This is a genomic window from Bacillus sp. C1 (assembly GCF_054570475.1).
The window spans coordinates 1,046,498-1,239,536 of sequence record NZ_JBTMZT010000001.1 but is presented as its reverse complement, the minus strand read 5'-3'; the positions used below and the strand labels follow the sequence as shown (position 1 = coordinate 1,239,536).

The window sequence follows — 193,039 nt, the reverse complement described above, 5'->3', positions numbered from 1 at the left end:
AGTAAAAAATAGACACATATTAGGGGTATTTGGTTTGCATTCTAATTGGCCTAAAATCTCTGGCATTTAATCAATTATAGCTCTAAAAAACATTTGACTAATCGTAAGAAAGACACCCAACAGATATCAAAGATACTACTTCGTTTGTTCGTTCTTCTACAGAGAAATGGGCGAAAATCCCATAGGTATGAGAAGAAAACAGTCTTTGATATCTTAGGCATCGTATACAACTTTTCTATGTCTCACAAACATGTAGCGTAATCCAAAAAATCGAAATCCGATAGGGTTTATTTAGTGTGCAAATCTTTAAAGAACTTACACTAGACCTTTAGAAAAAAGAAAAAATCTCACGTGAAATTAAACTTATATAACCTTAGCTTGATGGCAATGGGGCGGAACCCCTTATAGGAAAGTGGAAAGAATGACCGGAATCAGTGTAAGTACCTTGTAACGAGAAAAAGAAATCATTTAAAAACTAAGTGAATAAAAAAAGGAGGGTGTTTTTGGGATATATTTTTAAATAAAACCGTATTTTGTATATATATTTAAAAATCACGATACCGTCAGGCGCATTTTGAGGCGTTTAATTATAACTATATGTATTATACCTTTTAAAACTGCAAATTTCGTTTAATTAAAATTTTAATTTTTAAGTTTAAATGTTGTATATTGGAACTAAGTTGAAATTAAAATAGAACCCCTATATTTACTTTAAGCAAAAGTGTAAAAATATCTTTGTTCTGGCCGTCAGTTTTTGAATCATAATGTTTTTCATGTACGGAGAAAGCCTGTTACAATGAGAAAATGGCATAGGGTATGAGAAATATAGAGCTATAGAATATATAAGGGAGAGGTTTCATGAAATCAACAGGAGTAACTCGAAAATTAGATAATTTAGGACGTATCGTTATACCAATGGAGTTAAGACGCACCCTGGAAATTGAAGAAAAGACACCATTAGAGATTTATGTAGATGGTGAAAAAATCATCTTAAAAAAATATGAAGCCCATGGAGCGTGTGCAACAACAGGAGAAGTATCTGATAAAAATATTATTTTAGCAGATGGAAAGCTTACGCTAAGTCCAACAGGTGCAGATCTTATAATAGAAGAATTACAGAAGAATCTTGTGAAATAATTAGCTCCTTTCATGGAGCTTTTTTAGTGGCTTTGAAATAGCGGTGAACTGTTTATAAGGTCTTGAATTTTTGATTAAACTTTTTGTAAAAGTAAGTTACTAAATATAACGAAACGCCTTTATTTTGATTGAATTTTTCTCAAAATAAAGGCTAGGTATATAGTGAGCAAACACGGGTCACGGGATATTTTTAATCAAACTTTATTTCAAACCAACAGAAGAATCACTTTGATTACTTGAAGTACTTGAATTATTTGAAACCGAAGAACATCCACCTAATAATAAAATACCGATTATAATCGTAATAAATCTAAATTTCATTTTATATCTCCTTTTCAACATGTAATAATTCTAATATAACATAAATTAGGAATCCAATACCCTTAGCGTGGTTTTTTTTTTTAAATGCTGGCGGTACCTCATCACCATCAAGCTAAGAAAAGCAAATACCCCAAAACGAGAGAATTGACCTCCCGAGGTGAACTGTATAATTTTTTTGTTAGGGGGCGTTATAAAAAAGAAATACTCTTTCCTATAATCGATGTTGCATGAGCTTAACTTGACGGCAATGTAGATTTAAAATAAAGTTTGATAATTTATAATAAAGATTGATAATTAGTAAAAGAGTTTGATAAAAAGGTCTATTTTGTAGGGAAATTGCTTATGCATAAAATAAAACTAATTTTTTGTATACAGTAGCTATAAACTCTCTCGAGATTTGGAAAATAGATTCGCGAATCAACCAGGTTTCCAACCTGATGTGGTGATGAGCTGCGAAGCTATTATGAGTGCAGTGACATAATTAGGAGGTTTCCACTATGACAGCTTTATTTAAACCTATGGCTATGGCGTTCCATCTGAAAACTGAACGACTTGACCTGAGTATGTGGGAGGAATCCGATTCAGCCTGGTTTAGAAAATTAATTGGCGAACGTGGTGTGGACATGCCAACCCTTGACTCCGTTCGTAGCTATCTTATTGAGATGCGCAAGAAAGCGGCTGAAAATGGCATTTCTCTTCTCACTATCCGTAGGCGAGACGAAGGCGATTTCATCGGATACTGTGGCTTGATTATCGGCCGTTCCACCCTTGAAGAGCCTGAGATCGCATACGAGTTGTTCCGCAGTGTTCATGGTAAAGGATATGCGACCGAGGCAGCATCCGTTGTGCTGGACGCTGCGATTGCTACCGGGCGTCACAGACTTTGGTCGACTGTGGGCGCTTGGAATGTTGCGTCCCTTCGAGTTCTGGAAAAAATAGGATTCAATCGACATCACAGTACGTGGGACGAGCGCGGTGAGATTGTTTGGAACGTACGCGATTTTTAGAGATCCCGACCTAATTCGAAACTATGGAAAAGGAGAAAAGGTCATTAGTTTAGGGGAGAATCCACATCGCTATCAAGCTAAGGTTATGAAGTCCCCCCTAAACGAAAATTTTTACCTATCTACAATTCAGTTCATTTTTTCAGTTTGGGGTAACAACGAATTTCTTAAGTTGACGGGCATGGGGTTCCGCCCACATTTTAACGGAAATATACGCTAAGCAAATTTCGACATAAAAAAAGCTGAATTTCCTACTATAAGAGAGATTCGGCTCTTTTTATTTTTTGGCTTTGTTAAGTAGTATTGTTGTTTTTCAGGTATAAAAGTATGAGAACGTCCGATTTGGACGTTACCGTTCTTATTCCATTAAAGCCCCCTATAATGGAATAACTGTAAAACTAATGAAGCTTTTTTAAAAGCTGCGTTTCCCTGCCCAAGCTCCTTGCATTTTACTTAGGAATACAATTTGCCCAATATGATATGCGTCGTGCAATGCCAAACTCTTCAGTTCAAGCACTAATGATCTTTCTCCAGGGATCTGTCTATACAAATCTTTATGTTCTGATTTTGCTAGTATTTTTTCAAGTTCACGATGAACATAAAAGTATTCTTGTTTTGTTTCCTTCCAATTTTGAAACGTCTCAGTTGGTAATCGAAATGTAGATTCATTGTCTTCTGCCTGGGGTTCATTCGCTGTTTCACCAAGAAATCGCATCAGAAGTCTCTTTTTATAGAAAAGCAAATGACAAACTAATTCCCAAATGGAATTCATTTCCCCCACAGCAGGTTTCCAAATTGCCTGTTCAAAAGTAATATCCTCTAGTACTTTTTCAAGTGGTGGAAACCAGTCTTCTTCATCTAAGCAACTTGCCCATTGTTGTAACAAAAGTGTCTTTACATCCATTTTCTATTCCCTCCAATTTAATCCCTTTAATAGATAATCCTTTTTCTCAAAATTCATTTGCGGCGTGTTGTAGATAGCTCACCAATTAAGGTGTCATGCCAATTCCTTGCTCAATTAAACTGGCCCTTTAACGGAACAAGGAACGTTCTGTTGTCCTGAAAATTCTGATAAAATTAGTTTATCATAAGTTGTGTTAACTGAGAAAGAACAACTGTCTAAAATCATTTTGGTTATCGTAAAGTTATCTTTTATATGTTTGATGGCGTCCGATAATTGGAACTTGTTCCAAATCCCCCTAAAAACAAGATCAGTATGCCAACGATTTGCACATATTTAAGAATTATGGTTAACGATAACATGAATTTCATTTTATTGTAGTTAATTAAACCTTAATATAAGGGGTAGCACCACATTGGCAGTACATCCGTAAACGGACTAATGGCAAAGCCTATCATTGACATAATGCCTGTGGTTAGAGACATTAATCGAATTGATGAGTTTAACACATCAATGGTCACCATTAGTTATAAACCAAAAGGAGAATACGGGATTTCTCAACGTCGATATTTCCAAAAAGGCGGAGATAATCGAACCCACCAAGTCCACATTTATCAATTAGGCAATTCCGAAATTGATCGTCATCTTGCATTTCGCGATTACTTGCAGGCACATCCAAATGCCGCAAAAAAGTACGGAGACTTAAAAGAGGATCTGTCCAAACGTTTTCCCTACTCCATTGAATTATACATCAAAGGGAGGAACAGCTAGTATTGGAGATTGAACGAAAAGCAGTAGCGTGGTATCGAAGTTCAAGAGCGTAGATTAGATTATTTCACTAATATGGACTTTAGTTGAAGAACAAGCCATAATAAAAAGGCTGTTTGACATATTAGTCATGTATAATATGTCAAACAGCTTATTTTATTTTTCTAAATTTAGGTCTTGATAAAATTTGTTCTAACTACCTTTTTTGTGCTACTCAGAAAAAGCTTCCGAATATTGCACAACGCCTTGCACATTTTGAAGAACATGCACCGTTAACTCCATAGCCATAAATATTTCACCTGGCACATCAAATGGTGCACGTATATTCCATAGGTTAGCTGGTTTGAAACCAAATTTCGGATAATAATCTTTATGACCCCACACAATTACAGAATGATATCCGAGCTCTTTTGCTTTTCTTAATACATGCGAAATTAACATACTTACAATCTCCTTTTTCTGGTACTCCTGTACAACAGATATTGGCGCAAGAGCTAACGAATCTACAGATGTATCACCATCTACTATTTTAATGCTAGATAATAGAACATGACCAACAACCTCTTTATCTACCGCCACTAATGATAACTCTGGAATAAACGCATCACATTTTCTAATACGATTTACTAGCTCGTGCTCTTTCTGATCGCTAAATGCTTCATTTAAAAACGCTTGTTTTATAACCTCTTCTACCCTTTTATAATCTTTCTCACTTTCTTGTCTAACCTTTATATCCATAACCCCTTATCCTCTATTCTTTCTTATTTCTTTTTGAATATTACGCAGTGCTTTTTTCGATCCCCGCTCTATGTCATGCTGCATTTTCCGTTCTTTATAATCGACAAACAATGTGGCTAAATCATACCCTTCTGGATATAATTCCTTTGCCTGTACTTCTAAGGAAATTCGCTTTACGTTTATTTCAAGGAATTGGCTATTATAAAATACAACGACATTATAGAAATTGTCTTTTTCGTTATACACAATTCCAAAGTCATCATAGTCTAATAATTTTACACGGTCTCCCTTTTTATATTCATGTTTCTCTTCTATTTTTTCTTTCACAACTTTAGGCTTTCTTATTTTATTTTCATTCAGTCTCTCTAAACGATATTCTTTATTTTCCATATAGCCTTTTGCTCTTTGCAGTACATTTTCTCGCACGCTCATTTTTCTTGAAATCCATAAGGCGTTGCTCTCGCCTGATTTCCCTATCATTAACTTATACAACGGTTCCAATGTTTCACTATTAAATTGCATCGCCGCATTCATAAAATCACTATGCATTTCTGAAAAACGTTTAATCTCGCCATAATGAGTCGTCGCAACCGTCATACAACCCATTTGATAAAATTCTTCTAAAATAGAAATCGCAAGTGCTGCTCCTTCATTTGGTTCCGTACCGCTTCCTATTTCATCAAAGAGTAAAAGGGTATTGTCATTTGACTTCCTCATAATTTCCGAAAGATTTTTCATATGAGACGAAAATGTACTTAGTGCATTTTCTATACTTTGATTGTCACCAATGTCTACAAAGATATTTTCAAAAACAGCTATTTCTGTTTCTTTATCTCCAGCGATGTGAAATCCTGACATTGTCGCCAATGTTACTAATCCAATTGTTTTCAAAACAATCGTTTTCCCGCCAGCATTTGGCCCCGTAATAATTAAACTTCGATAATTTTCCCCAATTTCAAAGTGCAGTGGTACAACTTCTCCTACTAAAAGCGGATGCTTGCAATGAACTAACTTGATATATCCATAATCATTTAGTTTCGGCTCTACCCCGCCAATTTGTTTACTAAATTTCGCTTTTGCAAACACCATATCATATTGGCTAATTAGCTCCATATTAATCTTAATATGATAAATGTCCTCTAAGATCATTCCTGATAAAGTGGCTAATATTTGATATTCTTCCATCGCTTCTTCAGCTTTTAAACTTGCTAGTTCTACGTTTAATTTTGTAACTGTATTTGGCTCTATAAAAACAGTCGAACCTTTAGAAGAAACTTCAACAATTGTTCCTGCAACTTGATTTTTATAGGAAGCTTTCACCGGAATCGTATATTTATCGTCTTTTTTACTAATAAAGAACTCCTGAATATATTTCTTATTTGCACTGCTATTTAAAAATTTATTTAAACGTTCCTTAATTTTCCCCTCTACTGATTCCATACTATTTCGTATTCGCTTCAATTCTTTACTTGCGGCAGAATCAACACGATTTCCTTTAATGGAAAAATTAATTTCTTCTTCCACACTTTTGAACTCGGACATAGAATTCGCATATGATGCTAATACTGGCGCAAAAAATTCTTTATCCAGCATAAATCTTTTTATCTTTCGACAGCCTCGTAAAAAGTCTGATACACTAATTAACTCGGCTGGATCTAAAATCATCCCTTTCTCTAATTTTTGAATTGTACTATCGATATTCGAAATTCCGAAAAAGGGAACATGCCCTTCCGCATCTAATATAGCTCGCGCCTCCGTTGTTTCATTCAAACGATTTTTCACTACTTTTATACTTGCGCTTGGCTCTAATTTATCTAACAATTGTTTTCCTAATCCACTTACACAGTATGATTTAACGATTTCTTTTAACTCGTTATATTGTAATTTTTCAAAAGTCATTTGATTCAATTTCTCTTCTCCTCACTATGATTTATTCACATCATACATGAAGATACCTACTCATTAGATTTCAATGAGCTGTAAATAATTAAATTTTCATACGCTAAAAATAAACACAAAAAAGCTGCGGAGACACCGCAGCTTTTTACATTTACAAGGCCTGTGCATAATATAAGGAAAGAAAGCCATCTCAAAAAACACATGACTACCCCATAATCATTACACGCTTTATAAAGTATTGTAGGTATCTTCATAGGTATTTGAAATAAATCCATGACAAAATTAGGGGTTAGAAGTATATAAAAATCCCCTGTTCTCATCCGATTTATTTCATTTAATTTTTTCCTATTTAGAACCTACCGCACTCACAAAAAGCACCTCTCATTAATTTATAATTATGTTCATTGAAATCTAATTTATTGAAATCATCATACTATATGTTATGGAAGAAGTAAAGGTGCCATACTTTACAATTTTCTTCTTATTATACTTTAGTCGTAAGTATATGTATGGATTGTTGATTCAACGCATGACGGATGCTTTCTTATTCAACATTCGATACAATTATATATAAGTAAAATGGATAAGGAGCAATTTATATGACAGAACTACAAAAGCAATTCTTTTCCAGATTAAATATACAAGAAAGAGAGTCCATTTCATTTGAAGATTTAAACGAAATCCTTCATGCGATGGCTCAAGCAGTTCCATTTGAGAATTTGGATATTATTCAAGGTACAGTGAAAGAAATATCAAAAGAACATCTCCAAGAAAAAATATTAGCTCACAACCGTGGTGGTCTTTGCTACGAACTGAACCCAACGATGTATTACTTCCTTAAAGATTGCGGCTTTAATGTTCACTTAATATCAGGAACGGTTTATAATACTCCGTCTGCAACCTGGGCTGTTGATTCAGGACATGTAGCAACTGTGTTAAAACATAATGATGAACTTTATTTAATTGAAGTAGGTTTCGGTTCATATCTTCCTCTTGCACCCGTCCCGTTCTCAGGTGAAACGGTTCACTCTGTTACCGGAGACTATCGTATCCGAAAAGCAACAACTGCAAAAGGAAACTATATGTTAGAGATGAAAAAGAATCCCGAATTTCTAGATGTTGCTTCATCTGAAGAGTGGGGATTAGGCTATGCATTTTATATTGAAGAAATTGATGAAAGAAAATTAAATGAAGCTCAAAAGATAATTGTAGAACATGAAGAATCTCCTTTTAATAAAGTACCCCTTATTGTAAAACTAACTTCTGACGGGCACGCTTCCTTAACAAAAGATAGTTTTACAGTAACAAAACAAGGGAAAAAGAGAAAAGAAGAGATTTCAAAAGAGCAATATACAAGTCTATTATACTCGACATTCGGTATACAATTATAATCTACACGATAAAGGACCTTGCCACTAATAGCAAGGTCCTTTTATTGACTTCTGTTTACACTGATTTTTTCTCTCGAATTCTCCCGTTGTTAAAATACAGAAAGATAGGCAAGGGAATAACGATAAAACCTAAGCTTTTAATCATTGTGTTTATCGCTTCCTGCTTGACTGTTTCTTTCCTATCTTCTACATTCCAATTATATTCTGAACGAATTTGCTCTTCACTTACCATTTGTTGTGAATTTTTCGCTTCTTCTAATTTCATATTTTTAAATGAATCATACGTTTCATAGTAAGAAGGTGGACTAATATAATCTGATAGTCCCATAAATATGCCAATTCCTCCTCCAATAGATAACATCAGGGTCGCAAATAGTACTAAATGTACATATAATTGTCTAAACACGTCTTCCTCCCCCTCTTTTTTCCACTTCATAACTGCTATCAAAATAAACACTATAATCGCAAGCGGTAAACCTAACATCATGAATGGAATTAGAATCAATACACTTCTACCTCCTTGACCACTCCCACGGCTAAAGCCATGGGATTCTTTTTCGCAAACATCCTACTTACATGCTTCGAGGAGAAGATGCAGAGGCAAGACTTGGGCGAACAACTCTACATAGTGCAAAAAACTATAAAGAGGGCAAAGTCCGTGCCAACTACGCCATTCAACAGGCGATACTTTTCTTTGGTTTGTCTTTTGGATGTTTCGTTCCCTGTCTGTTTTCTTCAGATAAAAAACGTCTATGCCAAACTGGTTGTTTATATACAATCGATACGATTGGTTTTACGTCCATCTCATATAATTTATGTGCAATATTTTGTGCACCATTTACATCACGATGGATCTCTGTTTTGTGAACAGGACATGTGAAATTTCGTCCTTTTGCTTTATGTCTTCCACCGCAAAACGGACAGTTTTGTGACGTATAACTTTCTTCTGTTTCTTCCACTTCCATACCTTTTAACTGTGATTTGTACGTTAATTTTTGTTTGATTTTCCCTTGGTTCCAAAACGATAATTGTTGTCTTTTCTTTTTTGTTGTTTTTTGTTTCTGTTTCTCTTTTTTCTTTGTATTTTTTTCAATTCCTGAAACGTTTCCAATTACAAAATGTGTGACCTTTTCTTGTTCTAAAAACGCAACCACTTCTTTTGTTGTTTTGTGTTCTAAATATTCCAATTGGTTTTTACTTTTTTGACGAATACGATTTCGCGCTGTTTTATATTTTTTCCATTGTCGAGAACCTTTTTTGCATCTTGACATTTTTTTATTTAAATCCGCCAATGCTTTCGCGCGAAATTGTGAAATACTGCGCATCGCTCTTTCAGAAATCAATAATGCTTGATCTTCTGTTGCGACTGTTACCGCATGGATTTCACCTAAATCTCCACCAGCTATTTTTTTCTCTTGTTTGGAAAGGTCTTTTTCAGGAACCTCAACACTATAACAAAACCAATAGGAACCATTACGCCAAACAATTTCTGCGTAGTTACAATCTTTCAAATCGTCAATTGCTAAATTTGGAATGGTGATAGTTGCATTTTTCTTCGGAATTTTTCATTCCAGTTTTTTTTCTTCTTTTTCGTTAATAAATCTATAAGATTCACTTGAAATTCGACGCGTTTGATTGTAATGGTTTGTTCTTCGATTTTCATACTTGATTTTTTTAATGGAATACAATAAAAATACTTTTTTCGCAACTTACGAATGGTTTCACGATTTGCTTCATATTTATCCGCGATAGCCTGCACGGTCTGAGAATGAAGATTATACGTTTGTTTTCGAACCGCTTGTATTTCTGTTTTGCTTAACCATTTTTTCCATGTGAAATAATAGCTTGTTGCTTCGCGAACAATATCGTTCCAAACAGACGCTGTTTCTCGTTGCATAGAACGAAGGGAGTCGTACAATTCTTTTTCGTATGGAATTTGAAACGAATGAGTGACAAATATTTTGTACTCTCCTTTCTTATCAGGTTTTTCCTTGCGTCTATTATAATAGCAACATAAACACAGGGAGTTTTTTATTCGCTTTCATCCCACGGCTAAAGCACGCGGGCTTTCCCGCTCACAAATTCTGTAATTAACTATCTTTTTCTCCTATACACGCACCTTCTCCTTTTCAAATATTTCAATTTTTAAATTTTCATAGCATAGAATCCTCCCCTATGCCTTCCATTTTTATTGTGTACAGCAGGGATTCTTTGCAATTTGTTGTATTCCATAGTTATTATAGAAGATACAAAATATATATTTAGGAAGGAAATGATTATGACAGAATTCAAAAATAGGGTCGATGTACCCAATCAAGAAAAATGGGATGTAACAGACATTTATAAAACAATCGAAGACTGGAAAAGTGACTACGCAAAAATCGAAACTTTAACTGAGAACTTAAAAACATTCAACGGGAATATTCGTGATGGACAAAGTTTACTTGCTTACCTTACAAAAAGTGAAGAAGTATCAAGTTTATTCAGCCTCGTTTATGCATATGCAAGACTCCAAGCGGACCTTGATACACGCGATACAGACGCACAGTCTCTTGTAGATAAAGCATCACAATTGCACGTTAAAATAAGTGCTGCTCGTTCCTTCTTTTCTCCGTTCTTACTTAGTATAGACGAATCCACATTACATTCTTATATACAAGAAAACGAAGGCTTACAATATTATAAAGAAGATTTATTTGAATTATATCGATATAAGAAACATGTGTTAAACAAAGATAAAGAAGAAATCTTATCTCAAATGGGTGAAGCCCTTTCTTCTCCTCAGCAAACATACGGAATGCTTAATAATGCAGATATAACATTTGGAGAAGTTACAGCCGAGAATGGAACTAAAGTAAAGTTAACACGTGGAATGTACTCCAAATTAATAAAAGATGAAAATAGAGATACGAGGAAAGAAGCTTATACAGCTTACTATCAACCATACATACAATTAAAAAATTCTATCGCTTCTACTTTAACAGCAGCTATAAAAAACAATGTGACCATTTCAAAAATTAGAAACTATCCATCCGCTTTAGAAAAATCTTTATTTAGTGATATGGTTCCAAAAGAAGTATATGATAATTTAATTCATACAACTAAAAAGAACATTGCATCTCTACATACGTATAATCATTTACGACAAGAAAAATTGCAGCTAGATACATTGAGACAATACGACTTAAGTGTTGATTTAGTAACAGGTGTAAAGCAAGATATCTCGTATCATGAAGCCTATGAAACTATGCTCACAGCTTTAACTCCCTTAGGTAACGATTATATTGAAGTACTTCGAGAATTTAAAAACAAACGCTATATAGATGTAAGAGAATTACCTGGAAAACGTTCTGGCGCTTACAATTTCGGCGTATATGGTGTGCACCCTTTTATCCTTTTAAATCATAATGATGACTTAAATAGTCTTTTTACACTTACTCATGAATGTGGACATGGTATGCATACATATTATTCGCATAAGTTTCAGCCGAGAATCTCCGCTCATTATTCCATCTTTGTAGCGGAAGTCGCTTCTACGGTAAATGAAATACTTTTAATTCACCATCTACTAAAAGAAGCAAAAGATATAGACGTACGCAAACATTTAATCAATCACTTTATCGATCAATTTAAAGGAACTTTCTTTACACAAGTGATGTTTGCTGAATTCGAAAGAATTACGCACGAAATGGCAGAGCAAGGTAAACCATTAAACGCCCAATCATTTAATGAAGTATATGAAAACCTATTTAGAGAATATAATGGGGATACACTCGTATTTGATGAAGAAGTAAAATATGGATGGGCTAGAATCCCTCATTTTTACCGACCGTTTTATGTTTATAAATACGCTACTGGATTTGCTTCCGCAATTCAAATTGCGGAACAATTGTTAAGTGGTGATCCTACTATGCAGCGAAATTATATTGAATTTTTAAAAGGTGGAAGTTCAGATTACCCACTTAACCTTTTAAAGAAAACGGGTGTAGATTTAGCAACACCAAAACCAATCGAAAGTGCACTAGATCGTTTCAGTAAGTTGGTTGAAGAATTTTCATCACTGTAACAAAAAAGCCTCTCACGCTAGAGGCTTTTTTGTTTCTTTTGTTGCAATACCCCCGCCCTTCGCTTAGAGGAGAGATTCTTCACGGTTAAGAATGATACATTTTTACTACCTTTCGAAATGTTTCAACATACTTATCACAGAACCAAACAGTAGTACATTCATACTTCCCCACGCCCACATGTATCCCTTTACATCCACAATAAGTCCAAAGATAGGCGGAGCTATAATAATCGCAACTTGATTTAAAGTGAGTGCGAAACTAACGGTAACTCCAACCGACCCTTTCCTTGATTTTTCGGTAACCTCAACCATAAACAGACTAAACCATCCAATGCCAAAGAACCCTAATAAGCTACTGAACAAAAACAATCCCCATACCGAAAAGTTATGGATATTCAAAACTAAAATAAAGCTTGAAACAAATGAAGCCACTACAGACAGAAAAAGTGGTTTCTGTCTATTACCTTTATAAAAAGAATCACTCACTATCGCTAATACAATTCTTCCTAGCATTCCAAAAAATAAAGTAACTGAAAATATTTGTCCTGCCAAAATGGAAGATATGGATTTAGTAGTAATCAAAAATTTAATAAAGTGGCCGATCAATACCATTTGTAATGAAATCATACAAATTCCTGTTAAGAAAACCGGATATAATTTCTTATTATTCACCACTTCTTTTAACTGTTGTGAAAAAAGAATTCTTTTGTTATGTAACCCAGGCTGTTTATGAATAACAGGCTCTCGATAAAAAACTAAAAACAATACTCCTCCCGCGATACAGACGCTTGAAAGAGTATAGATTGTATATGACAAACCAAACTTTAAAAAGAGAACGGGAATAATAGCTCCTGCCACTGCACCGCCTATCGGAATACCAGCTTGCCGAATTCCCGTAGCGAATCCTCGATTTTCTTTCGGAAACCATTTTAAAATGACCTTACTTCCTCCTGGCTGCGCGGTACTGTAAAACACTCCGACTATCACAAGAACAAATAACAACCCAGTAAATCCTTCTACTATTTGAGTAAACAACATAGATCCGCCAAGCAATATAGCACTAATCCCAATCAGGAATTTTTCATTATATTGATCAAGCAATCTTCCTACAAAAAGCATACAAAAAAGTGGACCGATATTCACAGCAGTTAGCAGCATTCCCATTTGCATGTCAGTAAGGTGATATATGTCTTTCCAAAAAAACGCTAAAGGACCTACTCCATATGTTATTAACGTTGCACTCGCCTGCACCGCTGTTGCCAGCATAAGCACAATCCATTTATACGAACTACTACACTTCATGACTTCTTCTTGACTTAACAAATTCATCCCCTCCATACATTTTTATTGTACGAAGATTCAGATATCATGTAAAATGAGTATTAATGATAAAAGATATCAAAATAATTGATATCTTTTACAGACTGTGGAGAAAGGGAAACATGGTAAGCTGACGAGGTTTGTTCATATAAAATGGTGAATAAAATTTTATCAGCGATTTTTCAAATATATCAACCGTTTCTCACAATATATCAGCGCAAATTTGAATATATCAGCGATTCGACAACGGATATCGACTAACCCACAAAAAACGACAAAAAACAGGAGCCCCCTAGCTTCTGTTTCCAAACAAACTGAAAAGATATCAAAATAGTTGATATCTTTAGGAGGAATTGGGATGGATATAAAAGATCTAACTGTTTTTCATGAAGTAGCTAAAGAAGGAACGATCTCACATGCTGCTCAAAACCTAAATTATGTGCAGTCTAATGTGACGATGCGCATTAAACAATTAGAAAAGGAATTATGTACGCCATTATTTTATCGAAATGGAAAAGGGGTTTCTTTAACTTCACATGGAGAAGTGTTATTACCTTATGCGAAACAGATCATACACTTAATGGAACAATCGATTAAAGCTGTTCAAAGTAACACCTTACATCCAAAAGGGACATTAAAAATCGGCTCTACTGAATCTACAACTGCAGTCCGTCTTCCGTCTATACTGACATCTTATTATGAAACGTATCCTGAAGTAGAACTCATTTTAGAAACGCATGCAACAGAGCATTTAATTCAACTTGTTTTAGAACGAAAGCTTGAAGGGGCATTCATTGCTGGAAGTATTCATCATCCTGACCTGAATTCAATCTTGTTTCGAAAGGAAGAATTAGTACTCATTAGTAGACTACCCCTTTCTTCTTTCGATGATTTAGGAAAAATGAATGTATTAGCTTTTAGCAAAGGCTGTTACTATCGTAGTTTATTAGAAAACTGGCTTCATAAAGAAGGAATTTATCCAAAGCGCGTATTGGAATTTGGAACAATCGAAGCGATACTTGCTTGTGTAAAATCAGGTATGGGCATTGCTATTATGATAAAATCACTTATACAAGACCATGAACATTCTTTCGTATTCACTTCTTTACCTGAGAGTTTTTCGAGGGTACCCACTACTTTTATTGTGCGGAAAGATACGTTTTATTCAGGGGCTTTGCGTAAGTTCATTGACAAGATTACAAATACACCATAATTAATAAACCTCATAGACTAAAAAACCTAGGCCAATTTACATTGGCCTAGGTTTTTTAGAAACTCATCATTCATTTACTTATCAGTTCGTTCTTATCTTTCTTTCAGAACACTATGTAATCGATCTGGGTAATTTGTAAACATACCTGTAGCACCCCATTTAATCAATAGTCTCATATCATCTTTTTCATTGATTGTATACGGATGCACTAACAATTTATTTTCACGAGCTTTCTTCATAAATGCTTTATCAATAATTAACTCGCCATTATTATCATTACGTAAGTTTGGTCCAATACCAACCGCATACTTTTTGATCTCTTGGAAATCTTTATTTGTTACATTCTCTGGATCATGCGTAATTCCTGACCATTCAACGATTTCATTATTTCCATTCGGATTGTACCAAAGTAATTGAATTAATGGGATATTTTCATTCATACTATGAATCTTTTTTAAGCTTTCTTGACTAAATGATTGAATCATAACACGACTTGAAGACATATTTTGTCCAATTAAATTATATTTCTCTAACAATCCTAATAATTTCTCTTCCATTCCTGGATATACTTCAGGAGATTTCGTTTCAATATAGTATTTCATGCTTCTTCCATACTTTTGAAAAATCTCTTCTAGTGTTAGAACTTTTTGTCCTACGTATTCTGGCTTCGCTTTCTCCGGATAAGCCTCATTGAACCAAGATCCTGCATCTAAACTTTTAATTTCACTTAATGTTTTTTCTCTTACTTCGCCAGTTCCATTTGTAGTTCGATCCACCGCAGTATCATGCATCGCAATCAACTGACCATCTTTTGTTAATTGAATATCTAATTCTAAATAATCCGCTTTCATTTTTTTCACAAGATCGTATGAAGCAAAAGTATGCTCTGGGGCATGTCCACTTGCTCCTCGGTGTGCAATATTTAAAAACTTATTTTGATTCACCTTATTTTTCATATCTGTTTTTGCATCAACAGTTCCCCCGTAAATAAAACTCCCGATTGTAAAGAAAATAACTAAAACACTGATTATCTTTTTCACTTTTTTAATTCCTTCCCCTATTGCAAATTTCAACAAGCCAATGAGATTTACACGAAATAGAAAAAATACCTTACATATTTTTATAAACCTATAATAATATTGCAATCTTACAAAAATTCTACCATTCTATGTACTGCACTGTTCACTATATAAATAAAATTTTTTCCGCAGACTTTCTTATATCACGCCTTTCCTTATCGCAATCGTATTCTCTATTGTGCTTCTTTACCCCAACAAAAAAACCATAAAACATTTTAGAATACACGACTAGTATCCAAAAAATCGTCTTATGGCTTTTCTCAAAATCTCCGGCCTTCTATTAACTTGTTGGATTTAATCATAACAAATCTTATAAACTTTGTGAATATTTTTTGTTATGATAATTATAATAAAATGATATTCTATTATCATAGTATAACCTTAATGAATAGAACTGCGCTTTTATTCCTATCCACCTTTTATATGCTAAAAAGTAGCACAATACACACTTAACATTGTTTTGTGTTCAAAGTATTATGGCATAGCATACAATTTAATACTTCTTCAAGTACGATATCCGGTGTTAAAATAGCCTCCTTTGTCCCCCAACCAATAAATCCATCTGGCCTTACTAATACCGCCCCTTCTGGATTAATTCCATATAGCGTTACAAACTTGTTATTTCGATCAATAAAATCCCCTTTTTGAGAAACTCGATACATTTCAATACCAATTCCTAAACGAGACGCAACCCTATATGCAGCAATTGACCAAGAATCGTGTTCTGATCCAGTAAATAACACAAAATTTCTTCCTAATAAATCAAGTATTGAAATCCGCTTTCCTTGATACATCCCCCACATATGTGGAGCTCTTGTTCCCGGTCTTCCTTTGAGCTCTAAAGTATCCATTCTATGCGTAGTTTGATCTGGATCTATTACTGCTGCAGAACAGTACTTGTAACCTACAGTAACAGCTAAACCATCTGTAGTATTCAAATTATTTTCTCTATTCATAGCCCGCAGTAGGATATTACTTGCATAATCCGTGGTTAATTGTACAGCAGGGTGTCTTTCCTCATGATAAGTTTCCAGCAACTTTGGATTCGCTTGATCATGAATAACAGCAGCTAATTTCCAAGCTAAATTATGAGCATCCTGAACACCTGTATTTGAACCAAATCCTCCCGTAGGTGGCATAAGGTGCGCGGCATCTCCAACTAAAAAAACACGATTATCTTGAAAACGTACAGCTGTACTTTCTGTTGCCTCCCAAGGTGAAATGCTTAATATTTCCATACTCAGATTTAACTTCCCAATTGCTTTTCGAATAATTTCTTGACAATGGTCTATAGAAAAATCTTCAGGTGTTTCCCCCTTTAAAGGATAATAGGCTACATGATAAATCCAAAGATCCTTATTATTGACTGGAATTAGCGCACCCAAAACTTCAGGATGCGAAACCATAGTGAAGCCAAAAGCATCTCCTTTTATAAAATCGCTCAAATCTGCTTTAAAATAAATATTGATATAATGGCCTCCTATCTTACCACGACCATTCGCCTCAATACCAGAATGTTTACGTATCGAACTTTTTGCACCATCTGCTGCAATCATATACTTACTATATATAATTTGTTCCTCTTTCGTTTCACGATTTCGCACAATAGCGGTTACTCCCATTTCATCCTGCTTGTAAGAAACAAGTTCATGATGAAACCACAGCTCTCCACCTAATCGCCTAGCCTCTTTGAGTAACATCGGTTCTAAAGTGATTTGATAACAAGAAGTCGGCTTTGATGGACTAATCTTTCTAATTAAGTCAGACAAACTTTTATCATTTTCATCTTGAACCATCTTTAGCCTTTTTAATTCTTCATAGTCCGCTTCAGCGATTGTATTTACATTAAACCTTCCACTGCAGTTCTCCAACATCTTTCCAGCAGTACGAATATCCTGCTCTAAACCTAATTCCCGAAATAATTCCATCGTCCGAAAAGTAATCCCCCCTGCTTTTGGGTGAATAGCAGTTGTTGGATGTCTTTCAATGAGTACATAATCCACTTTATGATGGGAAAGAAATAATGCTGAGGTTAACCCCGTTAAACCTCCTCCAATAATTAAAACTGGAACATGAATAGATTTCATGGGTATTTCTCCATTCGTATAAATTTTACTGAGCTCAGTGGTTTAACTATAATAATAAACCCCCAAAAAAAATAGACTTATCTTCTTAAATCATTTATCATATAGATAGAGTACGCCCCAAAACACATAACCGATCTATATGATTAATTTCTTACAATAAAGCATAGTTCCCATCTACATATTTAACTTAAAAATTACACTAACTATAAAAACAAAAATGTCACACTCATAATAAAATGAACTGTCCCCCGAATCGTAGACACTTTAAAAAATCCATGATTCGGGGTTTTTGTGTGTTTTTGCACTCATTCCTCGTTATAATGGAAATAATGATAAAAGTGAGGGCCAGAAAACGGTACAATCATTTTAAACTCTCCCCCTCTGTCTACAAATAAAATGGAAACTACTATGAAATACTTTTATAGTAGGCTTTATATAAAAACTAGAACGAAAAGAAAAGGAGATACAATGGAAAAGAAAAAAGAAACACAAGAAACGGGATGGAACTTTGACAATAGTTATGCTCGTCTGCCAGAAACATTTTTCACAAAAACTGCTCCAACGCCCGTACGTTCACCAGAGTTAATCATTCTTAACGATTCTTTAGCAACGTCTTTAGGGTTACATATAGAAGCACTTCAAAACGAAGAAAGTATAGCAATGTTTGCTGGCAACAAAGTACCTGAAGACGCTTCCCCTCTTGCTCAAGCTTATGCTGGGCATCAATTCGGGCATCTCAACATGCTAGGAGATGGTCGTGCTCTGTTAATTAGTGAACAAATTACACCTTCAGGTGAACGATTTGATATTCAATTAAAAGGCTCTGGCCGAACACCATACTCTCGCCGCGGAGATGGACGTGCTGCACTCGGTCCAATGCTTCGTGAATATATTATCAGTGAAGCAATGTATGCACTTAGCATTCCAACTACTCGTAGTTTAGCTGTGGTAGCAACAGGGGAGTCAATCCTTCGTGAAACAGCTTTACCTGGTGCAATTTTGACACGTGTAGCCAGCAGTCATATACGCGTTGGCACATTTCAATACGCAGCAGCAAGCGGTTCAGTTGAAGATCTTAAAGCTTTAGCTGATTATACGATTAAACGTCATTTTCCAACGATTCAATCAGATGAAAACCCATATTTAGCGCTACTTCAAGAAGTGATGAAGCAACAGGCAACCCTAATTGCAAAATGGCAACTTGTCGGTTTTATTCACGGCGTAATGAATACCGACAATATGACAATTAGCGGCGAAACGATCGACTATGGCCCATGTGCCTTTATGGATGAATACAATCCAGCAACCGTGTTCAGCTCTATTGACACACAAGGCCGCTATGCCTATGGCAACCAGCCTTATATTGGCGTTTGGAACCTTGCCCGATTTGCGGAATCTTTATTGCCACTATTACATGAAGACGAGGAACAAGCTGTCAAACTCGCTCAAGATAGCCTCTCAACATTTGGTGCACTGTACGAAAAACATTGGCTTACTGGAATGCGAGCAAAACTAGGCATATGTAACGAAGAAGCAGAAGATAAAGCCTTGATTGATGAACTTCTGAAGATGATGGAGGAGCATCGCGCAGACTATACGAATACCTTCCTTTCGTTAACTTTTGGTACAGGGGAAAATACCGATTTATTTAACAGCACCGCGTTCACAGAGTGGAAAGAAAAATGGCAAGCAAGGCTAAGTAGACAGCAGGAACCAAAATCTACTTCGCATCAATTGATGCGAGACAGCAATCCTGCGGTAATCCCGCGAAATCATCGCGTGGAAGAAGCATTAAATGCAGCAGTAAAACAAGGCGACTACAGCGTAATGCAGCGACTGCTAGCTGTTCTTTCCAATCCTTACGCACATTCACCTGAACAATGTGAATATGCTACATTGCCTGCAGCCTCTTCACAACCTTATCGAACTTTTTGTGGTACGTGAGGCATGATTTCTATTTATACAAAAGTAATGCTATCTCTTCACTTGAAGGGATAGCATTACTTTTGTATATCATTTCTCATTCTTTATAAAATTTCCTCTCATCAACATAGCAATCCCTTTATGATCCTCACTATCCATTTGTTCAAGTTGCTTCACAACCAATTCTTGCCGCTTCGCAGAATGGTTTTGACTTAGTTTCCGTTTCCCCTCAATTCTATTAATCTTTATTTTAAACCCTACAATTCCTTTACTTAACCCTTCAATATAACTAGGTTCCACTTCATCTAACAAATAGGAGCTCTCCTGATCCTCATATTTATCTACTAAATCACGAAGGGAATTGATTAATTCTTGTTCATCCTCTACAATTTCCATTTCACCATATACATGAACAGCTACATAGTTCCAAGTTGGTACTGCTTTGTTTGTTTCATACCATGATGGAGATATGTAGCAATGTGGTCCTTGAAAAACAGCAAGTACCTCTTGATTCTCGGTGTCTTTCCATTGTTCATTTGGACGTGCAAAGTGACCATATAGAATCCGCTCATTTCTATTTAATAGTAAAGGAAGATGCGTTGCATATGGTGCTCCACTATGCTGAGAAAATAACGTTGCAAAGCTATTTTGTTCAATAATTTCATATTTCGTCTTTTCATCTTTTATATCGAAGTATTTTGGTATGTACATATTCCCTCTCCTTTCTTCCTTATCATTTTATCTTCCAATTATACTTAGGAAGAAGCGAATCCAACAGGGACAGATAATGATTATTTTATAAGGACAGTATGATTCCTAAAGGCTGTACGTATAAAATAAGCAGTCAAACGAATTCTGACTGCTTAAGTTAAATCAAAGAACTACTTCTCTGTGACAAAATAAAGCAATGCAATGACCGGAAAAACAATTCCCATCCATAATGTTGCACTCCATCCACCTGAGGCGTATGCCCATCCTCCGATAGAAGATCCAACAGCACCACCCAAAAAGAAAATAGCCATGAATAACCCGTTTAATCGACTACGAATTTCTGGTCCCAACGAGAAAATCAAACGTTGGCTGAGCACAAGGTTTGCGGATACTCCCATGTCTAACAGAATAGCCGCAACTACTAAAACAGCTACTCCAAAGGGCGAGTTACTCTGAACCATGAGTGGGAGTAATAAAGAAGCGATGACAACAGCGAGAGCTATTCCAGTTGCAAATCGAGTCCAACCACGATCAGCTAGACGTCCACCTATTGGTGCGGCTATCGCACCAGCAACTCCAACAAGTGCATATAGTGCTATTGCTTTCTGAGAAAAATGAAAAGTAGGGCTAGATAATAATAACGGAACAGTAGTCCAGAATAAGCTGAAAGTCCCGAATACACACGCATGATAGATCGCGCGGCGGCGTAAGATTGGAGTAGTTCGCAGCAGTTGCCACATTGAACCGAGTAAGGCAGTATAGTTTGTGTTTGCCGTTGGTTTCCTAGTAGGGAGTACTTTTAATAGTACAATCGCTAAGACAACAACTACTACCGCAGACAAAGCAAATATTGCATTCCATCCCCAGATGTCAGCTACTAGACTTGATATCGGACGCGAAAGCATAATGCCAAGTAACAGCCCACTCATAACATTACCAACAACACGACCGCGTGTAGATTCTGATGCAAGGTATGATGCAAAAGGTACAAGCACTTGTGCTGCGACCGATCCCACCCCGATGAAGAATGAAGCCACTAAGAAAAGTATTCCGTGTTTCACAAATACTGTAGCAGTCAGGGCGACTGCACTTAGAAGTAACGATGTAACTACCAGCTTTCGATTTTCAACAATATCTCCTAAAGGTACAAGAAATAATAAACCGATAACATATCCAATCTGGGTTAGCGTTACAATCAACCCTGCACTACTAGTAGAAAGCCCAATTGCAGAGCTAATTACCCCGACCAAGGGCTGTGCATAGTAAAGATTAGCTACAATGATACCACTTGCAGCTGCTAGCAGTATGGTTAACCCTGCCGAAATTTCTTTATCAATTATTTTACTTTTCACATTAGACATACTTAACTCCTCCCATACCATTATCCCGAAGTTCTTGAATCATCTCGGCAACGGCTGCATCAGTTGCCATTGTACTAATTTGTGTCAGAAATGAATCCAACTCTTCTTTCAAAATTTTCAATTGTGCCACCTCTTCAATCCCCTTTCCCATGTACTTTTAGTAATAAATTCTTATGGAACCTTAGGCTTATTTACATCAATTAACATCGCGAAATTTCTTAACAATTAAATACTGAACGTTCAGTTCACTAATTAAAATAAATAATATACTAAACGTTCAGTTTTGTAAATAGGTGATTTTACTTTTCATTCAAATTAAGTATACTAAACGTATAGTTTATATTTTTGGAAGGAATGATCAATGTGCAAAGTAAAAGAGGTCGGCCGCGTAATGTCGAAACGCATAAGTCTATCCTTTCCGCATCTTATGAGTTATTGCTGGAAAAGGGTTTTAAAGCCGTTACTGTCGATAAAATTGCAGATCGTGCTAAAGTGAGCAAAGCTACGATTTATAAATGGTGGCCTAACAAAGCAGCCGTGGTAATGGACGGTTTCCTTTCTGCTGCCGCTGCCAAATTACCTATACCTGATACGGGATCAGCATTGAATGATATTCTAATTCACGCCACGAGTTTAGCTAGTTTTTTGACAAGCCCGGAGGGAACCATTATTACAGAGTTACTAGGCGAAGGACAGTTTGATGCAAATCTGGCGAAGGAATATCGCATCCGATATTTTCAGCCTCGTCGACTGCAAGCTAGGCACATTTTGGAAAAGGGAATTCAGCGAGGAGAATTAAAAGAAAATCTCGATATTGAATTAAGCATCGATCTCATTTACGGACCAATTTTCTATCGTTTACTTGTAACTGGCGAAAAGTTAGATGATTCCTATGTGCATCATTTAGTAATGAACGCATTTGAAGGTATCCGGTTGACCTGAATAACATTCGAACAAAAATTTATTTACCACGAAATCGCCAATTCTCCACTCTCCCGATCATATAATCCGTCATGCCCTTTCAGCGGTTTCATATCGCTAGGCGATATGAAACCGCTGAGTCGAAGAGCACTTTTTGAATCCATACTTGATCGATTAACTAGGCATCCAATCACATTCATGAATTGGATGGTGTGAATTTAGAAAGCGTTAAGGAGCATTCCATTATAGGGATACAAATTTATCTTAACTTGATGAGTATGTAGTGGTACAACATTGCCATCTATTATTCCATCAAACGAAACAATATCCTAAATTGTTATAAACCACTGTGAAAAGATACAATTTTCACAGTGGTTTAGCTTTAAATTATTCATTTGTAATCAGCCCTTTAAAAATGATAGCAATGCTTCATTAAATTCTTTAACATGTGTTGCATTGAGCCCATGTGGACCACCCTTTATTAAAGCTACCTTAGAATTAGGAATTGCTTCATGTGTTAGCTTCCCACTATATTCAAATGGAACAGTTGCATCTGAATCACCATGAATAACAAGGGTAGGTATATTAAAGTTGGCTAAATCTCCTCTAAAGTCTGTTTTACTGAAAGCAGCGATACAATCTAGCGTCCCTTTAGGCGATGCACCCGCTGCAATATCCCGATTGTAAAGTCGGAATGGTTCACTGACTAAGTCAGTTCGATCCCCAGCAGCAAAGAATCCTCTCGTAAACTCATCAAGAAATGCTAAACGATCATTTTTTACGCCATTTTCAAAACTTTGAATTGCCGCATCATCTAATACTCCTTCAGGATGATCTGCTGATTTGTATAGAAATGGTGGTACAGCTCCTGCAAATACAGCCTTCTCTACTCTAGTTGTTCCGTAGGTTCCAATATAGCGAGCTACTTCTCCACCCCCCATTGAAAACCCGACCAGCGTCACATTGTGGAGATCCAAATGCTCTAGTAACAAATGTAAATCAGTAACGAATGTATCATATTCGTAACCATTCCATGGCTGAGAAGAGTTCCCAAACCCTCGACGGTCATAAGTTATGACTCTGTATCCAGCCTCAACGAGAGCAGGAACTTGGTATTCCCAAGATCGACCACTTAATGGCCAACCGTGAATTAATACCACTGGCTTCCCTGTACCATGATCCTCATAATATAGTTCAATAGGTGTTTGATTTTCAGTTCCTACAGTAAATTTCCCCATTCCTCTACCTCCAAAAATATTTTAATATATATCCTTTTCTCCAATAATCCAGATGAATCTCGTAGTCTATTTATACACGTTTATGTTGAGGACTCCAAACATGAAATCCTATTGTTTCAGTGGATTTATTCCCTTCCATTTGTAATAATTACCCATCTAATACCCTTTTTATTATGAATGTAATTTAAAAGACGAAGCAATCCAAATCACAGAAACCACTACCATGATGATGGTGATGATTACAGTTATGCATATGACTTTTATGAGACATTACGCCAACTACTGTCAATACGGACTCAATACGCTTGATTTCTTCATCTGGAACACGAAAGTAATTAGCAGAAAGGATGGATAAGTCTGCATATTGCCCTTTTTTGATTTGACCTTTTATTTCTTCTTCTGCAGAAAACCATGCATTTCCGGCTGTATACATACGAAGAGCTTGTTCGCGATCCAATCGGTTAGACGTTGGATACAAACTTAATCCACCAACCGTTTTTCTTCCGTTTGAATCATTTTAAGTGTTTTAAATTGTCGATTTACAAATTTACCTTTGAATCAATTGAAAGTTCTAAAAATAAAAACACGGGGTGTTTAATTGTGTTGCAAGTAGGGGAATTTGTTTTAGCGAGTGCATTAGTGTTTACAGGATTAACAGGGGTATCGTTTATCAATATACTTTCAGCACAAGCAGCGGGCGGAATATATGATATCAAAAAATAAAACTAGAAATTTCTAATACTGAGTACTAATCATGAGTATTTGTAATAAAGAAAAGAATAGATAAAGCATCATGGCTTTATCTATCCTTTTTTCTCATATATAATGTGCAATGTTTTATCATTTTTTGGGAAACCTGCTCTGTTAAGTTGATGGGCATGTATGATGATCCCTGTTAGTAAAATTATTTCAGATTGATAGTATTTCCATTTAAAATCTACTGATTTTGCTACATCTTATTTCTGTTATTTGTAAATATAGTTTATTCAGTATAAGCATATTTCTCTTGCATTTCATCTTTTTGCAACAGAGCCACATGTAGCATAAGGCAATCCTGCTTTTTTCCATGCAAGAAATCCTCCCTTTAAATTAACTACTTCCTTTATACCGACTCTTTGTAAAATGCTAGCAGCTATAGCGGACCTTAACCCCGTTCGACATTGTAAAACTATTGGACAATCTTTCGGTACATAATCTAGCTGCTCAAATAGATTACCTAAAGTGATATGTATTGCATCATGAAGGTGTCCTTCCTCCCACTCTCTTTTACTACGCACATCGATAACTTTAACACTTCCATCTGTTATATTCGGATATAATTCGTTCGACGTTTTTTCTTTGTAACTTTCCAAACTATCAAATCTTTGCATTACTTTTAAAGGTACAAAGGCAATAATATTATCTAGCCCAATAGATTCAAGGTCTCTAATAACTTCCCTCATTTTAACTTTTTCTACATCTAAAATTATTACAGTTTCTTTTTTATAATCTAATAGCCATCCACACCAAGTTGTGAAAGAGTTGTTATACGGTATATTAATTGATTTCTCAATATGACCAGCAGCAAAACAATCTACATCCCTTATATCAACTATTTGCTGAACACTCTTCATAATTTCTTGAAGTGCTTCAACTGTATTAATACCAATAATCCCTTTCTTCTTACGAATTGGTGGACCATACTTATTTAAATTCTTCATTAACGAAAAATACTTTGGCGGCTCTGGCTGTCCCGTCACTAAAGTCGATACAAACTCTTCTTCTTCATTACACTGAAACGCCCAATTAAACATCTTTTCATAACCTAATGTAGAAGTCGGAATTGCTCCTAATGCTTTTCCACATGCACTTCCTGCACCATGTGATGGCCATATTTGCAAATAATCAGGAAGTTTTTTTATTTTTTGTATGGAATCAAATAATTGTTTTGCTCCTATTTTTGCAGTATCTTTAATACCAACAGCTGTTTCTAATAAGTCAGGCCTCCCTACATCCCCTACAAATATAAAATCACCTGTAAATATTCCTATCGGTTTATCATTCGTATAATTATTTTGAGTTGTATCAGTTACTAAAAAAGAAATACTTTCAGGCGTATGTCCTGGAGTATGAATTACATTGAATTTTATATGACCAACTTTAAACTCTGTCCCCTCTCTAACAAGATTGTATCGGCCCTCGTGAAGATATTGATATTTCCAATCACAATCCCCTTCATCAGATACATATAAATTTGCATTATACAGATGGGAAAGTTCTTTAGCCCCAGAAAGAAAATCTGCATGGATATGGGTCTCAGCCGCAGCAATTACTTCCATTCCCTCTTTTTTAGCACATTCTATATATTGTTCTATATAACGACTCGGATCAATTACAATTGCTACTCCTTCCTTCTGACAACCGACTAAATAGGAAGCATGTGCCAATTTTTCATCATAAAAATATTTTAAAAGCATATCTATTTCCTCCTATTATTTGTTTTAAATTATGATTTTGAAATGAAATTCTGCCTTCACTTTATAAAATCCCTTTCAACATCAAATTCCAATACATATATGGCAACATATATCTTTTTAACAAAAACATACTATATCTTTCTTTCGCTTGATTAAATGGAAATGTTTCTTGTGGCTCATGGTCATAATTAAATTCTGCTAGTACAAGACTTTTATACCCTGTAACAATGGGGCAAGATGTATACCCATCATATGTAGCCTGCAAGTCTCTCCCGTTAAGAAGGTCCATAATATTTTGTTTTAAGACAGGTATTTGCTTTCGGATTGCGGCTCCAGTTTTAGATGTAGGTAAATTTGTACAATCTCCAAGTCCAAAAACATTTTTATACCGTACATGCTGCAATGTATAAGGGCTTATATCAACCCAACCGTGATGATTACTTATATCACTTTCTTTTATAAAGCTAGGTGGCCCCATTGGTGGAACAACATGTATCATACTATATGGTACTGCTTCTCTTTTCAGTGTTTGTGTATCTTCAAAAATAGCCTCTCTCTTTTCAGCAGTAATTTCTACTAAGTTTTTATTATAATTCGTCATAATTTGCTTTCTTTCTATTACTTGTTCTAATGTATCTGCATAGCGCGGAACCTGAAATATGTTAGCGTTCGCGGAATAAAACATTACTTCACTCCTTTTTCTTACACCGCTGTTACAAAAATGCTCTTCTGCTAAATACATAATTTTTTGTGGAGCGCCACCGCATTTAATAGGAGTATTAGGATGAGTAAAAAGCGCATTCCCTCCCTCAAATTTTTTAATTTCTCTCCAAGTAAAATCTACATATTTATAAGAATAGTTACTACAAATCCCATTAGTCCCGATAGACCCTTTTAATCCTTTAATACCATCCCAATTTATTTGTATACCGGCTGCTACAATAAGAATTTCATACTCTAGCATCATTCCATCATCTAAAAGTATCTTATTTTCATACGGAAACAACTTAACAACACTTTTAGAAATCCACGTGGCTCCTTTTGGAATAAATGATTCCTGATCACGCATTGTACATTCCTTCGAAATAAGTCCTCCCCCTACTAAAGTCCATAGTGGTTGAAAGTAATGCTTTTTAGATGGATCAATAATTGCTATACTGTCTTTGAATAGGGGTGCATTTCGTAACAAATATGCAGTAGAAGATAGTCCTGCAGTCCCAGCACCAATTACAATAATTTTATAACTACCTCTGGTCTTCATTATCCTCTTCCTATCTGATTTTAATTGTTAAGTTAACTCAATATTAGCCGTTTTTAATCGTAGTAACTTTATTATAAGTTAAATGCACCTTACATTTAACTGATTAAAATGAATTTTTTGTTAATTAAACCCATCGACATCACTATATGCATAAAACTCTTATATTACTTCTATTATTTTGTTTTGGTCGCTACAAACCTTACATTTTTCAATAGTACCCTGTGTCCTATCTCACTTTAATTACATTACATGACTATAGACAATAAAAAGAAAGTTTCCTTGGTATAGATTGTATAAAAAAATCCTACTGTTACATACACAATGATAGGCTGGTTATGGTTCTGTTGCAAAGTTTCCGAAGATATAAAAAGATGGGGAATATTGTGGACCAGTTTTATGAAACTATTAATGATTCATATACTTCGTTTTTGTTTGTATATAGCATGAACAGTTTCTATACCTTTAATAGCACGTGAGGCATGGCGAAAATTTTGAAATCCTAAAGAACGGGAGAATCGATGTTTCACATATCGGTGATCTTGCTCAATGATATTATTGAGGTACTTAATTGTACGATGGTATGAAATTCTTCATCGTGAGAAAACAAGACAAAATCTAATAAGTTAATGGTAATTGTTTTTCGAAGTGAACGATATCGTATCCCTTCTTGCATTTGGGGCATATAGAGCTTACTCCAATACTATAAAGAACGTTTCACCATATCATGAGTATTACGGAGCTGGACTTCTATATTCACTTGCGATCCATTATCTAATGTTGCTAATAAATCTAAAATGGATAACTTATCATCTTCATAAGCCTTATGAAGATGAGGGTCTTCCAATTGTAGAGATGTAATAGGTGTATCTAAAGATTCCTCTAAAATATCATTCAAAAATCCAGTTAAAATTTCTTCATTTCCCTTCGTTCCGAATAACTGTTTAAAGGCGAAATCGATTCGTAAATTTACTAATTTTGTGGACATGGGTTTCCTCTCCCTGTCTTTCTATTCTTCTTACTATTTTATAATGTAATTCTTTATATAAGCAAATGCTACTTTTACCATTGTAGCTCCAATTCATCACAGTACGCATCTAACTCCGTAAAACAGTTTTGTAAATCCGCTTCAAAATTAATTTCACGAATTATGCTATCTACCTTTTGTTCTAATTCTGGAATTGTGCTGTAAGAAACATAGAATAAGTACTCTCCCGAACGTTGTTCCATATTGTATTGTGATATGAGAAAGGATTCAATATTTTTTCGAACTTTACCCTTTCCTAGTACAAATTTATTATTATTTTCTACACGTAACAACATACGGATGATGGCTGTTTGTTCCTTAGTCTTTTCATTTTTTTCAGTTTGTTTATTTTTTCGTATGTATCGGTAAAGCGTAGCTTGACTAATACCTGTCATGTTTACAATTTCTTGTATGCTATACTCTTTAGAATCATATAACTTCAATGCTCTTTGAATGAAACTATCTTTAACCCGAGGACGTCCACCTACTCTTCCTCTTGCTCTTGCACTTTCAAGACCCTCTTGAGTACGTTGAGCAATCAAGTCTCTTTCAAACTGGCTAAATGCCTGAAATACTGTTAACATCAATTTCCCTTGAGGTATATTAGTATCAAATTGTTCTTTGATACTAATTAGCTTAACTCCTTTATTCTTGAAAAAATCAACAAGTTCAATTAGATCTTTGGTACTTCTCCCTAATCTAGAAAAGCTTTCTACTACTAACGTGTCACCAGGTCTAATTTTATCTTTCAATCGAGTAAGTTCTGGACGATCACTTTTCGTACCTGTCATTTTTTCTGTGAGGATTTCGGTACAGTTATAATTTTGAAGCATATCTAGTTGACGAATCAAATCTTGTTGTTGGGTACTTACTCGTGCATAACCATAAATGTATGAATTCATAAAATCACCTAACCTTTACATGATAATTTTATCATAAGGGAGGTTAAAGTTAATTTGATTTTGACAATAGTTTTGATAACGTAGTTAAGCGATTTATAAGGGGCAAATTTTGTTTGGTTTTCATTTATCAAAAACCATCGTTTTTGAAACGCCTATAAATAATAAAACTAATAATTCTGTACTTTCCACTTAGTAAAGGTTTAATATAAGAATAGGATATATTCCCAAAAAATGCATAAGGGGTGTTGATTATGAATTTTTCAAAAGACTTTAACTACAATCATCAAGGCGATTATTTATATCCAGTTGAATATTATCAATTTCGCCAAGCAAGCACACTAAATACATTCAAAGTTGAATTATTATGTTTTGATGATTCGTACGCTTTTCATTTGAGTTCAGATAACGAATCAATCCCAAAAGAATACCGTTTTGTTACAATTAATGATTATGAAATTAATGAAGAGTTTGGCTTTGTTCCTGTAGATTTTAGTTCTAAACAAGCTGTATTACAACGAGCAATTGATATGGCTAGTGCAATTGCAAAGAAATATTGTGAAAAGCCAGTTACTCAATAATAAGTAAAGATCGGACTTTCCGACACTCTGAAAAGAAACACCCAATAAAATAGGTGTTTCTTTAACTTTTGAAAGATTTTTATCACCTAAATATTCTTTTAAAATGATTTTGGGTACATAAATTTATAAACCTTATGATTCTATAGCAATTTGATATGAGTCTAATAGCGATCACCATATCAAAAAAAGAAAATTGTACGTTTAGACATAAAAATGACACATTTCGATTAGTTCCCTGTACGTTAAGGAATTAGTTTGTATATTTGAGGAGATGTACGAGACAGGTGTAAATGTAGGGGAATCCAATATTTTCTATTCAAATATGATAGAATGGAAATATATCCAAAACGGAGGGAAAACAAATGAACTCAAACATAAAACAGTTTATTTATGATATCCAGCAAAGAAAGAACAATTATATAGAAAATGTATTAATAGCAATACAACATCCTAAAAAAGAGCAATCTGAACAAGTTATTCAAAATATAGTAGAGAAGATGGATATGATGATCAGTTTAGTTACTACTTACATGACTATTGAATCAGAAGCTACAAAAGAATTAAAAGAGCTTCAGGAAGAACTTATTCATGCTCAGGCATATATTCAAAAACGGAAATTTGAAGAAACACAGAGATAAAACCCGGTGTTTTTACTTGGTGGACTATGACATTAATTTTTTATAAATCTAATTAGATGTAATTTGATTATTGTTTTGGCATAATCCATACAATTTGTTGAATGCGTACAATATATGGCACCGTATCTTCAATGAGCAAATGATCTGGTTTCACATCCTTTAACTTACCTCTTACATTACCTCTTACAGTTTCAATAACCACATGTTTACCAATTGCTGATTGTAATGTCTGATATACGTAGGGATTAGGTACACTTACCATATTTTGTTCACTCAAGTCATTTTCCTCCAAATAACTCATTCTATAAGACTCCTTTCTAACTTACATTCTTTCTCTTAATATATGATATAAATCTTATAAATATGCTAGAAGGATAATTCATTATATGAACGAAAATAACATTTTGATAAGGTACGTTTTCTATTCCTAAATTACTAAAAAATTATTTATATAAGGTTACTTTTACTCGTTAATAGGTGATGATATAGGGATACTTTGAATGTACATCCAGGTTGTTCCTTTCAAGATATGTATCATTTTAAATACGCCCTTTATTAGAATACTGCTCATACTTTTTTTGAGATTCTTTAGTAATACGTGCGTTAAGTAAAATTGCTAACAACAAAAACACTCCATATCCCCCCCCTGTAGCCCCTATGATAATCACACTACTACAAACAAGTACAATTAATAGGAAAAACGAAACTACATAAATACGGTCATAGTTCTTTGTCATCTTCTCGTATTTTATACGTACTTTCCTTGTATCCATCTAAATTCCTCCTTTACATTATCTATTTCACTATTAAATAAATTTCGTCCTAAAAAAGAAAACGATATATCGTTTCAAATAATTAATTTTTTTAAGCAACTAATTTATATAACATAAAAAGAAATCCTACCAATATTAAGCTTTCCACTATGATAATCCCGACCCTCTCCTTCCTTTTAACCCCATCACATCAGATGGAATATATGTATATCCTATTATTAGTCGTAGCAAACAAAAAGGATCTTCCCTTCTCGTAAAGGCTGATCCTTTTCTTCGTTCATTCAACTATTTTTAGCTATTCTTGATTAATTAGAATAACAGCTGGTCCATCTACACGAATTTCACCAACTTCGATTTTTTCATAAGGCTCAACTGTAATAGAAATGATCCCTTCTCGCTTCTTTAATTCATTACTCAATTCTTTTGTTAACATTTTTTTCATGTGTGCACTCCTTCTTACTGCTTAATTTACTATTGGTATGTAAATAAAATTAAAAATGGTTTCCTGGTCTGGAAACCATTTTTTGTAGTTGACCATATGGTGTTACCAGTTCGTTTATCAATTTTACGTAAAGAAGATAAACAATTACTATTCATTGTCTCAGTAGATGTAAGAAATTCTTAAAGATAGCGGTGAGATTGATTGTTTTTTCTTCTAGAAATAATGACTTAGATAGTATATTACCTAAAACAATGAAAGCCCTACCTCTCTTTCATCCTTACGGCTCCTTGTCCGTGCCAGTGTGAATCAGGATTGCAAAAATCAAGTGACTATTTGATCGAGTTATTTGATGATACTTCGAACGTTCGTAAAAGAAATGTAAAATAAAAATGGATTCGATTGAAGTAATAACAAAAGAGGTTCCTACTCTAAAAGTGAATTGAAGAAGTTGAATGTCTTTGAAATGATTTACTTTTAATAATAATCATATTCCCGAAAAATTCAGGATATTTTCGGGGGATGTAATACATTATCTATAATGAATCTTAACAGAAACTTTTTATTTGATTTTCAGTGATCCCTTTAATTAATCCTAGTTCACTAATCAAAAATTCATGTGCGTTATCCAACATTTTTTTTTCGCTTGTATTAAGTGCTTTTTCTTTCTTCATACGCATTAAATCACGTACAACTTCAGCACCTTCTTGTATTTCACCCGTTTTTATTTTGTCCGTGTTCACTTTATACCTTTGTTTCCACGGCAGTAATCTATCTGATTCTCCATGCTGAAAAATGTGTATGATGCGTTTTAATGTAAGTATGTCAGTAACTGGGCGTATACTTGAACTTAATATTTTACCCGTAGGAATCATGACTTGCATATTACTGATTGACATTTTTATGACATAATACTGTTGTTTTTTCCCTGAGAATTCTTTTTCTTCTATGGCTTCAATTATACCTGCTCCGTGCATTGGATAAACAATGTTATCGCCAATTTGAAACATATAATCCACCTCCATATATGGTAACCTTCTTAACCTTAACATATATGTGGTTTTTTATCAAATATTTTATAATATCATAAATTTATTTTTAGTGTCAAATGCTTTTTCTTTAAAAATCAAATTAAATAAAAACAGCACCAAAACAATAGGGAGCGTGTCAGATTTCCAATAAAGGGAAGGGGAATTTCCCCGCGTATATTCTGAAACCTCTATTCATTAACGTAGATCAGTTTTCCCTTGAAAACGACCAAATCGATCCCGTATTTTTTTCAATCTTGTGTGGTACTCCAAAATCTCAATTCTTGCTTTTTCAGCTAGAGGTGCAATTGGTCGTAAGTCTTTTAACCCCCAATAATTAACCACTACATCAAGTACTTGATGTAGTGGCCCATAGTTAGCTTCTTTTGCAATCACAGCCATTCTATTTTCAAAATCAGGCATGACAGCACCTGGCATTTTAAAATCTCTAATTACATTGGCAATATGATAGCAATAATTAGGTTCCAATTCCAAATGTGTTCGAATCACATCTCGATAAAACGCATAATGAAGAGTTTCATCTTTTGCAAGACGGCGTAATAATGTAGCAAGATCTGGATCATGCTTACTTGCAACCTTAGCTACATTATTGTAAAACACCATCGTTGCAAGTTCTTGTAGCGTCGTATACGTCATGGCTTCGATTGGTGTATGAAAATCAGGCTCAAATCCACCCTCAACGACTGATTTTCTTAATTCACATAATTTTCAAAATTAAAATCTATGGATATTAATTTTTGTTATATAATATACTTGTCAAAGCATTATCCCTGTAGTTTTTATGATGAACCTGTAAGATAGTTTGTTTGTCCCGTATATTCAACTTAAACTAAATAGAACTTGTAGAGATTCCTACAAGTTCTTTTTGTTTTTGGGGTTAAATGTGGATTTGAAATAAAGTTACGATTTTTTGAGGGGGAAAAGTAAATGTTTGTAAAGACAGAACGATTATTGATACGAAAATTTGAGTTCAAAGATTGGCAAGCTGTCCATGAGTATACATCAGATATCAATGTTATGAAATACATACCCGAAGGGGTTTTTACTGAAGAAGATACAAGAAACTTTGTGAATGAAAACATTGGTGAAAATGCTAAGAACTTTCCTGTGGTATTAATAGATGACAATATCCTAATTGGTCATATTGTTTTTCATAAATATTTTGGTGAACATACTTATGAGATTGGTTGGGTGTTCAATCCTAAATATTTCAATAAAGGATATGCTTCCGAAGCAGCACAAGCTATATTGAAATATGGGTTTAAAGAAATGAAATTACATAGAATTATAGCTACATGTCAGCCACAGAATACCCCATCATATCGAGTGATGGAGAAAATTGGAATGAGAAGAGAAGGCTATTTCAGGAAGTGTATACCACATGGTAATGAATGGTGGGATGAATATTATTACTCTATTTTAGAAGAAGAATAGTGTCTCAGAACGCATCTTTTAAATCAGAATCTCTTGGCTTATAAAATCGTTAAAATGTGGGCGGTACGCCATGCCGATCAAGCTAAACTTATATAATTTTAATTTCATGTGAGAATTTTTCTTTATTGATAAAAGAAAAATTACAGTCTTCAAATCAATTTCAAGAATTAATTCCATATTTTAAACAAGTTGAAAAATACTTTTTAAGAGAGTAAGCTGTTTCATAAAAGCATTACAAAACAAAAAGGAATCCATAACGGCTTCCTTTTTCTACGCGCTTCAAAAGGTACACCTTTTATAGAGTAGTACTATCAGTATTTCCAAGTTTGATAGACCATTTTCATATACTTCAAAGTTTTTGCACCAGAACCAGAATTTTCTTTACCCCCAAGTGTAAAAAAAACGCCATCCTTTCCTATAAGGAAACAGAAAGAAAGCGTATTTTTTCATTTTAAGGGGTATTTTATTTTGTTAGCTTGATAGTGATGTGGCGGTATTCCAATTAGGAATGTCGGAAATATGAGACGGAAGCCCCAACAACATATCCTACTAAGCATATAAGAAAGATATCCCCACCGTTACCTAAGAAAACATTAGATTGTATTTTTGAAGGATTCACTAACTCATTAAAATAAGGGATAATATTCATTAATCTAAAGAACGCATATAATATTATAAATTGCCAACTAGTTAGTGTAGCATCTTTTAAAATTATTTTTTGACGCTCATCTTCTTTAGAAAATCCCGTTTCATCACCTGATATTCGTTTAGTAAATGTTATAATCAACGAAACCAAAATTCCTGCAATTATTACAATAATAATATTCATAAAACTATCCTCATTTCCTATAAGTTTTTTGATAAATAAAGAGTGTATCCACTGTAGAATCTAAAATAAATGCAATACTGAATGCTAATTCTAAACTAGGATCATATTTATTATTTTCAATAGCATTTATTGTTTGTCTACTTACATTACACATTTCTGCCAATTTCCCTTGAGAAATACCTTTATGTTCTCTAAACTTTTTAATTTGGTTATGCATCTCAAATACCTCATCTTTTTTGATGATATGTAAAATATGTTTTACACATCATATAATAAATAAAAAACGGATATGTGTCAAATACTTTTTACATATATCCGTTTTAATATTAGGGGTCACCATACATGCTCATCAACTTAAGAGTTAAAACAACCTGAGCTTTCCGCTCATTGGATCAAAACAATCCTAAAATAGAAGCATACTCTTAAAAATACGCATCTCAAATAAACCCTAACGGGTGTATAGGTTACACTGAACTAGACAAAAAAATTAAGGTCAAGTAGACTACAACTAATCTATTTGAGGAGAATCTACTATGACGGAAAATAAAAGGGAAAGAAGAACCTTTACAGCGGAATTTAAGCACCAAATGGTTCAACTGTATCAGAATGGTAAGCCAAGGAAAGATATCATTAAAGAATATGGATGAACACCATCATCATTGGATCAATGGATCAATCAAAATCATACGTCTGGCTCGTTTAAAGAGAAAGATAATAAGACCGCTGATCAACTAGAGTTGGAAGCATTGAGAAAACAAAACAAACAACTTCTTATGGAAAATGATATTTTAAAGCAAGCGGCGCTGATACTAGGACGAAAGTAAAAGTAGTAAAGAATAGCCTACATAAATACTCGATATCAGCAATGTGCGATGTCCTACAATTACCAAGAGCAACGTATTATTATGAGGCAAAACAAGCACAAGATACAGTAGATGAATTATCACCACTCGTGAAAGAAATCTTTCGAGAGAGCCGTCAGAACTATGGAACACGAAAGATAAAAGTGGAATTAAAGAAGGTAGGATAGGTGATTTCGCGTCGCCGTATTGGACGAATCATGAAGAACCAAGGTTTAGTATCTCACTATACGATTGCACAATTTAAACCGAAGAGAGTTAGCTGTAATGAAGAAAAAATTTCAACCGAGCTCAATCGTCAGTTCAACCAGAAAGAAGAACTGGCTGTAGTCGTAAGTGATTTAACATACGTCCGTGTGAACAAAAAGTGGAATTACGTATGTTTATTAATTGATCTCTTGAATCGAGAAATCATAGGACATAGCGCAGGCCAAAAGAAAGATGCCGAGCTTGTTTCACAAGCTTTCGCAACGGTGAAAACAAACCTGAATCAGATTACCTTATTTCATACAGATCAAGGAAATGAGTTCAAAAACAAGCTGATTCATGACACGTTAGAGACCTTCAAAATCAAACGTTCATGAAGTGCGAAAGGCTGTCCATACGATAATGCGGTAGCGGAAGCAACCTACAAAATCTTTAAAACAGAGTTCGTTCGCGGTCGTCATTTCGCAAGTCTAGAAGAATTGATCTTAGAATTGAACGACTACGTAAACTGGTTTAACAATGTTAGAATCCATGGAACACTAGGCTATTTGAGCCCTGTTCAGTACAGGCAGAAACACCTTAAAAAAATTGTCTAGTTTCGTGTTGACATACCAACTTGTTGCTTAAATTCTATAGAATGTTTTCTTCTTTGCATAATAAATGCCCCCTTATTTGGCTACTTCAAGTATAAAACCACTCTTAGTAGGTGTCCAAGTTCATTAGGGGGCTAAAGAGAAAGCATCCCATCACTTCTTCTTTAAAATAAAATAAGACGCTAAACCGATTAAGATAGCGCCTAGGATAATTGCTGCTATTAGTTTAATCATTCAATATCATTCCATCCAATTTATGGTTACTCTTCTAAATAGACCGACAATATATTAAAATCCTTTATATAACTAAGGGAGGTCTACCATGTTCAACTTTCGTACAATACTACTCATTTTAGGATTCCTTTTATTTTTGTATGGTTTGATCACTATAATGTTATTCCTATCAATCCCACATAAGTATGTGTTTAATGTGTAGTTTCTATATAACAAAGAAAAAAGCACCCATAATCAATAGACGCTCGTGTATATAAAGGGATTGCTCCGTCTCGCGTTTAATATATGCTCAAACTTTTCGAAAAGTGCAAACGAAAGAGAGCACTCTTCTAGGTCAAATGCTCTCTCTTGGAAATTATAGGGTACCACGTTGGAATCCGTTTTGTATTATAAGTTCTGTCGCAAAGTTCGAAAAAGCATAAACCCGTTTACAAAATACGGTTATAGTTTAAGCAGTTATGAATAATTGCTGTAATTCATTGTACGTCGAAAAAACGAAGTTTGGTTGTTGCAAACTTCGTTTTTGTTTATATAAGGCATGAATGTTTTCGATTCCTTTCATGGTACGAGAAGCATGACGGATACTTTGGAATCCAGAAGATTTTGCAAAGCGTCGATGATCCTGTTCAATCAGATTATTAAGATACTTAACGGTACAATGTTTTGTGCGCATATAAAAGCCGTTCTTTTTTAGTTTTTCGAACGCACAAAGCAAGGCTGGAGCCTTGTCTGTTGTGAGAACTGTTGGTTCTCCAAAAGCTTTGACTAATCGCTTCATAAACATATAAGCCGCTTGGTGATCGCGTGTTCTGCGAAGTTGGAAATCCAAAGTATATCCATCACCATCACTTGCACGATAAAGATAGCACCAATCACCTTTAACTTTGATAAATCAAATTGCCATATTCATGCACTCAACGCATAATGGTTGTAGGGTGAACAGAAACTCCTCGTTCTTGTAGGATCTCAGATACATCACGATAACTTAAAGAAAAACGACAATAGTAGCCGACAGCTACTAAAATAATATCCTTTTTGAATTGTTTTCCTTTAAAATATCGCATTTGTGATTCTCCTCGCCCTATTTTGCAAAAGCTTAGCTCTTACTTTTTAAAACTTTGCAACAGAACCTCCGAATGCGTCAACGTGAGGGAATTAACTTGGTTAAAAAAGAGGGAAAGTATCAAGGGAGAGTAAAAAAGTATCATGAAAAACATGCAGGAATGAATTATGCAATGAAGCTTTATGAAGAAGGAAATATGACAGTAAAACAGATTTGTGAAATTACGAGTGTATCTAGATCCTCTTTATATAGGAAGATACACGATTTAAAATAAATGATTATATTTTCAACTACATTTACTTATTATGGAAATGTTACTACGGACTAGAGCAGCAACCCTGTCACTAGGCCTTATTATACAAGAAATACCCTATCGAATAGACTTTTTTTAAAGTGTCTATTCGATAGGGTACATTTTAATAGCAGCTGTTCCTTTTTCATTTGTTATTTAACTTTCTTTTTCCAAATCCCCATCATAAGAGCCGATACAACTGTCCCTATTAATATAGAGAAAATATATAGCAACGGTTTATTTACTAATGCTATAACAAATAACCCACCATGTGGTGCCGGTAATGTAATCTGGAATAACATAGATAAGGCACCTGCAATACTTGAACCAACAACACAACTTACAATTACCCGTACCGGATCTGCAGCTGCAAATGGAATTGCACCTTCTGTAATAAACGATGCTCCCATAATATAATTTGTTAAACCAGATTTACGTTCCGCTTCTGTAAACTTCGTTTTAAAGAATGTAGTTGCGAATGCAATCGCAAGTGGTGGTACCATACCACCAGCCATAACTGCTGAGTGCACTCCAAAATTCTGTGCTTCTATTGCAGCAATACCAAATGTAAATGCTGCTTTATTAATTGGACCACCCATATCAATTGCCATCATACCACCTAAAATAAGGCCTAGTAATATAGCATTCGTACCGCTCAAACCATTTAACCACCCTGTTAACATTTCATTTAATGCTACTACAGGCGGGTTTACTACTTTTTGCATAATAACTCCTGTAATCAACAATCCAAAGACTGGATATAACAAAACAGGTTTAATTCCTTCTAACTGTACTGGTAATCCTGAAAATAATCTTTTCAATCCTAAAACAGCATATCCAGCTAAGAAACCAGCGATTAGTCCGCCTAAAAATCCAGCATTCGCTTGTGCTGCTAAAAACCCACCGACAACACCAGGCATAAAACCAGGACGATCAGCAATAGAACTCGCAATAAATCCAGCTAAAATTGGTACAAGGAATAAAAACGCACCTGTCTTTCCTCCTCCAATAGACATGAACAATTCAGCTAAAGGGCCTTCTGCCTTTATGCCACCAACCGCAAACGCTAGCGCAATTAAAATTCCACCACCAACAACGAACGGAAGCATATTACTTACACCGCTCATTAAATGTTTATAAATTCCTAATCCTTTTTCTTTCTCTATACTTTCTGCCTTCCCATCCTCTTTTACGCCTTTAAAGATGGGTGCATCTTGTTTTACAGCTCGATTAAGAAGGATTTCAGTTTTTCTAATCCCATCAGCGACTGGCACTTGAATGACATGTTTTCCAGCAAAACGGTTCATTTCTACTTGTTTATCTGCAGCTACAATAATTGCTGTTGCACGTTCAATATCCTCTTTCGTTAAACCGTTCTTTACACCCGTTGACCCGTTCGTTTCAACTTTCATCGCAATTCCTAACTCTGCCGCTTTCGCTTTCAAACTATCAGCAGCCATATATGTGTGAGCGATTCCAGTCGGACAAGCTGTAACAGCTAATACGTACGGTTCATCCTCTTCTGGCTTTGGTACTTCAACTTCGTCTTTTTCATTCTCTTTTTCATCAAATAAACGAAGAAGTTCCTCTTCATCCTTTGCTTCTAATAATTGCTTGCGAAACCCCTCATCCATTAGTAATGTAGATAGACGAGACAACGTTTCTAAATGCGTATTATTCGCTCCTTCACTTGCAGCAATCATAAAGAATAAATGTGCAGACTGCCCGTCAAGCGACTCATAGTTGATACCGCTTACACTTCTACCAAAACAAATCGATGGTTGTTTAACAGCCTTCGTCTTCGCATGAGGGATCGCAATACCTTCTCCAATTCCAGTCGTACTTTGGGACTCTCGCTTTAAAATAGCTTCTTTAAATTCAGCTTTACTATTTAAACGATTTGCCCCGTTTAATTTCTCAACTAATTCATCTATGACAGCTTCTTTATTTGAAGCTGTCAAATTCATAATGACTGTATCCCTTTTTAATAGTTCTGTAATTTTCATATGTTGCTTCCTCCTATCGCTTAGCTACAATTACTTGCGACACTAATTCTTCCACTTTTTCCTTCGTACATAAATCTGTCGAAAATGCTGTTGCACTCCCTGTTGCAACGCCATATTGAAATGCCTGTTCAATATCCTTTGTCTGTTCGTATTTACCTACAAATCCTGCAACAAGAGAATCTCCGGCCCCAACCGAATTAATTACAACACCTTTTGGAACAGTTGCTTCATATATACCTTCTGCCGTAAATAATAAAGCTCCATCTCCTGCCATTGATACGATAACGTGCTCTACACCTTGTTCGATTAATTTTCTTCCATACGGTAAAATGTCTTCTACTGTTGAAAGCTCCACTCCGAATAACTCACCAAGTTCATAATGATTTGGCTTTATTAAAAACGGCTTATTTTTTATTACATGCTGCAGCGCACTTCCACTTGCATCGACTACTACACGAATACCTTTTTCAGCTCCAAACGCAGCAATTGATTCGTAAAAGGTATTTGGAATAGAGGCTGGTACACTTCCAGCAAGTACAACACAATCCCCAGGTTGCATACTTTCAATTTTTTTCATTAACTGTCCAAACTGCTCTTTTGTCACAATAGGACCTTGTCCATTTAATTCTGTTTCTTCTTCTCCTTTTATTTTCACATTAATTCGAGTATCTTCATCTACTTGAATGAAGTTTGTTGTTACACCTTCATCATGTAATGCATCTTTAATAAATTTACCTGTAAATCCACCGGTAAATCCAAGCGCTACATTTTCAACACCTAAACGGTGAAGAACACGGGAAACATTAATCCCTTTCCCTCCTGGAAACTTCATATCTTTCTCCGCTCGATTTACTGTTCCTAAATCAAAAGAATTAACTTGTACTACATAATCAATAGATGGATTTAAAGTAACTGTATATATCATTGTTTATCAGCCTCAATTACATTTGTTTGTCTTTTATATTTTTCTAAATCAATTTCTAACTGGTTTGTAATAATATTCGCATCTTCAACATCTGCAATTTTCGCAAACGCAACTTCTGAAAACTTACTTTCATCAATTAAGAAATATCCTTCGTTCGCTAGTGTTAATGCCATGTGTTTTAAGAGTGCCTCTTCTGGATCTGGCGTTGTAAAACCAAGCTGTTCATGCACACCATTCGCTCCTAAAAAACATTTATCAAAACGATACTTCTGCATACTTTCCTGCGCCATAGCACCGATTAAAGCTTTCGTCCTACTCTTCATTATCCCGCCTAGTAAATACGCACGAATATTATTTTCAACTAAAGCTTCAATATGCATAAGTCCATTCGTAACGACAGTAACGTCTTTATTTATTAAAAATGGAATCATTTCAAATGTTGTACTTCCTGCATCTAAATAAATACAATCACCTTGTTCAACTATGCTAGCCGCATACTTGGCAATTTGTTGTTTTATTTGAATGTTTTTGGATGATTTTTCAACCATCGTTGGTTCTTGTCCTTTTCCGGTTAAAATAGAGGCTCCGCCATGAACCCTTTTTAATAATCTTTGTTTTTCCAATTGCGCTAAATCACGACGTATTGTTGATTCAGAGCTTTCTGTTCTTTCAACTAATTGCTGTAATTTAACAACTTTCTGTTCTTTTACTAGTTGCAATATCATTTGATGACGTTCAGGAGTTAACATTTTTCTTCACCTCTTCTTTGATTACATTATAATGAGAACGATCGAAAAAATCAATCACAAACAACCGAAAATAATCATAAACAACCAAAATTAATCACAAACATTCAAAAACAATTATAAACAACAAAAAGAAACCTATTTGATATAATAATCAAATAGGTTTCTTTTCTCAGTTCACTTATAAAGAAGCTTTATATATATCTAGAACATCACCTTTATTTAACTTTTTAAAGTTACCAAATTCACCATAAGCCATCGCTTTATCAGCCATTAAATCAATCTCATTTTCTCCAATGCCGTAATCATCTAATGTTGCTGACGCTTCAATCGAAGTCCAAAATTGACGCAATACCTAAGATATTAAATACAGTTTTCTTTCGATACCGATGTGATTTCTGCCCATTTTTATCAAGTAAATGAAACAAGCGAAGGAAATTTTTGGCTAACTGATTCGATTGATGTTGCATTTGTTGATATAGTACTCGAAAGTAATCATGAATGTTTCTGTTGCAAAGTTTTAAAAAGTAAGCTAAGCTTTTGCAAAATAGGGCGAGGAGAATCACAAATGCGATACTTTAAAGGAAAACAATTCAAAAAGGATATTATTTTAGTAGCCGTCGGCTACTATTGTCGTTTTTCTTTAAGTTATCGTGATGTATCTGAGATCCTACAAGAACGAGGAGTTTCTGTTCACCCTACAACCATTATGCGTTGGGTGCATGAATATGGAAATTTGATTTATCAAATTTGGAAAAAGAAAAACAAAACCACACACCGTGCTTGGCATTTAGATGAGACGTACATCAAAGTTAAAGGTGATTGGTGCTATCTTTATCGTGCAATTGATGAAGCTGAACATACTTTGGATATTCAGCTTCGTAAGACACGCGATCATCAAGCGGCTTATATGTTTAGGGTTCTGGTGCAAAAACTTCGGGACAATTGCAATGAATCTATAAATCTTGGCCATACTAATACTATTACTCTAGAAAGGGTGCGTGATTGGTATGGAACAGGAAAATGTATTCAAATGGAAGCATTATCAACCGAATATTATTTTGTTAACGGTAAGATGGTACCTACGGTACAACCTCAGTTTTCGTGATTTGGTGGAAATGATGGAGGAACGGGGCTTATTCATTTCTCATACAACGATTATGCGCTGGGTTCATCAATATGGACCTCAATTAGAAGAGAAAGTACGACATCATCTTAAATCAACAAATGACTCGTGGAGAGTTGATGAAACCTATATTAAAGTAAAAGGTCAATGGATGTGCTTATATCGTGCGGTTGATTCAGAGGGCAATACAATTGATTTTTATCTAAGTAAATCAAGAGATAAACAAGCAGCTAAGCGCTTTTTCAAGAAAGCCTTGGCTTTTTCGTATGTTTCTAAACCTCGCGTGATAACAGTAGATAAGAACCCTGCCTATCCTGTAGCGATTCAAGAGTTGAAAGAAGAAAAACATATACCTAAAGGCATACAACTAAGGCAAGTTAAATATCTTAATAATATAGTGGAACAAGATCATCGTTTTATTAAGAAACGTGTGCGTTCTATGTTAGGATTCAAGTCATTTAAAACAGCAACCTCTATATTGAGTGGTGTTGAAGCCATGCATATGATAAAAAAGGGACAGATTAATTTACCGAATCAGTCTGTCCAAAATCAAAAAGAGTTCATTCACCAAGTGTTTGGACTTATAGCATAAAATACGATTCTGTTAGGAATCTACTATTATTCATGTCCTTCTTCAAATATTTGCACCAGAACCAACTTCTTCATATGATACCCCCTTGTAGTTTTTTTACAAATAAACTATATATAAAATTCTAAAAATTATAAATTAATATATTTTTATGTAAATTCTTTCTGATATAGGATGAGCACCAAATTATCACAGGGCAGATTCTCAAATCATTTGAAAATCCACCCTGCGATAACGTACTCATTCATAGATGCAAACTATTAATATCCCCAAATATCTACTTCAGCTGCTGAAGCATATCCATTTTTCCCATTCGTTACTTCTATTTTTATATATTTCGCAGAAACAGGGTCGAATGTTGCAAATTCTTTTCCTCCAGTACTTTTCCATGTTCCAGACGATACTTTTTGATAGTTAGAGCCATCCATGCTTGTATAAATATTGTACCCTAAAATACGACCATTCTCTGACCAATCTTGTCTTGGGAGACATGATAATAGGGTGATAGTTCGTATTTGACCGAGGTCTAGCGTTAAATTGTATGGATATTGATTCGGTGTACTCCATTGACTATGCCAAATTGTATTTGGATTGTCATCAATTGCGTTATTTGCTGGATCGCGCCATGATTCCTCACTGCTGGCACTCGCCTTCATTATTTTTTTAGATAATACAGCAAGTGGTTTAACAGGTTTAGTATCCGTCGCTTCCCATATAGGTGCAATTAATGTTGGATTATTTAAAGCTTCTACTTTTTGTCTCGTTTCTTGGGTTGCTTTCAATCCCCATTTATCAAAAAACGGAAGTAAATTTTGTTTTGCTACTTTCGATGTATTGTAAATAAATGCTTGTATTTTATCTTCGTCCGTTTTTGGAAGTTGATCTTCTGGTAACTCTCGATATAGTTTGTGAAGATTTGGATAAAAATCATCGCCATATGCTAAATGAAGCTGCCAAATCATAACAAGTTTCACAAACAAATCATCAATATTTTTATATTCTTTATTTGTTTGTTTTAAGTATGCAAAGGCTCTATCATAATCTCCCTCTTTTTCTAAACGTGTTGGTTGATTCGGGAATAATTGCTTTTGTGCAGCTAAAGAGTATAGATTAACAGTTACTTCACCCATACTTCTTAAATCATTCCAAGTCCATGGATATTGTTGTCTTGCATGTCCCGCTTCATGCATTTGTCCCCATCCAAAATCATTTACGTTTAAAGCACTTTTAATTGCTTCGCCAGCAGTAGTAAATACGGCTCCATCCCAACTTGCATACATACCCCACTCTTGTTTATTAGGATTTTCTACAAAAGCCCAAATACGCTGAGTTGAACGATGTAACGGATTAGGATCTGTTTTAGATAATCCCGATATTCTGTCTTGCGCTTGAATCATTTCATCATATTTTTTTAATAGAGGCACAGGATTCTGATCTACAATATATTTATTGGCACTACCACGAGTAACAGTAAGTACTGCTCGTTCTGATTTCAATTGTACCGCATGTGCATCTGGATATTTGTTCATCATGGCAATCCAGTCTTCTTTCGTGTGCTTCCCTAATTCAAAGAATGGGACAGGACTACCGCCTTGAGTTACTTTCACCTTGATTGTTCCTGTGTCTTGATAGTTATCAAATCCTAATAAGCCACCGTTTGGAGAAGAGATGGTATTAGAACCAGGAGAAAGATCAAATTCTTTTCCCCATTCTTTATCATATTGATGTGTCCCAATAATCGCTCTAATCTTTTGCGTTCCCGATACTTCAATTGTAACCTGTTCATTTGGTTTTACATAGATTCCTGTTGGCATATAGTTTTTTTGCTCACTTCTTCTTTCCCTTTTTGCTTCACCCCAAAAACTACCTGTGCCTGGAAGATCGAACTCCTTCTGTTCATATTGCGTTGCAGTTTGTGCAGTTTCAGCATAAACATTCAAACTATTTATAGCGATAGGTGTAAATAATGTCGTTGTCAAAATAGCAGATGTTATAAATACTTTCTTTGTTTTTTGTAATCTACAATTCTTTCTTCTATTCATATAAATCAGTCCTTTCGTTCAAATCCGTTATAACGTTCATGCACAATACCAATTTTCTCACTAATCCCACAAGTGGATTTATTAAATGAATACTTATTTTGAACAATGTTGATTATATTTTTGGATGAATACGATAAAAAGCATAGGAGTCTAAAACTTCCAAGTCTTTTCTTAATTCTTCCAGATACATATTACCTCCATTTATTTCTTAAGTCATACATAAATCACTCCTTTAAGTAGAATTTTAAGATAAATGTCTTATCTTAAAACCCTTTAACTAATATTGGAATTACATATTAAGTATAATCCGAGAATAAAGTCATACAATTGAGAAAAAATATTAATAATTAACATGTATGTAAAATATAAGGTGGTAATTAAGTAAATAACTTGCCACATCTGAAAATTATTCTAATTCCCTATTTAATACAAGTCATTTGAGAAATTTTTATCCTAGGACAGTCAGTAAACTGCTTATTATCCCAATTGACTACACTCTATTGAGATAAATTTAATATATATGTTGTTAAAAATGTAACTTTAGGAGATAATTTGCATAGTTTTTTAATGATAAATTGCATATGTTTAATTTTAAAAATGTTTTAGACTATTAAAAAATAGTTGTAGACTGAAAAGGTGCTTTCCATACTTGGGGTCACCATATCAAAAAAGTAAATTGTACGTTAGATACATTTTTCAACCGCATCCTGTACGTTAAGGGATTGGTTGTTTTTTATAATGAAATTCTAAATATCTAATGATAATAGGTGAAAAAGACGATCAATAGTTGGGGTACGGAAATGATTCGGATTTACATTCTTTCTCAATACATATTATGGATAAATAAAGTAAAATATGGGCTGAGGGTATGTCTCATGTTGTGTTAATCCTAACAATAACTAAGGATACATAATATGCTTTCATACCCTTAAATAATTTTGTTATAGAAGGGATGGAGATTTAAATGGCTCAAATTGTTGATATTGATAGATACCTTTGTACTGGAGCTTTAATCTATATGAGTGAGGGCCTGGTATGTCAACACGAAACTAGACAATTTTTTTAAGGTGTTTCTGCCTGTACTGAACAGGGCTCAAATAGCCTAGTGTTCCATGGATTCTAACATTGTTAAACCAGTTTACGTAGTCGTTCAATTCTAAGATCAATTCTTCTAGACTTGCGAAATAACGACCGCGAACGAACTCTGTTTTAAAGATTTTGTAGGTTGCTTCTGCTACCGCATTATCGTATGGACAGCCTTTCGCACTTCATGAACGTTTGATTTTGAAGGTCTCTAACGTGTCATGAATCAGCTTGTTTTTGAACTCATTTCCTCGATCTGTATGAAATAAGGTAATCTGATTCAGGTTTGTTTTCACCGTTGCGAAAGCTTGTGAAACAAGCTCGGCATCTTTCTGTTGGCCTGCGCTATGTCCTATGATTTCTCGATTCAAGAGATCAATTAATAAACATACGTAATTCCACTTTTTGTTCACACGGACGTATGTTAAATCACTTACGACTACAGCCAGTTCTTCTTTCTGGTTGAACTGACGATTGAGCTCGTTTGAAATTTTTTCTTCATTACAGCTAACTCTCTTCGGTTTAAATTGTGCAATCGTATAGTGAGATACTAAACCTTGGTTCTTCATGATTCGTCCAATACGGCGACGCGAAATCACATATCCTACCTTCTTTAATTCCACTTTTATCTTTCGTGTTCCATAGTTCTGACGGCTCTCTCGAAAGATTTCTTTCACGAGTGGTGATAATTCATCTACTGTATCTTGTGCTTGTTTTGCCTCATAATAATACGTTGCTCTTGGTAATTGTAGGACATCGCACATTGCTGATATCGAGTATTTATGTAGGCTATTCTTTACTACTTTTACTTTCGTCCTAGTATCAGCGCCGCTTGCTTTAAAATATCATTTTCCATAAGAAGTTGTTTGTTTTGTTTTCTCAATGCTTCCAACTCTAGTTGTTCAGCGGTCTTATTATCTTTCTCTTTAAACGAGCCAGACGTATGATTTTGATTGATCCATCGATCCAATGATGATGGTGTTCATCCATATTCTTTAATGATATCTTTCCTCGGCTTACCATTCTGATACAGTTGAACCATTTGGTGCTTAAATTCCGCTATAAAGGTTCTTCTTTCCCTTTTATTTTCCGTCATAGTAGATTCTCCTCAAATAGATTAGTTGTAGTCTACTTGACCTTAATTTTTTTGTCTAGTTCAGTGTAACCTATACACCCTTTAGTAGTACAAGAAATAATCAAGGCGGTTGGAAATGCTGGGGGGCATGCTCACGTTTCAATGCGTGACGTTACTGTTACACGCCAAATGGTTTTATCAGGATCCGAAGAACAGTTCAAAATGTTTGCCGATTGGGAATGCTATCGTCTAAGTAAAATGCAAGTATATATTAATCTACGCAGCCCTCGAAATGCCTATGAACTAGCAGATTTACCCTCAGATAAAATAAAATTATATCAAACAATATTTGGTAAAGCACATAGTGAAGCTGTATATAAAACAAGGTGGGTTACCACAAGAATTCCCAATCCTTCTACTGCACAAGAAGCAAAAATGAGTACCGAGGCTTATGAACATTTTTACTATGATGTTTCTACCTTAGATTACCAAAAAATGTCCGATGCAATGGAACCTTTGAAAGAATTAATGAAAAAACAGATAAGGTAACCATAATTGGTAACGGTACAAAATTGCACTTTTCAATTAAAGGAATAGGTGTTTTAAAAGGGGATGGAACAGATAATATACCTGATGGTGAAATATATACTGCACCAGTAAAAGAATCTATAAATGGTATTGTGACGTTTAATACGCCTTCAGTAAACCAAGGGTTTTCATTTGATAATATCTCTTTAAAAATTAAAAATGGAAAGATAATAGAAGCTCATGCAAATGACACTGAACGAATCAATCAAATACTTGATACTGATGAAGGTTCAAGATATATTGGTGAATTTGCATTAGCATTTAATCCATATATATTACATCCAATAAATAATACCCTATTTGACGAAAAGATAAATGGCAGCTTTCATTTAGCGATTGGAGATTCTTTGAATGGCGCAGATAATGGAAACAAATCAGCAATTCATTGGGATTTAGTGAGCATCCAAAGGCCAAACTATGGTGGTGGGGAAATTTGGTTTGATAATAAATTAATTAGGAAAGATGGTAAATTTATATTACCAGAATTGTATGCTCTGAACGAAGAAAATTTAAAATTCTAGCTTTCAGTAGTCTTTGGAGTATATTATCTGGTTAGCAGTACCCCAAATAAAAGCCAATTTCCTTAGCGTACAGGAAACTGGATTTTTGTTAATCGTGTGGTAGATATTTTTAGCTGGAAAATTAATAATAGAAATATAATACAGCTTATGACCCATTTTTACACGTATCTCGGCTGAACCCCTGATAGCGATGTGCTGTGCCCCAAAAAAAGTTTTATGCTAATCTATTTCTTCCCATCTTTCATGCTATAATACCCTAAATTAATCACAATTAAGAAATAACCACCCATAATTCCGGCAGCAAATGTCCATATGACACTATGGTGTTCAATCTCATACATAATAATCGCACCGAGTATCGCTGCTGCAAACCGATTAATCATACCAAGCGTCGGTGTTTTGTTTTTTTTTACAATGCTATCTCCAAACTTTTCAATACGCCTTCCTAAAATCCAAACACAATACATACTAACAAGCAAGCCAATGCTTGCACCTAAAAAATGGGGCGAAAAAGGCGTCATAATCCATCCTAATAACATCGTGCCTAGCAAATAATACATTTGTATTTTAAATGCCCTTAGTGCCATACGAATCATGCTGTACTCCTTTACCTTTCTCATTGAGACTTTATTACTTAGGCTCAAGGGTCTTCTTTTTTTCTTCCAGTATAATTTGATTTATTTTAATTAAGGTATCGGTCATTTGCTGCAAGGCTTCGATATCAATTTTAGAGAAGTATTTCTCAATAAGTAAATCATCTAGCTGAGACAATCGTTCTATATACTTGCTACCGTTAGGACCAATTGTAAGGAAATACTCACGTTTATTGTTAGGATTTACGTGTTTCGAAATCATATTATGTTTCTCCAATTTAGATAAAACTTGGCTGACAGCACTTTTGGATATATTAAAAGTGGTCGCAATACTGTTAGCTGTAGTATTTTTATTTAAATTAATATAGATTATCATGTTCTCTTGCTGCCCTGTAAGACCAAACTCATTCTTTAACTCCTGAGATAGTAAAATGTTTAATTCATTGTAGGCTCGGTTCATGTCGGTAATTACTTCTTTATAAGAACTAGTCATACTATTCTTCCTCCAATCATTCTGTTATTTCATTGTACGCCGTTTTTTCGTTTCGACACATAGTTTAGTTTAGTTAACTTAACTATATAATACCTTTATGTTAGTGTAAAGGAAAAAGTAATCAAATTTGTTTTGATTACTTTTTTCGGAATTATAATAAAGGGGAAATTAGATGCATTAGGGATTCCAGTATTCGTTTTCGAATACTGCGTTTTTGAAATGATTTCCATCTAATTTCAGACGAATGCTTAAAGTCCTCTTCAAAATCACGTTTAATATCAAGAACTGTCTTAGATTCATAAAGTACGCTAATGATTTCATAATTTAGTTCAAAGCTACGGACATCCATATTTGCTGTACCAATTGTTGCAATTTCATCATCTACAAGTACAATTTTAGCGTGCACAAAACCATCTTTATAGCTGTAAATTGAAGCACCGGCTTTTAGAAGTGGTGCGAAGTATGATTGAGATGCTAGATCACTAATGATTCTATCTCTCTTCCCCGGATATAGAATACGGACATCTATTCCAGCTATTGCACTTAAACGTAGTAATGTTAATGTTTCTTGGTCCGGAATGAAATAGGGTGTTGCGATCCAAATTGCTTTCTTAGCAGAACCTATAACAGCAAGTAAAGTATTACGAATGTTTGTATCATCTGAACTTGGTCCACCTGCTACAATTTGAACAGCCCCTTCTGCATGAGAATTTTGTTTACCTGGAAAGTATGTTATATTCATAAATTGATTCCAAGAATAAGTGTTTAAACCATTAGTGGCATAGAGCCAATCCTCAAGGAATATTGCTTGTAATTTGTACAATGCTTTTCCTTCTATTCTTAAGTGGCTGTCACGCCATGGCCATCAAGCTACACTTATGTAAAATCAATTTCAACTTAAGAGCTTTCTATTTTCTGAAGACTAAGTATAAATTATTTAAAAGTTTGCACAAGAAATAAACCCTAACGGGTTTCACTTTTTTAATTATGCAACTTTCCTTTGTTTTCCAAATCCACTATACTCATAGACAACACCCATAATGTCAAAGACAGTTTTCTTATCATATCTGTGAGACTTCCGTCCATTCTTCTGTAGTAGATGGAATAGGCGGATTAAAATCTTTGTTATTTCTCGAGCATTTTGTTGTATAGCTTGATACAGAATGCATAGATGGTCTTGAATCATTCCAATGGCTTTATATTCGCTTAATTCTCTTTTCTTCTTTTGTAAAATTAATTGTCGCATCTTAAACATAGTGGAAGAACATAGAAAAATGGCGATGAGTTTTCCATAAATGTGGCATTCTAATCGCTCTCGTTTGATATTGTGCAAATCATGAATTTGAAATAAGGATTTCCAAGTTTTAAAGATAATTTCAATCTGCCAGCGGAGGGAATACAAATCATGTATTTGTTCCATCGGAACCCATTCCGAAGGTGTATTGGTAACATAAATGTTTATACCAGCTAATCATTTGCTTTTATCTGAGTACGTAATACCCTTTTTATTTTCCGTATACACTTGTTTTTTCTTACGTTCTCGAAGTTGTTTTTCAGTTAATCGATATATAATAACGCGTGTAAATAATTTTTTATCCTTCCCAATATAAGCATCTGTTATTTCATAGACTTGCCCTGGTTTTAAGGTATTCATAATGTTTTCTAAATCAAGTTTGATGTACTGAGACTGTTTTTTTACTGTTCCATTTCGAAAGTATTCAGGAAACTCATTTTTGATATATACCATATTATTTAATTTAAACCGCGATATATAATATCCCCCTCGTTGGTTCATTTGATCTAAATCATCCAGTGAATAATAACCTAAATCTCGAATACATAGGTCGCCAGGCCGTAATGTCGCTAAACACTCTGTTCCAAAGGTCTTATCATTATTTTTCCCCGGTTCAACTTGAAAACTTAAAAACTGTCCGCTATGTAAATTATATTCTAATTGAATCTTTATACCTGCTGTTTGTGCACAACCACCCGAACCAGGATACACACTAGCTAAATGTTTTGGTACTTGAAAAATCGTTGCATCTAAAATGCGAATCCACTGAAAATGGGTTAGTGAAGAACTTGGAATCACTGAGGTTTCACAAACTTTATTTTTTAATAATGCAGAGAAAACATGTTTTAAAAAACAAACAGCTTTTTTATTGAATCGTTTATTTAGTCCTTCTGGACTAATAAGAGTTCCTGTAGCTGCATGCAGTTGACTACACAGCCTAACTAAAGAATCACTCGCTATCCGTTGACTTACCCAAACACAGATAGTGGCTAAGTCCTGCCCTGAAAACTTACGCTTTCGTTGAACAAAATCTAATTCTCTAGCAAGCTTTTCTAAAAATGAAGGAGTAAAATATTGATATAATTCCTCAGTAAATAATTGAAGCTCATCTTGAATCGAAAGATTCATAAAAAATGCCATCCTTTCTGCATATTTCTACAAAAAGAATAGCGATTTTTTTGCTATATGGATACAAATTTATTTTAACTTGATGGTGATGTATGGTGACCCCTAAATATACAACTATGAACTCACTTTTTATAAAAAAGTTTAATCATCTTTCCAATTCTTTAAAAATGATTAAAATATTGATAGTAACTGCTGTACTGCCAGATAAAACAAAAATAAGCCGCCTATAAAACTGATGATATTCGTCACAAGATAGAGCCTATTATTTCGTAAAAATATAATGGTCATACTAACAATTAATAACCATAATGACATAATCGTAATATGAATCAGCGATAAAAGAGTAAATTCTAACAGTATATTCTCTTTACTCGTAATAAATCCAGGAACAATTGTTAAATAAAGCAAAATAGCTTTAGGGTTAAGAACATTTAATAAATAAGCATTTTTTATGAATACTTCTTTATCCGAAGCATTCATTTTATTTTGTTTTAATGCACTGATGATGAAAATGCCGGAAAGATAAATTAAAAATAATGAACCAATAACTGTTATTATTTTCAATAAAAGTAGATTACTTAATATAATCAATGAGACTCCTATCCCTGCAAATATTGAATGTGTCAATATGCCTAAGGAAGTGCCTACAATAACTTTTTTTAATCCCTTAAAACCTGAAGAAGCTATACTAGATATAGCGAGAGTAAAGCTTGCACCCGGCGAAAGGGCTATAGGCAAAATCGTAAAGATAAATTCTAGAAGTCTTATGTGTATTCAATCCTTTATTTTAATCAAAATTTTTTGGAATGGCGCTCCTTCATTTTTAAATAACCTTGTTAATAAATTCATCAAACAAAATTTTCAATCTGCTTAGAAATAATGTTATATAAATTTTTGATGTACTTAATATACAACTTGCTTTATTACTACAATAAGATAAACCAAAATCCCTTCTTTATTAAGATATTTCGGTTCATCTTTTTATAAACAGTTAAACTTTATTGCCAATACACAATACATTCATTGAAAAATAGGCAGATTTTTATTTTTGCTAATATTATCTTACATGTTTTATATTCCCATTACCTTTAATTGGAATGAACATGGTATTATTACCAAAAGTTAAATTTTTTACATATTTCCATTAGCTTTAAGAGTTTTTTTACAAAAAAACAATAATCCTTCTACACCTTAGATAGAAAGAATACCGTTTTTTCGTTTTGGGGGTGTTATAAAATTCTTAAGTTGATGGATATGTCGTGTGACCCCTATTTACAATAAAGAATAGACGATTGCATACCGATTATCCTCTGAAACACATAATCTACATTTTCCTAATCTTCGCTTTACCTCTAATGGATAGGAACATATTACGTTGACAGGTGATTATGTGCAGTAACAATAAAGATGTTTAAAAGCAAATAAAGTTATTTAAAAAGATGGTGTGAAATTTCAATTAACACCATCTTTTATTTATATGTTGTATTATAAAAGTATGAAATTAATGCTTCTGTTGATTGACATAATGTATAATAGCGTTATATAAAAATTCAGCTAAGTCTTCATTACTAAATTGATTTATATAATTTTTGAATCGATTATCAAATTTATACGTATTTGCAATACATGTCAACATTTCAGAGTCACATACAATAAATTGTTCGAGATAACTTCTCCACTCTACAATTAATTGCTGTACTTCATCGGAAGTAGGTGATTGATTAATATAGGAAGCAATTTTTCTAAATACTCTTTCCATTTTTTGTTCGAACTCATGAAATAAGTTCGCTTTTTCACTAGGAGAAAGTTTTTTCAGTTTCCCCTCAAATTCTTTGTATTTTTCTGTTTCTCCATAGATGAATTTCGCTTCATGAGCATATTGTTCTTGTAATGGTAAAATAGATGAATTATTAAAAACATTTAAATTGTAGATATCCTTTCCTGATACATACTCATCCACCGCAGTAATAAGTGTTTCTAAACGTTGTTGTTTTAACAATAAAGTTTGATAATGCTTCTTTAATAATTGTTGCTGTTCTTCTCTCGTAAGTTTCAAAACATCCGCAATTTCCTTTAAAGAGAAGTCCATTTCCTTAAAAAACAGAATCGTTTGAAGTTTCGCTAAATTATCCCTATCATAGAGTCGATAACCATTTTCTGTTAAGTGAATTGGCTTTAATAAATTTATTTTATCGTAATATTGTAAGGTTCTTTTTGTTATGCCTGTAATTTGGACAATATCTTTAACCGTTAATAATTGTTTCTTCATCCCAAAATCCTTTTATTTCATCTAATATTAGATTGGCAGGAGTTATTGTGGCTTCAAAGATATTTTTACCTGTTTTTTCTAAATAGTATTTAATTAAATAGTATCCACAGGCATAACCAGCAGCATAAGACATATTGACTGGCATATAGTTTTGAAGTTTTGCTAATTCGTCACCATAAAGATACGGTGCAATTTTATCAAATCCTGTTAATTGTAATTGTTCCTTGAGCACAGGTTTAATATGTCTATTAAGCATTTCCGTAGTTGTTTTCGATACCCAAGGACCGAGTAGATCTTCCCCAAAAATAGAAGTAGCAAAGTTTTCTGCTAAGCCTTCACTAACAATTAATTCACCTAAAGTAACAGTACGGTCCCACTGAATAAATTGATATCGAACATTATGATTACATTCATGTGCTAAAGCAGCTTTCATTCGAGGTATTGTGTATTCATTTGGCACAAGTGTACACAAAATATAGCCAGGGATACCTCCATCACCACTATATCCTTCATTTAACATTAATGAAGGACTATTTGGATCCCCTAATAGAATCGTGAATAAGTAATCGGATACACGAAGGTTCACATCATGCTCTCTAAATAAATGAAGGCTTTTCCTAACAGCTTCTTTACACTCAGACCAAAAAGAATCAGCCGAAATCAATTCTAATTCTGGTTTAATCTCATTTGTAATCTGATTAGGAGAAATGCTCATTATATTATTCAATGTAATAACATCAAAACCATTTGGCTCCTCAGCTTTAAAAGGAACATGTTGAATTTCCCATTTTCCCATAAACGGAGACAACATTTCTTGTCTGTATAACTCAACCTTTTCCTCTTTTGGAGCTTGTAAAATTTTTCGATATATTTTATCTGAGCGTAATGATTTTATATTCATTTCTTTCACTCCTTATTTAATATAGTTAAAATTATGCACTATGACGTAGCGTTATAGTCAAGGGGGGAACTAAAAATATAGCAAGAGAATGGGATTAGGTGTTTTTTGAAATATTAATAGGACACTTACATTTGTAATTGCCTTAGCTTAGTTTGGATGTTGAACGTATTTAAAAATATCTCCAAAGCCGAATTTCAAACAACTTTATTGTAATTAATCTGTGTGTTATTTAAAAAAGTGTAGAGGATTAATCAACTCTAATTGAACACCATTCGAAAAGTCGAACGGTGTTATACATATTTGTAGACATTAAATTAAATAACTTTATTGTTATTCATCCAGAGGATATCGTATGTCCTCTTCTAATTGAGGCACATATTGTATATGAGATACATTAGAAAACATATAAAATATGATTTATATGCCTATTTTTGTAGGTATATCTTTTATCAAGTTTATTTAGAAAATTATAAAAACTAATTTTTATACAAATTTAGAATATATTATTCTAAGTTTCTCTATCTCTTAAACTTTCAACATGTGACAAAATATTGACAAACGGATTATTATTCAAATAATGAAAAAAATGTATTTTTTTGTCTTATTTTATGGATTTACTACTATGATTATTAAATATAGACTTTGAGGTGTAAGGGGACAACCTTTACAAAAAATTCGGGAGGTTTTATAGGATGAAAAAAATGAAAAAGTTTACAGGGATTGCCTTAGCCGGTGCTATAGGGTTTAGTGGATTGGGTTTAATGGGAGCATCTCAAGCTAGTGCAGCAGAGCCTACAAATCCATCGTATAACATGAACTTATTAGAAGATAAAATTCAACCAGAGGTTACCTGGTCATTTGGAGAATTTCAAACGAAAGAATCACCTATTTATACTGTAGATAGTAATAAAGGCGATAAAGTTAATTTTTGGGTAAATAGAAAAGGTTCTGAAGTAGAAATGAGAATATATAAACAAAATAAAAACACAGGTAGTTTTGTAGAAGTATATGACTCTAAAAACAGTGGAAATGCATCTCAAATTTTAAAAACTTTTGATGTATATGAAACCGCTAAATATAAAGTTAAATTTTACACTGTATCTGGCTCAGCGGCACAATTTTCTTTTAGTGCAAGAGTTTATTAAAAACAAACCACAAAATCATTTAATTTCGTGGTTTGTTTAATAAAAGATAATGCTAAAGTAATACTCTTACATTACCTTCCCCAAAGTTAATTATAGAGTATGTAGTCGCTAAAAGAAAAGCAAAAAGACTCTCCAACGAGAGTCTTTTTATATTTTTAAAAAATCCAGATATCCAAACAATCTGACAAAACCAAGAAAGAAAAGGTTCTGTTGCAAAGTTTTCTGAGTGAAATTAAAATGTAAGAAAAATGATTCGAGGAGCACGGTACATGAGATATTTTAAAGGAAAACAATTCAAGAAAGATATTATTTTGGTAAAGTTCAAAAATTGACGTTTCTACATCATATATATATTGATTAACTTGAGGTATCGATAGTTTTTGTTCGCTTGGACTATGTACTAATGAATTTCTTATTTCCGCACCTTTTTGTATTGAGGTAAGTTTAGTACATTTTCTTCCAGTAATAGATCCTGATATATTTCCATACAGTTTAAACAATGGAGGTGCCGGCATTTCTTGCAGGATACAATTGAATTTTTCGTCGTATTTCATATAAAATTCTTTAATAGCTAATTCAGCAGCAATCGTAGCATTAATCCATTTAATTTCTAATTCATCTTCATTCTTAGCTTTTATTAAATATTTAAAAGCTATAAAAGATAATCTTTCATTATTTAGCTGCTCTTGTATATAATCCTTTCTTTCTTGGGTTAGATTATAAGACTGTGAAAATAAAGCGTGCGCTTCTAAATCACTAGGACCTTTTTTCCAAGTTTCTTAGTCAACGCTCAATTTATTTGTTTTGGCATTTGTTATACTGTCATTATGCTTGATAAACAATGCTAGATGAATCCAATTTATTACATCATCGATCGCTGAAGATAATGGCGACCATAAATCTTTGATTATCATGATTACTTCATCATCAACAGTTTTTTCCATACATTTAAAATTTGCATGTTCTTCTAAAAGTGTCTTCACTACACCGTTAGGAACTTTCCTTGTTTAGAATGCTATAAATTCCCCCTCTTTAACATCCATTTCTATTTTAATATCACGATATGAAAATGATAAATCATCGAGTTCGACATGTATACTTAGTTTAAACAATAGTTCTTGTTCAACCCTAAGATAAATTAATTTCTCTTCATCATCTATGGGTTTGCAACATTTTTTGTACTTTTTTCCACTGTCACAAGGACATTTCATACTACTTGTAAATTTCAATATTAATCCCCCACCCTAAAAATTCAATACTTCTCTTCGTATCAGTCCTACAATGCTTATTTAAGCCTATAAACAGTTTGACTTGTTATGCCATTCTCTTTCACAATATGAGAAATGGCTTCACCATCATTTATTTTCGTTAAAACAAGAAAGTACGCCTTATAAGAAAAATTAATCCTTTGGAAAATGAATTCACTCGTTGGTTATTATTATTGCCAGCCCATGAGGATGGACATTTGATCCACACACTGGAGGACATTGCAATGAAACAAGACCCAATGCTACAAAAGGCGATAAACAAGTGGGAAAACATGAGTCAAAACAGTTCCTTTCGTATAGCGTATGAAGCACGTGAAAAGATTTTATTTGATGAACAAGCGAAAAAGAAGGTAAACTAGCTGAGCGTGCACAATTAATTCGTGGTATGCATAAAAACGGAATGCCTATAGAAGATATTGCAAAATTCACAGGATTACGAGTAGAAGATATACAGGGATTTTTACGCTCTTAAACACAACTAGGGATAGTACCAGTGTTCTTACAAACGGGGGATAAGTAGCAAGTCCAAATTAAAACAAGTGCTAACAAAGACATAACCTTGTTATATAATCAATAAAATGTGCTTTTTTGATAATTATTTGGAGAAATACTTACACTAAAAATCATTTAAAATGAAATATGGTACCATGATATAAAAGGGGGATAAGAATAATCATGCAAAATACACAAGATATGTACTATGAACAATTACATAAGGAAAAAGGCAATGCAATGGTCATCTTAAAAAATGGTGTTCGAGTTTCTGGTCAAATACTTGGAATAGACAGATTCACCGTTCTGTTAATGGTTAATGGCAAACAACAATTAATCTATAAAACAGCCATTTCCACCATCACTACATAATACATAGGGAAAGGGATTGATGCCCTTCTAGGGGTCAACATACATGCTCATCAAGCTAATATTTTGAATTACCCCCAAAACGAAAATTTTATCTATTTACAGTTGGGGAACAACCAATTTCCTAACCTGATGTTGATGGGGTAGTACGCCAACTTACTCAAATATTTAAAAATGAAGATGCTGGATATAACAGAATCAGATATTTTTCATATCCAGCTAATAACAAAGCATTCGTAAAAGTCATCTCATTCGCCTCTATTTAAAAGGTTTTCTTTATCGAACAATCAATCAGCGTAAACTGGAAGAAACACAGAGCTAAAAATCTCTGTGTTTCTTCTTTTTTAAATACATTTATTAGAAGCTGGTTTACAAGTCTTACTTTGTAGGCTCTACAATGATTCTAACTCCACCTATCCATCCTGGTAAAAAGTTTTCAACAATTATCACTGGTTTTTTGTTGGGAACAATTGTTGTTGGTGTAAATGGAATACTTGTTAACTTTCTGTATCCTTTTTGTATCTGTTCTGCATCAATTAATCTTTCATTTAGAATCTCTTCACTTTCTTGACCAGCAGAATCCGATTTGAAAGATACTTTAACAATATGGTGTGCCACAGTTCCTTCATCTTCTGGTTTAACATATACTGTAATTTGATAAGGGGTATTATTCTTCAACTCTACTTGTTTGTATATTGCTACATGTTTATCAGCATAAAATACCCATTTTCCATTAAGGGCATTCTCTTCATCTTCTTCTAGAGTAATAGTTTCACCAGAGAAGAATTTCCATCCTGTCGGATCGCCATTCTCCCATCCATCATCAATAACAGGTACCGTGACGGCTATTGTTTTATCGTGAAGTTCTCCATAACTATTTACTACTATATATGTTACACTATACGCACCTGGTTTGGAGGTATCTACGTTATTAGATTCTACCGTAATTTTATCTGTAATATCTCCATCAATTGGATCTGTTGCTTGGAGTCTAATTGGTTCATAGTTTAACGGATCAAATGCCGTATCCTTTTTAATCCTAACATCATGCGCAGTTATAGTTGGTTTCGTATATACTACGACTTCTATTGGTTTCACATCAAATTCTTCATAACTATTTACTACTCTATATGTTACACGGTATACACCTGGTTTGGATGTATCTACGTTATTAGATTCTACCGTAATTTTATCTGTAATATCTCCATCAATTGGATCTGTTGCTTTGAGTCCAATTGGTTCATAGTTTAATGGATCAAATGCCGTATCCTTTTTAATATTGACATCATGTGCCACTATAGTTGGTTTCGTATATACTACGACTCCTATTGTTTTCTCATCACTTTCTCCATAACTATTTTCTACTTTATATGTTACACGGTATGCACCTGGTTTGGAAGTATCTACATCATTAAATTCTACTGTAATTTTGTCTGTTATATCTCCATCCACTTCATCTGTTGCCTTGAGTCCAATTGGCTCATAGTTTAATGGATCAAACGCTGTACCTAGTTCAATATCAACAGGGTTTGCCTCTATAGTTGGTTTTGTAAAATATGCTTCAAATAAAGTAACTCCGATCTGATGTTTGTTATTAGCAGCCCCTGTAGCTGAGCCAATAACAAAAGTATATTTCTGATTTAAATCAAATGCAGGATTTAATAACTCCCATGTTTGATATCTTGGTGTAGCAGATCTAGTAGAGGCATCATTGTTCTTCTCTTGAAGACTTGCTGTTAGTTTGTTGTTACGCGCATCCCACTTAATAGTTAACAACCTCCATTGACCATTAGGTGGAGCTATTCTTTGCATAGGAGCTAAAGCTGTTAAATAGCTTGCATTTCGATTTGTACTCACAAAACCTGCATGTGGTCCATTCATTTGACCATGCCCAAATGAATCCCCTGTTTCATCTGAAGATGCTTTCCAATACGTATCTATTTCAAATCCTATCCCGTTTGGTGCTCCTAGAATCCCTAAGCCTCCGCCCATGGTACCAATAAATCCAATTGATCCTCTATGAAATGCTATAGCAATACCATCAGCCCCACTGCCGTTAGATCCTAAGTATATATCTGCTACGAGAGTAAAATCACGTCTCATATCTAAGGCAGTTTTTCCAGCAATCGCACCTGCTTGAGTATTTATAGCTTCTGTTAAGGTTGTAATGTTAGTATTAGGATCAAATTTAGCAGCACCATTTATGCTACATATGTTACGAATATCAATATATTGATTCTCTTGTACCTCTTTTTCGATGATAGATTTAGAATTCAAATTACGTATCCCCCTTTAAAAATATTTAACAGCATACTTAAAATACCATTTTATGTAACTAACAAGAAGCAAAATCTTGTCAGTTAAGTTGAGAAATATAATTGCTAAATTTAATGTACAGAGAATCAGTTAATTTGTGTCTAAACCTATACCTTTTTAAACAAAATAAAAAGAAGAACCCAACATAGATTCTTCTTTTATAAATTCAAATTAGAAAAGCTATCTTTGTACCAGAAATAAAAATTAATTTGGCTTATATTCTGCAATTTTAACTTTTAAATTATTATTCTTTTCATCTACAGCATATACTTTTATATTACTAGTTTCCGGAATACCGTTAGAATAATTAAAATAATGAAATGATATACTTCGTTTCCCCTCGTAGTCATATAAGGCATCAGATCGTATATCCGATAATTTACCATTTACTTCTAGTTGATAACGAACTTTAGGAATTGAGATATTGGAAAAAGAAACACTATATATATAGTTTCCATCGATTCCCCAGTGACTAAATAGATGGATACCGAGTTTTGAGTGCATTTCAAAATGCATACCAGATTTTAGTTTGACATCAAAGATCGAATTAACGCCTTGATTCGTCATTTCTCTTTCCGTTGATTGATCTACAATTAGATTCGTTATATCTTTGGATACTTCGTTGTCACCTATATACAGTTTGCCATTTTTTTCGACAGCCCCATGACTTATTTTTAATGCCTCTTTAAATGTCATTTCTGGTACAGTCTTCTCTACAGGTGTAGTTCCACGTGCTGCGACGTTACGTTTAGTGACCTCTCCTGTTGCTGCAGTAAAGACAATTTCTGCTGTATTGGCTTTAATTTTAGATATGACATTTGTCCATTCTATGTTACTTTCGTAATCTTGTCCTTGTGTATCAATCAATACTACCTTTGACTCTATTCCGTTGGTTTCTAATTTTAACATATCATTCTTTTGGAGACGACTTACATTACCTTGATCTAAAAACATAGAATCACCAAAATGGGTTGGTTTATCAAATGCCAACGGTGGTTTTGATTTGTCAGGATAGGTATTACCTCGTAATACATCTAATCCCTTATGAGTTTCTCCAACTAACGAGCTAATTAAGGAAATCGCATCTAAATCAATCAAACTAAAATAACCTAAATCTCGTATACATAGGTCTTGTAAGTCAACGGTATGTTGAACTTCTTTTCCATAATTCACATCATTTTGTTTGCCAGGTCCCACTTCAACATGTAAAAACTGTCCACTTAGCAAATCATATTCTAGTTGTATTTTTACACCAGAAGCCTTCCCACTTCCTCCGGATCCAGGATAGGACGCTGCAAGTTGATCCGAGACTTGCAACGTGGTAGCATCTAGAATACGACGAAAGTATGCTGAAAAAGAAGAAGGAAGAGGCATCGTAGATAACAATTGCTTTTGTAATAACCGTAAGAAACATTCTACCTAGAAAAAGCCTTGTTGTATAAACAAGACTTTTTCACACAATCATATATCTGCCATCCTTTGAAACACATAAATTGGCCGTATCAATTCTCACGTGACATTTCCCAAACCATCGCTTGACTTCTGATTGCAATTTCTAGTTTGCCTCTTCTAAAGAACGTGCTGGAATGATTGCCGATTGTAATTCTCTTTCCTTGCCACCATACATCACTGAAAAATCAATTTCATACCGATGTATCATGGTGCCCTCACTTCTCTTCTTTTGAAATCGCTCTGTACACTCGTACGAAGGATAAATACCAATACATAACCAAATATATGCAATATCTTCTGGAAATTTGTCCATCCTCCTCTTATTTCTTCAAAAATCTATATGAACCTCCTAACAAGATAAAATGAAGTTCATGTTGTATCTAATTACCTTTTTCTAAACGGTAATCATGAAACCCTTTGAAAGGATCTCCTGGGTTCATAAATTTTAACAGTAGTTACCATATCATTTGTTAATGGAGAATTTATTTTTAATTATTTTAAAATTTAGTGAAAACGATATAGACACTTATTAAATCCAATAAATTCAGACACTAACGTTGTTTTATTAACTTTATTATCCTATCTATTAATTACATATTTTTACATAAAATACATAAATCTACCTTTACTTTAAATTCCATAAAAAATATAATCTTCTATGTAATTCCATTTTTTGGTCGGAATATCCTTAGCGATAAACAATTGAAAGGTTAAACGAAAATTATTTAGTCTATATATTTAATGAGATGAAATAAAAAACAGATCTTTATAAGGAGAGGTACATATATGAACGATATTTTAAATTTATTTCCAAGTGATGATGGAAATAAGAAAAAACAAAAACTATTTTTAGAATCTATACAGAAAATAGTTGAAAATCTTGGGCATTTAAAAAATGAAAACCAAGTAACTTTAGGACATATTGAGGAGAAATCAAAAGAATACTACAATGACTTAATTCACAAAAGTCATATACCCAAAATAGGAATTACTATGCCTGATGTTATTGAAGAACTAAACCAGTTTATGAATGGACATCCTTATCCAAATAAATATTATTTGTCTAATGCTGTACCACTTCCAAGTATTCCATCATTATTAGGTACCATTACTATGACACTTTTGAATGGTAATGGTGTTTGGGATGTATATGGCCCTGCAGCAACAGAAGCGGAAGTAAAAGTTGTATCTATGCTTTCGAAACTGATTGGCTATAATCCACATAATAGCGGTGGTTATACAACATGGGGTGGACAAGGATGTGTATTTTCGAGCTTACGCTTAGCTATTTCTAAACAATTTCCGCTTGCAAAGGAACAAGGGGTTCCTCAAAATGTATATTGTTTTGCTTCTGAAAATGCGCATTATAGTTTATTAAAATCTGCTGAGGCAACAGGCATTGGTACCAATCACCTAATTAAAGTGAAAGCGGATCCTTATACAAATTCTATGGATATAGAAGATTTAGAAAATAAAATAATAGAAGTTATTGAAAATGGAGGTATCCCCCTTTATATTCTAGCTACTATGGGAGCAACAGATACATTTGCAATTGATAATATCAAGAAAATCAAAGAGATTTCTGAACTAATACAAGATGAATATAAGTTAAACCCTATTTATATTCACGCTGATTCTGCAATGGGAGGATTCTATAGTTTCTTTAATAATTATGAATTTGAACAGAATCCACTCTTATTTGAGCCTACTGTGAAAGATGCATTACAACAAATACAAGAAAAAATACAGCACATGCATCTTGCAGATAGCGTATGCTTTGATTTTCATAAACTAGGACAAACACCTTATGCTTCAAGTATTTGGATTATTAAAAATCATACCGATCTGCAAATTATGGACGTGGAACAAAATGACACACCTTATCTCGGTAACAGATCGTATGGTAGTTATCATACAGGCTATACATTAGAGTGTTCACGTTCTGGTAGCGCTATTCCAATGTATATAAATTTATTAGCATTTGGAATCGAAGGTTTCCAAACATTATTAGCAAATTATGTACGTGTAAATCTGTTATTTAGAGAGAAGTTGAGCAAGGCTCTCCCTCAAGTAGCAGTAACGAATGATTTTACGTATGGTCCAATTACAACATTTCGTTTCTATATGAATGGAAATGGTCAAGAGAATTGGAAAAAAGAAAAAACAGGCACAAGAACGCAAGAAGATATTGAGGACACAAATAAGTTGAATATGGAAATATTTAATCACCTAGGAAAGAATCGAGATCAAATATTTTTAGGTGATACAACTCGTTCTTGTTTAATGAATGTAATAAATGGAAGTGAGAGGATACCGATTTCTACCATTAAGTTCTTTTCTATCTCACCATATACAACAGTTGAATGTTTAGATGAGATTGTCGCATTTCTTAAAAAACATGTTTTTATTGCTACTAATCAATTCTATTCATATGCTTAATAATCTCATTTGTTATCGATTTAATATCTAAATTTGACTTTGTTTTTCTTCAAGTAATATCGCTAATAGCTTTGCATAGATTCTTAATTTAAACTTACTTTTTATTTACTATCTATTATGAAAAGAGGACAAATATATGAACATAGAAATCTTAAAGACACACCATGTCAAAGATGCAGCTAGCTTGATCGCACATTCTTTTGTGAATAGTGAACCTCTTGTGAGCGGTTTGCAAATTCCTTTTACTCCTTTTCACAAAATGTGTGAAGAAATGATAAAGCAAGCTGTTTCGCAATCCATGTCATTTGTAGCAATGGAAAATTTTCAAATGATAGGCGTTCTTTTAGTAAGGAAAGTAACTCAGCCACTAATAGATAAAGAAAGAGCAATCCGAATATGTCCTCAGATGGATCCAATTTTCCAACTACTAGATGCATTAGAAACAGATTCGATAGAATTCTCCCGTCTGGATAAAGAAAAATTGGTCTACCTAGATATGGGAGCTTGCCACCCAGATAGGATGGGAAACGGAGTAGTCACTGCTCTTATTTCAAACGCAATGCAAGAAATAGCTAAGAGAAATTTTGATTTAATTGCTGCTTGTACAAATAAAGTTTCTCAGCAAATTCTTAAAAGAAAACATACACCTTTTGAAATTAACGAAATAGTATATAGTAATTTCCCTTATAAAGAAACGTATCCTTTTATAAACATAAAAACTTCTTTAACAGCTCAATTACTATATATACCTCAATCACAATTAATAATTAAAGCTATTTAAACTTTTTGAGACACTCACATAGTTCAAGGTTCGACAATATATTTGGTTCTGGTACATAAATCTTATAGTTTTTGCACCAGAACCAAAAAATCAAACCCTTCGAACAGATCTCCTTGGTTCAGAACTCTTAACAGCAGTTACCATATCATATATCTTAGTATTTAGGAACTTCTAATATACTCTTTTTCTTCCCATCATATACTATAGCTGTTTTTGCTTTTATATTCTCATTGTTATATGTAAAATCTTGGTTTGAGAAATTTACAATCACTTTCATGTTTTTTCCGAATGTCGTACTTTGAACTTGCCGATCTTCAGACAACACTTCAAAATTAGTCATTGGTTTTGTTACGGCTTTCTCATGAAATGGAGACCATACTTTTAAATAAGAGGTAATGATGGATTTACTTTTCTCCCATTCATTTTTATCAATATGATATAAAGGTGGTACATTATACAACATTTCAGATAACATTCTATTTCCTATCTCATCCTTAATTCTAAAACTTCCCCATGCCCATTGGTGAGTAGTAATAATTGAATCATTATATACAAGTTTATATAACGGAATTGAATATACAGGATTATTATAAATATTTTTATAAATAGGTTTGATTGGTATGGTTTTGGCATTCGTTTCTGGAATAGCACCATCTGGTGAAGTGGATTTATATCCGCCTACATAATATGGGCTCTGTTTATCTTTCATATCAGAGTCGGGCCAAATCCCAGGCGTTTCTATTCCATGCGCAAAGGCAATTATATTACTAGCAAAGTCATTTCCACCTTCTGATCCAACTACCATATGTTTTTCTTCGCTAATATATTTCATTCTTTGCAGTCTTGCTTTTAGATCTTGTTCCTGAGTTGTAATGTGATTTGGAGAATAATCATCATAAATTTCGCCTGTAGCATCACAATCGACAAACCAAGAATTAAACGGTATATTATTTTGTAAAATATCACCTACACGTTCTTGCACACTAGGTAAGGATAAAGTTGGATTTAACTTTCTTCCTTTTCCTAAGAATCCCCCTATTTTTTTTCCTTTTTCATTCGATATTGTGGCATTTTCATATAAAGTTTTATCTTTAAAAGAAGCAGTATTCCAATCTCTATTTCCCACTTCATGAATCGAGTGATATGAATCATAAGGGCCGATTAAATACCCCATTCTATTTGCTTCTTCTACCATTTTGGGATTCATTAATCCATTAGCCCAATTAGGTAAACCTATCCATGCTTTTTTAACATTCGATTTCTTCATATCAACTAAAACATCTGTTGTTTCTTTCTGTTCCCATCTACTTACTTCATCCACTGCCTCTGTTAACTTACTCTTAATTAATCCTTTGTTCAGTGTATATAGTTCTTGTTCACTTAAGTTTTGGATTCCTTTTTTCAATAATTCATTTATTCCAGCATCCGGATTATTAAAAATATCTTTATTATAAAGTTGTTCTAATTTTAATACCTGATTTATCGCATTAACTATTACTTTTTGCTGGCTTTTATCGATAGCTTTTTGATTCTTTATATCTTGCATAACAGTTTCAAAATCTTTTGAGCCATCTTCCGTATTTTCTCGTAACAACTGTGCAATCCAATTTGTAAATGGCTCATCCATTTTTTGTATAAATTTATCCCACTTGATATTTTCTACTGAAATCCCACTGTGGTCCCAAAAATAAATATGAGGAGCACCATATAATTTTTTAATGTTCGGATTTGTTTTTGCTTTTTCTTCTAGTGTCTTAAATTCTCCCTGTTCTTTTATATAATTTTTATAAATATTTGCCATCGAGACAGGGTTTTTATCAGTTAGATATAATCTGAATCCATATTCTTTATTCTTATTAATAGAAGGATATTGATGTGTAAAACTAAACTGTATATCGGAATCAGCAGCGAAATGAATATTATCATTATACATATTGTCAGCTATATACATAATGGAATATTTAGATTTATTCAATGCAAAGAATCTCATAGAAAAACTTTCTATGAATGACATGTCTTTATCTTTTAAATATTCTTTCCAGCTTGGGTCATTGCTAGGTATATTTTTTCCTTCCCATAATGGTAACGTATAGCTGTCCGCACTTACTTTAGGCCATGTAAATTCATTAGCTCCTTCAGACTTAGTAGATTTTAACTTAATATTTAAATAAGACTCTTTCTTTTCAATCTTCACATCTATTTGGTCATCTGGATAACTCCATGATATACAATCATCTTTTTTTATTAGATTTGTTATTTTTTTCTTCGGTAGTGGTAAGGAAGCACTTTCTCTTACACCATCTTTTTCCACAAAAATTTCACCCGTTTCAGGATTCACATCAAAAGTGAACTTTTTGTATTGAGAAACCACGTTTTGTCCCTTTGTTGTAAAATCCTTTTGTTGCGCATAACTCAAGGATGGCAATGTAAGACATATTGAACTCATCAAGATCGGAATAACTAGCTTTTTCATTTTTTTATTCATATTTATAAACCTCCTTATTTTTATTTCTATGATACAAATACATTGTGACAGGAATGTGACAAAATGGTGAGTGGCTCAAAAAAGAACGAATTCTTGCCGTGCCCCATTAAAACTTCTTAAGTCGATGGATATGAAGATCCTTCCTTATTCCTTAATTTGAAAAATCTTACTTGGATTCAAAATATTTTTCGGATCAAGAGTTTGTTTTATATTTTTCATCACAAGAAGTGCTGCTCCGTGCTCTTTTTCTTGATATTTCCGTTTACCAATCCCAACGCCGTGTTCACCTGTACACGTGCCGCCGCGCTCAAGAGCGTACATCACAATTTTTTCATTTGCCGCTTCTGTTTGATGCACGTCCTCTTTATCATTTGGGTCCACCATTAATAGAACGTGAAAGTTCCCATCACCGACATGTCCGAGGATTCCCCCAACAATTCCCATAGCGTCTAAAATCTCTTTTGCATACTGTATTGCATTTGCTAACTCTGAAATTGGTACACAGACATCCATACTCATCAATTTTTTCCCTGGTTGGCTGTGGACATAAGCATATGCTAAATTATGTCTTGCTTCCCATAATTTATTTCTTGCTGCTGTTTCTGTTTCAAATTCAATATTTTTACATTTGTAATCCTCGGCAATCTCTTTTGTAAATGCAACATCTTGTTTTAGTCCTGCTTCATTCCCATGAAACTCTAAAAACAATGTTGGTTCTTCCCTGTAATTCGTTTCACTGTATTTGTTAACTTGCTTCATTGAAAGTTCATCAACAAGCTCAATTCTCGCAATGGGAATACCAGCTTGTAAAATAGCAATTACAGCTTCTACCGCGTTATTTACTGACGGAAAAGATGCTCTTGCGGCCATCGTATACTCTGGTATCCCGTATACTCTTACTGTTAATTCCGTAAAGCAACCAAGCGTTCCTTCCGATCCCACAAAAATACCGTTTAAATGATAGCCAGAGGATGACTTTGCAGCTAAAGTCCCTGTATGTATAATTGTTCCATCTGCAAGTACTACTTCTAAATCCCGAACTTGATCACGCATCACACCATACTTTACGGAAGTCGTTCCGCTTGCATTCGTAGCAGCCATCCCCCCTAATGTAGCGTCTGCTCCTGGATCTACACTAAAAAATAATCCATACTTTTTTAATTCTTTATTAAGCTGTGAACGCGTTACTCCAGGCTGCACTTTAACGAGAAAATCTTTTTCTCTTACTTCTAACACTTTATTCATAAATGAGAAATCTATTGTAATCCCGTTTTCATATGGAATGACATGCCCCTCCAAACTTGACCCTACTCCAAATGGAACAACTGGTACTTGGTACTTGTTTGCCAGTTTCATTATTTCACTGACCTCTTTTGTCGTTGTTGGAAATACAACAACATCAGGTAGACTGCTATGATGATAAGATTCATCCCTACTGTGTAACTCTCTTACCGTTTCATTTACTACTACTTGCGACTCAAGAAGTATCTCTTTTAAGGAATGTATTAATTTTACAGTTTCGACTTTCATTTTATTCTCTCCCACCATTCTGTTCCAAATTTCATATACAATTTAAGCTCTTTTTATAACGGTTTATCTGATGAACTATTTTTTATATAATAATCCGAAAAACAAAATAATTCAAACAACTATCAAAAGCATGCTATTTTATTTAACTTCGAATCATATACTTTCAAAGATTTCTCTTTCCTTTTCATTGTGTTAATATTATAAATATTACAACTGAAAGGGGCCTATTCATAATGAACGTTCATTTAGTAAACCCTACACTGAATTTACAAACAGAATATCTAGAATTCTACCAAGAATGGAAAAATAGTGGTGAAACATTGATTCCTTGGGTTATTGCAAAAGACCCTTCAAATTTCCCAGACATGGTTCAGGACCTACTGGATGCAGCAGAAGGCAAAAATCTCCCTGAAGGCTGGGTACCCGACTCTACTTATTGGCTTGTGACGGAAGATAACGAAATTGTTGGTGCTGTAAATATTCGACACCGTTTAACGGAGCATTTATTTCATGCTGGTGGACATATCGGCTATGGCATTCGCCCTACCGCGAGACAGAAAGGATATGCTACAAAATTATTAGCTTTAGCATTAGAAAAAATAAAAGAATTTGGTGTGATAAAAGTGCTTGTCGTTTGCGATGAAAAAAATACCGCTTCCGAAAAAACAATTTTACATAACGGCGGTCTACGTGATAACGATTTTATCGAAGACGGTGGTAATGTTGTAAGAAGATATTGGATTGAGCTGTAAACATCTAATATATTAAGGAAACAGGAGGAATCTACATGTCTACATTAGCAACCAAATTAGAACAAACAATTCAAACTGCTTCTCAAAAAATGATACTTCTTTCTGATATGGACATAAAACTTAGTCCGGCAAAATGGTCTAAAAAAGAAATATTAGGCCACCTTTGCGATTCCGGCACAGTAAATCATAACCGCTTTGTTAATATTCTCACTTCAAAAGAATCTATTATACTTTCTGGCTATGACCAGGATTTGTGGGTGTATGCACATAATTATCAACACTCATTTTCAACAAACGAAATAATAAAGCTATGGGAAGCACTTAACACACAAATTATAAAATTACTAAACAACGTAAAAAATGAACAGTGGCAGCTTACATGTAAGTTAGAAGACAAACAAGAAGTAACGTTAGAATGGCTTGTTATCGATTATATTGATCATATGAACCATCACCTTGATCAAATATTCACAAAACACAAAAAATAAGGAAGAAAGCCCACGTTCCGCTCTCCTCCTTATTTTTTATTACTAAAAAACTTATCATCCTTCTATTTCAAACTGCACCGTAATTCCACTTGGATCCAGCACTGTAAATCCATTTACTACTTCTATCAATTCATGATCTTTTTCTATAAGTCTCCTTTTCACTTCATCTAATGCCTCCTTATGTGGCAAAATAATTGTATATACTTTTAATCCAGTTGCATGTGCTGGTGGATGTGGATTATTTACTCCATTCCATGTATTCGCACCAATGTGGTGATGATATCCGCCTGCTGAAATGAAAAGGCAATCCTCTTCACGTTGCTGCACTTCAAACCCTACTGTTTCCACATAAAATTCATGTGACTTTTCAACATCTGCTATACGTAAATGCACATGCCCCACTACCGTTTCTGCCGGCAAACCGTTAAAGTCGTAATCAACGAGTGTCGCTAGTTCTTTTAAGTCTAATGGTGTACTTCCGCCTGGTCCTTCTCCCCATCGGTCACGCGGACGGTCTGCATAAATCTCAATGCCATTCCCCTCTAAATCTTGTAAGTAAAAGGCTTCGCTATATGTATGATCACTCGCACTGTTAAAGCGTGAGATCGGCAAAATTTCATTTGAATATGTATACCGTCCCTCTTGCTCAATTGGGCTATCAATTACTTTCTTATTACGAATGACACCAAATAATGCAGACGCGAAATCTTTACGAGTCGGAACTAGAAAAGCAACGTGATATATTCCTGTTGTGCGTGGCTCTTGTAAAGTCGCGTTATCTAATTGTTCAAGTACCAATAACGTCTTTGTTCCACCTTTTCCAGCTAAATACGCTTTATTATTTTCTTTTCTTATTACCTCTAAACCAACTACACTTTCATAAAAAGCAATTTGACGCGCTAAATCTTTCACTTTAAATTCTACATGCCCAATGCGTGTTTCCGGATGAATTTGTACCATAATCATTTCTCCCCTTATTCCTTTAATTATTTATATAAGCTGACAGAGTCATTTCTCCGCTTCGCGAATACACTTTAGTTTTGTTTTTTTGTAGCATCAATCTTTAACCATTTTTTCGAGATTTCACTTAATGTACCATCTTGCTCTAATTCTTTTAAAGCTTTATTAATATCTTCTAACTTTTTGTTATTTTTAGCAAACGGGAAAGCAATTTCTCCCCATTTAAGCGGACCAAATCCAACTTTCACGTTATCTAATTTTGCTTTTGTAATTGTTGTTTCTACTTGAACTTTGTCATTGTAATATGCATCTACACGTCCAAGCCCCACTTCATTTAATTCCGCAGTCGGATCTTCTGAAAATGTTTTAATCGTAAAAGCATTGTCTTTATTTAATGCTTTCAATTCTTGTTCTCCAGCTGTCCCAAGCCCAACACCTACCGTCTTCCCTTTTAAATCTTCTAACGATTTGATCGTTTTATTATCCTTCTTCACTGCAAAGACGGATCCGGAATACACATACGGAACTGAAAAATTATATTTCTTTTTACGCTCTGCTGAAACTGATAGTTCATTTGCAATCGTATCTATACGCCCTGAATCCAATAATCCAAATAATCCTTCAAAGTCAGATACATTCCATTCTACTTTGTAGCCAGCCCTTTTTGCCGCTGCTTCAATGATATCAGCATCAAAACCTTTTACTTTTTCTCCATCTTTAAAAATGAAAGGGCTACGGCTAGCAGAAGTTCCAACTTTAACAATCTTCTCATTTGACTCTTTATTTGACACATTCGATGCGCCACACGCCGATAAAATACCAACTGTTAACGTTAATGCTATTGTAAGTAATACTGGTGATTTTTTCACAACTTCTCCTCCTAAATAACGAAATGATTCCCTTCTTCTGAAGCATCTATTTGTCTTAAAAACTTTTTGGTACGCTCATGCTGCGGATTTCGAAAGATTTCTTCTGGTGTACCTTGTTCTATGACAATACCATCCGCCATAAAAACGATTCGATCTGCTACATCTTTTGCAAAGTTCATTTCATGTGTAACAATAACCATCGTAATGTGCTGTTCTACTAAATTCTTAATCACTTGCAGTACTTCATTTACTAACTCTGGATCGAGCGCTGAAGTTGGTTCATCAAATAACAACACGGCAGGATTTAATGCCAGTGCACGAGCAATCCCAACTCTTTGCTGCTGACCACCAGATAACATTGCCGGATAGAACGCTTCTTTTTCTGCTAAACCAACTTGTTCTAGTAGTTTTCGTGCGATACTTTTCGCATCTTCTTCACTTTTTTTCTTTACTACAGTTAATGGTGTTGTAATATTTTGCAATACTGTCTTATTTTTAAATAAATTATAATTTTGAAAAACCATTGCCGTTTTTTGACGTAATTGCAACATTTCTTTTTTTTGGATCCTCTTCGTATGAACCTCTAAATCTTCAATTCTAATACTCCCATCATTCGGCTGTTCTAATAAATTTAAACATCGTAAAAATGTCGATTTTCCTGAACCAGAGGGCCCAATAATGACTACTACTTCTCCTTTTTTTACATGAAGCGAAATCCCCTTCAACACCTCATTATTGTTATAGGATTTATGCAATCCTTTCACTTCAATCAAATAGCTCACCTCTTTCTTATTACAAGTACGGTGCGTCAAGCCTTTTCTCTAACTTTTGTTGCATCCAACTAACTACAATCGTTATAATCCAATATACTATCGCAACAGCTAAATAGCTTTCCATATATCGATATGATTGTGCCGCTAACATTTTCGCTTGTGCTAAAATCTCAGCAACCCCTAATGCAAAAGATAACGAAGATTCTTTTAGTAGCCCAACAAAATTATTTCCTAATGCTGGAACTGCCACACGTATAGCTTGCGGAAAAATAATTTTCTGCATCGCTTGCGCTTTTGTCATCCCAACGGATAAACAAGCGTCCATCTGCCCAGACTCCACAGCATGCAATGAACCGCGAATAATTTCAGACAAATATGCTGCGTTATTTAAACTCAAGCCAATTAATGTTGCTTGTATTGCCGTAAGTACTGTAAAGGATGGGAATATTTGTGGAAAACCAAAATACAGCACAAACAATTGAACTAATAATGGGGTTCCGCGAAAAAATGATATATACACTCTTGCAATTGGATATAAAATTTTCGTTTTGTTTTTCGTAATGATCGCTAAAAAAATACCAATCACAAACGATATAACCATTGAAACAACAGTAATTCCTAAAGTTATGTATACATATTTAAATAATTGCGGAAAACTTTCAAAAAAATACGCTACGTCAAATGTCACTCTACTTCCCTCCTTTCTATACAAAAAAGTTCTTCTTACATACATAAGAAGAACTGAATTACCATTCATTTCTTCCTATCTTTCAAACGATCCATCCGTTTGCTGGAATTAGCACAGTACTCAATAGTCTGTTGCTGAGATATCATCGGGCCAGTCCCTCCATCTCTCTTGATAAGAAATTAAATAAAATTTTCCATTATTTAGTTGTTATTATGAAGGATACAACCAAAAGTATTAAATGTCAATAAGAAAACTAGGGATTATATTTCTTTCAACCAACAAAATATATATAAATCCAATTTGATTTTCTAACAGATACATTATGGTTATGAAGAACAAACAGAGACCTTCACTCGTTTTCCCCTTCTGTTTTCACATGGAGTAGGGCTAAAAAAGGCACTGACCGCTTCTATCCATGGCCGGATCCTTTCATCCATCTGAAAAGAATGGTTTAATGTTCGTTTTTTAATTTGGATTTATATATATGACTTTATACGAAAAGAGTGTCAATCCTTCTTGGATCAACACCCCGATACTAAGCTAATTTCTAACATCTTACATACTTACGTTTGAAACCAAGCCTTCCCCTATCAATTTCTTTATCAATACTTTCGTGAGCATTTAGGAAACTACTTTTTTTCTTATCCCGTTGGATTTCTACTATACCTACTTCCTTTGCGGTCTCGACTGCCTTTTCATGTAGCGGCAAATATGAAACCCCCACGGTGTATAGAAAATTATTCATAGCGGATTTCGTTCGTTCTGGTGAATCGTGAATCTTATGTTTCACAATTTCAAGCATATTGGAAATCTTGCTTTCGGAAAATTCATTGTCTAGGCGATTCCCTAAAAGCCAGCAGTAGCAGCTCCAGCCCGCTGACATTCTCAGCTCGTCACCGCTTGCAATCCATTTATCAGCAATGTCTTGTGCAAAATCTGACTCTGATAGCGTTACTGCCACTACATAATCGGACAGCATATAAAAATACGCCCCATCCATCCAACGATCAAAATCCGACTCACTCATAGCTTTTGGATTTGCAATAATGCCTGCAAAGTACATTGCATCGTAGTTACCTGTAGCATAAAGCTCTTCAGCTAAACATTGATTTATTTTTATTTTCTTTGCGATTGGTTTCATAGCACCTGTAGCTACACCAAAAAGCGGCTCTTCTGCACCATTGGATATGTATATTTTTTTAGTTCTTTCCTTACCGAGGGCTTCAAGCTCCTGCATAACTGTTTCGAAATCCATAGTTTTGCACTTCCTCCTTACTATATTAAGACTCTTTTGATTGTAACCAACTAGTTTCTATTCTTTATCAAGTCTTCCATACTTCGCAATTTTACCATTAGTCTTATTCAAGTATGCTACCCGTCAGCTTAAGTATTACTTTTCGCAAATAATGTTTAATCAGGGTGTCTACTGTCTATCATTCCTCAATCGATCTTTCACAGATGTTCTTTTTCCTTTCGACATAAAAACCCCTCGTTAGATAATCATATCCAAAGGGGCAACGCTTCGCAACTTTATGTCAAATCTACATTTGTCTCAATTCATCCTATAAACAACTTGACGAAATGAACATTAGTTTACATTATAAAACTAATTTCATATAGAAAGAAGAACTGCACTGAAAAATTAGACAGAAAAAATTATCATTCACACGCCTATAGAACACATTTCTCCATGTCATTTTTACAATATAATTCATTTGTCTTCTTTATTTTTCTTTCGATTGATATCTTTTAATGTTTTACTAAATCCTAAAATCACAATGATGAATATAATTCCAGCGATTGCTATTGCTTCTAAAATAAATTGCACAATTTCCCCCTCCTCAAAGTTCTCGCTATTACGAAACTTACTCGTTTAGCCAAACTTTCATTTAGTCGAGTGTATCAAAAGAATTTTTTAGTCAGGGATAAGCTTACTTTCACAATTAGCTTATCCCCGTCCCGTGAATAGTGGATCCATCCTATTTTTAGTTGATACATACAAAAAGCCATCCCTTCCAGAAAAATACTAGAAAGAATGACTTCGATCAGTGACGATTCTCCTTATCTTCCAAGAATCGTTCGTTGCATCTATAAGACTTCTATGTATAATAACGTTACTCTTATCTTGTCGCACGTACTTCAGCAACAAGTTTTCCACCCTCGATGCTCATATAAAGCTTGACAGGTACTTCATTTGTATTTTCAAACACTAAATCTAAATATGGATAGGCAATTGTAGCATCTCGGCCTTGCGGAACGTATCCAACTGTTTTAGAGTGTGTCGTTCTCTCCACCATTTTTAAACCAGCTTGGTCTGCCGCGTTAAAAAGAGTAGAAGATGTTTGACATACTCCCCCGCCATAACCATCTACTAATTTCCCATCAACAATTTCTTTCCCTAACTGATACCCTTTGTCTGGTGTTGTATCTCCAATTAGGGCGTTAAAAGAGAAACGATCTCCTTTTCCTAATACTACACCGTTAATATTACTTGCAGACAAACGAATATTTTCAATTCTACCGCCTGTAGAACCTCCTAAATTCGTTTCGTATCTACCTAACACTGCACCATTTCCTCTTGCATCCTCTGGCGTCGCTACAGGTTTCTTTTCGACAATTGGTAATTGGTATGAGGAATCCCACATTCCTACATTCATTAATTTATTTACTAACTCTTTTTCCATTAGCTCATAAGAAGGCTTTCCTTCTTGCCACGTTCCATCACCTGCTAGACGTGAAGGAATCATCTTTTGGTCAATACTTTTTCCAACTTCACTAGCAACCTTTGTTACTTCTTTTTTAAATTTATTTTCATCTTCAAAATAACCTAAGTTTGCTAGATTTACATTTTTCATTTCTTTCCCAGTTCTAGGATCAACTAAGCTGATGCTGTCGCTAACGCCGGTCTTAGCTTCTACAGTGTGCTCCCCTATACCACTTACTAACGAAACTTCACTTACTTTTGTACCACATCCACTCACTATACTTACACATAGTGCCCCTATTACTATACTTTGTACCTTACGTAACAATACACTCTCTCCTTTTCCCTAACCATTACTCTTTGTTTTCAAATGTATCTATGTATGATTACATGATTTTGAACTATAACTACAAATATTACAATTTGATTTCCACTATATTAAAACTACTCTTTTCTTGAAGAAATGTCTACAAATATTTACTTAAAAAACTTAAGTTTATTAATAATGTAATCCTCCTCTTCATTAACCAGTATATACCAACCACCAATTAAAAAACAATTTAAATACATTGATATTTCATGATTTTTTCCATTTAATAATCATTCAAAAAAACTAGCAACTTTTCTTACACATACATCATGACAATCTCCATTGAAAATGGGTATTTGCCGTGCCACCCATCCGCTCTTGCACATACCTTATGGTGAATTCACCAAACTTTAGAGAACGGAGGATGTTTATGTATCCCTACAATTCATCTGTCCCTTACACCCCTTATTATTATCAAGAGCAATATGAAGGACAACCGCAATACCAACCATATATAGAACAAGCTGAACAAATGAATCCATATGATCCAAACAGGCAATTCCAAATGCCGATTTCATTCCCAGGTGCTAGTGGTCGTCAGTTAGAAAGACGAGTAAACGAGCTAGAACAAAGAGTAAATCAGTTAAATCGTCAAGTACAGCAGCTTCAACAAACGGCAGAACGTCATACACGTAGACTAAACAGATTAAATCAACGTTTACGTACTGTTGAAAATAGACTCAACATTCCATTTTCAGCACTCGAGGATGGTTTTTAATGAAGGAAGGGTTTTCCCTTCCTTCATTAAATTGACGAAAGTTTTCTCTATCTCTATACTGATAAGAGTTAATGAAATGAAACAAGGTGATAAATATGGATTTTGAAATAAATTTCCTCTCTTTCTATGTTGTACAAGTAGAAGGAAAAGGTGAACAAGCAGATAAACGATATAAGCATTTTCAAACGTTAGATGCTGAAGAATACGAAGACAGTTCCTTAAAAGATTTCTTAGATGGTGAATTATTAAAAATATCAAAACGAAAAGTAGAACGCCACGCAAAAACCGAACAAGCCCCGACAAAGATTGGTCGATTTATTGTAGAAGCTGGACACGAATTCGATTCAAACCCTCATTATAACTTATTTAATCGGATCCGCTTTGCAGAAACGAAAGAGAATTTCAAAGATATGAGTGAACCTCTCGTTTATACATATATCGACACAAGTGCAGTGCGCGGGGGCGTATTTTTAGTTGCCCAAGCAAAACTACGAAAATACTTTGATGATCCATTCGTATTCGTGATGAAGTGTGACTTCGAGCCAAAAGTCGCTTCCATTTCTGATGAAGCAACACTTATCCGAAACGTGGAAATGGCAATTACGACGAAGAATATGAAGTCTATTCAATACCCATACATGCCTGAAGAGGGAATTGTAGAAGTAGGCGAACTAAAAATACACCAAGCATCACACGCCCGCTACTTCGAAGACTTCTTAAAATTTGTTGAATATGAGCGCTCGATGCCAGAAATTATGAAAACACAAGTTATGGATATGGTGTACGACCAAATTGAAGATGTATTTGAAGAAGGTACTGAAGAACGCGAACAATTTGACCAAGCAATGGAAGTATGGGCAGCAAGTCCAAAACGTGAGATTATGGAACAATTTACAACCGAAGAAGTAATGGAAGCGACAGCTCAAATTGTCGAGCATGCCCCTGAAGTTGAGTTGAAAGTAAAAGCAGATCATATTTCTGTCAAGGCGTTACTTGCGGACTTTGGAGATCAAATCCATATTGCAAAGGTAAACGATAGATATGTACTGATGATTGAGGCAGATACACTTACATTTGAAAAGGGCTTTTCTCCAATTGAGTTTTTGAAGCCGGATGAACTGCAAGATGTGATTGAGCGAATTGAGAATAAGCAACAGTATAGCTATAACCCAGAAGAAATTGAATAATGTAAAAAAGTAACTAATACACATGTTAAAAAAACAATTATGTGTCCACAAGTGTGACCACGTTTGTGACCATACAGTACTTAAATTTTCGGTTCTAACACTAAATGAATGCTTCCATATAACTATTTTTTACTGAGCGCTGTTAACAAGCGCTCTTTTATTTTGGTCACATTTACGTGTCTATTTGGTGGTCACTAAAAGGATATGGATACTAAAACCACTTATTTTATGACGTTTCACATTACTAACCAATCGAAAGTCTGACCACTTTCCTCTATTATATACGTCTTCTATTCCCCCTCTTATTTACCAACAACACTCTCGATAACCCACGTTCACTTTCGTCCTCCTTATGAAGATAAAATCCCTGAAGATATAACTAACTTAGCAGAATATCATACTACCGAAAGAGGAAAAATATTCCTTGATTTACTAGAAAGTGCACTCAAGGATTCAATGGAAGAAAAGCAAGATGTAACGATTGAAAAGATCGGGAGATAAATTTAATAATAAAATTTGTCAGAGTAGAATGTTATTATAATAAAAACTAAGGATTCAATTTGATTGGTTATTTAAAAATAAGTTACAATAAAAATATCCAGAACGGGATTCAGTGCCCATGTTAATGGTAAAAAATTAAAAACCCATCTCACATGAGATAGGCTTAATTATATACCATTAATTCTACAGAAAAAATAGCGTATTTTTTTATTTTAGGGGGTATTTTGTTTTGTTAGCTTAATAGCGGTATGGTGCTACCCGACTAGAACCAATTGTTTATGGACCGTGGTGCTAGTCCATTTATTATTTCCAAATTTCTTGTACCCATTTAGGATGATCAATAAAACGGGAGCTAATTATATTGACATTTCGTATAAATAACATCATTACATTAATCTTTTTTCGGAAGCACAATTCTTTTATACAATTGAACTGTAATGAAGTAATAAATCGAGTAAATCACTACGAAAATAACAATTGGTAACCAAATACGAAAATATGGATCAATCAAAATGGCTCCGAACATGTTCATACCAACTAATACATGAACAATGCCAACAATTGCTGGGACTAAGAACACGAAGAATAACTCCTTATAAATCGATTGTGTTAATAACTCTCGGCGAACACCGATTTTACGAAGCATTTGATAACGCGTACAATCTTTGGATGCACCAGATAAAACTTTAAACATAAGGCAACTTGCCATCATTGCTAAGTACGCAATTCCGACGAAGAAGCCCATGAACATCAATCCACTGAACATGCCATGATAAGAATCATACATTCGATATTTACTCTTCAGTTCTTCAGGTTTCATACTTGTATATTTAGCTAACTGTAATTCGTCAAGTTGTTTCCATTCCTTTAAGTATGATTTAAAATTATCTGTTTTCCCAATAAACACAGTACTTTCGAGACCCTCTATACTATGGTACATGTTTTTGTCTACAATTTTTATTTCATGATCAGGATACATATAATATGGCTGGATTATTTCGAAAGCTTCACTCCATTGTTGCGGTGACTTCTTCACGTTTGCACCAATTGGCAACTCTTCTGAAACTCTCTTTGTTTTCCCAAACTCTGCTCTCTCATTACTATTTTTCAATACTAAAGGACGATTTTTCTCTAAATCCTCTTTTAAATAGTAAATAGACTGACCATCTATTTTGTAATGATATTCAAGCTTCTCTGTAAATAAGATGGTATTCAAAATTTTCTTTTCTTCAGTTGTTGGATTATGAACGACTGAATCGTAAATTTCACTACCATTAACCATTTTTATTACGTTGTTTTTAAATGCCATACCACCAGAAATCCCACCAGCTCCAAGGGCCACTAACATTGCTACCGTGGCAAGCACATTTGCTAGGCTATTCATACGAAAATTTAATTGTGCAAAAGTAAAAGCATTGAGGCCTTTCTCACTACGTTTTTTATTACTCTTTAACTTGTTAATCATAACTGGGAGAAGTGATCCAAATAAAAGGTAAGTACCAAAGGTTGCTGTGGTCAATCCAAGGGCCATTAATCCGAGAGCAGCCATTCCCGCTTGTGGAATATAGGTCAGTGATGCATAACCAATACCTAACAAAATTAAACCAAGGAATGCAACTACAACTGTCATTTTTCCTTTTACCGCGACACGTTCTGTTTGTGCATCTGCATGTACAAGTTGTAATACGGAAAAACGTACTAATTTAATACTACTCATAATTGCTGATAGTACAAATAGTGCAAAGAAGAAGATGCACGTAACAGTTATAGATGGAATATAAAATGCTTGATAACCCTCACCAGGAAATTCCAATTGCTTCATTAGTAACTGTCCGATACCTTCTGCAAGTCCTACACCAACTGTAATTCCAATCGCAAGAGACGCTGCGCCTAATACGATTGTTTCAATAAACATAAGTAGTGTAACTTTATGCTTTTTTGCTCCTAACATCATATACATACCAAACTCTTTTTGGCGAAGAGATACTAAGAAAGAGTTTGCATATAAAATGTAGAAAAATGTTATAATCGCTAACAGAAAGGAACCAATGTGGAATATAGATACAATATCCCGAATAGAAGAGCTAGATTCAAGAAACGTTTTATTTAATGATAGCGTTTGAAACATATAAAAAGTAGAAATAGATACGATAAGACCAACAAGTAAGACAATATAATCTTGCAACTTACTTTTTAGGCCTGACATGGAAAGTTTAAATAACATGACTGAACCTCCTTTCTTACGCTTTTTGTGTGCCTAAGTTTGCAAGCACGTCTAAAATTTCTTTATAGAACTCTTCACGTGTACCACTGCGATGAATTTCTTTATATAGCTCACCATCTTGAATGAATAAAATACGCTGACAGTAACTTGCACTGTACGGATCATGTGTAACCATCATAATAGATACACCTTGCTCTTTATTTAAGTTTGTCATGGCATCAAGTAAACTGGTTGCATTTTTAGAATCAAGAGCTCCAGTTGGCTCGTCTCCTAAAATAATTGCTGGTTCATGAACTAACGCACGTGCTGCTGCTGAACGTTGCTTCTGTCCACCAGATACTTCAGATGGATACTTTTGAAGTATTGCTGAAATGCCTAACATATCAGCTACCTTTTCTACTTTTGATCCAATATTTCGTGATGAAACACCTTGAAGGGAAAGTGGAAGAGCGATGTTTTCGTAAATAGATAAATTCTCCAATAAGTTAAAGTCTTGGAAAATGAATCCTAACATTTGTGAACGGAAATCGGAAAGCTCACCTTGTTTCATTTTCGTAATATCTGTTCCTGCAATTTCAACAACGCCGCCCGTTGCTTTATCTAACGTTGAAATTACATTTAATAATGTCGTTTTACCAGAACCAGATGGTCCCATAATTCCGACAAACTCACCTTCTTGAATTGAGAATGATACACCTTTTAACGCGTGTGATTGGTTCTCACCTTTTTTACCGTACACTTTTTGGACGTTTTTCACGTCTACAACTGGTTTCGTCATATATATCCTCCTACGTTTGTTTTTTCATTTCTTTAAAATAAGTTGCTATTCTTATTTGCTACTAACAAAATAGTCATGTTGCATCTACCTTTTTCATGAGGTTGTCACGATGTATCCACTTGAAAGCTGTAAAGAAAATTTTCTCTTTAATTTCTCCTCTCTCCTCATCGCTTTGAATACATACATAATAAACTATGAAAATTAGGAAACACCCTGTAAAATCCTTAAGAATTCTTAAGTTTTATAAAAAAAAGCTTATGGAACCTGTAATTCCATAAGCTAATCTATTTGATTGGATGTTCAACAATAAAGGACATCCAGCCGTCTTTATATTTTGCATATATATTACCATTATGAAGTTCAACAATTCTTTTTGAGATAGCAAGCCCCAGACCATTTCCCTGGTCATCTTTTCTTGCCTTATCCCCCCTGAAAAACCTTTCAAACAATTTATTTGGATCGCTAACAGGCGGCTTCTCGACTTTATTTGATACTTTCAAAATTGCCTTGTTACCTATTAGTTCAAGACATATTGATAATTCAGATGGTTTCATGCTGTACTTTATCGCATTCATAAACAGATTTTCATAAACACGTACCATTTTTTCTACGTCTATGAAAATAGGTATTGTTTCTTCCGTTATTGATTTTTGAACGATTAAACCCTCCTTTTCAAATATAGGAATGTATTCTCCAACTATTTGCTCCAACAAACCTGATAAATCAACTTCATTAAAGTTTAACTTAACATCGATGCCTGATAAACGGGTATATTCAAACAGTTCATCAATTAAACATTTCAATCTCTTTGATTTTAAATAAGTGGTTTCAAGGTATTCCTGTAATTGTGTTTTACTTTCGTATTGTCCTCTTTTTAATAAATCTATATAACCAATAATAGATGTCAACGGTGTGCGTAAGTCATGAGATACGTTAGTTATGAGTTCATTTTTTGTACGTTCTAATCGTCTTTCCTGTTCAAATGTATTTTCCAATTCCTTGGACATATAGTTGATATTTTGAACAAGTTGGGTCAATTCGTCCTTCCCCTTAATCCCAATGGTCAAACCCAGTTTTCCATTGGCAATATCATTCACATTATCAGAAATGAGCTTCAAATATGCTATTTTCTTTCGAACCAATATCAAAAAAATTACTATAAAGTTAAAAATTGCGAACGAGAATAAGAATAACAATGATAAATTGAGTTCAAACATACCAAAATCTTCGTGTTTTTTAAATAATGGATCTATGACGAATAGCACCATAAGGATTGTTAAACCAAACGCAACAAAAAAACTAACTGCAACAGCAACAAGAAGTTTTATAATTATTTTATTTCTAAAACTAACCCTCTTCATATTTTATACCCAATTCCCCAAACAGTTTTAATATAAATGGGATGTTTAGAATCCTCTTCGATTTTGTCTCTTATTTTTGTAATATGCACCATGACGGTATTATCTGATTTATAAAAAACCTCTTTCCAAACGGCTTCATATATTTTTGCAACACTCAGGACAATCCCTTTGTTACCGGCAAGTAGTTCGAGTATATCAAACTCTTTTGGAGTTAGCCTGGTTTCCTTTCCCCTTACCCATACTTGACGTGTATCTGTATTCACGGTTAAATCACCAATTTCTAGGATGCTTTTATTATGATTTATTGACGTATTGTATTTTTTAAACCTTCTTAATTGGGATTTTACCCTAGCGATTAATTCCAATGGATTAAACGGTTTTGATAAATAATCGTCTGCACCAGAGGCTAGACCCTGAATTTTGTCTATATCCTCAGATTTTGCAGATAGCATAATGATAGGAATATTGCGGTCTTCCCTGATCTTCATACATGCTTCAATACCATCCATATTAGGCATCATAATATCTAATATTATAAGATCAAACTCCTTTTCTTCTAGCAGTTGTAAAGCTTCCATAGCATCTTCTGCCTTTTGAGTTTTCAGACCTTCATTTTCCAAATAAACAGAGATAAGATTTCTAATCTCTTTATCATCATCGACAATAAGAATTTTTGACTCCATATGATTCCTCCATATTTTTTCTCGTATTAAACAGCTAAAGACATAAGCAGGTGAGACATTTCTATCTTCTCTTTTTCTTAAGCTTGCAAACGGAAGACAAGAAATAACATAATGTATATACGTAATATCGTTCTCCCTAATATATTGTTCAATATTTACTACTGATCCATATACAATAAATAAGTTCCCTTTTTCTTTAACTTTTGCTTTTAGTAAAAAAATAAAATTCCTTATTATTTTCCACTAATAAAATAATTGTCTTGAGATTTCTTCTTTTAATTAATTTTTCTGTGAATACACCTGTACTTGGTCCATATTTGACAATGTAATTTATTTTCTTCAAATCAATTCCTTCAATTATTTTGTCTCCAAGAAACCTTAAAATTGGAATGGCTGCACCAATTGATTTTTAGTGCATTATATACAGAAATAAGAAAGCGAATTGTTTTCATACCTAATCATCCCACAGGTTTGAACTCATAATCATACTCTAGAGTCCAAACCTTAAGAAAAAGGGGCAAAAGTTCTTAAGAATTCTTAAGCTTTCTACAGCAGTTTGTCATAAGAATATATGGTCACTCTTGAAATGTTCACTATTAGCTTCTCATTGTAATGGTAGTTATTAACAACAACTAAAAAATATAGTAAAGTATTAGATTTAACTTCCAATAATCCAAGAGGGAGTCCATTCTCCGTTAAATAGGTATTATACTATACTATAAGAGTGAGTCCATAGTAATTTTTAGAAAATTCTAGGGTGGGCATTACATTAAATAATATCGGTAAAGAAATTCGTGAATTTAGAAAGATATATAAGTTAGCCCAAAAGGGGGCTGGTGCAAAGTTTCTTAACAGATAAAAAGTTGGTATGATTGCAGACGGATTTTATGCGATCGTTAGTAATTGATGTAATTCATTGTACATTGAAAAAAAACGAAGTTTGGTTGTTGCAAAATGATTATGAATATCTAATCCAATTAAAAGAATACAATAATCAATTATCCGAAATTAACTTCATACAAAAACTAATAACAAGCATTAAAAAACTTTTCCCACTCTTTTAACATGGAAACATAATCTATTTATCAGTAGGCAATAATGAATAGAAATTTTGTTTAGTGGGTAATTCAAGGCCTTAGCTTGATGGGCATAGGGTACCGCCACATTGCCATCAAGTTAAGGTTATGTATGTATAATTTCCAACAAAAACAACCATCCTTTTGTACTGTTTTTCTTTTCATCCAATCTACAGGTTTACTTTCCTTTGTATCCTGAAAGTAGAACTGTAGATTTTAAGATAATAAAGTAAATGCCCCTCCCTATCGTACATTTGAGGGAGGGGCATTCTGTTATTCATTATTTTGTAAGGAAGAACGATATATTCTCTCTATCTGTGAAACCATGATTTCTTGTGTAAAATGATTAAGAGCATGCTCCCTGGCATTCTTTCCTAAATATGCTCGCAATTTTTTATCTCTTACTAATAAAGCCAATGCTTCTGCAAGTTGTTGTACATTTCCTGGTTCGCAAATCATTCCGGTCCTTCCATTTTGAATCATTTCTCGTATACCGCCACAGTCCGTTGTTATAATTGCTGTTCCTGATAACATAGCTTCAATAATCGAAAGCGGGAAATTATCATTTATAGTAGGCAACACATAAATATCAGAGTACGAAAGAATTTCTGGTATATCCGTTCTTCTTCCTAAAAATTTAATCCCCTTTAAACCGAGTAGCTGTACTTGCTTTTCCAATGCTGCATCCATGACACCTGCCCCAACAATCCATACTTCCACATTTGATACAACTTCTTTCATGTGTGAAAGTGCTCTTAGAAGAATATCATGACCCTTTCTTGGAGAAAGTCTAGCAACACAAGAAATAATAATTTTCTCTTCTCTTGTCTTTTTATCTATAGTAAATTCTTTAAAGTCTATACCTGTATAAACCGTAATAAGTTGTTCCTTCTTTGCTCCATATTCTTTTAACGGGGAATGAAAAGAATCACTAATCGTTATAATTTTATTAGATGCTTGTATCCCCTGCTTTTCAATTTCACTAAAGTAAATTTCTTCAATCGATCCTTTTTGAATTTTATCAAACTTTAATCGACTTTTTGTAAAATGTCCATGCGGGGTAAAAAAAAGGGGTTTTCTATATTCTAAATTTAATTGACCCAATATAAAGGCGGAAAATAAATCTTGCGCATGAAACACATCATATCTCTCTAAATATTGCCCCTTTAAAAAGGATGTAAATACATTCAAAAAACTAACATTTTTTATAATCTTTTCATTTGTTATACCGTATCTTTTTTGTAAAAAACCCCTTATATATCGGGCTTCCTCGGGAATCTGTTTTTCAAAATGCTCCGTTGGCATTTGAAGAGGAGAGATAACATCTACTTCATGACCCTGCTTTGCAAATCCCGTTTTTAATGACGTAATATAGTTTGATAGTCCTCCTGTATTAGGATATTTTAAAAATGTTACATATAAAATTTTTATTTTGTCTATTTTACTACTATTTACACCACCAAAGATCTGGAACGTTTTCATTTCATAATCTAGCTGATTTTCAATATTATAATACTCATCCATGACTCTCAGTAGGCTCCCATGTAAAGGACACCTAGATTGTGCATCCAAGAAAATCCTCCTCCTACTTAAACCGTCCATCACATGTCTTCTATAATCCAAACTCTTTTCCCCATGTCGAAACCCTTTCAAGGTGATATGGTAATAATTCACCACCACGGTTATCAAATATTCTTCTCAATTGTGTATGCAGCCCTTTTTCTAACGTTCTCTGCAAATACGCCATTTTATAAAGATCCATTGGATTCGTTTTAAATGTAACGCTATTCTTCTTCATTTGCTCTGTATAAAACTTCACACAATGTGTGCGAATTTCTTCAGCATTACTTTGCCAATCTTTTCTGAACCCCAATAATATTTCAACCAAAACTACCATATCAAACCAAACTGGTGCATACTTAGCAGACTCCCAATCAATAAATTGAATCTTCCACGGCCCAGCGCTATTTATATGATTACTACATATATTTTGCATATGAAGATCACCATGCGTTATTGACGAACCATTTTCAATTAGTTCTGGAAAAAAGTCTGGCCCTTTTTGATATATTTTCATAAGCGATTTGTAATGAGGCCTAACAATCTTTTTCAAACGTTCATCCTCTACCGCAGCATGAAGCAATGTTATTGTCCTGTTTATATATTTCACTCTATCCTTCTTCATCTTATCGGACTCATAAATAGGAAGCCAGCCTTTCCAAACATCATTATGCTTCTTAAACCTCCCCTCAAACATATGCGCGTGCAGTTTAGCAACAGAGGGAATGATAGAATCAAAATGCGCTGGAGTGAATGTAATTTGTCCTCGTACTTGGTGAACAAACTCCATAAATATCCACGTTTCAGATTTATTTTTTTCAATATAATATATACGAGGAAGAAACTCCTTTAATATGTGATATGCTTTATCGTAGACTTTAATCTCAACTTCATTTTTATAATGATCAGAGTGATAAATTTTCAAAATAACGGGATAATCCCCTGTTTTTTTTTGAAGGAATAATTTATAAACGCTCATTTTTTGATTTGACTTTAAACAAGTAATGTTAGCAGGATCAACTACAACATTCTCACCGATTTCATAAGAAAGTTTTTTCGAGATTTCTAATCTTTGAAAGTGATCTGATAATCCTTTTGGCTCATACATATTTTCATTCCTTTCGCCTTTGCTTCCAAGCATTCATTAGGTGGGAACATGTACTTCTAATGAATGGCATTGGATCATCCCATGCAAATAGCGCAAACTCTTTTTGTCCTCGCAAGCCTTCATAAAACTCTCGCCATGTCATCCCTTCTCTTTTCTTCTTATAACGAAATGTCAAATAATACCTTACAAAATAAATCCATTTGACACCATCTATTTGTGTAAGTTGCGGCGCCGTTTTTTGATTTGTCACATATAAATAGTACATATACACAAAGTCGATACCCGCACGCTGTGTCAAACTATGCGTTAACCAAAAACGCGGGTTTATTTCAATAAATTTGTACACGCCATCACGAGGATCTTTTTTAAACTCTATCATACCAATACCTTTAAGATTTATTTCTTTAAAAAAAGGTAAACATATATCTACTAACTCTGGAAGCCCCTTACTAACAATGTGAGCTCCCGTGCCAAATTCCGCCGGAAATTGATGGTTTTTTTGTAACGAAAATAATGCGAGTAGCTCCATCTTATCGCTATATAATGTTGCAACTTTATAAAAGCACTGATTATCTCCAGGAATAATTTCTTGAATCATAAGCTGTCCGTGCTGTCGATACAATTGATATTCATTTCTTAGTTGACTTGGATTTTGTATTACAATCGCTTTTTGATTTATCTTTTTTCGAAATTCATGTCCTAAAACTGGTTTTAATATACATGGAAAATCAAGATTCTGTATCGCTTCTTCTAATTCCTCATTTTGCTCAATGATATACGTTTTAGGACATGGAATATTATGTTTTCTTGCTAATTCGTACATTTTTTGTTTGTCTACTAGTTGTTCAATTACATCATGTTCAGGAAATAAAAATAAATAATATTCTGATAATTCTTTGCGATATTTCGAAATAAATACTACATAATCATCAGCTCCAGTATACAATACTGGTTTTTCTTTACATTTTTCAGCCAACTGAATTAAAAATGTAAGCAATTGCTGTTCTTCATATAAAGGACTAGGACAAACTCCACATGATGCAAGACGTGATTTTCCTATTTTATAAACTCTTTCAACATCAAATGCATAAACTTTAATTCCTTTTCTTGCTAAACCTCGGATGATTCCAATCCCATTTGCACTTAAATCCAATACAACTGCTTCATGTTCATGATTCATTAGGATCTTCCTCACTTACATACTTTTTTTATAAATTGCTTCAATTTGAGTTGTCATCGCTTCTCGAGTTAAATAATCCTTAGCAAATTTCTTTGCATTTTCGCCTAATTTTTCCCGAGTTTGTTGATTTGTAATAGCAAATTTAATCGCATCGGCTAGTTTTTTTGTATCCCCTACCTCTACAAGTATCCCTGTCTGAGAATGGTTCACCAATTCAGGTATCCCTCCTGATTTTGTAGAAATGACACATAGTCCACTATGCATCGCTTCAATAATCGAAATTGGTAAGCTGTCGTTGAGCGTTGGAAGAACAAAAATATCTGTTTGAGCTAAAATATCAGGTATATCATCTCTTATCCCCAAAAATTCCACCATAGATAAACCGAGTGCCTCAACTTGCTGTTCCAATCCCTCCCTCATTTCACCATCCCCAACAATAAGGACTTTTATTTTATCTGTGTATTCGCTTTCTATTTGTGAAAGGGCATCAAACAATAAATTATGACCTTTACGTGGCCCTAATCTAGACACGCATGTCAGCACCAACTTATTGCCATGTGTACTTTTCGCTCGGGACGTTTTTGGATACTGAATACCTGTAAGGACTGTTTTCATATTCTCTTGTTTCGCCCCTAGCTGCAATAGTGGTTTCCTAAAAGAATCACTTAGTATAATTAACTGATTAGAAAATTCAATCGCTTGTTTTTCTAATCCTTTATAGTAAACCTCCTCCAAAGAGCCCTTTTCAATCATGCCAAATTTCAGTCTATTAAAAGTGTACATTCCATGGGGTGTATATAACAAAGGACATTTGTAATGTTCACTAAACCTGCCTAGTATATTAGCTGTAAATAAATCTTGTGCATGAAAAACATCATATTTTTTAGATTTTAGTTTTTTTAATAACATTTTTTCATAGGTATACATTTTTTTTTGACTTTTAATAATTGTACTATTATAACTTCCATAGCGTGCACCAAAGAATTTTTTTAATTTAGGTACAATGTCCTCCCGAATCCTTTCCACTTCACTCATAGAAAATTGATTAGGAGAAATAACATCAACCCGATGCCCTAATTTTTTTAATCCTTCACTAAGTGTTTTAATATAGTTAGATAGTCCTCCAACGTGAGGGTAATCCCAAAATGTAGCAATTAATATAGACAATTTTTTCTTTTTCGGTACTTTAAAAGTTATATTCTCAAAACTTCTTCCCACCATACTTTTCTTTCTATTTGATTGTGAGCTTAACCCAAAATATTCATCCAGCGCTTTGATTATATACGGATACGGAAATCCTCCCTGAGTCTTCATCGCCATACCTTCCTTACTACTTCAAATGCTTCAGCATATGGCACACCGATTGTCATTCCTCGAGTTCTCCCTAAATACCTTACCCCTTCATAAGAACGGGGATGCGGAAAATCCCTCATTTCTACATCATAATGTTTCAAAGACGCAATCTTTACATCCATTTGATTCGTGACGTCAACGAAATAATTAGGCTTAAAAATGGTATCATTCGTATGAGCATTCCATTCACTAGAAGACACCGTTTCGAATGTAATCAATTCTATCGGCTCTCTATTTGGCAAAGGTCGAGTTGCTGTCAGCACAGCTTTAAAAGTGATTTGATGATCTATATTAATATCACCATAATGATGAGTGAAAATTTTACTAGGTTTATAAATTTCAATTAGCTTTTCAATTTCTTTCGTTAATTGATGTAACGGAACTAGCTCCAATTCTAAGTTTGCATGATTTAAAAATATAACTTCATTAATACCGATTTCATTATTTGCAGCTATACTCGTTTGCTGCATATGATGCGCTTCCTCTTTTCTTCCTAAAGCAGTAATAACTGATACAATCTTACAGCCCTCCTCTATTAATCTCCTTAATGTACCTCCAGGCCCTAACAGCTCATCATCTGGATGAGCAGCAATAACCAATACACTCTCTCCCATGATTATTTCACTCCTTATACTGCTTAATTTATGATGCAATGCAACAAAAAGAAACTACCATCAGCGGAGAATTTTCTGTATCGTTAACCTATTTTCCACTTTATCCTATCCATCAATATATATATTATTTCATCTATTTTTAAATAATTATATCAATCTAATATGATGAAAATAATCATACGGAAATGGATACTAGTATGTGCAGTCATTTTATTGATGATTAATCCATGTATTATAAACAGTTAAACGTAACTTCTTCACATGATTTAAAAAAGCATATGACAGCCCCAACTTTTTTAAACCTTGCAATAATTTTTTAGGAACTTTACGATCTGAGGTAAACGCTCTCTTATGATCAATTACTTTTAACTGCCCTTCCTCATTTATTAATATGTGTCTAACTTCCGTATCCAATCTAGTGAATTTTACCTTTTCTAATTCTTCTAACATAACTAATATTTTATGCGTTAACTCTTCAGAAATTTGTTTCTCTATCTTTAAATAGCGTGCCAGTGACGTTCCACGTACATATTCCATAACAATATAATTTTCGCCATATCCATACACTTTCGGAATAACAGGGGAAGATTGTCCTTTTATTAGAGCTTTCAACTCTTTTTTTTGCGTTTCTTCACGAAAAAATATTTTCACACACTTATCTTCACATAATTGATATATTTCTCCATCCTTTCCATTACCAATAAGTTTGTTTCCAGTCATTTCTGTCCTATTTATTCTTTTTTGAGCGAAATATGGTTCCATTTCATTTCTCCTTAGCAAATAATCTTGATTTTCATTACTAGTATCATTTAACAACTTATGATTGATTTTTAAATATGTAACCAACACTAACCTAGTTTTTAGTGGATACTTTTTATAGTAAGGAGGTTGTTCAAGCTAATCATCCTTTATATGACATGTATAAAATAGAGATTTAGATGAGGTGTATTTATCACGCTATTTGCGGGCAGCCCAATTGGTGAGGTTTGATAATTAGTGGGGGATAAAGACGCCCCACTGATTAAAGGGCCCCTTTATGTAAGAGAGAAAATTTGAGGTTACTATAGAGAAAAGAACTATTTCTCATATATACAACTTATAAAAAAGCAAAAAAAAAGAGAAGGGCACGCCCTCCTCTTTTTGTTCAATTACTTCTTAACTACGTTAGTAGCTTGTGGTCCACGGTTACCTTGTTCTACTTCGAAAGTAACTTCTTGACCTTCTTCTAAAGTTTTGAAGCCTTCGCCTTGGATAGCTGAGAAATGAACGAATACGTCTTCTCCGCCTTCAACTTCGATGAATCCGAAACCTTTTTCTGAGTTAAACCATTTTACTTTACCGTTTTGCATGAAAAAATCCTCCTACAATGTACCTATGTACATATTCATTTTCGACCACTTTACAACAATAATTAAGACATTAAAAAGCTGCAACTACAAAGGAGATTTAACATTGCTATCCCCTTCTGAAGTTACAGCTCATTTAAATCTCTATATTATTAAAAGTAAAATGGTTTATAAACACTATACCACATCAATATAATAAAAGTAAAGCTGAATCCCTTATTTTTTTATATATTTTACACAATTCTTTGCTCCCAGTGCATCACTTTCGATTCTCCAGACCCTGCTACAACATAATTTTCCTTTTCATTCACAATGCGCCAGCCATGTCCTTTAATTGATCCACATGCCGTTATCGTTTCCTTCTCTAAAGACACTCGACAAATCGTTCCTATTCCAGCTTTATTTTTGGTTGAAGTTGTGTATAGCACTTGTTGATCAGCACTTAAGTCTAAATAGCTATTTTCTTTTTGTTCACTTTGACATATTTTCCAATTTAGCTTCTTATGGTTCATAATCTCGTCCATCACACAAAAAGAAATGTTTCCACTTTTACCTCTGCACGAACCACTTGCTACTACTAAATAAGAGTTGTGTAATGTCAACGCAGAAATCATTTGATTTGTTGCCCTTTTAATTCTTCTAAGCTTACGTCTTCGCAAGTCAAAAAGCCAAACACCACCATATTTAGCATGAATCTTTGTACCAATAAATAAGAAATGTTTAAATAAAAATAACGAACGAATAGATGGTGCATCAATGTCATAACAATGAAATGGACGAATGGTTTCCCATGTAGTGCCGAAGTTGTCTGAAACGTATATCGTTTTATCGCCATGTGCAATAACTTTTCCATCTGCATTACTGCATACATTCCAGCTTGTTGCCTTCGTTGGAAATCTTTGGACACTCCAGTTTTCCCCACCATCCATACTACGAACAAAAATCCCTTCGTCCCCCACACCGTAAATCATTTTACCGTTACTACATAAATCGCGAATTCGTTTTTGAAATTCTGGTAATACTTGTTTCCATTTTCTATTTTGCACCATAAATAGACCGTTATATGTAGTCGCTAATATAAGCTTCTTATCTTCTAATTTCGTTACGGCAGTTGCACTTAACATTGTTTCCACGATGCCACTCCTATTCTTACAACTTTTCGGCAAATGCGATTGCAAAGTTACTACATCTCTCGATATCTTCTTCCTCTTCTGGAGATAACTCAATTTTCAAACCTTCTTGTACAAGTTCCGCCCCGCATTCTACAAGACGCTCTTCAAAAATTGTCACCGCTTCACAAAACAGCTCATACGCCGTATCACCTGAACCAAATACAGCAACTTTTTTCCCAGTTAAATCTACACCTTCTAAATCATCATGGAAGTCTTCTGCTTCAAATGGTAATTCGCCATCGCCCCATGTATAAGACCCCAAAATGATACCATCATATTCTAATAATTCTTCTGCATCCATTCCTTCCATTTCCTTCAATTCCACTTCATGATTGAATGCATCTAAACTTGCTTTAATTAAATCAGCAATACTTTCTGTATTCCCTGACATACTTGCATACGCTAGTAAAATTTTCGCCATGTCGACATCCCCTTTTTCACAATTGATTCTCATTCTCATTATATTAATAATGAGAATGAGAATCAATTGTTTTTTCACTATCCCTATTTCTCAACAAAAAAAGCACGAATGACGATTCTTGTCATTCGTGCCTTCTCCATGATTATTTTGTAAAAATGCCAAATGGCTTTCCTACTGGTAATACAACTTTTCCGAAATGTATATTTAATACAGCAGCTGCTGAACCATAGAAAGATAATAATGAAATACATAGTTCTGAATACGCTGCTAAATTATGCATAGCATGTGGCATAACACCTAAAGTACTAAATGAAAGACCGATAAATAAGAAATCAATAAGTACAAAAATCATAAATAATACTTTATGTGTTTCCATTGCTCCAATCGTCATAAAAATCGTAAAGATTAAATATCCAATGAAGGCTACTCCAAGTTGTTTTGGATCCACAGCTTGCGCTAATTTTTCTCCGAATACACCTAGTTGAATTAACCATGATGTTCCAACGCCTAACCAAAATAAACCGTACGCACCAAACGCCGTTGTACCGAACGTATTATTATGCTTTGCATCGTGAACACAAGCAAAAAGTTGTGCAAATCCCCCTAAAAAGATTGCCCATGGTAATACAAATGAAACACCTTCAGTTAATCCTAGTTTTTGCGATGATGCTACAAGTGTTACCATTGCTAATCCAAATAGACCAATTCCAGATGGATCCGCTGTTGTCATTTTCACATGATGTGTAGTTTGATTACTCATAAAAAACCTCCTGATTTTGACACATACTTGAATACAATACTGAAATCAGAAGGCCGTGTCAATGGTTTTTATTGTATATCGTCAGACTTCACACCCTTATAATAATGATCTACCATTTCTGCTACTTTATATGGCTTGATATTTACATGTAATAGCTCTTTTACAAGAATCCATGTTGGAATGTATTGTCCTCTGTCACACTTTGCAAATTCCTCCGCTTTTCCTGAACCAAAGACACCACTCGTTATACGGGCTTGATAAAAATACTGAGTACCTTTACATTCATACTTCGTAACAAGCTTTTGAATTTTAACATGCACGCCTAATTCTTCATAAACTTCACGTATTGTTGCTTCTTCAGGTGTTTCATTTTCTTCAATTCCCCCACCCGGAAAAACAAAATACACTTCATGATTTCGAATACGTTTTATTAAAGCAATCTGTCCCTTCTGTATAATGAGCGCTGCACCCCGATTTCGGATCAAGATATGACCTCAACTCCGATCGCAATGGTCCCCCACTTCTGTTCTTGTTCCTTTGTGTATATTTCATATGTACTTGCTAACATTTCTTCTAAACTCCAATTTGCACAATCAAGCAACTCTTTATCAATCTCTTCATACATCTGTTGAAATGTTTTATAACACTTCAATTCTGTTACCTTTGTACAAATTGTTTCTTTTGTTATTAAATTTGTAAATTCAATTTCATCGTCTTTTTGTATCTTCTGACGTTTTTCATCATATAAGCGTACTTCAAATACCTTTTTTCCAGATTGAATAGATTGAAACGGTTCGTTATATAATCCCATTTTATATTGCATTTTCTATCACCCCGCATCATTATATCATGATTAAATCCACTCTACCGTGGTGAAAGATACATTACATCCTATACAAAACATTCATAAACTCTCCATTATATTTGTGATTATAATCACTCTGCTCTCCTTCCTTACCCATTATGCTAAAAACATAACAATGAACAGAGGAGTGACTCATATGGCTACACCTTTTACTAAAACATCTATTGTCGGTGAAGTAGTTACCATTTTTCCACAAGCAAGTGATTTGTTCAAAACATATCGTATTGATTTTTGTTGTGGCGGGGACAAAACAATCGAAGTAGCAACACAAACGAAAGAAATTTCTCCTGATGAACTTTTAACAATATTAAATGAACAATATACTTTATATACATCAAAACATAATGAGTCTACAAACTGGGGTGAAGTTAATCTTTCTATACTAATTGAGCATATTATCGAAAAACATCATCGTTATATTCAAGAAGAATTACCACAACTTAGCCCATATGTAACAAAAGTATTTCGTGTACATGGTCAAACAGAGCTGCATTTAAGTGCCGTTCACCGACTTTTTCACGAATTAAAATTAGAACTTGAACAACATATAATGAAAGAAGAAACTTTTGTATTCCCGCTCATCAAAAAATACGAACAAAATCCAACTCAAGAAAATTTAGCTTTGGCAATTGAAAGGCTTGAAGAATTAGAACAAGAGCATGATGGAGCTGGTGATCTTATAAAAGAATTACGAATCATTACAAATGATTTTACGCCCCCCGAATATGCGTGTCGCACATATCGTATGGTCTATAATCGCCTAGAAGATTTTGAATCTGATTTATTCCAACACGTACATCTTGAAAACAACATTTTATTCAAACGATTACTTTCTTTAACATAACAAGAGATCTCCTCACATGAGGAGATCTCTTTTCTTTATTAAAAATGCTCTATACGATAACATAAAGATTAAACATCGTATCAACATTTATAAAGGGAGGAATTGAAAGAAATGCGCTATGTTATTGTAACAGGTACTTCACAAGGATTAGGCGAAGCAATCGCCACACAATTATTAGAAGCGAATACACGACTCATTTGTATTTCTAGAAGACAGAATGAAACGCTCGTTGAAAAAGCAAAACAAAAGGATATTCCTTTAACCTTTCACTCCATCGATCTTCAAGATGTACATAATCTAGAAACTCATTTCGAAGCAATTTTTTCATCCATTGAAGAAGAAAACGTGTCTTCTATCCATTTAATTAATAATGCTGGTACACTTACACCCATGAAACCGGTTGAAAAATCAGAAAGTGACCTCTTAATTACAAACGTACAAATTAATTTAATGGCACCAATGATTCTTACTTCTTCGTTTATGAAACATACGAAAGATTGGAAAGTCGACAAACGTGTTATAAACATCTCTTCAGGTGCTGGTCAAAAACCATACTTTGGATGGGGCGCATATTGTACAACAAAAGCTGGTTTGAACATGTTTACAGCGTGCATCGCTACAGAAGAAGCTGACAAAGAATATCCTGTTAAAACGATTGCGTTTGCACCAGGCGTCGTTGACACAGACATGCAGCAACAGATTCGTGAAACAGACAAAGAAGATTTTACTAACTTAGATCGATTTATTACTTTAAAGGAAGAAGGAAAACTACTTTCTCCTGAATACGTTGCGAAAGCTGTTGTTAACCTTCTAGAAACTGAAGATTTCCAGCAAGGCGGCATTATCCGTATTGATGAAAAATAGTTTCATAGCAAAAGGCTCGCTTGTATGCGAGCCTTTTATATTATCGGTTCTAAAAATATTAATACAGATTCCATTATCAGTTCATATCCTATCTCTTGATAAATTTTATTCGACGTCGGATTTGCTAAGTCTGTATATAAAGTAGTTGTGTTATAACCTCTGTCTAACATATGCTGACTGAGAGCAGCTACACAATTAGAAGCATACCCCTTTTTGCGTTCGGTTTGCGGTGTATATACAAAATTAACGGTAATATTACTTTTAGTCGGCCTTGTAATTGCAGCTACCGAAACTAATCTTCCCTCTACTTCCCATCCAAACAACCGATCTGTACTTACTAATGTATGGGCCATTTGGTTAGCATCTTCTACCGTAGTCGGTAAATGAACATCTTTACAAAATTGGTACACCCACTGTTCAATTAATGGTAGTTCACCGCTATTTATTTGACGGAAAACACCCTGTTCATCCGATTTCTTCTTTACTTCTTTTAATTTATATACCCCTTGATTCATATGAATAACAAACTTCTTTTGTTCTAGTTGTACAATCTCTTTAGCTAACTGTTCCACCACTCGCTTTTCACCAATTAATCCTCGTATATTTGGATACACTTTTATTAATTGTTTTGCTATTTCCTTTATAGCCGCCTTCGAAACTTCGGATTTCGCAACAATCATTTGCTTTTTCTCAGTTTGAAGAAGTATGAGAACAATGTTTTCATTTTGCTTTGCTACTGCCATAAATAACGGTTTTTCCGCAAACTGGAGCACACCTAACAATAAATTATTCTCTTGTTCATTCATTTCTAAAATAGGACTTACTTCTTGCTTAAAATGAGAAAAATCTTCATACACCTGTAACTGAATCATCGACAATCTCTTCCTTCTATTTATAAATAACAGATTGGCGACTAATTCACAAAATCCTTCTTTTACGATTCAATAATATTCAAGACCCGCATCATTACTTCTTTTTCAGCTTGTAAAATCCGTTCTTTTTCTCTCTCAAATGTAACTTCTTCTTTCTTAAAATTTTCTTTCCTCTTTTGAATCATGCGTATCATTTCCGTTTTACTCGGTCCTCCATATACAGTCCGTTTTTCAACAAAAGCTTCAGGGGATATAATGTCAACCCATTCTTTTTCTGAAAGAGTTACATAAAAATTTTCTTGCAGGTACATATTGATGTCTGCAAAATTTAATTCATGCAACTCTTTTTGCTGTTGCATAGACATTTTTGCAACATCACTTGCAGCATGGTGCGCGCGCCGGAAAGGAATATTATAATTTTTCGTTAATATGTCTGCAAAATCTGTTATTGTAATCGCGTGCTTAAACGAGCGATCCTTTAAAACTTCATCCTCCACCTTCATTGTTCGAATCACTGCATTCATCATGCAAAATACGCGAGTTGCTTTTTCAATCCCCTCATATAAATGTGGCTGTAAATCATCTTCCGTATCCACAATATCTCCAAACGGTGTATTATGAATCATTTGAAACACAGTGAAAGCTTCGCCAAATGCACTGCTAGCTAAAGCCCTGGCATGTTCAATTGAAACCGGATTCCGTTTTTGTGGCATTATACTGCTGATTTGTACATACGGATTCGCAATAGTAATACCACCATATTCCTTTGTTACAAGTTTTAAAAAATCATGAAGCCATCTACCGCTATTTGTCATTGCCACCATAATTGTCGCACTTGTCTCTAATAAATAATCAGCACTTGCAATCGCGTCATATGAATTTTCAATAATACTTGAAAACCCAAGCAACTCTGCAACTTGCTGCCTATTTATAGGAAAACTTGTAGTCGATAGAGCAGCTGCTCCTAAAGGAGATTGATTGATAAGATGATATAGTTTCCAACCCCGCTCTAAGTCCCGCTGCATTGTATCATATATCGCTAACATATAATGACCAAATGTCGTTGGTTGCGCAGGTTGTGTATGTGTATACGCAGGCATAATCGTTTCTATATGTTCATTCGCCACTTCTAACATACTATCTTGTAAAAGAAGAAAATGCTCGATATAGCGTAATAAATAGCGGCGCAAACTCATTCGATACATTGCGACCCCCATATCATTTCGACTCCTGCCGATATGCATATTACTTACAAAATGATCATCTGCTTCTTGCTCAATTAAATGTTCGATTAAAAAAAAGAGATCCTCATGTTTTTGCTCATACAATAATTGACTCTTCGGAATTTGTGCCACTTTCTCTAATGCTGTTAAAATTACTTTGGCATCCTTTTGTTTCATTAATTTTTGGTCAATCAACATGAGAATATGAGCACGATGAACCATAAACATTTCTTGCAATAAATAATCTCGCTGAAATTGAAACACATGCTGTAACACACAATTGGCATACGTTTCCCCAGGGAAATTAGCGCCTTCACTCTTTATAAATTCGTCTCGTTCCTGTTTCATCACTTTTTCCCCTTTCGCCTAGTTATTTACTAAACATCATACCCGGAGCTTTTGAAAAAGTGCTTGTATGAAGGAAAACTTTAATTGACTAAGCAAAAATAAACCCGATGCTTCGCGCATCGAGTTTATTTAATAAAAGTCGCATCGTATTTTTCACTTTGTAACACTTGAAAATGCAAATTCAACAAATGTTTCCGAAGCTCCGCACTATCCTCTTCGCCCACTTCGTTTGCTAAAAATACAATTTCTGTACAATTTCCCAATTTATCAGTAGCGTACACTGCTTTTGCTAATGTCCATGGCGTATATCCATTTTTTTGTCCGGCATGCCGGAAGGACTTACGATACTTCTTCGCCTTCATATCCGTTTCAACAAGATTTGCCCACTCTTCTTTTTCAGCTTTTGTAAAACCTTTTTTATGATTCGCTTTTTCAAGAAGCACCATATAATCATTCGCAGATGCAGCGGGCAACTTATCTGACCATATTTTTTCGTATTTCTCTTCTAAATATAGTGGAATATCTTTTTGTAATAATGGCCCTTTCTCTTTCAAGCGCTCATGTATTAACATTGCATAACGGCGGTATTCTTCTTGCGGCATTTTTTTAAGCTTTTCCTCTAATTTAGACTTCGGAATATGCAACTCCTTATGCAAATATCCTGGAATGTATAAAGAGGAAACGATAGGAAATAACGGTTGATGTGAAGGCAGTGATAAATTTTGTAAATTTTGATTAATATGTCCTAGTCCAAGTCGATCCATTAAATATTCTGTATTGGCATTTGAACTAAACTTTACCATACCTTTTGCAACTTCCTCTAAGGAAACCGCATTTCCATCCAGGTTTCCCTTTCGTATTAAATATTTTTGCCAACGATCCTGCGCACCACCATCTGTATTCGGAATGTAGTAACGATTTACATCATCAATTGAAACATAGCTATTTGGGTCAATTCTCCCATCTACAACTTGTTTCGTGAATTCAATTGCAACAATTAATTTCATCGTACTCGCAACTGGCAACACAACATTTGGATTGACGGAATACACAACTTTATCATTTCGTTTTATAAGTAAGGCGCTATTTTTTTCATCTTTATGTTCTTCAACAAATGAAGCAATAAATTGAGCATCATCATTATGAGAACTCCGAACTTTTTTCACTAAAAAGCTACCGAGTATAAGCACCATGAATACACCAATGATTCCCGCACATATTATAACTTTTCTCAAGTAAATTCCCTCTCCTAATTTATATCTCTTATCTATCATATATATAAATCCAATTTGATTTGCTAACAGATACATTATGGTTATGAAGAACAGACAGAAACCTTCACTCATTTTCTCCTTCTGTTTTCACATGGAATGGGGCTAAAAAAGGCACTGACCGCCTCTATCCGTGGCCGGATGCTCTCATCCATCTGAAAAGAATGGTTTGATGTTAGTTTTTTAACTTGGATTTATATAGAGTTATACACAAAATAATAGAGAGGATTATCTAAATAATCCTCTCTATTATTTTAACTTGTAATCTCCTATTATGTCTATGTCATAATCCGAACAAAGTTCTCAATAAATTTATTATAATTTAATTTCCAACCAATCCTCACCCAATTTTTAAGAGCTTTTGCATCAGGCTGTGGCCGGAAATCAGCAATGCTTTCTCCCTTTGCACTACCTTCTAAAGCTACATCTACTTTCCGGTATACATATTCAATAATAGAGGGATTTGCAGCTGCCATCATTGTAACAACATCATGAATCGGACTACCTGCTATTTTCGGATTTATTTTCTTATATGCCTTATAATAATATTGGAAAATAGGTTCCATTAATTTGTTAAATCCTGTTTGCGAATGTTTGGTTATATATTTCACAGATTCTGGTGTCACAATTGCATCATTCGTTACATTAAGTGGAATTAAAGTTACATTTTTTGCATACTGCATGACTAAATTTGCAGCGAGTGCATCACCATGAAAGTTAGCCTCTGCTACCGGCGTAACATTCCCTGGAACAAGAAATGCCCCTCCCATACAGTAGTACTCTTTTACATCTCTCATGATATCTTTCCCCAATATAAACGCGGTCGCTAAATTTGTTGATCGCCCTGCATCAACAATAATAATTTCTTTTTTATAACGCTCAATTATATCAAAGATTGTGCAAAACGATTTAATATTTGGTTGAATTGTCTTTGGAGGACGAATGGGCCCTAATCCCTCTGCTCCATGAATTTCAGGATAATATGTGATAAATTCACCCGACAACGGCATTTTTGCTCCATTTATAATAGGTATATCCTTTCTCCCTGCTAATTGCATTAAATACGCAGCATTGCTTGTTGCTTGCTCTTGTGTTACATTGCCATATCCAGTTACAATCCCAACGATTTCAATCTCAGGATGTAATAACCCATACATAATGGCTAAAGAATCATCAATGCCTGGATCCCCTAAAAAAAGCACCTTTTTCATGGTACTTCCTCCATCCCTTCACCTTTTATTATAGTTTAATCCGTACTGTGTGTCTTCATTCCCTCACTGATTATTAGCCTCACCTAACTTATTTGCTTTCGCTCAATTTTAAGATGGGCTCTTAAAATCGAAATACATGTCAACTATTTTTCATACCATGTACGCCACAAATCAAAATGCACACTGTTTTTTGAACAAATGATGAATTATTCAAAAAAACCACTCATTTGAATCGTTTGTTCAAATTTCATTCATTGTGATTCAATTCACAAATCTACATACTAAACTTGTAAATATATTTTATTATGTATAGGAGGAATTTATTATGTTTATTGATTTTTTACGTAATAGCAAAAAAGCATTGTTTATTCTCTTACCCCTTCGTTTATATTTAGGGTATGCTTGGTTATCTGCTGGATTAGGAAAGCTTTTCGGTCAATCATTTGACGCAGGCGTTTTTTTAAAAGGGGCAATTGCCAACGCAAGTGGCGATCATCCAACTGTGCAAGGATGGTGGGCTGATTTTCTACAACATTTCGCTCTTCCATATGCTGATTTATTTAGCTTTCTTGTGCAGTGGGGAGAAATTTTAGTTGGGCTTGGTCTTCTTTTAGGAGGGCTTACGAAAACCGCGGCATTTTTCGGAGTTGTTATGAACACTGCTTTTCTTTTAAGTGGAGCTATAAGTACAAATCCAAATATGATACTATTGTCTATACTGATTTTAGTTGCAGGGCATAACGCAGGACGTCTCGGTCTCGACGGATTTGTTTTTCAAAAACTCTTCCATACATATAAAAAGAATCATCCAACTCGTCCTACACATAAAATTGCATCATAATTAGTTTTTTAATCAGTAGAGCTCATATACATTCAATATGAGCTCTATTTTTGATTAAAAACCATAAAACATATCCAACTTGTACATGCTATCATCATGCTGTTTTATCCCGTTATTTGCGGACAGTAAGACCCTCACTGATTAAAGTTTCACTGTATTTGCCGTTAACATACTGCCTATTACATACGCAATGAAAGCAAAACAAATGGGAAACACGACTGTATGTAGACCAAATGGTGTTGGGAAGCACAGATGGAATATCATATAAGAACCAACACCAATAAGAATGGAAGCAAGTGCACCAGTTGCATTTCCTTTCTTCCAATATAAACCTAAAACGATTGGCCAAATAAACGCTGCTTCTAATCCACCAAAAGAAAATAAATTTAACCAAATTAAGAAATCTGGTGGTTTAATAGCTGCTGCATATACGAGTAAACCAACGATTCCGGTAATCCACAAACTTCCTTTTTTGATAACTGTATCAGTTGCTTTTTCGTTGATATAGTTTACATATATGTCTTTAATGATTGATGAACTTACAAGTAATAAAAGCGAATTTACTGTCGACATAATAGCCGCCATTGGGGCAGCTAAAAAGATTCCAGCAAGCCAAGGCGGTAATACTTCTAGTGCAAGAAGTGGCATAACCTTGTCTGGTACCGTTACACCCGGAAGCACCACGCGCGCAAACACACCTGTTAAATGCATGCCAATCATAATCGTACCGACAACAACTGTTCCGATAACTAACGCTTGATGCATTGCCTTTGAGTTTTTATAAGACATCGCGCGTACGCTAATTTGTGGTAACCCAACAACACCTACACCAATTAAAATCCAAAATGATGTTACATACGTTTTTGTTAAACTACCATCCGCTCCAAACGGTGTAATTAAATTCGGATTAATTTGAACAAGTTCTTGCATGATTTTTTCAATTCCACCACCAGCGATTACTGTTGCAATTAAAATAATTGTCGTACCTGCTAACATAATAAAGCCAAGTAATGTATCAGATAAGGCAACGGCACGGAACCCACCAATTAAAACGTATACAAGTACAGAAAATGTAAAAAGAAATAAAGACGTTGTATACGAAAGACCTGTTAACGATTCAATTAATCTTCCGCCTCCAACCCACTGAGCAACAGTTGCTGAAAATAAAAAGATAATAATACATAATGCGGAAAGAATGACGACGCCTTTATGATTATATCTTCCTTTTAAGTAATCAATGAGCGTAATTGCTTCCATCTTTCTTGCAATGATCGCAAACTTTTTTCCAAGTACCGTCAAGACAATGTAACCCGTTACAACCTGGATTGCTGACAATAATACCCATCCAAGCCCCATATTATACGCAATACCAGGACCTCCAATAAAACTACTTGCGCTACCGTAAGTAGCAATCATTGTCATAGCTAATAATAAGCCGCCAAGTTCACGTCCTCCAAGAAAGTATTCTTGTAAAAACTTATTATGAGCCGTTGCTTGTACACGCCTTGATGCATACACACCAATTAAAAACACAACGATAAAAGAAATTATCATTGGAATTATTACGTACCAATTCATTTATCATTCCTCACTTTTTTCTTCCTCATCGAGCGGAATATCTTGAAATACAAAACGCACAATGAACATAAGTAATATAACTACTACAATAAAACCGACGATACAGCTATAAAAAAACCATGCCGGAAAACCTAATACATATGTATATTCATTCGGATTCTTACTCCCAAGCCCATAGGCAAATCCATACCATATTATAAAATTAATAACAGCAAGTCCAAGACCAATTAACGCCTCTTTATGGGCAATTCGAAAGCGTGGATCATTATGATAGTCCTTCATTTCCTTCCTCCTCTCACGATGTATAATTGTACCATTGTTTTTCTAGTTTTTCCTACTAGAAAAGAAAAACTAGCAGGATTTTTTAAAAAGCTATAGAAGCTAGCTCACTATTACATATTTTTTACAATTGTAACATAATTGAAATTTGAATTTTCAATCTATATTATTTATGATTTAAATTAGAGATTGTTCACCTAGTTTTTTTACAACCCTGTTACAGGAATAAATGTGGTTTCGCACTGCGTTTATATTATATTTCCAAGGGGGTTATACAATGAGTCAACTAGCTGTAAATCTTCATGAAAAAGTAGAGAAGTTTCTTCAAGGAACAAAAAAACTATATGTGAATGGAACTTTCGTTGAAAGCGTTTCCGGTAAGACATTTAAAACTCCTAATCCCGCAACAGGTGAAACACTTGCAATCGTTTCTGAAGCTGGTCGCGAAGATATTCATAAAGCGGTAGTTGCTGCCAGAGTTGCATTTGATGAAGGACCTTGGTCACGTATGAGTGGGGCTGAACGCAGCCGTCTTATGTATAAACTCGCTGATTTAATGGAGGAACATAAAGAAGAACTGGCACAACTTGAAACGTTGGATAACGGGAAACCAATTCGTGAAACATTAGCAGCAGACATTCCTCTTGCAATTGAACATATGCGTTATTACGCTGGCTGGGCTACAAAGATCGTCGGCCAAACAATTCCAGTATCTGGTGAATATTTTAACTATACGCGCCATGAAGCAGTTGGTGTTGTTGGACAAATTATTCCGTGGAATTTCCCTCTCCTAATGGCAATGTGGAAAATGGGTGCCGCTCTTGCGACTGGTTGTACAATTGTGTTAAAACCAGCAGAACAAACACCTCTTTCCGCTCTATACTTAGCTGAATTATTTGAAGAAGCTGGATTCCCAAAAGGTGTCGTAAATATCGTACCAGGCTTCGGTGAAACAGCTGGACAAGCTCTTGTGAATCATCCTCTCGTCGACAAAATTGCATTTACAGGTTCAACTCCAGTCGGTAAACAAATTATGAGACAAGCATCTGAAACACTAAAACGTGTTACATTAGAACTTGGTGGTAAATCACCGAATATTATCCTACCAGATGCGGATTTATCTCGTGCAATTCCAGCAGCCCTTTCTGGGGTTATGTTTAACCAAGGGCAAGTATGCTGCGCTGGATCGCGTTTATTTATTCCAAAAAAAATGTATGATAACGTTATGGCTGATCTTGTTCTTTACTCGAAGAAATTAACACAAGGTGCAGGGATAAATCCAGAAACTACAATTGGTCCTCTTGTTTCCGAAGAGCAACAAAAACGTGTTATGGGTTACATTGAAAAAGGTATTGAAGAAGGTGCAGAAGTTCTGTGCGGGGGGAACCAACCATTTGAGCAAGGTTATTTCGTTGCCCCAACCGTATTCGCAGATGTAAATGACGAAATGACAATTGCTAAGGAAGAAATTTTCGGTCCTGTCATCTCCGCATTACCATTTAATGACATAGATGAAGTAATTGAGCGCGCAAATAAATCAAATTATGGCCTTGCTGCTGGTGTATGGACAGAAAATATAAAAAATGCACATTACATTGCAAGTAAAGTCCGTGCTGGTACAGTATGGGTAAACTGTTATAACGTATTTGATGCAGCTTCTCCATTTGGTGGCTTTAAACAATCTGGTCTTGGTCGTGAAATGGGATCTTATGCATTAAATAACTACACAGAAGTGAAGAGTGTTTGGGTGAATCTAAACTAGCTTAAAGAGCCTGACTCTGGAAGTCAGGCTCTTTTCTCATTAAACTTGTAATCCACCACTCACATTTAATACCTCGCCTGTAATATAAGAAGTATACTCTGAAGCTAAAAAAGCTGCTGCATTTGCAATATCTTGCGGCATTCCAATCCTTCCAACTGGAATTGCACCAATCATCTTCTCTTTCACTTTATTTGGTATTGTTTTTGTCATATTTGTATCCATAAACCCTGGACAAATCGCATTGCAAGTAATACCAAATCCCCCCACTTCTTTTGCTGCCGTTTTTGTTAATCCAATGACACCAGCTTTTGTTGCAGCATAATTCGCCTGCCCAATATTTCCTTCCCTACTAATGGAAGAAATATTGATGATACGTCCAAATTGCTGCTGCCTCATATAAAGAAGTGCCGGTTGCATACAATAAAATACACCTGTTAAATTCACTTGCATGACTTGCTCCCAAGCTGATTTCTCCATTTTATGTAACATCGCATCTCTTGTAATCCCAGCATTATTCACCAAAATATGTATACTGCCGAATGTTTGAACTGCATATTCAATTAATGACTTCGCCTCATTTTGATTACTCACATCACAACGATAGAAATTCACTTCATATCCTTGTTCCGAAAATTCAGTTATAGTTTCTTTCAATTTCTCCTCATTTACATCGCTAATTAGCACCTTTGCTCCAAGCTTTGCGAATGTACGAGCAATCTCCTTACCTATCCCTTGTGCAGCACCTGTTATAACCGCTGTTCTCCCATGTAAAAAGTCCATTATATTCCCCCATTTCTATCGCTTATACTATATATTTCGGCTTTTCCTTTTCTAAATCCTTTTTGTATAAAAAAGTCTATTTGTGTCAAACTAAAGTTGCAACATAAGCATAAACACAAGGAGATTGTGTCGAATGAACAAAAAGGATCTAAAGCAAAAAAAAGCCTCTGATGGCATTGATGTCGAGTTCTCTCGTGAACTTGCTGACCAAAATGACTTAGAAGCAAATGCTCGTGCAGATGCCGCCGATGCACGTCAAAAACGCCAGTCAACAAAAAAATAAGGTGCGATTTATTATCTTATTCTTTTCAACCAGGGACCTACTACCTACAAAAATAAACCGAGATGATTTCTCGGTTTATTTTCTATATTTTTTTATATAATGTGCAAAGGTAAGCAGTGGAAATATATAACGATAGCTATGATAATGAATGTAAAATTCACCTGATAGCGCTATGCCTGTAGGATAATCTTGATTCTGCATGAACTGTGTAAGTAAATAAGAAATCCCTTTTCGGATAGCTGGTGTTTCTGTATCATAATAAGCAATTAACGCATCGAGCGCCCAGGCTGTTTGTGATGGTGTACTAAAAGGTAACGAAATAAATCGCTTTTCTATACTACTTTTGCAAGATTCCCCCCAGCCTCCATCGCTATGTTGAAGATTCTCTAACCATGTAACTGCTTTTTGCAAAGCAGGGTGGTTAGACGGAACTCCTACAGCACGTAAACCTGTCAGAGCTGCCCAAGTACCATATATGTAGCATACTCCCCACTTTCCATACCACGATCCATTTCTTTCTTGTGTATTGATGAGCCACCTAATCGCTCGATTTCTTTGATCACCTTGCAACTCATGTGGAGCGTACGTTCCAAAAAATTCCAAAACTCTACCCGTAATGTCTGCCGTAGACGGATCAGTAGTCATATCCGCTGAATTATCAAGAGGTAAATAGGTTAAAATTTTGCTTGTTACACCTCTTTCAAAAGCTGCCCAGCCCCCATCTATATTTTGCAGTCCCTTCACCCATTCAATCCCTTTTCTCCAAGCTCCCTCTACTTTTTGATTTCCTTCTCTACTTCGCGCTAACGCTCTTAGGACAGCTGTTGTGTCATCAATATCTGGAATTGTCGTATTCACATCTGAAAACCCCCAGCCTCCAGCGTCAAGTAATGGGGCATGCACACTCCAATCTTTTTTCTCTTTATGTTGTTTTTGTAGTAAATAATCTGTCGCTGTTTGAACCATTTGGTTATTATGTGTTACACCTGCTTCTTGCAACGAGTAGCTTACTAATGCTGTATCCCACACTGTAGATGGAGAATTTTGAAGGTGCGCCCCTTTACCCATGTTCCATATATAAGATTTCATTCCTAATACTGCATTTGAAATAAGCGAGGACTGAATCGGGTAACCAAGTGCAAGCAGTGCATAAATCATGTAAAAGGTCGCACTCGCATAACTGTATAATGTTCCGTTTTCATCAATCCGTTCCACCATAAAACGCTCTGCCTCTTTATCCCCTTTATGATGTAAAGATAATGGGTACGATAAAAACTTTTTCACATCATTTAGGAATGGTTGAAAAAGTGGTGAACGCTCTTCACGGAACCACTGCGGCTTACTCCCTCCTGAAATATGATCTAAATTAGGAAGGATTTTTTTTGACACGGTAAAACGCTTATTCATACAAATCATCATCGGAATTAAGTGAATACGTGCAGAACTACTTAGCTCAAATATGCTGAGCGGGGAATCTTCTGGTAAAAATAAAATTGGAGTCGGAAAATGAAACAATGAGGGGTATTCATATTCTCCGTGAAGTGCTAATAGAAATTTTGTCATAAAGTGAGCGCTTGTAATCCCACCCCGTTGCCGAATAAATGCTTCTGCACGTTTCATATTTATATCTTCTTTCGTATACTTTCCAGAGGCAAGTAAAGCCGCATATGCCTGAATAGTAGCCGATATATTACCAACAAGTTCATCTTCGTACAATTTCCAAGTCCCTTCATTCGTTTGAAGAGATACAAGTCTTGTAACAAACGGCTCTACTTCTTTCTCTTGCCCTAATAACCGTAGTAAAAAAATCATGTGACAATCTGTTAAGGAAGCATTTTCAAAACAAAACCGCCATGTTCCGTCATACCGTTGCATCTTCCGGAGTGCAGTAACTCTCCGTTTTACTTCTTCATGTACATTTTCATATACGGTCACCCTTTTCACCCACCCTTTCTAAATCCGTATACGATATTCCACTTTTCCAAAAATTATGTATGAAACAAATAAAAGCAGAACATGTATAAAAACAAGTTCTGCTTATAAACAATATCCAATTCCAACTATAATTCCTAAAATCGCTCCAACAACAACTTGATACGGTGTGTGTCCAACAAGTTCATTTAATTTTTTATATTCAGTTTGTCTACCATGAAAAAAATCATTTAAAATCTTCGCTTGTTTACTTACTGCAAGCCTTACCCCTGAAGCATCATACATGACAATAATAGCAAAAATGACGGCTACTGCGAACACTGCACTCGTTATCCCTTCTACCATTCCAACACCTGTCGCTAATGCCGTAACAGTTGAAGAGTGAGAACTTGGCATTCCTCCAGAAGCAAAAAACTGGGCAAAATCAAATTCTCTCTCCTTTACTAATTTAAAAATAACTTTTGTTAATTGTGCTAAAAACCAAGCAATTATAGCCGCCATAAGCGGATCATTATGTAAAATTGTTTCCATATTTCCAGCTCCCTACTTACGGTAATGGAAAATCCATACTATAAGTATAAATAAAAATGCGTAGAAAATACTACGCATTATGATACTTTTGCTGATTTATTTTTAAAAAATTTCGGCTCTTTCTGAAGTAAAAACTTTGTTTTTGCCATTGAAAATATAAATAATGCAACCCAAATAAAGAAAAATGCTGTCGTATGAGCTGACGTAAAATGCTCATGAAAAATAAAGACACCTAAAATTAGATTGATGGTCGGTGCGATATACTGTAAAAACCCAATCATATAGAGCGGAATAAGCTGTGCTCCTTTCGCGAAATAAAAAAGTGGCAATGCCGTAATAATTCCAGCCCCCATTAGTAGTAACGTTGAAGAAATCGAACCAAATGAACCAAAACCATGCTCACCAATCATAGTTAAATAAATAGCTGCAAAGGGTGTCACAATCATTGTTTCCATCGTAAGACCAATCATTGCATCATAATTCAGCAATTTCTTTGTTAACCCATACAATCCAAATGTAAATGCAAGTGAAAGAGCAATCCATGGAATCGAACCATATCGAAATGCTAAAATAATAACACCTACTCCAGCTAAACCAACTGCAACATACTGCCAAAAATTAAGTTTTTCTTTCAAAACAACTGTACCAAGTAAAATACTTACAAGAGGATTAATGTAATAACCAAGACTCGCTTCAATGATATGATTTTGATTCACAGCCCATATGTACACAAACCAATTCCCACTAATTAAAATAGAAGCAATTGTTAATGAAATTAATAATTTAGGTCGTTTAAAAAGACTCACAAGTTCTCTAAGAAATTGGCCTAAACGCTTTGATATTACTAAAACGAGTAACATAAAAACAAATGCCCAAACAATGCGATGTGCTAATATTTCTTCTGCGGGAACTTCCTCCACCCATTTCCAATAAATAGGAAGAACTCCCCACATCATATAAGCACCAGCTGCATATAAAATCCCTTTCTTCTGCAGTGCTTTTTGACTCTCCATCTTCCCTTTTCTCCTCTTCTCTTTTTCTCTTCATTATACGTTGTCAGAAAGCTTCTTTACTAATATTACCTCTTATAACTTTTTCGACATTTCTTTTATTTCTTTATATCATCCAGAGAATACATAGTGTCATTACAACAAGCACTGGTATACCAAAAACAAATTTACTTTTATGTGTTTTATGATGGAATACATACATACCAACCCACGCACCAACTGCACCTCCTGCTGCTGCCGCTAAAAACAAAGTACTTTCTGGCGTTCGCCATTTCTTCTTTTTTGCTTTTTGTTTATCCAGTCCCATAAGACTAAACGCTATCACATTTATAATAATAAAATAAATCCATTTCATTTCTTTCTCTCCCTAAAAAAATTCCCTTTATTGTAACATGAAAAGACCATGCAAGCTAACCTGCACGGTCTTTTCATCCTTCTGTTTCTTGTTCTTCTTGTTCTACAGCTTCATCCACAAATTGTTGCTCTTTTATCTCCATTGAAATCATTGCATGGTAAATCTCTGGATATAATCCAAATATTTGATATACACTCCCTAAAAACGGCACCTGAACCCCTCTTTTCAAAATCATATGTCTATCCATCAGGGTTCCCTATTTTCATCCTACACATTCGTTTTTGTGTCTTTCCCCTCATCCTGAACATGTAATACATGTTGCCATTTTTTATAAGGTGCACTATTGGGATCGACATATCCTTTCGCATGTGAACGGTCCCAAAGTTGGTTTACAAACAGTTCTGCTTCTTTCTTTGCAACCATTTCTGCGCCCGTACCATAATAATTTTGAAAATATAGCCCAATCTCATCCAGCAACAGACGCAACAATTCATCTGCTGTTTCTTCTAACGTCGGATCATACTTCGCCTCTCGGTCATACATTAAAATGATATCTAAAATATTATGAACGTGCTCTTTACGAAGCCACCTTACATCTTGAGCACCTAATACAAATGCTTGTGTATACAAATGTCCCCCTTGAATCATCGCTTTTTCCTGCTCTTCTTCAAAACGAGACAAAATATTTTCATAAATAAACGGATTATGAAGTAACGCACGATGTAATTTATAACTTTCACTTGAAATATTTTTCCCCATGGACTGAATTAAAAAACTTCGCCCGACGCCATTATATTGATAAACAAATTGACCATCGACGGCAACAAGGCTAATCCACCGGTACATATATGCATAAAGAAGAGCACGATTACATTTATCATAATCTAACTTCGTTTGCGTTGCATTTAAGTCTGGCATAAAAGCTGGCAAGTGCCAATATTTATCTAAATGCGGTGTTAAGTTCGATTTTTTGATATTTAATTTATTTACACGGCGATAATAAGACTGAAAATAATCTCCTCTGTCATTCATAAAACCATTTGCAATATGTCCAGAAGAAAGTTTCGGAAAATCTTGTAACGATAACCCATAGTGAGCCCTGTAACAAATGACTTCAAATGGTGAAAATGCTTCGTTCACTGTCTCCTTTTCTTGAAACATTTCTTGCAGTAGCTCTTCTTGTAATTCTCGTTTTAATGACGGGTGTACGCCCCAATATTGCAATTCTCGATGATGAGATACTTTCGGAATAAACGGACTTGCTAGATGAAAAAGATCTTCAATTTTTTCTCTCACATATTCAGTACGATCACGTTTTTTAAAGTCAGCTTCTTTACGCAACGCTTCAATAATGTTAAGTTCTAGTTTGTCACGATATCGAACTTGGAGTTCTGAATAGCAATACGTTAAAATATGCTCCCGATAAAAATCTTCGACCTTTTTTGATTGACTTTCTTCTGCTTGTGCATCACGGCAATATTCCGCATACAAACTCATATAAATCTCTGCTGATATATCCTTTGGAAGGACACCCAAATTTAAATGTTGCTGCATATCTTGCCATATTTTCTCTTGTAACTTTTCATCTGCTAACACATATACATTTGTCGGATTTGTTTTCCCTTCAAATTCTTTACTGCGCTTCTGAACCTCAAGCAGCAAATTTTCACGTGTCTCTTGTAAATTATCAAAAAACCTTTCCCAATGTTGAATCATTTTATTTACCGCCTGATATAAAGACTGATAAACAAGTTCAAGCAACATCTCTTTACGATATTCATTGAGCTTATGCACGTACTGCGTGACGATATCTTCAAATTCTTTTCGGAACATACGCTGCTGATTGTAGAACATCTTTCCAAACCAACCTTGTTGTTGCGCCAGTTCAACACGGCGTACTGCCGTAACTGTCCCATCGATATTACTCACATTAAATTTCTTATCATAATTTTGAATTAAATTACGCTTCTGTTCATTATTCTCATGCAACCGATTCATTTTCTCGATTAATTGCTTTCGAATCTCATATAACATGAAACGAGCAGCTACAGGATGAACAGCTTCTGTTTTCTTTAGGAACCATGTATTGAGTTGATAGGATTGCCCCTCTGATCCACTAGGCGTATAGCGGTCTGATTCTATCATGTCATATAAAAGCGTCGTCACGTGTTCATGTACACGACTTGGAATCGCATATGCATATAACCGAACTGCATGATCAACTCTCGCCACTTCTCCCTTCAGCTGTTCTGTAATTTTCAATTTTGCCGCGGATATTTTGCATTCATGCTGCAATCTATTTAACTCTGCATCTTTTTGTACCGTACGCTGTACATAACTTTCAACTGCTTCTAAAAACAATTTGGATTTTGCAACACCAACCTTACCACCTTCCGCACCTTCACGCGTTTCATTATACATTTGTCTATAGAAAATATGTGCTTGTTCTGGACGAGTAGCAAGATGCTCTAAATCTTCTAAATAACTCTTGCCACGCTCCGGTTTCTCACGCTGCATACCACGACGGACATCTTGTTCATACCGCTGTTTTTTCTCTTGAAACAATTGATCTAAATGTAACCATGATTCATCTAACCCTTGCACAGCCCATTTTAAAGCACAATACTTCAACACATGTTCATATGGATAAATGAGCTTTGCGGTTCCAGCACCACAATAACGCGCTTTTCCATTCGATTCTGCTAACTGCTGAATTTGATTATCTTCTTGTGCAAAATGACTGGTGGACATTGGACTAAACAGCTGCAAATAAATCGTATTTGTCATTTGCTCCATGTAATCTGTTAAATTGTGCAAATGATGACCGTGTAAATTTTCATAGTCATATAAAAAACAATAATTGTACGGCAGGTGGTGCTCTTTAATTGTATGATTTGTTCTTCCATCTTCATCTACTTGATCCGGACGATATTCTAGTTCAATTGTGACACCGCCCCTTTTTGATAACTCACCTGTTGAGCCAAGCGTAATCGCATGCAATTCTTTTAATGACGCATAACCGTTTGCTTGCACCGTTTCAAACTCTTTTGCACTGACCGTACGCGTCTTAACAAGTGCGTCTGGCATTAAAAATGCACCTCGTATTAAAATGTTCTGATGTTGTAATTTTTTCCGAAGCATTTCACGTAAATACAATGCAATTTGTAAGAACATCCCTGAACCGGTACCACCAGCTAAAGATGTAACGATAATAACGCGCACACCATACTCTGTTTGATCACTTGTAACTGGAAAAATTTTTTCGATTTCTTGCCAAAAAGAAGTCAATTTATCTTCTTTCATCGCCGCCCGAAGAGCTAATCGTGAAATCACACGAAGTTGGCCTGCCCCTTCTGTTAACGGCTTATCCAAAATCGTAGGGTCCATTGGAAACCATTCTGGAATCGTTGGATCTCCCGCAATATATTCTCGAGGCGTTTTACTAGAACTCGTTTGCGTCTTGAATTTACGAATATGGTCAAATCTACTTAATGTATTCACATCTGTATCAAATACATGCATCGCTACCTTTTTCCGTCTCTCCTCTGATAACTTTTCATATATTTGATGGGTGACCGTACTACCGATTCCACCTAGACCAATTAAAATTGTTGGAACTTGCAATGTCACGTGAACCACCTTCCTATTCGTACGTATTCAAAAAGAAGGATCAAAAGAGACACTACATGAGCACCAGACTTTTTGAACCTTCTCTACTATTCACATTCGTATCGATAGATTTCCTTTCCATATCCACGATCAATTAGTAAAATCTCATTCGGATATAATGTCTTATGCTCATTCCCGACCTCTTCCTCTGTTATAAACATACCGTCAATAATCATACCAATCACCTGTGATTCTTTTGCAACAAATACAGACTTTGAACCTTTCTTTGCTATAAAAATTACCGATTGTACTGTCTTTCGCTCTGCTCGAAATGGAATACCAAAATAATGTTTCCACCACTTGTTTCTTAGTAACTCTGGTTCAGATTGATAGAGCCAATCTTTCGCTACTTCTTGATCCCATTCGTAGTACAACATTGCTTTACGATGAAACCTTGGCCGAACAATCCAACCTAAAATCAGAATCGCAACAAGCATAAGTAGTAATGTAACTGGTATTACGAATTGAAAAATGAGCGCATAACGTTCCCAAAATGGCGCATTTTGAATAGAAAACGAAATCGTTTTCTTCACATATTGTAACCTTGAATCGTTTATAGTGATGGTAGCTTCTATGGTGCCGGTATCTGTAAAATTGAATGTATCGGAGTAGTAAGGACGAGGGTACACATATATTTGATTATCATGTTGCCGTAGTTCGTAGTTGATCGCTTGATGAGATGTGACACCAGTAGATTGCAATAATTTCTTTACTTCCACCTCTGTCATCGGTTCACCACTCAGTAATGGTTGCAACACTAATGGTTTACTCTTTTCTAAATCCGTTACTTTTTCTTTATAATCTTTTGTAATCACTTGTAGCGATAACTTTTTCTTTTGTTCTGATTGAATTCGAAATTCTTTTGTCTGCCTATAAAACCCTTTTATATTCATATGAACTTTTCCACGTATGAGTTGTTTCTCAACTTGTGTTTCGTAATAAAATACTTTTCTTTTCTTATCCCATTTCATCGGATACGATTTTCCATCTAATTCTATCTCGGCTTGATAATAAGAAGTTTGAACAGGTAACTCAGTAGGCTTTGCTTCAATAACAGCTGTCGTTCCTTCATACATTTTCTCGCTACTTTTTTTATCTGTATCTTCTTTATCATAAATAGAAAGATGATAATCAAGTGCTGGTTCCACAAGTACTTTTAATCCTGCTTCTCTAATATCTCTATCTAGCTCTATCGTATATGTCCCTGGTTTCATGATTTCCTGATTTGTAGTACCAATATGGGTAATGCCACCGTATAAATGAGCTTCCCCTGGCGCATGAATAGAAAAAGAAGTCTGTAACATTAATGGTGTAGAAAGTTTTTTCACTTGGTATTGTGATGCAGTAGAAGCTTGTTGGACAAGCGTCATTCGCTTTAACGGAAATGGTGTCGTAATCTCTAATTTATTTCCGGATATGTTCGTTTTCACAATCGACTCAACAGAAGAAAATGGGTCTCGATTTGTAACCAAGGCTGCCGCTTGATTAACACTTTGAATGACTCCCTCTTCCCCACTAGATGGCATGACGATACCGTTTATTTCTTTTTTCCAAATTTCTTTGAACGTGTTCATCTGTTGTTGTTCTTGCTCTCCTAACTTTTCTTCCATTGTTATTAAAACGGGATGCAATGATATTTTTTTCGCTTCCATTTCTTTTTTAAATTGCTCTAGCTTCTGTGTGATTTGTTCTTTACCGCCCGTTTTTTCTTTTTCTAATTCATTAAATGCTCCGTCAGTTAATACAATAAGCCAAAATTCACGTTTTTTATTTATGTCCGCTTCCTTTTTAATAGATTGCATCGCTGTTTCTACAGCACTAAACGGCGTATTTAAATAGTTCTTCCATGCTCCAATTTGATTAATCTCTGTTTGCCTTTTTTCATTTGTTAACGTAACATTCAAAGCTTCATTAGGTCGGCTCATTGGAACATACGAAAATCTATCTTTTTCATCTAATAATGCAACTAAACTTTGCAAAGCATAATTGGCATATTTCCAACGATCGTTATTCCTCATGCTACCAGAATCATCATATACAAGTGAAACGACCCTCTCTTTTGCCCCCTCTCCTTTTGCCAAAGTTGAAAAAGGATTAAAACATAGTAATAGAAAAAAGATGAATGTGGCACAAATTCGAATCTTCATGATGAGACTTCGCCACCTTTGTAGACAAATTCCTATGTTTAAATTTATGAAAAGAAACAAGATATATGACTTGTATTTTTATAGAAACGAGTTTCTATAATAAAATTATGTAAACAATAATGATGAAATAAAAATCCGCATCAATCGTGCGTATTACAAGTTTTATCTTTTACATAAATAAGCCCACATGATGCTCTTACTACATTTTATGTCGCAAATTACTGTGAAAAAGTTTGATTTCCTCAGATTATAACAATAAAAAACACGCCTATAAAAGCGTGTTTTTTATTGTTTCACATATACTTCCACAATAGGATTTTCTTTACGATCCGCATGTAACCGAATATTCTCTTCACTTGTACGATACATACCCGCTACTAACATGACCGTTAATAAATTAGGAGTTTTTCCATCACTCCCAAATTTCCGTTCAAGCGCTTCTTTATATTCAAAACCTAAATCTCCTTGTATATATGTATACACTTCAAACCCATCATCTAAATTACAAACAATCCGGTCAACAATATCTGCTCCTACTTGCCTTTCCATTTCACTACGAAGGGCATCCGTAAATTCATTCCAAGGCACCTCATACGTTTGGAATTGATCTTTAGCTTCCATCATCTCACTCCTTTTTCACATACGCTCTCCTCATATGTTTTCCTGTTCTCATAACAATTATGAAACTTAGGTCAATCGTACAAGCCACACTTGTCCTAACGGCATATCGTATTATTGTATATGAAAGGAGGTAAAAATATGGATTGTCAAACATGTCATACTACTTGTCATCGTTATTTTGGTAAAGTTGTACAAATTGAAGATGTAAATGGGTATGTTCATATCGGTAAAATTGTCGATGTAACAGATGATTCTGTTTGGATTACACCAACGCATCCTTCATCTTTTGATACGGGATTTGGATACTATGATGCATATGCAGGCGGCGGCTGTGATTTTTGTGGCGGCTTAGGTCAATGTAACAATTGTGGATTTGGTTTTGGTGGGGGTTATTACGGCGGTGGCTATGGTGGATGTGGTTATGGTGGATGTGGTTATGGCGGTAGTGGTGCCATCGAATTAGCCTTTGGATTTATTTTTGGTATTTCTTTAGCGGCACTATTTTTCATCTAATCTACAAAGGAGCTGACTATCGTTTTATGTCAACTCCTTTTCAAAAATAATTCTCTTATATTTGCCACAAATTCTTTACTATACCATTTTATTTTTCGCAAATAAATATCCGGTGTCCTAATACATGTTGATACATACGCAATACTTGCTCGTGTTGCACCCAAGCATCATAAAGTTCGGATGGAATATAATGTGACATGTTCCATTCTGGCTGTTCTATTTGTCCTGCGATCGTCTCCGCAATCGTAGCTCCGCCGGCAATCGTTATCCTTTTGAAATGCGCCATTTGAAATAAGTTAATCCATTCCGTTTCTGTTTGTAACTCCTTTATTCCGTATAAATGTATAATTTTGTCCTCTTCTTCTTTTGTTATATGCTTCTCAATTACCATTTCAATCACCATCAGTTTCCCGTTCTTTCGTAAGACACGATAACATTCAGGGATTGCCTGCTCTTTATTTGTAAAAGCAAGTACAGATTCTCCTAATACAAAGTCAAATTGCTCATTCAAAAATGGCAATTGTTCTGCATGTCCTTTCATGAATTCAATAGATAATTGCTCTTGTAACCATCTATTTTTTGCTTTTTGAATCATAATCTCATTATTTTCAATTGCTGTGACGTTATAACCATATTGTTTTTTCATATAAGCTGCTGTCCGCCCTGTTCCGCATCCTATTTCAAGTACATTCGCTTCGCAGCGCAATGGAAACTGTGCTAATAACTGTTTCGTTAACGTAAAACCACCAGGGTGTGCACTCCCAATTCCATAGTAGGCTAAAAAATCAATGTATACATTCCGGTTCATCGAATTCTCCTTTATTCTTTCTATATTAGCTATATTCAGTCAAAAGAAAAACAGTGCAAAAGAAAAAAGCATTTCTAAGGATACATTCTTTCTCCTTAAAAATGCTCTTCTCTTCATTCCTTACTTCTTTTCTTCCGTTACGTAAGCCCACTTGAAACTATATTCTGGGCTGATGTTATGTTTTACAATACCTTTTACATTTGGTTTCATTACATACGATCTAGCATTTTGATATAATGGTACAAGCGCTACATCTTCTTCAAGCAATATTTTTTCTGCTTTCCCTAACTCTTCCCAGCGTTTCTTCGCATCCGCCATTAATTCCGTCTTTCCTTGTTTGATGATTCCATCATATTTCGGATTTGAGTAACTCATTTGGTTTTGAGAGTTTGTTGATTCGAACATGTCTAGGTATGTCATTGGATCCGCATAGTCTGGGTTCCAGCCACCATATGAAAAATCGTAATCTTGATCAGATTCTAATTTCAGTTTTTGTTTGAACGGCTGCATTTTAATATTGACTGTTACACCTTTTAAATTTTTCTCAATTTGATCTTTTACATATTCCCCAACTTTTTTCGCGTTACTTGTATCGTAGTTTAAAAATTCAAGTGTCACTTGATCTTTACCAAGCTCTTTTTTCGCTTCTTCCCATGCTGCTGTTGCTTTTTTAGCGTCCGGTTTTAGACCATTTTTAAATGTTTCTTGGAAATCTTTCCCGTCAGGCCCAGTCGCTAATCCTTTTGGTACTAAATAATCAGCTGGTTTCGAACCGTCATTTAAAATTACGTTTGTTAAATCTTTTTTATTAATGGATAGCGCAATTGCTTCACGTAATTTTTTACTCTTTAATGGTGTATCTTGACCACCACGTTTTTGGTTTAAACGTAAGTAGAATGTACTTGGTTCTGGATAGACACCAAACTCTCCTTCTTTATTTCTATACTTATCTACAAACTCGCCAGCTAGTAAAGTATAATCAATTTCACCACTATCATATAAATTCACACGCGTTGCCATATCTTTTACAACACTATAATTAATTTCGTCTAACTTTACAGTCTTTTTATCCCAATACTTATCATTTTTCTTCAATTTCCAACCTTCTTCATGCTTCCAATCTGTTAAAACGAATGGTCCATTATAAACTGTAGTATCAGATTCTAAACCAAATTTATCTCCTTTTTCTTTTACAAACTTTTCATTTAACGGATAGTAGGACACGAATGCCATTAAGTTCAAGAAATATGGGGTTGCTCTTTCCAGTTCTACTTCAAGTGTGTAATCGTCCACTGCTTTCGCACCTAATGTAGATACTTCCGCTTTCCCCTGATTAATTGCTTCCGCATTTTTAATATAATATGCAATAAATGCATATTCAGCCGCTGTATTTGGGTCTACTAAACGTTTCCATGCATAGACGAAATCTTTCGCTGTTACAGGGTCACCGTTTGACCATTTTGCATCTTTACGAAGTTTAAATGTATATTTTTTGCCATCCTCACTTTTCGTACTAGATTCCGCTGCAGCTGGGATTGGCTTATTATCTTTATCAAGACGATATAACCCTTCCATCGTATTTCCTAAAATTTGTGAACCGAGGGTGTCTGTATTTTTTGAAGTATCCATTGTTGGAATTTCATTTGTTTCTGTACGATGAATGACTTGCTTCGCCGCTAATTTCGTATCAGACTTACTATCACTTCCGCTTGAATTTGTACTTGTTTTTTTGTCCCCACCTGATCCTGAACATGCCGTTAACGCCATACTCATTGCCAAAACTGGTGCTACAACCGCTGTTAGTTTTTTCACCTTTTTCTTTTTCACTTTTGTACCCTCCCTAATTATATGTACGATGCTAATTTTGAGAAATATCCTGATACTCGAATAGTTATTAGAATATTCTTATTAATTAGTATTCTACTATTTTTTAAAAGTTTGTAAAGTTTTATTTTTAAAAATTCTGAAAATATTTTCTATAATACTAATAATTCGCCTTTTAATAGCACCATCACAAGATTCTCCCCATCTACTATATGAGCATCAAACCCTTCTTATTCTTTTCTATTGTTTAAACATAATTTTATATGCTTCTTTTTTGTTATAAATCATTTGATTGTATGACATTCCGCTCACCTTTGCTACCACTCTTAATTCATTTAAATTGGCTAACTTAACTGGATTCTTCCCATGAAAAAGCACCTCCAAAAATAGTGTATTTACCTTTGGAGATGCTGTTCTTATTATTTTCCGCCTTTCTCTTCGACATATGCCCACTTAAAGCTGTACTCTGGACTGATATTATGTTTTACAATTCCCTTTACATTTGGTTTCATTACATATGCATTTCCTCTTTGATATAAAGGAATCAGCGCTACGTCTTCTTCAAGCAATAATTTCTCTGCTTTTCCTAGCACTTCCCAACGTTTCTTCACATCAGACAATAATTCATCTCCCACTTGTTTAACCATTTCATCATATTTTGGGTTGGAATAACTCATTTGATTGTATGAACTCTTCGTTTCAAACATATCGATAAACGTCATTGGATCCGCATAGTCTGGGTTCCAACCTGCGTAAGAGATTTCATAGTCTTGTTCTGTCTCTAATTTTAACTTTTGTTTAAACGGCTGGATTTTCGTATTAATTGTTACACCTTTTAAATTTTTCTCAACTTGGTCTTTTACATAATCAGCAACTTTTTTCGCTGTTCCATCATCATAGCTTAGCAATTCAATTGCCACTTGGTCTTTACCAAGTTCTTTTTTCGCTTCTTCCCATGCTGCGGCTGCTTTTTTTGTGTCTTGTTTTAAACCATTTTTAAAGGTTTCCGTAAAATCTTTACCATCCGGACCTTTCGCTAGTCCTTTTGGCACTAATTGATCCGTTGCTTTGGATCCATTGTTTAAAATAACATTTGCTAAGCCTTTTTTATCAATTGATAACGCAATTGCTTCACGTAACTTTTTATTTTTCAGCGGCGTATCTTGTCCACCACGTTTTTCATTCAACCGTAAGAAGAACGTACTTGATTCTGCATACTCACCATATTCATCTTTCTTCGGTTTATATTTATCAACAAACTCTCCTGATAATAATGTAAAGTCAATTGTGTTCGTATCATATAAGTTCACTTTTGTAGCTATTTCTTTTACAACACTATAATTAATTTCTTCTAATTTCACACTCTTTTTATCCCAATAATTATCGTTTTTCTTTAATTTCCAACCTTGTTCATGCTTCCACTCAGACATTACAAACGGTCCATTATATAAAACTGTATCCGCCTCTAAACCGAATTTATTTCCCTTTTCTTTTACAAACTTTTCATTTAACGGATAATATGATGGGAATGCCATTAAATTTAAGAAGTATGGAACAGGCTTTTCTAATTCTACCTCAAGTGTAGAATCATCTATCGCTTTTGCACCTAATGTAGATGCATCTGCCTCTCCTTTATTAATTGCTTCTGCATTTTTAATATAGTAGGCAATAAATGCATATTCAGCAGCTGTCCCTTTATCTAGTAAGCGCTTCCAAGCGAATACAAAATCATGCGCCGTTACTGGATCACCATTTGACCATTTTGCATCTTTACGCAGTTTAAATGTATATTTTTTACCATCCTCACTTTTCGTACTAGATTCTGCGGCCGCTGGGACTGGTTTATTATCTTTATCTAGGCGATATAATCCTTCCATCGTATTCCCTAAAATTTGTGCCCCAAGTGTATCTGTTGATTTCGAAGTATCCATTGTTGGAATTTCCTGATTCTCTGTACGGTTTAATACTTGTTTTGCTGCATATTTAATATCCGATTTCTTATCTTCCCCACTACTAGACGTTGTACTTGTCTTCTTATCCCCACCTGATTCCGAGCATGCCGATAATGCCATACTCATTGCTAGGACTGGCGCTACAACCGCTGTTAATTTCTTCATCTTTTTCTTCTTCATTTGTGTACCCTCCCTAATTATATGTACGATGATACCCTTAGTAGTCATCTGATACAATTCCGTTATCAGAAAATTCTATTAAATAATATTCTACTGTTTTTTAGAATTTTGTAAAGTTATTTTTTAAAATCTTAAAATTCTCCCTACTATAATGATGATATATTCCGGATATACTGCTATGCAAAATTTACCCATTCACTATTTAACAGCGCATACTTCTTATTCTTTATTTAAGTTCTTATTAAAATTCTTTATATATAAATCCAAATTTAAAAACTAATATCAAACCATTCTTTTTAGATGGAAGAGAGCATCCGGCCGAGTGTAGTAGCAGTCAGTTCCCTTTTTAGCCCCATGCCATGTAAAAACAAACCGAATAAATAAGTGGGGATTTCCTTTTGTTTTCATAACCGCAATTTAGATGTTAGAAAATCAAATTATATATATGATATCTCCATCAAACATTGCTTCTAGTAACTGAAATTTTTTTTAAAAACAAGATTCACTACATAGAAAAAAGCACTTCCAAAAGTAGAGGTACTACTTTTAGAAATGCTTTTCTATCTGAATTACTTTTCTTCTGTTACGTAAGCCCACTTGAAGCTGTATTCTGGACTGATGTTATGTTTCACAACACCTTTAATGTTTGATTTCATTACATACGATCTAGCATTTTGATGTAACGGGACAAGCGCTACATCTTCTTCAAGCAATAGTTTTTCTGCCTTACCTAACTCTTCCCAACGTTTCTTCGCATCAGACATTAATTCTGTTGATCCTTTTTTAATCATTTCATCATATTTCGGATCTGAGAAACTCATTTGGTTATGAGAGTGCTTAGATTCAAACATATCTAAGAACGTCATTGGATCTGCATAATCTGGACTCCAACCACCATATGAGAAATCATAATCTTGATCAGTTTCTAGTTTTAATTTTTGTTTAAATGGCTGTACTTTAATATTAACTGTTACACCTTTTAAGTTTTTCTCAACTTGATCTTTTACATATTCTCCAACTTTTTTCGCATTACTTGTATCATAGTTTAAAAATTCAAGTGTTACTTGATCTTTACCAAGCTCTTTTTGCGCTTCTTTCCAAGCCGCTGCTGCTTTTTTCGTATCATATTTCAGACCATTTTTAAACGTTTCTTGGAAATCTTTTCCGTCAGGTCCGGTCGCTAATCCTTTTGGCACTAAGAAATCTGCTGGTTTTGAACCATCATTTAAAATTACATTTGCTAAATCTTTTTTATTAATTGATAACGCAATTGCTTCACGTAATTTTTTGCTCTTTAATGGTGTATCTTGTCCACCACGTTTTTGATTTAGGCGTATGAAGAACGTACTTGGTTCTGGGTATACACCAAACTCTCCTTCTTTATTTCTATATTTATCTACAAACTCTCCAGTTAATAATGTAAAGTCAACTTCACCACTATCATATAAATTCACACGCGTTGCCATATCTTTTACAACACTATAATTAACTTCATCTAATTTTACAGTCTTTTTATCCCAATAACTATCATTTTTCTTCAGTTTCCATCCTTGCTCATGCTTCCACTCTGTAAGCACAAAAGGTCCATTGTAAACAACTGTATCCGATTCTAAACCGTATTTATCTCCTTTTTCTTTTACAAACTTTTCATTTAACGGATAATATGATGGGAATGCCGTTAAATTTAAGAAATATGGAACAGGTTGTTCTAATTCTACTTCAAGTGTATAATCATCGACTGCTTTTACACCTAATGTTGAAACTTCTGCTTTTCCTTGGTTAACTGCCTCGGCATTTTTAAGAGGGTATGCAATAAATGCATACTCAGCTGCTGTCTTCGGATCTAACAAACGTTGCCATGCATATACGAAATCTTTCGCCGTTACTGGATCACCGTTTGACCATTTTGCATCTTTACGAAGTTTAAATGTATATTTTTTGCCATCCTCACTTTTCGTGCTCGATTCAGCTGCCGCTGGGATTGGCTTATTATCTTTATCTAGGCGATATAACCCTTCCATTGTATTCCCTAAAATTTGTGAACCAAGTGCATCTGTATTTTTGGAAGTATCCATCGTTGGAATTTCGTTTGTTTCTGTACGATTCAATACTTGTTTCGCCGCTAATTTACCATCGGACTTGCTATCGCTTCCGCTTGCATTCGTACTTGCTTTTTTGTCTCCCCCTGTAGAACATGCCGTTAATGCCATACTCATTGCTAAAACTGGTGCTACAACTGCTGTTAATTTTTTCATCTTTTTCTTTTTCATTTTTGTACCCTCCCTAATTCCCTATACGGTCTAGATTAAGAAATTTCTGATAATTCTGTTTTTCTTTATATTCTTATCAAAAGATTTCTACTAACTATTATTCTACTATTTTTTCGTTTTTTGTAAAGTGTTATTATTGAAAATTTTATAAAAATTATTTTATTACAGTAATGTTCATAAACATTCGATTGCGCTAATATACATTCTCTCGTCATTCTTCTATATTACTCCAATTCAAAAGAAACTCTTTTGTGCTACTCTTCATCAATTTTGTATAATTCAAGTAACTTCTTTCATGCCAAAATAAAAAAGTCAGCTTTACTGACTTTTTTATCCCACTATTTTTTCTTTTTGCATTTCTATTAATACCTTGTTATACCGCTCTTCATCAAACTCATTTTCACTTTTCGCAACAACTACAGTTGCAATACCATTCCCAATTAAATTTACGATAGCGCGTGCTTCTGACATAAAACGATCTACCCCTAATAAAAGAGCTAACCCTTCTAAAGGAATAACATTCATCGCTGATAAAGTCGATGCGAGTACAATAAATCCACCTCCAGTTACAGCTGCTGCTCCTTTTGACGTAACTAGCAAAATAGCAATTATCGTTAATTGTTGACCAAGTGAAAGATCAACGTGAAAAACTTGTGCTAAAAATATAGTAGCCATCGATAAATAGATTGTTGTTCCATCTAAGTTAAATGAATAACCTGTTGGAATAACTAAACCTACTACCGGTTTTGAGCACCCAAACTGTTCCATCTTTGTCATCATACGTGGTAACACTGATTCTGAAGATGAGGTACCGAGTACGATCAGTAGCTCTTCTTTTATATGCGATAAATATTTCCACAAGCTAAATTTATAAAACTTACAAATAATATGTAGCACAATAAATACGAATAATGCCATCGTTGCATACACACAAATCATCAATTTTCCAAGTGGAATTAATGTACTCAAACCATATTTTCCAATTGTAAATGCCATTCCACCAAATGCTCCAAGTGGTGCTAACTTCATAACAATCGATAAAATATTAAAAAACACTTTAGATAACCGCTCAAAAAAATCGATAACGGGTTGTCCATTTTTTCCAAGCATTGTTAATCCTGCACCAAATAAAATGGAAAAGAATAACACTTGTAAAATATCTCCTTTTGCAAATGCGTCAACCATGTTAGATGGGACGATATGTAAAAAGAAATCGATCCATTTCATTTCCTGACCACTTTGTACATATTGTGAAATGTCCCCACCCTTGAGTTTGGAAGGGTCTAAACCATCACCGGGCCTTACAATATTCGCCACGATAATTCCAATTATAAGAGCGAACGTCGTTACAATTTCAAAATATAATAAAGCTTTCCCGCCAACTCGTCCTACTTTTTTCATATTTCCCATACTTGCAATCCCAAGTACAATTGTTAAGAATATAATTGGTGCGATAACCATTTTAATCATATTAATAAATGTTTCACCAATTGGCTTCATTTGTTGCCCTACGTTAGGCCAAACTGCCCCTACTGCAATCCCACAAATAATTGCCACAATCACTTGAAATGTTAAATTCTTCATGATTCTCATCTGTCCATACTCCCCTATTTCGTTCATTTCCCCTTTAATTATATAAAAAGATTATAAAATATATTTTTTTAGAAGCCCCCCTGTTACTCAGCTCAAACTATACTATTATGTTACACCATTATTCTTTTTTTGGAAATAGTATATCTTTTTTATAAACAATGACATACTATTAACTTCTACACCTTCTATTAGAGTAACTTTATAATGAACAGGAACATCTCACTCGTTAAAACTGCACTTTATTATGCAAACAAAAAGCAGATATTTATTATAATCTGCTTCACTAAAAAATATTTATATTGTGTTTTTTATACTTAACTCTCTTCACTTTCTTGTTTAATTTGCTCTTCACTTAATCCAAGATGATTTCGAAGTGTCTTGCTAAGTTCACCTACACGCTTTGTATCTGGATTATAATAGTAGACCCGTTCTCCTTTCGGCCCATTCGGTAAATATAAATCATCCCCAGCTAATTGAATTTTCTCTATCGAAGCATTCAATCCATATTTATAAAACGACAACATATCATCTAAAGCTAGATTCGTTTTCAAATCACCATCTGCAGCATCAATCATCTTTCCTATTTTCGTAACAGATCCTACACTTTTTAATTTTGTTAAGATTGCTTCCATGACGAGCTGCTGACGCTGTCCTCTCATAGCGTCACTATCAATATGACGTGTTCTTGCCAGAGCAAGTGCTTGTTCACCAGTTAATGCTTGCATTCCTTTTTTCAAATGAATCGCATCAGGTTCATCTTTACTATTTTGCTCCGAAAATTCAATTGGAACATCCATTTCAATACCACCCAAATCATCGACAATTTTTATAAATGACTTAAAATTGAATTTCACAAAATAATCAACCGGTACATCTAATAGTTTTTCTACTGCTTCAACAGACGCTTGTGGTCCCCCATCTTTTCCATTCTTTACAAAACCTCTGCCATAGGCATGTGTTATTTTATCTTTTTTCTTTTCAATTGGAACATATGTATACGTATCACGTGGTATACTTACTAATTTGACTGTCTTATTATCCTTATTAAAAGTCGCTAGCAATAATGCGTCCGTATGAAATGCCCCATTATATTCTTTTTGACGCTCCTCATTCTCGTCAATCCCCATAATCAACAGAGAAACATTATTAGTTATCGGCTTTACAACTTCCTCACGCAAATCAGATTTCTCACCACGCGCTAGACTAAGAGAAGCTTTTTGTACCACATTTGAAGCTTTATTGTATAAATACGCACCATATCCAATCGTACATACAAGCAGCGCTCCTAAGCACACTCCGATTACCTTTCTTTTTCCAAACTTTCTTTTATTCTTTTTTTCCCGTGAACTCAAATGATTCTCCATATTATTTCCTCCGATATTTATTGTTTTCTATAAATCAAAAATTAGCAACATCGCAATTTCTTTACTAATCCAATATATTTTTCAGCTTTTCGTATGACGAAACATCTTTTTGAAATAGTCTTTTATCGATTCCCTTATTTATTTGTATATTTTCTGTAGTGATAGAATACTGAATCATTCCTTTATCAAAACTAAGAAAATTCAACATAATTCCCGTATTTTTCTCAACAATCATTTCAAACTTCCCCCGTAAGTCCTCTGATACACTGACAGGCATCTCTATATTTATAACACCCTCTATTTTGTAGCAGTCTAATCCAAGATACTTTATCTCCTTGAAATTCCAATCTTTATAACGAATTAACAAATCTGCAAACTCAGATTGAATACTATATGTAGCCAACCCAACATACTCACCATCATATCGTTTTTTTTCTCCCCTTTTATTAAAAGCTCTTTCTGTCGGAGTTAATTTTATTAAGTCCTGATTTCTCGTTTCTGGCTTCCAATTCTCTTCTTTATAAGTAGCATCTTTATCATAAAATTCTTGTTTTTTTCCATTTCCATATAAAACCGTCATTTTTTTTGCCTGACGATCTTCTTTAGAAGAAATTCCTCTCTTATTTTCTGTGTCAATGACATATTTATAAGTTGTAATTAAACGCGATGAACTAGAATATTCCTCAAATTTCCCCGATACATTTTTAAAATAATCAATTGAATCAAGCATTTTTTTATGAAGCTTTTCTTTCTCTGGATAACTCACATTAGATTTTGTTTCTTCTTCATTTTCATAATCTGAAAATGCTTTTTTCGTTATATATTCAAAAACGCCACCTTTTTGCGCAAAACTTTGCCTAGAAAATTCAAACATAGAAACGAGTGATACTAGCATAATTGCTGCAGTAACGACCATAAACTGAATTTTATTAGACTTCTTTCTAACAGGAATATCATGTAGTGTTTCATTAATTTTCTGCTCCAAATTCTTTGGGAGTATTACCCTTTCTCGTTCTATCTGTTTTTTCAACTTTTTATCAAACAATTCATCTTTATCCAACATATACAACACCTCCTATTCCATTTCTAATTGTTTTTGGAGTTGTTCTCTTGCTCGCGATAGCCTTGACTTCACTGTCCCTTTTGGGATTTCTAGCAATGTTGCAATTTTTTCTTGACTCATATCTTCATAGTAATAAAGTACCGTTACAGCTCTCAATTCTTCATTTAAGGACTGGATCGCATTGTGAAGGTCTATATTTTCATAGGAATCAAAAGCTATCATGTGGGTGCTATTCCCTTCTATCGTAATTACTTTTTTTCGTAATCGTATCATTTCATTACATTGATTAATCAAAATTCGAATAAACCAAGTTTGGAAAAATTCATCAGTTTTAAGATTTTTTATATTTTCATAGGCTTTTAAAATTGTCGTTTGTATTGCATCCTCTATATCCGCTTCATCATATAGCATCGCTTTAGCTATTCGATAGAACTGCATTTTATATGTATGTATTAAAGAGACAAATGCTTCGTGATTTCCTTTTTTAGCTAAAGAAACCTCGCTCTCTTCTTTCACTATCTCTTTATATAAAGGTATTCCTTTCACTGTCTGCCCTCCCGTTTTATATCGTCTACTAGAACTTTACACTTATTAGATAAATTAGTGGGATAAAAGGTTCACTTTTTTTGAAATATTTTCAAAATAAAAAGATAGTTAATTCCTTTACGAACTAACTATCTTTTAAACTCTATGCATTTATAAAGGTAAATCCCTCTTCTTAAAAGAAACAATTGCTACTATAAAAATACAAATTGCTCCGCAGAATAATGCTATGCTTACTGGCCATATGTTATATGTCCCTTCCACAATTTCTTTCGGACGAAACAGCGTAAATAATGAAATATTTCTCATCCATTCTAGCTTATCACTTAATTTCCCTACCATATCTAATACATAAAATAAAATGGTTACACTAGCAGAAAGACTAATGGCCTTTCTTTCATCGTTACATATACAAGAGAATAAAAAGGAATAGGCACTGACTACTAAAAATATGAGACCTCCAACTACATTCATCTTAAAGAACAATTCTCGATTTAGATGATCGTCTTTTAAGAACCATTCTGCTCCTAAGACACCAGCTCCATAGGTCGCAAGTATAATGATTACTAATCCTAGAATAAGAACTACTCCTTGCGTGATTGCAATTTTCACTCTAGATACCGGTGTTGCCAACAAATAAGCCATCGCTCCTTTGTCTACATGGCGAGCCATTACATGCGTAGCAACCGTTACACTAAAAACTGTCAATATAATAATAAACAACATGCCATAATATTCACCGGCTAAAAAATCACTTACATTTTGAATCGAATTTTCCATACCAACAATCTTTTTCACACTATCTGGCATAGCATCGATCATTTCATTTAACCCTTTCGCAGATACGAGTGATGGAAATATCCAAATTAGTAACCATAAATAAAGAGCTGCACCAATCGTATAACTCCATATACTTTTTTGATTTTCCTTAAAGCTAGCTAAAAACAGCTGTTTATTCATGTTTCACAGCCTCCTTTGCATCATAATAATGCATAAATAAATGCTCTAAGTCCATTGCTCTCGTTTGAAGTGCTTTCACATTATATTGTGAAAGTATTTGTAATACTTCTTGATAATTTCCCTGTACAATAACGGATGCTGTGTTTCCCTTCACCACTTCTAATTGTAAATTTTCCTTTTGTAAAGAATGTATTTCCTCTTGAGACGAAACCGTTATATCCATTACCTGTCTTCTCATTCCCTGTAAATCATGAATATTTTCCACTGTTACAAGGCGACCGTCCTTAATAATAGCTACCCGATCACACGTCCGCTCAATCTCTGTAAAAATATGAGATGACATAAGAATTGTCTTTCCTTTTTGTTTTTCCTCTAGTATTAAATCTATAAATGTTTGCTGCATGAGCGGATCTAAGCCTGACGTTGGTTCATCTAAAATTAACACTTCTGGATTATGCATAAATGCAGCTACAATGCCAACCTTTTGTTTCATCCCTTTAGACATTTTACGGATCGGTGTTTTTACATCAAACTGCAATCTTTCAATGAGTTCATCACGTCTCTTTGTATCTTTCAATCCACGCATACCTTGCATCAGTTTTAAAAATTCTAATCCATTCATTCCTTCTATAAAAGAAATTTCTCCTGGCAAATAACCAACTTCTCTTTGAATTTTTGCAGCCTCATTCCAGCAGTCTAATCCGAAAATTTCTGCGTGACCAGTAGTTGGCTTTATAAATCCCATTAAATTACGGATCGTTGTTGATTTCCCTGCACCATTGGGTCCCAGATATCCAAATACTTCTCCTTCTTTCACTTGGAATGAAATATCAAATAAACCTTTTCCGTTTGAAAATTGTTTTATGACATTTTGGACTGAAATCATTATTCCACCTCATTTTTTGAAATATTTTTTGTTCTATATTTCAAAATTATTGTACGCTTCTCCTTTGAAATTGGCAACAACTTTTTGAAATATTTTTATGCACATATTTCAATTTTATTGTTTTCATCTTTATTCTCTTGTATATTTTTAATGAGGTGATTAGATTGAACGGTTTTGAAAAAGTAAAAGAAAAGAAAAAACGTGCCATTAAAGCTGCTGCATTGTCATTATTTTCAGAGCGTGGATTTAATGAAGTAAAAATAGAGGACATCGCCAAAAAGGCAAAAGTATCACAAGTTACCATTTATAATCATTTTGGGAGTAAAGATGCGCTTTTTAGGGAGCTTATTCAAGAATTTATGACAACTGAATTTCAATTTTATCAAGAGATAGCAGCTGAAAATATGCCATTTCAAGAGATGTTTCATAAAATGATACGCCGTAAAATGGAAAGCGGGAGTTTATTTCACCCTGACATGCTGTTGCAAGTAATGCAAAAAGATGCCGAGTTGCGCGAGTTTATCCATCTTTATCAAACTGAAACAGTTATACCTTGGTTTCTAAAAATATTAGAACAGGCACAACGTAAAAATGAAATTAATCCCCATCTTTCAAAAGAAATGATATTATTATACATTCAAATGTTTAGTAAGTTCGGAGAAGATTACGGTGCACAGCTCTTGGAAAAGGATCGTGAAAAACATATAAAAGATATTGTTACGCTGTTTTTCTATGGGCTTTCTAATCCTGAGAATATGAATTATACAGATTAAAATAATAATTTGAATGGATTTATTAAGATTAAAGGGGAATATTACATGCCACATGAGAAGCTTTTTTATGAAGTAATTTGTATGAAGTTGTAGACAAATATTTAAAGTATACGTAAGCATATCTATCGAATGAAACGTATATTTCAATCCCAAAAATCATAAAAAAGACACGAAATCGTGTCTTTTTTATGATTTATAATGAAATAACTCTACCTGTTTCACTACTTTCAATAGCTGCTTGAATAACACGAATAACTTGTAAACCCTCTTCAGCTGTTACAGGAACTGGAACTCTATTTACAATACTATCTCGAATCCCCTTGTAATACATTTCATAGCATCCCACTTCTGTTGGAATACACTTTACTGCTTCTTCTGTTTCTAAAACAGCAAACTTACTTTCACTATCTTCACCATATCCATTGTCACCTGGCTTCATACCAGTTTTTAGTTGATCTTCTTGTGAATCCATACCATATTTTACAATCGAACCTTGATCCCCATGAACACTAAAGTGAGGTCCTACATGTTTCACATAACTACTACTGTGTAAAATAACACGCTTCATTCCGTAATGAAGTACAAGATGGAAATAATCATCCGTTTCTGCTCCAGGTCGTTGTTTTACTACATCTGCACTAACAGCTTCTGGTTTTCCAAACAAATGTAATGCTTGGTCGATTAAATGTGATCCTAAATCATATAAAATCCCTGACCCTGGTAAATTCTTTTCACGCCAGCGGTCACGTACATGAGGACGGAAGCGATCAAAATGCGCTTCATATGTATACACATTTCCAATTTGTTTCTCCGCAATTACTTTCTTTATTGTTAAGAAGTCATTATCAAAACGGCGATTATGATACACACTAACAAAAACATTATGTTCTTTCGCAAGTGTAATAAGCTCTTCTCCTTCTTCAACTGAAACAACAAACGGCTTTTCTACAACAACATGTTTCCCATGTAAAATTGCTTCTTTCACAAATGGAAAATGCGTTGTATTTGGTGATGTAATAACAACAAGGTCTATATCATCTCGTCTTACCAATTCTCCAATCGTTTGAACCACTTGTACAGTCGGTAATGCTTCTTTCACTACCTCTTCTTTTGAAGATACAATCGCACGAATATCAAATTCATCTATCGTTTTTAATAAAGGGATGTGAAATGTTGTACTTGAAAATCCAAATCCTACAATCCCTACGCCTATTTTTTTCATATACTTCCTCCATCTATGATAACGATTTCACAATTATTATATCAATTTTTCTTTTATTTACATAACTATTTGCTCATTCTTAGACTGGTTAAAATAAGGTAAAAACCTTAAGAAGTGGAAATTTCTTCATACCCACTGCTTATTAGCCGTTACCTAAATAAACAATAAGCTACATTCTTATAAATGACTGTAGAGAGAATATTTACTTAATAGGCATCCCCCAAAAAAGATAAGCCTATTTTTAATTTATCTTATTTACTTTATTCTTCTATAAGATTTTATAAAACCGAAATTTTCTCAATATACAAAACAAAAACATAACTTATAATACTCTTGAGCTACTCATTTTTTTACATTCTATTTTCTAAGAGTATTTATTACGTTATTTTTATCTATTAAACAAGGAAGGTCGAAATCATGGACAATACAAAAAAACTAGAATACATATTGTTTAGCAGCTGGTGTGTTTCTTTTATTGTAACCCTCAGTAGTTTGTATCTGTCTGAAATATGAGCCCTGTACATTATATTGGTATCAACGTATTCTCATGTATCCACTAGTTCTTTTACTAGGAACAGCTATTATACGCAAAGATTATAGAATTGGAATTTATAGTTTCGTTCTCGCTATCATTGGTGCATGTATAGCTCCCTATCACTATTCTCTTCAAAAAATTCCATTTTTATCTACAAACGGAACATCATGTAGGAGAATACCTTGCACAGGGGATTATTTAAATTGGTTCGGATTTATTACAATTCCATTTCTCGCTCTAATAGCCTTTCTTATTATTATTATTTGTGGCTGTACTCTTATTAAAATAAGCAAGGAGAGAAACAGTATATGAAAAAAATGTTTTTTTTCATCATTACTATTTTTTCAATATTTACACTTATTTTTTTTCTAACCAATAAAGGAACAAAAAGTGAAAAGACCATAAGTGCTGAGAAGGTAAATTATTATACAAATCAAATCACCCCTGAACAATTGCAACAAGATTTATCCAATCACAAAACAAAAGTAGTTTATTTCTACAAGACGGCCTGTCCGTATTGCCAAAAGATTTCTCCAATTGTAGTTCCTATGGCCAAAAATATGAATATCGATATGCAAGTTTTGAATCTAGAAGAGTATAAACAAGGTTGGGATATGTTTCAAATAAAAGGAACACCCACCATTATTTCTTACAAAGATGGCAAGGAAATGAATCGTATATTAGGCGAACAGTCTTTACAAACGTTTCAAACATGGTTTAAAAACAACAAATAGGAATTTTCATTTACCAAAAACACCATTTTCTCAAGTTTATAACTAGAGTATTGATAAAGAGACGAACATTTGCCTTATTTTAACCATACATTCTATTCATTTATAAGGGAGTAAAAGGGCTCTCCCTCATGCTTATCAATCTTGCATAAAGGATGATTTTATTTGGTAAGTATGAGGGGGATTCCCCACTTGCACTAAAATATAATTTATTAGGAGGTAACATGTATGTTTAAAAAAGTTGCATTATCAATTGCTTCAGTAGCAGTCGCAGGTTCAGTTTTATTCGCAAGCCAAACGGTGACGAAAGCTGAGTATTATCCAGTACAAAAAACTGGGTCTGGTTTGGATCTTCGTACTACACCAACAATAAATGGTCAACGGACCCAAACAAATATTCCAGATGGGAAAAAGCTTTGGTTATACTGCTATGTAAAGGGAGAAACTTACATGGGAACTAACGTTTGGGATTATGTAGATGATGGCGGCTATGGTGGTAGTACAGATTACGGCTATGCTCCGGATTATTTCATTAAAACAGGCTCATCTAGTCCAGTTGTTGGATATTGCAATTTTTAATTTAGAAATAAAGAAAACAGCCTCATCAGGCTGTTTTCTTTTACATAGTAATCTCAGTAGTCGTTACTGGGCTCACTTCATTTTTCGTTTGCTGATCTCGTACCACATCAGTAATTATTTTTACGGATTTCACATCATTTGGAGCCTGCGATAAGAAACAGATAAGTGTAAACTTCATTTTCTCCTTCGCATTTAAGCTTCTATTTTTTGGATCCGCATTCATTTTATATACATCTACTTGTTCACCACTACTGAAAACAAGTGTTTGAAAAGGCCCTTGTTCTAAATCAAGTACTTGATCTGAGGTATTTTCTAAAGTGGTTGTAAATTGTACTGCATTCATTTGCTCTGTACTTAGTCCTCTTTCTTTTAAGTTGTATTTCCCAATTTCACTTACTTCTGTACTCTGAATTACCTTGATTCTTTCTACTTGAATATGAAGAGGTCCTGCTTCTATCCTTGTATTAGGCTCACTTAATTGCTTTAGAATCACTGTTCCAAGTGGATGCTTTGCTTCTTGTCCTACTTGTGTTAGCGGTTCTGTATAAGGCTTAGCTTTTACATTCGTTTCAGCTATCGGAGCTTTTTTAGGATCAGATTCTACCTCTTTTTCACTATTTGTTTGATTAGAACAAGCAGATATAAATATACATACAGATACAGTCATTAAAAAGGAATATACTTTTTTCATTTATGGACTCCTTTATTACAGAATATAGTTCATACATTTGTTACCGTTCCATCGTTCTTACGTCATTGTAAATTAATAGTTTGAATTTTTAAATATTTAATTCAGGAATTTATGTAATTCTTTATTGAGAAAATTTATGTCAGGATACTCATTTCGTACAACAGGCATTTTATAAAGTAAAATGGTGGGTTTCTTCATCCCCTACTGATGGTTAGTTAAACCAATCGGACATTTCATCTCTTACTTCTGTGCTTTTCACTGAATTTTGACGTGAAAGTGCTATTGTCCGTTCATGCAGGAGAACCCTAAAATTTATTAAACTTCAGGATTCCAATAAAAAAACCATGCTCTATATAATATAGAACATGGTTTTCACTAATCAAATGTATATATTTAATTAGAATTCTTACTATCGTTTACTCACTCTGTCCGTTTCTTCGTCCACGTCTCCACTACTTCACCCGTATCGCTAACATCTAACACTAAACTACCGTTACTATACCGGTCTTTATTACGAAACGCTTTTGGATCAATCTCTTCTACAATCTGTTTTTCCGTTTTCATATAAACGAGTTCATCTTCATGAACAACTTCAATACCGACAATACGGTACGGATTACGTTTTAATTCTTTAAAGATAACAAGACCGCGCTTCGCCCTTGTTGACTTCTCAATCTCGGAAGCCTTCAATCTTTTAACCGCGCCTCGCTGCGTGACAAGAATTAATTGATCTTTTTCACTATTTAACGGTTTACCAGAAGCAACATAGTCATCTTCTTTTAAATTAATCGCTTTTACACCAGCTGCTCTTACACCAACTGGACTTACCTCTTCTTCACTAAAAATAAGTGCATATGCACCGTATGTTGCAAGAACAATATCAGTTGTTCCATCTGTTGCAAATATATCTACAACTTCGTCCTCTTTTTTCAAGTTTACAGCAACAAACGCCCTTGAATAACGCTGTACTTTATACTGATTTAATTCTGTTTTCTTAATCATACCGTTCCGCGTCACAAATACGATAAATCGCTTTTCTTCCTCAAAATTCGGTACAACGGTCGCCCAAATTAATGTCTCATCTCGTTCAAGTGAAACTATATTCGCAACGTGCTGACCTAAATCTTTCCAACGAATATCCGGCATTTCATATACAGGAAGATAAATATAATTTCCTTTATTCGTAAATAAAAGCACTGTTTCTGTTGTATTTGTATCGAAACGTTCGAGTAAGATGTCGCCTTCTTTCATACCGAAGTCTTTCCCATTCGATGCATTATGCGAACGCCAACCTGTTCGTTTCACATAACCTTCTTTCGTTACAGTAACGATGACATCTTCTTGCGGAATCATAACTTCCACATCGATTTTAATTTCTTCAATTTCCTCTTCAATAACAGCACGGCGATTATCGCTATACGTTTTCTTTACTCTCTTTAAGTCTGCTTTAATGACTTGAAGAAGCCTTTTCTCACTTTGTAAAATCGCTTGTAATTCTATAATTTTCGCATCTAGTTCTTCTGCTTCTTTCTCTAGTGCTGTAATATCCGTATTTGTTAAACGATATAATTGCAGTGACACAATCGCTTCTGCCTGTGCTTCTGTAAATCCGAATTTTGCACTTAAATTGTCTTTTGCATTACGTTTATCTTTAGATGCTCGAATTGTTTCAATTACCTCATCTAAAATCGATAATGCTTTCATTAAACCAGCCACAATATGCTGACGGTTTTCTGCTTTTCTAAGCTCATATTCTGAACGACGTGTAACTACTTCTTTTTGATGTCCAATATACGCATCTAAAATCTTTGGTAACGTCATAAGTGTCGGACGGCGATGATTTATAGCCACCATATTGAAGTTATATGGAACTTGTAAATCAGTATTTTTATATAAGTAATTTAAAATACCCTCTGCGTTTGCTTCCTTTTTTAATTCCACAACAATACGAAGTCCTGTACGATCCGTCTCATCACGTACTTCAGCAATTCCATCTAGTTTTTTATCTAGACGTAATTCGTCCATCTTCTTAACTAAGTTCGCCTTATTTACTTCATATGGGATTTCTGTAATGACAATTTGCTGTTTGCCACCACGAATCGTTTCAACTTCCGCTTTTCCGCGAATGATGATTTTTCCCTTTCCTGTTTCATACGCTTTTTTAATTCCATCAATCCCTTGAATAATACCACCTGTTGGAAAGTCAGGTCCTTTCATAACTGTTAATAAGTCATCTACCGTACTATTCGGTTTATCAATGCGCATCATCGTAGCATCAATTACTTCTCCAAGGTGATGCGGGGGAATTTCAGTTGCATATCCAGCTGAAATTCCTGTTGAACCGTTTACTAATAGATTTGGGAACATTGCTGGCAAGACAACAGGTTCTTCACTTGTATCATCAAAGTTTGATACAAATTCTACCGTTTCTTTATCAATGTCGCGAAGTAACTCAGAAGCAATCGGCGATAAACGAGCTTCTGTATAACGCATCGCTGCTGCTGGATCACCATCGACACTACCGTTATTTCCGTGCATTTCAACTAAAACGTTACGCACTTTCCAATCTTGGCTTAAACGCACCATCGCTTCATATACAGAAGAATCACCGTGTGGATGATAGTTACCAATAACGTTACCAACTGTTTTAGCTGATTTACGAAACGGTTTATCGTGTACATTTCCTTCTACATACATGGAATATAAAATACGGCGTTGTACAGGTTTTAAACCATCACGCGCATCCGGTAATGCGCGATCTTGAATAATATATTTACTATAACGTGCAAAGCGGTCACCTAACACGTCTTCAAGCGGGAGGTCATGAAACTTCTCTGCTTGCATGTTATTCCACCTCCGTCTCCATAATCATTTCACTCTCTAAAATATTACCTTCTTCTTGCATACCAAACTGGACATTACGCTCAATCCATTTTCGACGTGGTTCTACTTTATCACCCATTAATGTTGTAACGCGACGTTCTGCTCGTGCTGCATCATCGATTTTCACACGAATTAATGTCCGCGTTTCTGGGTTCATTGTCGTTTCCCACAGCTGATCAGCATTCATTTCACCGAGCCCTTTATAGCGCTGTAGTATATATCCTTTACCGACTTTTTTCGTCACACCATCTAATTCTTCATCTGACCATGCATATTCAATTACTTCGCTTTTCCCTTTTCCTTTACTTACTTTATACAAAGGCGGGAGAGCAATAAACACTTTACCTGCTTCAATTAACGGCTTCATATAACGGTAGAAAAATGTAAGTAATAGCACTTGAATATGTGCGCCATCTGTATCGGCATCGGTCATAATTACGACTTTATCATAATTAATATCCTCAACAGCAAATTCGTTTCCAACGCCACCACCGATTGCATAAATAATCGTATTAATTTCTTCGTTCTTAAAAATATCAGCAAGCTTTGCTTTTTCTGTATTAATTACTTTACCACGAAGTGGCAGAACTGCTTGAAAACGACGGTCACGTCCTTGTTTGGCGGATCCACCCGCAGAGTCACCCTCCACTAAATATAGTTCGTTCTTCTGTGGATTACGTGATTGCGCAGGTGTTAACTTCCCGCTCAATGTGCCTTCTGAACGTTTTTTCTTCTTGCCAGTACGAGCTTCTTCCCTTGCTTTACGTGCTGCTTCACGAGCTTGCGCTGCCTTCATCGCTTTTTTCACAAGAAGTGTTGCTACATCTGGATTTTCTTCTAAAAAGTATGCTAAGTGTTCGGATACAATCGCATCTATAGATGAACGGGCTTCACTTGTTCCAAGCTTCCCTTTCGTTTGACCTTCAAATTGTAGTAAATCCTCCGGTACACGTACAGAAACAATTGCCGCTAACCCTTCGCGAATATCTGTACCTTCTAAATTTTTATCTTTCTCTTTTAACATCGAGACTTTACGAGCATATTCATTAAAAACACGTGTCATTGCTGTTTTAAATCCAGCCTCATGTGTCCCACCGTCTTTCGTACGTACATTGTTTACAAATGAAAGAATGTTTTCTGAATAGCCATCGTTAAATTGAAATGCAAGCTCTGCCTCAATCCCATTTTGTTCACCAGCGAAGTAAACAACTGGATGGATTGAGTCTTTTTCCTCATTTAAGTACGTAACAAATGCTTCAATTCCTGTTTCATAATGAAATACGTCTTCTAAATCATTTCGTTCATCTTTTATAGAGATTTTCATTCCTTTTAACAGAAAAGCAGATTCACGTAATCTCTCACATAACGTTTCATAGTTATAATTTATTGTACTGAAAATAGATGGATCGGGTTTAAAATGCATCGTTGTTCCCGTTTGTTTCGTTTTCCCGATTTTCTCCAGTGTCGTTGCAGGAACACCACCATTTTCAAAACGTTGTTCATATATATTTCCATCACGCTTAATAGTTACAACGAGCCATTCTGATAAAGCATTTACAACCGATGCACCAACACCGTGTAAACCACCACTCGTTTTATAACCTCCCTGCCCAAACTTACCCCCTGCATGAAGTACAGTTAAAATAACTTCAGGTGTAGGTTTTCCAAGTTTATGCATTCCTGTAGGCATTCCGCGCCCTTTATCAATAACGCTAATACTATTATCTTTATGTATTACGACAGAAATCTCGTCACCAAATCCCGCTAATGCTTCATCAACGGAGTTATCTACTATTTCGTATACTAAATGATGCAGTCCGCGGCTGTCCGTACTCCCAATATACATACCCGGACGTTTTCGCACAGCTTCAAGACCTTCAAGCACTTGAATTGCATCTTCGTTATATTGAAATTGATGCTTCGCCAAACTCCTTGCCCCTTTCCAAATCAAATCAGAACATATGTTTCTATTATAGAATAACGCCTTAACCATACTTTTGGCAAGTTGTGTTATGTCTTTTATATACTATTTTCAATAGAAAAATCCTTGTTTTTTCACAAGGATTCCTCTAGGCTACTATTTCAGAAAAATAATCGTTTGTCAACGAAAAATGGATATGCATTCCAATTACAAACCCCACCATTTGGCAATTACCCAAATGACAATTATCCAAAACGGGATAACAAGTAGTAATCCCCAAAAACAGCCTTTAAAAAATCTCATGATGAACACCTCGTTCATCTGCCCAGTTTAAATACTCCTCCTGAGCTGAATCAATCTTTCATTTACGATGACTATACTACTTTGTCATGGCATGTTCTACTTTTATACATCGATCCATAATAACAGTATAGTCTTTTTCCTTTAATAACTTATATGTATCTTCATCTTGTACTCCTAATTGTGCCCAAAAAACATCGGCTTCAATCTCTACAAATTCCTTTGCCACATCTAATAAAAATTCGGAACGTCGAAATACATTTACAATATCAACATGCTCTTGAATATCTTTAAGAGAAGCCACGGCCTTTTCTCCAAGTACTACATCAACAGCAGGATTTACTGGAATAATACGATATCCCGCCTCTTGCATCGCCTTTGAAACCATATATGATGTACGTTCTGGTTTATCAGATAATCCAACAACCGCAATTGTTTTACTATTCTTCAATACTTGACCAATTTCCGTACGAGTTGGGTTTTCAATTATCATATTAAATCCCTCCTATTCTTTTAGTATAGCCGATAAAGAAAGTCTCTTTCAATACGAAAGAGACTTTCTTTATTAATTCTTAGCAGAAGAGTTATCTGCTAGTGTAACTGTTTTCGTCATTTTTTCACCATTTCGATAGAATGTAACTTCAACTTTATCGCCAACTTTTTTCTTTTCATATAAATATTTACGGAATTGAAGTGAATTTTCTACTTTTTGACCATCTAATGCTACAACAACATCATACTGCGCAAGCCCTGCTTTCTCAGCTGGTGAAACAGAATAAATTTTACTTAAGAGGACGCCATTTGTAACATCTTTTGGTATCTTTAATTGACCTAACGCATACGGTGGTAAATCCTCTAAAGATGCAACACCTACCCCCATCGCTGGACGTTTTACAGTTCCATCTTTCTCAAGAGATTCCATAACTGGTTTTGCTAAATTAATTGGAATAGCAAAACCAATTCCTTCTACTTCTTGCTGTGCAATTTTACTAGAGTTAATCCCGATCACTTCACCGTTTTGGTTAAATAAAGCACCCCCACTGTTTCCAGGGTTAATTGCTGCATCTGTTTGAATAACTTGTGCTTGCCAATCCGCCTGTTTGTCACCATTAATATCCACTGGAATTTCACGTTCTTTACTACTAATAATCCCTTCTGTCACACTACCATCAAAACCTAGTGGATTTCCAATTGCAATTGCAGGTTCACCCGTGCGAATTTTACTCGAATCACCAAGCGTTGCCACTTTATCAACGTTAGATCCATCAATCTCTACAACAGCTAAGTCTAACCATGGATCTTTCCCAACTAATTTTGCATCTACTGTTTTCCCATTACTTAGTTTCACTGCCAGTTTATTTGCTCCATCTACTACGTGATTATTCGTTACGATCAGAGCTTTGTTTCCAGATTTTTTATAAATTACACCCGATCCTGATCCAGCCTCTTGTTCTTGACCTGCTTGCTCCATTGAAAATGGATCCATAGTCTTTTGCATGTTGATAACACCAACCACAACATCTTTTGCTCCTTCAATCATACCAGGTAAATCTATTCCATCTTTTGCTTTATTTGACACCGGAACTATCGTACCCTCTACTTTCGAATTAGAAGTTGAAACCGTCCCATTTTCATTTGTCCATGGCATATATGGTGCTGCAAAACTAATCGTAACCGCTCCGACAATTGCTCCAACTAAACCTGTGAAAAAATAGCCTTTTTTACTGCTTGGCTTTTTATTTTCCCTCGTTTCACTATGCTCTTCATTCATATTTGGTCCGTCATAATATCCCATAATTGCTATCCCCTCTCTGCTGAATTCGTATTTTCAGTATAGGCACGTTTTGTGTCCTTCTTGTGAACTCATCGTGAAATCCAATTTAAAAAATACTCTTATTCATTATTGTAGACAAAAAATCGATAATTTGCACATTTTTATCTACAAAAGAAAGGTTAATTTCCCACCACACTAATTGCGGTTATAAAAACAAAAGGAGACCTCCACTCGTTTTCTCCCTTTGCTTTCTATTTAGCATAGAGCTAAATAAGCTCCGACCACTTCTATCCACGGACGAATCCTCTCTTCCAACACAAAAAGAATAGTTTTCTATCGTTTTTTCAATTTGTATTTAAGGATTATTCCTCGAACTTATACCCCACTCGAATAACAGTCCCAATATGTTTTGCTTTCTCACCTAACTTATTACGCAATTTTTTTATATGTGTATCTACAGTACGATCATCACCATAATAATCGTATCCCCATAATTGATCTAATAAATGCTGGCGTGATAATACAATTCCTTTATTCTCCATTAAATACACAAGGAGTTCAAATTCTTTATGCGTTAATATGATTTCTTCTCCATTTACCGATACTGTACGTGAAAGGCGATTCACATCGATTCCAGCCATAGATAGTGCATTTTCTTCGGCAACTCCTACGGCTCCATCCGCACGCTTTAATAAAGTCTTCGCCCTAGCTACGAGTACTTTAGGACTAAAAGGCTTTGTTACATATTCATCCGCCCCAAGTTCAAAACCTAACAATGTGTCATCTTCATCAGAACGAGCTGTAAGCATAATAATTGGTACCGCTGATTCTTTTCGAATACGACGACATACAGACCAACCATCTATCTCCGGCAACATAATATCTAACATAATTAAATCAATTGTATGTTCAGCAAATAATTCTAACGCTTGTTTTCCGTCTTCAGCTTCAATCACTTCAAAACCTTCATTACGAAAATAATCACTAACAATTTCACGTAATCTTCTTTCGTCTTCAACAAGTAATACCGTTTTATTCATCTGACCTATCCCGCCTTTTTACTCTTTCAATCGAATAATACGTTGGTTGGAGCTTCCGCGAAACGGAAGTGTCAAGTCCCTCTTTTCAAACTCAAACCTTCCATCGACTAGAACATCTCCATAATGTAATAACTCTATCATATCATTATTTTGAGAACGCTGTATCTCTTCTAATGTATAACCTGTGTAAATCCATAAGTTTTTGTTCAAAGTCTTCACGACTTTTGCTACCTCTTTCACTTCGGCAGCTTGAAAAAATGGATCTCCACCTGAAAATGTTACATCAGTAAGCGCATTTTTGGCAATCTCTTTTATAATTTCTTCTGCAGTCATTTCCGTTCCATTGCACTTATTCCAAGACTTAGGATTATGACACCCGAAACAACGATGCGGACAGCCCGCAAAAAATACAACTGTCCGCAGTCCTTCCCCATCTACTACACTATCATGAATAATATTCATTACTCTCATTTGTGTTTCACCCGGTCCGCTTCTTCACTGCGCTTTGCACTATTCCATTTAGACATATCCCCTACAAGATAGCCCGTAATACGGCGAATTCTTTCGATTTGCTGCTCTTCTTTATTCCCGCAAATTGGACATTCATTATCAATTACACCGTGATAACTACAACATTTACAACGATCTACCGGGTGATTAATAGATCCATATCCAACTCCATACCGCGCCATTGCCTGCACAATTTGCTTCAATGCTTTTTGATTATGAACCGCCGCTCCGTCTAATTCAATATACGTAATGTGCCCCCCATTACAGAGCGCATGAAACGGCCCTTCTAACCGAATTTTATCAATCGCTTGAATCTGGTAATAAACTGGAATATGGAATGAATTTGTATAATAGTTATGATTTGTCACACCGCTGATCATTCCAAATTCCTCTCGATCTCTTTTTACAAACTTTCCTGATAATCCTTCTGCAGGAGTCGCAATTAAAGAGAAATTCAGCCTATGTTCTTCCGTCGCTTTATCCATTTTCTGTCTCATAAAGGTCACAATTTCTTTCCCAAGATGCCATGATTCTTTATCTTCCCCATGGTGCTTTCCTGTTAAAACAACTAAGCATTCTGCAAGGCCAATAAAACCAATACTTAACGTACCTTGTTGTAAAATTTCAGCAACGGAATCTTCAGGATTCAATTTTTCGCCACCCCTCCATACTCCTTGCGAATAGAAAAAGTGAAAATCCCTTGCCTTTTTCGTACATTGATAAGTAAACCTTTCTAGCAATTGACGAACACCAAGATCTATATAATTATTTAAAGCCCCAAAAAACGCCGCTTGCGATTTACTAATTAATGCTAATTTCACTAAATTAATAGAAGTAAAAGATAAATTCCCTCTACCAATCGCAGTCTCTTCTCCATGAATATTAGACATAACACGAGTACGGCAACCCATATAACATACTTCACTTTCTGGACGACCATCATAATACACTGCATTAAATGGTGCATCTAAAAATGAAAAGTTCGGGAATAATCGTTCAGCCGTCGTTTCTAATGCCAATTCAAATAAATCATAGTTCGGATCACTTTCTTCAAAATTAACACCTTTTTTTAGTTTAAAGATTTGAATCGGAAAAATCGGTGTTTCACCTTGCCCGAGTCCAGACTGCGTCGCTCGTAATAATTGTCTAATTAACAATCTGCCTTCTTTCGATGTGTCTGTTCCATAGTTGATAGAAATAAACGGAACTTGTCCACCACCTCGGCTATGCATACTATTAGAATTATGAATAAATGCTTCACAAGCTTGATACGTATCATTTTCTGTTTCTTTCCACGCAAACTCTTCTACTTGCTCTTTCGTAAGCGGATATGCCCCTAATCTTTTCTTATTTCTTTCAAATGTCTTTCTCACGTACGGAGCTAAATCAATGTCAAATAACGCAAATGATTGACCTCCGTGCTGCATATTTTGATTTGCCTGAAAAATAATCGATGAAAGTGCTAATGCACTTTTAATATCTTGCGGTTGCCTCATATGTCCATGCCCGGTATGAAATCCTTTTTCCAGCATCTGTGCTAAAGGAATTTGCGAACATGTTGTCGTACCTGTTGCATAAAAATCTAAATCATGTGGATATAATATATTATGATCTATTGCTTTTTTTACTTGCTCAGAAAGTAAATATTCCGTTGCATAATATTTTGCACTCTCAGATGCAAATGTTCCCATCATCCCCATAGGAGATCGCCCATCAACATTTGCATTTTCTTGCATTAAGTCTTGCTCATTCCCGTGGACAATTGTTTCAAAAATCTTCATTAATTCTTCTCCACGCGCATTTTGTCCTATCATTTTCCAAACCTCCAACAACATCTTGTTAATCTATCAACCAAATGATACAACATATAGTTTCTGTCGGTCTGTGAGAAATGTAACATTCTTGTGAAAGTTTTTTTAAGAAACTTTGAATTTTTCATTTACAAAAAAGAAATGTGCTCTTTACAAATGTATGGTACAATATACGGGAAAAACTCTTTTTACCCTTTATCAACACATTTGAATAAAGGAGACTGAACTTATGCTTATTACATATCTGTTATTTATCGTTGCCTATTTACTTGGCTCGATTCCATTTGCACTCGTTGTTGGAAAGATTGGCTATGGAATCGATATTCGCGAGCATGGTAGCGGTAATTTAGGAGGAACGAATACATTTCGGACGTTAGGGAAAAAAGCAGGTTTTATCGTTACAATTGCTGACATTTTAAAAGGAACATTAGCGACAGGTCTGCCTCTTATTTTTGCTTTAGATATCCACCCTCTTTGGTTCGGATTAGCTGCAGTGCTTGGGCATGTATATCCGATTTTCGCTAAATTCCGCGGTGGAAAAGCAGTTGCAACTTCTGCGGGGGTGCTATTATGCTATGCGCCTATTACCTTTGCAATATTAGCAGTTGTCTTTTTTACCCTTCTATTTACAACGAGATACGTATCTCTTTCTTCAATGATAACGGCTATTGTAGCTGTTATTGCATCAATTATTGACGGGGATAAAATCTTCATTGTTGCGATGTGTTTATTAGCTGGTCTAGTTATTTATAGACATCGTGCAAATATTGGACGAATTATAAATAAAACTGAGCCGAAAGCAAATTTAACAAAGAAACAAAAGTAAGGTTATGACCCACATAACGCAAAAAGAAAACGCAAAGCATATTAATAGCGTCTTTTTGCGTTATTTTTTATACTAAAGAAAAAGCAACATAACTTGGAGGAACTATACATGAATCTTTCCGTAACAAAAGAAGCAGCAAATTGGTATAAAGACGAATTAAACTTACAATCTGGCGATACACTTCGCTTTTTTGTACAATACGGCGGTTGCAGTACTGTGCAAAAAGGACTTTCTCTAGGAATCCGTAAAGACGATCCTGCTCATCCTGCTGTTCAAATTCAAGAAGAAGGTATTAATTTCTTCGTTGAATCGGATGATGAATGGTTCTTTGATGGGCATGACTTATCTGTTACCTTTAATGCTGAGGATGACTTCCCGCAATTTAATTATGTAAAATAAAAAAAACGTGGCATTACGCCACGTTTTTTTATTTTTTCTTAATTTCCTCATATTTCGCATACCACTCAGGATATAGTTTCTTAAAAGATACAGGACGAAAGCCATCTTTTTTCGCACAAATATTTGTTGTTGTAGCGGTAATACAAAGATCTCCATCCCCATTATAAATTTCATATCCATATATAACACGAAGTGGACTAACTGAATCAATCCACGTCTTCACAATCGCTGTTTCTCCATAGCGCATCGCTTTCCGGTATGAAATTTGTAAATCTAATACAGGAGAAATAATACCTTCCTTCTCCATTTCAATATATGAAAAGCCTAATTCTTGTATCAATTTTGTACGTCCTAATTCCAACCACACTAAATAATTCGAATGATACACAACGCCCATTTGATCAGTTTCCGCATAGCGGATCTCAACTTCATATTCTGCTACAAACATATCACAATCTCCTTCTCACTTCTGTTTCCTCGCATATATTTAATCATAATACAGTGAAATCAAAAATAAAATAGAAACGGTGGATCTTTTTACCGAAAGGGGCGAGTATATGATTCAAATTGTAACCGTTCGTAGCGGCGATAGCGTATATAGTTTAGCATCTAAATATGGCACTACCCCCGACACAATCGTAAAAGACAACGGCTTAAATCCAGCTGAAACTCTCGTTGTCGGTCAGGCACTCATTGTAAATACAAGAGGAAATAATTATTACGTACAACCTGGGGACAGCCTTTATCGAATTTCGCAAACATATAACGTTCCTCTTGCGAGTTTAGCAAAAGTTAATAATTTATCTTTAAAATCCACTCTCCATGTTGGTCAACAATTATATGTACCAAAAGGCTCCAAACAGACGATAGAATCTATTGCCTACTTACAACCTTCTACCATCCCAATTAAAGAAAGTTTAGTGGCTGCTACGCGGGCCATCAATCCTTATCTCACCTATTTAGCCTATTTTAGCTTTGAAGCATTGCGCGATGGAACGTTAAAAGAGCCTACTGAAACTGCAAGAATTGCTCAAATCGCCATGCAAGGTCAAACGATTCCAATGCTTGTGATTACAAATATTGAGAACGGGAATTTCAGCGCTGAAGTAACCTCTATTCTTCTACGAAATGCGACAGTTCAAAATAAATTCATTACTAATATTCTAGAAACCGCTAAAAAATATAATATGCGTGATGTTCATTTTGATTTTGAAAATGTTGCTCCAGAAGATCGCGAAGCATACAATCGATTTTTACGAAATGTAAAAACACGACTACCGGAAGGTTATACATTAAGTACAACACTTGTCCCAAAAACTAGTTCCAAACAAAAAGGGAAGTTTTTCGAAGCGCATGATTATAAAGCACAAGGAGAAATTGTTGACTTCGTCGTTATTATGACATATGACTGGGGATGGCAAGGCGGACCACCGATGGCTATCTCTCCTATCGGTCCTGTAAAACAGGTCATTCAATATGCAAAATCTCAAATGTCACCCAAAAAAATTATGATGGGACAAAATTTATACGGTTTCAACTGGAAGCTTCCCTTTAAAGAAGGGAATCCACCAGCAAAAGCAGTTAGTTCTGTCGCAGCCGTTGCACTTGCTCGTAAATATAATGTTCCAATTCGTTATGATTTCACAGCGCAAGCACCACACTTTAATTATTTTGATGAAAATGGTGTGCAGCATGAAGTATGGTTTGAAGATGCCAGATCTGTTCAAAGTAAATTTAATTTAATAAAAGAACAAGGCATACGCGGAATTAGTTATTGGAAAATCGGGCTTCCTTTCCCGCAAAACTGGCGTTTACTTACAGAAAATTTCTCGATCACAAAAAAGGGCTGACAACTATCAGCCCTTTTATCCATTATATTCAGTTTCATCTTTTATTTCGCTTTTCAATGAATCAATACTTTCTAAACGACGTTGATTTTTCGCTTCAATTGCAGCGCGATCTTTTTCATTCGAAAGTGCCGCTGTTTCTTTTGCCTCATTGAAATTATCAATTGTATTTTGCACCATTTCTTGTAGTTTTTCTACGTTATCACTGCGATCGTCTGGATTCGAATTGTATTGTTCTGGCATGCTGTTTCCCTCCTAAATTAAGATATACATACCCGATTAGCTTTCCAAAAACGAATGAGATTATGTATGCACATAAAGAAAAGGAGAATGAAAACATTCTCCTTTTCTTTAACCGTTATCAACAATCGGTTGTTTCCCTGTTTGGTCTTGCATTTGCTTCCCTTTATTTCCACCAGCTTTTTTTGACTGCGTTCCAATATGATCTGGTGTAAAATCTTTAGAATTCTTTTTTGGATTTCCCATACTACTCGCCTCCTTACCACTAGTATCATACTAGTGGTAAGAATTATTCAGCCTGCTTAAGAAGTTGCATTTCATAACGCCTTTCAATCCGTTCCTCAATTCGTTCAATTGCATCACGATCGCTTAGCAGTTGCTGCTTATTTTCCCTCACAAGTTCCTCAAATGTTTTCCTACGATTTCGTCTCATGTTGCTCATCCTTTCTCCTGCTCTTTCTTATTAGTCAGTATGAGCAAATGAAAAACTCTTTAATCAGATTTGCAAGAAAATTTTATGTTTTAGTAAAGAAAAGTTTATTGCAAATAAAAAAATCCATCAGCATTACTTTAATAACTGATGGATTTTTGAGCATTTTTATTATTTCATTATACTTAAATACTTCTCAATTTCTTCATCTGCATTCACTTTATTTTCTTTATACTCATTCAGTGCTTGCATCACTGTATCATAAACCTCTAAAATGTAATTTTCTAGCTTCACAAAATCTTCTAGACTTTCAACCATAATTCTCGTTATACCTACTTCACTTTTTAAAGCCGGTTCACATTTCAAACTCGGATATGCCTCTACTATTTCTTGTTCCGTCTTTTCGGTTAAGACATATTTCTTCCGCCCTTTTACCTTTAATCTTACAACTGGATAAAAAGCCTTTATCTCTAGATAACTTCCAACATTCACATGACGAACCCACTCTATGTCACGATTATGTTTCACAAGCATTTTTTTTATTAATGCATACACTGCATCTTCTTCAATTGTTTCTTTTTTCGTTTTCTTTTGGCCTTCCCCTTGCATGATTGCACATTTTTGATACACAGCGGCGCATGTCATACAATCGTCCAAAGCATTATGAGAACTTAAACGAATACCAAGCATTCTTTTTAAAGTTTCTAACTTATGGTTTGGGGCATGCTTCATATATTTTTTCGCTAAAAACACGGTATCGATTACGATATTTTTAGGCTCTGGCAATGTAAGCATATTTGCATTACTCTTTAAAAAACGCATATCAAACGAAGCATTATGCGCAACGATTGTATCATTACCTAAAAAAGCTACAAACAAAGGCAAAACTTCCTGAATCGTTGGCGCATCCGAAACACGATAATTTGTAATCCCTGTTAAACTCGTAATTCGGCTAGGGATAGGCCGTTCTGGATTTACAAAAGAAACAAATTGATCTGCTAATTCATGATTGCGGTACCTTACCGCTGCTACTTGAATAATCCGATCGTTATAAGGATTAAACCCTGTCGTTTCAAAGTCAATCACAACATAGTCTTCTGGCAATGATAAATATCTCACAACATACGCTCCTCAATTATTATCGTTACAATTTCTTTTATCATATCACGAACAAGCTATTTGATGAAAAAGAAAAGACAGAAATGGCCTTTTACCATTTCTGTCTTCTTAACATTATTTTAGTTTTGCACTTCGCTTCTCCATCTCTTTTTGAGTCATCGGTCCGATAAACTTATCTTGAATCACACCTTTTGTATCCACAAAATAAGAAGTTGGAATGGTAATCACTTTATATGTTGTCGTAACAGTTATATCCTTATCAAGTAAAACAGGGAAGGTGATACCTTTCTCTTCCGCGAACTTTTTCACTTTTTCTCCCCCATTGGCACCTTCGGAAACCGTATAATTTACAGCAAGTATTTCTACATCATCTTTATGTTTTTTATAAAAAGCTTCCATATCCGGCATTTCCTGCTGACAAGGACCACACCATGTTGCCCAAAAATTTAAGATGATTTTCTTCCCCTTCAAATCTGATAATTTCACCTTTGCACCATCTAATTTTGATAACTCGAAATCTGGTGCGACCTTCCCTACCTCAATTCCATTCTTTGCGATGACCCCTTTCATCGTTTCTTCACTTTTTACCGGTTCTTTCCTTACTTGTCCTTCATTTTTTCCAAATTGCACATATACTGCGTAACCAGCTAAACAAAGCAAAATGATAATAACCGTAAATTTCCGCCACATATACATCACCCTTATAGTTTGAGTCCTTGACTATATCGTTCAAAAAACAATGACTATACTTACTTTATTGTAGCTTATACGGACAACCTTGGAAATATTCTCCTTAAAAATAAACAGAAATTTCATATATTCAAGAAATTATTTCTATTTTATCCTATAAGTAGGAATACAAATAGTTTTAGGAGGCTGATTGCGTTTTAAAAAAAACACTATCCATTGGTTACAATATACACTTAACTTCTCCATCTTATAAAGACCCTAAAAAAAAGAAAAGTAGGTCGCATTTGTATTTATACAGCTATGGCATCACTTATTTTCTTCACTGTACTCGGATATATAACCTTTTATTCGCCGACAATTTCCCCTAGTTCATAACATAACTACTCACAGAAAGGATGAATACTATGGGAGAGCACCCAATTAGTAAAGAACTACGCTATATGCGCATCTGTTTAGTCATCTTAATTCTAGTCCTTATATTTTTTAACAAAGAAAGAGTTATTGAAGTTTCTACAAATCATGATCCTCCAAGAGTTGATATACCAACTAGTAATATGACACAAATTGCCGAAAATACATTCGCTTTACAAGAACATAATCCTGCTACTGACGATAGACATACAATCAAAATTTTCAAATATAACCCTGACACAAATAAAATTACATTAGTAAAAGAATTCAATACTGAGAATCCAAAGTCCTATGAATATCAACTGAATAAAGCAGAATGAACTTTAAGAAACCAGGGCTGCACACAATCCCTGGTTTCTTAAAGTTTAAAAGTTATTTCATCAACATTTCTTTCAATAATGAATTACGATTTAGCAGCTCTTGGGGCTTTCCAAATTCCACAACCCGCCCTTTTTTCATTACAACAATCCGATCTGCCTCCATCGCATGTTTCCTATCATGTGTCGCTACAATTCTTGTTACATTTCTCCCTAAACTTTTAATCATATTCCAAACGATTTCTTGATTATTTGGATCCAGGCCCGCAGTAGGTTCGTCTAAAATAACTACGTTCGGTTTTAATACAATTGCTCGCCATAGCGCTAGACGTTTTCGTTCCCCGCCCGAAAAACTTTCACCTTCCCTTTCTAGTATAGTCTGCATTCCGTTCGGTAATTTTTTTATGATTGTTCCTGCATTCACAATCTCCATACTCTGTTTTAACTGTTCTTCCGCAACATCGCTTTGAAAGATTAAATTTTCCTTTATCGTTGCCCGAAATAACCGTGGTTCCTGCCACACACTCGTCATCTTCCCTTTTTCACCATAGTACTCCACACCTCCACTTGTTGGTTTATATAACCCTGTTAATAATTTCAATAATGTCGTTTTCCCTGCACCACTTTCCCCCACAATCGCAATCAGCTCTCCAGGATTAATTTGTAACTGTACATTTATTAACAAATTTTTAAAAGAAGCATTTATTACCTCAATACCCGTCCCCCTTTCTTCAGCCACCGTTTCAATAGGCCTATCTAAAAAACGCCATACTCTATTGGCAGAAGCAACTGAAACTTGTGTCATCATTAATAGATCGCTCGCATAACGAACAGGAAAAAACAACATCTCAATTGTGGCTAATATGGCAACCAGTGATCCAACTTCCATTTCCCCTTTTATTACTTTCTGTGCTCCTACAATAAGAACAATCATATATGCCCCTGTTTCTATCGCTGTTCCCATCACTCCTATGAATCTTTGCATCATAATCTTTTTCACTTCTGATTTATAAGAATGTGATGTTACCTCTTCAAATTGCTTTACTGCCCATTTTTCCCCTCTTAAACTACGTAAATCTTGGATACCTTTTACGAATCTTGATATTGTTTCTACAACACTTGAATGACTCATTTGAGCTATACTAGCCATCTTTCTTACTTTTTTCACCATAAACATCGGGATAGTCGCACTCGCAATCAAAAATGGAATAGTCAACCATACAAACTGTATATCAATGTGTTGAAACGCTATTAACGCTCCAATAAATTGAGCTATCGCATGAATGCACTCTATTAACACCGATTCGTATAGCCTTGCCCAGTTCGGGATATCAGAAACAACTAACGTTTCTAGCTCTCCTTGTTTTACCTTCTCACTTTCCGCAAATGGTAACGATAAAAAATGATATAACAATGCTATGTGTTGTTTTCGTAATATACGTTGACTCCCCTTGGAACATACATAATCAAACAATAACGAATTCCCCCATGTAATCAGTCTACTTCCTACAAATAAAGCAATGTATATATACACTTCTTCTATATGTTTTTGCATAAGTCGATCTATAATGAGTCCCATTAACAATGGCCTAGATACATTCATAGCAGCTGCTAACATCCCACTACATATTGAAACAATAAGTAACAGTTTCTCTTGTAACAGCGGAACGAAAAGTCGTTTATATTCTTTCATTGTGAGACCTCCTATTGTTATATAAGAAAAGGAAAGGGATGAAGCCATATGACTTCATCCCTTTCCTTTCTTTTCACATAAAACAAGGAAGCTAACATTAGTTAGCCCCCTCATTTAAATTGGAAATATTCAACTTTTCTTTATTGCTACATATAATTAGTTTGACACCTTAGACTCTTCAATTTTCTCACGGAGAACCATTTGCAGGATACCACCGTGACGATAGTAGTCAATTTCAACTTCACTATCAAAACGTGCTACTACTTCAAATTGTTTTTCATTTCCTTCTGGAGTGATTGCAACTACTTTTACAAGGTCACGTGGTTTAACTGTTTTATCAATTTGAATTTCAAATGATTCGTTACCAACAAGACCTAATGTTTCTGCGCTTTCGCCATCTTTAAATTGTAGTGGTAATACGCCCATTAATACAAGATTACTACGGTGAATACGCTCGAAGCTTTCTGCGATAACTGCTTTAATGCCTAAAAGGTTTGTACCTTTCGCAGCCCAGTCACGAGAGCTTCCCATACCGTAATCTTTACCAGCAACGACAAGAAGTCCTGTACCGTCTTCTTTATATTTCATTGCAGCATCATAGATAGATGTTACTTCACCAGTTGGCCAGTAAGTTGTATATCCACCTTCTGTTCCTGGTGCGATTTGGTTTTTAATACGAATGTTTGCGAATGTACCACGCATCATAACTTCATGATTACCACGACGAGAACCATAAGAGTTAAAGTCAACTGGCTGTACGCCATTTTCTAATAAATAACGGCCCGCTGGCGTATGTTTACCAATTGAACCTGCTGGCGAAATATGGTCTGTTGTTACAGAGTCTCCAAATTTACCAACTACACGTAAACCTGAAAGTGTTTCCACTTCACCTGGTTCTTTTGATAAACCTTCAAAGAACGGTGGATTTTGAATGTACGTTGAGTCATTATCCCAAGTATACAACGCTTCATTTGAAGTTTGGATTTCATTCCAGCGTTCATTGCTGTTAAATACTTGTGCATATTCTTTTTTGAACAGTTCAGATGTTACAACGCTTTGAACCACTTCTTCAATTTCTTTCGCTGATGGCCAAATGTCGTTAAAGTAAACCGGATTATCGTTTGTATCTGTACCGATTACATCATTTTTCAGGTCGATATCAACTGTACCTGCAAGCGCATATGCAACAACAAGTGGCGGTGATGCTAAGTAGTTCGCTTTTACAAGCGGGTGAATACGCCCTTCAAAGTTACGGTTACCAGATAAAACAGATGTTACTAATAAGTCATTTGCCGCAATTGCTTCTTCTAACTCTAATGCCAATGGACCAGAGTTCCCGATACAAGTTGTACAGCCGTAACCAACTGTTTGGAATCCTAATTGATCTAAATATGTTGTTAAGCCTGATTTATCTAGGTATTCTGTAACAACTTTAGATCCTGGAGCTAATGATGTTTTTACATAACCAGGCACTTTGAGACCTTTTTCAATTGCTTTTTTCGCAACTAAACCTGCACCAATTAATACATATGGATTAGATGTATTTGTACAGCTCGTAATCGCAGCGATCGCAATTGCACCTGTTTTCATCGTTACTTCTTGATCTTTTAATACAACTTTCACTTCTTTATCAAATTCTTGTTCGTTGAATCCAAGCCCTTGTGTTCCAACTGGTGCCACAACTGCTTTATGGAACTCATCTTTCATATTTGAAAGTGGAATTAAATCTTGTGGACGTTTTGGTCCTGAAAGGTTAGATTCAATTGTATTTAAATCAATTTCAACAAGATCTGTATAGATTGGATCTTTGCTATCTGCTGCATAGAATAAACCGTTTGCCTTACAGTATTCTTCAACAACGCGAATTTGTTCTTCGTCTCTTCCTGTTAAACGTAAGTAGTCTAATGAAATTTCATCAATTGGGAAGAATCCACAAGTTGCCCCGTATTCTGGTGCCATATTTGAAATTGTTGCACGATCAGCTAGTGGCATACTCTTTAACCCGTTACCGAAGAATTCAACAAATTTACCAACTACACCTTTTTGACGTAACACTTGCGTTACTTTTAAAGCGACGTCTGTTGCTGTTGTACCACTTGGAAGTGTACCAGTTAATTTAACACCAATAACTTCTGGTACCGGGAAGTATGATGGTTGTCCAAGCATTCCCGCTTCCGCCTCAATACCACCAACGCCCCATCCAAGAACGCCAATACCGTTAATCATTGTAGTATGAGAGTCTGTTCCAACTAATGAGTCTGGGTATGCCATTAATTCGCCTTCAGTATTTTTCACCGCATGAACAACTGGTGCTAAATACTCAAGGTTTACTTGGTGTACAATACCTGTTGCTGGCGGAACTGCACGATAATTATCAAATGATTTTTGTGCCCAGCTTAAAAATTTATAACGTTCTTCATTACGTTTAAACTCTAAGTCCATGTTGAATTCAAGCGCGTCTGCTGTACCCGCTCTATCAACCTGTACAGAGTGATCGATTACAAGGTCTACAGTAATTTCCGGATTAATTTTATCAGGGTCCCCGCCCATATCCGCCATTGCTTTTCGAAGTGAAGCCAAATCAACAACAGCTGGAACACCTGTGAAATCTTGTAAAATTACGCGAGATGGTTTAAATGGAACATCGATATCTCGAACATCTTTTGTTCCCCACTTTGCTAAATTTGTAACATGCTCTTCTGTAATTACACGTCCATCAACTTGACGAAGTACAGATTCAAGTAAAACTTTAATTGAATATGGTAATTGTGATACGTTGCCAACCCCTGCATTTTCAAGCGCTTTCAATTGATAATAATGATACGTTTTTCCATCTACTTCAAATGTTTCACGAGATTGAAATGGATTATGTTTGACCATTATGTTTCCCCCCTGTTAAACGTAACTGAGTTGTCTGAATATAAAATGTAGACAAACTTTTCAATACCTTACGATAATATCTTATTACAACTTTCTAAATAAGTAAATAATAAGAAACTTATAGTTTATCATAAGTTTTCTTTATCTCTGGAATTTTGAATAACCTTCGTTCTCCTTATGAATACTATTACCATAAAGTAAAGCTGTCCTTTGAGGCTTTTCTTTTCTGTTCCTACATGTAGGGAACGATGCATTATTTGTTTTATAAAAAATATTATAGAGGTGAAAATAAATGGGCAAACGTAAAGCAAATCATGTGATTCCAGGAATGAATGCTGCATCAGCACAAGGGCAAGGTACTGGTTATAATGAGGAGTTTGCAAACGAACCACTGACACCCGCGCAGCGTCAAAACAATAAAAAACGCAAAAAGAATCAGTAATGAAAAGTCCCAAAAGATATACCTTTTGGGACTTTTAGTGTTTATAACGCAACAGTTCAGAAACTTTCACAAATCGATATCCTTGCTTTTGAAGCGCCGGCAAAATTTTTTCTAGCGCGGCGACCGTTTGACTCCGATCACTTCCACCGTCATGCAATAATACTATATCTCCACTCTTTGCGTTTGTTACGACATGTTTCACAATAGATTCAGTACCTGGATTTGCCCAATCTTTCGGATCCTGATGCCATGACCATAATACAATTTGATACCCTGCTTCTTTTGCTGTCGAAAATACCGCATCATTAATATATCCACCTGGTGGACGAAAAAGTAGCGGCTCCTTCACCCATTTTTGCAAATATTGTTTCCCCACTAAAATATCATCTTTTAATTTTTCAGCAGATGCACTACTTGCATATAAATGATCCATCGTATGATTTCCAATTTCATGACCTTCCTTCAGCACCTGCTTAACTAAATACGGATTCCGCTGAATTCGAAAACCAATCATAAAAAAAGTTGCCTCAGCTTTATATTGACGTAATAACTTCAATATTTGTGGAGTATATGTGGGATCAGGGCCATCATCAAACGTAATTGCAATTATTTTCTCGTCATTTGGCACTTCCCATGTTACATAACCCGTAGGCTCTAATTCTTTTCTCATCAACATTTTTGCTTCCGCTTTGTCCACTCGGAATATATGTACCACACAAATAAAACAAATAATTATGACAGAAATTTTTCTTGTCAGCATATTGACTCCAGAATAGAACAGGTTGTTGAAATCATACAACAACCTGTTCAGCCATCTAATTGATCCACATCTCGCATAATGTTTTGTAAATTACTTTCATACTGCTCCAGTTGTGGACGTTGCGTTTCAGATGCTACTTCAAGTGCATTTTGAATTTGTTCATATGCCTCTTGAACTTCTTGCCGTAAATGTTTTAAATCATGACCATAATTCGGATCATTTTTCACAATATTGTTGTATAAATTTTCAGCTTGTACGACTCCTTGTTGTGCTGCTTGAAAAGCCTGCTGCTTATCTTTATGGTACGGCATATGCTTTCCCCTTTCTGTAGTTAGTCTCATTTATCTTTACCCTTTTTTACAAAAACATTCTCGTATAAATTTACAAAGTTCTCTCATTCTAAATATGAAAGGGAGGTGCCACGCAACATGGAAAAAAATAATAGTAAGTCTATTCGTCAAAATACAAAAAAAGGACAGCCTTCTGGGCAACCTGAACCTTTAAGTGGCTCGCATAAAGTAAAAAATCGTAATCATTCTAGACAAAAAAATCACGCACACCATGATATGTAAGAAAAAGGCAATGCACATGCATTGCCCTTTTCACATAAGTTAATTACAATATTTCTATCACCCTATTTTCTCGTTAATTCTTCACCTCTAATTTCTTAATGCATATCATACATAGTATGAATTGAGATTTTACGGAGGGTGTCTTACATGGACAAGAAAAAGAAAAATTGTCTTTTTCGTGTTGACGGTTTTGAAGAATGGATGGACCAATTTTGTTCTGATTCCTACGACAACTTCAGCTTTTCTAATCACATCCATATTGATCTTTGTGAAACAGAAGCAGAATACATTTTAGAAACAGATGTCCTTACTGTTTCAGAACAAAATGTTCTTATAAATAAGATAGAGACAGGCCTAACAATTCATGTATTTCATAACAATCCACCCTTACAACGAACAATTTCTTTACCTACTAACATCATCTACAAAAAGATGCTAGCCTGTTTAGAAAATGGTTTTCTTGCTATACACATTTCAAAAACTGAAGTTGCCAATCAACATGAGAAACAAGTATTTTTTTCAAATTAAAAGCGTATACAAAAACAAGGGTAAGGAAGTTACTCGCTAACTTTTCTTACCCTTTTCTTTAATCTTATATCGGGAAATCCCCATCAGTAAAAGCTCTACTGTCCTTTCATGCTGTATAATAACATTACTTTTTTAATAAAGACTGATTATCAACTACTATTTCACTCCAACTTCTATATTACAATTTCTAGTGCCATTTCTTTTAGATAATAAACTCCTTGTCCATAAAAAAATGGGAAAAGAAACAACTGAAAAGATAGCTAATATTAAAAATACAGCAAAACCATTTTGATATCCGTAATAATCTAATAATATTCCTCCAACCCAAGGACCTATTACACCACCAATTCCAGAAAACCCCATTGCTCCAAAATAGGTTCCTTTTAGGTTTGGAGCTGAAATATCATCAATAAATACATCTGTCATTGAAAACATCAATACTTCTCCTACTGTGAAAATAATCGTATAAAGAACAATGCTACTTATTGATTCTCCCGTTCCAAAACCAATCAATCCCGCACTAACAAATAGTGTGCCAATCATAATTGATACAAGTGGTGTATACTTCTTACAAATTTGAATAATAGGGTATTGTATAATCACTACTGTAATCGCGTTTAATGTTAGCATATATGAAAATAGTGTTACACCATCTTTAAATACATCAGAGTTCGCAAAATATTGAGAGACTGTTGTTGTAAAATGGGAAAATCCACTGTTACTCAAAATAATTCCAACTAATGCAACCAAGAAAACAATATCTTTTCTTAAAATACGAATTGCGTTCATCATCGTCACAGGCTCTATTATATCCATTGTTTTTTCATCCAATTGATATTTTTTAAATTGCATTGCCAATATTACCGTATATACAACATATACTCCAGCCGCTATTAAAAAGGGGAGTGTTGATTTTGCACTTCCAATTTGTAGCCCTACAAGCGGTCCTATTGCCACACCGATATTTATGGCACCATATCGTAAATTATATGCAAGTAAGCGATACTCCGGCTTCGTTAAATCAGATAATAACGCTCTTGACGTCGGTTCAAAGAAAGAACGACATAGGCCATTTAATGCGTTTAATAAAAAGAACGTTAAAACATGGTCTGCAAACGAAAATCCGATAAATACAAAAATCCAAACAATAATGGACCATATCATAATTGTTTTACGACCAAATCGATCTGATAAATTCCCACCAATAAAACTAGCAAATACTCCAACTAATGCACTCGTTCCAATAATGGCACCTGTCATTGCAGCTGATATATCTTTTACAGTTGTCAAATAAATTGCTAGAAAAGGAATGCTCATTGAAGTGGCAAACCTAGCAAATAAAGTTCCTACAATAATACTCATCCCAAGCGGATGGACGTGTTGTAACTTTCCTCTCATCCTAAACCCTACTCTCCCTAATACATATACAATAGAAAAAGAAAGCAAACTACAGCTTTCTTTTTCCTGTGTCTATAGTAAATATGATTATACCCTGGCCGTCCTAGATAACTCCATGTCAATACCATATGTGAACTGTAACTCTTTGCAAACGTCCTTGATTAGAATATTCACATCATACTTTTCATTAAATGCAAGAACCGCACTTTCTACTTCCTCATACGTATATTTGTATTCACCAGTAATGACACTTTTTAAATCAAAGCATTCATTGATACAAAGCTGAACGAGAAGCTGATCATACATAGCGGACACATCTTCTTTTTTCCATAATAACTCTTTCACATATAACCGATCGAATGTGACACCTTCTCGATTACACTCTGTTAAAGCCCGAGTCATTCCATGTAATTCTCGATATAGTTCAGAAATATTTGTATTGAGACGAATCAATTTGTCTACACCATTTTCATACAGCATTTCATCCACCTCCGTATATTCCCTTTTTCTTATTATAGCAAGAAAATTATAAAAAAGAGATTTTTTCTTCTGAAATATTAGGAAACTCCTTTAGATTGTTTTACACTGAAACTAGTGAGATAGAAAGGAATACCATTTAAAAAAATGCCCTTCCTACTATTGAAGGAAAAGGTGACGGTAATATAAAAAGCGCTCGTGGGGGCGGAAAAGGAGTTATTACAGGTGAAGAGTTTTCAGCTCATCTTATTCATGTATCAAACTATTTAAACGAAACGCTAAAGGATAGCTCAACACTATCCTTTAGCGTTTCGTTACTTACAGACCAATATTTACACATTATTTTTCGCTACCTTTATGCAACTGCTCTAGCTCTTTTCGTAACGCTTGTTTTAAAAATTTCCCGACCGATGTTTTTGGAATCTCCTCCATAAACACAATATCGTCCGGTAACCACCATTTCGCAAACTGTGGTCGTAAAAATTCATATAATTCTTCTTTCGTTACAGAACTACTTTGTTTTTGTACAACACATGCAACAGGCCGCTCCTGCCACTCTGGATGCGGAACTGCAACGACAGCTGCTTCAAATATCGCCTCATGTGCCATTAAAGCATTTTCTAAATCTACAGACGAAATCCATTCACCACCGCTTTTAATGACATCTTTTGTTCGATCGACAATTTTAACACAGCCTTCCTCATCAACAGTAACGACATCACCTGTATATAACCATCCATCCCGGAATCCTTCTATAGTACGCTCATCGTTATAGTAGCTTGCTGCTATCCATGGTGCTCGTAAACATAGTTCCCCCATCTCAGTTCCATCCCACTTTACTTCTCCGTTCACCCCAACTACTTTCATCTCAACACCTGGCACAAGGTAACCTTGTTTCGACCTGATTTCAAGTTGGTCTTCATAGGATAAATCTTGCTCATAACTTTTTAATCGTGCAAGTGTCACAAGTGGACTCGTTTCCGTCATCCCGTATGCATGGACAAATGGAACATTATACTTTCGTTCAAATGCCGCTATCACACTTTTTGGCGCTGCCGCACCTCCGCATAAAATTCGTTTCATACTTGATAAATCATAATTATTATTTTCTAATTCCTGCAGAACACCAAGCCAAATGGTTGGTACACCAGCAGCTAATGTCACCTTTTCATCCTGGATCATTTCAAGTAAAATTTTCGGCGTAAACATTGGCCCTGGAAGAACTTGTTTTGATCCAAACCACGTAGCCGCAAAAGGTAACCCCCAAGCATTTACATGGAACATTGGAACAATTGCCATCGCAGCATCGCTTTCAGATAATGCAGCTGTGTCAGCCAAACCAAGTGCCATACAATGAAGCACCGTACTACGGTGCGTATACACAACACCTTTTGGATTACCTGTTGTCGCCGACGTATAACACATACCTGCCGGTGTATTTTCATCAATATCTTTTAAAAACGGGAAATAAGGATCGCCTTCTGCAAGAAGTTGTTCATAGTGATAAACAGGCTCTAATGAAGTTTCTGGAAGTTCTTTTTTGTCAGTCATGATGATATATGCTTGTACAGCCGATAACTCATCTTGAATTTTTTCAACAAGAGTTACAAGATCTTCATCAATAAGTAAAATACGATCTTCTGCATGTTTGATAATATAGGAAATATGCTGAGGAGATAAGCGAATATTAATAGTATGTAATACAGATCCAATGCTTGGAATTGCAAAATATGCTTCCGCATGACGATGATGATTCCACGCTAAAGTTCCAACTCGTTCTCCCTCTTTTATCCCTAATTTCTTTAGTGCGCTAGAGAGTCTCCTCGTTCGTTCTCCTAATTGCTTATATGTTAAAGTTGTTATTGTATCATGTGTACGTGAGACAATTTCTTTTTTGGGAAATAGCTTTTCTGCCCTCTCCATCATAGAACTAATTGTTAACGGTACATTCATCATCATATTTGTCCCAACCCCCCAATTAAAAGCGCTTTCATTTTTAAGTATTATATCAAATTTTCGTTTTGAAATGTTTTATTTTCTATATTTTCCGAATTATTTCTTTGGAAATAATTCAGCTACTCTCATAAAAGAAAAGAGAGTAGCTATTTCATAAACTTCCCCTCTTTATCTTTTCATAATATGTATTAAAGACGCACTATCAATCGATTCGTATAAAGACTTGAATATATGTTTTCCTTTTATCATAGTGGTTTCTTTTTAAATTTTTGATAATTTCGCACCTTCATTACAAGCACACTTCCACAATCCGTACAAATATACGCATCAACTGGAGAAGAAGTAAACATCGTCTCTTTCTTTCTTATTTGCGCATATCCAATAAACTCACCTTCTCCAATATTAGTAGAACCACAATATGAACATGTATGTACCTCTTTCTTACGCATGAGAGCACCACCTTTATTCTGTTTCTACTCCCTTCGACAGTAATCTTCCATTTTCCTTTCATAAAAAAACTACTTCTCCTAAATTTAAAAAGGGAAAATAATCTTAGAATCATATTCATACATTGTAAATATATATGCTATCCTTTTTTTGGATGATAAAATATTGAGTGCTACTCTTACAAAATTAATTTGGACGCATGAAAACGTTCAAAAAAAGATAGTATGGATATTCAACCCTTACTATCTTTTTTTGAGCGTTATGTGCCTTTATTATTTAAGCCGCTTTTTACTTACCATCCTGTTTTTCTAGTACATATAAATCCTCTTCTATATTCGATAATTTATCTGTAATTAATTTTCTTGCCTCCCTAATTGCTTCGTTATATGCATACGGTCCAATTAATTTTATCATTTCTTCTATTAAACGCTCTGCTTGAAAACGCCCAATTGTGTCTAAATCTTCTTCTTCAAAAAACTGCTTAATTTGTTCCACAAGCTCGTCTTTCTTTTCATTTGGTATTTTTATATTCATCATCAATCATCTTCTCCTCTATTTTTGAGATAATGTGTTTCTTAACTCTATCATAGAAAAACGTGTTCCGGGACAAGTTTTTGTGACACCTTCTAACTCGCGATGCCCGAGTACATCCCCTTCACATATAGAAAATTGTTCCATATATTTTCTACATAATGAATGTACGGAATTCATTTGTGCCAAAGTTGGATCATATTCATCAAAATTACCCGTTATACAAATCCCTATCGTTTCGCTATTATAGCCTTTTGCATGAGCTCCAACATATAGTCCCCTACCTTCAAACACCGTCCCATCTTCTTCAATAAAATAATTATACCCAATGCCGCTCCACCCTCTTACTTTTTGATGGAATTCATGTGTTTGATACACATCCCATCCATCTTCAGCTGTGTGATGAATGATAAGTTTTGTTACTTTTTGTAAAGGCTGCAATTCATCTTGAAACTGCAGCTTCGCTTGTTTAATTTCCATTCTGATTCCTCCTTCTAGAACTCAATCATGAGTACTGTTTTATCATCCGGTCGAATCCGCTCTTCCCCTTCTAATTCTTCTATTATAGAAACGTATTCCGCAATACTATGCCTTCTTACATATTGCACTGTTTGCTCAAGTGACCAATCTGGATGAAATAATCCATCCGAACAAATAAATATGCTTTTCACTTTGGCAATTGGTAATTCTCCTTGCTGAATCCAAGTACTTGCTTCTGGCATCCCATTTGCTACTGAATACCCATTTGGCATATTGGCAAGATAACGATTATATTTTAGTTGTCGCTTAACGTCATTACATATATGTTCTTCTAATACAAAAAGTCCTTTTTTTCTATCTTCCTCACGCTTTCTTTTCGCCCTTGCACTAATTCCTTTTACAGTATCCTTTGTTAACACTGCCGTAGTTCCATCATGAAATGTAGCAACAATCATACAATCCCCAAGCTGCGCATATTGAATGCTTCTACCCTTTATACAAACTACAGCAATACATGTACACCATACATGATCTTTCTTTGTCGTATCCACCTTATAATTGATCATTTTTTCTTGCAACGCTTCATTTGCATTAACAATTTCCTCTCGTAAACTTGTTACTTCTTTTAACGATGTAAAATGGCTTGCAAATAAATGAGAAGCAAGGTATGCTCCGTTATGTCCCTCCTCATCTTGAAATGGTATAAGCGGTGTTGCGCCATCACACACACCATAAACCATCGCGTCTTTATTACAAAAAAATGCATCCTCGCACTCTTGTTTCAAAGGACTTTTCTGTTGATACGTTTTCATCTCCATACTTCCACACCTCTTTCATCCATCTCGGCAATAATTCGATTTTTTAAATTAGTCTAATTTCCCAAAATAAACTGTTTTTACCTAAAACTTTTAATTTCATATATAATCTTGAAATAATATGATTTTTTAGTGAAGGACGGGAACAAGATGGTCAGATTTTTTGGAGTTATTATTGGTTCTATCATTATTGCAGTTGCCTTTAATCTTTTCCTTATCCCCCATAAGATTTTAAGTAGTGGAATTGGCGGAATTGCTATTATTTTAGGAATTGTAACTCCTGTAAATACAGGAATTATTAACTTCGCATTAAACTTGCCTATTCTTATTTTAGGGTACATAGGTCTTGGAAAAAAAGTGATTTTTAATACAGTTGTCTCTGTTGTGGTATTATCTGTTGCACTATACTGGATTCCAGTACAAATCGTCGCAAAAGATCCACTTTTATCTTCTGTATTTGGAGGCGTAATTGCCGGTGCGGGTATTGGTCTTGTCTTCAATTGTCATGGCTCAACTGGTGGTTTTGATATTATTGGCATGCTATTATCTCGTAAAAGAGATATTAAACTCGGTGGTTTTCTTATCCTTTTAAATACAATCGTTGTTATCATTGCTGGTTTCTTCTTTGACTGGGATGTAGCATTAACGAGCTTACTTTCAATCTATGTAACAGGTAAAGTAATTGATGCTATTCATACGAAGCATCGCAAAGTTACACTTATGATTGTAACAAACCAAGCTGAGGAAATGAAAAAGAAACTTCTTTCAACCGTTGTGCGAGGAATTACACTTCTTGATGGTGAAGGAGCTTATTCAAGTGAGAAAAAGCGTATTCTTATGACTGTTGTTTCACGTGAAGAGCTTGCTAATATGAAGCTAACCATTTCTGAAATTGATCCGCAAGCATTCGTAAATATTACGGAGACTGTTGAAGTATTAGGGCTATTTAGAAAGGCTTAAAAACGAGTTGTGTTCTGTAAAATTACAAATAAGTAAATGACTATAATTGTTTAAACCATAACCTCTAATTAAAACGCGACAAATTATATAAATATTTATACACCACTAAATTTTAGTGGTGTATTTTTTATTTTTATTAGACTTCTAAAGGAATATTAACAGCAAGCGCTTTTTTCACTTCATAAAAATAAAATGAAGTGAAAATCAACAGAAGAGCCTCTTTTTTACTTGAAAGGATAAAAAGGGATATACATTCTCGCTCTACTGTCGGAGTTCAAGAAAATAAGGACATTGCAGGCAGGCTCTATTTTTTTTGACGTACGTATGCTGTATGGAATTAAAAACTGAAAGGAAGATGAATATGTCTCAAGCGAATATCCCTAATATAACTCCGACGATATCAATTACTGCAGGACAATCAATTTCTTTAATTGTGGCTTCTATTGCCCTTGAAGAATTAGCATTAGCTCATATTATTAATAGTGAAGCAGAAAAAATTCAATTTTTATTAGGAACATTAGATACTGGTGTTACTCCTCCACCAGTGACGTTGTCAAGTTTGTTAACCTTAAATAATAGTGTGAAACAAACATTGCAAACCGTTGTTAAGCAAGAAATGCTTTTACAATTCAAATTGGAAAATGTATTAGATGTTATTAGTCTACTACCTATAGATTCAGTATCTGTGGTTGAAAATGAAGCATCCGTATCTGAAATTGAACAAGAAGCACCAGTATCTGTGGTTGAACAAGAAGCACCGGTATCTGAGGTTGAACAAGAAGCACCGGTATCTGAAGTTGAACATGAAGAGTGAGACAAGAAACAACAGTAACATATAATCCATTGAAACAATACATCTCTCTCCTTAGGTACTATAGAAACAATCTACTACTTTTTTCATAGTCTAAAAAACATTTTTACTACAACCCTATATTATTTTGTTGTAGTAAACGAAGTTATCTGTAGCACTAAAAAAGGTAGATAAAACTTGTTATATGAGATTTATCTACCCTTCTCTCTTCACCAATATAATGAAAACTAAAGTATACAATTACTTTCAATATATAGAACTCCACCTAATTCCTTATTTCCCTCCCACAAATTCCAATCTGTTTCCAAATGGATCGGAAACATAAAATCTAATTATATCTGCTCGAGCATGATCATCTATAACTTGAATCCCTTGCTCAATTAATTTTTTCTTAAATTTATCAATGCTATGAACATAAAAAGCTGGATGTGCTTTTTTAGCCGGAGAAAAATTTTGTTCCCCTCCTATATGAATCTCTTGGCCCCCACAACGGAACCAACAGCCCCCGCGTTTTTTTAATTCGGTTGGTTTTTGAATTTCTTTAAGGCCCATTTTCTTTCCATAAAACTCCCTTGCCTCTTCTTCACACCCTGCTGGAGCAGCAACTTGCACATGATCAATTCCTTGAATATAACTTTCCATATCCCTCTCCCCCTTATATTTTTATTTTATAGTATGTCGCTTAAAAAATAACTTATATAAGTTTTATAAAACTCCATAAGATCTGCTTAATACTCTTGTGTATACAATGTGAATGCCCCCCTCCTTAACACTCTTACGAGTCGTTTGAAGAAGGCGACTTCTGTTAGGGTACTGTTAAACAGAACAAAAAAGCACTCTATTCTGTAAATTTGTTTTCTATAGAAATATATATTGTTTTTCATATATTATATGTATAATAAGTTATTGAATTTGTTTTATATGCTAGTTGCACGGAGGAAAAGTTATGAATCGAAAAAAGTTCTCATCCATTCAAAAAAAACGCCGGTCAGTCATATCCCACCGTTTACAAAACCATATACAAAATTATTCGTTAACAGAAATGTATGCTTCTCTTTTTGAACATAATCCTGATAGTATTATTTCATTAAATTTACAAGGAATCATATTACATATTAATCCTTCTGCCGAAAAAATATTAGGCTATACTTCACAGGAATTAGAAGGAAAAACAGTTACTTCAATTATAGAAGCACATATTTCTGATCAAGTACTGCGGTATATAAAAAATACTACAGCCGATAATCAAGAGGAATACAGACTCTCTATCCAACATAAAGAGGGATATCCAATAGATGTAGTTACAAAATTAGTTCCTATTTTTGTTCAAAATCGCTTAACAGGTGTATATGCAATTATGAAACCTCTTGAAAAATCTGAAAGAATCGAAAAAATGTTAAAAGAGAGCGAAAAACGATTGCGTACATTAATGAACTCAATGCCTGCCTTTGTTATCTTTAAAGATCATGAAGGCCGCTGGCTTGAAGCAAACGATTATGCACTTTCTTGCTTTGACTTTCACGATGTTCCTTATCATGGAAAAAAAGACAGTGAGCTTGTTCAATATAATGAAGCATATCGTGAAGCATTTTTACATTGCGAAGAAGTGGATGAATGTGCATGGCAAAAAAAACAAATTATTCATGGCGAAGAATTTATTATTCATAAGAGTACATCTAATATAATTTTAGATCTTTCAAAAGTTCCACTCTTTCATCCTGACGGTTCACGCAAAGGACTCATTGTGATGGGCCGAGACGTTACGGAATTAAAAGAAACAGAAAAATTACTTCGGAAATCCGAAAAATTAGCAGTAGTTGGACAATTAACAGCAGGAATTGCTCATGAAATCCGAAACCCATTAACAGCCTTAAAAGGATTTCTAACATTATTGCAACCTGATATTAGCGAAAAAAACAGATGGTATATAGATGTAATGTTAAGTGAAATTTCCCAAATGGAATCTATCACAAGTCAATTTATGGCAATGTCTAAGCCGCAAGTGTTATCGATTCATTCTTACCAAATTCAATCATTAATTGAAGAAGTTGTAACTTTTATTCTACCTACAGCTATCATGCATGGTACCCATATCATTATGGATAACTGTTCTACTATGCCAGAAATTAAATGTGACGGTAATCAATTAAAGCAAGTCTTTATTAATGTACTTAAAAATGCAATTGAATCCATGCCTCTCGGAGGAAATATTTTCATTCAAACAAAGCAATTAGATGAAAATTTCATTTCAATCCGGATTATAGATGAGGGATGTGGTATTCCAGAAGATCGTATTTCTCGTTTAGGAGAACCGTTTTATAGTTTGAAAGAAAAAGGGACGGGATTAGGTTTAATGATGTGCTACAAAATAATTGAAGAGCATTACGGTAAACTTCAAATCTCAAGTGAATTGAATAAAGGAACAACTGTAGAGATTCAATTACCTATCATCCCACCACAAAATGATAAGGAGTAGCGTTTCATTGATTTCCGCTTCTTCCTATCATGCTATTCTCTTCTATTTTTTGCTAATAATAAAAGAAGAACACCTCTCATGTGCTCTTCTTTTTATTCTTATTCAAACTAATGTAGCAAGATGCTGCTTTGCATCGTATTCCTCTAAGCTTTCTCCACGTTTCACACGATGAACAAAATCCGGATTAGAAATTAATGGTCTACCAAATGCAGCTACATCAATTGTCCCTTCTTGTAACGCTTCTTCTGCCTCTTTTGGATGTAAATTCCCAACTCCTATAATTATACCATCCCAATATTTACGAACTAATTGATGTAGGTTTTTTCCGTCAGCTATAACTTGCGTATAATTCATCGTTGAAGGATGGATCATCGTTAATCCTACTTCATGGAACATCGCTACGAAAGTTTCAATTGCTGCTTCAGGATCTTCCCACATATAGCTAGGATTATCACCTTTAAATGCTGAAAAACGAATAAGTGTTTTATCCGCACCAATCGCACTTATAACAGCTTGTAATACTTCTTTCATAAAGGTTAGCCTTTGTTTTAAGTCTCCGCCATATTGATCCTTTCGATGATTCGCAAATTCATAAGCAAATTGATCAATTAAATACCCATGTGCCCCATGAATTTCTACCCCATCGAAGCCTGCTTCAATCGCATTTCTAGCAGCCCGTGCATACTGTTCGATAGCCTCTTGAATTTCTTCAATCGTCATTGCCTCTGGCGTATCAAAAGGCTTCCGAAAACGCGGAACATTTCCTTGTGCTGCAATAGCTGAAGGTGCTTGTGGTAACAATCCACCTGCTAGTTCATGATGACTCATACGTCCTACATGCCATATTTGCGCAATAATCGTTCCGCCTTCTTTATGTACCGCCTCTGTTACTGGCTTCCAAGACTCAATTTGCTCCCTAGTATAAAGACCTGGAACACCTGGATTCCCCTTCGCTCTTGGGCTAATCACTATTCCTTCTGTAATAATGAGACCCACGCCATCTGCCGCACGTTTCCTATAATACTCTACTACATCAGCCCCAACTACTCCTGTTTCATCATTAGCAAAACAACGCGTCATCGGTGCCATTGCCACGCGATTCCGAAGAGACCAAGCCCCAATCTGAATTGGATCGAACAACTTTGTTTCTTCCGCATTTTGAAATGATCCCCAACTATTTATATTCGTGCCTTCATATATACTCGCTGCTTTGTTCTTCGAATTTGTCATCTTGATTCCCCCTATACCAATTGTCATGAAACTCTCAATTCTTCACTATAACTTAAATTATTTCATATATGAATCATAATCCCTTACAAACTAGTACGTCAATTTATAAGCTCTTATCACACAATATTCGCATATAGAACAATACAAAGAAATCTCTCCAAACAAGGAGAGACTTCTTTGTTATATGCTAACTTGCTTACGAGTCGTTTCCCTCGCTAACAGAAAACTCATAATAACCTGCGCTGCCACACGGCTCGTCATATCACGAAAATCGAGCGTTGGATCAATTTCTACAATATCCATCCCTTGGACAAGTGGTTCTTGACCAAGGGCCGTAATCGCATCGAGCAGTGTCGTACTATCCATACCACCTGGACCAATTGCTGGACATCCTGGTGCAAATGCTTGATCTAATACATCCATATCGACAGAAACATAAATCGCTGTAACCCCTTGTCTACGTAAAGTTTCAATGCTTTCTGCAATGATATCTTTCATCGCTACTTCGCGAACATGTTTCATTGTATACACCGTCACATCATGTTCTTTTGCATACTCATGATACGTGCGCGCATTTGAAAAATCACGAATACCAATTTGAACAAGCTGTTCCCCTGTGATTACATCATTTTCTAGTAAGTTGCGAAATGGCGTCCCATTAGACGGTCCACCGTCTTCCAAATTACGTAAATCATGATGTGCATCAAATTGAATAATACCGACTTTTCCTTTACTACTTGCAAAACCGCTTATACTAGGAAAGCTAATAGAATGATCTCCTCCGAGAACGATTGGTACCATTTGTGGATTCAACTTTGTCAAACTGCTGAGTGTCTTAGCAATACGAATATGACTTTCTTTTATGTCTGTAACATGCATACTAATATCTCCACAATCATACAAGACACTCTCTTTCATATCATGCTCTTCTGTAATAGCGTATGTGCTATATGCATCTAGCATTACGCGAATGGTTTTCGGCGCAAAACATGCACCAGAATGACTAATAGATGGCTTAGAAAGCGGTGCGCCGATCAATGCTGCACCAAAGATTTCCTCCCCTTCCTTCCACAGTTTAACCATATCGCTCCATTTCGTTACTTCACGATCTATAAACTTTGCATTTTTCTTTAAATAGTGGCCTTGCTCCACGTTTTGTCACCTCTTGTATATGCAAGATTACCATTCTTCCATACTGTATTTACATGACTCACACCGTAATGATATGGTACATATGCATAATTATATGCATCCCATAAAACTAGATCCGCCTTACGTCCAACGCGAATTTTCCCAGCAACATCGCCGCGATTAATCGCATACGCTGAGTTAACTGTTACAGCATTCCAAACTTCTTCTGGTGTCATTTTCAGTTTCAACATTGCAATGCTCATAATAAGCTGAATATTTTCAGTTGGGCAGCTACCTGGATTGAAGTCCGTCGCTAACGCAACGGCTACACCTTCATCAATCATTTTACGTCCACGTGCGAAACTTTCTTTATTTAAGTAAAAAGTTGTTCCTGGGAGTAATGTTGCAACCGTATTTGAATTTGCAAGCATTTCAATCCCTTTATCAGATGCTCCAACTAAATGGTCCGCTGACGCAGCACCAATTGCTGCTGCCGCTTCCGCACCGCCAAGTGGATCAATTTCATCTGCATGGATTTTCACATCAAATCCAAGTTCTTTTGCTTTTAATAAAAATTCTTTCGATTCTTCTACAGAGAATACGCCTGTTTCGCAGAAAATATCAACGAACTCAGCTAATTGTTTCTCTTTCATTTCTGGTAATAAATCTAGCATCCATTGTAAAAACTCTTTTGATTTTCCTTTATACTCTTTTGGAACCGCATGTGCCCCTAAAAATGTTGAAACTAAATCAATTGGATGCTCGTTTTGAAGCTGCGCCGTCACTTCTAATTGCTTCCATTCTGTTTCATCGTCCAAGCCATAGCCACTCTTTGCTTCCACTGTTGTAACGCCGAATGATAGCATGCGATCTAAATGAAATTTCGCCTTTTGTACAAGCTCTTCTTGCGACGCTTGTTTCGTCGCATTCACAGTTGAAAGAATACCGCCGCCTTGCTCTAAAATTTCTAAGTAAGGTACTCCTTGTAATTTAAGAGCAATTTCATTTTCACGAGATCCACCAAACACAAGATGTGTATGTGGATCAACTAGACCCGGAGAAACCATCTTTCCTTTACAATCGATGATTTCTTTTGCCTGTAAACCTTTTGCTTCTTCCGCTGTTCCAACGAAAGTAATCACACCATCTTCAATACCGACTGCACCATTTCCGATAATAGGAAGCGTCTTCATCGCTTCTTGTCTTAACAAGCCATCTTCTTGATCCATTGTTAGTAATTGACCGATATTCGTTAGTAAAATGTCCAGCATGTTTCTTCCTCCTTATTTCATCATTGGAATATTAACACCTTTTTCTTTTGCTGTTTCAACAGCTAGGTCATATCCTGCATCAACGTGGCGAACAACGCCCATACCAGGATCAGAAGTTAATACACGTTCAATACGTTTTGCTGCTGCTTCTGTTCCGTCTGCAACAATAACCATTCCAGCGTGAAGTGAATATCCCATACCAACTCCGCCGCCGTGGTGAACAGATACCCAGCTTGCACCATTCACACTATTGATTAACGCATTTAAAATTGGCCAGTCTGCCACTGCATCACTACCGTCTTTCATCGCTTCTGTTTCACGGTTTGGCGATGCAACTGATCCACAGTCTAAATGGTCGCGGCCAATAACGATTGGCGCTGATAATTCACCACTTGCAACCATTTCATTGATGATACGACCAAATTTTGCACGCTCCCCGTAACCAAGCCAACAAATGCGTGATGGTAGCCCTTGGAACTCAACTTGCTGACGTGCCATACGAATCCAGTTACATAAATGCTCATTATCCGCAAACTCACGCAAAATTACTTCGTCTGTTTTATAAATATCTTCTGGGTCACCAGAAAGTGCTACCCAGCGGAACGGTCCTTTTCCTTCGCAAAATAATGGACGAATAAACGCTGGAACGAATCCCGGGAAGTCAAAAGCATTTTTTAATCCTTCATCAAAGGCAACTTGACGAATGTTATTACCATAATCAAATGTAATTGCGCCTTTTTCTTGCATTGCAAGCATTGCTTCTACATGTCTTGTCATACTTTCTTTTGATAATTGTACGTAGCGCTCTGGGTCTTCTTCACGAAGTTTTGCTGCTTCTTCTAATGAATACCCTACTGGAACATAGCCGTTTAACGGATCATGTGCAGACGTTTGATCCGTCACTAAATCTGGTGTAATGTCACGTTTTACAAGCTCAGGTAAAACTTCTGCTGCATTTCCTAATAGCCCAATTGAAATCGGCTCTTTCTTTTCTTTATATTCTTTCGCAACAGCTAGCGCCTCTTCTAAAGATTCTGTATACATATCACAATACCTTTTCTCAATACGACGATCGATGCTGCGCTTATCTACATCAATCGCAATGACTACCCCGCCGTTCATCGTAACAGCAAGCGGTTGTGCACCACCCATACCACCTAAACCAGCTGTAAGTGTTAACGTTCCTTTTAATGAACCATCAAAATGTTGACGTGCCGCTTCTCCAAACGTTTCATATGTTCCTTGTAAAATACCTTGTGTACCGATATAAATCCAGCTACCTGCTGTCATTTGTCCATACATCATAAGACCCTTTTTCTCAAGTTCACGGAAGTGATCCCAATTTGCCCACTTTGGTACTAAGTTTGAATTTGCTAAAAGAACACGTGGTGCATCTTCATGCGATTTAAAAATGGCAACTGGCTTTCCTGATTGAACAAGTAATGTTTCATCACTTTCTAATGTTTTTAATGAATCCACAATTGCGTGATAGCTATCCCAGTTACGAGCTGCACGACCAATGCCGCCATATACAACTAATTCTTCTGGTTTTTCAGCTACTTCTGGATCTAAATTATTCATTAGCATACGAAGAGCCGCTTCTTGAACCCAACCTTTTGTTTGTAATTCTGTTCCTCTTGGTGCGCGAATTGTTTGTTTTACGTTTTCCATTTTAATCTCTCCCTTTTCTATTTTTATCTTTCATTAATTGTCCGGTTGGTGCTGGTCAATACTTAGCGAGAGGATTTAATCCCCCGTCACTAATTAACGTTTCATTTTATAATGCTGCATTTACATCCATTCGTTCCTTCGTAAAATGGCTTGTTTTTAACCAATGTGTAATATTTTCGATATCGGTTGAAAAAATACGATCATTTGTAATCGACGGTACTTGCTGACGACCTTGATGATAAAATGCTTTCGTTACTGTACTCATTTCTTGGGTACCACGATATTCAGCAGCTTGCATTGCACAAATCATTTCAATTGCAAGAACGCGTCTTACGTTTTGAATAATTTGATGTGCATGGCGTGAAGCGATTGTCCCCATACTTACATGATCTTCTTGGTTAGCTGATGATGGAATCGAGTCAACACTTGCCGGATGCGCTAGCGTTTTATTTTCTGACACAAGTGAAGCTGCCGCATATTGCATAATCATTGCACCAGATTGAAGTCCTGGCTCTGGACTTAAAAATGGTGGTAAATCATTTAACTGCGGGTTCACAAGACGTTCAATACGACGTTCAGAAATATTCGCAAGTTCCGCCATCCCAACCTTTAAAAAGTCCATTGCAAATGCAATTGGCTGTCCATGGAAGTTCCCGCCAGAAATTACTTTTTCTCCACCATCAAAGATAAGTGGATTATCTGTTGCTGCATTCATCTCGATTTCTAATTTTTCTTTTACATAATTTAAAACTTGCCAAGAAGCACCGTGTACTTGTGGAATGCAGCGAAGAGAATATGCATCTTGTACACGCAGCTCCCCTTGCTTTGTTACAAGCTTGCTATCTTGAAGTACGTCGCGAATACGCTTTGCTACTTCAACTTGTTCTTTATATCCACGAGCTTTATGAACATTTTCATCAAATGCATCAATAATGCCGCGTAACCCTTCGATTGTCATGGAAGCAATTAATTCTGATTGATAAGCAATCGCTTCTGCTTCGATATAAGAAAGAACCCCTTGCGCTGTCATCGCTTGTGTACCATTGATTAACGCAAGCCCTTCTTTTGCTTCTAATTCAATTGGCTCTAAACCCTCTTCTGTAAGAGCTACCATGGCGTGAACACGTTTTCCTTTATAAAACACTTCCCCCTCACCTAATAGAACAAGCGCAAGATGAGATAACGGCGCTAAATCACCGCTCGCTCCGAGTGAGCCTTGTTGCGGAATAACCGGATGAATTTTACGATTTACAAACTCGAGCAGCCTATTTACAACAAGAGGACGAACACCAGATACACCTTTTAGCATCGTATTTGCGCGTAAAATTAACATTCCACGTGACACTTCTTCAGGAAATGGATCGCCAATCCCACACGCATGTGATTGAATTAAATTATGTTGAAGCGCTTTTACATCATCTTTTTGAATGAGTACATCACTAAACTTCCCAAACCCAGTTGTAATACCGTAAACAACTTTTCCATCTTCCACAATTTTCTCAACAACTTCGCGGCACTCAGCCACTTTTTGCATGCTGCTTGGGCAAGCTGTTACACCTTCTCCTTCAAACAATAATCGCTTCATTTCTTCTACTGTCAATGAATGTCCTGTTAACGTAATCATCCTTTTTCCTCCTTAAAAGAGCAAAAGGGGACCTTACCTTTTTAAGACAGACTTCTGTCCCAAAAAGCAAGGCCCCCTTCTAACTAATAGACTATGGGCAAATCATATGTGATTAATTCCTAAACCAATCGCCTCATGCTCAGATCCTTTTACAGGCGCACCTATCGTTCCATAAAGTGCAACAGCAACCCATTCGCCTTCTTTTTTCCCGTCGTATGGTGTACCGCGCACAATCGCAAACCGAAGACCTACTGTACGAAGAACGTCTGCTAACTGAATTTGACCTCTCGTTACCCCGTACAACGCTTCCATGATTGCATGATAAAGTGCATGCGTTTCTCTGTAAACGTCTGTTTCAATAACTTGATTGCTCTTAGCCGCTGTTTCCATCGCTGCAACAACCTTCTGCGAATTCATAGAACCAACTTTCCCCGTACAATATTTCCAACCTTTTGGAATGGATAATACAGGACTTTCATTCTCATCCGCAAGCGCAAGCAACATGGCCATACGACCAATCCTATGTGTTCCATGAAGAAGCATGTGACTCTCTCATTTCTTATTAATTGTTTGAATATTACTTTATTTAAGAATATATGAAAACGGTTTAATCGTCAATAGCTTAAATAATTATTTGAATGAATTTTTTTAATAATCTGTTACGGTTGTGTACACAATCTATTTACAGAAAATTTCTAAACATGCTACAGTTTCGCTAACAATTGTAAGGGGGACCCTGAATTGGTTAAAAGAAAAGATATTCACTTTCGAATTAACGAAAGATTACTAGAAAGATTTGAAGCAGCACTTCATTATGAAAATCTAAATAAAACAGATGTTTTAACACATGCGGTTCAACAATTTTGTGTAGAGGTGGAATCAGAAAAGTTGAATGATATAAAAAGGCAATACGCTGTAAGTAACCATCTGCAAACACGAATCAATACTCATAAAAAATATGAGGAACAACGGGTAGACTTAGATGAAATTGTAATAGACCATCTACAATTACAAGGAACAGAAAAAGTATTAGAAGTTGGATGTGCTAACGGAAAATTCCTCGCACTGCTACAAAAAAAGGGGCATAAGGGACCTCTTACTGGTCTGGATCAATCTACAACTATGTTGCGAGAAGCTACTATGAATGGAGCGCAGCAACATGTAAATATCGAATGGAAACTTGGAGACGCTACCAAACTTCCTTTCCCAGCTGATTCTTATGATTGGATCATCGCAAGACATATGCTGTATCACATGACGGATGTTGAAAAAAACATTCAAGGATTTCACAAAGTAATTTCACCGGAAGGCAGGTTCCTAGCCACAACAAATTCCAAAATCTCATTACCCCGTATGGATGAGATATGTAACAAAATGTTAGTTGCATTCGATTTACCCGAAAAATCACTATCAGCTTCTCCATTTTGCTTAGAAAACGGAAAACAATTATTACAATCCGTTTTTCAAACCGTGGAGGAAACAGTTATTCATAATGCACTTCTATTTCGTCATGCTACACCTATCGTTAGCTATATCTCTAGTATGTTTCCATCTTTAAACATACCTGATGATGTTCATCTTCATTCAGAAATGAAAGAATGGCTAACCACAGAAATAGAAAATGAATTATTTCTTCATGACGGAGTATGGCGTGATCCAAAAACACTTGCTATTTATCGATGCACAAAATGAGTTTGAATCTACTTTGTCACAAATTCTATAAATTCATCTTAATTGATGATGTGGCAATACCTTAAGAAGGAATTTATGTATCATAAATATAATATGAAAATACAAAAACTATAAGAGGTGATACTGTTGGTTATTAAACAAACAGTAATTAAATTGGTAATTGGTGCAGGAGGATATAATAATAACCCAGGCTGGTTACATACGAATGAAGAAGAATTGAATTTATTAAAAAGGGAAGATTGGATAAAAAGGTTTAATCCTAATTCTGTAGCAGTAATTTTAGCGGAGCATGTATGGGAACATTTATCATATGAAGAAGGTATAAAAGCGGCAAACGTATGTTATGAATTTTTAAAACATGGTGGTTACGTTCAATGTGCCGTTCCTGATGGATTTTTTCCAGATGAAGAATATCAAAAAGGTGTACAAGTTGGGGGACCAGGACCTAAAGATCATCCTGCCGCTAGTCATAAAATCGTTCATAATTATAAAACCTTAAGAAAAATGTTCGAAACTGTTGGATTCGAAGTGAAATTACTTGAATATTGCGATGAAGAGGGGCATTTTCATTACAATGAATGGAATGAGGGCGATGGGGTTATTTTTCGTTCAAAGAAATATGATCCACGAAATCAAGGGGATAAACTTGTTTTTCCATCGTTAATTATAGATGCAGTAAAGTGAAACTTTAATCAGTGGGGGTTCTCTTCATCCCCCACTGATTATTAGCCCTCACCAATCGGGCTTTTACGGGCAGTTGATCCCCCACCTATCTTCCTCGTTTTTCTCTGAATCTTGAGGTGAGGGTCTTACTGCCCGTTAATGCGGGGTAAAGTCTTAGATTTGCTTTCCCTGTAGAAAAGCTTTAAAGTCGATTCCCAATAGGAGATCGACTTTTTTAGTATCATAACTCAACAATCTTCAGATCTCTTCATCATAATGATCCTTCATCTCCTCGAATTAATAGCATATTAAAAAACTTGTTCAAGTGCGTTTTCTTCCTATTTCTTCTCATTTAACCATTTCATGAAACATACCTCCGTTTCCGCTACTGTCACTTCATCGGTATTCACATATGTAACTGCTCCCTAAATGTACTACGCCTTCTCGACATATCATTCTCCTTTCTCTCCTGCAATTTCTTTTTAGAAACATCCAAATAAAAAATCGCATCCGAGCGACATGTTCTCAATTTATACAATTCACCTTTTAGTTCTTTTTCAATATCCCAATCCATCCCTATCAATTTCGGAAAATGTAACGTATAAAATTCAATTTCTTCTGGGCCACGATCAAATATTACAATACGCCCTCGTACATTCTGAAATTCTTTTATTTTTGCTTCGATAAACATTTTTTGATTTGTAATAAATCCCTCTTTTGTGTAAATATCCAAATTCAATTTTTGTCTCTTCTCTATAATTTCATGAGGATTTTCATAAATCACCTGAAAACCTTTTTTGCTCTAATCTCCTTGCTAACGTTGTTTTTCCACTTGCCATCGGCTCTTGAAGTGAAATGATATACGCCATTTCCCCCATCCTCTCCCACTAACATACACCTCTTTTTTACATGAAACGGAATTTTATAAACAATCAACAAAATACTTCACACCTTGTTTCCTATTTCTATCTAGCTTATAATAAAAATAGAGATACTGATCGACGCCTTTTATGTAAGCTTGGAAAGCCAAGCTTACATTATTTTTTGCTTTCCCTTTTATTAAAAACAAGGTATACTAGATCAGAACATATGTTCTTAATGATTACATATAGTAAGGAGATAGAACAAATGGTATACGATACAAAAGCAATTTCTTGGAACGAATCTTTAAAACAACTACAACGCCGCTACACAAATCAGGTAGTAGATCGAAAACAATTTGAAGCTGTTGAACTCATGGAATTTTTCCGCGATAATGACTATATTTCTCTTCCTACACATATTAGCGGCCTATCCACAAAACGTTTTACTTCTTACTCTATTTTCACAACTGAAGATAAAGACCGTAAAGTTGGCACACTTATTATTGAATATTTAGAAGATGATAATGACGTATTACGTGTCGAGCAACTATACTTCGTTTAATTCATAACGCTTGGTCAAAATGGCCAGGCGTTCTTGCTTTCTATCAATCCCACTACTTATAATACTAGTAAAAGAAAAACTGCTATCAAAAGGGGGTATACACTTGCTCGAAGGATGGTTTAGTTGGTTTATTGTTACTTGGACTGTTATTTTGCTAGGGCTTATGTCTATTGGTGGATATTTTATGTTCCGAAAATTCTTAAAACGTTTACCGAAAGAAGATGGAATGTCTATTTTAGACTGGGAAGAGCGTTATATTAATCAAACAAGACACTTATGGGATGATGAGCAAAAACAATTACTAGAGGAACTTGTAAGCCCTGTTCCTGAACTATTTCGTGATGTTGCAAGGTCAAAAATTGCCGGTAAAATTGGAGAACTTGCCTTACAAGAAAAAGCCACAAAAATAACTGAAGATTTAATCATTAAAGGGTATATTGTTGCAACCCCAAAGCGAGATCATAAATTTCTCATTAAAAAATTACAAGAAAAGCAAATTGATTATTCCCGTTATCAATCACTTTTGGCAAAATAAAAAACCTCAAGAAATCTTGAGGTTTTTTACGTTAACTTCATATCTTTCTCATTATAAAACCCGTCCTCTTTTTCCATTTCCTTTTGCAATTTCGTAAAGGAGCGATACATCGCAATTCTCCAAGAGACAATCATTGCAAAAGCAAGTAAGAAGAACATGCCGCTTAGCTGCCCTAAATCAAGCGATTGACTTAAATATGTTTTAAAAACAATACGTACCACGAGCAAACCAATTAAAATAAATACGAACGCTTTTGAACGTTTTAAATAAATTTCTTGTCCGCGCACTTCAAATTTAGATGTTTTAATGAGGAAAATTGAGAAAAACAAACCTACACCAATTGCTTCTAACATTTCTGCTGGTGTTAGGCGAAAATCCGGATAAATGTACATCAGTGCTCCCGTACTCATAAAGAAAGGCGGGAGAATAATTTTTTTCAATGTTGCTGGTTTCTTCGCTGCTTTTAAACGGATAAACATTGCACCAACAGCCATACAAACGGCAACAATACTCGACAAAAGAACTATGTTCATACTTTCTCATCCTTTTTTGTGGCAATATAAAAATATAGTTTCATTATATGCTTTTCTGTTAGTATTTCCAACATTTTCACAGGATAATACTAAAAACCGGTGAAACCACCAAATAAACTTGAGAAATACGCTATAATTTTTGTCATCCAGTTAAAGTATAAGAATATCCCCATAATAATCATGATATATCCGCCTACTTTCACAAACGTTCCACTGTGCCTTTTAATCCAAGACATTTTCGTAATAAAAAATGAAAGGATAAAAAATGGTATCGCGAATCCAAGTATGTAAGCAATCATATATAGCATTGCTGATTCTGGATTCGTAGTAGCCAGTCCAATTACAGCTACTAAAATGGGTCCTGTGCAAGGCGTCCAACCAGCAGCGAATGCTAAACCAATTAAAGTGGATCCTATATAACCACTTGGACGGTTTTTAAATGTAAACTTACGATCTTGCATTAAAAACTTTGGTTTAAATACCCCTACAATTACAAGTCCAAATACAATGATAAATATTGCTCCTAATTGTCTAATTAAGTCTTTGTAATCTTGGAAAAATGATCCAATAAAACTTGTACCAAAACCAATTGCGATAAAGACAATTGAAAATCCAAGTAAGAAAAACGCCGTATGTATCATACTTCTTTTACGAAGCATCGCATTTTCTTCTTTCAATTCAGAAACCGACATTCCCGTTATATACGATAAAAATGCTGGATAAAGCGGTAAGCAACAAGGGGAAATAAATGATAAAAATCCCGCACCAAACGCTAAAAACATATTAATATCTTGCATCGTTTCACTCCTCTCTTCTACAATATTGTAGCAAAAATGAAAGAAAATACTATGTACAATTCATGAATTTACTATTTACAACATGTATATAAGAAAAATTATACGATAACTACACATCCCTTATTTTTATAAAGCGCTTTCGTTTTCCTTCTATTATAAATATATTCTGTCATGTATTCACATATCACATTTTCTACACAACAAATCATTTGTATACTTTCCCTCTTTCCTCCAAACATTTCGTATATAAAAATATTTTTTTCAAATGATAACTCTATACACTCCTCACCTTATCTTACAACACTTTTATAATTATACGTTTCAAGATTATGCATAAATATCATCCTTTTATTATTATTCTATAAAATGTCGCACTTTTCTTTCATTTGACCCTTCATTTTTAATTTTGTATACTTCCATCTAGTTATATATGTCCGTTTTGGAACAGTTCAATATAGATGGGAGGAATTTTCATGCTTCGTTATTCTCTTTTAGTTTTATTAGGAGCATGTAGCTATGGAATTTTAGCTATCTTTGTTAAACTTGCATACGCAGAAGGTTTTTCACTTGGAGAAGTGATTGGCAGTCAATATTTGTTCGGTTGGTTTATTTTACTTGGAATTACACTCTTGTTTTCTAGACATCGCGTTCCACTTAAGCAAATGCTTATTTTATTTGTCGCTGGAACATCAGCAAGTTTTACAGGAATTTTTTATTACGCTTCATTAAAAACAGTACCGGCTTCTATTGCCATTATTCTTTTATTCCAGTTCGTTTGGATTGGCATTATTATTGAAGCTGTAACAACAAAAACATTACCGTCAAGAGAAAAAGTTATTTCTGTTATCTTTTTACTTGCCGGTACATTCTTATCGAGCGGATTATTAGAAAAATCAGCAGGTGATTTTGATATGACAGGAATCATATTAGGTTTACTATCTGCTATTACATTTGCAACTTACATTTTTGTAAGTGGTAAAGTTGCTGTCGAAGTACCATCGTTACCACGAGGCGTTCTTTTAATGACTGGTGCTTTAACTTTAGTAATGGTAATATTTCCACCAACGTTTCTTTTTAACGGTGCTATTTCACAAGGACTTTGGAAATATGGCTTAGGGTTAGGAACATTTAGTATTGTCATTCCATCCATCGCCTTCACAATTGGTATTCCAAAAATCGGTTCCGGTTTAGCAACGATTCTTGGTGCAGCTGAACTACCAGTTACAACAATTATGTCTGTATTCGTTTTAAAAGAAGCAGTACTTTCTTCTCAATGGTTTGGTGTATCACTTATCTTGGTTGGTATTGCAATTCCACAAATTGCCTATGCGATGCGCGGACGCTATCGAAAACATCATACACATAAGAAAGTTGCTGTATAGATGAAAAGAGGATTCTCATTTGAGAATCCTCTTTTTTTAGTACGATAACGCCCGTTTCTTTTTAGACGTCCAATTGTTATTGAAATCATTCCAACTCATTGAAGCGTCTTTCTCACCAGTCCAAGGGTCATTATAAAATACTCTATCGTTATTATAACCTGTAAGGGTAATCGCATGAATACCAAAACCATGCATTGTCACCCAAGCTACAACAGGATGATTGCGCTTTAAACGGTCTTTAATATTGTCTAAATTACCTCCGGTTAAATTGACAGCACTCCCAGCATATTTACTCACTAATCCAGTTAGAGCAGAAGGGTATATAGTGCTAACTGGTCCGTTTCTCCAAGGGCTACCTACAAAACCTTTATTAGGATCAGAAGGGTGATATGGCATTTCATAAGCAAGTTGTACTTTGTCTACATTTGCACCTGCATACTGTAACATCATAGTTACCGCTGTAATCTCACAACCTGTGGGAAGGTCTCTAGAAGGATTTACATAGTCTCGTTGTTTAATAATAGGTACATTCATACGTGGGAAAACAGTTCCTTGACTAACTGCCCTACTATCTATCCAATTCATTTGACCTCTTTGGTTTTTAAACCCATACCACGTTACATTATTGTAATTGATAGATAGTTCTACATTTAAGTTTGTATTCGTAAAATCAGAAGCTGAACCAACCCAAGATGCGTTTTGTAACCCAAACGGTCTAGTCCATACTGTGTGACCTTGTGTATTTGAAACATGATATACTCCGTTATAGTACTTAACGTTTGTAGCACTAGAGATTGCTCGTGCATCTAACCAACCTAACTCTCTACCGTCTATGTAAATATGATACCAAGTTGTATTACCTAGCAAAATACTTCCAGTTACTTTAATAGGTTTATTGATATAATTACTTGCAGGTGCTACATACTTCGTGTTTTCTTGTCCATAAGGTACAGTCCAAATCGTATGTCCATTCGTATCTCCAAGCAATACGGTTTTATTTTCTCCATGTATAACTGAATTTGATAAAGTTTTAGAGTCTACCCATCCAAGCACTCGGTCTCCTAGTTTGATTTTACTCCAAACTGTATTACCTTTCTTTGCTTTTTGAATAACAGTTACTTGTTTAAAATAGTAGTTACTTACAGGTGACAGCCAGTTTGCGCCTTCTTCTCCATAAGGGACACTCCATACCCCGTCTGCTGACGATGAACTGCCAACTAATGCTGTGCTATTTTCAATAGGTAAATTTTCCATATCAGTTACAGCTCTATCCCCATTAATCCAACCAATTATACCGTTATTATTCTTTACTTGATACCAATTCGTATTCCCTAGTTTAGCTGTTTTTACTACTTGTACCGTTTGATATATATAGTTACTTACAGGTGCTACATATTGTGCATCATATACACCATAAGGTTTTGACCATACCCCATGTTGGCTACTTACATTACCAATCATTACTTTAAAATTAACAGGGTTTACAGTACCTTTATCTAATGCCTTAGCATCTACCCATCCAATTACTTTTCCGTTTACACTAAACTGATACCAAAGAATCGTTCCTGACTTTGCTTCCTTAATCAATTTAACACCGTCATAAGCATATCTATCAGGGTTTCCTAAATGATTTGCACCTTTAACTCCATAAGGTAAAGACCAAATACCGTTATTGCCAGTTGCACCCATAGTAGCGTCTTGGTTTATCGTTTTTATGTCTTTTAAAGGACTTAACACTTTACTATCAAGCCAACCAACTGTTCTACCGTCTACACTGAATTGATACCATGTTGCATTATCTACCACCGCTTTTTGAATTAGTTTTACTTCTTTTCCTACATATGTATTTACAGAGCCAACATAGTTTGCACCTTGAACACCATAAGGTAAAGACCAAATACCATCATTGTTAGATGACTCGATAATCTGGTTCTCTTGAATTTGTACATAGTCTGTTGCTTTCATAACAGATTGACGCATAGTTGGATCTGTGTTAGCTTTCTCTTCTTCACTTACTTGTAAGCTATCAGTTTGAGGTTTTACTTCCTCTTGCTTGTTTTGAACAGTTGAGTCTTCTACTTTGTTCTCCTTCTTAACTTCAACTTTATCTGTATTAACTTTAGGTGTATTACCTTCAGTTTTCTTGTCTTCAATTGATTTGTTTTCAGTTTTAGGTTTAATCTCTACCCCTTCTTGTGGAGTGGTAGGTTTTACTTCATTTTGAGAAGTATTAGGTTTTAACTCTTCTTGTTTATTGACCTTATCTGTCCCTTGTTTCTCTACATTAGCTTGACCCTCTTGTACCTTTACATCGTTTTGCTTTATAGTATCCGCACTCATATAAGTAGGAGTTGATAAAAGAACACATACCCCTGCCGTACTTACGATTGCTATCTTACTATTTTGCATTAACTTATACATCTTCCCCAATTTACAGTCTCCTTTATTGTATCTATTACTAGTTATTTTTCTATCTCTTAATATAGCTCCATTATAGCATATACTTACTAACGGATTCCTTGTAAATCAATTCACTGAAATGTAAAGTGACGGTTATTATATTTACATGTAGCATATTACAAGTCGTGAAATTTTAAGATTTATTAAAAGCATCAAATTCCTATATAATTACTAATGAATACTTTTATTTTATATACTTAAAACATGATTTGAAGTTTCACTTTATCTTGAGAAAGAAGGCATATAATATATGAAACCCATCACAAAGCAATTAACAGAAAAATTAAGATCTATCCGCCGTCATTTACATCAATATCCAGAACTCTCCTATGAAGAAACGGAAACCACAAAAGCGATACAAAACTGGTTAAACGAAGCAAACATCACAATGATTCATTCTAATTTAAAAACTGGAGTGATTGCTGAGGTTTCTGGTGATAAGAATGGTCCAATCGTTGCGCTTCGTGCCGATATTGATGCACTTCCTATTCAGGAAGAAACCGGTTTGCCTTATGCGTCTCAAATCCCCGGTAAAATGCATGCGTGTGGACATGATTTTCACACTGCTTCCATTCTCGGGGCGGCCTACTTACTAAAAGAGAAAGAGTCTTCTCTTAACGGAACGGTTCGATTCATATTCCAAGCTGCTGAAGAAAGCGGAAACGGGGCATGTAAAGTAATTGAAGCGGGTCATTTAGAAAACGTACAAGCTATTTTTGGTATGCACAATAAGCCCGACTTACCCGTTGGTACAATTGGTATTAAAGATGGTCCACTAATGGCCGGGGTAGATCGTTTTGAAATCGAGATTAGAGGTATTGGAACACATGCAGCTGTGCCAGATGCAGGAGTAGATCCTATCGTTGCCTCTTCTCAAATCGTTATGGCCTTACAGACAATTGTAAGCCGAAACATTAGCTCTTTTCATAACGCTGTCATAAGTGTAACAAACATTCATTCAGGAAATACATGGAACGTCATTCCTGAAAAAGCAACTTTAGAAGGAACAGTCCGTACATTTCAGGCAGAGACACGTCAAAAAATTCCAGCTTTAATGGAACGGATTATTACAGGCGTTGCCGACGCACTTGGTGTTGAAGCGACATTTCGTTTGTACCCAGGGCCTCCTGCTGTTTATAACGATACAGACCTTACAGCATTATCAACTCATATCGCCGAGCAAATGAATTTGCATATTATCCCTCCAAGGCCGTCGATGGCCGGAGAAGATTTTTCATTTTACCAACAAGAAATACCTGGTTCATTCGTCTTTATGGGAACAGCTGGTACACAAGAATGGCATCACCCTGCTTTTACATTAGATGAAAAGGCATTACCTATTAGCGCACAATACTTTGCTTTGTTAGCTGAAGAAGCTATTAATAAATTAAGATAGAGAAAAGCCGTTAAGATCATTCTTCTTAACGGCTTTTCCATCTATTATTATGTTAAATCGCGCTTTAAAAATACAGTATAGGAAATACTTAAAAATACAAGTAAGTAAATGAGAAGCATACAAGATGCAAATTGAAATGTTACACCTTGAATAAAACTACCGCCCTTTAAGATTCCATATAAATCTGTATTAACTGGTAATAAAAATTTCATCCATTCGTATCTAACCGCTGGTATTAAAATAATCCCCCCAGATAACGCCACGAATAAGGAAATCCCAATCGCGCCTCCGCTCGATCTCGTTAAAACAGAAATCATAAACGCAAATGCTGCATACACAAGAGTTGGCAACCATTCCAATATATAATACTTACTCACATCAGCAAATATATTTTGCTGAACGATATGACCATCTTGCATAATAAATTCCACCCATGCAGGCTGTTGGAATTTATAAATAATAAACCCGTATAAAAGTGAGAAAACCATATTAAATATAAATAATAATGCAGAGAAAATAACAATTGCCATATACTTCGCTGTTAAAATTTTAAATCGACTTGCTGGACGAATCATTAAAAATTTATACGTTCCCCAATTGTACTCATTCGCAAAAATTGTACTTGCATATACGAGAATAAACGGTAATAAAATGGGAAACACAATTAAACCTGTATCTCTCATAAAATTTAAAGGTGAATCACCTGCTGGAGGAGTATTTGTGTCTAAATGCTTCATTTTCAGCTGATACTCTTTAACAAGCTCCTCTCCCGATCTTTGATTGATAATATCCTGTTTTGTACTTCCAAGTTTTTTTTCAATTTCTGCCGTTCTTTCTGTATATTCCACTTTCCAATCTCCCGATGAGGATGGCAAGTATTTAACTGACACCCATCCGAAACCGATAACTAGAATTATAATAACTGCAAACGGAATAATGGTTCGCTTTCGCTTAAATATTTTATACAATTCATTATAAATTAAATTAAACAATATCCTTTCCCCCTGTTAATTCTAAAAACTTCTCTTCTAATGTTTTCCTTTCTTCATACACACGATAAATACGAATACCTTCTTCTGTTAATGTACGAATGACATTTGGAATTCCTTCATTTTTCACGGTCATAATCAATTCATCATTTTGTATCGTAACATCATTTTGTAAAAGTTCAGCTGCTCGCTTTACATCATCCACGCGTATATGAATCATTTCCATCTCTTCATTTCCATCTCGCTGAATCTTTTGAGTTGCCACATATTCTCCGTGCTGAATAATAATAACTCGATCACACATCAATTCCACTTCAGATAATAAATGACTCGAAACAAGGACAGCTTTCCCTTGCTCATGAGCAATTTTCTTTATGTACATACGCATTTCATGAATCCCATTTGGATCTAATCCATTTGTTGGTTCATCTAAAATGAGTACATCTGGATTATGTATAAGAGCTTGTGCGATTCCTAAGCGCTGCCTCATACCAAGTGAATACGCGTTCACTTTACGATCAATAACCTGCCCCATACCTAATAATTGAACTACCTCATCAATACGTTCCTCCGTCACATTGCCATTCATACGTCCGAAGTATGTTAAGTTTTCATAACCACTTAAAAAAGGATAAAATTCTGGATTTTCAATGACTGCACCAATTTTTGCAGCTGTATTTTCAAACTCTTGCTTTACAGACTGTCCATCAATCCATACTTCTCCTTCAGTCATACGAATCATCCCGACCATCATTCGCATCAATGTTGTTTTCCCAGCGCCATTTGGTCCTAATAAACCAACAACTTCACCTTTCTTTACTTCAAAACTTATATTTTCTACCAATGTCTTCGATCCGATTCGCTTTGTTAATTGTTCTACTCTTACTATAGATTGTTCATTTTCCATGCTATACAACCTTTCTCTCTCATACTTTTTTCAGTTCCTTACACTGTATCATGATTAGTTTTAACTGTAAAACGAAGAAAAAGACATGATACTTCATGCCTTTTCCTCGACTTTATATAATTGTTCATATTTAAATTGTTGAATAATTTTATAACATTGCCATACTGATAATAAGATGATTATAACAATCACTACTGTCGTTACGACTACTGCATATAACGTAATCGGTACGCTGTTTATTCCATGAACTCCCATTAACTTTATAAACATCACTGTAAATAATTTCAAAAACAACATCCCATGAATAAAACCAAAAAGAATTGCTCCTCCGGAAATCAAAAGCTGCTCCTGACATAACAAACAAAAAATTTTTCTTTTTTTCATACCAGCAGTTTTATACAACAGTAATTCTTGTTCCCTATGTTTCAAGAATCTTTTTGTCATTTTGTATGTAACGGCAGTGCATATAAAAAACAACAGTACTTCCCCATAATATAGCGTAACTAACACAAACGGTTTATGCTGTATTTTTTCGATTACCGCTTCATTAGATCGGACAGATATAATAAAAAAATATAGCATTGTACTCATTGCAATCCATATAAATTGCTTTAATCTTTGGGCAGCATCATTTTGTATATTTTTCTTTGCTAACCGAAATAAAGACATCTTTCATCCCCTACCTAACTTCTTAACGTCCAACATTCCATATTACTAGTTTATAAAAATATTACTTTTTTTACATCGAGCTTCAATCGGAATCTGTACTAGGTCTTAAGTCGCAGAAAATGAATTTTATGTGTAATGTCACACCAAAACAGGGGGATTCCTATAAAAGGAAAACACGTGATATAGGGGGGAATCAAATGAAAAAAACATTATTTCTCAGCACCATTTTATTACTTATTTTTCTTAATAGCTGTAATTTCCATCAAAATGAAAAAACTTACCCGATTGTAAAACCATATCGATTATCAGAACAAGAAAGCACCATCTTACAATTATTACCATTACAACAAGGACATGTCTCTTTTTATGAAATTACTATTCCTCATAAACAAACGGAAGTATTTACAAATATGGAATACTTCCAAAATGGAGAGAAGGTAAAAGATATAGCTGAGTTTTCTTCTATCAACTTTAAAGATAAAAAAATAAGATTAGCCGTTGGTCAACAAATATTTCATCATGCAAACAACGAGATTTGGCAATGGTTCATAGGTATTGACAGTAGTTCAATGACCACTTCTGAAAATAGTTTACCTAATATGAACGGGTCTGCCTTTAAAGAAATTAGCAGCCCCATAAAAATACAATATAATACGAAAACTGTTCTTGCTGCTTGGATAAAGACAAATAAAAATCATCTACCTGCACTCTCCATAGAAGATGAAAACGCACTCCAGCGATTGATTCAAGAAAATGAACATGTTTATTTGTTCACTATTGAATTGAAAAAAGGATCTGCATCACAATAGCAGATCCTCTTTTTACATTTATGGCATATTACTTACTACTTTCAACTTCAATTCGCTTTTTCTCTCTCGCGATTTTTAAAAACTCTAACAACTCCGGATTACTATTTGTCTTTCGATACGCCACTGACATTTCAGCTACGAAATTAGAATCATATAGTTCCTTGTATACAACTTCTGTTTTATATAACTTATTTGCCGATACAGGAATAACTGTTATACCAATTCCAGCAGCTACAAGTCCCATAACCGTTTGATACTCTGTCGCCTCTTGTACAATATGCGGACTAAATCCAGCGTTCCTACATAGCGATAAAATTGTATCGTAT

Annotated in this window: 172 protein-coding genes, 19 pseudogenes and 1 riboswitch (1 of these 192 only partly in view); of the genes and pseudogenes, 56 read left to right on the top strand and 135 right to left on the bottom strand. The window is 35.0% G+C overall.

All coding sequences use genetic code 11. The features are described 5' to 3' along the window. Positions 1–105: 105 nt before the first annotated feature. From ACX5JI_RS06560 to ACX5JI_RS06550, 4 genes and pseudogenes are all read left to right on the top strand, one after another. A pseudogene (locus tag ACX5JI_RS06560) lies at positions 106–261 on the top strand (IS4 family transposase); the annotation flags it as partial. A gap of 142 nt (positions 262–403) precedes the next feature. Next, positions 404–451: pseudogene (locus tag ACX5JI_RS26420) on the top strand (hypothetical protein); the annotation flags it as partial. 407 nt (positions 452–858) lie between these two features. Continuing rightward, positions 859–1,137 carry an AbrB/MazE/SpoVT family DNA-binding domain-containing protein gene (locus ACX5JI_RS06555; RefSeq protein ID WP_459500241.1) on the top strand — a complete coding sequence of 93 codons (279 nt, stop codon included), beginning with the start codon at positions 859–861 and terminating at the stop codon, positions 1,135–1,137. Positions 1,138–1,955: 818 nt separating this feature from the next. Further along, entirely contained in the window at positions 1,956–2,465 is a 510-nt protein-coding gene (locus ACX5JI_RS06550; RefSeq protein ID WP_459500240.1) for a GNAT family N-acetyltransferase, read from the top strand. Positions 2,466–2,874: 409 nt separating this feature from the next. Here ACX5JI_RS06550 and ACX5JI_RS06545 read toward each other — a convergent pair whose 3' ends face one another. Further along, entirely contained in the window at positions 2,875–3,366 is a 492-nt protein-coding gene (locus ACX5JI_RS06545; protein WP_459500239.1) for a DinB family protein, read from the bottom strand. 438 nt (positions 3,367–3,804) lie between these two features. Between ACX5JI_RS06545 and ACX5JI_RS06540 the strand changes: the two genes are divergently transcribed. Continuing rightward, positions 3,805–4,134 (top strand): GrpB family protein, encoded by a 330-nt coding sequence (locus tag ACX5JI_RS06540; protein WP_459500238.1) that lies wholly within the window; start codon positions 3,805–3,807, stop codon positions 4,132–4,134. 207 nt (positions 4,135–4,341) lie between these two features. Here the strand turns inward: ACX5JI_RS06540 and ACX5JI_RS06535 are convergent, their stop codons facing one another. Both ACX5JI_RS06535 and ACX5JI_RS06530 read right to left on the bottom strand, forming a co-directional pair. After that, positions 4,342–4,869, bottom strand: coding sequence for a GNAT family N-acetyltransferase (locus tag ACX5JI_RS06535; protein WP_459500237.1), 528 nt, complete (start codon positions 4,867–4,869; stop codon positions 4,342–4,344). Between the two features lie 6 nt (positions 4,870–4,875). Next, positions 4,876–6,777, bottom strand: coding sequence for an endonuclease MutS2 (locus tag ACX5JI_RS06530; RefSeq protein WP_459500236.1), 1,902 nt, complete (start codon positions 6,775–6,777; stop codon positions 4,876–4,878). A 590-nt stretch (positions 6,778–7,367) separates the two neighbouring features. On the opposite strand from ACX5JI_RS06530, the gene ACX5JI_RS06525 reads away from it, so the two are divergent. Next, positions 7,368–8,159 (top strand): arylamine N-acetyltransferase family protein, encoded by a 792-nt coding sequence (locus tag ACX5JI_RS06525; protein ID WP_459500235.1) that lies wholly within the window; start codon positions 7,368–7,370, stop codon positions 8,157–8,159. A 55-nt stretch (positions 8,160–8,214) separates the two neighbouring features. Here ACX5JI_RS06525 and ACX5JI_RS06520 read toward each other — a convergent pair whose 3' ends face one another. The 3 genes from ACX5JI_RS06520 to ACX5JI_RS06510 all read right to left on the bottom strand — a co-directional run bounded on the left by ACX5JI_RS06520 (position 8,215) and on the right by ACX5JI_RS06510 (position 10,056). Further along, positions 8,215–8,664, bottom strand: a complete 450-nt coding sequence (locus ACX5JI_RS06520; RefSeq protein WP_459500233.1) for a hypothetical protein — start codon at positions 8,662–8,664, stop codon at positions 8,215–8,217. Between the two features lie 169 nt (positions 8,665–8,833). Further along, on the bottom strand, positions 8,834–9,670 hold the full coding sequence (locus ACX5JI_RS06515; protein WP_459500232.1) for an RNA-guided endonuclease InsQ/TnpB family protein: 837 nt from the start codon (positions 9,668–9,670) through the stop codon (positions 8,834–8,836). An 11-nt stretch (positions 9,671–9,681) separates the two neighbouring features. Further along, on the bottom strand, positions 9,682–10,056 hold the full coding sequence (locus ACX5JI_RS06510; RefSeq protein ID WP_459500231.1) for a hypothetical protein: 375 nt from the start codon (positions 10,054–10,056) through the stop codon (positions 9,682–9,684). Between the two features lie 381 nt (positions 10,057–10,437). On the opposite strand from ACX5JI_RS06510, the gene pepF reads away from it, so the two are divergent. Beyond that, positions 10,438–12,225 carry an oligoendopeptidase F gene (gene pepF, locus ACX5JI_RS06505; protein WP_459500230.1) on the top strand — a complete coding sequence of 596 codons (1,788 nt, stop codon included), beginning with the start codon at positions 10,438–10,440 and terminating at the stop codon, positions 12,223–12,225. A gap of 105 nt (positions 12,226–12,330) precedes the next feature. Here the strand turns inward: pepF and ACX5JI_RS06500 are convergent, their stop codons facing one another. Beyond that, the gene (locus tag ACX5JI_RS06500) at positions 12,331–13,548 is read right to left on the bottom strand and encodes an MFS transporter (RefSeq protein ID WP_459500229.1); all 1,218 of its coding nucleotides are present in this window, start codon (positions 13,546–13,548) and stop codon (positions 12,331–12,333) included. A gap of 355 nt (positions 13,549–13,903) precedes the next feature. Here ACX5JI_RS06500 and ACX5JI_RS06495 point away from each other — a divergent pair, with 355 nt between their 5' ends. After that, complete coding sequence (locus ACX5JI_RS06495; RefSeq protein ID WP_459500228.1) at positions 13,904–14,758, top strand: LysR family transcriptional regulator; 855 nt, start codon at positions 13,904–13,906, stop codon at positions 14,756–14,758. 92 nt (positions 14,759–14,850) lie between these two features. Here ACX5JI_RS06495 and ACX5JI_RS06490 read toward each other — a convergent pair whose 3' ends face one another. Next, on the bottom strand, positions 14,851–15,798 hold the full coding sequence (locus tag ACX5JI_RS06490; RefSeq protein ID WP_459500226.1) for a glycerophosphodiester phosphodiesterase: 948 nt from the start codon (positions 15,796–15,798) through the stop codon (positions 14,851–14,853). Positions 15,799–16,286: 488 nt separating this feature from the next. Next, complete coding sequence (locus ACX5JI_RS06485) at positions 16,287–17,924, bottom strand: FAD-dependent oxidoreductase (RefSeq protein ID WP_459500225.1); 1,638 nt, start codon at positions 17,922–17,924, stop codon at positions 16,287–16,289. 468 nt (positions 17,925–18,392) lie between these two features. On the opposite strand from ACX5JI_RS06485, the gene ACX5JI_RS06480 reads away from it, so the two are divergent. Next, on the top strand, positions 18,393–19,868 hold the full coding sequence (locus ACX5JI_RS06480) for a protein adenylyltransferase SelO (protein WP_459500224.1): 1,476 nt from the start codon (positions 18,393–18,395) through the stop codon (positions 19,866–19,868). 69 nt (positions 19,869–19,937) lie between these two features. Here ACX5JI_RS06480 and ACX5JI_RS06475 read toward each other — a convergent pair whose 3' ends face one another. The 3 genes from ACX5JI_RS06475 to ACX5JI_RS06465 all read right to left on the bottom strand — a co-directional run bounded on the left by ACX5JI_RS06475 (position 19,938) and on the right by ACX5JI_RS06465 (position 22,049). Continuing rightward, positions 19,938–20,558 (bottom strand): FMN-binding negative transcriptional regulator, encoded by a 621-nt coding sequence (locus ACX5JI_RS06475; protein ID WP_459500223.1) that lies wholly within the window; start codon positions 20,556–20,558, stop codon positions 19,938–19,940. A 170-nt stretch (positions 20,559–20,728) separates the two neighbouring features. Then, entirely contained in the window at positions 20,729–21,919 is a 1,191-nt protein-coding gene (locus ACX5JI_RS06470; RefSeq protein WP_459500222.1) for an MFS transporter, read from the bottom strand. Beyond that, positions 21,912–22,049, bottom strand: a complete 138-nt coding sequence (locus ACX5JI_RS06465) for a hypothetical protein (RefSeq protein ID WP_459500221.1) — start codon at positions 22,047–22,049, stop codon at positions 21,912–21,914. Before ACX5JI_RS06465 ends, ACX5JI_RS06470 begins: the two co-directional genes overlap by 8 nt. A 224-nt stretch (positions 22,050–22,273) precedes the next feature. On the opposite strand from ACX5JI_RS06465, the gene ACX5JI_RS06460 reads away from it, so the two are divergent. Beyond that, positions 22,274–22,861, top strand: a complete 588-nt coding sequence (locus ACX5JI_RS06460; protein ID WP_459500220.1) for a TetR/AcrR family transcriptional regulator — start codon at positions 22,274–22,276, stop codon at positions 22,859–22,861. A gap of 380 nt (positions 22,862–23,241) precedes the next feature. Here the strand turns inward: ACX5JI_RS06460 and ACX5JI_RS06455 are convergent, their stop codons facing one another. Then, the gene (locus ACX5JI_RS06455; RefSeq protein WP_459500219.1) at positions 23,242–24,078 is read right to left on the bottom strand and encodes an alpha/beta fold hydrolase; all 837 of its coding nucleotides are present in this window, start codon (positions 24,076–24,078) and stop codon (positions 23,242–23,244) included. Between the two features lie 184 nt (positions 24,079–24,262). Continuing rightward, on the bottom strand, positions 24,263–24,556 hold the full coding sequence (locus tag ACX5JI_RS06450; protein ID WP_459500218.1) for an amidohydrolase family protein: 294 nt from the start codon (positions 24,554–24,556) through the stop codon (positions 24,263–24,265). A 122-nt stretch (positions 24,557–24,678) separates the two neighbouring features. Here ACX5JI_RS06450 and ACX5JI_RS06445 point away from each other — a divergent pair, with 122 nt between their 5' ends. After that, positions 24,679–24,801, top strand: coding sequence for a hypothetical protein (locus ACX5JI_RS06445; RefSeq protein ID WP_459500217.1), 123 nt, complete (start codon positions 24,679–24,681; stop codon positions 24,799–24,801). A 290-nt stretch (positions 24,802–25,091) separates the two neighbouring features. Here ACX5JI_RS06445 and ACX5JI_RS06440 read toward each other — a convergent pair whose 3' ends face one another. The 5 genes and pseudogenes from ACX5JI_RS06440 to ACX5JI_RS06420 form a co-directional block, all read right to left on the bottom strand. Next, positions 25,092–26,534, bottom strand: a complete 1,443-nt coding sequence (locus tag ACX5JI_RS06440; protein ID WP_459500216.1) for an MBL fold metallo-hydrolase — start codon at positions 26,532–26,534, stop codon at positions 25,092–25,094. Positions 26,535–26,595: 61 nt separating this feature from the next. Next, positions 26,596–27,795, bottom strand: coding sequence for an NAD(P)/FAD-dependent oxidoreductase (locus ACX5JI_RS06435; RefSeq protein ID WP_459500215.1), 1,200 nt, complete (start codon positions 27,793–27,795; stop codon positions 26,596–26,598). A 413-nt stretch (positions 27,796–28,208) separates the two neighbouring features. Then, positions 28,209–28,373 (bottom strand): annotated as a pseudogene (locus ACX5JI_RS06430) (DDE-type integrase/transposase/recombinase); the annotation flags it as partial. Then, a pseudogene (locus ACX5JI_RS06425) lies at positions 28,361–28,780 on the bottom strand (Rpn family recombination-promoting nuclease/putative transposase); the annotation flags it as partial. The pseudogenes ACX5JI_RS06425 and ACX5JI_RS06430, both read right to left, overlap by 13 nt. A gap of 74 nt (positions 28,781–28,854) precedes the next feature. Further along, positions 28,855–29,721, bottom strand: a complete 867-nt coding sequence (locus ACX5JI_RS06420; protein WP_459500214.1) for a recombinase family protein — start codon at positions 29,719–29,721, stop codon at positions 28,855–28,857. A 251-nt stretch (positions 29,722–29,972) separates the two neighbouring features. On the opposite strand from ACX5JI_RS06420, the gene ACX5JI_RS06415 reads away from it, so the two are divergent. Beyond that, positions 29,973–30,299, top strand: a complete 327-nt coding sequence (locus tag ACX5JI_RS06415; RefSeq protein ID WP_459500213.1) for a hypothetical protein — start codon at positions 29,973–29,975, stop codon at positions 30,297–30,299. A 362-nt stretch (positions 30,300–30,661) separates the two neighbouring features. Further along, on the top strand, positions 30,662–30,937 hold the full coding sequence (locus ACX5JI_RS06410) for a hypothetical protein (protein WP_459500212.1): 276 nt from the start codon (positions 30,662–30,664) through the stop codon (positions 30,935–30,937). A gap of 67 nt (positions 30,938–31,004) precedes the next feature. Here the strand turns inward: ACX5JI_RS06410 and ACX5JI_RS06405 are convergent, their stop codons facing one another. The 5 genes and pseudogenes from ACX5JI_RS06405 to ACX5JI_RS06385 form a co-directional block, all read right to left on the bottom strand. After that, positions 31,005–31,238, bottom strand: coding sequence for a YuzF family protein (locus ACX5JI_RS06405; protein WP_048560206.1), 234 nt, complete (start codon positions 31,236–31,238; stop codon positions 31,005–31,007). Positions 31,239–31,476: 238 nt separating this feature from the next. Further along, complete coding sequence (locus ACX5JI_RS06400; protein ID WP_459500211.1) at positions 31,477–31,710, bottom strand: hypothetical protein; 234 nt, start codon at positions 31,708–31,710, stop codon at positions 31,477–31,479. Positions 31,711–32,005: 295 nt separating this feature from the next. Next, positions 32,006–32,152 (bottom strand): BC1881 family protein, encoded by a 147-nt coding sequence (locus ACX5JI_RS06395; protein WP_459500210.1) that lies wholly within the window; start codon positions 32,150–32,152, stop codon positions 32,006–32,008. A 545-nt stretch (positions 32,153–32,697) separates the two neighbouring features. Continuing rightward, a complete protein-coding gene (locus tag ACX5JI_RS06390; protein WP_000486316.1) occupies positions 32,698–33,159 on the bottom strand; it encodes a CarD family transcriptional regulator in 462 nt (153 codons plus the stop codon). A gap of 216 nt (positions 33,160–33,375) precedes the next feature. Continuing rightward, a pseudogene (locus ACX5JI_RS06385) lies at positions 33,376–33,906 on the bottom strand (acyl-ACP desaturase); the annotation flags it as partial. Between the two features lie 219 nt (positions 33,907–34,125). Between ACX5JI_RS06385 and ACX5JI_RS06380 the strand changes: the two are divergent. Further along, positions 34,126–34,632, top strand: a complete 507-nt coding sequence (locus ACX5JI_RS06380) for a GNAT family N-acetyltransferase (RefSeq protein ID WP_459500209.1) — start codon at positions 34,126–34,128, stop codon at positions 34,630–34,632. Positions 34,633–35,134: 502 nt separating this feature from the next. Here ACX5JI_RS06380 and ACX5JI_RS06375 read toward each other — a convergent pair. Then, positions 35,135–35,461 (bottom strand): hypothetical protein, encoded by a 327-nt coding sequence (locus ACX5JI_RS06375; protein ID WP_017674599.1) that lies wholly within the window; start codon positions 35,459–35,461, stop codon positions 35,135–35,137. Between the two features lie 10 nt (positions 35,462–35,471). After that, a complete protein-coding gene (locus tag ACX5JI_RS06370; protein WP_000551853.1) occupies positions 35,472–35,678 on the bottom strand; it encodes a helix-turn-helix transcriptional regulator in 207 nt (68 codons plus the stop codon). Between the two features lie 316 nt (positions 35,679–35,994). On the opposite strand from ACX5JI_RS06370, the pseudogene ACX5JI_RS06365 reads away from it, so the two are divergent. Continuing rightward, positions 35,995–37,124: pseudogene (locus tag ACX5JI_RS06365) on the top strand (IS3 family transposase). Between the two features lie 679 nt (positions 37,125–37,803). On the opposite strand, the pseudogene ACX5JI_RS06360 reads toward ACX5JI_RS06365, so the two are convergent. Then, a pseudogene (locus ACX5JI_RS06360) lies at positions 37,804–38,419 on the bottom strand (IS6 family transposase). A 66-nt stretch (positions 38,420–38,485) separates the two neighbouring features. Between ACX5JI_RS06360 and ACX5JI_RS06355 the strand changes: the two are divergent. Next, positions 38,486–38,692 (top strand): annotated as a pseudogene (locus ACX5JI_RS06355) (helix-turn-helix domain-containing protein); the annotation flags it as partial. 170 nt (positions 38,693–38,862) lie between these two features. On the opposite strand, the gene ACX5JI_RS06350 reads toward ACX5JI_RS06355, so the two are convergent. From ACX5JI_RS06350 to ACX5JI_RS06335, 4 genes and pseudogenes are all read right to left on the bottom strand, one after another. Beyond that, positions 38,863–40,716, bottom strand: a complete 1,854-nt coding sequence (locus ACX5JI_RS06350; RefSeq protein WP_459500208.1) for a PTS fructose transporter subunit IIABC — start codon at positions 40,714–40,716, stop codon at positions 38,863–38,865. Positions 40,717–40,729: 13 nt separating this feature from the next. Beyond that, the gene (gene pfkB / locus ACX5JI_RS06345; protein ID WP_459500207.1) at positions 40,730–41,641 is read right to left on the bottom strand and encodes a 1-phosphofructokinase; all 912 of its coding nucleotides are present in this window, start codon (positions 41,639–41,641) and stop codon (positions 40,730–40,732) included. Then, on the bottom strand, positions 41,638–42,390 hold the full coding sequence (locus ACX5JI_RS06340) for a DeoR/GlpR family DNA-binding transcription regulator (protein WP_459500206.1): 753 nt from the start codon (positions 42,388–42,390) through the stop codon (positions 41,638–41,640). Before ACX5JI_RS06340 ends, pfkB begins: the two co-directional genes overlap by 4 nt. Before the next feature lie 178 nt (positions 42,391–42,568). After that, a pseudogene (locus ACX5JI_RS06335) lies at positions 42,569–42,739 on the bottom strand (NADH-dependent alcohol dehydrogenase); the annotation flags it as partial. 216 nt (positions 42,740–42,955) lie between these two features. Here ACX5JI_RS06335 and ACX5JI_RS06330 point away from each other — a divergent pair. Both ACX5JI_RS06330 and ACX5JI_RS06325 read left to right on the top strand, forming a co-directional pair. Continuing rightward, on the top strand, positions 42,956–43,495 hold the full coding sequence (locus ACX5JI_RS06330) for an IS6 family transposase (RefSeq protein WP_459500205.1): 540 nt from the start codon (positions 42,956–42,958) through the stop codon (positions 43,493–43,495). After that, on the top strand, positions 43,398–44,105 hold the full coding sequence (locus ACX5JI_RS06325) for an IS6 family transposase (protein WP_459500204.1): 708 nt from the start codon (positions 43,398–43,400) through the stop codon (positions 44,103–44,105). Before ACX5JI_RS06330 ends, ACX5JI_RS06325 begins: the two co-directional genes overlap by 98 nt. Before the next feature lie 257 nt (positions 44,106–44,362). Here ACX5JI_RS06325 and ACX5JI_RS06320 read toward each other — a convergent pair whose 3' ends face one another. Then, positions 44,363–46,144 (bottom strand): M60 family metallopeptidase, encoded by a 1,782-nt coding sequence (locus tag ACX5JI_RS06320; RefSeq protein WP_459500203.1) that lies wholly within the window; start codon positions 46,142–46,144, stop codon positions 44,363–44,365. Positions 46,145–47,193: 1,049 nt separating this feature from the next. Continuing rightward, positions 47,194–48,323 (bottom strand): annotated as a pseudogene (locus ACX5JI_RS06315) (IS3 family transposase). 72 nt (positions 48,324–48,395) lie between these two features. On the opposite strand from ACX5JI_RS06315, the pseudogene ACX5JI_RS06310 reads away from it, so the two are divergent. Then, a pseudogene (locus ACX5JI_RS06310) lies at positions 48,396–49,411 on the top strand (aminopeptidase); the annotation flags it as partial. 224 nt (positions 49,412–49,635) lie between these two features. On the opposite strand, the gene ACX5JI_RS06305 reads toward ACX5JI_RS06310, so the two are convergent. The 7 genes and pseudogenes from ACX5JI_RS06305 to ACX5JI_RS06275 all read right to left on the bottom strand — a co-directional run bounded on the left by ACX5JI_RS06305 (position 49,636) and on the right by ACX5JI_RS06275 (position 56,089). Continuing rightward, a complete protein-coding gene (locus ACX5JI_RS06305) occupies positions 49,636–50,007 on the bottom strand; it encodes an ATP synthase subunit I (protein ID WP_459500202.1) in 372 nt (123 codons plus the stop codon). Positions 50,008–50,041: 34 nt separating this feature from the next. Then, complete coding sequence (locus ACX5JI_RS06300) at positions 50,042–50,497, bottom strand: MarR family winged helix-turn-helix transcriptional regulator (RefSeq protein WP_018783527.1); 456 nt, start codon at positions 50,495–50,497, stop codon at positions 50,042–50,044. Positions 50,498–50,648: 151 nt separating this feature from the next. Then, positions 50,649–51,356 (bottom strand): annotated as a pseudogene (locus tag ACX5JI_RS06295) (phospholipase D-like domain-containing protein); the annotation flags it as partial. 126 nt (positions 51,357–51,482) lie between these two features. Next, positions 51,483–52,919, bottom strand: a pseudogene (locus ACX5JI_RS06290) (IS4 family transposase). A 171-nt stretch (positions 52,920–53,090) separates the two neighbouring features. After that, complete coding sequence (locus tag ACX5JI_RS06285; protein ID WP_459500201.1) at positions 53,091–53,657, bottom strand: LysE family translocator; 567 nt, start codon at positions 53,655–53,657, stop codon at positions 53,091–53,093. Positions 53,658–54,420: 763 nt separating this feature from the next. Further along, positions 54,421–55,188, bottom strand: a complete 768-nt coding sequence (locus tag ACX5JI_RS06280; RefSeq protein WP_459500200.1) for a MerR family transcriptional regulator — start codon at positions 55,186–55,188, stop codon at positions 54,421–54,423. After that, entirely contained in the window at positions 55,163–56,089 is a 927-nt protein-coding gene (locus ACX5JI_RS06275) for a DUF2268 domain-containing putative Zn-dependent protease (RefSeq protein ID WP_459500199.1), read from the bottom strand. The genes ACX5JI_RS06280 and ACX5JI_RS06275 overlap by 26 nt, the downstream gene beginning before the upstream one ends. Before the next feature lie 692 nt (positions 56,090–56,781). Here ACX5JI_RS06275 and ACX5JI_RS06270 point away from each other — a divergent pair. Beyond that, positions 56,782–57,234: a hypothetical protein gene (locus tag ACX5JI_RS06270; protein ID WP_459500198.1), complete on the top strand. Its 453-nt coding sequence runs from the start codon at positions 56,782–56,784 to the stop codon at positions 57,232–57,234. Between the two features lie 1,007 nt (positions 57,235–58,241). On the opposite strand, the gene ACX5JI_RS06265 is transcribed toward ACX5JI_RS06270, so the two are convergent. Beyond that, complete coding sequence (locus ACX5JI_RS06265; protein WP_459500197.1) at positions 58,242–58,463, bottom strand: SEC-C metal-binding domain-containing protein; 222 nt, start codon at positions 58,461–58,463, stop codon at positions 58,242–58,244. Between the two features lie 167 nt (positions 58,464–58,630). Between ACX5JI_RS06265 and ACX5JI_RS06260 the strand changes: the two are divergent. After that, a pseudogene (locus ACX5JI_RS06260) lies at positions 58,631–58,974 on the top strand (Rpn family recombination-promoting nuclease/putative transposase); the annotation flags it as partial. Between the two features lie 203 nt (positions 58,975–59,177). Then, positions 59,178–59,366 (top strand): RNA chaperone Hfq, encoded by a 189-nt coding sequence (gene hfq / locus ACX5JI_RS06255; protein WP_459500196.1) that lies wholly within the window; start codon positions 59,178–59,180, stop codon positions 59,364–59,366. Positions 59,367–59,741: 375 nt separating this feature from the next. On the opposite strand, the gene ACX5JI_RS06250 is transcribed toward hfq, so the two are convergent. The 4 genes and pseudogenes from ACX5JI_RS06250 to ACX5JI_RS06235 form a co-directional block, all read right to left on the bottom strand. Further along, positions 59,742–61,640: a lectin-like domain-containing protein gene (locus tag ACX5JI_RS06250; RefSeq protein ID WP_459500195.1), complete on the bottom strand. Its 1,899-nt coding sequence runs from the start codon at positions 61,638–61,640 to the stop codon at positions 59,742–59,744. 243 nt (positions 61,641–61,883) lie between these two features. After that, positions 61,884–62,777 (bottom strand): hypothetical protein, encoded by an 894-nt coding sequence (locus ACX5JI_RS06245; RefSeq protein WP_459500292.1) that lies wholly within the window; start codon positions 62,775–62,777, stop codon positions 61,884–61,886. Then, a pseudogene (locus tag ACX5JI_RS06240) lies at positions 62,757–63,089 on the bottom strand (transposase); the annotation flags it as partial. The gene ACX5JI_RS06245 and the pseudogene ACX5JI_RS06240, both read right to left, overlap by 21 nt. Positions 63,090–63,132: 43 nt before the next feature. Continuing rightward, positions 63,133–63,339: pseudogene (locus tag ACX5JI_RS06235) on the bottom strand (hypothetical protein). A 578-nt stretch (positions 63,340–63,917) separates the two neighbouring features. On the opposite strand from ACX5JI_RS06235, the gene ACX5JI_RS06230 reads away from it, so the two are divergent. Together ACX5JI_RS06230 and ACX5JI_RS06225 are read left to right on the top strand one after the other, a co-directional pair. Beyond that, positions 63,918–65,570: a pyridoxal phosphate-dependent decarboxylase family protein gene (locus ACX5JI_RS06230; RefSeq protein WP_459500194.1), complete on the top strand. Its 1,653-nt coding sequence runs from the start codon at positions 63,918–63,920 to the stop codon at positions 65,568–65,570. Between the two features lie 136 nt (positions 65,571–65,706). Continuing rightward, positions 65,707–66,351 carry a hypothetical protein gene (locus ACX5JI_RS06225; RefSeq protein WP_459500193.1) on the top strand — a complete coding sequence of 215 codons (645 nt, stop codon included), beginning with the start codon at positions 65,707–65,709 and terminating at the stop codon, positions 66,349–66,351. Positions 66,352–66,505: 154 nt separating this feature from the next. Here the strand turns inward: ACX5JI_RS06225 and ACX5JI_RS06220 are convergent, their stop codons facing one another. Both ACX5JI_RS06220 and ACX5JI_RS06215 read right to left on the bottom strand, forming a co-directional pair. Beyond that, positions 66,506–68,836: a glycoside hydrolase gene (locus ACX5JI_RS06220; protein ID WP_459500192.1), complete on the bottom strand. Its 2,331-nt coding sequence runs from the start codon at positions 68,834–68,836 to the stop codon at positions 66,506–66,508. A gap of 144 nt (positions 68,837–68,980) precedes the next feature. Continuing rightward, entirely contained in the window at positions 68,981–70,366 is a 1,386-nt protein-coding gene (locus ACX5JI_RS06215) for an FAD-binding oxidoreductase (RefSeq protein WP_459500191.1), read from the bottom strand. 233 nt (positions 70,367–70,599) lie between these two features. Here ACX5JI_RS06215 and ACX5JI_RS06210 point away from each other — a divergent pair, with 233 nt between their 5' ends. Then, positions 70,600–71,118 carry a GNAT family N-acetyltransferase gene (locus ACX5JI_RS06210; RefSeq protein WP_459500190.1) on the top strand — a complete coding sequence of 173 codons (519 nt, stop codon included), beginning with the start codon at positions 70,600–70,602 and terminating at the stop codon, positions 71,116–71,118. A 35-nt stretch (positions 71,119–71,153) separates the two neighbouring features. After that, the gene (locus ACX5JI_RS06205) at positions 71,154–71,606 is read left to right on the top strand and encodes a DinB family protein (RefSeq protein ID WP_459500189.1); all 453 of its coding nucleotides are present in this window, start codon (positions 71,154–71,156) and stop codon (positions 71,604–71,606) included. Positions 71,607–71,660: 54 nt separating this feature from the next. On the opposite strand, the gene ACX5JI_RS06200 is transcribed toward ACX5JI_RS06205, so the two are convergent. From ACX5JI_RS06200 to ACX5JI_RS06175, 6 genes are all read right to left on the bottom strand, one after another. Continuing rightward, complete coding sequence (locus tag ACX5JI_RS06200; RefSeq protein WP_459500188.1) at positions 71,661–72,566, bottom strand: VOC family protein; 906 nt, start codon at positions 72,564–72,566, stop codon at positions 71,661–71,663. A gap of 74 nt (positions 72,567–72,640) precedes the next feature. Next, positions 72,641–73,435 (bottom strand): amino acid ABC transporter substrate-binding protein, encoded by a 795-nt coding sequence (locus ACX5JI_RS06195; protein WP_459500187.1) that lies wholly within the window; start codon positions 73,433–73,435, stop codon positions 72,641–72,643. Between the two features lie 11 nt (positions 73,436–73,446). Further along, positions 73,447–74,208, bottom strand: a complete 762-nt coding sequence (locus tag ACX5JI_RS06190) for an amino acid ABC transporter ATP-binding protein (RefSeq protein WP_459500186.1) — start codon at positions 74,206–74,208, stop codon at positions 73,447–73,449. A gap of 19 nt (positions 74,209–74,227) precedes the next feature. Further along, positions 74,228–74,896: an amino acid ABC transporter permease gene (locus ACX5JI_RS06185; RefSeq protein WP_459500185.1), complete on the bottom strand. Its 669-nt coding sequence runs from the start codon at positions 74,894–74,896 to the stop codon at positions 74,228–74,230. Between the two features lie 72 nt (positions 74,897–74,968). After that, a riboswitch (SAM riboswitch) is annotated at positions 74,969–75,074 on the bottom strand. 369 nt (positions 75,075–75,443) lie between these two features. After that, positions 75,444–76,151 (bottom strand): DNA alkylation repair protein, encoded by a 708-nt coding sequence (locus ACX5JI_RS06180; protein WP_459500184.1) that lies wholly within the window; start codon positions 76,149–76,151, stop codon positions 75,444–75,446. Positions 76,152–77,016: 865 nt separating this feature from the next. Continuing rightward, positions 77,017–77,928, bottom strand: coding sequence for a VanW family protein (locus tag ACX5JI_RS06175; RefSeq protein WP_459500183.1), 912 nt, complete (start codon positions 77,926–77,928; stop codon positions 77,017–77,019). A gap of 412 nt (positions 77,929–78,340) precedes the next feature. Here ACX5JI_RS06175 and ACX5JI_RS06170 point away from each other — a divergent pair, with 412 nt between their 5' ends. The 3 genes from ACX5JI_RS06170 to ACX5JI_RS06160 all read left to right on the top strand — a co-directional run bounded on the left by ACX5JI_RS06170 (position 78,341) and on the right by ACX5JI_RS06160 (position 80,376). Continuing rightward, positions 78,341–78,688 carry a hypothetical protein gene (locus ACX5JI_RS06170; RefSeq protein WP_459500182.1) on the top strand — a complete coding sequence of 116 codons (348 nt, stop codon included), beginning with the start codon at positions 78,341–78,343 and terminating at the stop codon, positions 78,686–78,688. A gap of 95 nt (positions 78,689–78,783) precedes the next feature. Then, positions 78,784–79,875 (top strand): DUF3900 domain-containing protein, encoded by a 1,092-nt coding sequence (locus tag ACX5JI_RS06165; RefSeq protein WP_459500181.1) that lies wholly within the window; start codon positions 78,784–78,786, stop codon positions 79,873–79,875. Between the two features lie 276 nt (positions 79,876–80,151). Beyond that, positions 80,152–80,376 (top strand): Imm70 family immunity protein, encoded by a 225-nt coding sequence (locus ACX5JI_RS06160; protein ID WP_459500291.1) that lies wholly within the window; start codon positions 80,152–80,154, stop codon positions 80,374–80,376. A gap of 391 nt (positions 80,377–80,767) precedes the next feature. On the opposite strand, the gene ACX5JI_RS06155 is transcribed toward ACX5JI_RS06160, so the two are convergent. From ACX5JI_RS06155 to ACX5JI_RS06080, 16 genes are all read right to left on the bottom strand, one after another. Continuing rightward, positions 80,768–82,600, bottom strand: a complete 1,833-nt coding sequence (locus ACX5JI_RS06155; protein WP_459500180.1) for an FtsX-like permease family protein — start codon at positions 82,598–82,600, stop codon at positions 80,768–80,770. A gap of 16 nt (positions 82,601–82,616) precedes the next feature. Continuing rightward, positions 82,617–83,378, bottom strand: a complete 762-nt coding sequence (locus tag ACX5JI_RS06150; protein WP_459500179.1) for an ABC transporter ATP-binding protein — start codon at positions 83,376–83,378, stop codon at positions 82,617–82,619. A gap of 284 nt (positions 83,379–83,662) precedes the next feature. Continuing rightward, positions 83,663–84,739, bottom strand: a complete 1,077-nt coding sequence (locus ACX5JI_RS06145) for a sensor histidine kinase (RefSeq protein WP_459500178.1) — start codon at positions 84,737–84,739, stop codon at positions 83,663–83,665. Next, complete coding sequence (locus ACX5JI_RS06140; protein ID WP_084065703.1) at positions 84,736–85,422, bottom strand: response regulator transcription factor; 687 nt, start codon at positions 85,420–85,422, stop codon at positions 84,736–84,738. Before ACX5JI_RS06140 ends, ACX5JI_RS06145 begins: the two co-directional genes overlap by 4 nt. A gap of 1,349 nt (positions 85,423–86,771) precedes the next feature. Then, positions 86,772–88,022 (bottom strand): glycosyltransferase family 4 protein, encoded by a 1,251-nt coding sequence (locus ACX5JI_RS06135; protein WP_459500177.1) that lies wholly within the window; start codon positions 88,020–88,022, stop codon positions 86,772–86,774. 88 nt (positions 88,023–88,110) lie between these two features. Beyond that, positions 88,111–89,166 carry a phosphotransferase gene (locus tag ACX5JI_RS06130; protein WP_459500176.1) on the bottom strand — a complete coding sequence of 352 codons (1,056 nt, stop codon included), beginning with the start codon at positions 89,164–89,166 and terminating at the stop codon, positions 88,111–88,113. 4 nt (positions 89,167–89,170) lie between these two features. Next, positions 89,171–90,346 (bottom strand): carboxylate--amine ligase, encoded by a 1,176-nt coding sequence (locus ACX5JI_RS06125; RefSeq protein WP_459500175.1) that lies wholly within the window; start codon positions 90,344–90,346, stop codon positions 89,171–89,173. 15 nt (positions 90,347–90,361) lie between these two features. Then, complete coding sequence (locus ACX5JI_RS06120; RefSeq protein ID WP_459500174.1) at positions 90,362–91,660, bottom strand: glycosyltransferase family 4 protein; 1,299 nt, start codon at positions 91,658–91,660, stop codon at positions 90,362–90,364. Then, entirely contained in the window at positions 91,657–92,313 is a 657-nt protein-coding gene (locus tag ACX5JI_RS06115; protein WP_459500172.1) for a PIG-L deacetylase family protein, read from the bottom strand. The genes ACX5JI_RS06120 and ACX5JI_RS06115 overlap by 4 nt, the downstream gene beginning before the upstream one ends. A 210-nt stretch (positions 92,314–92,523) precedes the next feature. After that, positions 92,524–93,075 carry an AarF/UbiB family protein gene (locus ACX5JI_RS06110; protein WP_459500171.1) on the bottom strand — a complete coding sequence of 184 codons (552 nt, stop codon included), beginning with the start codon at positions 93,073–93,075 and terminating at the stop codon, positions 92,524–92,526. Positions 93,076–93,461: 386 nt separating this feature from the next. Beyond that, a complete protein-coding gene (gene cspB / locus ACX5JI_RS06105; RefSeq protein WP_003198964.1) occupies positions 93,462–93,662 on the bottom strand; it encodes a cold shock-like protein CspB in 201 nt (66 codons plus the stop codon). Positions 93,663–93,892: 230 nt separating this feature from the next. Continuing rightward, positions 93,893–94,792 (bottom strand): WD40/YVTN/BNR-like repeat-containing protein, encoded by a 900-nt coding sequence (locus tag ACX5JI_RS06100; protein WP_459500170.1) that lies wholly within the window; start codon positions 94,790–94,792, stop codon positions 93,893–93,895. A 16-nt stretch (positions 94,793–94,808) separates the two neighbouring features. Next, entirely contained in the window at positions 94,809–95,252 is a 444-nt protein-coding gene (locus ACX5JI_RS06095; protein ID WP_459500169.1) for a flavodoxin, read from the bottom strand. A gap of 142 nt (positions 95,253–95,394) precedes the next feature. Next, on the bottom strand, positions 95,395–96,012 hold the full coding sequence (locus tag ACX5JI_RS06090) for an acetate uptake transporter (RefSeq protein WP_459500168.1): 618 nt from the start codon (positions 96,010–96,012) through the stop codon (positions 95,395–95,397). A 68-nt stretch (positions 96,013–96,080) separates the two neighbouring features. After that, complete coding sequence (locus ACX5JI_RS06085; protein WP_459500167.1) at positions 96,081–96,497, bottom strand: NUDIX hydrolase; 417 nt, start codon at positions 96,495–96,497, stop codon at positions 96,081–96,083. Beyond that, entirely contained in the window at positions 96,494–96,835 is a 342-nt protein-coding gene (locus ACX5JI_RS06080; protein WP_459500166.1) for an ASCH domain-containing protein, read from the bottom strand. The genes ACX5JI_RS06085 and ACX5JI_RS06080 overlap by 4 nt, the downstream gene beginning before the upstream one ends. A 178-nt stretch (positions 96,836–97,013) precedes the next feature. Here ACX5JI_RS06080 and ric point away from each other — a divergent pair, with 178 nt between their 5' ends. Together ric and ACX5JI_RS06070 are read left to right on the top strand one after the other, a co-directional pair. After that, complete coding sequence (ric, locus tag ACX5JI_RS06075; protein WP_459500164.1) at positions 97,014–97,721, top strand: iron-sulfur cluster repair di-iron protein; 708 nt, start codon at positions 97,014–97,016, stop codon at positions 97,719–97,721. Positions 97,722–97,832: 111 nt separating this feature from the next. After that, complete coding sequence (locus ACX5JI_RS06070; protein ID WP_459500163.1) at positions 97,833–98,585, top strand: (S)-benzoin forming benzil reductase; 753 nt, start codon at positions 97,833–97,835, stop codon at positions 98,583–98,585. Positions 98,586–98,620: 35 nt separating this feature from the next. On the opposite strand, the gene ACX5JI_RS06065 is transcribed toward ACX5JI_RS06070, so the two are convergent. From ACX5JI_RS06065 to ACX5JI_RS06050, 4 genes are all read right to left on the bottom strand, one after another. After that, positions 98,621–99,457, bottom strand: a complete 837-nt coding sequence (locus tag ACX5JI_RS06065; RefSeq protein ID WP_459500162.1) for a GNAT family N-acetyltransferase — start codon at positions 99,455–99,457, stop codon at positions 98,621–98,623. Positions 99,458–99,519: 62 nt separating this feature from the next. Beyond that, positions 99,520–101,028, bottom strand: a complete 1,509-nt coding sequence (gene argH, locus ACX5JI_RS06060) for an argininosuccinate lyase (protein WP_459500161.1) — start codon at positions 101,026–101,028, stop codon at positions 99,520–99,522. 125 nt (positions 101,029–101,153) lie between these two features. Next, a complete protein-coding gene (locus ACX5JI_RS06055; protein WP_459500160.1) occupies positions 101,154–102,263 on the bottom strand; it encodes a serine hydrolase in 1,110 nt (369 codons plus the stop codon). A gap of 314 nt (positions 102,264–102,577) precedes the next feature. Beyond that, a complete protein-coding gene (locus ACX5JI_RS06050; RefSeq protein ID WP_459500159.1) occupies positions 102,578–103,510 on the bottom strand; it encodes a nucleoside hydrolase in 933 nt (310 codons plus the stop codon). A 325-nt stretch (positions 103,511–103,835) separates the two neighbouring features. Here ACX5JI_RS06050 and ACX5JI_RS06045 point away from each other — a divergent pair, with 325 nt between their 5' ends. Then, positions 103,836–104,351, top strand: coding sequence for a DoxX family membrane protein (locus ACX5JI_RS06045; protein ID WP_459500158.1), 516 nt, complete (start codon positions 103,836–103,838; stop codon positions 104,349–104,351). Positions 104,352–104,492: 141 nt separating this feature from the next. Here ACX5JI_RS06045 and panF read toward each other — a convergent pair whose 3' ends face one another. After that, entirely contained in the window at positions 104,493–105,929 is a 1,437-nt protein-coding gene (gene panF, locus ACX5JI_RS06040; RefSeq protein WP_459500157.1) for a sodium/pantothenate symporter, read from the bottom strand. Positions 105,930–105,932: 3 nt separating this feature from the next. Then, positions 105,933–106,211 carry a YhdT family protein gene (locus ACX5JI_RS06035; protein WP_459500156.1) on the bottom strand — a complete coding sequence of 93 codons (279 nt, stop codon included), beginning with the start codon at positions 106,209–106,211 and terminating at the stop codon, positions 105,933–105,935. Positions 106,212–106,485: 274 nt separating this feature from the next. On the opposite strand from ACX5JI_RS06035, the gene ACX5JI_RS06030 reads away from it, so the two are divergent. Next, positions 106,486–107,970: an aldehyde dehydrogenase family protein gene (locus tag ACX5JI_RS06030; protein ID WP_459500155.1), complete on the top strand. Its 1,485-nt coding sequence runs from the start codon at positions 106,486–106,488 to the stop codon at positions 107,968–107,970. A 39-nt stretch (positions 107,971–108,009) separates the two neighbouring features. Here ACX5JI_RS06030 and fabG read toward each other — a convergent pair whose 3' ends face one another. Beyond that, positions 108,010–108,750, bottom strand: coding sequence for a 3-oxoacyl-ACP reductase FabG (fabG, locus tag ACX5JI_RS06025; protein ID WP_459500154.1), 741 nt, complete (start codon positions 108,748–108,750; stop codon positions 108,010–108,012). A 133-nt stretch (positions 108,751–108,883) separates the two neighbouring features. Between fabG and ACX5JI_RS06020 the strand changes: the two genes are divergently transcribed. Further along, positions 108,884–109,033: a YfhD family protein gene (locus ACX5JI_RS06020; protein ID WP_459500153.1), complete on the top strand. Its 150-nt coding sequence runs from the start codon at positions 108,884–108,886 to the stop codon at positions 109,031–109,033. Positions 109,034–109,108: 75 nt separating this feature from the next. Here the strand turns inward: ACX5JI_RS06020 and ACX5JI_RS06015 are convergent, their stop codons facing one another. From ACX5JI_RS06015 to ACX5JI_RS05980, 8 genes are all read right to left on the bottom strand, one after another. Beyond that, positions 109,109–110,908 (bottom strand): terpene cyclase/mutase family protein, encoded by a 1,800-nt coding sequence (locus tag ACX5JI_RS06015; protein WP_505307670.1) that lies wholly within the window; start codon positions 110,906–110,908, stop codon positions 109,109–109,111. Positions 110,909–111,070: 162 nt separating this feature from the next. Next, positions 111,071–111,496, bottom strand: a complete 426-nt coding sequence (locus ACX5JI_RS06010; RefSeq protein WP_459500151.1) for a divergent PAP2 family protein — start codon at positions 111,494–111,496, stop codon at positions 111,071–111,073. Positions 111,497–111,573: 77 nt separating this feature from the next. Continuing rightward, positions 111,574–112,509, bottom strand: coding sequence for an EamA family transporter RarD (gene rarD / locus ACX5JI_RS06005; RefSeq protein ID WP_459500150.1), 936 nt, complete (start codon positions 112,507–112,509; stop codon positions 111,574–111,576). Positions 112,510–112,612: 103 nt separating this feature from the next. Continuing rightward, positions 112,613–112,861 (bottom strand): DUF1294 domain-containing protein, encoded by a 249-nt coding sequence (locus tag ACX5JI_RS06000; protein WP_459500149.1) that lies wholly within the window; start codon positions 112,859–112,861, stop codon positions 112,613–112,615. Positions 112,862–112,934: 73 nt separating this feature from the next. Then, on the bottom strand, positions 112,935–113,072 hold the full coding sequence (locus tag ACX5JI_RS05995; RefSeq protein WP_459500148.1) for a phosphonate ABC transporter permease: 138 nt from the start codon (positions 113,070–113,072) through the stop codon (positions 112,935–112,937). 56 nt (positions 113,073–113,128) lie between these two features. Continuing rightward, a complete protein-coding gene (locus ACX5JI_RS05990) occupies positions 113,129–116,491 on the bottom strand; it encodes a tubulin-like doman-containing protein (protein WP_459500147.1) in 3,363 nt (1,120 codons plus the stop codon). 86 nt (positions 116,492–116,577) lie between these two features. Further along, positions 116,578–118,677, bottom strand: coding sequence for a vWA domain-containing protein (locus ACX5JI_RS05985; RefSeq protein ID WP_459500146.1), 2,100 nt, complete (start codon positions 118,675–118,677; stop codon positions 116,578–116,580). 285 nt (positions 118,678–118,962) lie between these two features. Further along, on the bottom strand, positions 118,963–119,298 hold the full coding sequence (locus tag ACX5JI_RS05980) for a hypothetical protein (protein WP_459500144.1): 336 nt from the start codon (positions 119,296–119,298) through the stop codon (positions 118,963–118,965). Between the two features lie 138 nt (positions 119,299–119,436). Here ACX5JI_RS05980 and ACX5JI_RS05975 point away from each other — a divergent pair, with 138 nt between their 5' ends. Continuing rightward, positions 119,437–119,811, top strand: a complete 375-nt coding sequence (locus ACX5JI_RS05975) for a hypothetical protein (protein ID WP_459500143.1) — start codon at positions 119,437–119,439, stop codon at positions 119,809–119,811. A gap of 88 nt (positions 119,812–119,899) precedes the next feature. On the opposite strand, the gene ACX5JI_RS05970 is transcribed toward ACX5JI_RS05975, so the two are convergent. From ACX5JI_RS05970 to ACX5JI_RS05925, 10 genes are all read right to left on the bottom strand, one after another. Further along, positions 119,900–120,619: a class I SAM-dependent methyltransferase gene (locus tag ACX5JI_RS05970; RefSeq protein WP_459500142.1), complete on the bottom strand. Its 720-nt coding sequence runs from the start codon at positions 120,617–120,619 to the stop codon at positions 119,900–119,902. A gap of 120 nt (positions 120,620–120,739) precedes the next feature. Next, positions 120,740–122,392: a peptide ABC transporter substrate-binding protein gene (locus tag ACX5JI_RS05965; RefSeq protein ID WP_459500289.1), complete on the bottom strand. Its 1,653-nt coding sequence runs from the start codon at positions 122,390–122,392 to the stop codon at positions 120,740–120,742. 470 nt (positions 122,393–122,862) lie between these two features. Then, positions 122,863–124,575 (bottom strand): peptide ABC transporter substrate-binding protein, encoded by a 1,713-nt coding sequence (locus ACX5JI_RS05960; protein WP_459500141.1) that lies wholly within the window; start codon positions 124,573–124,575, stop codon positions 122,863–122,865. 569 nt (positions 124,576–125,144) lie between these two features. Next, on the bottom strand, positions 125,145–126,845 hold the full coding sequence (locus ACX5JI_RS05955; RefSeq protein ID WP_459500140.1) for a peptide ABC transporter substrate-binding protein: 1,701 nt from the start codon (positions 126,843–126,845) through the stop codon (positions 125,145–125,147). Positions 126,846–127,175: 330 nt separating this feature from the next. Then, positions 127,176–128,438 (bottom strand): dicarboxylate/amino acid:cation symporter, encoded by a 1,263-nt coding sequence (locus tag ACX5JI_RS05950; protein ID WP_459500139.1) that lies wholly within the window; start codon positions 128,436–128,438, stop codon positions 127,176–127,178. 314 nt (positions 128,439–128,752) lie between these two features. Next, a complete protein-coding gene (locus tag ACX5JI_RS05945; protein ID WP_459500138.1) occupies positions 128,753–129,802 on the bottom strand; it encodes an LCP family protein in 1,050 nt (349 codons plus the stop codon). Between the two features lie 64 nt (positions 129,803–129,866). After that, a complete protein-coding gene (locus ACX5JI_RS05940; RefSeq protein WP_459500137.1) occupies positions 129,867–130,862 on the bottom strand; it encodes an anti-sigma factor in 996 nt (331 codons plus the stop codon). 15 nt (positions 130,863–130,877) lie between these two features. Beyond that, positions 130,878–131,411: an RNA polymerase sigma factor gene (locus ACX5JI_RS05935; protein WP_459500136.1), complete on the bottom strand. Its 534-nt coding sequence runs from the start codon at positions 131,409–131,411 to the stop codon at positions 130,878–130,880. 150 nt (positions 131,412–131,561) lie between these two features. Next, positions 131,562–132,368, bottom strand: coding sequence for an ABC transporter permease subunit (locus ACX5JI_RS05930; RefSeq protein WP_459500135.1), 807 nt, complete (start codon positions 132,366–132,368; stop codon positions 131,562–131,564). Then, positions 132,361–133,254 (bottom strand): ABC transporter ATP-binding protein, encoded by an 894-nt coding sequence (locus ACX5JI_RS05925; protein ID WP_459500134.1) that lies wholly within the window; start codon positions 133,252–133,254, stop codon positions 132,361–132,363. The genes ACX5JI_RS05930 and ACX5JI_RS05925 overlap by 8 nt, the downstream gene beginning before the upstream one ends. A 137-nt stretch (positions 133,255–133,391) precedes the next feature. Between ACX5JI_RS05925 and ACX5JI_RS05920 the strand changes: the two genes are divergently transcribed. Then, complete coding sequence (locus ACX5JI_RS05920) at positions 133,392–134,027, top strand: TetR/AcrR family transcriptional regulator (RefSeq protein ID WP_459500133.1); 636 nt, start codon at positions 133,392–133,394, stop codon at positions 134,025–134,027. 193 nt (positions 134,028–134,220) lie between these two features. Here ACX5JI_RS05920 and ACX5JI_RS05915 read toward each other — a convergent pair whose 3' ends face one another. Next, a complete protein-coding gene (locus ACX5JI_RS05915; RefSeq protein WP_459500132.1) occupies positions 134,221–135,249 on the bottom strand; it encodes an oxidoreductase in 1,029 nt (342 codons plus the stop codon). A gap of 417 nt (positions 135,250–135,666) precedes the next feature. Here ACX5JI_RS05915 and ACX5JI_RS05910 point away from each other — a divergent pair. The 3 genes and pseudogenes from ACX5JI_RS05910 to ACX5JI_RS05900 all read left to right on the top strand — a co-directional run bounded on the left by ACX5JI_RS05910 (position 135,667) and on the right by ACX5JI_RS05900 (position 137,094). Further along, positions 135,667–136,096: pseudogene (locus ACX5JI_RS05910) on the top strand (disulfide oxidoreductase). After that, a complete protein-coding gene (locus tag ACX5JI_RS05905) occupies positions 136,093–136,518 on the top strand; it encodes a thioredoxin family protein (RefSeq protein WP_459500131.1) in 426 nt (141 codons plus the stop codon). Before ACX5JI_RS05910 ends, ACX5JI_RS05905 begins: the two are co-directional and overlap by 4 nt. 225 nt (positions 136,519–136,743) lie before the next feature. Continuing rightward, positions 136,744–137,094, top strand: coding sequence for a hypothetical protein (locus tag ACX5JI_RS05900; protein WP_459500129.1), 351 nt, complete (start codon positions 136,744–136,746; stop codon positions 137,092–137,094). A gap of 40 nt (positions 137,095–137,134) precedes the next feature. On the opposite strand, the gene ACX5JI_RS05895 is transcribed toward ACX5JI_RS05900, so the two are convergent. The 8 genes from ACX5JI_RS05895 to ACX5JI_RS05860 form a co-directional block, all read right to left on the bottom strand. Next, a complete protein-coding gene (locus tag ACX5JI_RS05895; protein WP_459500128.1) occupies positions 137,135–137,785 on the bottom strand; it encodes a hypothetical protein in 651 nt (216 codons plus the stop codon). 420 nt (positions 137,786–138,205) lie between these two features. Then, entirely contained in the window at positions 138,206–140,629 is a 2,424-nt protein-coding gene (gene parC, locus ACX5JI_RS05890; RefSeq protein ID WP_459500127.1) for a DNA topoisomerase IV subunit A, read from the bottom strand. 1 nt (position 140,630) lies between these two features. Next, entirely contained in the window at positions 140,631–142,595 is a 1,965-nt protein-coding gene (parE, locus tag ACX5JI_RS05885) for a DNA topoisomerase IV subunit B (RefSeq protein WP_459500125.1), read from the bottom strand. Between the two features lie 373 nt (positions 142,596–142,968). Beyond that, positions 142,969–143,382 (bottom strand): CoA-binding protein, encoded by a 414-nt coding sequence (locus tag ACX5JI_RS05880; RefSeq protein ID WP_459500124.1) that lies wholly within the window; start codon positions 143,380–143,382, stop codon positions 142,969–142,971. A gap of 72 nt (positions 143,383–143,454) precedes the next feature. Further along, positions 143,455–144,684 carry a S1C family serine protease gene (locus ACX5JI_RS05875; protein ID WP_459500123.1) on the bottom strand — a complete coding sequence of 410 codons (1,230 nt, stop codon included), beginning with the start codon at positions 144,682–144,684 and terminating at the stop codon, positions 143,455–143,457. 341 nt (positions 144,685–145,025) lie between these two features. After that, the gene (locus tag ACX5JI_RS05870) at positions 145,026–145,703 is read right to left on the bottom strand and encodes a response regulator transcription factor (protein WP_459500122.1); all 678 of its coding nucleotides are present in this window, start codon (positions 145,701–145,703) and stop codon (positions 145,026–145,028) included. An 18-nt stretch (positions 145,704–145,721) separates the two neighbouring features. Next, complete coding sequence (gene nrdG, locus ACX5JI_RS05865) at positions 145,722–146,174, bottom strand: anaerobic ribonucleoside-triphosphate reductase activating protein (protein WP_459500121.1); 453 nt, start codon at positions 146,172–146,174, stop codon at positions 145,722–145,724. After that, a complete protein-coding gene (locus ACX5JI_RS05860) occupies positions 146,171–148,027 on the bottom strand; it encodes an anaerobic ribonucleoside triphosphate reductase (RefSeq protein ID WP_459500120.1) in 1,857 nt (618 codons plus the stop codon). Before ACX5JI_RS05860 ends, nrdG begins: the two co-directional genes overlap by 4 nt. Positions 148,028–148,253: 226 nt before the next feature. Between ACX5JI_RS05860 and plsY the strand changes: the two genes are divergently transcribed. Together plsY and ACX5JI_RS05850 are read left to right on the top strand one after the other, a co-directional pair. Next, entirely contained in the window at positions 148,254–148,850 is a 597-nt protein-coding gene (plsY, locus tag ACX5JI_RS05855) for a glycerol-3-phosphate 1-O-acyltransferase PlsY (protein ID WP_459500119.1), read from the top strand. 108 nt (positions 148,851–148,958) lie between these two features. Beyond that, entirely contained in the window at positions 148,959–149,249 is a 291-nt protein-coding gene (locus ACX5JI_RS05850; protein WP_459500118.1) for a HesB/YadR/YfhF family protein, read from the top strand. 28 nt (positions 149,250–149,277) lie between these two features. On the opposite strand, the gene ACX5JI_RS05845 is transcribed toward ACX5JI_RS05850, so the two are convergent. Then, positions 149,278–149,697 carry an acyl-CoA thioesterase gene (locus ACX5JI_RS05845; RefSeq protein ID WP_459500117.1) on the bottom strand — a complete coding sequence of 140 codons (420 nt, stop codon included), beginning with the start codon at positions 149,695–149,697 and terminating at the stop codon, positions 149,278–149,280. Between the two features lie 109 nt (positions 149,698–149,806). On the opposite strand from ACX5JI_RS05845, the gene ACX5JI_RS05840 reads away from it, so the two are divergent. Next, positions 149,807–151,099, top strand: coding sequence for a glycoside hydrolase family 18 protein (locus tag ACX5JI_RS05840; protein WP_459500116.1), 1,293 nt, complete (start codon positions 149,807–149,809; stop codon positions 151,097–151,099). A 15-nt stretch (positions 151,100–151,114) separates the two neighbouring features. Here the strand turns inward: ACX5JI_RS05840 and tlp are convergent, their stop codons facing one another. The 5 genes from tlp to ACX5JI_RS05815 form a co-directional block, all read right to left on the bottom strand. Then, positions 151,115–151,339 (bottom strand): small acid-soluble spore protein Tlp, encoded by a 225-nt coding sequence (tlp, locus tag ACX5JI_RS05835; protein ID WP_459500115.1) that lies wholly within the window; start codon positions 151,337–151,339, stop codon positions 151,115–151,117. Between the two features lie 108 nt (positions 151,340–151,447). After that, positions 151,448–151,582 (bottom strand): acid-soluble spore protein SspN, encoded by a 135-nt coding sequence (gene sspN / locus ACX5JI_RS05830; RefSeq protein ID WP_003199081.1) that lies wholly within the window; start codon positions 151,580–151,582, stop codon positions 151,448–151,450. Between the two features lie 43 nt (positions 151,583–151,625). Continuing rightward, positions 151,626–151,769, bottom strand: a complete 144-nt coding sequence (locus ACX5JI_RS05825) for an FbpB family small basic protein (protein ID WP_459500114.1) — start codon at positions 151,767–151,769, stop codon at positions 151,626–151,628. Between the two features lie 168 nt (positions 151,770–151,937). Further along, positions 151,938–152,885 (bottom strand): 3'-5' exonuclease, encoded by a 948-nt coding sequence (locus tag ACX5JI_RS05820; RefSeq protein ID WP_459500113.1) that lies wholly within the window; start codon positions 152,883–152,885, stop codon positions 151,938–151,940. A 114-nt stretch (positions 152,886–152,999) separates the two neighbouring features. Then, complete coding sequence (locus tag ACX5JI_RS05815) at positions 153,000–153,575, bottom strand: redoxin domain-containing protein (protein ID WP_459500112.1); 576 nt, start codon at positions 153,573–153,575, stop codon at positions 153,000–153,002. Positions 153,576–153,979: 404 nt separating this feature from the next. Here ACX5JI_RS05815 and ACX5JI_RS05810 point away from each other — a divergent pair, with 404 nt between their 5' ends. Beyond that, the gene (locus ACX5JI_RS05810) at positions 153,980–154,306 is read left to right on the top strand and encodes a YmzC family protein (protein ID WP_459500111.1); all 327 of its coding nucleotides are present in this window, start codon (positions 153,980–153,982) and stop codon (positions 154,304–154,306) included. 52 nt (positions 154,307–154,358) lie between these two features. On the opposite strand, the gene ACX5JI_RS05805 is transcribed toward ACX5JI_RS05810, so the two are convergent. Both ACX5JI_RS05805 and acnA read right to left on the bottom strand, forming a co-directional pair. Next, positions 154,359–155,996: an ABC transporter ATP-binding protein gene (locus tag ACX5JI_RS05805; protein ID WP_459500110.1), complete on the bottom strand. Its 1,638-nt coding sequence runs from the start codon at positions 155,994–155,996 to the stop codon at positions 154,359–154,361. Between the two features lie 156 nt (positions 155,997–156,152). Further along, positions 156,153–158,876 carry an aconitate hydratase AcnA gene (acnA, locus tag ACX5JI_RS05800; RefSeq protein WP_459500109.1) on the bottom strand — a complete coding sequence of 908 codons (2,724 nt, stop codon included), beginning with the start codon at positions 158,874–158,876 and terminating at the stop codon, positions 156,153–156,155. A gap of 292 nt (positions 158,877–159,168) precedes the next feature. On the opposite strand from acnA, the gene sspO reads away from it, so the two are divergent. Further along, entirely contained in the window at positions 159,169–159,318 is a 150-nt protein-coding gene (gene sspO, locus ACX5JI_RS05795; protein WP_006095643.1) for a small acid-soluble spore protein SspO, read from the top strand. A gap of 34 nt (positions 159,319–159,352) precedes the next feature. Here the strand turns inward: sspO and ACX5JI_RS05790 are convergent, their stop codons facing one another. Then, entirely contained in the window at positions 159,353–160,078 is a 726-nt protein-coding gene (locus tag ACX5JI_RS05790; RefSeq protein ID WP_459500108.1) for a polysaccharide deacetylase family protein, read from the bottom strand. Positions 160,079–160,125: 47 nt separating this feature from the next. Further along, the gene (locus ACX5JI_RS05785) at positions 160,126–160,389 is read right to left on the bottom strand and encodes a hypothetical protein (protein ID WP_459500107.1); all 264 of its coding nucleotides are present in this window, start codon (positions 160,387–160,389) and stop codon (positions 160,126–160,128) included. A 117-nt stretch (positions 160,390–160,506) separates the two neighbouring features. Between ACX5JI_RS05785 and ACX5JI_RS05780 the strand changes: the two genes are divergently transcribed. Continuing rightward, positions 160,507–160,650: a small acid-soluble spore protein P gene (locus tag ACX5JI_RS05780; RefSeq protein WP_000414451.1), complete on the top strand. Its 144-nt coding sequence runs from the start codon at positions 160,507–160,509 to the stop codon at positions 160,648–160,650. 147 nt (positions 160,651–160,797) lie between these two features. Then, entirely contained in the window at positions 160,798–161,178 is a 381-nt protein-coding gene (locus ACX5JI_RS05775) for an Hsp20/alpha crystallin family protein (RefSeq protein WP_459500106.1), read from the top strand. 156 nt (positions 161,179–161,334) lie between these two features. On the opposite strand, the gene ACX5JI_RS05770 is transcribed toward ACX5JI_RS05775, so the two are convergent. The 7 genes from ACX5JI_RS05770 to ACX5JI_RS05740 all read right to left on the bottom strand — a co-directional run bounded on the left by ACX5JI_RS05770 (position 161,335) and on the right by ACX5JI_RS05740 (position 167,285). Further along, positions 161,335–162,576, bottom strand: a complete 1,242-nt coding sequence (locus ACX5JI_RS05770) for an MDR family MFS transporter (RefSeq protein WP_459500105.1) — start codon at positions 162,574–162,576, stop codon at positions 161,335–161,337. Between the two features lie 87 nt (positions 162,577–162,663). Further along, a complete protein-coding gene (locus ACX5JI_RS05765; protein WP_459500104.1) occupies positions 162,664–163,056 on the bottom strand; it encodes a hypothetical protein in 393 nt (130 codons plus the stop codon). A 336-nt stretch (positions 163,057–163,392) separates the two neighbouring features. Then, complete coding sequence (locus ACX5JI_RS05760; RefSeq protein WP_459500103.1) at positions 163,393–165,012, bottom strand: long-chain fatty acid--CoA ligase; 1,620 nt, start codon at positions 165,010–165,012, stop codon at positions 163,393–163,395. A gap of 242 nt (positions 165,013–165,254) precedes the next feature. Further along, the gene (locus ACX5JI_RS05755; protein WP_459500102.1) at positions 165,255–165,458 is read right to left on the bottom strand and encodes a hypothetical protein; all 204 of its coding nucleotides are present in this window, start codon (positions 165,456–165,458) and stop codon (positions 165,255–165,257) included. Positions 165,459–165,744: 286 nt separating this feature from the next. Then, a complete protein-coding gene (locus tag ACX5JI_RS05750; protein WP_459500101.1) occupies positions 165,745–165,993 on the bottom strand; it encodes a DUF2164 domain-containing protein in 249 nt (82 codons plus the stop codon). A 15-nt stretch (positions 165,994–166,008) separates the two neighbouring features. Continuing rightward, positions 166,009–166,467: a peptidoglycan recognition protein family protein gene (locus tag ACX5JI_RS05745; RefSeq protein ID WP_459500100.1), complete on the bottom strand. Its 459-nt coding sequence runs from the start codon at positions 166,465–166,467 to the stop codon at positions 166,009–166,011. Positions 166,468–166,481: 14 nt separating this feature from the next. Then, positions 166,482–167,285 (bottom strand): protein phosphatase 2C domain-containing protein, encoded by an 804-nt coding sequence (locus ACX5JI_RS05740; RefSeq protein ID WP_459500099.1) that lies wholly within the window; start codon positions 167,283–167,285, stop codon positions 166,482–166,484. Between the two features lie 147 nt (positions 167,286–167,432). Between ACX5JI_RS05740 and ACX5JI_RS05735 the strand changes: the two genes are divergently transcribed. Both ACX5JI_RS05735 and ACX5JI_RS05730 read left to right on the top strand, forming a co-directional pair. Beyond that, positions 167,433–168,242, top strand: coding sequence for a YitT family protein (locus ACX5JI_RS05735; protein WP_459500098.1), 810 nt, complete (start codon positions 167,433–167,435; stop codon positions 168,240–168,242). Positions 168,243–168,603: 361 nt separating this feature from the next. Further along, a pseudogene (locus tag ACX5JI_RS05730) lies at positions 168,604–168,912 on the top strand (alpha-helical endospore appendage domain-containing protein); the annotation flags it as partial. A gap of 414 nt (positions 168,913–169,326) precedes the next feature. Here the strand turns inward: ACX5JI_RS05730 and ACX5JI_RS05725 are convergent. Beyond that, positions 169,327–169,695, bottom strand: a complete 369-nt coding sequence (locus tag ACX5JI_RS05725; protein ID WP_459500097.1) for a VOC family protein — start codon at positions 169,693–169,695, stop codon at positions 169,327–169,329. Between the two features lie 304 nt (positions 169,696–169,999). Between ACX5JI_RS05725 and ACX5JI_RS05720 the strand changes: the two genes are divergently transcribed. Then, a complete protein-coding gene (locus ACX5JI_RS05720; protein WP_459500096.1) occupies positions 170,000–171,529 on the top strand; it encodes a BA3702 family sensor histidine kinase in 1,530 nt (509 codons plus the stop codon). A gap of 102 nt (positions 171,530–171,631) precedes the next feature. On the opposite strand, the gene ACX5JI_RS05715 is transcribed toward ACX5JI_RS05720, so the two are convergent. The 6 genes from ACX5JI_RS05715 to hutP all read right to left on the bottom strand — a co-directional run bounded on the left by ACX5JI_RS05715 (position 171,632) and on the right by hutP (position 178,999). Further along, positions 171,632–172,759, bottom strand: a complete 1,128-nt coding sequence (locus ACX5JI_RS05715) for an alkene reductase (RefSeq protein WP_459500095.1) — start codon at positions 172,757–172,759, stop codon at positions 171,632–171,634. A 180-nt stretch (positions 172,760–172,939) separates the two neighbouring features. Beyond that, positions 172,940–173,911, bottom strand: coding sequence for a formimidoylglutamase (gene hutG / locus ACX5JI_RS05710; RefSeq protein WP_459500094.1), 972 nt, complete (start codon positions 173,909–173,911; stop codon positions 172,940–172,942). Next, complete coding sequence (gene hutI, locus ACX5JI_RS05705; RefSeq protein WP_459500093.1) at positions 173,890–175,161, bottom strand: imidazolonepropionase; 1,272 nt, start codon at positions 175,159–175,161, stop codon at positions 173,890–173,892. Before hutI ends, hutG begins: the two co-directional genes overlap by 22 nt. Positions 175,162–175,173: 12 nt before the next feature. Beyond that, entirely contained in the window at positions 175,174–176,832 is a 1,659-nt protein-coding gene (hutU, locus tag ACX5JI_RS05700) for a urocanate hydratase (protein ID WP_459500092.1), read from the bottom strand. A 106-nt stretch (positions 176,833–176,938) separates the two neighbouring features. Next, complete coding sequence (gene hutH / locus ACX5JI_RS05695) at positions 176,939–178,456, bottom strand: histidine ammonia-lyase (protein WP_459500091.1); 1,518 nt, start codon at positions 178,454–178,456, stop codon at positions 176,939–176,941. Positions 178,457–178,558: 102 nt separating this feature from the next. Next, entirely contained in the window at positions 178,559–178,999 is a 441-nt protein-coding gene (gene hutP / locus ACX5JI_RS05690; protein WP_459500090.1) for a histidine utilization transcription antiterminator HutP, read from the bottom strand. A gap of 198 nt (positions 179,000–179,197) precedes the next feature. Here hutP and ACX5JI_RS05685 point away from each other — a divergent pair, with 198 nt between their 5' ends. Further along, on the top strand, positions 179,198–180,148 hold the full coding sequence (locus ACX5JI_RS05685; RefSeq protein ID WP_459500089.1) for a class I SAM-dependent methyltransferase: 951 nt from the start codon (positions 179,198–179,200) through the stop codon (positions 180,146–180,148). A gap of 126 nt (positions 180,149–180,274) precedes the next feature. After that, entirely contained in the window at positions 180,275–180,832 is a 558-nt protein-coding gene (locus tag ACX5JI_RS05680) for a class I SAM-dependent methyltransferase (protein WP_459500088.1), read from the top strand. Positions 180,833–181,149: 317 nt separating this feature from the next. Here ACX5JI_RS05680 and ACX5JI_RS05675 read toward each other — a convergent pair. Continuing rightward, positions 181,150–181,680, bottom strand: a pseudogene (locus ACX5JI_RS05675) (AAA family ATPase). Between the two features lie 259 nt (positions 181,681–181,939). Between ACX5JI_RS05675 and ACX5JI_RS05670 the strand changes: the two are divergent. Together ACX5JI_RS05670 and ACX5JI_RS05665 are read left to right on the top strand one after the other, a co-directional pair. Beyond that, the gene (locus tag ACX5JI_RS05670; protein WP_459500087.1) at positions 181,940–182,236 is read left to right on the top strand and encodes a hypothetical protein; all 297 of its coding nucleotides are present in this window, start codon (positions 181,940–181,942) and stop codon (positions 182,234–182,236) included. Positions 182,237–182,339: 103 nt separating this feature from the next. Beyond that, positions 182,340–182,771, top strand: coding sequence for a DUF2621 domain-containing protein (locus ACX5JI_RS05665; RefSeq protein ID WP_459500086.1), 432 nt, complete (start codon positions 182,340–182,342; stop codon positions 182,769–182,771). Between the two features lie 26 nt (positions 182,772–182,797). Here ACX5JI_RS05665 and ACX5JI_RS05660 read toward each other — a convergent pair whose 3' ends face one another. Together ACX5JI_RS05660 and ACX5JI_RS05655 are read right to left on the bottom strand one after the other, a co-directional pair. Next, the gene (locus ACX5JI_RS05660; protein ID WP_459500085.1) at positions 182,798–183,304 is read right to left on the bottom strand and encodes a CcdC family protein; all 507 of its coding nucleotides are present in this window, start codon (positions 183,302–183,304) and stop codon (positions 182,798–182,800) included. Positions 183,305–183,393: 89 nt separating this feature from the next. Continuing rightward, positions 183,394–184,101 carry a cytochrome c biogenesis CcdA family protein gene (locus ACX5JI_RS05655; RefSeq protein WP_459500084.1) on the bottom strand — a complete coding sequence of 236 codons (708 nt, stop codon included), beginning with the start codon at positions 184,099–184,101 and terminating at the stop codon, positions 183,394–183,396. Positions 184,102–184,574: 473 nt separating this feature from the next. Between ACX5JI_RS05655 and ACX5JI_RS05650 the strand changes: the two genes are divergently transcribed. Next, on the top strand, positions 184,575–185,483 hold the full coding sequence (locus ACX5JI_RS05650; RefSeq protein ID WP_459500083.1) for an EamA family transporter: 909 nt from the start codon (positions 184,575–184,577) through the stop codon (positions 185,481–185,483). 36 nt (positions 185,484–185,519) lie between these two features. On the opposite strand, the gene ACX5JI_RS05645 is transcribed toward ACX5JI_RS05650, so the two are convergent. Next, the gene (locus tag ACX5JI_RS05645) at positions 185,520–187,904 is read right to left on the bottom strand and encodes a GW domain-containing glycosaminoglycan-binding protein (RefSeq protein WP_459500288.1); all 2,385 of its coding nucleotides are present in this window, start codon (positions 187,902–187,904) and stop codon (positions 185,520–185,522) included. Positions 187,905–188,193: 289 nt separating this feature from the next. Here ACX5JI_RS05645 and ACX5JI_RS05640 point away from each other — a divergent pair, with 289 nt between their 5' ends. Continuing rightward, positions 188,194–189,339: a M20 peptidase aminoacylase family protein gene (locus ACX5JI_RS05640; protein ID WP_459500082.1), complete on the top strand. Its 1,146-nt coding sequence runs from the start codon at positions 188,194–188,196 to the stop codon at positions 189,337–189,339. A gap of 47 nt (positions 189,340–189,386) precedes the next feature. On the opposite strand, the gene ACX5JI_RS05635 is transcribed toward ACX5JI_RS05640, so the two are convergent. The 3 genes from ACX5JI_RS05635 to ACX5JI_RS05625 form a co-directional block, all read right to left on the bottom strand. Then, positions 189,387–190,331, bottom strand: coding sequence for an ABC transporter permease (locus ACX5JI_RS05635; protein ID WP_459500081.1), 945 nt, complete (start codon positions 190,329–190,331; stop codon positions 189,387–189,389). Further along, positions 190,324–191,235 (bottom strand): ABC transporter ATP-binding protein, encoded by a 912-nt coding sequence (locus tag ACX5JI_RS05630; protein ID WP_459500080.1) that lies wholly within the window; start codon positions 191,233–191,235, stop codon positions 190,324–190,326. The genes ACX5JI_RS05635 and ACX5JI_RS05630 overlap by 8 nt, the downstream gene beginning before the upstream one ends. Positions 191,236–191,328: 93 nt before the next feature. Continuing rightward, positions 191,329–191,904 (bottom strand): ABC transporter permease, encoded by a 576-nt coding sequence (locus ACX5JI_RS05625; RefSeq protein WP_459500079.1) that lies wholly within the window; start codon positions 191,902–191,904, stop codon positions 191,329–191,331. A 197-nt stretch (positions 191,905–192,101) separates the two neighbouring features. Between ACX5JI_RS05625 and ACX5JI_RS05620 the strand changes: the two genes are divergently transcribed. Beyond that, positions 192,102–192,713, top strand: coding sequence for a YgaN family protein (locus ACX5JI_RS05620; protein ID WP_459500078.1), 612 nt, complete (start codon positions 192,102–192,104; stop codon positions 192,711–192,713). Between the two features lie 28 nt (positions 192,714–192,741). Here the strand turns inward: ACX5JI_RS05620 and alsR are convergent, their stop codons facing one another. Further along, on the bottom strand, positions 192,742–193,039 hold the 3' portion of the coding sequence (gene alsR, locus ACX5JI_RS05615) for an acetoin biosynthesis transcriptional regulator AlsR (protein WP_459500077.1). Its footprint extends 605 nt past the window's final position; 298 of the gene's 903 nt are visible here — the last part of the coding sequence; its start codon lies off the right edge, out of view — the gene reads right to left on this strand; the stop codon is at positions 192,742–192,744.

Excerpts from the sequence above, each read along its gene's own strand:
- ACX5JI_RS06140 (WP_084065703.1), bottom strand. The coding sequence starts at position 85,422 with ATGGAGTCAAAAATTCTTATTGTCGATGATGATAAAGAGATTAGAAAT.
- sspO (WP_006095643.1), top strand. The coding sequence starts at position 159,169 with ATGGGCAAACGTAAAGCAAATCATGTGATTCCAGGAATGAATGCTGCA.
- ACX5JI_RS05790 (WP_459500108.1), bottom strand. The coding sequence starts at position 160,078 with ATGCTGACAAGAAAAATTTCTGTCATAATTATTTGTTTTATTTGTGTG.
- ACX5JI_RS05950 (WP_459500139.1), bottom strand. The coding sequence starts at position 128,438 with ATGAGAATCATGAAGAATTTAACATTTCAAGTGATTGTGGCAATTATT.
- ACX5JI_RS05640 (WP_459500082.1), top strand. The coding sequence starts at position 188,194 with ATGAAACCCATCACAAAGCAATTAACAGAAAAATTAAGATCTATCCGC.
- hfq (WP_459500196.1), top strand. The coding sequence starts at position 59,178 with ATGCAAAATACACAAGATATGTACTATGAACAATTACATAAGGAAAAA.
- ACX5JI_RS06155 (WP_459500180.1), bottom strand. The coding sequence starts at position 82,600 with ATGTTATTTAAACTTTCCATGTCAGGCCTAAAAAGTAAGTTGCAAGAT.
- ACX5JI_RS05955 (WP_459500140.1), bottom strand. The coding sequence starts at position 126,845 with ATGAAAAAGAAAAAGATGAAAAAATTAACAGCAGTTGTAGCACCAGTT.
- sspN (WP_003199081.1), bottom strand. The coding sequence starts at position 151,582 with ATGGGAAATCCAAAAAAGAATTCTAAAGATTTTACACCAGATCATATT.
- ACX5JI_RS05775 (WP_459500106.1), top strand. The coding sequence starts at position 160,798 with ATGGACAAGAAAAAGAAAAATTGTCTTTTTCGTGTTGACGGTTTTGAA.
- ACX5JI_RS05785 (WP_459500107.1), bottom strand. The coding sequence starts at position 160,389 with ATGCCGTACCATAAAGATAAGCAGCAGGCTTTTCAAGCAGCACAACAA.
- ACX5JI_RS05720 (WP_459500096.1), top strand. The coding sequence starts at position 170,000 with ATGAATCGAAAAAAGTTCTCATCCATTCAAAAAAAACGCCGGTCAGTC.
- ACX5JI_RS05930 (WP_459500135.1), bottom strand. The coding sequence starts at position 132,368 with ATGAATAAACAGCTGTTTTTAGCTAGCTTTAAGGAAAATCAAAAAAGT.
- ACX5JI_RS05925 (WP_459500134.1), bottom strand. The coding sequence starts at position 133,254 with ATGATTTCAGTCCAAAATGTCATAAAACAATTTTCAAACGGAAAAGGT.
- ACX5JI_RS06200 (WP_459500188.1), bottom strand. The coding sequence starts at position 72,566 with ATGGTACAAATTCATCCGGAAACACGCATTGGGCATGTAGAATTTAAA.
- parC (WP_459500127.1), bottom strand. The coding sequence starts at position 140,629 with ATGCAAGCAGAGAAGTTTCATGACCTCCCGCTTGAAGACGTGTTAGGT.
- ACX5JI_RS05980 (WP_459500144.1), bottom strand. The coding sequence starts at position 119,298 with ATGGAAGCTAAAGATCAATTCCAAACGTATGAGGTGCCTTGGAATGAA.
- ACX5JI_RS05630 (WP_459500080.1), bottom strand. The coding sequence starts at position 191,235 with ATGGAAAATGAACAATCTATAGTAAGAGTAGAACAATTAACAAAGCGA.
- ACX5JI_RS05725 (WP_459500097.1), bottom strand. The coding sequence starts at position 169,695 with ATGGAAAGTTATATTCAAGGAATTGATCATGTGCAAGTTGCTGCTCCA.
- ACX5JI_RS06455 (WP_459500219.1), bottom strand. The coding sequence starts at position 24,078 with ATGGGGAAATTTACTGTAGGAACTGAAAATCAAACACCTATTGAACTA.
- nrdG (WP_459500121.1), bottom strand. The coding sequence starts at position 146,174 with ATGAGAGTAATGAATATTATTCATGATAGTGTAGTAGATGGGGAAGGA.
- tlp (WP_459500115.1), bottom strand. The coding sequence starts at position 151,339 with ATGCCAGAACAATACAATTCGAATCCAGACGATCGCAGTGATAACGTA.
- ACX5JI_RS06150 (WP_459500179.1), bottom strand. The coding sequence starts at position 83,378 with ATGACGAAACCAGTTGTAGACGTGAAAAACGTCCAAAAAGTGTACGGT.
- ACX5JI_RS05770 (WP_459500105.1), bottom strand. The coding sequence starts at position 162,576 with ATGAGAGGAAAGTTACAACACGTCCATCCGCTTGGGATGAGTATTATT.
- panF (WP_459500157.1), bottom strand. The coding sequence starts at position 105,929 with ATGAATTGGTACGTAATAATTCCAATGATAATTTCTTTTATCGTTGTG.
- ACX5JI_RS06065 (WP_459500162.1), bottom strand. The coding sequence starts at position 99,457 with ATGATTCAGTTACAGGTGTATGAAGATTTTTCTCATTTTAAGCAAGAA.
- ACX5JI_RS06010 (WP_459500151.1), bottom strand. The coding sequence starts at position 111,496 with ATGGAAACAATTTTACATAATGATCCGCTTATGGCGGCTATAATTGCT.
- ACX5JI_RS05905 (WP_459500131.1), top strand. The coding sequence starts at position 136,093 with ATGAAAAAAATGTTTTTTTTCATCATTACTATTTTTTCAATATTTACA.
- pepF (WP_459500230.1), top strand. The coding sequence starts at position 10,438 with ATGACAGAATTCAAAAATAGGGTCGATGTACCCAATCAAGAAAAATGG.
- ACX5JI_RS06225 (WP_459500193.1), top strand. The coding sequence starts at position 65,707 with ATGAACATAGAAATCTTAAAGACACACCATGTCAAAGATGCAGCTAGC.
- hutH (WP_459500091.1), bottom strand. The coding sequence starts at position 178,456 with ATGATTACGTTAACAGGACATTCATTGACAGTAGAAGAAATGAAGCGA.
- ACX5JI_RS05970 (WP_459500142.1), bottom strand. The coding sequence starts at position 120,619 with ATGAACCGGAATGTATACATTGATTTTTTAGCCTACTATGGAATTGGG.
- ACX5JI_RS06440 (WP_459500216.1), bottom strand. The coding sequence starts at position 26,534 with ATGCTTTTAAAATATTTTTATGATGAAAAATTGGCACATGCTTCCTAT.
- ACX5JI_RS05960 (WP_459500141.1), bottom strand. The coding sequence starts at position 124,575 with ATGAAGAAGAAAAAGATGAAGAAATTAACAGCGGTTGTAGCGCCAGTC.
- ACX5JI_RS05670 (WP_459500087.1), top strand. The coding sequence starts at position 181,940 with ATGGTATACGATACAAAAGCAATTTCTTGGAACGAATCTTTAAAACAA.
- ACX5JI_RS06495 (WP_459500228.1), top strand. The coding sequence starts at position 13,904 with ATGGATATAAAAGATCTAACTGTTTTTCATGAAGTAGCTAAAGAAGGA.
- ACX5JI_RS06205 (WP_459500189.1), top strand. The coding sequence starts at position 71,154 with ATGTCTACATTAGCAACCAAATTAGAACAAACAATTCAAACTGCTTCT.
- ACX5JI_RS06320 (WP_459500203.1), bottom strand. The coding sequence starts at position 46,144 with ATGAATAGAAGAAAGAATTGTAGATTACAAAAAACAAAGAAAGTATTT.
- ACX5JI_RS05850 (WP_459500118.1), top strand. The coding sequence starts at position 148,959 with ATGAATCTTTCCGTAACAAAAGAAGCAGCAAATTGGTATAAAGACGAA.
- ACX5JI_RS06045 (WP_459500158.1), top strand. The coding sequence starts at position 103,836 with ATGTTTATTGATTTTTTACGTAATAGCAAAAAAGCATTGTTTATTCTC.
- ACX5JI_RS05825 (WP_459500114.1), bottom strand. The coding sequence starts at position 151,769 with ATGAGACGAAATCGTAGGAAAACATTTGAGGAACTTGTGAGGGAAAAT.
- ACX5JI_RS06180 (WP_459500184.1), bottom strand. The coding sequence starts at position 76,151 with ATGGATTTCGAAACAGTTATGCAGGAGCTTGAAGCCCTCGGTAAGGAA.
- cspB (WP_003198964.1), bottom strand. The coding sequence starts at position 93,662 with ATGCAAAACGGTAAAGTAAAATGGTTTAACTCAGAAAAAGGTTTCGGA.
- ACX5JI_RS05655 (WP_459500084.1), bottom strand. The coding sequence starts at position 184,101 with ATGCAAGATATTAATATGTTTTTAGCGTTTGGTGCGGGATTTTTATCA.
- ACX5JI_RS06135 (WP_459500177.1), bottom strand. The coding sequence starts at position 88,022 with ATGGATGAGTATTATAATATTGAAAATCAGCTAGATTATGAAATGAAA.
- ACX5JI_RS06095 (WP_459500169.1), bottom strand. The coding sequence starts at position 95,252 with ATGGCGAAAATTTTACTAGCGTATGCAAGTATGTCAGGGAATACAGAA.
- ACX5JI_RS05735 (WP_459500098.1), top strand. The coding sequence starts at position 167,433 with ATGGTCAGATTTTTTGGAGTTATTATTGGTTCTATCATTATTGCAGTT.
- ACX5JI_RS06555 (WP_459500241.1), top strand. The coding sequence starts at position 859 with ATGAAATCAACAGGAGTAACTCGAAAATTAGATAATTTAGGACGTATC.
- ACX5JI_RS06485 (WP_459500225.1), bottom strand. The coding sequence starts at position 17,924 with ATGAAATCTATTCATGTTCCAGTTTTAATTATTGGAGGAGGTTTAACG.
- ACX5JI_RS05715 (WP_459500095.1), bottom strand. The coding sequence starts at position 172,759 with ATGACAAATTCGAAGAACAAAGCAGCGAGTATATATGAAGGCACGAAT.
- ACX5JI_RS06080 (WP_459500166.1), bottom strand. The coding sequence starts at position 96,835 with ATGCAATATAAAATGGGATTATATAACGAACCGTTTCAATCTATTCAA.
- ACX5JI_RS06470 (WP_459500222.1), bottom strand. The coding sequence starts at position 21,919 with ATGTCTAATGTGAAAAGTAAAATAATTGATAAAGAAATTTCGGCAGGG.
- ACX5JI_RS05650 (WP_459500083.1), top strand. The coding sequence starts at position 184,575 with ATGCTTCGTTATTCTCTTTTAGTTTTATTAGGAGCATGTAGCTATGGA.
- ACX5JI_RS05740 (WP_459500099.1), bottom strand. The coding sequence starts at position 167,285 with ATGGAGATGAAAACGTATCAACAGAAAAGTCCTTTGAAACAAGAGTGC.
- fabG (WP_459500154.1), bottom strand. The coding sequence starts at position 108,750 with ATGGACTTTTTACATGGGAGAACAGCGGTTATAACAGGTGCTGCACAA.
- ACX5JI_RS06380 (WP_459500209.1), top strand. The coding sequence starts at position 34,126 with ATGTTTGTAAAGACAGAACGATTATTGATACGAAAATTTGAGTTCAAA.
- ACX5JI_RS06395 (WP_459500210.1), bottom strand. The coding sequence starts at position 32,152 with ATGAAAAAAATGTTAACAAAAGAATTGAGTAATGAATTAAAGAAGCGA.
- ACX5JI_RS05805 (WP_459500110.1), bottom strand. The coding sequence starts at position 155,996 with ATGAAAGAATATAAACGACTTTTCGTTCCGCTGTTACAAGAGAAACTG.
- ACX5JI_RS06370 (WP_000551853.1), bottom strand. The coding sequence starts at position 35,678 with ATGCATAACCAAATTAAAAAGTTTAGAGAACATAAAGGTATTTCTCAA.
- ric (WP_459500164.1), top strand. The coding sequence starts at position 97,014 with ATGGCTACACCTTTTACTAAAACATCTATTGTCGGTGAAGTAGTTACC.
- ACX5JI_RS06050 (WP_459500159.1), bottom strand. The coding sequence starts at position 103,510 with ATGAAAAAGGTGCTTTTTTTAGGGGATCCAGGCATTGATGATTCTTTA.
- ACX5JI_RS05985 (WP_459500146.1), bottom strand. The coding sequence starts at position 118,677 with ATGAAGATTCGAATTTGTGCCACATTCATCTTTTTTCTATTACTATGT.
- ACX5JI_RS06420 (WP_459500214.1), bottom strand. The coding sequence starts at position 29,721 with ATGAATTCATACATTTATGGTTATGCACGAGTAAGTACCCAACAACAA.
- ACX5JI_RS06125 (WP_459500175.1), bottom strand. The coding sequence starts at position 90,346 with ATGAATCATGAACATGAAGCAGTTGTATTGGATTTAAGTGCAAATGGG.
- ACX5JI_RS06110 (WP_459500171.1), bottom strand. The coding sequence starts at position 93,075 with ATGGAACCATATTTCGCTCAAAAAAGAATAAATAGGACAGAAATGACT.
- ACX5JI_RS06535 (WP_459500237.1), bottom strand. The coding sequence starts at position 4,869 with ATGGATATAAAGGTTAGACAAGAAAGTGAGAAAGATTATAAAAGGGTA.
- hutU (WP_459500092.1), bottom strand. The coding sequence starts at position 176,832 with ATGGAAAACGTAAAACAAACAATTCGCGCACCAAGAGGAACAGAATTA.
- ACX5JI_RS05660 (WP_459500085.1), bottom strand. The coding sequence starts at position 183,304 with ATGAACATAGTTCTTTTGTCGAGTATTGTTGCCGTTTGTATGGCTGTT.
- ACX5JI_RS06325 (WP_459500204.1), top strand. The coding sequence starts at position 43,398 with ATGGAACAGGAAAATGTATTCAAATGGAAGCATTATCAACCGAATATT.
- acnA (WP_459500109.1), bottom strand. The coding sequence starts at position 158,876 with ATGGTCAAACATAATCCATTTCAATCTCGTGAAACATTTGAAGTAGAT.
- ACX5JI_RS05745 (WP_459500100.1), bottom strand. The coding sequence starts at position 166,467 with ATGGAAATTAAACAAGCGAAGCTGCAGTTTCAAGATGAATTGCAGCCT.
- ACX5JI_RS06030 (WP_459500155.1), top strand. The coding sequence starts at position 106,486 with ATGAGTCAACTAGCTGTAAATCTTCATGAAAAAGTAGAGAAGTTTCTT.
- ACX5JI_RS06475 (WP_459500223.1), bottom strand. The coding sequence starts at position 20,558 with ATGTACATACCAAAATACTTCGATATAAAAGATGAAAAGACGAAATAT.
- ACX5JI_RS06340 (WP_459500206.1), bottom strand. The coding sequence starts at position 42,390 with ATGTTAACTCCTGAACGTCATCAAATGATATTGCAACTAGTAAAAGAA.
- ACX5JI_RS06545 (WP_459500239.1), bottom strand. The coding sequence starts at position 3,366 with ATGGATGTAAAGACACTTTTGTTACAACAATGGGCAAGTTGCTTAGAT.
- ACX5JI_RS05780 (WP_000414451.1), top strand. The coding sequence starts at position 160,507 with ATGGAAAAAAATAATAGTAAGTCTATTCGTCAAAATACAAAAAAAGGA.
- ACX5JI_RS05860 (WP_459500120.1), bottom strand. The coding sequence starts at position 148,027 with ATGATAGGACAAAATGCGCGTGGAGAAGAATTAATGAAGATTTTTGAA.
- ACX5JI_RS05840 (WP_459500116.1), top strand. The coding sequence starts at position 149,807 with ATGATTCAAATTGTAACCGTTCGTAGCGGCGATAGCGTATATAGTTTA.
- ACX5JI_RS06165 (WP_459500181.1), top strand. The coding sequence starts at position 78,784 with ATGGATTTTGAAATAAATTTCCTCTCTTTCTATGTTGTACAAGTAGAA.
- ACX5JI_RS05625 (WP_459500079.1), bottom strand. The coding sequence starts at position 191,904 with ATGTCTTTATTTCGGTTAGCAAAGAAAAATATACAAAATGATGCTGCC.
- plsY (WP_459500119.1), top strand. The coding sequence starts at position 148,254 with ATGCTTATTACATATCTGTTATTTATCGTTGCCTATTTACTTGGCTCG.
- ACX5JI_RS05815 (WP_459500112.1), bottom strand. The coding sequence starts at position 153,575 with ATGTGGCGGAAATTTACGGTTATTATCATTTTGCTTTGTTTAGCTGGT.
- ACX5JI_RS06405 (WP_048560206.1), bottom strand. The coding sequence starts at position 31,238 with ATGAGTTATTTGGAGGAAAATGACTTGAGTGAACAAAATATGGTAAGT.
- ACX5JI_RS06300 (WP_018783527.1), bottom strand. The coding sequence starts at position 50,497 with ATGACTAGTTCTTATAAAGAAGTAATTACCGACATGAACCGAGCCTAC.
- ACX5JI_RS06275 (WP_459500199.1), bottom strand. The coding sequence starts at position 56,089 with ATGAATATAAAATCATTACGCTCAGATAAAATATATCGAAAAATTTTA.
- ACX5JI_RS06305 (WP_459500202.1), bottom strand. The coding sequence starts at position 50,007 with ATGATTCGTATGGCACTAAGGGCATTTAAAATACAAATGTATTATTTG.
- ACX5JI_RS05760 (WP_459500103.1), bottom strand. The coding sequence starts at position 165,012 with ATGATGATGAATGTACCGTTAACAATTAGTTCTATGATGGAGAGGGCA.
- ACX5JI_RS06020 (WP_459500153.1), top strand. The coding sequence starts at position 108,884 with ATGAACAAAAAGGATCTAAAGCAAAAAAAAGCCTCTGATGGCATTGAT.
- ACX5JI_RS06220 (WP_459500192.1), bottom strand. The coding sequence starts at position 68,836 with ATGAATAAAAAAATGAAAAAGCTAGTTATTCCGATCTTGATGAGTTCA.
- ACX5JI_RS06375 (WP_017674599.1), bottom strand. The coding sequence starts at position 35,461 with ATGAATATTATTATTGTAATAATTGCAGGAATTTTGGTTTCGTTGATT.
- ACX5JI_RS05645 (WP_459500288.1), bottom strand. The coding sequence starts at position 187,904 with ATGTATAAGTTAATGCAAAATAGTAAGATAGCAATCGTAAGTACGGCA.
- ACX5JI_RS05915 (WP_459500132.1), bottom strand. The coding sequence starts at position 135,249 with ATGAAAAAAATAGGCGTAGGGATTGTAGGATTTGGATTTTCAAGTACA.
- argH (WP_459500161.1), bottom strand. The coding sequence starts at position 101,028 with ATGAAACAGGAACGAGACGAATTTATAAAGAGTGAAGGCGCTAATTTC.
- pfkB (WP_459500207.1), bottom strand. The coding sequence starts at position 41,641 with ATGATATATACAGTTACTTTAAATCCATCTATTGATTATGTAGTACAA.
- ACX5JI_RS06540 (WP_459500238.1), top strand. The coding sequence starts at position 3,805 with ATGGCAAAGCCTATCATTGACATAATGCCTGTGGTTAGAGACATTAAT.
- ACX5JI_RS06170 (WP_459500182.1), top strand. The coding sequence starts at position 78,341 with ATGTATCCCTACAATTCATCTGTCCCTTACACCCCTTATTATTATCAA.
- ACX5JI_RS06120 (WP_459500174.1), bottom strand. The coding sequence starts at position 91,660 with ATGAAGACTCAGGGAGGATTTCCGTATCCGTATATAATCAAAGCGCTG.
- ACX5JI_RS05975 (WP_459500143.1), top strand. The coding sequence starts at position 119,437 with ATGGATTGTCAAACATGTCATACTACTTGTCATCGTTATTTTGGTAAA.
- ACX5JI_RS06070 (WP_459500163.1), top strand. The coding sequence starts at position 97,833 with ATGCGCTATGTTATTGTAACAGGTACTTCACAAGGATTAGGCGAAGCA.
- ACX5JI_RS06390 (WP_000486316.1), bottom strand. The coding sequence starts at position 33,159 with ATGTTTCAAATTGGCGATAACATTGTTTATCCAATGCACGGAGCAGGT.
- ACX5JI_RS05750 (WP_459500101.1), bottom strand. The coding sequence starts at position 165,993 with ATGATGAATATAAAAATACCAAATGAAAAGAAAGACGAGCTTGTGGAA.
- ACX5JI_RS06550 (WP_459500240.1), top strand. The coding sequence starts at position 1,956 with ATGACAGCTTTATTTAAACCTATGGCTATGGCGTTCCATCTGAAAACT.
- ACX5JI_RS05765 (WP_459500104.1), bottom strand. The coding sequence starts at position 163,056 with ATGCTGTATGAAAATGGTGTAGACAAATTGATTCGTCTCAATACAAAT.
- ACX5JI_RS06090 (WP_459500168.1), bottom strand. The coding sequence starts at position 96,012 with ATGAGTAATCAAACTACACATCATGTGAAAATGACAACAGCGGATCCA.
- hutP (WP_459500090.1), bottom strand. The coding sequence starts at position 178,999 with ATGCTTCTTCATGGAACACATAGGATTGGTCGTATGGCCATGTTGCTT.
- ACX5JI_RS05965 (WP_459500289.1), bottom strand. The coding sequence starts at position 122,392 with ATGAGTATGGCGTTAACGGCATGTTCAGGATCAGGTGGGGACAAAAAA.
- hutI (WP_459500093.1), bottom strand. The coding sequence starts at position 175,161 with ATGCTGGACATTTTACTAACGAATATCGGTCAATTACTAACAATGGAT.
- ACX5JI_RS05870 (WP_459500122.1), bottom strand. The coding sequence starts at position 145,703 with ATGAATAAAACGGTATTACTTGTTGAAGACGAAAGAAGATTACGTGAA.
- ACX5JI_RS06435 (WP_459500215.1), bottom strand. The coding sequence starts at position 27,795 with ATGAAGACCAGAGGTAGTTATAAAATTATTGTAATTGGTGCTGGGACT.
- ACX5JI_RS05875 (WP_459500123.1), bottom strand. The coding sequence starts at position 144,684 with ATGGGATATTATGACGGACCAAATATGAATGAAGAGCATAGTGAAACG.
- ACX5JI_RS06215 (WP_459500191.1), bottom strand. The coding sequence starts at position 70,366 with ATGAAAGTCGAAACTGTAAAATTAATACATTCCTTAAAAGAGATACTT.
- ACX5JI_RS05810 (WP_459500111.1), top strand. The coding sequence starts at position 153,980 with ATGGGAGAGCACCCAATTAGTAAAGAACTACGCTATATGCGCATCTGT.
- ACX5JI_RS05755 (WP_459500102.1), bottom strand. The coding sequence starts at position 165,458 with ATGCGTAAGAAAGAGGTACATACATGTTCATATTGTGGTTCTACTAAT.
- ACX5JI_RS06460 (WP_459500220.1), top strand. The coding sequence starts at position 22,274 with ATGATCAATGTGCAAAGTAAAAGAGGTCGGCCGCGTAATGTCGAAACG.
- ACX5JI_RS06525 (WP_459500235.1), top strand. The coding sequence starts at position 7,368 with ATGACAGAACTACAAAAGCAATTCTTTTCCAGATTAAATATACAAGAA.
- ACX5JI_RS06230 (WP_459500194.1), top strand. The coding sequence starts at position 63,918 with ATGAACGATATTTTAAATTTATTTCCAAGTGATGATGGAAATAAGAAA.
- ACX5JI_RS06330 (WP_459500205.1), top strand. The coding sequence starts at position 42,956 with ATGCGATACTTTAAAGGAAAACAATTCAAAAAGGATATTATTTTAGTA.
- ACX5JI_RS06270 (WP_459500198.1), top strand. The coding sequence starts at position 56,782 with ATGAAAAAAATGAAAAAGTTTACAGGGATTGCCTTAGCCGGTGCTATA.
- ACX5JI_RS06035 (WP_459500156.1), bottom strand. The coding sequence starts at position 106,211 with ATGAAGGACTATCATAATGATCCACGCTTTCGAATTGCCCATAAAGAG.
- ACX5JI_RS06115 (WP_459500172.1), bottom strand. The coding sequence starts at position 92,313 with ATGGGAGAGAGTGTATTGGTTATTGCTGCTCATCCAGATGATGAGCTG.
- ACX5JI_RS06350 (WP_459500208.1), bottom strand. The coding sequence starts at position 40,716 with ATGAAAATTACAGAACTATTAAAAAGGGATACAGTCATTATGAATTTG.
- ACX5JI_RS06130 (WP_459500176.1), bottom strand. The coding sequence starts at position 89,166 with ATGTATGAGCCAAAAGGATTATCAGATCACTTTCAAAGATTAGAAATC.
- ACX5JI_RS05845 (WP_459500117.1), bottom strand. The coding sequence starts at position 149,697 with ATGTTTGTAGCAGAATATGAAGTTGAGATCCGCTATGCGGAAACTGAT.
- ACX5JI_RS06480 (WP_459500224.1), top strand. The coding sequence starts at position 18,393 with ATGGAAAAGAAAAAAGAAACACAAGAAACGGGATGGAACTTTGACAAT.
- ACX5JI_RS05880 (WP_459500124.1), bottom strand. The coding sequence starts at position 143,382 with ATGATAATTGAAAACCCAACTCGTACGGAAATTGGTCAAGTATTGAAG.
- ACX5JI_RS06510 (WP_459500231.1), bottom strand. The coding sequence starts at position 10,056 with ATGCAACGAGAAACAGCGTCTGTTTGGAACGATATTGTTCGCGAAGCA.
- ACX5JI_RS06410 (WP_459500212.1), top strand. The coding sequence starts at position 30,662 with ATGAACTCAAACATAAAACAGTTTATTTATGATATCCAGCAAAGAAAG.
- ACX5JI_RS06280 (WP_459500200.1), bottom strand. The coding sequence starts at position 55,188 with ATGAAGAAACAATTATTAACGGTTAAAGATATTGTCCAAATTACAGGC.
- ACX5JI_RS06000 (WP_459500149.1), bottom strand. The coding sequence starts at position 112,861 with ATGAAATGGATTTATTTTATTATTATAAATGTGATAGCGTTTAGTCTT.
- ACX5JI_RS05900 (WP_459500129.1), top strand. The coding sequence starts at position 136,744 with ATGTTTAAAAAAGTTGCATTATCAATTGCTTCAGTAGCAGTCGCAGGT.
- ACX5JI_RS05945 (WP_459500138.1), bottom strand. The coding sequence starts at position 129,802 with ATGGAGAATCATTTGAGTTCACGGGAAAAAAAGAATAAAAGAAAGTTT.
- ACX5JI_RS05895 (WP_459500128.1), bottom strand. The coding sequence starts at position 137,785 with ATGAAAAAAGTATATTCCTTTTTAATGACTGTATCTGTATGTATATTT.
- ACX5JI_RS06415 (WP_459500213.1), top strand. The coding sequence starts at position 29,973 with ATGAATTTTTCAAAAGACTTTAACTACAATCATCAAGGCGATTATTTA.
- ACX5JI_RS05620 (WP_459500078.1), top strand. The coding sequence starts at position 192,102 with ATGAAAAAAACATTATTTCTCAGCACCATTTTATTACTTATTTTTCTT.
- ACX5JI_RS06400 (WP_459500211.1), bottom strand. The coding sequence starts at position 31,710 with ATGGATACAAGGAAAGTACGTATAAAATACGAGAAGATGACAAAGAAC.
- ACX5JI_RS06210 (WP_459500190.1), top strand. The coding sequence starts at position 70,600 with ATGAACGTTCATTTAGTAAACCCTACACTGAATTTACAAACAGAATAT.
- ACX5JI_RS06015 (WP_505307670.1), bottom strand. The coding sequence starts at position 110,908 with ATGCAACGGTATGACGGAACATGGCGGTTTTGTTTTGAAAATGCTTCC.
- ACX5JI_RS06145 (WP_459500178.1), bottom strand. The coding sequence starts at position 84,739 with ATGAAGAGGGTTAGTTTTAGAAATAAAATAATTATAAAACTTCTTGTT.
- rarD (WP_459500150.1), bottom strand. The coding sequence starts at position 112,509 with ATGGAGAGTCAAAAAGCACTGCAGAAGAAAGGGATTTTATATGCAGCT.